This is a genomic window from Bacillus inaquosorum (assembly GCF_023238325.1).
In the GTDB taxonomy this organism is placed as follows: Bacteria; Bacillota; Bacilli; order Bacillales; family Bacillaceae; genus Bacillus; species Bacillus inaquosorum.
Map to the genome: position 1 here is coordinate 2,527,140 of NZ_CP096592.1, position 228,257 is coordinate 2,755,396.

General features: G+C 41.3%; 251 protein-coding genes, 1 tRNA gene, 16 pseudogenes and 1 other annotated feature (2 of these 269 cut by a window edge). Of the genes and pseudogenes, 76 read left to right on the plus strand and 192 right to left on the minus strand.

Annotated elements, in window-relative coordinates:
- From tasA to tapA, 3 genes are all read right to left on the minus strand, one after another.
- Positions 1-157 carry the beginning of a biofilm matrix protein TasA gene (gene tasA, locus M1M80_RS12615; protein WP_003236939.1) on the minus strand. The gene continues 629 nt to the left of window position 1, outside the view, so the window shows 157 of its 786 coding nt (coding positions 1-157); its start codon is at positions 155-157; its stop codon lies off the left edge, out of view.
- A 63-nt stretch (positions 158-220) separates the two neighbouring features.
- The gene (gene sipW, locus M1M80_RS12620; protein WP_080429111.1) at positions 221-793 is read right to left on the minus strand and encodes a signal peptidase I SipW; all 573 of its coding nucleotides are present in this window, start codon (positions 791-793) and stop codon (positions 221-223) included.
- Entirely contained in the window at positions 777-1,541 is a 765-nt protein-coding gene (tapA, locus tag M1M80_RS12625; protein WP_060399014.1) for an amyloid fiber anchoring/assembly protein TapA, read from the minus strand. The genes sipW and tapA overlap by 17 nt, the downstream gene beginning before the upstream one ends.
- Positions 1,542-1,813: 272 nt before the next feature.
- Between tapA and M1M80_RS12630 the strand changes: the two genes are divergently transcribed.
- Positions 1,814-2,140 carry a YqzG/YhdC family protein gene (locus M1M80_RS12630; protein WP_029316858.1) on the plus strand — a complete coding sequence of 109 codons (327 nt, stop codon included), beginning with the start codon at positions 1,814-1,816 and terminating at the stop codon, positions 2,138-2,140.
- A 41-nt stretch (positions 2,141-2,181) separates the two neighbouring features.
- Here M1M80_RS12630 and M1M80_RS12635 read toward each other — a convergent pair whose 3' ends face one another.
- The 11 genes from M1M80_RS12635 to corA form a co-directional block, all read right to left on the minus strand.
- Entirely contained in the window at positions 2,182-2,361 is a 180-nt protein-coding gene (locus M1M80_RS12635) for a YqzE family protein (RefSeq protein WP_003236949.1), read from the minus strand.
- A gap of 70 nt (positions 2,362-2,431) precedes the next feature.
- A complete protein-coding gene (gene comGG / locus M1M80_RS12640; protein ID WP_060399015.1) occupies positions 2,432-2,806 on the minus strand; it encodes a competence type IV pilus minor pilin ComGG in 375 nt (124 codons plus the stop codon).
- On the minus strand, positions 2,807-3,190 hold the full coding sequence (comGF, locus tag M1M80_RS12645) for a competence type IV pilus minor pilin ComGF (protein ID WP_060399016.1): 384 nt from the start codon (positions 3,188-3,190) through the stop codon (positions 2,807-2,809).
- A 25-nt stretch (positions 3,191-3,215) separates the two neighbouring features.
- On the minus strand, positions 3,216-3,560 hold the full coding sequence (comGE, locus tag M1M80_RS12650) for a competence type IV pilus minor pilin ComGE (RefSeq protein ID WP_060399017.1): 345 nt from the start codon (positions 3,558-3,560) through the stop codon (positions 3,216-3,218).
- On the minus strand, positions 3,544-3,975 hold the full coding sequence (gene comGD, locus M1M80_RS12655) for a competence type IV pilus minor pilin ComGD (protein WP_060399018.1): 432 nt from the start codon (positions 3,973-3,975) through the stop codon (positions 3,544-3,546). Before comGD ends, comGE begins: the two co-directional genes overlap by 17 nt.
- Positions 3,965-4,261, minus strand: a complete 297-nt coding sequence (comGC, locus tag M1M80_RS12660; RefSeq protein WP_003236957.1) for a comG operon protein ComGC — start codon at positions 4,259-4,261, stop codon at positions 3,965-3,967. Before comGC ends, comGD begins: the two co-directional genes overlap by 11 nt.
- Positions 4,262-4,274: 13 nt before the next feature.
- Positions 4,275-5,312 carry a competence type IV pilus assembly protein ComGB gene (comGB, locus tag M1M80_RS12665; protein WP_060399019.1) on the minus strand — a complete coding sequence of 346 codons (1,038 nt, stop codon included), beginning with the start codon at positions 5,310-5,312 and terminating at the stop codon, positions 4,275-4,277.
- Positions 5,299-6,369, minus strand: a complete 1,071-nt coding sequence (comGA, locus tag M1M80_RS12670; RefSeq protein WP_060399020.1) for a competence protein ComGA — start codon at positions 6,367-6,369, stop codon at positions 5,299-5,301. Before comGA ends, comGB begins: the two co-directional genes overlap by 14 nt.
- The gene (locus M1M80_RS12675; protein ID WP_060399021.1) at positions 6,332-6,607 is read right to left on the minus strand and encodes a hypothetical protein; all 276 of its coding nucleotides are present in this window, start codon (positions 6,605-6,607) and stop codon (positions 6,332-6,334) included. Before M1M80_RS12675 ends, comGA begins: the two co-directional genes overlap by 38 nt.
- Positions 6,585-6,995 carry a CBS domain-containing protein gene (locus tag M1M80_RS12680; RefSeq protein ID WP_060399022.1) on the minus strand — a complete coding sequence of 137 codons (411 nt, stop codon included), beginning with the start codon at positions 6,993-6,995 and terminating at the stop codon, positions 6,585-6,587. The genes M1M80_RS12675 and M1M80_RS12680 overlap by 23 nt, the downstream gene beginning before the upstream one ends.
- 62 nt (positions 6,996-7,057) lie before the next feature.
- Positions 7,058-8,002 carry a magnesium transporter CorA gene (gene corA / locus M1M80_RS12685; protein WP_003236968.1) on the minus strand — a complete coding sequence of 315 codons (945 nt, stop codon included), beginning with the start codon at positions 8,000-8,002 and terminating at the stop codon, positions 7,058-7,060.
- A gap of 143 nt (positions 8,003-8,145) precedes the next feature.
- On the opposite strand from corA, the gene M1M80_RS12690 reads away from it, so the two are divergent.
- Positions 8,146-9,474 (plus strand): hemolysin family protein, encoded by a 1,329-nt coding sequence (locus tag M1M80_RS12690; protein WP_060399023.1) that lies wholly within the window; start codon positions 8,146-8,148, stop codon positions 9,472-9,474.
- A gap of 59 nt (positions 9,475-9,533) precedes the next feature.
- Here the strand turns inward: M1M80_RS12690 and M1M80_RS12695 are convergent, their stop codons facing one another.
- On the minus strand, positions 9,534-10,373 hold the full coding sequence (locus M1M80_RS12695) for an STAS domain-containing protein (RefSeq protein ID WP_003236972.1): 840 nt from the start codon (positions 10,371-10,373) through the stop codon (positions 9,534-9,536).
- Between the two features lie 88 nt (positions 10,374-10,461).
- On the opposite strand from M1M80_RS12695, the gene M1M80_RS12700 reads away from it, so the two are divergent.
- Positions 10,462-10,532, plus strand: a tRNA-Gln gene (locus M1M80_RS12700).
- 65 nt (positions 10,533-10,597) lie between these two features.
- Here the strand turns inward: M1M80_RS12700 and mgsR are convergent.
- Positions 10,598-10,975, minus strand: a complete 378-nt coding sequence (mgsR, locus tag M1M80_RS12705; protein ID WP_003236975.1) for a transcriptional regulator MgsR — start codon at positions 10,973-10,975, stop codon at positions 10,598-10,600.
- Between the two features lie 232 nt (positions 10,976-11,207).
- Between mgsR and M1M80_RS12710 the strand changes: the two genes are divergently transcribed.
- Positions 11,208-11,453 (plus strand): DUF2626 domain-containing protein, encoded by a 246-nt coding sequence (locus M1M80_RS12710; protein ID WP_003236976.1) that lies wholly within the window; start codon positions 11,208-11,210, stop codon positions 11,451-11,453.
- 37 nt (positions 11,454-11,490) lie between these two features.
- Here the strand turns inward: M1M80_RS12710 and M1M80_RS12715 are convergent, their stop codons facing one another.
- Positions 11,491-12,126 (minus strand): MBL fold metallo-hydrolase, encoded by a 636-nt coding sequence (locus tag M1M80_RS12715; RefSeq protein ID WP_060399024.1) that lies wholly within the window; start codon positions 12,124-12,126, stop codon positions 11,491-11,493.
- Positions 12,127-12,282: 156 nt separating this feature from the next.
- Here M1M80_RS12715 and M1M80_RS12720 point away from each other — a divergent pair, with 156 nt between their 5' ends.
- Positions 12,283-12,456 carry a DUF2759 domain-containing protein gene (locus M1M80_RS12720; protein WP_003236980.1) on the plus strand — a complete coding sequence of 58 codons (174 nt, stop codon included), beginning with the start codon at positions 12,283-12,285 and terminating at the stop codon, positions 12,454-12,456.
- A 37-nt stretch (positions 12,457-12,493) separates the two neighbouring features.
- Here M1M80_RS12720 and M1M80_RS12725 read toward each other — a convergent pair whose 3' ends face one another.
- The 12 genes and pseudogenes from M1M80_RS12725 to M1M80_RS12780 form a co-directional block, all read right to left on the minus strand.
- Positions 12,494-12,802 carry an MTH1187 family thiamine-binding protein gene (locus M1M80_RS12725; RefSeq protein ID WP_003236982.1) on the minus strand — a complete coding sequence of 103 codons (309 nt, stop codon included), beginning with the start codon at positions 12,800-12,802 and terminating at the stop codon, positions 12,494-12,496.
- 2 nt (positions 12,803-12,804) lie between these two features.
- Positions 12,805-13,860 (minus strand): YqgU-like beta propeller domain-containing protein, encoded by a 1,056-nt coding sequence (locus tag M1M80_RS12730; RefSeq protein WP_060399025.1) that lies wholly within the window; start codon positions 13,858-13,860, stop codon positions 12,805-12,807.
- Between the two features lie 67 nt (positions 13,861-13,927).
- A complete protein-coding gene (locus M1M80_RS12735) occupies positions 13,928-15,058 on the minus strand; it encodes a M14 family metallopeptidase (RefSeq protein ID WP_080429033.1) in 1,131 nt (376 codons plus the stop codon).
- Positions 15,059-15,139: 81 nt separating this feature from the next.
- Complete coding sequence (locus M1M80_RS12740; protein WP_060399027.1) at positions 15,140-17,056, minus strand: LTA synthase family protein; 1,917 nt, start codon at positions 17,054-17,056, stop codon at positions 15,140-15,142.
- Positions 17,057-17,171: 115 nt separating this feature from the next.
- Positions 17,172-18,137, minus strand: a complete 966-nt coding sequence (gene glcK / locus M1M80_RS12745) for a glucose kinase GlcK (protein WP_003236990.1) — start codon at positions 18,135-18,137, stop codon at positions 17,172-17,174.
- A gap of 10 nt (positions 18,138-18,147) precedes the next feature.
- Positions 18,148-18,364, minus strand: a pseudogene (locus M1M80_RS12750) (YqgQ family protein).
- Between the two features lie 113 nt (positions 18,365-18,477).
- A complete protein-coding gene (gene yqgP / locus M1M80_RS12755) occupies positions 18,478-20,001 on the minus strand; it encodes a rhomboid protease YqgP (RefSeq protein WP_060399028.1) in 1,524 nt (507 codons plus the stop codon).
- An 88-nt stretch (positions 20,002-20,089) separates the two neighbouring features.
- A complete protein-coding gene (locus M1M80_RS12760) occupies positions 20,090-20,263 on the minus strand; it encodes a hypothetical protein (protein WP_003236997.1) in 174 nt (57 codons plus the stop codon).
- Positions 20,264-20,327: 64 nt separating this feature from the next.
- Positions 20,328-20,891, minus strand: a complete 564-nt coding sequence (locus M1M80_RS12765; RefSeq protein WP_060399029.1) for a 5-formyltetrahydrofolate cyclo-ligase — start codon at positions 20,889-20,891, stop codon at positions 20,328-20,330.
- Between the two features lie 84 nt (positions 20,892-20,975).
- Positions 20,976-21,125 carry a 50S ribosomal protein L33 gene (gene rpmG, locus M1M80_RS12770; protein ID WP_003153056.1) on the minus strand — a complete coding sequence of 50 codons (150 nt, stop codon included), beginning with the start codon at positions 21,123-21,125 and terminating at the stop codon, positions 20,976-20,978.
- 83 nt (positions 21,126-21,208) lie between these two features.
- On the minus strand, positions 21,209-22,288 hold the full coding sequence (locus M1M80_RS12775) for a glycosyltransferase family 4 protein (RefSeq protein WP_060399030.1): 1,080 nt from the start codon (positions 22,286-22,288) through the stop codon (positions 21,209-21,211).
- Positions 22,285-22,755 carry a hypothetical protein gene (locus M1M80_RS12780; RefSeq protein WP_060399031.1) on the minus strand — a complete coding sequence of 157 codons (471 nt, stop codon included), beginning with the start codon at positions 22,753-22,755 and terminating at the stop codon, positions 22,285-22,287. The genes M1M80_RS12775 and M1M80_RS12780 overlap by 4 nt, the downstream gene beginning before the upstream one ends.
- Before the next feature lie 179 nt (positions 22,756-22,934).
- Here M1M80_RS12780 and M1M80_RS12785 point away from each other — a divergent pair, with 179 nt between their 5' ends.
- Both M1M80_RS12785 and M1M80_RS12790 read left to right on the plus strand, forming a co-directional pair.
- The gene (locus M1M80_RS12785; protein WP_003226272.1) at positions 22,935-23,288 is read left to right on the plus strand and encodes a hypothetical protein; all 354 of its coding nucleotides are present in this window, start codon (positions 22,935-22,937) and stop codon (positions 23,286-23,288) included.
- Positions 23,285-23,749: an endolytic transglycosylase MltG gene (locus tag M1M80_RS12790; protein ID WP_019258905.1), complete on the plus strand. Its 465-nt coding sequence runs from the start codon at positions 23,285-23,287 to the stop codon at positions 23,747-23,749. Before M1M80_RS12785 ends, M1M80_RS12790 begins: the two co-directional genes overlap by 4 nt.
- A 31-nt stretch (positions 23,750-23,780) precedes the next feature.
- On the opposite strand, the gene pstB (M1M80_RS12795) is transcribed toward M1M80_RS12790, so the two are convergent.
- The 9 genes from pstB (M1M80_RS12795) to M1M80_RS12835 form a co-directional block, all read right to left on the minus strand.
- A complete protein-coding gene (pstB, locus tag M1M80_RS12795) occupies positions 23,781-24,563 on the minus strand; it encodes a phosphate ABC transporter ATP-binding protein PstB (protein ID WP_060399032.1) in 783 nt (260 codons plus the stop codon).
- 10 nt (positions 24,564-24,573) lie between these two features.
- Entirely contained in the window at positions 24,574-25,383 is an 810-nt protein-coding gene (gene pstB, locus M1M80_RS12800) for a phosphate ABC transporter ATP-binding protein PstB (protein WP_060399033.1), read from the minus strand.
- A gap of 20 nt (positions 25,384-25,403) precedes the next feature.
- Positions 25,404-26,288 (minus strand): phosphate ABC transporter permease PstA, encoded by an 885-nt coding sequence (gene pstA, locus M1M80_RS12805; protein ID WP_003237008.1) that lies wholly within the window; start codon positions 26,286-26,288, stop codon positions 25,404-25,406.
- Positions 26,288-27,217, minus strand: coding sequence for a phosphate ABC transporter permease subunit PstC (pstC, locus tag M1M80_RS12810; protein ID WP_060399034.1), 930 nt, complete (start codon positions 27,215-27,217; stop codon positions 26,288-26,290). Before pstC ends, pstA begins: the two co-directional genes overlap by 1 nt.
- Before the next feature lie 68 nt (positions 27,218-27,285).
- Positions 27,286-28,188 (minus strand): phosphate ABC transporter substrate-binding protein, encoded by a 903-nt coding sequence (locus M1M80_RS12815; RefSeq protein ID WP_003237013.1) that lies wholly within the window; start codon positions 28,186-28,188, stop codon positions 27,286-27,288.
- Positions 28,189-28,342: 154 nt separating this feature from the next.
- The gene (gene pbpA / locus M1M80_RS12820; protein WP_060399035.1) at positions 28,343-30,496 is read right to left on the minus strand and encodes a penicillin-binding protein 2A; all 2,154 of its coding nucleotides are present in this window, start codon (positions 30,494-30,496) and stop codon (positions 28,343-28,345) included.
- Between the two features lie 113 nt (positions 30,497-30,609).
- Complete coding sequence (locus M1M80_RS12825) at positions 30,610-31,902, minus strand: MFS transporter (RefSeq protein ID WP_003237017.1); 1,293 nt, start codon at positions 31,900-31,902, stop codon at positions 30,610-30,612.
- A 108-nt stretch (positions 31,903-32,010) separates the two neighbouring features.
- Positions 32,011-32,619 (minus strand): superoxide dismutase SodA, encoded by a 609-nt coding sequence (gene sodA / locus M1M80_RS12830; RefSeq protein ID WP_003237019.1) that lies wholly within the window; start codon positions 32,617-32,619, stop codon positions 32,011-32,013.
- Positions 32,620-32,798: 179 nt separating this feature from the next.
- Positions 32,799-33,281 carry a DUF456 domain-containing protein gene (locus M1M80_RS12835; protein ID WP_060399036.1) on the minus strand — a complete coding sequence of 161 codons (483 nt, stop codon included), beginning with the start codon at positions 33,279-33,281 and terminating at the stop codon, positions 32,799-32,801.
- Between the two features lie 110 nt (positions 33,282-33,391).
- Here M1M80_RS12835 and M1M80_RS12840 point away from each other — a divergent pair, with 110 nt between their 5' ends.
- The 3 genes from M1M80_RS12840 (at position 33,392) to ispG (ending at position 35,802) form a co-directional block, all read left to right on the plus strand.
- Positions 33,392-34,153 (plus strand): DUF1189 domain-containing protein, encoded by a 762-nt coding sequence (locus M1M80_RS12840; RefSeq protein ID WP_060399037.1) that lies wholly within the window; start codon positions 33,392-33,394, stop codon positions 34,151-34,153.
- 94 nt (positions 34,154-34,247) lie between these two features.
- On the plus strand, positions 34,248-34,547 hold the full coding sequence (locus M1M80_RS12845; protein ID WP_003237024.1) for a LysM peptidoglycan-binding domain-containing protein: 300 nt from the start codon (positions 34,248-34,250) through the stop codon (positions 34,545-34,547).
- Between the two features lie 121 nt (positions 34,548-34,668).
- Positions 34,669-35,802 (plus strand): flavodoxin-dependent (E)-4-hydroxy-3-methylbut-2-enyl-diphosphate synthase, encoded by a 1,134-nt coding sequence (gene ispG / locus M1M80_RS12850; RefSeq protein ID WP_080010835.1) that lies wholly within the window; start codon positions 34,669-34,671, stop codon positions 35,800-35,802.
- Positions 35,803-35,827: 25 nt separating this feature from the next.
- Here ispG and M1M80_RS12855 read toward each other — a convergent pair whose 3' ends face one another.
- Positions 35,828-36,217, minus strand: coding sequence for a DUF308 domain-containing protein (locus M1M80_RS12855; protein ID WP_080010836.1), 390 nt, complete (start codon positions 36,215-36,217; stop codon positions 35,828-35,830).
- 133 nt (positions 36,218-36,350) lie between these two features.
- Between M1M80_RS12855 and M1M80_RS12860 the strand changes: the two genes are divergently transcribed.
- Positions 36,351-36,932, plus strand: a complete 582-nt coding sequence (locus M1M80_RS12860) for a hypothetical protein (protein WP_060399038.1) — start codon at positions 36,351-36,353, stop codon at positions 36,930-36,932.
- Between the two features lie 41 nt (positions 36,933-36,973).
- Here M1M80_RS12860 and zur read toward each other — a convergent pair whose 3' ends face one another.
- Together zur and M1M80_RS12870 are read right to left on the minus strand one after the other, a co-directional pair.
- Complete coding sequence (zur, locus tag M1M80_RS12865; protein WP_003237031.1) at positions 36,974-37,411, minus strand: zinc uptake transcriptional repressor Zur; 438 nt, start codon at positions 37,409-37,411, stop codon at positions 36,974-36,976.
- Positions 37,412-37,548: 137 nt separating this feature from the next.
- Positions 37,549-38,430 carry a YitT family protein gene (locus M1M80_RS12870; RefSeq protein ID WP_003237036.1) on the minus strand — a complete coding sequence of 294 codons (882 nt, stop codon included), beginning with the start codon at positions 38,428-38,430 and terminating at the stop codon, positions 37,549-37,551.
- Between the two features lie 115 nt (positions 38,431-38,545).
- On the opposite strand from M1M80_RS12870, the gene M1M80_RS12875 reads away from it, so the two are divergent.
- The gene (locus M1M80_RS12875) at positions 38,546-38,800 is read left to right on the plus strand and encodes a DUF2624 domain-containing protein (RefSeq protein WP_003237038.1); all 255 of its coding nucleotides are present in this window, start codon (positions 38,546-38,548) and stop codon (positions 38,798-38,800) included.
- 27 nt (positions 38,801-38,827) lie between these two features.
- Here the strand turns inward: M1M80_RS12875 and M1M80_RS12880 are convergent, their stop codons facing one another.
- Positions 38,828-39,721 carry a deoxyribonuclease IV gene (locus M1M80_RS12880; protein WP_032731890.1) on the minus strand — a complete coding sequence of 298 codons (894 nt, stop codon included), beginning with the start codon at positions 39,719-39,721 and terminating at the stop codon, positions 38,828-38,830.
- A 9-nt stretch (positions 39,722-39,730) separates the two neighbouring features.
- Positions 39,731-41,047, minus strand: a complete 1,317-nt coding sequence (cshB, locus tag M1M80_RS12885; RefSeq protein ID WP_060399039.1) for a DEAD-box ATP-dependent RNA helicase CshB — start codon at positions 41,045-41,047, stop codon at positions 39,731-39,733.
- A gap of 168 nt (positions 41,048-41,215) precedes the next feature.
- On the opposite strand from cshB, the gene vrrA reads away from it, so the two are divergent.
- Together vrrA and M1M80_RS12895 are read left to right on the plus strand one after the other, a co-directional pair.
- The gene (gene vrrA, locus M1M80_RS12890; protein WP_060399040.1) at positions 41,216-41,938 is read left to right on the plus strand and encodes a VrrA/YqfQ family protein; all 723 of its coding nucleotides are present in this window, start codon (positions 41,216-41,218) and stop codon (positions 41,936-41,938) included.
- Positions 41,939-42,059: 121 nt separating this feature from the next.
- Positions 42,060-43,004, plus strand: a complete 945-nt coding sequence (locus M1M80_RS12895; protein WP_060399041.1) for a 4-hydroxy-3-methylbut-2-enyl diphosphate reductase — start codon at positions 42,060-42,062, stop codon at positions 43,002-43,004.
- A 22-nt stretch (positions 43,005-43,026) separates the two neighbouring features.
- On the opposite strand, the gene M1M80_RS12900 is transcribed toward M1M80_RS12895, so the two are convergent.
- The 25 genes from M1M80_RS12900 to rpsU all read right to left on the minus strand — a co-directional run bounded on the left by M1M80_RS12900 (position 43,027) and on the right by rpsU (position 66,070).
- Positions 43,027-44,148 (minus strand): Nif3-like dinuclear metal center hexameric protein, encoded by a 1,122-nt coding sequence (locus M1M80_RS12900; protein WP_060399042.1) that lies wholly within the window; start codon positions 44,146-44,148, stop codon positions 43,027-43,029.
- Positions 44,141-44,791 (minus strand): tRNA (adenine(22)-N(1))-methyltransferase TrmK, encoded by a 651-nt coding sequence (gene trmK, locus M1M80_RS12905; protein WP_003237050.1) that lies wholly within the window; start codon positions 44,789-44,791, stop codon positions 44,141-44,143. Before trmK ends, M1M80_RS12900 begins: the two co-directional genes overlap by 8 nt.
- Before the next feature lie 256 nt (positions 44,792-45,047).
- Complete coding sequence (gene cccA / locus M1M80_RS12910) at positions 45,048-45,410, minus strand: cytochrome c550 (protein WP_003237051.1); 363 nt, start codon at positions 45,408-45,410, stop codon at positions 45,048-45,050.
- A gap of 328 nt (positions 45,411-45,738) precedes the next feature.
- Positions 45,739-46,854, minus strand: coding sequence for an RNA polymerase sigma factor RpoD (gene rpoD / locus M1M80_RS12915; protein WP_003226225.1), 1,116 nt, complete (start codon positions 46,852-46,854; stop codon positions 45,739-45,741).
- Positions 46,855-47,053: 199 nt separating this feature from the next.
- The gene (gene dnaG, locus M1M80_RS12920; protein ID WP_060399043.1) at positions 47,054-48,868 is read right to left on the minus strand and encodes a DNA primase; all 1,815 of its coding nucleotides are present in this window, start codon (positions 48,866-48,868) and stop codon (positions 47,054-47,056) included.
- A gap of 33 nt (positions 48,869-48,901) precedes the next feature.
- Positions 48,902-49,396: a YaiI/YqxD family protein gene (locus M1M80_RS12925; RefSeq protein ID WP_003237054.1), complete on the minus strand. Its 495-nt coding sequence runs from the start codon at positions 49,394-49,396 to the stop codon at positions 48,902-48,904.
- Positions 49,397-49,649: 253 nt separating this feature from the next.
- Positions 49,650-50,462, minus strand: a complete 813-nt coding sequence (locus M1M80_RS12930; protein ID WP_003237056.1) for a pyruvate, water dikinase regulatory protein — start codon at positions 50,460-50,462, stop codon at positions 49,650-49,652.
- A gap of 25 nt (positions 50,463-50,487) precedes the next feature.
- A complete protein-coding gene (gene ccpN, locus M1M80_RS12935; RefSeq protein ID WP_003237058.1) occupies positions 50,488-51,126 on the minus strand; it encodes a transcriptional regulator CcpN in 639 nt (212 codons plus the stop codon).
- Positions 51,127-51,259: 133 nt separating this feature from the next.
- The gene (gene glyS / locus M1M80_RS12940) at positions 51,260-53,299 is read right to left on the minus strand and encodes a glycine--tRNA ligase subunit beta (RefSeq protein WP_060399044.1); all 2,040 of its coding nucleotides are present in this window, start codon (positions 53,297-53,299) and stop codon (positions 51,260-51,262) included.
- Positions 53,292-54,179: a glycine--tRNA ligase subunit alpha gene (gene glyQ, locus M1M80_RS12945; RefSeq protein ID WP_003226213.1), complete on the minus strand. Its 888-nt coding sequence runs from the start codon at positions 54,177-54,179 to the stop codon at positions 53,292-53,294. Before glyQ ends, glyS begins: the two co-directional genes overlap by 8 nt.
- A gap of 82 nt (positions 54,180-54,261) precedes the next feature.
- Positions 54,262-54,437: a binding site (T-box leader), on the minus strand.
- A 39-nt stretch (positions 54,438-54,476) separates the two neighbouring features.
- Positions 54,477-55,244: a DNA repair protein RecO gene (recO, locus tag M1M80_RS12950; RefSeq protein ID WP_060399045.1), complete on the minus strand. Its 768-nt coding sequence runs from the start codon at positions 55,242-55,244 to the stop codon at positions 54,477-54,479.
- Positions 55,245-55,280: 36 nt separating this feature from the next.
- Positions 55,281-55,424 (minus strand): YqzL family protein, encoded by a 144-nt coding sequence (locus tag M1M80_RS12955; protein WP_003230053.1) that lies wholly within the window; start codon positions 55,422-55,424, stop codon positions 55,281-55,283.
- A 143-nt stretch (positions 55,425-55,567) separates the two neighbouring features.
- Entirely contained in the window at positions 55,568-56,473 is a 906-nt protein-coding gene (era, locus tag M1M80_RS12960; protein WP_003226207.1) for a GTPase Era, read from the minus strand.
- On the minus strand, positions 56,454-56,864 hold the full coding sequence (locus tag M1M80_RS12965) for a cytidine deaminase (protein WP_060399046.1): 411 nt from the start codon (positions 56,862-56,864) through the stop codon (positions 56,454-56,456). The genes era and M1M80_RS12965 overlap by 20 nt, the downstream gene beginning before the upstream one ends.
- Before the next feature lie 120 nt (positions 56,865-56,984).
- Entirely contained in the window at positions 56,985-57,356 is a 372-nt protein-coding gene (locus tag M1M80_RS12970; protein WP_003237069.1) for a diacylglycerol kinase family protein, read from the minus strand.
- Complete coding sequence (gene ybeY, locus M1M80_RS12975; RefSeq protein WP_003237071.1) at positions 57,337-57,810, minus strand: rRNA maturation RNase YbeY; 474 nt, start codon at positions 57,808-57,810, stop codon at positions 57,337-57,339. The genes M1M80_RS12970 and ybeY overlap by 20 nt, the downstream gene beginning before the upstream one ends.
- Positions 57,811-59,946, minus strand: a complete 2,136-nt coding sequence (gene pgpH / locus M1M80_RS12980; protein ID WP_080429034.1) for a cyclic-di-AMP phosphodiesterase PgpH — start codon at positions 59,944-59,946, stop codon at positions 57,811-57,813.
- Positions 59,947-60,024: 78 nt separating this feature from the next.
- Positions 60,025-60,984 (minus strand): PhoH family protein, encoded by a 960-nt coding sequence (locus M1M80_RS12985; RefSeq protein WP_060399048.1) that lies wholly within the window; start codon positions 60,982-60,984, stop codon positions 60,025-60,027.
- Positions 60,981-62,177, minus strand: a complete 1,197-nt coding sequence (yqfD, locus tag M1M80_RS12990; RefSeq protein WP_019258924.1) for a sporulation protein YqfD — start codon at positions 62,175-62,177, stop codon at positions 60,981-60,983. Before yqfD ends, M1M80_RS12985 begins: the two co-directional genes overlap by 4 nt.
- A gap of 18 nt (positions 62,178-62,195) precedes the next feature.
- A complete protein-coding gene (yqfC, locus tag M1M80_RS12995) occupies positions 62,196-62,477 on the minus strand; it encodes a sporulation protein YqfC (RefSeq protein ID WP_003237082.1) in 282 nt (93 codons plus the stop codon).
- Between the two features lie 56 nt (positions 62,478-62,533).
- Positions 62,534-62,950, minus strand: a complete 417-nt coding sequence (locus M1M80_RS13000) for a hypothetical protein (protein ID WP_060399049.1) — start codon at positions 62,948-62,950, stop codon at positions 62,534-62,536.
- Positions 62,951-62,974: 24 nt separating this feature from the next.
- Complete coding sequence (gene floA / locus M1M80_RS13005; protein WP_060399050.1) at positions 62,975-63,970, minus strand: flotillin-like protein FloA; 996 nt, start codon at positions 63,968-63,970, stop codon at positions 62,975-62,977.
- A 21-nt stretch (positions 63,971-63,991) separates the two neighbouring features.
- Positions 63,992-65,305 carry an NfeD family protein gene (locus M1M80_RS13010; RefSeq protein ID WP_060399051.1) on the minus strand — a complete coding sequence of 438 codons (1,314 nt, stop codon included), beginning with the start codon at positions 65,303-65,305 and terminating at the stop codon, positions 63,992-63,994.
- 130 nt (positions 65,306-65,435) lie between these two features.
- The gene (locus M1M80_RS13015; protein WP_003230022.1) at positions 65,436-65,882 is read right to left on the minus strand and encodes a GatB/YqeY domain-containing protein; all 447 of its coding nucleotides are present in this window, start codon (positions 65,880-65,882) and stop codon (positions 65,436-65,438) included.
- A 14-nt stretch (positions 65,883-65,896) separates the two neighbouring features.
- Positions 65,897-66,070, minus strand: coding sequence for a 30S ribosomal protein S21 (rpsU, locus tag M1M80_RS13020; RefSeq protein WP_003152957.1), 174 nt, complete (start codon positions 66,068-66,070; stop codon positions 65,897-65,899).
- 172 nt (positions 66,071-66,242) lie between these two features.
- Between rpsU and M1M80_RS13025 the strand changes: the two genes are divergently transcribed.
- The gene (locus M1M80_RS13025; RefSeq protein ID WP_060399052.1) at positions 66,243-67,166 is read left to right on the plus strand and encodes a Na/Pi symporter; all 924 of its coding nucleotides are present in this window, start codon (positions 66,243-66,245) and stop codon (positions 67,164-67,166) included.
- A 34-nt stretch (positions 67,167-67,200) separates the two neighbouring features.
- Here M1M80_RS13025 and mtaB read toward each other — a convergent pair whose 3' ends face one another.
- From mtaB to gpr, 12 genes are all read right to left on the minus strand, one after another.
- The gene (gene mtaB, locus M1M80_RS13030) at positions 67,201-68,556 is read right to left on the minus strand and encodes a tRNA (N(6)-L-threonylcarbamoyladenosine(37)-C(2))-methylthiotransferase MtaB (RefSeq protein ID WP_060399053.1); all 1,356 of its coding nucleotides are present in this window, start codon (positions 68,554-68,556) and stop codon (positions 67,201-67,203) included.
- Positions 68,556-69,326 (minus strand): 16S rRNA (uracil(1498)-N(3))-methyltransferase, encoded by a 771-nt coding sequence (locus M1M80_RS13035; protein ID WP_060399054.1) that lies wholly within the window; start codon positions 69,324-69,326, stop codon positions 68,556-68,558. Before M1M80_RS13035 ends, mtaB begins: the two co-directional genes overlap by 1 nt.
- A gap of 22 nt (positions 69,327-69,348) precedes the next feature.
- On the minus strand, positions 69,349-70,284 hold the full coding sequence (prmA, locus tag M1M80_RS13040) for a 50S ribosomal protein L11 methyltransferase (RefSeq protein ID WP_019258930.1): 936 nt from the start codon (positions 70,282-70,284) through the stop codon (positions 69,349-69,351).
- A gap of 24 nt (positions 70,285-70,308) precedes the next feature.
- Positions 70,309-71,436: a molecular chaperone DnaJ gene (dnaJ, locus tag M1M80_RS13045; protein ID WP_060399055.1), complete on the minus strand. Its 1,128-nt coding sequence runs from the start codon at positions 71,434-71,436 to the stop codon at positions 70,309-70,311.
- Positions 71,437-71,635: 199 nt separating this feature from the next.
- Positions 71,636-73,471 carry a molecular chaperone DnaK gene (gene dnaK, locus M1M80_RS13050; RefSeq protein ID WP_060399056.1) on the minus strand — a complete coding sequence of 612 codons (1,836 nt, stop codon included), beginning with the start codon at positions 73,469-73,471 and terminating at the stop codon, positions 71,636-71,638.
- Positions 73,472-73,494: 23 nt separating this feature from the next.
- Complete coding sequence (grpE, locus tag M1M80_RS13055) at positions 73,495-74,058, minus strand: nucleotide exchange factor GrpE (RefSeq protein ID WP_003237097.1); 564 nt, start codon at positions 74,056-74,058, stop codon at positions 73,495-73,497.
- A 71-nt stretch (positions 74,059-74,129) separates the two neighbouring features.
- Positions 74,130-75,161 (minus strand): heat-inducible transcriptional repressor HrcA, encoded by a 1,032-nt coding sequence (hrcA, locus tag M1M80_RS13060; protein WP_003237098.1) that lies wholly within the window; start codon positions 75,159-75,161, stop codon positions 74,130-74,132.
- 80 nt (positions 75,162-75,241) lie between these two features.
- A complete protein-coding gene (gene hemW / locus M1M80_RS13065) occupies positions 75,242-76,381 on the minus strand; it encodes a radical SAM family heme chaperone HemW (RefSeq protein ID WP_060399057.1) in 1,140 nt (379 codons plus the stop codon).
- A 52-nt stretch (positions 76,382-76,433) separates the two neighbouring features.
- Positions 76,434-78,272, minus strand: coding sequence for a translation elongation factor 4 (gene lepA, locus M1M80_RS13070; RefSeq protein WP_003237100.1), 1,839 nt, complete (start codon positions 78,270-78,272; stop codon positions 76,434-76,436).
- 132 nt (positions 78,273-78,404) lie between these two features.
- Complete coding sequence (locus tag M1M80_RS13075; RefSeq protein WP_060399058.1) at positions 78,405-78,743, minus strand: YqxA family protein; 339 nt, start codon at positions 78,741-78,743, stop codon at positions 78,405-78,407.
- Between the two features lie 16 nt (positions 78,744-78,759).
- Positions 78,760-79,965, minus strand: a complete 1,206-nt coding sequence (spoIIP, locus tag M1M80_RS13080; protein WP_003237102.1) for a spore autolysin SpoIIP — start codon at positions 79,963-79,965, stop codon at positions 78,760-78,762.
- 62 nt (positions 79,966-80,027) lie between these two features.
- Positions 80,028-81,134, minus strand: a complete 1,107-nt coding sequence (gpr, locus tag M1M80_RS13085; RefSeq protein ID WP_003237103.1) for a GPR endopeptidase — start codon at positions 81,132-81,134, stop codon at positions 80,028-80,030.
- Between the two features lie 202 nt (positions 81,135-81,336).
- Between gpr and rpsT the strand changes: the two genes are divergently transcribed.
- Positions 81,337-81,603, plus strand: coding sequence for a 30S ribosomal protein S20 (rpsT, locus tag M1M80_RS13090; protein ID WP_003229989.1), 267 nt, complete (start codon positions 81,337-81,339; stop codon positions 81,601-81,603).
- Between the two features lie 14 nt (positions 81,604-81,617).
- Here rpsT and holA read toward each other — a convergent pair whose 3' ends face one another.
- Together holA and M1M80_RS13100 are read right to left on the minus strand one after the other, a co-directional pair.
- Positions 81,618-82,661: a DNA polymerase III subunit delta gene (holA, locus tag M1M80_RS13095; RefSeq protein WP_060399059.1), complete on the minus strand. Its 1,044-nt coding sequence runs from the start codon at positions 82,659-82,661 to the stop codon at positions 81,618-81,620.
- Between the two features lie 39 nt (positions 82,662-82,700).
- Positions 82,701-82,850: a hypothetical protein gene (locus tag M1M80_RS13100; RefSeq protein WP_003229985.1), complete on the minus strand. Its 150-nt coding sequence runs from the start codon at positions 82,848-82,850 to the stop codon at positions 82,701-82,703.
- Positions 82,851-82,890: 40 nt separating this feature from the next.
- Between M1M80_RS13100 and M1M80_RS13105 the strand changes: the two genes are divergently transcribed.
- Complete coding sequence (locus M1M80_RS13105; RefSeq protein WP_003229983.1) at positions 82,891-83,025, plus strand: YqzM family protein; 135 nt, start codon at positions 82,891-82,893, stop codon at positions 83,023-83,025.
- Between the two features lie 39 nt (positions 83,026-83,064).
- Here M1M80_RS13105 and M1M80_RS13110 read toward each other — a convergent pair whose 3' ends face one another.
- From M1M80_RS13110 to M1M80_RS13120, 3 genes are all read right to left on the minus strand, one after another.
- Positions 83,065-85,395: a DNA internalization-related competence protein ComEC/Rec2 gene (locus M1M80_RS13110; protein WP_060400041.1), complete on the minus strand. Its 2,331-nt coding sequence runs from the start codon at positions 85,393-85,395 to the stop codon at positions 83,065-83,067.
- A 3-nt stretch (positions 85,396-85,398) separates the two neighbouring features.
- Positions 85,399-85,968 carry a ComE operon protein 2 gene (locus M1M80_RS13115; protein WP_003237106.1) on the minus strand — a complete coding sequence of 190 codons (570 nt, stop codon included), beginning with the start codon at positions 85,966-85,968 and terminating at the stop codon, positions 85,399-85,401.
- A gap of 66 nt (positions 85,969-86,034) precedes the next feature.
- Entirely contained in the window at positions 86,035-86,652 is a 618-nt protein-coding gene (locus tag M1M80_RS13120) for a helix-hairpin-helix domain-containing protein (RefSeq protein WP_060399060.1), read from the minus strand.
- An 83-nt stretch (positions 86,653-86,735) separates the two neighbouring features.
- On the opposite strand from M1M80_RS13120, the gene comER reads away from it, so the two are divergent.
- On the plus strand, positions 86,736-87,557 hold the full coding sequence (comER, locus tag M1M80_RS13125) for a late competence protein ComER (protein ID WP_060399061.1): 822 nt from the start codon (positions 86,736-86,738) through the stop codon (positions 87,555-87,557).
- Between the two features lie 65 nt (positions 87,558-87,622).
- On the opposite strand, the gene M1M80_RS13130 is transcribed toward comER, so the two are convergent.
- From M1M80_RS13130 to M1M80_RS13165, 8 genes are read right to left on the minus strand one after another with little or no spacing between them, the layout of a single operon-like run.
- Complete coding sequence (locus M1M80_RS13130; protein ID WP_060399062.1) at positions 87,623-88,366, minus strand: class I SAM-dependent DNA methyltransferase; 744 nt, start codon at positions 88,364-88,366, stop codon at positions 87,623-87,625.
- On the minus strand, positions 88,363-88,719 hold the full coding sequence (gene rsfS, locus M1M80_RS13135; RefSeq protein ID WP_003237112.1) for a ribosome silencing factor: 357 nt from the start codon (positions 88,717-88,719) through the stop codon (positions 88,363-88,365). Before rsfS ends, M1M80_RS13130 begins: the two co-directional genes overlap by 4 nt.
- A 17-nt stretch (positions 88,720-88,736) precedes the next feature.
- A complete protein-coding gene (gene yqeK / locus M1M80_RS13140; RefSeq protein ID WP_003237115.1) occupies positions 88,737-89,297 on the minus strand; it encodes a bis(5'-nucleosyl)-tetraphosphatase (symmetrical) YqeK in 561 nt (186 codons plus the stop codon).
- The gene (locus M1M80_RS13145; protein WP_019258940.1) at positions 89,287-89,856 is read right to left on the minus strand and encodes a nicotinate-nucleotide adenylyltransferase; all 570 of its coding nucleotides are present in this window, start codon (positions 89,854-89,856) and stop codon (positions 89,287-89,289) included. The genes yqeK and M1M80_RS13145 overlap by 11 nt, the downstream gene beginning before the upstream one ends.
- Before the next feature lie 11 nt (positions 89,857-89,867).
- Positions 89,868-90,158 carry a ribosome assembly RNA-binding protein YhbY gene (yhbY, locus tag M1M80_RS13150; protein WP_003226133.1) on the minus strand — a complete coding sequence of 97 codons (291 nt, stop codon included), beginning with the start codon at positions 90,156-90,158 and terminating at the stop codon, positions 89,868-89,870.
- Positions 90,152-90,994, minus strand: coding sequence for a shikimate dehydrogenase (aroE, locus tag M1M80_RS13155; RefSeq protein ID WP_060399063.1), 843 nt, complete (start codon positions 90,992-90,994; stop codon positions 90,152-90,154). The genes yhbY and aroE overlap by 7 nt, the downstream gene beginning before the upstream one ends.
- An 18-nt stretch (positions 90,995-91,012) precedes the next feature.
- A complete protein-coding gene (gene yqeH / locus M1M80_RS13160) occupies positions 91,013-92,113 on the minus strand; it encodes a ribosome biogenesis GTPase YqeH (protein ID WP_003237122.1) in 1,101 nt (366 codons plus the stop codon).
- A 3-nt stretch (positions 92,114-92,116) separates the two neighbouring features.
- Positions 92,117-92,635 (minus strand): YqeG family HAD IIIA-type phosphatase, encoded by a 519-nt coding sequence (locus M1M80_RS13165; protein ID WP_003226126.1) that lies wholly within the window; start codon positions 92,633-92,635, stop codon positions 92,117-92,119.
- 361 nt (positions 92,636-92,996) lie between these two features.
- On the opposite strand from M1M80_RS13165, the gene sda reads away from it, so the two are divergent.
- Positions 92,997-93,137 carry a sporulation histidine kinase inhibitor Sda gene (gene sda, locus M1M80_RS13170; RefSeq protein ID WP_003226124.1) on the plus strand — a complete coding sequence of 47 codons (141 nt, stop codon included), beginning with the start codon at positions 92,997-92,999 and terminating at the stop codon, positions 93,135-93,137.
- A 138-nt stretch (positions 93,138-93,275) separates the two neighbouring features.
- Here the strand turns inward: sda and M1M80_RS21555 are convergent, their stop codons facing one another.
- The 3 genes from M1M80_RS21555 to M1M80_RS13180 form a co-directional block, all read right to left on the minus strand.
- Positions 93,276-93,407 (minus strand): hypothetical protein, encoded by a 132-nt coding sequence (locus tag M1M80_RS21555; protein WP_019258943.1) that lies wholly within the window; start codon positions 93,405-93,407, stop codon positions 93,276-93,278.
- A gap of 75 nt (positions 93,408-93,482) precedes the next feature.
- Positions 93,483-94,214, minus strand: a complete 732-nt coding sequence (locus M1M80_RS13175; RefSeq protein WP_060399064.1) for an SGNH/GDSL hydrolase family protein — start codon at positions 94,212-94,214, stop codon at positions 93,483-93,485.
- A 252-nt stretch (positions 94,215-94,466) separates the two neighbouring features.
- Positions 94,467-95,219, minus strand: a complete 753-nt coding sequence (locus M1M80_RS13180; protein ID WP_060399065.1) for a peptidoglycan recognition protein family protein — start codon at positions 95,217-95,219, stop codon at positions 94,467-94,469.
- A 194-nt stretch (positions 95,220-95,413) separates the two neighbouring features.
- Here M1M80_RS13180 and M1M80_RS13185 point away from each other — a divergent pair, with 194 nt between their 5' ends.
- A complete protein-coding gene (locus M1M80_RS13185; RefSeq protein ID WP_060399066.1) occupies positions 95,414-96,040 on the plus strand; it encodes a TVP38/TMEM64 family protein in 627 nt (208 codons plus the stop codon).
- An 18-nt stretch (positions 96,041-96,058) separates the two neighbouring features.
- Here M1M80_RS13185 and gnd read toward each other — a convergent pair whose 3' ends face one another.
- The gene (gene gnd, locus M1M80_RS13190; RefSeq protein ID WP_060399067.1) at positions 96,059-96,952 is read right to left on the minus strand and encodes a phosphogluconate dehydrogenase (NAD(+)-dependent, decarboxylating); all 894 of its coding nucleotides are present in this window, start codon (positions 96,950-96,952) and stop codon (positions 96,059-96,061) included.
- A gap of 313 nt (positions 96,953-97,265) precedes the next feature.
- On the opposite strand from gnd, the gene M1M80_RS13195 reads away from it, so the two are divergent.
- Positions 97,266-97,988, plus strand: coding sequence for a YqeB family protein (locus tag M1M80_RS13195; protein WP_080429113.1), 723 nt, complete (start codon positions 97,266-97,268; stop codon positions 97,986-97,988).
- 32 nt (positions 97,989-98,020) lie between these two features.
- Here M1M80_RS13195 and M1M80_RS13200 read toward each other — a convergent pair whose 3' ends face one another.
- Entirely contained in the window at positions 98,021-98,431 is a 411-nt protein-coding gene (locus M1M80_RS13200) for a NucA/NucB deoxyribonuclease domain-containing protein (RefSeq protein WP_003237136.1), read from the minus strand.
- A 194-nt stretch (positions 98,432-98,625) separates the two neighbouring features.
- On the opposite strand from M1M80_RS13200, the gene sigK reads away from it, so the two are divergent.
- Both sigK and M1M80_RS21715 read left to right on the plus strand, forming a co-directional pair.
- Positions 98,626-99,354 (plus strand): RNA polymerase sporulation sigma factor SigK, encoded by a 729-nt coding sequence (gene sigK, locus M1M80_RS13205; protein WP_003237137.1) that lies wholly within the window; start codon positions 98,626-98,628, stop codon positions 99,352-99,354.
- Between the two features lie 65 nt (positions 99,355-99,419).
- Positions 99,420-99,486, plus strand: a pseudogene (locus M1M80_RS21715) (hypothetical protein); the annotation flags it as partial.
- Between the two features lie 122 nt (positions 99,487-99,608).
- Here the strand turns inward: M1M80_RS21715 and M1M80_RS13215 are convergent.
- From M1M80_RS13215 to M1M80_RS13235, 5 genes and pseudogenes are all read right to left on the minus strand, one after another.
- Positions 99,609-99,787: pseudogene (locus M1M80_RS13215) on the minus strand (hypothetical protein).
- Between the two features lie 138 nt (positions 99,788-99,925).
- Positions 99,926-101,076 (minus strand): IS3 family transposase gene (locus M1M80_RS13220; protein ID WP_134981034.1). Its coding sequence is split into 2 segments (ribosomal slippage): positions 99,926-100,803 and positions 100,803-101,076, totalling 1,152 coding nucleotides; the frame shifts between segments, so codons are not numbered across the junction.
- Between the two features lie 125 nt (positions 101,077-101,201).
- Positions 101,202-102,416: an MFS transporter gene (locus tag M1M80_RS13225; protein ID WP_060399070.1), complete on the minus strand. Its 1,215-nt coding sequence runs from the start codon at positions 102,414-102,416 to the stop codon at positions 101,202-101,204.
- Between the two features lie 247 nt (positions 102,417-102,663).
- Complete coding sequence (locus tag M1M80_RS13230) at positions 102,664-103,968, minus strand: MFS transporter (protein ID WP_060399071.1); 1,305 nt, start codon at positions 103,966-103,968, stop codon at positions 102,664-102,666.
- 222 nt (positions 103,969-104,190) lie between these two features.
- Complete coding sequence (locus M1M80_RS13235) at positions 104,191-104,955, minus strand: MBL fold metallo-hydrolase (protein WP_003237143.1); 765 nt, start codon at positions 104,953-104,955, stop codon at positions 104,191-104,193.
- 199 nt (positions 104,956-105,154) lie between these two features.
- Here M1M80_RS13235 and M1M80_RS21625 point away from each other — a divergent pair, with 199 nt between their 5' ends.
- Positions 105,155-105,277, plus strand: a complete 123-nt coding sequence (locus M1M80_RS21625) for a winged helix-turn-helix transcriptional regulator (protein ID WP_323135013.1) — start codon at positions 105,155-105,157, stop codon at positions 105,275-105,277.
- Between the two features lie 229 nt (positions 105,278-105,506).
- Here the strand turns inward: M1M80_RS21625 and M1M80_RS13240 are convergent, their stop codons facing one another.
- Positions 105,507-106,049, minus strand: a complete 543-nt coding sequence (locus tag M1M80_RS13240; RefSeq protein ID WP_060399072.1) for a cysteine hydrolase family protein — start codon at positions 106,047-106,049, stop codon at positions 105,507-105,509.
- Positions 106,050-106,164: 115 nt separating this feature from the next.
- Here M1M80_RS13240 and M1M80_RS13245 point away from each other — a divergent pair, with 115 nt between their 5' ends.
- Positions 106,165-106,614 carry an Lrp/AsnC family transcriptional regulator gene (locus M1M80_RS13245; protein WP_003237149.1) on the plus strand — a complete coding sequence of 150 codons (450 nt, stop codon included), beginning with the start codon at positions 106,165-106,167 and terminating at the stop codon, positions 106,612-106,614.
- Between the two features lie 143 nt (positions 106,615-106,757).
- Here the strand turns inward: M1M80_RS13245 and lrpA are convergent, their stop codons facing one another.
- A complete protein-coding gene (lrpA, locus tag M1M80_RS13250; protein ID WP_003237151.1) occupies positions 106,758-107,168 on the minus strand; it encodes a transcriptional regulator LrpA in 411 nt (136 codons plus the stop codon).
- Positions 107,169-107,430: 262 nt separating this feature from the next.
- Here lrpA and M1M80_RS13255 point away from each other — a divergent pair, with 262 nt between their 5' ends.
- Positions 107,431-108,432, plus strand: a complete 1,002-nt coding sequence (locus M1M80_RS13255; RefSeq protein ID WP_032731960.1) for an LLM class flavin-dependent oxidoreductase — start codon at positions 107,431-107,433, stop codon at positions 108,430-108,432.
- Positions 108,433-108,740: 308 nt separating this feature from the next.
- On the opposite strand, the gene M1M80_RS13260 is transcribed toward M1M80_RS13255, so the two are convergent.
- The 9 genes and pseudogenes from M1M80_RS13260 to M1M80_RS13300 form a co-directional block, all read right to left on the minus strand.
- Positions 108,741-109,517, minus strand: coding sequence for a sulfite exporter TauE/SafE family protein (locus tag M1M80_RS13260; protein WP_060399073.1), 777 nt, complete (start codon positions 109,515-109,517; stop codon positions 108,741-108,743).
- Positions 109,518-109,579: 62 nt separating this feature from the next.
- Complete coding sequence (locus M1M80_RS13265; protein WP_003237159.1) at positions 109,580-109,807, minus strand: sulfurtransferase TusA family protein; 228 nt, start codon at positions 109,805-109,807, stop codon at positions 109,580-109,582.
- A 34-nt stretch (positions 109,808-109,841) separates the two neighbouring features.
- A pseudogene (locus M1M80_RS13270) lies at positions 109,842-110,973 on the minus strand (MBL fold metallo-hydrolase); the annotation flags it as partial.
- A gap of 35 nt (positions 110,974-111,008) precedes the next feature.
- Positions 111,009-111,404 carry a DsrE/DsrF/DrsH-like family protein gene (locus M1M80_RS13275; protein ID WP_060399074.1) on the minus strand — a complete coding sequence of 132 codons (396 nt, stop codon included), beginning with the start codon at positions 111,402-111,404 and terminating at the stop codon, positions 111,009-111,011.
- 21 nt (positions 111,405-111,425) lie between these two features.
- Positions 111,426-111,983, minus strand: coding sequence for a sulfurtransferase TusA family protein (locus tag M1M80_RS13280; protein ID WP_003237167.1), 558 nt, complete (start codon positions 111,981-111,983; stop codon positions 111,426-111,428).
- Between the two features lie 66 nt (positions 111,984-112,049).
- Positions 112,050-112,418, minus strand: coding sequence for a rhodanese-like domain-containing protein (locus tag M1M80_RS13285; protein WP_060399075.1), 369 nt, complete (start codon positions 112,416-112,418; stop codon positions 112,050-112,052).
- 42 nt (positions 112,419-112,460) lie between these two features.
- Positions 112,461-112,943 (minus strand): DsrE/DsrF/DrsH-like family protein, encoded by a 483-nt coding sequence (locus M1M80_RS13290; protein ID WP_019258963.1) that lies wholly within the window; start codon positions 112,941-112,943, stop codon positions 112,461-112,463.
- A gap of 153 nt (positions 112,944-113,096) precedes the next feature.
- The gene (locus tag M1M80_RS13295) at positions 113,097-113,357 is read right to left on the minus strand and encodes a metal-sensitive transcriptional regulator (RefSeq protein WP_003237170.1); all 261 of its coding nucleotides are present in this window, start codon (positions 113,355-113,357) and stop codon (positions 113,097-113,099) included.
- Positions 113,358-113,375: 18 nt separating this feature from the next.
- Complete coding sequence (locus M1M80_RS13300; RefSeq protein ID WP_019258964.1) at positions 113,376-113,741, minus strand: hypothetical protein; 366 nt, start codon at positions 113,739-113,741, stop codon at positions 113,376-113,378.
- A gap of 169 nt (positions 113,742-113,910) precedes the next feature.
- Between M1M80_RS13300 and M1M80_RS13305 the strand changes: the two are divergent.
- Together M1M80_RS13305 and M1M80_RS21720 are read left to right on the plus strand one after the other, a co-directional pair.
- Positions 113,911-114,027: pseudogene (locus M1M80_RS13305) on the plus strand (suppressor of fused domain protein); the annotation flags it as partial.
- Positions 114,028-114,090: 63 nt separating this feature from the next.
- Positions 114,091-114,157 (plus strand): annotated as a pseudogene (locus M1M80_RS21720) (hypothetical protein); the annotation flags it as partial.
- 122 nt (positions 114,158-114,279) lie between these two features.
- Here the strand turns inward: M1M80_RS21720 and M1M80_RS13310 are convergent.
- From M1M80_RS13310 to M1M80_RS13330, 5 genes and pseudogenes are all read right to left on the minus strand, one after another.
- Positions 114,280-114,409: pseudogene (locus M1M80_RS13310) on the minus strand (hypothetical protein).
- A gap of 449 nt (positions 114,410-114,858) precedes the next feature.
- The gene (locus tag M1M80_RS13315; RefSeq protein WP_032731893.1) at positions 114,859-115,872 is read right to left on the minus strand and encodes an NADP-dependent oxidoreductase; all 1,014 of its coding nucleotides are present in this window, start codon (positions 115,870-115,872) and stop codon (positions 114,859-114,861) included.
- Between the two features lie 263 nt (positions 115,873-116,135).
- A complete protein-coding gene (locus M1M80_RS13320; protein WP_003237172.1) occupies positions 116,136-116,885 on the minus strand; it encodes an SDR family NAD(P)-dependent oxidoreductase in 750 nt (249 codons plus the stop codon).
- A 59-nt stretch (positions 116,886-116,944) separates the two neighbouring features.
- Entirely contained in the window at positions 116,945-117,520 is a 576-nt protein-coding gene (locus M1M80_RS13325) for a TetR/AcrR family transcriptional regulator (protein WP_003237173.1), read from the minus strand.
- 511 nt (positions 117,521-118,031) lie between these two features.
- Positions 118,032-118,766 carry an NADPH-dependent F420 reductase gene (locus M1M80_RS13330; RefSeq protein ID WP_060399076.1) on the minus strand — a complete coding sequence of 245 codons (735 nt, stop codon included), beginning with the start codon at positions 118,764-118,766 and terminating at the stop codon, positions 118,032-118,034.
- A gap of 230 nt (positions 118,767-118,996) precedes the next feature.
- Here M1M80_RS13330 and M1M80_RS13335 point away from each other — a divergent pair, with 230 nt between their 5' ends.
- Together M1M80_RS13335 and nfsA are read left to right on the plus strand one after the other, a co-directional pair.
- Positions 118,997-119,356: a winged helix-turn-helix transcriptional regulator gene (locus M1M80_RS13335; protein WP_029316954.1), complete on the plus strand. Its 360-nt coding sequence runs from the start codon at positions 118,997-118,999 to the stop codon at positions 119,354-119,356.
- A gap of 395 nt (positions 119,357-119,751) precedes the next feature.
- The gene (gene nfsA / locus M1M80_RS13340; protein ID WP_060399077.1) at positions 119,752-120,492 is read left to right on the plus strand and encodes an oxygen-insensitive NADPH nitroreductase; all 741 of its coding nucleotides are present in this window, start codon (positions 119,752-119,754) and stop codon (positions 120,490-120,492) included.
- Positions 120,493-120,576: 84 nt separating this feature from the next.
- Here nfsA and M1M80_RS13345 read toward each other — a convergent pair.
- Positions 120,577-120,699: pseudogene (locus tag M1M80_RS13345) on the minus strand (recombinase family protein); the annotation flags it as partial.
- Positions 120,648-120,835, minus strand: a pseudogene (locus M1M80_RS13350) (hypothetical protein). The pseudogenes M1M80_RS13350 and M1M80_RS13345, both read right to left, overlap by 52 nt.
- A gap of 360 nt (positions 120,836-121,195) precedes the next feature.
- On the opposite strand from M1M80_RS13350, the gene M1M80_RS13355 reads away from it, so the two are divergent.
- A complete protein-coding gene (locus M1M80_RS13355; protein WP_003226084.1) occupies positions 121,196-121,645 on the plus strand; it encodes a DUF1569 domain-containing protein in 450 nt (149 codons plus the stop codon).
- Between the two features lie 638 nt (positions 121,646-122,283).
- Here M1M80_RS13355 and M1M80_RS13360 read toward each other — a convergent pair.
- A complete protein-coding gene (locus tag M1M80_RS13360; protein WP_003237178.1) occupies positions 122,284-123,411 on the minus strand; it encodes a Rap family tetratricopeptide repeat protein in 1,128 nt (375 codons plus the stop codon).
- Positions 123,412-124,120: 709 nt separating this feature from the next.
- Here M1M80_RS13360 and M1M80_RS13365 point away from each other — a divergent pair.
- From M1M80_RS13365 to M1M80_RS13385, 5 genes and pseudogenes are all read left to right on the plus strand, one after another.
- A pseudogene (locus M1M80_RS13365) lies at positions 124,121-124,250 on the plus strand (phosphatase RapE inhibitor PhrE).
- 224 nt (positions 124,251-124,474) lie between these two features.
- Positions 124,475-126,328 carry a T7SS effector LXG polymorphic toxin gene (locus M1M80_RS13370; RefSeq protein ID WP_060399079.1) on the plus strand — a complete coding sequence of 618 codons (1,854 nt, stop codon included), beginning with the start codon at positions 124,475-124,477 and terminating at the stop codon, positions 126,326-126,328.
- Positions 126,329-126,339: 11 nt separating this feature from the next.
- Positions 126,340-126,792: an SMI1/KNR4 family protein gene (locus M1M80_RS13375; RefSeq protein WP_019260159.1), complete on the plus strand. Its 453-nt coding sequence runs from the start codon at positions 126,340-126,342 to the stop codon at positions 126,790-126,792.
- Between the two features lie 181 nt (positions 126,793-126,973).
- Positions 126,974-127,174 (plus strand): RNase A-like domain-containing protein, encoded by a 201-nt coding sequence (locus M1M80_RS13380; protein ID WP_248596982.1) that lies wholly within the window; start codon positions 126,974-126,976, stop codon positions 127,172-127,174.
- 119 nt (positions 127,175-127,293) lie between these two features.
- Positions 127,294-127,593 carry a contact-dependent growth inhibition system immunity protein gene (locus M1M80_RS13385; protein WP_060399080.1) on the plus strand — a complete coding sequence of 100 codons (300 nt, stop codon included), beginning with the start codon at positions 127,294-127,296 and terminating at the stop codon, positions 127,591-127,593.
- Between the two features lie 194 nt (positions 127,594-127,787).
- On the opposite strand, the gene M1M80_RS13390 is transcribed toward M1M80_RS13385, so the two are convergent.
- From M1M80_RS13390 to M1M80_RS13410, 6 genes and pseudogenes are all read right to left on the minus strand, one after another.
- Positions 127,788-128,063, minus strand: a complete 276-nt coding sequence (locus tag M1M80_RS13390) for a barstar family protein (protein WP_060399081.1) — start codon at positions 128,061-128,063, stop codon at positions 127,788-127,790.
- Between the two features lie 655 nt (positions 128,064-128,718).
- Positions 128,719-129,344 (minus strand): annotated as a pseudogene (locus M1M80_RS13395) (peptidoglycan recognition protein family protein).
- A 3-nt stretch (positions 129,345-129,347) separates the two neighbouring features.
- Positions 129,348-129,536 carry a hypothetical protein gene (locus M1M80_RS21725; protein WP_409196890.1) on the minus strand — a complete coding sequence of 63 codons (189 nt, stop codon included), beginning with the start codon at positions 129,534-129,536 and terminating at the stop codon, positions 129,348-129,350.
- A gap of 39 nt (positions 129,537-129,575) precedes the next feature.
- Positions 129,576-129,998, minus strand: coding sequence for a phage holin family protein (locus M1M80_RS13400; protein WP_060399083.1), 423 nt, complete (start codon positions 129,996-129,998; stop codon positions 129,576-129,578).
- A 45-nt stretch (positions 129,999-130,043) separates the two neighbouring features.
- Positions 130,044-130,652 (minus strand): annotated as a pseudogene (locus tag M1M80_RS13405) (phage portal protein); the annotation flags it as partial.
- 267 nt (positions 130,653-130,919) lie between these two features.
- Positions 130,920-131,321, minus strand: a complete 402-nt coding sequence (locus M1M80_RS13410) for a hypothetical protein (RefSeq protein ID WP_033879075.1) — start codon at positions 131,319-131,321, stop codon at positions 130,920-130,922.
- A 447-nt stretch (positions 131,322-131,768) separates the two neighbouring features.
- On the opposite strand from M1M80_RS13410, the gene M1M80_RS13415 reads away from it, so the two are divergent.
- Positions 131,769-132,611: a sialate O-acetylesterase gene (locus M1M80_RS13415; protein WP_060399084.1), complete on the plus strand. Its 843-nt coding sequence runs from the start codon at positions 131,769-131,771 to the stop codon at positions 132,609-132,611.
- Entirely contained in the window at positions 132,608-133,150 is a 543-nt protein-coding gene (locus M1M80_RS13420; protein WP_060399085.1) for a PadR family transcriptional regulator, read from the plus strand. Before M1M80_RS13415 ends, M1M80_RS13420 begins: the two co-directional genes overlap by 4 nt.
- Positions 133,151-133,345: 195 nt before the next feature.
- On the opposite strand, the gene M1M80_RS13425 is transcribed toward M1M80_RS13420, so the two are convergent.
- Positions 133,346-133,882 (minus strand): ATP-binding protein, encoded by a 537-nt coding sequence (locus M1M80_RS13425; RefSeq protein ID WP_060399086.1) that lies wholly within the window; start codon positions 133,880-133,882, stop codon positions 133,346-133,348.
- A gap of 267 nt (positions 133,883-134,149) precedes the next feature.
- Between M1M80_RS13425 and M1M80_RS13430 the strand changes: the two are divergent.
- A pseudogene (locus M1M80_RS13430) lies at positions 134,150-134,278 on the plus strand (ImmA/IrrE family metallo-endopeptidase); the annotation flags it as partial.
- A 56-nt stretch (positions 134,279-134,334) separates the two neighbouring features.
- Here M1M80_RS13430 and M1M80_RS13435 read toward each other — a convergent pair.
- The 3 genes from M1M80_RS13435 to M1M80_RS13445 form a co-directional block, all read right to left on the minus strand.
- On the minus strand, positions 134,335-135,141 hold the full coding sequence (locus tag M1M80_RS13435) for a LysR family transcriptional regulator (RefSeq protein WP_248596948.1): 807 nt from the start codon (positions 135,139-135,141) through the stop codon (positions 134,335-134,337).
- 450 nt (positions 135,142-135,591) lie between these two features.
- Positions 135,592-135,741, minus strand: a complete 150-nt coding sequence (locus M1M80_RS13440; protein WP_003237213.1) for a YrzO family protein — start codon at positions 135,739-135,741, stop codon at positions 135,592-135,594.
- Positions 135,742-135,758: 17 nt separating this feature from the next.
- Positions 135,759-136,724 carry a DMT family transporter gene (locus tag M1M80_RS13445; protein WP_003237215.1) on the minus strand — a complete coding sequence of 322 codons (966 nt, stop codon included), beginning with the start codon at positions 136,722-136,724 and terminating at the stop codon, positions 135,759-135,761.
- Positions 136,725-136,849: 125 nt separating this feature from the next.
- Here M1M80_RS13445 and M1M80_RS13450 point away from each other — a divergent pair, with 125 nt between their 5' ends.
- Positions 136,850-137,716: a LysR family transcriptional regulator gene (locus tag M1M80_RS13450; RefSeq protein WP_060399087.1), complete on the plus strand. Its 867-nt coding sequence runs from the start codon at positions 136,850-136,852 to the stop codon at positions 137,714-137,716.
- Positions 137,717-137,982: 266 nt separating this feature from the next.
- Here the strand turns inward: M1M80_RS13450 and M1M80_RS13455 are convergent, their stop codons facing one another.
- Together M1M80_RS13455 and M1M80_RS13460 are read right to left on the minus strand one after the other, a co-directional pair.
- Positions 137,983-139,080 carry a glycosyl hydrolase gene (locus tag M1M80_RS13455; RefSeq protein WP_060399088.1) on the minus strand — a complete coding sequence of 366 codons (1,098 nt, stop codon included), beginning with the start codon at positions 139,078-139,080 and terminating at the stop codon, positions 137,983-137,985.
- A gap of 507 nt (positions 139,081-139,587) precedes the next feature.
- On the minus strand, positions 139,588-140,529 hold the full coding sequence (locus M1M80_RS13460) for a DMT family transporter (RefSeq protein ID WP_060399089.1): 942 nt from the start codon (positions 140,527-140,529) through the stop codon (positions 139,588-139,590).
- A 113-nt stretch (positions 140,530-140,642) separates the two neighbouring features.
- Between M1M80_RS13460 and M1M80_RS13465 the strand changes: the two genes are divergently transcribed.
- Positions 140,643-141,527 (plus strand): AraC family transcriptional regulator, encoded by an 885-nt coding sequence (locus tag M1M80_RS13465; protein WP_060399090.1) that lies wholly within the window; start codon positions 140,643-140,645, stop codon positions 141,525-141,527.
- Between the two features lie 413 nt (positions 141,528-141,940).
- On the opposite strand, the gene M1M80_RS13470 is transcribed toward M1M80_RS13465, so the two are convergent.
- From M1M80_RS13470 to M1M80_RS13480, 3 genes are all read right to left on the minus strand, one after another.
- Positions 141,941-142,933 carry a DMT family transporter gene (locus tag M1M80_RS13470; protein ID WP_060399091.1) on the minus strand — a complete coding sequence of 331 codons (993 nt, stop codon included), beginning with the start codon at positions 142,931-142,933 and terminating at the stop codon, positions 141,941-141,943.
- Complete coding sequence (locus M1M80_RS13475) at positions 142,920-143,579, minus strand: GntR family transcriptional regulator (RefSeq protein WP_060399092.1); 660 nt, start codon at positions 143,577-143,579, stop codon at positions 142,920-142,922. The genes M1M80_RS13470 and M1M80_RS13475 overlap by 14 nt, the downstream gene beginning before the upstream one ends.
- 639 nt (positions 143,580-144,218) lie before the next feature.
- Positions 144,219-144,722 (minus strand): DinB family protein, encoded by a 504-nt coding sequence (locus tag M1M80_RS13480; RefSeq protein WP_060399093.1) that lies wholly within the window; start codon positions 144,720-144,722, stop codon positions 144,219-144,221.
- Between the two features lie 286 nt (positions 144,723-145,008).
- Here M1M80_RS13480 and M1M80_RS13485 point away from each other — a divergent pair, with 286 nt between their 5' ends.
- Positions 145,009-145,467, plus strand: coding sequence for a GNAT family N-acetyltransferase (locus M1M80_RS13485; RefSeq protein ID WP_060399094.1), 459 nt, complete (start codon positions 145,009-145,011; stop codon positions 145,465-145,467).
- Positions 145,468-145,660: 193 nt separating this feature from the next.
- Here the strand turns inward: M1M80_RS13485 and M1M80_RS13490 are convergent, their stop codons facing one another.
- Together M1M80_RS13490 and M1M80_RS13495 are read right to left on the minus strand one after the other, a co-directional pair.
- A complete protein-coding gene (locus tag M1M80_RS13490) occupies positions 145,661-146,941 on the minus strand; it encodes an MFS transporter (RefSeq protein WP_060399095.1) in 1,281 nt (426 codons plus the stop codon).
- A 111-nt stretch (positions 146,942-147,052) separates the two neighbouring features.
- Complete coding sequence (locus tag M1M80_RS13495) at positions 147,053-148,441, minus strand: aminotransferase-like domain-containing protein (RefSeq protein WP_060399096.1); 1,389 nt, start codon at positions 148,439-148,441, stop codon at positions 147,053-147,055.
- Positions 148,442-148,512: 71 nt separating this feature from the next.
- On the opposite strand from M1M80_RS13495, the pseudogene M1M80_RS21560 reads away from it, so the two are divergent.
- The 3 genes and pseudogenes from M1M80_RS21560 to M1M80_RS13505 form a co-directional block, all read left to right on the plus strand.
- Positions 148,513-148,689: pseudogene (locus M1M80_RS21560) on the plus strand (sigma factor-like helix-turn-helix DNA-binding protein); the annotation flags it as partial.
- A 71-nt stretch (positions 148,690-148,760) separates the two neighbouring features.
- Positions 148,761-148,874 (plus strand): annotated as a pseudogene (locus M1M80_RS13500) (aldo/keto reductase); the annotation flags it as partial.
- 119 nt (positions 148,875-148,993) lie between these two features.
- Positions 148,994-149,071 carry a YjcZ family sporulation protein gene (locus M1M80_RS13505; RefSeq protein WP_080010850.1) on the plus strand — a complete coding sequence of 26 codons (78 nt, stop codon included), beginning with the start codon at positions 148,994-148,996 and terminating at the stop codon, positions 149,069-149,071.
- 159 nt (positions 149,072-149,230) lie between these two features.
- Here the strand turns inward: M1M80_RS13505 and M1M80_RS13510 are convergent, their stop codons facing one another.
- Both M1M80_RS13510 and M1M80_RS13515 read right to left on the minus strand, forming a co-directional pair.
- Entirely contained in the window at positions 149,231-149,602 is a 372-nt protein-coding gene (locus M1M80_RS13510) for a DUF2568 domain-containing protein (protein WP_060400042.1), read from the minus strand.
- Between the two features lie 47 nt (positions 149,603-149,649).
- Positions 149,650-149,805 carry a hypothetical protein gene (locus M1M80_RS13515; RefSeq protein ID WP_019258976.1) on the minus strand — a complete coding sequence of 52 codons (156 nt, stop codon included), beginning with the start codon at positions 149,803-149,805 and terminating at the stop codon, positions 149,650-149,652.
- Between the two features lie 827 nt (positions 149,806-150,632).
- Between M1M80_RS13515 and nikA the strand changes: the two genes are divergently transcribed.
- From nikA to nikE, 5 genes are read left to right on the plus strand one after another with little or no spacing between them, the layout of a single operon-like run.
- Entirely contained in the window at positions 150,633-152,249 is a 1,617-nt protein-coding gene (nikA, locus tag M1M80_RS13520; protein WP_060399097.1) for a nickel ABC transporter substrate-binding protein, read from the plus strand.
- A gap of 9 nt (positions 152,250-152,258) precedes the next feature.
- Positions 152,259-153,203, plus strand: a complete 945-nt coding sequence (nikB, locus tag M1M80_RS13525) for a nickel ABC transporter permease subunit NikB (protein WP_060399098.1) — start codon at positions 152,259-152,261, stop codon at positions 153,201-153,203.
- Positions 153,200-154,030: a nickel ABC transporter permease subunit NikC gene (gene nikC / locus M1M80_RS13530; RefSeq protein WP_019258983.1), complete on the plus strand. Its 831-nt coding sequence runs from the start codon at positions 153,200-153,202 to the stop codon at positions 154,028-154,030. The genes nikB and nikC overlap by 4 nt, the downstream gene beginning before the upstream one ends.
- A gap of 17 nt (positions 154,031-154,047) precedes the next feature.
- Positions 154,048-154,875 carry a nickel import ATP-binding protein NikD gene (gene nikD / locus M1M80_RS13535; RefSeq protein WP_060399099.1) on the plus strand — a complete coding sequence of 276 codons (828 nt, stop codon included), beginning with the start codon at positions 154,048-154,050 and terminating at the stop codon, positions 154,873-154,875.
- Between the two features lie 31 nt (positions 154,876-154,906).
- A complete protein-coding gene (gene nikE, locus M1M80_RS13540; RefSeq protein WP_060399100.1) occupies positions 154,907-155,728 on the plus strand; it encodes a nickel import ATP-binding protein NikE in 822 nt (273 codons plus the stop codon).
- A gap of 678 nt (positions 155,729-156,406) precedes the next feature.
- Here the strand turns inward: nikE and M1M80_RS13545 are convergent.
- From M1M80_RS13545 to sigZ, 4 genes are all read right to left on the minus strand, one after another.
- Positions 156,407-157,729 carry a TGS domain-containing protein gene (locus M1M80_RS13545; protein WP_060399101.1) on the minus strand — a complete coding sequence of 441 codons (1,323 nt, stop codon included), beginning with the start codon at positions 157,727-157,729 and terminating at the stop codon, positions 156,407-156,409.
- 421 nt (positions 157,730-158,150) lie between these two features.
- Entirely contained in the window at positions 158,151-159,932 is a 1,782-nt protein-coding gene (locus tag M1M80_RS13550) for an acid phosphatase (RefSeq protein ID WP_060399102.1), read from the minus strand.
- A gap of 332 nt (positions 159,933-160,264) precedes the next feature.
- A complete protein-coding gene (locus M1M80_RS13555; RefSeq protein ID WP_003237259.1) occupies positions 160,265-161,038 on the minus strand; it encodes a metal-binding protein ZinT in 774 nt (257 codons plus the stop codon).
- Between the two features lie 145 nt (positions 161,039-161,183).
- Complete coding sequence (sigZ, locus tag M1M80_RS13560) at positions 161,184-161,720, minus strand: RNA polymerase sigma factor SigZ (RefSeq protein WP_003237261.1); 537 nt, start codon at positions 161,718-161,720, stop codon at positions 161,184-161,186.
- 135 nt (positions 161,721-161,855) lie between these two features.
- On the opposite strand from sigZ, the gene M1M80_RS13565 reads away from it, so the two are divergent.
- A complete protein-coding gene (locus M1M80_RS13565; protein WP_060399103.1) occupies positions 161,856-162,836 on the plus strand; it encodes an aldo/keto reductase in 981 nt (326 codons plus the stop codon).
- Between the two features lie 160 nt (positions 162,837-162,996).
- On the opposite strand, the gene csn is transcribed toward M1M80_RS13565, so the two are convergent.
- Positions 162,997-163,833 carry a chitosanase gene (csn, locus tag M1M80_RS13570; protein ID WP_060399104.1) on the minus strand — a complete coding sequence of 279 codons (837 nt, stop codon included), beginning with the start codon at positions 163,831-163,833 and terminating at the stop codon, positions 162,997-162,999.
- A gap of 444 nt (positions 163,834-164,277) precedes the next feature.
- On the opposite strand from csn, the gene M1M80_RS13575 reads away from it, so the two are divergent.
- Positions 164,278-164,541, plus strand: a complete 264-nt coding sequence (locus M1M80_RS13575; protein WP_003237267.1) for a CD3324 family protein — start codon at positions 164,278-164,280, stop codon at positions 164,539-164,541.
- 136 nt (positions 164,542-164,677) lie between these two features.
- Positions 164,678-165,502, plus strand: a complete 825-nt coding sequence (locus M1M80_RS13580; protein WP_060399105.1) for an alpha/beta hydrolase — start codon at positions 164,678-164,680, stop codon at positions 165,500-165,502.
- Between the two features lie 122 nt (positions 165,503-165,624).
- Here the strand turns inward: M1M80_RS13580 and M1M80_RS13585 are convergent, their stop codons facing one another.
- The 4 genes from M1M80_RS13585 to M1M80_RS13600 form a co-directional block, all read right to left on the minus strand.
- Positions 165,625-166,500, minus strand: coding sequence for a DMT family transporter (locus M1M80_RS13585; RefSeq protein WP_060399106.1), 876 nt, complete (start codon positions 166,498-166,500; stop codon positions 165,625-165,627).
- A gap of 310 nt (positions 166,501-166,810) precedes the next feature.
- Complete coding sequence (locus M1M80_RS13590; RefSeq protein WP_060399107.1) at positions 166,811-167,371, minus strand: sugar O-acetyltransferase; 561 nt, start codon at positions 167,369-167,371, stop codon at positions 166,811-166,813.
- 236 nt (positions 167,372-167,607) lie between these two features.
- Positions 167,608-167,964 carry an SH3 domain-containing protein gene (locus M1M80_RS13595; protein WP_014664754.1) on the minus strand — a complete coding sequence of 119 codons (357 nt, stop codon included), beginning with the start codon at positions 167,962-167,964 and terminating at the stop codon, positions 167,608-167,610.
- A 51-nt stretch (positions 167,965-168,015) separates the two neighbouring features.
- A complete protein-coding gene (locus tag M1M80_RS13600) occupies positions 168,016-168,375 on the minus strand; it encodes an SH3 domain-containing protein (protein WP_134980982.1) in 360 nt (119 codons plus the stop codon).
- Between the two features lie 437 nt (positions 168,376-168,812).
- On the opposite strand from M1M80_RS13600, the gene M1M80_RS13605 reads away from it, so the two are divergent.
- Genes M1M80_RS13605 through M1M80_RS13625 form a run of 5 tightly spaced genes read left to right on the plus strand, consistent with a single transcriptional unit; the run spans position 168,813 to position 171,131 of the window.
- On the plus strand, positions 168,813-169,058 hold the full coding sequence (locus M1M80_RS13605) for a hypothetical protein (protein WP_003237277.1): 246 nt from the start codon (positions 168,813-168,815) through the stop codon (positions 169,056-169,058).
- A gap of 17 nt (positions 169,059-169,075) precedes the next feature.
- A complete protein-coding gene (locus tag M1M80_RS13610) occupies positions 169,076-169,444 on the plus strand; it encodes a spore coat protein (protein WP_003237279.1) in 369 nt (122 codons plus the stop codon).
- A gap of 18 nt (positions 169,445-169,462) precedes the next feature.
- Positions 169,463-170,599: a zinc-dependent alcohol dehydrogenase gene (locus M1M80_RS13615; RefSeq protein ID WP_019259000.1), complete on the plus strand. Its 1,137-nt coding sequence runs from the start codon at positions 169,463-169,465 to the stop codon at positions 170,597-170,599.
- A gap of 19 nt (positions 170,600-170,618) precedes the next feature.
- Complete coding sequence (locus M1M80_RS13620) at positions 170,619-170,816, plus strand: hypothetical protein (RefSeq protein WP_003237284.1); 198 nt, start codon at positions 170,619-170,621, stop codon at positions 170,814-170,816.
- Positions 170,817-170,831: 15 nt separating this feature from the next.
- The gene (locus M1M80_RS13625; protein ID WP_003237286.1) at positions 170,832-171,131 is read left to right on the plus strand and encodes a spore coat protein; all 300 of its coding nucleotides are present in this window, start codon (positions 170,832-170,834) and stop codon (positions 171,129-171,131) included.
- Positions 171,132-171,292: 161 nt separating this feature from the next.
- Here M1M80_RS13625 and M1M80_RS13630 read toward each other — a convergent pair whose 3' ends face one another.
- Both M1M80_RS13630 and M1M80_RS13635 read right to left on the minus strand, forming a co-directional pair.
- Entirely contained in the window at positions 171,293-171,574 is a 282-nt protein-coding gene (locus M1M80_RS13630; RefSeq protein ID WP_060399108.1) for an HPr family phosphocarrier protein, read from the minus strand.
- Positions 171,575-171,609: 35 nt separating this feature from the next.
- Positions 171,610-172,590, minus strand: coding sequence for an aldo/keto reductase (locus M1M80_RS13635; protein WP_060399109.1), 981 nt, complete (start codon positions 172,588-172,590; stop codon positions 171,610-171,612).
- A 165-nt stretch (positions 172,591-172,755) separates the two neighbouring features.
- Between M1M80_RS13635 and M1M80_RS13640 the strand changes: the two genes are divergently transcribed.
- On the plus strand, positions 172,756-173,658 hold the full coding sequence (locus M1M80_RS13640) for an AraC family transcriptional regulator (protein ID WP_060399110.1): 903 nt from the start codon (positions 172,756-172,758) through the stop codon (positions 173,656-173,658).
- 176 nt (positions 173,659-173,834) lie between these two features.
- Here M1M80_RS13640 and M1M80_RS13645 read toward each other — a convergent pair whose 3' ends face one another.
- Together M1M80_RS13645 and adhR are read right to left on the minus strand one after the other, a co-directional pair.
- Positions 173,835-174,248 (minus strand): MerR family transcriptional regulator, encoded by a 414-nt coding sequence (locus tag M1M80_RS13645; RefSeq protein WP_080429037.1) that lies wholly within the window; start codon positions 174,246-174,248, stop codon positions 173,835-173,837.
- A 77-nt stretch (positions 174,249-174,325) separates the two neighbouring features.
- On the minus strand, positions 174,326-174,730 hold the full coding sequence (gene adhR, locus M1M80_RS13650; protein ID WP_060399111.1) for an aldehyde stress transcriptional regulator AdhR: 405 nt from the start codon (positions 174,728-174,730) through the stop codon (positions 174,326-174,328).
- Between the two features lie 179 nt (positions 174,731-174,909).
- On the opposite strand from adhR, the pseudogene M1M80_RS13655 reads away from it, so the two are divergent.
- The 4 genes and pseudogenes from M1M80_RS13655 to yraA form a co-directional block, all read left to right on the plus strand.
- Positions 174,910-175,203 (plus strand): annotated as a pseudogene (locus tag M1M80_RS13655) (carboxymuconolactone decarboxylase family protein); the annotation flags it as partial.
- Positions 175,204-175,248: 45 nt separating this feature from the next.
- Positions 175,249-175,644, plus strand: coding sequence for a cupin domain-containing protein (locus M1M80_RS13660; RefSeq protein ID WP_148982240.1), 396 nt, complete (start codon positions 175,249-175,251; stop codon positions 175,642-175,644).
- Between the two features lie 164 nt (positions 175,645-175,808).
- Positions 175,809-176,858: an NAD(P)-dependent alcohol dehydrogenase gene (locus M1M80_RS13665; protein WP_060399113.1), complete on the plus strand. Its 1,050-nt coding sequence runs from the start codon at positions 175,809-175,811 to the stop codon at positions 176,856-176,858.
- A 151-nt stretch (positions 176,859-177,009) separates the two neighbouring features.
- Positions 177,010-177,519, plus strand: coding sequence for a cysteine protease YraA (yraA, locus tag M1M80_RS13670; RefSeq protein ID WP_060399114.1), 510 nt, complete (start codon positions 177,010-177,012; stop codon positions 177,517-177,519).
- A 90-nt stretch (positions 177,520-177,609) separates the two neighbouring features.
- Here yraA and M1M80_RS13675 read toward each other — a convergent pair whose 3' ends face one another.
- From M1M80_RS13675 to M1M80_RS13710, 8 genes are all read right to left on the minus strand, one after another.
- Positions 177,610-179,643 carry a glycoside hydrolase family 32 protein gene (locus M1M80_RS13675; RefSeq protein WP_060399115.1) on the minus strand — a complete coding sequence of 678 codons (2,034 nt, stop codon included), beginning with the start codon at positions 179,641-179,643 and terminating at the stop codon, positions 177,610-177,612.
- Entirely contained in the window at positions 179,576-179,719 is a 144-nt protein-coding gene (locus M1M80_RS13680; RefSeq protein ID WP_133486735.1) for a hypothetical protein, read from the minus strand. The genes M1M80_RS13675 and M1M80_RS13680 overlap by 68 nt, the downstream gene beginning before the upstream one ends.
- Before the next feature lie 84 nt (positions 179,720-179,803).
- On the minus strand, positions 179,804-180,631 hold the full coding sequence (gene levG / locus M1M80_RS13685; RefSeq protein ID WP_003237310.1) for a PTS fructose transporter subunit IID: 828 nt from the start codon (positions 180,629-180,631) through the stop codon (positions 179,804-179,806).
- Between the two features lie 21 nt (positions 180,632-180,652).
- On the minus strand, positions 180,653-181,462 hold the full coding sequence (gene levF / locus M1M80_RS13690) for a PTS fructose transporter subunit IIC (RefSeq protein ID WP_003237312.1): 810 nt from the start codon (positions 181,460-181,462) through the stop codon (positions 180,653-180,655).
- A 16-nt stretch (positions 181,463-181,478) separates the two neighbouring features.
- Positions 181,479-181,967: a PTS fructose transporter subunit IIB gene (gene levE, locus M1M80_RS13695; RefSeq protein WP_003237315.1), complete on the minus strand. Its 489-nt coding sequence runs from the start codon at positions 181,965-181,967 to the stop codon at positions 181,479-181,481.
- Entirely contained in the window at positions 181,967-182,407 is a 441-nt protein-coding gene (gene levD, locus M1M80_RS13700; protein ID WP_003237317.1) for a PTS fructose transporter subunit IIA, read from the minus strand. The genes levE and levD overlap by 1 nt, the downstream gene beginning before the upstream one ends.
- Positions 182,408-182,597: 190 nt before the next feature.
- Complete coding sequence (levR, locus tag M1M80_RS13705) at positions 182,598-185,405, minus strand: transcriptional regulator LevR (protein ID WP_060399116.1); 2,808 nt, start codon at positions 185,403-185,405, stop codon at positions 182,598-182,600.
- A gap of 393 nt (positions 185,406-185,798) precedes the next feature.
- Positions 185,799-186,425: a hypothetical protein gene (locus M1M80_RS13710; protein ID WP_060399117.1), complete on the minus strand. Its 627-nt coding sequence runs from the start codon at positions 186,423-186,425 to the stop codon at positions 185,799-185,801.
- A gap of 371 nt (positions 186,426-186,796) precedes the next feature.
- Between M1M80_RS13710 and M1M80_RS13715 the strand changes: the two genes are divergently transcribed.
- Entirely contained in the window at positions 186,797-188,185 is a 1,389-nt protein-coding gene (locus M1M80_RS13715; RefSeq protein WP_060399118.1) for an amino acid permease, read from the plus strand.
- A 92-nt stretch (positions 188,186-188,277) separates the two neighbouring features.
- Here M1M80_RS13715 and M1M80_RS13720 read toward each other — a convergent pair whose 3' ends face one another.
- The gene (locus M1M80_RS13720) at positions 188,278-188,910 is read right to left on the minus strand and encodes a LysE family transporter (RefSeq protein ID WP_003237327.1); all 633 of its coding nucleotides are present in this window, start codon (positions 188,908-188,910) and stop codon (positions 188,278-188,280) included.
- A gap of 151 nt (positions 188,911-189,061) precedes the next feature.
- Between M1M80_RS13720 and M1M80_RS13725 the strand changes: the two genes are divergently transcribed.
- The 5 genes from M1M80_RS13725 to M1M80_RS13745 all read left to right on the plus strand — a co-directional run bounded on the left by M1M80_RS13725 (position 189,062) and on the right by M1M80_RS13745 (position 193,933).
- The gene (locus M1M80_RS13725; protein WP_019259009.1) at positions 189,062-189,889 is read left to right on the plus strand and encodes a TrmB family transcriptional regulator; all 828 of its coding nucleotides are present in this window, start codon (positions 189,062-189,064) and stop codon (positions 189,887-189,889) included.
- A 203-nt stretch (positions 189,890-190,092) separates the two neighbouring features.
- Positions 190,093-190,593, plus strand: a complete 501-nt coding sequence (gene sigV / locus M1M80_RS13730; RefSeq protein WP_060399119.1) for an RNA polymerase sigma factor SigV — start codon at positions 190,093-190,095, stop codon at positions 190,591-190,593.
- The gene (gene rsiV / locus M1M80_RS13735) at positions 190,593-191,450 is read left to right on the plus strand and encodes an anti-sigma-V factor RsiV (protein WP_003237333.1); all 858 of its coding nucleotides are present in this window, start codon (positions 190,593-190,595) and stop codon (positions 191,448-191,450) included. Before sigV ends, rsiV begins: the two co-directional genes overlap by 1 nt.
- 110 nt (positions 191,451-191,560) lie before the next feature.
- A complete protein-coding gene (locus M1M80_RS13740) occupies positions 191,561-193,477 on the plus strand; it encodes an acyltransferase family protein (RefSeq protein WP_060399120.1) in 1,917 nt (638 codons plus the stop codon).
- A gap of 168 nt (positions 193,478-193,645) precedes the next feature.
- Positions 193,646-193,933 (plus strand): YrhK family protein, encoded by a 288-nt coding sequence (locus tag M1M80_RS13745; RefSeq protein ID WP_104010189.1) that lies wholly within the window; start codon positions 193,646-193,648, stop codon positions 193,931-193,933.
- Positions 193,934-194,213: 280 nt separating this feature from the next.
- On the opposite strand, the gene cypB is transcribed toward M1M80_RS13745, so the two are convergent.
- The 7 genes from cypB to M1M80_RS13780 form a co-directional block, all read right to left on the minus strand.
- On the minus strand, positions 194,214-197,375 hold the full coding sequence (gene cypB, locus M1M80_RS13750; RefSeq protein ID WP_060399122.1) for a bifunctional cytochrome P450/NADPH--P450 reductase CypB: 3,162 nt from the start codon (positions 197,373-197,375) through the stop codon (positions 194,214-194,216).
- A gap of 15 nt (positions 197,376-197,390) precedes the next feature.
- Positions 197,391-197,981, minus strand: coding sequence for a transcriptional regulator FatR (gene fatR, locus M1M80_RS13755; protein WP_060399123.1), 591 nt, complete (start codon positions 197,979-197,981; stop codon positions 197,391-197,393).
- Positions 197,982-198,205: 224 nt separating this feature from the next.
- A complete protein-coding gene (locus M1M80_RS13760; RefSeq protein WP_060399124.1) occupies positions 198,206-198,748 on the minus strand; it encodes a class I SAM-dependent methyltransferase in 543 nt (180 codons plus the stop codon).
- A 188-nt stretch (positions 198,749-198,936) separates the two neighbouring features.
- Complete coding sequence (locus M1M80_RS13765) at positions 198,937-199,095, minus strand: hypothetical protein (protein WP_003237346.1); 159 nt, start codon at positions 199,093-199,095, stop codon at positions 198,937-198,939.
- Positions 199,096-199,255: 160 nt separating this feature from the next.
- The gene (locus tag M1M80_RS13770; RefSeq protein ID WP_003237348.1) at positions 199,256-199,405 is read right to left on the minus strand and encodes a YrzI family small protein; all 150 of its coding nucleotides are present in this window, start codon (positions 199,403-199,405) and stop codon (positions 199,256-199,258) included.
- Between the two features lie 389 nt (positions 199,406-199,794).
- On the minus strand, positions 199,795-200,595 hold the full coding sequence (locus M1M80_RS13775; RefSeq protein WP_003237350.1) for a formate/nitrite transporter family protein: 801 nt from the start codon (positions 200,593-200,595) through the stop codon (positions 199,795-199,797).
- Between the two features lie 262 nt (positions 200,596-200,857).
- Entirely contained in the window at positions 200,858-201,226 is a 369-nt protein-coding gene (locus M1M80_RS13780) for a Na-translocating system protein MpsC family protein (RefSeq protein ID WP_003237353.1), read from the minus strand.
- Between the two features lie 314 nt (positions 201,227-201,540).
- On the opposite strand from M1M80_RS13780, the gene fdhF reads away from it, so the two are divergent.
- Together fdhF and M1M80_RS13790 are read left to right on the plus strand one after the other, a co-directional pair.
- Complete coding sequence (gene fdhF, locus M1M80_RS13785; RefSeq protein WP_080429114.1) at positions 201,541-204,483, plus strand: formate dehydrogenase subunit alpha; 2,943 nt, start codon at positions 201,541-201,543, stop codon at positions 204,481-204,483.
- 18 nt (positions 204,484-204,501) lie between these two features.
- Complete coding sequence (locus M1M80_RS13790; protein ID WP_019259019.1) at positions 204,502-204,984, plus strand: helical membrane plugin domain-containing protein; 483 nt, start codon at positions 204,502-204,504, stop codon at positions 204,982-204,984.
- Positions 204,985-205,019: 35 nt separating this feature from the next.
- Here M1M80_RS13790 and M1M80_RS13795 read toward each other — a convergent pair whose 3' ends face one another.
- The 5 genes from M1M80_RS13795 to M1M80_RS13815 all read right to left on the minus strand — a co-directional run bounded on the left by M1M80_RS13795 (position 205,020) and on the right by M1M80_RS13815 (position 208,817).
- Entirely contained in the window at positions 205,020-205,250 is a 231-nt protein-coding gene (locus tag M1M80_RS13795; protein WP_003237358.1) for a YrhC family protein, read from the minus strand.
- Between the two features lie 82 nt (positions 205,251-205,332).
- Positions 205,333-206,472, minus strand: coding sequence for a bifunctional cystathionine gamma-lyase/homocysteine desulfhydrase (locus tag M1M80_RS13800; RefSeq protein WP_060399126.1), 1,140 nt, complete (start codon positions 206,470-206,472; stop codon positions 205,333-205,335).
- Position 206,473: 1 nt separating this feature from the next.
- Positions 206,474-207,397 (minus strand): O-acetylserine dependent cystathionine beta-synthase, encoded by a 924-nt coding sequence (locus tag M1M80_RS13805; protein WP_060399127.1) that lies wholly within the window; start codon positions 207,395-207,397, stop codon positions 206,474-206,476.
- Between the two features lie 62 nt (positions 207,398-207,459).
- A complete protein-coding gene (gene mtnN, locus M1M80_RS13810) occupies positions 207,460-208,155 on the minus strand; it encodes a 5'-methylthioadenosine/S-adenosylhomocysteine nucleosidase (RefSeq protein WP_019259023.1) in 696 nt (231 codons plus the stop codon).
- Positions 208,156-208,175: 20 nt separating this feature from the next.
- Positions 208,176-208,817 carry a class I SAM-dependent DNA methyltransferase gene (locus M1M80_RS13815; RefSeq protein ID WP_019259024.1) on the minus strand — a complete coding sequence of 214 codons (642 nt, stop codon included), beginning with the start codon at positions 208,815-208,817 and terminating at the stop codon, positions 208,176-208,178.
- A 191-nt stretch (positions 208,818-209,008) separates the two neighbouring features.
- On the opposite strand from M1M80_RS13815, the gene M1M80_RS13820 reads away from it, so the two are divergent.
- Entirely contained in the window at positions 209,009-209,212 is a 204-nt protein-coding gene (locus tag M1M80_RS13820) for a YrzA family protein (protein ID WP_003225924.1), read from the plus strand.
- Between the two features lie 36 nt (positions 209,213-209,248).
- Here M1M80_RS13820 and M1M80_RS13825 read toward each other — a convergent pair whose 3' ends face one another.
- The 13 genes from M1M80_RS13825 to M1M80_RS13885 form a co-directional block, all read right to left on the minus strand.
- The gene (locus M1M80_RS13825; protein WP_019259025.1) at positions 209,249-209,950 is read right to left on the minus strand and encodes a YrrS family protein; all 702 of its coding nucleotides are present in this window, start codon (positions 209,948-209,950) and stop codon (positions 209,249-209,251) included.
- A gap of 64 nt (positions 209,951-210,014) precedes the next feature.
- Complete coding sequence (locus M1M80_RS13830; protein WP_060399128.1) at positions 210,015-211,769, minus strand: peptidoglycan D,D-transpeptidase FtsI family protein; 1,755 nt, start codon at positions 211,767-211,769, stop codon at positions 210,015-210,017.
- Positions 211,770-211,822: 53 nt separating this feature from the next.
- Entirely contained in the window at positions 211,823-212,296 is a 474-nt protein-coding gene (greA, locus tag M1M80_RS13835; RefSeq protein WP_003237373.1) for a transcription elongation factor GreA, read from the minus strand.
- Positions 212,297-212,546: 250 nt separating this feature from the next.
- Positions 212,547-213,182: a uridine kinase gene (gene udk / locus M1M80_RS13840; RefSeq protein ID WP_003225916.1), complete on the minus strand. Its 636-nt coding sequence runs from the start codon at positions 213,180-213,182 to the stop codon at positions 212,547-212,549.
- 5 nt (positions 213,183-213,187) lie between these two features.
- Positions 213,188-214,456: a peptidase U32 family protein gene (locus M1M80_RS13845; protein ID WP_014114598.1), complete on the minus strand. Its 1,269-nt coding sequence runs from the start codon at positions 214,454-214,456 to the stop codon at positions 213,188-213,190.
- Between the two features lie 18 nt (positions 214,457-214,474).
- A complete protein-coding gene (locus M1M80_RS13850) occupies positions 214,475-215,404 on the minus strand; it encodes a peptidase U32 family protein (RefSeq protein ID WP_060399129.1) in 930 nt (309 codons plus the stop codon).
- 5 nt (positions 215,405-215,409) lie between these two features.
- On the minus strand, positions 215,410-216,063 hold the full coding sequence (locus M1M80_RS13855; RefSeq protein WP_003237467.1) for an O-methyltransferase: 654 nt from the start codon (positions 216,061-216,063) through the stop codon (positions 215,410-215,412).
- Between the two features lie 150 nt (positions 216,064-216,213).
- Entirely contained in the window at positions 216,214-217,296 is a 1,083-nt protein-coding gene (mltG, locus tag M1M80_RS13860) for an endolytic transglycosylase MltG (protein WP_060399130.1), read from the minus strand.
- 136 nt (positions 217,297-217,432) lie between these two features.
- The gene (locus M1M80_RS13865; RefSeq protein WP_003237470.1) at positions 217,433-217,714 is read right to left on the minus strand and encodes a DUF1292 domain-containing protein; all 282 of its coding nucleotides are present in this window, start codon (positions 217,712-217,714) and stop codon (positions 217,433-217,435) included.
- Between the two features lie 17 nt (positions 217,715-217,731).
- Positions 217,732-218,148, minus strand: a complete 417-nt coding sequence (gene ruvX / locus M1M80_RS13870; protein WP_003237472.1) for a Holliday junction resolvase RuvX — start codon at positions 218,146-218,148, stop codon at positions 217,732-217,734.
- Between the two features lie 7 nt (positions 218,149-218,155).
- Complete coding sequence (locus M1M80_RS13875; protein ID WP_003225903.1) at positions 218,156-218,422, minus strand: IreB family regulatory phosphoprotein; 267 nt, start codon at positions 218,420-218,422, stop codon at positions 218,156-218,158.
- Positions 218,423-218,506: 84 nt separating this feature from the next.
- Positions 218,507-221,143: an alanine--tRNA ligase gene (gene alaS / locus M1M80_RS13880; protein WP_060399131.1), complete on the minus strand. Its 2,637-nt coding sequence runs from the start codon at positions 221,141-221,143 to the stop codon at positions 218,507-218,509.
- 333 nt (positions 221,144-221,476) lie between these two features.
- Entirely contained in the window at positions 221,477-222,538 is a 1,062-nt protein-coding gene (locus M1M80_RS13885; protein ID WP_019259031.1) for an AI-2E family transporter, read from the minus strand.
- Between the two features lie 209 nt (positions 222,539-222,747).
- Between M1M80_RS13885 and M1M80_RS13890 the strand changes: the two genes are divergently transcribed.
- Genes M1M80_RS13890 through M1M80_RS13905 form a run of 4 tightly spaced genes read left to right on the plus strand, consistent with a single transcriptional unit; the run spans position 222,748 to position 225,703 of the window.
- The gene (locus M1M80_RS13890; RefSeq protein ID WP_060399132.1) at positions 222,748-223,476 is read left to right on the plus strand and encodes an amino acid ABC transporter ATP-binding protein; all 729 of its coding nucleotides are present in this window, start codon (positions 222,748-222,750) and stop codon (positions 223,474-223,476) included.
- 21 nt (positions 223,477-223,497) lie between these two features.
- A complete protein-coding gene (glnH, locus tag M1M80_RS13895) occupies positions 223,498-224,319 on the plus strand; it encodes a glutamine ABC transporter substrate-binding protein GlnH (RefSeq protein WP_003237479.1) in 822 nt (273 codons plus the stop codon).
- Positions 224,320-224,379: 60 nt separating this feature from the next.
- Positions 224,380-225,030: an amino acid ABC transporter permease gene (locus M1M80_RS13900; RefSeq protein WP_003237480.1), complete on the plus strand. Its 651-nt coding sequence runs from the start codon at positions 224,380-224,382 to the stop codon at positions 225,028-225,030.
- A 16-nt stretch (positions 225,031-225,046) separates the two neighbouring features.
- Positions 225,047-225,703: an amino acid ABC transporter permease gene (locus M1M80_RS13905; RefSeq protein ID WP_003237481.1), complete on the plus strand. Its 657-nt coding sequence runs from the start codon at positions 225,047-225,049 to the stop codon at positions 225,701-225,703.
- 35 nt (positions 225,704-225,738) lie between these two features.
- Here M1M80_RS13905 and M1M80_RS13910 read toward each other — a convergent pair whose 3' ends face one another.
- The 4 genes in view from M1M80_RS13910 to recD2 are tightly spaced (at most 56 nt apart) and all read right to left on the minus strand, a layout consistent with a single transcriptional unit that may run on beyond the window.
- Positions 225,739-225,870 (minus strand): YrzQ family protein, encoded by a 132-nt coding sequence (locus M1M80_RS13910; protein ID WP_003225895.1) that lies wholly within the window; start codon positions 225,868-225,870, stop codon positions 225,739-225,741.
- A gap of 21 nt (positions 225,871-225,891) precedes the next feature.
- Positions 225,892-226,083, minus strand: a complete 192-nt coding sequence (locus tag M1M80_RS13915) for a hypothetical protein (RefSeq protein ID WP_003225893.1) — start codon at positions 226,081-226,083, stop codon at positions 225,892-225,894.
- An 11-nt stretch (positions 226,084-226,094) separates the two neighbouring features.
- Positions 226,095-226,619, minus strand: a complete 525-nt coding sequence (locus tag M1M80_RS13920) for a PRC-barrel domain-containing protein (protein WP_080429038.1) — start codon at positions 226,617-226,619, stop codon at positions 226,095-226,097.
- Between the two features lie 56 nt (positions 226,620-226,675).
- Positions 226,676-228,257: the 3' portion of an SF1B family DNA helicase RecD2 gene (recD2, locus tag M1M80_RS13925; RefSeq protein ID WP_003237483.1), read on the minus strand. The gene runs 815 nt beyond the window's last position; the window shows 1,582 of its 2,397 coding nt (coding positions 816-2,397); its start codon lies beyond the right edge, outside the window; it ends in the stop codon at positions 226,676-226,678.

Below are 228,257 nucleotides of genomic sequence, written 5' to 3' on the forward strand. Positions count from 1 at the left end.
CTGAATTTTCTTTAGCTGATAAATCAAGCGTACCTGATGCAAAAGTAGCATCCGTTGATTTAATGTCGTTAAATGCTGCCCATGTTCCTCCTCCAACTAAAGCTAATCCTAGTGCCGCAGAAGCGACTCCTAAACTCAATTTCTTTTTCATACCCATGGCAAACTCCCCTTTTATTGAATGATATTATATCGAAACCTGTTGCCAGGTTTACAACTGATGTTAAGTGGACATAGTATTGTCCTTTGTATCTGTTTCCAAAGCTTTTGTCTTTCTTTCTATTTCTCTAATGGCGCTTGTGATCGTCACAAAAGCGTACACCAGCAGCATCACGCCGGGAACAATCAGTAAAACAGCAGTTCCGATCGGCTGACTGGCAAAATGAAGTATGTAGCCGGCATACGGAAGCTGAAAACCTGTATATTGCGCGCGGACATTTTCGTCCGATACGAGCGCTGAATCAGCTGCGGCGTTATTGTCCCCTTTTGTTTTAAATAACAAATGGTCTCCTTGCTTCGTCATGTCAATAATTCTGTGGGTCACCGCCGTATTTGCATCCTGCATAAATGTAATGACGTCACCCTTTTGGAGCTCTTTCACATCAGTAATTTCTTTGACCAATATTAAGGAACCTGTGTTGAACTCCGGCTCCATTGAACCTGACAGAACTGATTTCAGCGTGTATCCAAACACTGCCGGCTCTCCCCCGGATGAACGTGTTGATATCACGACAAGCGTCAGCACAATAATGAGAGTAAAGATGATCACGTAGAGAATATTACTGATCAGCCTCATTGCTTTTTTCATCCTCTTCCCCGCTTTCCTTCTGAACTGATTGAGTTTCTTTTTCTTTTGTTACAGCTTCTTGAGTTGCATCTTCGTTATTTGATTTTTCTTGTATATCCTTTTGTGAGTTTTCCTTCTCCTTTTTGAAGGCTGGCTTTGTTTCTTTTTTCGGAACTGTCGGTTTTTCATCGCACTTTGCAAGCGTCATAGGCTCCGACCACTCAAATGTACTGCCTTCTGCCGGATAGCCAGCCGGTTTGTATACTTTAAATGCATAAATGCCGGGTTTCATTTTTTTCTTCGTCTCAATTTTATAAAGTGAATCGCCGATTTGATTGGAAACAAATCCTTTTTCGATCACATTCCCATCCTTTAATGGTTTGCGGGCATTTTTCAGCTTATGAAGCTCCCACTTCCACTTTGATTTTTTAAGTTTCTCGCCTGTATTTTCGAGCTCAGCAAATAAAGCGACAGGGGAGCATACAGTGCCTTTCGTATCCGTTTGATCTGATAAGTGCAAATCACTTTGATCCCATCGTTTATCATAATGGCAGTTTTTATCTGTATGCTGAAAATCTGTACACGCTTGAAGCGAAACATCCAATGTTTCAATATCATGAAAAGCAGCGCTTGTATCATCGGAAAATTGTAAGCATATCGCGAAAGTCAGACTGAAAATGACTGAAAGCTGAAAAATAAGAAGCAGAACTTTCAGATTCGTCTTCGCCTTTTGCTGATTGCGGAACAATCGAAACATATCTTACCTCCTGTAAAACACTGTAACTTGATATGACAAACGTTCTTTTTAAAGAACTGCACAAATAGAGTATAATCAACGTTTAATGGATTGAAAAACATCAAAATCGACCGTTTTGTTCGTTTAAAAGAATGTTTTCATCATATTACAAAGTCTTACTCAGTATTGCTCACCTTTTTGAATTTTTTTGAAATTTTTGGGATTATTATGTGAGAAATTAAATGCATAGCCAAACATGATTTGGTAATAATAAACAAAGAAAGGGTGACAGCATGATGATCAAACAATGTGTGATATGTCTTTCTCTTCTCGTTTTCGGCACCGCAGCCGCTCACGCAGAAGAAGCACCACTTGTGACCGCCCGCCACATGTCCAAATGGGAAGAGCTTGCTGTAAAAGAAGCAAAAAAAAGGTACCCGCTCGCACAGGTACTGTTCAAACAAAAAGTATGGGACCGAAAAAGAAAAGATGAAGCAGTAAAGCAATACCACCTAACCCTGAGGGAAGGATCAAAGGAATTCGGCGTATTTGTAACGATTTCATTCGATCCCTACAGCCAAAAGGTCAATAAAATTGCCATATTAGAAGAATATCAATAAGGTCCTCCTTATTTGAAGGGCCTTATTCTTTGTATATGTGATTATTTTTTCCGTTTAAGCCATAGCCTGAAACCATAGGGTAAAATACCGAACCAATGCTGTGAAGCGGGTGTTTTAGTTTCTTTCCGGACCTCTTTTCGCTCTTTTCGCTCATCTTTCGGAGTATCTATATATTTGACAAATTGCTGAGTCATATATTTGACATAATCATTCGTTTTCACGTGATCACCTCATCATTCAATTATTATGAGTGTTGGCTCACATGACTTTTTTTATACCCTTTTCTCTGCTTTATTCTGTCCAGCGCAGCAGTTTTTTCTGTTTTTGATCGAACACTAGCTGTGCAGTTCTTTCTGCTCCCGACTCCGTAATGGCTTTTAAGCTGATTTGTTTTTGCTCTTTTATCGATGTATTGTGAATGTGATAAGAAACCTGCCCATATGTAAACTGCTGTGAACCCTTTTGGCCTTTCCGCTGCTCAAGAACATGCCGAATTGAAAGAAGTGCGCCATTCTGAAGCAAATTTTCTCCTGTGTAAAACGCTTTTGTTTCCTTTTCAAACATGCAGCGTGAAATATATTGAGCAGCAGTAAAGTTTACGATCAGCAGCACAAGCGCGGAGACAAAAAGAACAGCGGGATAAATAAACCCTTTCGAACGGTACATTCATCCTCCTCCTAAAGACGTATAAACCGGAAAAGCAGTTTGATACACTTTTTCATCCTTGCTCTTAATATTTAACAACACAATCCCATTTTCAATATCAGCTTTCATGGCAGTAATATGATAGAGAATCGGCACATGCCCTTTGCCATCCACCCTTTTTCTGATCATTGAATGATAGGTTTCAAAACGGATGTCTTGCCCGGAAAGATTGGTGCAGATCAATACTCTCCCATGCTCGGCTATCTTGACTATTTGAGACTTCTTGCACTCGTTCATCATCTGCTCCGTTGAAATCATCCATTCTTGCTGTGTGAAACCGTCATGCTCCTGCTGTCGTGACAAAAACAGATGGAAGATCATAGCTAACGATCCTGATATGAGCAAAAAGACGGAGAGCGAAAATAATACGTTAAGAAGCGTATAGCCAGTCTGTCCGCAGAATGCTGAGGCAAAATGGTTTTTCTTTATATGCTGCTGAGATGCATACGTTTTGATATTCTCCCTCCTCCTCCCACTTCAGCGTATAGATATTATTGTTCTTTGTAACCGTTTTTGACGCAGCTCCTTCACCAGTCATCATATATTTGCTAATACTTTCATTCATTAACTGGTAGCCGATTTCTCGTGATTCCGCCATATTTTCATCAGCTATCAGCTTGTCCCACAAGGGAACGACTGTCAGCATCAGAAACAGCCACAGGCTTAGCGCAGACATTGTTTCTATTGTAGAAAAACCTTTATTTTCTCTCCACATTGACTCTCCCGCTTCCTAAATAAACTGTGATGTCATAAGTGGCATGTCCTTTTACTCGTATTTTTCCGCCTGCATTCGGGTGCCCTTTCTCATTAAATTCCAAACGGTCTTTTAATGTCAGCGTTTCTATAGAAAGTCCCGTTGTATACGGACGTTCAATCACAATATCACCCATGACTAATTGATATTCTTTTTTCTGAAAGAGAATTTTTGTTCTTTGATGACTGGAAATAGCAGTCTGCTGTGCAAGCATAATATCGTTTTTCAGCTGCCAAGCCGCCTGACGGACAGCTGTATTGTCATAAGCAGGAGGAAGTGTGGTAAACACGGCAATCAAGAGGATAGAGGCGAGACTTAACACAAGTAAGCTTTCTAAAAGGGTAAATCCCTCCTCCTCGTTTAATTTAATGTTCAACCTTAACTTCTCCGCCACTGATAATAATGTGCTTCCCATTTGGACAAACTGCATCCTTTTTCACATAGCCCTCTGACTGTAAATCAGCAAGGCTCGGTGTCTGTCCTTCATGGTCGAGCTCATATGCAGTCATTTGTGCTTTAATCATGTTTTGCAGGCCTTCACAACCCTTTTTCTGAATGGTTTGATTATGTTTCGTGACGTTCGGTATCGTAATTAAAAGCAAGATTGAAATAATAAAGAGCACAATTAACATTTCAACAAGTGTGAAACCTTTCTCATTCATCAGCCTCTTCCTTTCACATTTGATTCATCATCTGATACATAGGCAAGAGCATAGATAAATACACGATTAAGATCATTGCTGCAACAAATCCATAAATCATAGGCTGAAGGATGCCTGTCCATTTTTGCGCCTTGTGTTCCAGCCGCTGAAGTATGAACTGGCTGTATGTGAAAAGCTCCCGATCCAGGCGGCCGCTTAGCTGGCCGTGAGATATGACTTTTGAAAAATCAGTTTCATAAAAAGGGCTTTCACAAATAGCGGCTTCAATTGATTCACCAGCTTTTAACCGTTCAATCACTTGTTCAGCCTCGCAGCGGTAGAAAGGGAGAAACGTTTGGTGTTTAAATGCGTTAAGGCTGTCATAAATTGAGAGGCCTGCTTTTAAAAGGCTGCTTAGCTGCAAAGAAAAAAAGTAGCTGTTAAACAGCCTGACAAGGTTTCCAACCAAAGGAATCCTGACACAAATAAGCATTTGCCTAGCAGGTGATTTTTTCTTAAACACAAGCCAATAATAAAGGCCTATACCTGCTGCAAAAAGAGCCACCAGAATGATCACAAGATCAATATGCTGAAAAAAAGCAAAAAGCATGTCTGTTGAACGTGAGGTTTCCATATTCATCGATTGATAGATACCGGAAAACTGAGGAATGATGATGGCCTGTAACATATAAAACATGACAGCGACTGTGAAGATGAGGAAAAGCGGATATCGCAGCACCCTTTTCAGCTGGTCTGCCTGTGCAATTTTTCTTTCCAGCAGCTCTCCGCTCTGGATCATGGAAGCAGGCAGTTCACCATGTGTTTCAGCAAAATAACAAATACCTACGGCTTCCTTATGAAATGACAAACTCTTTAATACTTGATAAAACGGCGCCCCTTCCCTCAAACGAATGACTGTGTCAGTCAAGTCAGCCGCCTGCCTTTTAGTCATCTGGAGTTCCATCAGGCGTAATCCATCCAGAAGGGTATACCCGCCCGCCGTCATTTCACCGAGCCGCTTCAATAACTGGGCTTGATCCTTTAACGGCCAAGTTTTCCTAATCTGTTTCATGATAAACCCACCGGTCATAATTGTTTGTCGTCAAGTAGCCAAGCGCAATTCCTTTTCTGATAATTTGACGAAGCGTTTGATACTGGTAATTTGCATGATTTCCTTTTGCCTCCTGGATACATTGCTGAAGATTTTTCCCGTAAAGAAGCTCATAAACGCTTGCTCTCCTGGTGCTTCGTGACTGGCGGCAATACACCGATGAACATCCGTTTTCACAAAACGGGCAAGCCAAATCAACCAAGCGCTGAGCCGCTATTGCAATGACGGTCTGTTGGATTTCATTCATATTGATGCCGAATTCAAGCAGCCTGTAAATCGCGCCCTTCGCATCTCTCGTGTGAAGGCTCGTCAGCACCAAATGCCCCGTCATCGCTGCCCGCACCGCAATTTTGGCTGTTTCCGCGTCTCTGATCTCACCTAAAATAATCATATCCGGGTCATGGCGCAAAATAGCCTTCAGCCCTGTGGAATATGTCACACCCGCTTTTTCATTCACCTGCACCTGAAGAACATCCTCGTCCCTTGTTTCAACAGGGTCCTCCAGTGTGACAATATTTCGATTAAAGTGTTTTTTTGCATATTGAACAAGAGAGTATAGTGTAGTGGTCTTCCCTGAACCAGTCGGCCCGGTAAAAATGAGCATGCCGTGGGAATGTTTTAAAAATGAGAGCAAGGTGGCTCCTGTCTTCGGAAATAATGACAGTTTATCAATCGAAGGGATATTATATTGAGGCATCACTCTGATCACGAGGCTTTCTTCATTAATTGTAGGGAGCGTTGACATTCTTAAATGAACATGTCCCTCTTCAAGCTTTAACGTAAGCGAACCATTTTGCGGCTTTCGTCTTTCCCCTATGTCCATCGCTGAGAGAAATTTAAAATGTGAAATCAGTCTTACACAGTCTTCTTTTTTCATGTTCCTTTTTTTCAACAATGCATGATCAACCCGAAAATGAATGATGGCATCACGCTCCCTCGGCACAATGTGAATATCAGAAGCCTTTGTTATATATGCCTCTTCAATCAAGGTTCTGCTTATCTTTTCTATTGAATCCAATTTGATTCCCTCTCCTTTCAATGCGTATTGTAGAAAAATAAGAACCGGTAATCAAACGGGGAAAAAGTGATTTCCTGAAGGTTTTATATACTGAAAAATCAATTCCTGCTGGCAGAAAAAATGGTTTCAGCTGAATGTACCTGCTTGATTTCACTATTTTACTCAATAAAAAAACAGGCATGATGATCATCATACCTGCTTCACTCCATCTTTCATTATGCTGATTTAGAAATTTCACTTAATGCTTCTCCGGCTTTTTGATCTGTATCTTTCTCAACGGAAAGATCGCCTAACGCAACAATACCGGCAATTCGTTCGTTTTCAAGAATCGGTAAACGGCGGATTTGGTGCTCTGACATAAGCTGACCCGCTTCTTCAGCAGACATTTCAGGATGACCGGATACGATATCAGCGCTCATGATGTCACTTGCTTTTGCATCCATCTGATTTTCAGCTAAGCATCTCGTCACAATATCTCGATCAGAAACAATCCCCTGAAGTGTGCCATTTTCACAGATTGGAATAGAACCGACATTGGAGTCTCTCATCTTCTTCGCTAGTTCAGTCATTGAAGCGGTTGGTTCACTGCATTCTACATTCTTCGTCATGATGTCTCTTATTTTCATTTCCATTCCTCCTTTACCGTGTTCTATTTATCCTTTATCCGCTGCACAGAAAATGAAACATCCTACAGTGTTCGCCTTTTCTTTTTCTTCTTACGCTCCTGCAGCATATCTCCCGTCCAGCCCTTTTTCTTCAGATACAGGTAGATCAGGACCGTAGAGGTGATAATCAATAAGAGAGAAAAGAGATATCCGTATTTCCAATTCAGCTCAGGCATCACTGAAAAGTTCATCCCCCAGAGGGCGCCCAGTGCTGTAATCGGCGTAAAAAGCGTCGTAAAAATGGTCAGCGCTTTTACAATTTCATTTCCCCTGTGAGAAGTAATGACTTCCTCTGAATGCAGCAGATTGTTAAGCTCCCCTTCAAATTCGCTGATGTATGTAAACCCCCTGTCAATTTTGAGGTGTGTCCGCTGATAATCCTTTTTTCCTTCATTTTGAGGCAAAAAGGTTTCATTCAACGCCATTTCAATTTTTTTGGCGCTTAGGATTAAGTTTTTCCAGATCATCAGCTCATGGCGCAGGAGATGGACGCGGTTTAAAATGCTTTTGCTATTGTCGTCTTTGATTTGCCATCTGAGCTTTCTCAGCTTTACTTCAAATTCATCAACACCGATTAAATACGCATTCATTAATTCGCCGAGAAGAATCAAAAATCCCTCTATAGCATTGTCCGCCCTTTCCATTTGTTGGACAACTTGTTTTCCCTTAATCCCTTTCAAAATCGAAAAATCAAAGTTAATTGTAAAAAAATATTGCCTGGTAATATAAAAGTGAAAAACGGTATGGTCTTTTTCCTCACCCAGCCCTTGATCATATACAATCGAGCCAAATACCGCTTCATTTTCTGTTTCAGTCGTGTCTACGCGCAAAAAATTAATATGATGATTATTTTCAAACCACTTTTCACATTGAGGCCAGTGAGAAAAATGGATCAGATCTCTTGCCTTATTTCTTTCCTGAGGTCCCATTTGGTACCAAAACCAATCCTTTCCCGTATGTGCCTTCATGTCAAGCTCCTCCAAACTTTTGTTCTTTTATTCTTTAATTGCCCAAGAAAGGCATCGCTAAACCAGTTAGCCGCTTCACCTCATGTTTGATGAGCATTTTCCGGTGGTATGGAATGTAGAAAGACATCGGAAAAGGGAGGTGCATGCCTTCCTTGGAGAAGGCAGTTGTTTTGGAATTTATCAATTTACTAGCAGTCGCTATTCTCATTTTGCTAACAGGATTTTTTGTCGCCGCAGAATTTTCAATCGTAAAAGTGCGGCGATCCAGAATTGATCAGCTTGTCGCAAAGGGAAAGAAAGGTGCTAAAGCGGCAAAGCATGTCATCACTCACCTTGATGAATATTTATCAGCCTGCCAGCTGGGCATTACAGTTGCAGCTTTAGGACTGGGCTGGCTTGGGGAACCGACCGTGCAAACCCTGCTTCGGCCGCTTTTTCATAAAGCAGGCTTAAATGAATCGCTTACCCACCTTCTTTCACTTGTCATCGCCTTTTTAACGGTGACGTATTTAAATGTCGTCATCGGGGAGCTGGCGCCAAAGAGTTTCGCCATTCAAAAAGCAGAAAGCATTACCTTGATGCTTGCCAAACCGCTTATCTGGTTTTATAAAATCATGTTTCCATTCATTTGGCTGCTGAACCACTCTGCCCGGTTGATTACAGGGTTGTTTGGGCTGAAGCCGGCGTCAGAGCATGAGCTGGCGTATACGGAGGAAGAGCTGCGGGTTCTTTTGGCAGAAAGCTATAAAAGCGGTGAAATCAGAAAAAGCGAGTTAAAATACATGAATAATATCTTCACCTTTGATAAACGAATGGCAAAGGAAATCATGGTGCCGCGAAATGAAATGGTCAGTTTGTCACTTGATGAAGACTCCATTCCAAATCTGCAGGAAACAGTGAAGCAAACAAAATATACACGGTACCCAGTTGTCAGAGAAGATAAAGATAATGTCATTGGCGTAATCAATATGAAAGAAGTGCTGTTTTCAATGCTGACGAAAGATTTCTCACTCAAAAAGCAGCAAATTGAACCTTTCATTCAGCCTGTTATCCACGTTATTGAGACAATTCCTATTTATAAATTACTGCTGAAGATGCAAAAGGAACGTACTCATATGGCGATCCTCATTGATGAATATGGCGGGACTTCCGGTTTGGTTACTGTTGAGGATATTATCGAAGAAATTGTAGGAGAAATCCGTGATGAATTTGATGCCAATGAAGTGCCTCATATCCGCGAGCTCGGAAAGAATCACTACTTATTAAATGCAAAATTATTAATCAGCGATGTGAACAACCTGCTTGGAACAGATTTATCAGACGCAGAAGTGGACACCTTGGGCGGCTGGTTTCTGACACAAAACATAGACGCCGAGCCTGAAAGTGTCATTGAATATGATGGTTACTCTTTTAAGGTAAAGGACATCGACAGCCATCATATTTTATTTATTGAAGTTAAAAAAGCTGAATAGCCCGATGGTGGCTGTTCAGCTTTTCCCAGAATGAACATGGCTGATTATTAAACGGTATATCATGACTCTTCTATCTTAAATCCTTTATTGGCCAGGGCTTTAGCAAGACTTTGCTCAGTTTTTACATTCGAAAAATCCAGACCCAGTTTCACCACAGTTTGGGCAATTTCCGGCCTGATTCCTGAAATAATCGTCTCAATTCCGAGCAGCTTGGTGCTGTCAATCACTTTAAAAATTTGATAGGCCACCATTGTATCGACGATGGGAACGCCCGAAATATCTAAAAATAAATACGAGAGCTTTAACGCTGAGCACTGTTGCAGCACCGACTCCAAAATTGTCCTCGCTCTGTACGTATCAATTTCACCAACAAGCGGTAGAATCCCTATCCCGTCAGAAATCGGCATAATCGGCGCACTCAATTCATTAATCATTTCCTTTTGCGCGTTTAATTGGATCATGGTGACCTGGTGATATTCTTCAGTAAACACTTCGATGATCTCATCAATGGTTTGATTCAAAATCTGGCTCCACTCATAAATGTCCTGAATACTGATTTCTTGAGAAGAGGCTTCGCTGAATTTCTGAAGCCATTCAAAAATGATGTGTCTAAAAGCGTTAAACTGGCCGACACTTTCTGTTACACTCACTTCATGAACGGCACGGTCTCTGGCGCATTGAAGAGACCATTGATTGAGCTCATCCTTTACATCTTCTGCTTTACTAAGGGATTTCGCCACGATGGTCACTAATGATTCATGCTGATCTTTTAACTTTTGTTCTAATTTTTGCTGATCTTTAACGGAATACAGCCAGCTTCCCTTTGACGAGCAAGTTTCCAGCCATTGTTTGATAATATCTTCTTTGTGCTCTGTTACATGCTGATCAAGAGCTATCATCTTAATGAGCTACCTCCTATTTTTTCAAAAAATATATGCTTCATATGTATAACGCGTCTGCCTTTACACATACTATGTTTACATTCAATGGGCTATAGCCAAGCGGTAAGGCAATGGACTTTGACTCCGTGATCGTTGGTTCGAATCCAGCTAGCCCAGTTTCTGAACAGGTGAAAAACCGAAGATAAGCTGATTCATATAATCAGCGGATCTTCGGTTTTTCATCATGCAGATTGATGAACCGTTTTCTTCTTCGATAACTTCAACAGTTCTCCCGGATTATAACCGATCACCAGCTTTTTGTTGTCCACAAGAATCGGACGCCGCAAAAGCTTCGGCTTCTCGACTAAAAGTTCAAGCACTTCATTTACCGTCATCTCTTCGATGTTTAAATTTAAATTTTTGAAGGTCTGGCTTCTTGTCGCTAAAATTTCATCAATTCCTTCTGTCGTTAACGATAAAATGTACTTTAATTCTTCTACTGTCGGGGTCTCTCTAAATAAGTGCCGTTCGTTAAATTCAATTTGATGCGCTTTGAGCCAATGTTTTGTTTTTCGGCATGACGTGCAGCTTGGATATGAGTAAAAAATTAATTGTTTCATTCGTTTTTTTCCTCCTCAGTTAACCATCTCTTTGTAGAATAACTACCCGGATCATTTTTTCTTTAAACCATTTACAGAACTTTTTTTCGGATTATTTTTAAAAACCATTCATATAATAGAAAACGCAATCAAAGGAACAAATTCCATTTGTATAACAATAATGAAAATGTTTACATTTATAGGTGTGATCTATTATAATAACAGTCAGAGGGACTCTCGGGAGGGGATAAAAATGAATCGCATGTTCCGGGTGTTAGGATTTTGGACGGGAATTTTTGCAGTCATGTTTTATTTGGGTGATATGAAAGATGCTTCCCTTTTATTTTTTGGACAGACGATCTTATTTGTTTTTCTATCGTATTTGAATTTGACTGAACGCACGTATATTTATATTTTTGGCGCTTATTTAACGATTTTCTTCGCCGGCTTTACATATTACTCGATTTTCATTATGGTGCCCGGCGGCGGAGGCCATTAAATGCAAAAAGAGACAAACCTTATCGGTTTGTCTCTTTTTACAATGAAAACCCATTTAAAAACGGATTTTGATCCTGCTCAGTCCGTACGTCTGTTTCAGGACCGTGGCCGCTTAACACCAGCGTGTGCTCCGGCAGCGTAAGCAGTTTTTCATGGATAGACGTCAGCAGCGTTTCTTGATCGCCGCCTATTAAATCCGTACGCCCTATGCCGCCTTGAAACAGGACATCTCCAGAGATCACCAAGTCTGCATCCTTCACGTAGTACGAAACACTGCCTGGCGAATGTCCCGGCGTAAATAATGTTTCCAAATGAAACGGCCCGATATTCAGTTCACCGTCTCCTTCAATCAGATGATCTGCAGGCTTAGCTGTGACTTCTCCCCCCCGCAGCATGCCGGAGCCGTTTAAAGAGGCATCCGTAAGCCACTTCTTTTCATTCTGATGCAGGTAAACAGGGATATCCCATTTTTCCCTCACTTCATCTAGCGCCCCTATATGGTCAAAATGGGCATGTGTAAGCAAAATGGCTAAAGGCGTCAGCCCTTTTTCTTTTATGTATTGATTGATTTTATTTCCTTCGCCGCCCGGATCAAAAATCAGGCATTGATCATCATTGATGAGAAAATATGCGTTCGCTTGAATCGGCCCTACTGGCATCCGTCTCCATTTCACTTGTATCACCTCTTTCTTTTCTATGCTCCTATTATGAAGGTTTTTGAAAAAAGATTCAAACAATCGCAATGAAAACGCTATCGACAAACATATAAAAAACAGGTAGAATAAAAATGGAAAGAATTGCAGGTTTTTCAATGTAAAGGGGGCTGCGTAATGTTACTTGTCGTGATTTTCGGCCTTGTCGCTCTTTTCGCTTTATGGGGAGTCTTGCGTTCTGTTAAAAATAAAAATATACTTGGCTTTTTATTAGCCGGCGCTACCTTATTTGTCTTTGGCTGGTTTACAGTGATGACAGTAATAAACAGCGGCTATCCAACCGCACATTAAAACCTGTATCCGATCGGATACAGGTTTATTTTTATTGCTATAAATGTTTATTGACACTTTCTATTTTGCTTTCAAGCGTTGTTTTTTTGTCACGCCTGTCATCGATACGGATGTTCGTTGCCACTCTGTGCAGCCCTTTTTGAAACGGTGCTTCGTGAATTGCCTGAATGACTGTGAAAAGGTCACTGAGTTCTCCCTCGATCAGCGTATTCATCGGTGTCAGCTGATATTTGATTTTTCCTTCAGCTTGATATCCTTCTAAAATCTTTTGCACATCGGCCACGTAAGCACTCACACTAGGTGTTTCCGTACCGATTGGGATAATGGTTACATCTGCAATAGCCATTGTTATTTCATCTCCTTTTGATCAATGATGAGTTGCTTCATTTCATGTGATTTCAATAAAATGATCTGCTCAAAATGAAAGCCGTATAATGCATATTTCCCGTTCGGAGATATTTGAATCGGCTCCATTTCCGGCAAAGTGAAAAGATCTTTTGCCTTTCCCGATGCCACATTGACAGCTGCGAGCTTATATGCATCGCCGCTTTCTTTAAACGTATAAAACAGGCCTTTTGCTTCATCATAGTCATACTCCATCGGGGCCAAACTTGTATATTTCGTTTGGAGCGGCCATTCCGCTGTAACAGGCGATTTTGTTTGCGGCGTTTTAAACTGATACGTCCCTTTTTCTCCGGCAGCTGATTTGACAGTAAAACTCATTTGATGGAAAGAATCAAAGAAGAGAACGTCATCCTCGAGCTTCTGCTCCGTTTTAGAGACTGTATCGAACGTATATAATGGCCCTGACTTATCGTCTCTTCCCTCTTTTACATAATTAAATGTGTTTTTGGAGGTCCAATGAATAAACGGAACCTGTACCGGACTTAAGGAAGATTCGTCTTTTTTGGCATCCACCTGATATGTATGAAAGTCCCATTTTTCAGAGAATACCGTAACCATCATTTGATAAGGATCATACTGATTCCAAGCAGCCTCGAGCTCATACGTTTCGTATTCTTTTTGGTAAAGCGTCTCTCCTTTTGCATTAAGCAAAACCACTGCTGTCTTTTGGCTGTGCGTGACTTGCAGCAAAACCATCTGCTTCCTCGGGTTGATTTGAACATCAACGATTTGGCCATCCGTCCGATAGAGCTTTTTCGCTTTGCCTGTAAAGATGCGGTATGCAAAAAGCTCCGTTTTCGTAGGATCGGACGCTGTATATAAAATTGTGCTGTTAGTAAGCCAGCCTTCCACTCCCTCTGCTTTTTCCGCAGAAAGCGGAGTGATGTCTATTTCCTCATCTTTTGCCGCCGATGCCTGTTTTTGCTGCTGATGAGATGGTTCGCATGCCGATAAACTAAACAGCAATGCTGACAGCAGAATGAAACAAACTGATCTCATCAGCCTTCCCCTCCGATCATCTTTATTGTCGCATATTTTCTGCGGCATAAAAAAGAAAAAGTTTCAGTTACTCATGAAAAAATAACGCCCTCCATAAAATGCCGTTTGTCGCGTTATAAATATGTGTAAACTGCTTAAACGGCAAAGGGTTTTGACCTTTTCCAAGTTCCACCGTATACCCTTCTTTAAAATAATGGTGAATAAACCAATCACGAAATCCCGCATAGCTGTCAATATCCCTTACTCCTTTATAAATGTTCCCGCTTAACTTCTCAAAATCCTTTATGACAGCAGCAGATTCTTCAGGTTCAAGGCCTTTATAGCCCCAATAAATTTCTTCCCCCTGTGTATGGAGGGCCAGCAGTCTGTCAGGCGGATTCACCGTTATCAGCCGGTACATCGCAATGGATTCCGGCTCCGTAAGCGGAGAGATTCCCGGAAAATCACGGTAGCTGGGTGCTGTCGGTTTGCGGTATTTTTCAATTTCCCATAACGACGGAAATTGTTTATTTAAATCGACCCCGTTTATGTTTGCCTTCCATTCATTAAAATTCGGACGATGATCATTTAGCCTTTCAAGCTCTTCTTTCCTGTCTCCCATGCCTTCTGATCCGTTCAAGACAAGATCAACGCCATCTGGATTGACAAGAGGAACGAGAGACAAGGATGTGCTGCTGAACAGCTTCATGGGAGAAAAGCCGAAGAAAGGCGAGTTGCAGCATAATGACATACAGTATTCCTTAAACCATTTTAGCAGGACAGATGTTGTGATCCACTCATTCGCATGAAATGAGGCGTTCATATGGACCTTTTTTGAGGTATGCTCTCCTCCAGCCTTCAGCTCCCAGATCGGCCTGCCGAGTACAGAACGGCCGATTTCCCGGCATGAGACAAATGGAAACACATCAATGATCTTCTTTACTTCCTTTTCTACAGCTGAAAAATCATAGACTTTTTCTTGCTCCACCCAGTTATCAGAAAGGTCCAGCCGCCGAGGCTGTAAAAAGCTCTTTATGTCCTGAATGGTTTGAAGCTCCTTATCGTTATGTTCTTCTATAACATAACCAGGACAAAACAATTGATGTTTTTGTGCGGAGCGATTTGCACTTCTAAGCAGCTCCTCGTCTATCTTCAGCTCTCTCGCCACTCTGGCCAAATTGTGCTTGATCTCAGGTTTCACCGTAATAAACGCCATCATCATCCCCCTTTTTTGTTACTATATGACAGCGTGTTTAAAAAAAGAAAGCCTCCCGCTACTTTGATGCGGGAGGCTTTGTGATTACGATGCCTGATCAAGCATTTGTTTTTCATTTCGTTTTGACGAATTGTCCAGCCTTTTCTGATCATAAAATCGTAACAAATCTCCATATATGATTTCATCAGAAAGTAATAGCTCCTGTTTCGCTTTATCAGCAAATGCTTCACATTGTTTTGCCTCTTTTAACGGCTGTCCGGTCTCTTTATCATAACAAGCACCGTCAGTATATACGACCTGATCAGTGATAAAGCTCCCGTCCCGGAGCACCGTAAAGTCCAGTTTTTCATCCGAAAGCAGATCGTTTCCGAATTGAATTTGATCTTTCGTATCAATCCCTAAAAGGTTCATCAGCGTCGGCCTGATATCAATCTGCCCGCCTACTGTTTCAAAGGTTTGCGGTTTTTTGTCGGTAATACCGGGAATATGAATGACAAGCGGCACTTTTTGGAGCTGAACTTCTTCAAATGGTGTAATCTCTTTCCCTAAAAATTGCCCCATCGCTTCATTATGGTTTTCCGATATACCATAATGGTCACCGTATAATACGATAATAGAGTTGTCGTATAACCCGTCTTCTTTCAGCTTTTCGATGAACCGTTTCAGCGCCTCATCCTGATAGCGCACTGTCGGGAAATATTTGTTTAGTGTCTGGCTGCTTGAATCGTATTCATCAATCAATTTATCCTCTTCATCAAGATCAAATGGGAAGTGGTTCGTAAGAGTGATCAGCCTCGAATAAAACGGTTGAGGCAGATTTTTCATCAGCTCTGAAGATTGCTCAAAAAATTCTTTATCCTTCAGTCCCCAGCCGACTGAATTTTTGTCAGTTACTTCATAGGAGTTAATATCAAAAAACGAATCATATCCAAAAGAGTCGTACATTAAATCCCGATTCCAAAAACTTTTATTATTAGCATGAAGCACAGCTGAATAGTAACCGTTGTTTTTCAAAATCTCGGGTGCCGCCATGTATTGGTTGCCCGCATTTGTAAAAAACACGGCGCCTCGTCCAAGCGGATACAGTGAATTGTCCACGATAAATTCAGAATCTGATGTTTTCCCCTGGCCGGTTTGGTGGTAAACATTATTAAAGTTGTAGCTCTTTTTTATAAAGTCATTCAGAAAAGGCGTGATTTCTTCTCCATTCACCTTTTCATTGATCACAAAGCTTTGCGTTGACTCTAAGGATACGAGTATGACGTTCCTTCCTTTTGCAGCGCCGAATAAACTTTTGTTGGCATCTTTCGCATTAGCGGTTACGTAGTTTTCAATTTCCGTCAGGCTGTTGCTGTCAGCCAATGCCCTTTGTGCGGACTGCTTTGACTGAAGAACACCGTCGTAAATATGAAAATTAAATAGGCTGATGTTTTTAACAAGCATTTCCCTGTCAAATGAGCGTGTCAATAGCTGAGGTCTTTCCGCCTCAGACAAGCCCAGGTTGAAGAAATAAACAGAAGCAACAAACAAAAAATATGCCGCCCGTTCATTTTTCGTGGAAGGAATGTCCGATTGGAAAGCTTTTTGCCGGATGTGCAGCCATAGTAATACCGCAATATCTACAGCCAATAGGAGGTCTGTCGGCTCAAGAAGTGTTCCGATGCTGCTGCCGAGATCACCCATATTGCTCGTTTGAAAAAGAACAGGGATCGTTAAGAAATCATTGTAAAAACGATAAAAAACCATATTAGCCAGCAATACAAACGTGACAAGACAGCTCATCGCGATAATATAGCGATTTCTGTTTTTGCCTTTTAAAAACAGGCTGAAGCCAAAGATGAGCAGCAAAAAGCTCAATGGGTTGATAAACAAAATAAATTCCTGCGTTAGATTGTCAATTTTAATATGAAAACTGGTTTTGTAAACAGCATACGTTTTCAGCCACATCAATATAATGGCAATCAGCATAAATGAAATCTTCGAAAAAAACGTTTTTCGCATTTCAACCTCCTATGCAGCACGCTCAAAAAATCAGTCTATTCCCAACATTCTCATTAACACATCAAATTAAATCTTAACCTGAACATAACAAAAAATCAATTTCATTTACACAATTTTAACAATTTTGGTGTTTCAGCCATTCGTTTTTAGCGATCCAAGCGCCTCCGATAACGCCGGCATCATTTCCAAGTGCTGCAATTGAAATATCAGCAGCTTCTGCTGCCCGCGGAAACGCGCATTTGCGGAATGTTTTCTCGACTTTTGATCTCAGCAGTTCGCCGGCTTTCGATACGCCGCCGCCAATAACGATTTTTGACGGGTTAAGCGAGCTTGCCAAATTTCCGAGCACCAAACCAAGGTGCTTGGCTACATAATCCACCACTTCAAGGGCCATTTCGTCATTTTCACCCGCTGCTTCAAATACATCCCGTGCTGACAATTGTTCAGTTGCTTTTAAACGTGTCGTCTGCCTAGCATTTGCTATTTTCTCTTTTGCAATTCTTACAATTCCGGTTGCCGACGCAATCGTTTCGATACAGCCCGTTTTGCCGCAGTTGCACGGCGCTCCGCCTTCAGGAATGCTGCAAATATGGCCGATTTCCCCGCCCGCGCCATTTATGCCATGTACAATTTCACCATTTACAATAATGCCGCCGCCAACTCCTGTGCCAAGCGTCACGAGAATGACGTCTTTCGCGCCGTCACCCGCTCCCTTCCACATTTCTCCGAGCGCAGCAATATTCGCGTCGTTTTCTATAACAGCCGGGATGCCGGTTTCTGTCTCCAGATGGTTCTTTAAAGCATAGTTTTTCCACCCCAGATTTACCGTTTCATAAACGACTCCTGCCGCCATATCTACAGGGCCTGGTGCACCCATTCCGATGTATTTGATGATATGCTTCGGTTTTTGCAGCTCATCCAGCTTGCTATCGATTGTTTTTGCGATTGTAACGGTAATGGTGTCGCCGGTTTTATCAGTCGGGACTTCCCACTTATGCTGAATTTCACCATATTGATTAATAAAAGCGAGTTTAATCGTCGTTCCTCCCAGATCAATGCCCGCAAACCAAATCTCGTCCATTTTTATCACCCTAGCCTTTACATATATCTCTTCCGTTTTTTTGTTTGTTCCAATTCTTTTCGAAGGACAGCTGCCGCTTTGGCCCACTGCTCCTTCTCAATCATGTGGTTCATGTATAATTCCTTTAATTCATCGAGCATAAACTCAATTTCAAGCTCTCTGTCTCCAAAGTAAACAATGTGGCCAAACGTTTTTAACAGCTGCTGCACATCATATAATGTATTCATTTTCCTCACCATTCTTAATCTTAACTATTTAAGCGTATTCATATGGGAGCGGCCAGTCAAGAAGAAAACGCTGACAAAAAATCCAGCCTCCCTCCTTAGGTATATTCCGCTCCCTATGATTCTTTATTATTTTCAATTTGCTGCTGGAGCTCTTTGTACCGCTGCTCCTTCGGCTTAAGTTTTACAGCCGACTTGATAGCCTCTTCTGCTTGACCAAGCTCATTTTTTTCCGCATACAGCAAGGCTAAATTGTAATATGAGGCATGGTCTTTAGGTTCTTTTTCCACAGCTCTTTCCAAAAGGGAAATCGCCTGATCATATTCGCCGATTTGAATATCAGAGACAGCCAGGATTTTCAAAAGATCGGCTGAGGCATCTTTTTGCTCCGCTTCTCCGTTCAGCAATTCCGTTACTTCTTCATACTTTCCTTCCTGATACAGCTCGTTTGCCTGCTGAATCAGCGCTGACTCCTGGCGGGAAGGCGAATGCAATCCGTAATATAAAAACCCGGCTGCCAAAGCAATCAGCAAAACCGCTGACAACAATCTTTTTCCAAAGGCTCCGGTTTTGGGCAATCCAAGTGCGGCAGCTGCGAAAAAGCCGCCAATCAGACCGCCAATATGTCCAGAGTTATCAATATTTGAAACTGCAAAACCGAAGCCAAGATTAATGATAATAATGACAATAATATTGGTTCCAATGGTTCTTAAAAACATTTTCCGATTTGACAAAGCTACATACAGCAGTGCGCCTAAGCATCCAAATATGGCTCCTGAAGCGCCCGCTGAAGGATACGGGCTGAACACAAAGCTCGCGATTGAACCCGTAATGCCAGCCGCCAGATAAATCAGCAGAAATCTGCCCGAGCCGTACATCCGCTCAACTGCTGTACCAACCGACCATAAAGCAAGCGTATTAAAAGCTAAATGCGCTATGCCAATGTGAAGCACGATCGGAGTCAGGAGCCGCCACCATTCTCCGGCTGCAATCAGACTGTTTTCCTTTGCCCCAAAAGAGACCAGCGTCTGCGTATTTGTGCTGCCCCCGTTTAGTTCAAGCAAGAAAAACATTAAGACCTGAAGCGCGATGAATACATATGTAAAGATTGGTTTTCCGTTTTGAAAAACCGCCGCTTCATTTTTTCTCTGTTCTTCTTGTTTCAGTACGAGCGAAAGGAAGCGTTCTCTCGCCATTTGCGCGTCTTCAAACGAATCACGGGCTTCTGTACATTCTTCTGCACGAATTGATGGGAAAACAGCTTGAAGGTCATCACGAAGCATCGTTCCCCTCACGATCGCCGGCTCAACTAAGACAGGTCCCTTCTCAAAAGGCTTTTCGGCGATCTCTTCCCAGTCATCAACAGGGGCTTCCGCTGAAAAAAATACATTCAGCAGCTTCATCTTGCGTCTGCCAAGTTGCTTTCTGACTTGTTCTACTCGTTCAGCCTGCTCTTCGATATCTCTTGCCATTTCTTGCCGAAAATCAATATCATGATTATAAAGGCGAACCAGATCATAAGAAGACTTGTCCGGTGCTTCCAGCCATATTTCACCTGACTCACCGGCTTGTATGACGCCATACCCGCTATTCACTAGGTGCTCCGCAGTTTTCCAATATGTATACTCCAACAAATACATGTTTACCGCTCCAATGGTTTTTTTTCATTATAACAGCTGGCGCTCCGAACGCCTACTGAAAGCAAAAAATCCCGTTTTTCACGGGATTTTAGAAAGCTTGCTGTATAAACTTATTACGGATAAACGGAATTCTTAAAAAGAAATGGATAAAAGACCGCCTGATACCCGGCTGGCTGAGTACGGTATTCATAAGACGGTAGCGATTTTGATAAAACATAACGGCAGAAACAGCAAAAATGGCATAAATCATAAGTTTTTTCATCTTATCCCTCCTGCCAATAGGGTTTGTCATTCTTTCTTATTTATTCTTGAATAATGAGCAGGAGTTATGAAAAACAAGACATGATCCGATCCTCTGTTATCAGCTTATGTACCGGGATGTCATGCGGCAGACGGGGGACGTGTGCAAACAGCTGGCACTCCAAAAGCAAAGAGACTGTCTTCCCTTTATAATCGCTTAAATAACGGTCATAATAGCCGCCGCCAAAGCCAATCCTAAACCCATCAGTATCAAAACAAACACCCGGAACGATCATCAAGTCAATTTGCGATGGTTTCACTTCTTTTGTTTTTTCAATCACCGGTTCAAGAAGTCCGGCGTAAACGGTTTCGAGCTGATCATCCGTCTGATAGGTGCGAAATTGCATTTTCTTCGTGTCCGGGTCACATTTTGGAATACAAACTTGTTTCCCTTCTTCCCAAGCCTGCTCAATGACGGGGCGCGTCGGTATTTCCAGCCCTCTGGAGATGGTGACGGCAATGGTGCTGGCATTTTGCCACTCCGGCAGTAAAAACAAATGCTTGTATATACGTGCTGTTTTTTGAAGAAGATCTTCACTTGATACAGCAGATAGTGCCTCCATCGTCTTTTTTCTTAATTGTGATTTCATCTCTCATCCCCCTCGGAATAGAAAAAAAGCCAGAACCTTTTTCAAAGCTCTGGCTTTTTTCTTACACCTTAAACAGCTAGGCTGTTATTTTGTTTCACGGTGTAACGTAGATTTTTTATCACGTGGGCAATATTTTTTAAATTCAACGCGGTCTGGATTGTTGCGTTTGTTCTTTTTAGAAATATAGTTACGCTCACCACATTCAGTGCAAGCCAAAGTAATATTAACGCGCATTATTTTCCCTCCAAACTAAAATCATTTACTTATTCAGACTTATATATAATACCACTATAATGGACGGAAAGCTAGGCTGTTTTTCAATGAATTGCTGAATTATTGATGATACGCTTATAAAGGTGCAAATATGATTCCGTAATAAGCCGGGGATGGTGAAGTTTGATCACTTGTTGTCTGCCGGCATCTTTTATCCGGCATGCTTTTTCCCGGTCTTTTAATAACCTGTCCAGCAGAACAGCTGCTTCCTCTGCACGCGTAAAATCAACGGTGATTGCCGTTTTGTCATGAACCGCATAGTCACAAAAACCGCCCGATGGAGAAACAGCAGTCAGCACACCTTGTTCCATGCTTTCTTGCGCGGCAAGCCCAAACGGCTCATAAAAACTAGGGAATACAGCCATTTCACAGTGAGACAGAAACGCTCTGATGTCTCTTTTGTGCAAAAACGGCAGGAACATGACACGTTCCTTCAAGTTCAATGCCTCAGCCAATTTCTCATAGGAGGACAAAGACGGCCCTTCCCCAGCCAGCACCAAATGCAAGTCAGGCTGACGCTGCCTCAAGATAGCAAACACCTTTAACAGATGAGAAAACCCCTTTTCCGGAACAAACCTTCCAAACGAAAATAGGAACCTTCTATTCATGCTCTTTGATATTTTCCCCTTTTCTTCCTCCATAGATGCAGGGCTCGGGATAACGGATATTTTTTTACCTGCTGTCTTATCAAGAGACCGTTTCATAAAAGTGCTTAATACAATCAGTTCATCAGCGGATTCTATAAGGAGCCGTTCGGTCTGCAGTCGGTATGGGTGCGGTGCTTCTTGGCACGCCTTCTTCCTTTCCCTTTCAAGACCATGGATTGTCGCAGCAAGCGGAAGACCAAGCTGTTGTTTCAAATAATAAGCAGCAGGGGCTGTCATGTCGTCATGGGCATGAATCAGATCAAAGCGTTCATTGCAGGATAACATATGCTGAACCATTGCAAAGTTGGCATTAGCTATGAAATCTTCAAACTGCGCATATGAAAACAGCTTCCTGCTTGGAGTGCAAACCGTTATGTTGATATGTGGTTTTAAATAGGAAATGAGACGGTTTAAATGGACCCCGAGCCCGCTTTTCGGCTCATGAGGATGTTCGAGAGTCAGCATGAGAACGTTCATCGTTCTTTTTCCCCTCTCCCATAACAGGTGTAAGCAGAAAATTGCTTCTCCCATCTGGTGTGCCCGTCCTCAATCTGAAAGCTGTTTATATCGCTAACCCCATTTTCCGCAAGATAGATGTCCTCTGTATCGGCGAGCTTGAGCGTCACATTCATAGAATTAACGATTCTGTACTCAGCCCGATAGACAGCATCACCAGCCGCCTGTCCAATCGTCCATTCCCCTTTATCATATGTTGGGCGTTTCATCCTGACAGCTTCGATGCCTTTTCTTTTGATGACAATGCGCAATTCTTTTATCATATCCTGCGTTTTTTCGAAAAGCACCGCTTCAGCCAGCTGCATTGTTTCTTCTGAGATCTCCCAGCGTACGGTCAAGGTGTGAGCGTTTTGAATAATCATGTCGAATGTGTCCCTAAAAAAAGAAAGCCTATGTCGTATATTATAGAGAAATGGGTGTTTATCCATAGACTCCTACCATTCTCCTTTCCTATCGTTCACTCGGTGTCCCTATTAAACCATTACATAGAGAGGAAGCAAAGAAAGATTTCTCGACAAAATCTCGTTTTTTTCGCGAATTCCTTTAGAATCCATTGGTTTTATGGTATAAAAAAGAAGGATAAAAAAAGAATAGAAGGTGATGAAACGTGGAAATTGCTATTATTGCGTTGTTTATCGTCAGTATAGCGCTAATTGCATTCTCATATTCTCAAAGAGATCCGATGAAAGATGTAGAACAGGAGCTCGAAACACTGCAGCTTTCTGCGATGCAGGAAATTTACAAGCTCAAAAAGAAAATGACAGTGCTTGAGGAAGAATTACTGGAAACAAACCTTGTCATCCGCAAATCAAAGCATAGCGACATCAATCAAAAGATCGCCAAACAAATACTTTCTAAATATAATAACGGCATGTCCGCTGAAGCGATTGCTAAAGCTGAGCATGTATCAGTGGAAGACGTAAATACGATTATCAAAGATAACGAGAAGGTGCTCGTATGACAAAACGGGGCATTCAGGCATTTGCTGGCGGCATTATTTTAGCGACGGCCGTTCTCGCAGCTGTTTTTTATCTTACAGACGAAGATCAGGCCGCTGCTGTAAAAGAAAGTAAAACAGTAACCGAACAAGACGTGAACAATTACCTTGATTCTAAAAAAATGGTTTCTGTTAACCGTGATGAATATCAAAAACTTCTCGACTCAAAAGAGAAATCCTTGAGCAATGACAGCAGCTCAGACACGAAAACAGACAAAGTAAAAACGTACAAGCTCACCATTAAAGATGGCATGAGCACTGCAGATGTATCAGATATTCTTGAAAAAGAAGGCATCATCTCCTCGGCTCAAGACTTTAACGACTATGTCATTGATGCCGGCTATCACAAAGAAATCCGCGCTGGGGAGTTTAAAGTAAAATCAGACATGAGCTTCAAAAAGATCGTAAAAACGTTAACACGATAAAAAAACAGGCTGACTGTCAGCCTGTTTTTATTTACCCAAACTTTCCTGTAATGTAATCGAGAGTTCTTTGATCCTGCGGGTTTGAGAACATTTTATTGGTATTGTCGCATTCAACAAGCTCGCCCATGTAGAAAAAGGCGGTTTGATCAGAAACCCTTGCTGCCTGCTGCATGTTATGCGTGACGATTACAATGGTATATTTATTTTTCAGCTCAAGAATGAGTTCTTCAATTTTTCTCGTTGAGATTGGATCCAGTGCAGATGTCGGTTCATCCATCAGCAAAATATCAGGATTTGTCGCTAGCGCTCTGGCGATACAAAGACGCTGCTGCTGGCCGCCTGATAACGAAAGGGCGGATGAATGCAAACGATCCTTCACCTCATCCCATAACGCCACGTCTTTTAATGACTTTTCCACAATGTCTTGAAGCTTCTTTTTATTTTTAGTGCCGTGGACTCTCGGTCCGTAAGCGACATTATCAAAAATGGATTGCGGAAACGGGTTCCCTTTTTGGAATACCATGCCGATATTTTTTCGTAAATCCACGATATCCACTTTATCCTTTAAAATGTTGCTGCCATTATAGTTCAGCTCACCTGCAAGCTTTACATTCGGCGTCATTTGAATCATTAAGTTCAGTGTTTTGATGAAGGTTGATTTCCCGCATCCTGATGGCCCAATGATTGCCGTGACCTCGTTTTCATGAATGCTCAAATTGATATTTTTTAAGGCATGATGCTGGCCATACCATAAGTTCATTCCATTGACTTGATAAACTTCCTGTTTCATTACAGCTTCGGTAGCAATACTCATTGCCGCCCTCCTATCCGAATTTCCCGTTAATATAATCCTCTGTTTTTTGCTGCTTCGGACTTGTAAAAATCTGTTCAGTCTGTCCGTATTCTACAAGCTCGCCGTTTAAAAAGAACGCCGTCCGGTCAGAAACCCGCAGAGCCTGCTGCATATTGTGCGTGACAATAATAATCGAGTATTCGCTTTTCAATTCTGTAATTAATTCTTCTATTTTTGCATTTGAAATCGGATCAAGCGCTGAAGCTGGTTCATCCAGCAGAAGAACAGCCGGCTTCATCGCAAGCGTTCTCGCGATGCATAAACGCTGCTGCTGGCCGCCTGATAATGAGAGTGCAGATGAATGCAAACGGTCCTTCACCTCATCCCAGAGCGCTGCTTTTGTTAAGCTTTCTTCCACAATCTCATCTAAAACGGCTTTATTCCGCTCTCCGGCATATTTCAATGCATGTGTGATATTGGCATAGATCGATTTCGGAAATGGATTCGGTTTTTGGAAAACCATTCCGATTTCTCTTCTTAAGCTGACAACGTTAATATTGCTGCCCAGTATATTTAGTCCTTCATAAAGGATTTCACCTTCAGCTCTTGCAGAAGGAATTAAATCATTCATTCGGTTAATATTTCTCAAAAAAGTAGACTTTCCGCATCCTGACGGCCCAATCAAAGCGGTCACCGCGTTCTTTTCAATATCCATATTCACGTGGTGAACTGCTTGTTTATTTCCGTAAAATATAGACAGATCTTTCACTTCAAGCACGTGGTGCTGCTTCGGAACGAAAACAGCACGTTCAGGCTTTTCTTTTACCATTTGTTCAGACATGATTTTCGCCTCTTTCCGTTCTAATTTGCCGTAAGCTTTTTGTAGATCATCGTGCCAAGCCATCTCGCTGCGAGATTAAACACAAGAACAGAAATCACCAGCACCGCAGAACCTCCGTTGGCAATCGCTTCAGCATCCGGAATCATTCCTTGCGTATTTACGTTCCAAATGTGGACCGCCAGTGTTTCAGCGGGCCTGAAAATATTAAGCGGAGATGTTTCAGAAAACGGGTTCCACTCTGTAAAATTAAGACGTGGCGTTGTCAGACCGGCTGTAAATAATAGTGCCGCCGCTTCTCCGAACACCCTTCCTGACGCTAAAATCGCTCCTGTGATGATAGAAGGGATCGCACTTGGAATTAAAACTGTTTTTACGGTATGCCAGCGTGAAACACCTAAAGCGAGAGATGCTTCCTTCAGATCTTTAGGGACTGTACGGATCGCGTCTTCTGTCACACGCACCATGACAGGAAGGTTAAAAACAGTTAACGCAAGCGCACCGCCTATGATCGTATATCCCCAGCCTGTTAAGTTGACAAACATCAGTAATCCAAACATCCCAATGACAATAGACGGAAGAGATGAAAGCACCTCTATACATGTTCTGATGAAATCAGTCACTTTGTTATTAGGCGCGTACTCAGCCATGAACACTCCGCCGCCCACACCGAGCGGGATTGTAATCAGCATGGTAATAAACAAGATATAAAAGGAGTTAAACAGCTGGTCACGTATTCCTCCTCCAGCTGCAATGGCACTCGATTTTGTTGAAATAAAGTCGAAGCTGAGCTGAGAAACACCGTTGATAATAATATAGGAAAACAAGCCTACTAGAATTGCAGCGATAATGGCTGCACACAAACCAAACATTCCAGTCGCCAGTTTATCTGTTATTTTGCGGTTCATTACACTTTCCTCCTAGATGACAAGTAGCGAATAAGCAGGATGAACAAGAATGACATCACCAGAAGCACTAGCCCCATTGACCAAAGCGTATTATTTTCAACGCTGCCGTATGTGGTGTGGCCCATATTCAGTGTGATGATCGTTGTCAGTGTTCCAGCAGTGTCGAACAGGCTTTCCGGCAATACTCTTGTATTTCCAATGACCATCTGAACAGCCAAAGCTTCACCAAACGCCCGTGCCATACCAAGTACAACAGCTGTCATTAATGTTGGAAAAGCTGCAGGCACAAGTACTTTTCTGATCGTCTGCCATCTAGTCGCACCAAGCGCGTAAGAACCTTCTCTTAAACTCTTCGGAAGAGAAGCCATTGCATCTGCAGAGATCGATGTGATGGTCGGCAGAATCATGACGGAAAGGACAATCGTTCCCGCCAATAAACTGTGCCCTGTCCCGCTCGATTTGAATTGGGCGATAAACGGCACCAATACTGTAAGACCTATGAATCCATAAACAACAGATGGAATGCCGACTAAAAGCTCAATCACCGGCTGCAGCACTTTCTTTCCCCAATTCGGCGCAATTTCTGTCATAAAAATCGCACCTGCAATGCCAAGCGGCGCAGCAATGAGTGCAGAAAGAATCGTTACTGCAAATGATCCAAAAATAAATGGCAGCACGCCATATTTCGGATCAGCATCTGTAGGGTTCCAATTTAGACTCGTTAAGAATTCAATTGGGCTTACACCATTTACTAGAAAAGATTGCAGCCCCTTAACGCCGAGGAAAATGGTGATCGCTACAGATGCCGCAATCATAATAAGCGCACAAGCTGTCACAATCATTCTTCCCCGAACTTCATCCAATTGCCTATTTTGCCTTGAGCTGATTAAACGCTCGCTCACAGACATATTTTCTCTATTGTTTATCATTGTTTTACACTCCTATGAATGTGTTAAGAGGAGAAACGGTTGTCCCCGCACTCCTCTTTTTATTAAGATCAGCTTTGCTTCCCGTTGGCATCGCGTGTCACTTTCATATCAGTAACCGGAATGTAGCCTTGGTCAGTAACAATGCTTTTTTGAATGTCTTCACTCTTTAGATAATCTAGAAATTCTTTAGCTAAATCTGTCGCTTCACCTTTTGTATAAGAATGTTGATAAGCCCAGATCGGATACTCGCCAGTTGTCACATTTTTTGCTTCAGGTTTTACACCATCAATAGATAGAGCAGTTACTTTGTCATCTGTTAAATATGAGAATGCAAGATATCCAATCGCTCCCGGAGTATCAGCAATGATTTTTTTCACAGTGTTGGAGGAATCTTCAGTAATGCCTTCTGCAGGTTCTTCTCCGTCAAGCGCATATTTCACAAATGTAGCACGTGTGCCAGAAGAATCAGGACGGTTTACAAGTGTAATCTTTTGGTCTTTGCCGCCAAGCTCTTTCCAGTTTTTGATTTTACCAGTGAAGATTTTTTTCAATTCATCTTTAGAAATATCCTTCACACCAGCATCAGGGTTTACAGCTGCTGCCATACCAACGACTGCGACTTGATGATCGACAAGCGCTTTTGCATCAATACCTTCTTTTTCTTCAGCAAAAACGTCTGAATTCCCGATCTGAACAGCTCCTTCAGAGACTTGAGAAAGCCCTGTTCCAGAACCGCCAGCTTGCACCTGTATATCAGCATCAGGGTTTTCTTCCATAAATTTTTCTGCGGCTGCAAGTACTAATGGCTGCATAGCCGATGAACCAGAAATGGTTAAAGAACCTGATGCCTTTCCTTCTCCTTTTGCAGAATCGCTATTCGATTTTTCACTTTCTCCTGCATTTCCGCATGCAGCTGCAATGATCATAAAAGCAGCCATTAGAAGCATAAGCACCAATTTGTTTTTTTTCATTTCCTGAATTCCCCCTGCGTATAATGTGTAATTTGTCCTACACGTATAGAGTAAAGGTTCTATGTAAAAAGGGTTTGAACCGAATGTTAAGGTTTTGTAAATCAATGCGTTTTTTTGTATAAAAAAAACGCCCACATCATGTGAGCGTTTCTTTTTAGTTATCAGAAGACGTTGTGTTCTCTGCATTTTCTTCGATTTTATCTTTATTCTTTTGTTGCGTATCTTCTTTGTCCTGCTTCGATTTCAGCTCAAAATATTTATCCATTACCTCTCTGCCGATTTCGTTTGTAATGGTATATTTAGCGCTGTAATCAATATAAGCCCAAGGTACTACGACAGAGATCGCAATTTCAGGATTATCAGCCGGCGCATAAGCGACAAGTGTCGTATTATATGTCGCTGTTCCTGTTTTTGATTTATCAGGCCCGTCATAGAACGATTGTGCTGTTCCTGTTTTCCCAGCAGGCTGATATGATGCTGACGCAAATTGGCTGGCAGCAGTCCCTTTGGTCATCACTCGTCTGAATCCGGCCTGTACTTCTTTAATGTATTCACTCTTCATGTCGATTTTATTCAGCACTTCCGGCTGAACGGATTGCACGACAGCACCAATCCCTTTTTCAGCATTAGGTTCTCTGACTTCTTTTACTAGCTGAGGCTTCAAGCGGTAGCCGCCATTTGCAATCGTTGATACATATTGTGCCAGTTCCAGCGGTGTATACGTATCGTACTGACCGATTGCATAGTCAAGCAAGAATCCCGTTAATCTGTCTGTTCCTTTATAGCCTGTCATTTCATTCGGAAGATCAATTCCAGTTTTAACTCCCAATCCAAATTGGCTGAAATAATTCCGGAATGTATCAAAGGCCGTTGTATCAATCGGTAAAGCTTGATGCGGTTTATATTCACCTTTTCCGAGTGCAATCGCCGTTTTAAACATAAATACGTTGGAAGACTGCTCTAAGGCTCTTTGAATATTGACCGGTCCTAAGTTCGTCCATGACTTTTTACCATTTTTATCCTGGCTACCAATATACAATGGTTCATCCTGAAAAACGGTATTCAGGTTGATGGCACCAGTTTGCAAGCCCGTCAGCACGGTTGCACCTTTGACAGCCGAACCCATGGCATAAGATGACGTCATATTTCCTAGCGCGTAATCATCAATTTTATATTTCCCATTTTCTTGTTTAATCTGCTTACCCGCCATTGTCAGCACTTCACCGTTTCTCGGGTCCATCATGACAACGAATGCCCGGTCTAATAATCCAGTGCTTGGTCTTGCTTTAGCAGATTTGAGATTCTTCTCAATGATTTTTTCCACTTCTTTTTGCAAATCAATGTCAATCGTAAGTACGAGATCTTTTCCGGCTTTGCCTTCAGAAACGGTTTTTGTTCCCGTGACATTGCCGTTTGAATCCGTGATGTTTTCCACCTTTGCTTTTTGTCCCTGCAGAAGGCTTTCGTACTGGTATTCAATATAACTTTTTCCGACCCTGTCATTTCGGCTGTAGCCAAGAGACAGATAATGGTCGAGCAAGTTGGACGGCAATCCTTCATCAGAGCTGGAAACACTTCCGAGCACTGAGCGAAGAAGGTTTTTATACGGATATTCGCGTTCCCAATCGGACGTGACATCAACACCCGGCAGTTCGTCTAAATGTTCACTTACAACTGCCATTTCTTTCGCTGATACATCTTCGTTTTTGATATATTGAGGGGTCAATGCATATCCTGAATCCATCTGTCTTTTGATGGCTAGGATCTGCATGTCTTTATCCGTCAGTTCATTCAGCTGCTTATCAGTAATTCGTTTTAGCTGGAGCTGATATAAATCGTCATCGGATAATGTTTTGTCTTCAACCTGCTTTCTTTCTTTAGCGGTAATCAACTTTTTGGCTTCTTTCGACCTCGTTAAAATCCAATAATCCTTTTTATCCCGTTCTGTTACTTTTTTTGTATCAACTTTAATCATATCAGACAGCTTTTTTGCGATCTTTAAACGCTGGTCTTGCGTGGTCGATTTAGATCTGGTGTATGTGATTGCATTTAAAGCCTTATTTGTCACGATGGCATTAAAGTTTCGATCATAAATTTTCCCGCGCGGCACCGCCGAGCTGACTTCACTTTGTTCCTGCTGATTGGCTTGGTTTTTGTAATCATCGCCTTGTACGATCTGCTTGATGCCTAATTCCACAATGATCCAGGTGAATATGACAAAGGCAGCCAAGAATAAAATATTCAGCCGGATCGGAAGCGACTTCTTTTTCTCTTTATGATTTTGCTTTTTTGGTTTATTTCTCCTCATAACATCACCTTTTTCTATTTACAGAAAGAAAAGACACTCAAGTAAGAGTGCCAGTTTTCATTCTAAAGGTTTTTTCGACTTTTTTCTACAGATAACCCCTTTTTGACAAAAAATTATCTTTCGCCTTTTAAAAGATTCGGTTCAGTTACCCGTTTTTGGCCGTCTTCTTCCATGGTTTCATTTTCCTCTTCTTTCTCCTTAAAACGGATATCCTTAACAAAGTAATAAATCAGCGGATGTCCTATGCCCAATATAGCGAGTGACAAAGGAATTCCCACATCCTCTTTCAGAAGGGCCACGATCAAGAGAAAGCATAAAATGGAGACAATCCTGCCGGCGTTTAAAAACAGTTCCCTCAGCACGATATATTCAATTCTTGCTTTTCTGGCATGCCGCGCCCGGCCTATCACATCATATGTAAGTGATACATATGGCACGAGCAAAAGAGGATAGCCGATGGCAATAAAAACGCCGTACGTCAATAATGTCGTAAAGCTCATATGAAACAGAATCAAAAACAGCGCGCCATACAGAATAAGGCCGCCCAGCAAGATTGATTTTTTTCTGGCCTTTTTCTTAATCAGCCTGGATGCAAAGTAGTAGGCAAAGAAGGAAACAGCTGAGTTGACAAGGCCGAATGTGCCGAGGGCCAGTTCGCTGTTTGTCTCAATAAATACAAATACACTGATTAAGAAGACAAAAATCCCTTCTCTCAAGCCTTGAAAAAAATGCGCATTCGTAATTCTCCGCCAATTCATATTGCTATGACGCTCTCCAAATACCTTGCTCAGCATAAAACGGCCCTTTGATTCTCTCCGTTTTAAAAAAAAGCTCATCACGACAGCCAAGGCAAATAAACTGAGGGAGAGACTGAAAATCACTGTGTAACCCGTATTATTTTCAAGCCTTGAGATAACAAATCCCGCTACAATCGGACCGATCATCCCTGCAGAGGAAGACAGAATGCCCATAAATCCGTTGAAAAAGTCTCGCGTCTCCGGCTCTGTTATTTCAAAGGTCAGCACGTTAAACGCTAGCCAATAAAAGCCATAGCCCACTCCGAGCACCGCGCCGATCAGCACGAGCCGGCTGGCCGCCGTTTCTCCGGCTAAAAGCACACTTAAATAAAAGGCAGCTAAAAAAATGACGCCGAACCTTAAAATGAACACCCTGTCTATTTTTTTGGCTAACCGTCCAGCCAAATAAAAGGTTAACGGCTGCATTGTCACAATGGATAAATTATATATCGCCAAATCAATAAATTTCCCTGACTGCTTCCAAAGGTACACATTAACAAATGTATTGGACAATGCAATTCCCAGCGAATAAAGCCCGCCAATGGTCAGCAGAAAGAGTAACCCTTTGTTTACGTCTACATCGCCAATTACTTTTTTTAGTTTGCTCATTACTGACTCCCCTTTACTATCCCTTAGTCTGTCTCACTCAAACCGAGATATGTAAAAAGAAGACAGAAAAAAACAAGGCCCCCCCTATTGAGGACCTTGCTTGTGTCATTATTTTGCTTCGCTGTATAGACGAGCCACTTCGTCCCAGTTCACAACTTTCCAGAAAGCTGAAATGTAATCAGGACGGCGGTTTTGGTAGTTAAGGTAGTAAGCATGCTCCCAAACGTCAAGTCCTAAGATAGGCGTTTTGCCTTCAGAAAGCGGAGAATCTTGGTTTGGTGTGCTTGTGATTTCAAGTTTGCCGTTGTTCACAACAAGCCATGCCCAGCCAGAACCGAAGCGTCCAGCTGCTGCAGCTGCGAATTGCTCTTTGAATTTGTCAAAGCTTCCAAATACACTGTTGATCTCCTCAGCAAGCGCGCCAGTCGGCTCGCCTCCGCCGTTTGGAGATAAAAGTGTCCAGAATAATTTGTGGTTCGCGTGTCCGCCGCCATTGTTGCGGACTGCAGTGCGGATGTTTTCAGGAACAGAATTAAGATCTGCAACAAGCTCTTCAACTGATTTGTTTGCAAGAGCCGTGTTTCCTTCAACCGCTTTGTTTAAATTTGTAACGTATGTGTTGTGGTGTTTCGTATGGTGAATAGTCATAGTTTCCTTATCAATATGCGGTTCTAAAGCATCGTACGCATAAGGTAATTCTGGAAGTTCGTAAGCCATGATAAATTCCTCCTTAATATATATGTACTGAAATGCCGCTTCACAGCGAGCCTTTCTTCATTCAATGTAACAAAAGAACGCTGTGTAATCAATGAAAATGCTCACATTTTGGCTCATTTCAGCGGACATATTTCACTTTAACCGATAATCCGCCCCATTAAACCTGCCGCCCGCAATTCTTATAGGACCGTCCATAAAAAATATCCGATCATCAAAAGCTGTATGATGCCCTTTGCAATCACCCCTGTTAAAAAGCCGATGAGTGAGCCGAGACCAATTTTAAACGCTGACTTTAAGTCCTTTTGATGAACGATAAGTTCTGCACAAACAGCCCCGATAAACGGCCCTAATATGATCCCCGCAACCGGAATGACGAAAGGCCCGATTAATAAACCGATCGTGCTTCCCCATATGGCGGCTTTGCTTCCGCCAAACCTTTTTACTCCAAGCAGATTAGACACGTAATCCGCGGCGAATAATACTGCGGCAAAAACAGCTTCAACGAGCCAGAACATATATGAATACGGACTGAACGAAAACAAAAATCCGTACAACACAAAGCCGGCAACGATAAATACTACGCTCGGAATAACGGGATACACCAGCCCTATAAAAGCGATGACAAATACCGCCGCAATCAACAGCCAATATAACATATCCATAAAATCCATCCTCCCTTTTTACATCTATCTTCTTCATGTCTTCCTTGTATTCACACGCAGGCAACGATACAATAAGCAACATATATTAGTATAGCTAGGAAGTGAAGATAGTGAATGTATTTCAGCTTTTCATTAAAAGTACATACTCTCCCCGTGATATTGCAAAAACAAGATTTCAAGGAATCGGAAAAGCGATTCTTTATGTATTTTTGCTCTCTGTCCTGTTTGCAATCCCTACCGCTTATTATGTAAGTACAGGGACCGTAAAATCAATGAACGGCTTTAAAACTGTTTTACACAAAGATTTCCCTGATTTCAAAATTTCAAACGGCAAACTTCAAACCGATGAAAAAAAAGCCACGGAATCACAGGCAAATGGCTTCGTTATCGTGTTTGATCCGACAGACGCCTACGGCACTGAACAAATCGAAGCAAAGCAAAACGCAATCGGCATCCTTCAGAACAAATTTGTTTTGGCCATTGACGGACAAGCCCAAGAAATGTCTTACTCAATGATGCCGTCAGAGTTACAGAAAAAAGATGTCATTGCAGGTTTAAACCAAAATAAAGCGATGATTGTAACTGTTCTCTCAGCTCTTATTTTTCTCGTAACAGCAGCGGGAAAATTTATTGAAGTATCGTTTTTAGCGCTTATCGGGTTAATCATTAAGAATTCGCAGAAAAAACATTTATCCTATCATCAGCTCTGGAAGCTTTCTGCTTATTCCATCACCCTTTCGACTGTGTTCTTTACGATCATGCGGGCATTAGAAGCAACAGTTCCAAGTGAATTTTTACTGAACTGGTTCGTCAACTTTGTCATCCTGTTTCTTGTTTTGAAAGAGATCCCGTCCAAAAAAGTTGCTGCATAATCTGAGACTGCCTTCGCAGTCTCTTTTCTTTTGTCATGAATCGAAATGGACAAGCATACTATAGTATAAAATTTCGTATGCGGGAGGAAAAGCGATGAAGCGTCTCACTTTTGTATGCAGCATTGTTTTTATTCTATTTATTCTTTTTTATGATCTTAAAATTGGAACAATCCCCATCCAGGACCTCCCTGTCTATGAAGCATCAGCAAAAACGGCTGAACAGGAACCAGCCTATAAAACGGTGAAGGTACAGCCGGGTGACACCGTTATGTCAATTGTGGGACCAGCAGGTTCTCCTGACGACATTGTAAAGGATTTTGAAACACTGAATCCGAATGTGAAAGCCAACGCCATTCAAGCGGGAACAGCGTACAAATTCCCGGTCTACCCTTAATTAACGTTAATTTCTTGTCAGTTCGGCGAAGACACTGTTACAATGTAATTTGTAAAATAAATTCACATAAACCATACTAGAATTGTTATATCTAGAAGCGGCAACTACAATTAAGGAGCGATTGCAAGTGAGTGAAATCACACATCGTACAAAAACGCGTCCCGTCAAAGTGGGACCTTTAACAATAGGCGGCAACAATGAAGTTGTTATCCAAAGCATGACAACAACAAAAACACATGATGTAGAAGCAACGGTTGCGGAAATTAACCGTCTGGCTGAAGCCGGATGCCAAATCGTCCGGGTAGCATGTCCGGATGAACGGGCGGCAAATGCCATCGCGGATATTAAAAAACGCATTTCCATTCCGCTCGTTGTTGACATACATTTCGATTATAAACTTGCGTTAAAAGCCATTGAAGGCGGCGCAGATAAAATCCGAATCAACCCAGGCAACATCGGCCGCCGTGAAAAAGTCGAAGCGGTCGTTAAAGCGGCGAAAGAAAAAGGGATTCCGATCAGAATCGGAGTAAACGCTGGTTCACTTGAAAAACGGATTTTAGAAAAATACGGTTATCCGACAGCAGACGGAATGGTAGAGAGCGCACTTCATCACATTAAAATTCTTGAAGATCTTGATTTTCACGATATTATTGTCAGCATGAAGGCATCTGACGTCAACCTTGCGATCGAGGCTTATGAAAAAGCAGCGAAAGCATTTGACTACCCGCTGCATCTTGGGATCACTGAGTCAGGAACACTGTTTGCCGGCACAGTAAAGAGCGCAGCAGGACTCGGCGCGATTTTAAGCAAGGGCATCGGGAACACCATGCGTATTTCATTAAGCGCAGATCCTGTGGAAGAAGTAAAAGTAGCAAGGGAGCTTCTGAAATCTTTCGGCTTAGCCTCCAATGCTGCCACACTCATCTCATGTCCGACTTGCGGCCGTATTGAGATTGATTTGATCAGCATCGCCAATGAAGTGGAAGAATACATTTCTAAGGTGAAAGCGCCGATTAAAGTCGCTGTTCTCGGCTGTGCAGTAAACGGACCTGGTGAAGCGAGAGAAGCTGATATCGGAATCGCCGGAGCACGTGGTGAAGGACTGTTGTTCCGGAAAGGAAAAATTGTCCGTAAGGTTCCAGAGGAAACAATGGTAGAGGAACTCAAGAAAGAAATCGACATTCTTGCTGAGGAACACTACGCAAAGCTTGAAGCTGAAAAAGCAAAACTAAAAGAAGAAACACAAAAAGCTTGACGGGAACCCGTCAAGCTTTTTTGTGTTAGAAAAATGGAATAATAAATATTCCAAGCACTAATGAGACGACACCGATACCCATCGCCCAAGCTCCTAGGCCTTGGGCACCTCTTCTTCTTGCGATATAGCCGACAATAATACCGGCAGCTCCCAATAAAACAGGCAGTACAAACAATGAAATAATGGACAAGGCTAATGCAATATAGCCTATTCCCCGCCCTTCATTGACATTGCCGTCGCTGCGGTCATTGTCTCGGTCATTGCTGCGGTCAGTAGCACGGTAAGGCTCTGCGATTTCAGCAGCCGTTTCCTCAAAAAAACCATCGTTGTCGCGGGTAATATTTGATCCTTCAGAACCATGATCTACATAGTAGCTGTTGTTATCACGTTTTTCGTAATCGTTTGCCACCTTCAATTCCCCCTTCTGTTTTTATTAAAGGAGCTTTTATAGTTTGATCTATTTTGCCTGATTCATGTTTGCTAAACTTTTCTGTTAATGTCAATTGTTTATGTTACACTGGAAGGGATGAAACTGAAGGAGTGTGGGCATGTTACGCTTAGGAATAGATATTGACGGCACAATCACGGCTCAGGATACATTCGTCCCTTATTTGAACCGCTCGTTTAATCTTTCCATTTCATTAAACGATATGACGGATTATGATTTGACAAAGCTGTTAAACATTACGCAGGAAGAATTTTGGGATTGGATGAATCAAAATGAAGCCATCATATATAAGGAAGCATTGCTTGCGCAGCATGCAAAACAGTCACTTGACCTCCTCAAAGAGGAGCACAAGCTTATTTATATTACAGCGAGACGGACTCATTTAACTGATATTACTTATGAATGGTTTGACAGACAAAATATTCATTACGACCACATCGAACTCGTTGGCGGTCATCATAAAGTTGAGGCAGTCAAAAAACACAACATTGACTTGTTTTTTGAAGATCATCACGGAAACGCAATGATGATTGCGAAAGAAGCCGATATACCGGTGATTTTATTCAATTCCCCTTATAATCAGCTTCCGCTTGATTCAAACATCATCAGAGTCAGCAACTGGCTTGAAGCCGTTCAATGGATTAACAAAAATAAACATCATATCGTACGTGTCAATAACTGAAAAAGGAGCCCAACCGGGGCTCCTTTTTCTCATATAAACAATTACGCAGTAGTGTTTTCTTGGTTTTCCGCTGTACAATCAGGGCATGTGCCGTAAATCTCAAATTTATGTCCGCTGATCTGATAGCCATCCAAATCATCACAAAGCTTGTCCATCGGGCATGATTCAATTTCTTTTGTTTTGCCGCAGGCAAGACAAATAAAGTGATGGTGATGGTGGGTAAATGAACACTTAAATCGGAAGAGTTTTTCACCGGACAGCTCAGTTGTTTCCAAAATACCAAGTTCTTCATATAAAGAAAGGTTTCTGTAGATTGTATCAAAGCTTAAGCCGGGATAATCATCATTTAATGCAGACAGTACGTTTTTAGCGGTAAGATACCTGTCTGAATCAGCAAAAAGCTGCAGCATATCTTCACGTTTATTTGTATATTTATATCCGTTTTCTTTCAGTAGGTTCAGCGCTTCTTGTACGTTCATGAAGGGTCCCCCTTTTCGCTTTGCTTAAGAACGTATCACATGTATGAAAAAGAAAATGGCAGCTGTCTGACCAGCAAGCCATTTTCTTTACTGCAGATAAAATTATACCCATAAAATGAATAAAAGTAAATGAAAGCCTAGTGGATTGCGTTTTTGAATTTTCCGCCTCTCGTTTCATGCGTATTCATAATCGTAATGAATGCATTTTGATCGACTTCAAACACGATCGATTTTAGCTTAGTCACTTCCAGCCTTGTGACAACCGCGTAAATCACGTCCTTTTCTTCGTCCGTATATCCGCCTTTCCCCTTCAGCTTGGTTGTTCCGCGACCGAGACGGTGCAAAATCGCGTCGGAAATCTCATCATACTGATCAGACACAATAATGACAGCTTTTGTTTCATCAAGCCCCTGGATCACGGCATCAATGGTTTTCATCGCAATATAATAAGTCATGAAAGAGTACATCGCTTGCTCAGGACCGAACACAAAACCAGCCCAAATGAAAATGAATACATTGATGAGCATGACGAACTCACCAACTGAAAATGGCAGCTTTTTCGTCAGCAAAATACCGAGAATTTCTGTACCATCCATTGAACCTCCGTTTCGAATAACGAGCCCGACGCCAAAGCCGAGCAAAAGACCTCCGAACACAGTGGCCAAAATAGGCTGAGTTGTAATGGCTTCTACATGGTGAAGCGAGGATTCAATAACGGCAAGCCCGACAATTCCAATCATCGTAGAGACAAGGAAGGTCTTACCGATATATTTATAGCCGAAGATCATAAAAGGAATATTTAAAATGACAACGAATAAAGCGAAATTCAAAAAGGGGTTTGACATAAAGAGGTGGTCTAAAATAAGTGATACACCGATAATCCCGCCATCAATAAAATCGTTAGGGATTAAAAATAATTCAATACTTACAGCCGCAGATGCCGCTCCTGCCAGAATCATGAAGACCCTGAAAATAAAATGGGAAAATGTTTCTCTCTTATGTTGTTTTGTTGGGGTCATAAAATCTCCTTTCCTGCAATAACTATTTTAAATACATTATAAATCTATTTTACCATTAAACACTGACACATTTTACTGATTTGCCCATACATTAAGTCTGGAGGTGGAATGGTCGATGATTTTATTTCAAAGAATTATTTTGCAGCGGCTTAATCAGGCTACTGCTGACGATTTGCTGAAGTACTCAAAACAATACGGAATCAGCCTAACAAGACCGCAGGCCGTTGAAGTAGCAAACCTGCTGTACGGGAAAAATGTGAACATCTTTAATGAGAGTGAACGAATGCGGCTGCTGAAACAAGTAGAGGCAATTACATCGAAAGAAACAGCCCAAACCGTTAATGAACTATTCAAACAATTTACAAGCTGAAAAAATGGGGGACTTATCCCCCATTTTTTATTGCTGTAAAATCTTTTCAAGCAATGTGTCATCAAATTGTTTTTCTTTCAGCATTTCAATCTCAAAACGGTATGGCGGTTTTTTATTCTTTTTATCTTCACCGACATACGGCGTTTCAAGGATTTTCGGAATGTCTTTTAACTGCTCATGGTGAACAACATACTGCAGTGCGTCAAATCCGATTTCACCAAAGCCGATGTTTTCATGGCGGTCTTTTCTTGCGCCTTTGACATTTTTGCTGTCATTAATATGAAGCACTTTAATACGGTCAATGCCGACGATTTTATCAAACTCAGTCAGCACTCCATCAAAGTCTTCGACAATGTTATATCCGGCATCATGTGTATGGCACGTGTCAAAGCATACTGACAGATGCTCATTGTGTGTAACGCCATCGATAATCTGCGCAAGCTCCTCAAAGCTTCTGCCGCATTCAGATCCTTTTCCTGCCATTGTTTCTAATGCAATCTGGACATTTTGATTCGGATCAATCACTTCATTTAAGCCTTCAATAATTTTCTTGATGCCTGCTTCAGCTCCCGCTCCTACGTGAGCGCCTGGGTGAAGGACAATTTGCTTCGCTCCGATGGCAGCTGTCCGTTCAATTTCAGAACGAAGAAAATCGACACCAAGCTCAAAAGTGGACGGATTTGTCGTGTTGCCAATATTAATAATATAAGGCGCGTGTACGATAATCTCGTCAATACCGTTTTCTTTCATGTGTGCCCGGCCAGCTTCTATATTCAAGTCTTCAATTTTCTTTCGGCGCGTATTTTGCGGTGCGCCTGTATAGATCATAAACGTGTTCGCCCCATAAGAAACTGCCTCCTGGCTTGCGGCCAGAAGCATATGTTTTCCGCTCATAGAGACGTGTGAGCCTATTCTCAACAACAGGTTCCCCTACTTTCTTTTTTTAGATTGGTTTCTTCTCTGTTTTTTCTTGATTTTCTCCATCTCGTAGCTCATTTTCTTTTTATATCCAGGCTTAACCTTCTTCGGCTTTTTCACGAGACGATGTGCAATTTCATCCGCTTCGTTCGACGTTTTTTTACGCTTTTTGCGGCGCTGGCGGTCATCGCCTTTTTTCCACTCGCCCTTTTCAAGCTCCAAGTAATCAAATTCAATGCCCATTTTCTCAAGCCTGACTAATGAATCCTCATCAGAGAGCTCATAAATGGTCATCGCTTGTCCTGATGAGCCGGCGCGAGCCGTTCTGCCCACACGGTGAACATAAAAATCAAGATCATCCGGCAGCTCATAGTTGATAACATGGCTGACACCTTTAATATCAATGCCTCTTGCGGCAAGGTCAGTCGCAATGACATAAGTGAATTCCAAATCATTGATCTGCTTCATGACTTTTTTCCGCTCACGAGGCGTTAATCCGCCGTGCAGCAGCCCGATTTTCATGCCTTTTCCAGTCAGATATTGAGCGATATGGTCAGCCGTGTTTTTCGTATTGGCAAACACAATGCCCAGGTATGGATTCAGATGAGACATGATGTCAAAAAGGAGCTTGTCCTTGTCACGATGTTTCGAAGGAATGAGAATATGCTCGATCTTCGAAGCAGTCACCTGTTTTGGCTCCACGTGGGCGTATTTCGGATTTTCCATATATTTTTTCAAAAATGGTTTCAGCTTTTCCGGAATGGTCGCTGAGAACACAAGCATTTGCAGATCCTCAGGCATGCGTGAACCGATGTAATCTACATCTGCAAGGAATCCCATATCCAGCATTAAATCCGCTTCATCAATGACGAGAGATTCCGCTTTATAAACACTTAACGCCTGTTCTTTGATTAAATCGGCAATACGTCCTGGCGTACCGACGACAAGATGAGGCTGTGTTTTCAATTTATCAATTGATTTTTGTTTATCTGTGCCTCCGATAAAACATTTCGAGCGAATCTGACTGCCTTCTTCACCTTGTGTGATTTTAAGTGCTTCCTGATGAATCTGGTTGGCAAGCTCTCTTGTCGGAGCCGTAATGACAACCTGAACGACATCCTTAGAAGGATCGATTTTGTTTAATAAAGGCAGTAAATAAGCGTGAGTCTTTCCGGTTCCCGTCTGAGACTGGCCGATGACGCTTTCTTTTTTTAACACTGCAGGAATCAGCCTTTTCTGAATATCAGTCGGTTCATAAAAACCAAGGCGGTGCACTGCATCTATAATAAACGGTTTCAATTCATAAAGTTCAAATTTAGTTTCTTTCATTTTTCCCAGCTCCTTAAAGCGGCACATTATGCGTCCATCATCACATTATACCCGATTTTGCTTAAAAACACCACGTTTGGAAGGCGTTTGTTTTATTCAGTTATGTAAAGCAAATACCGCAGCCCATGCATATTCTAATAGCAGAGAGAGCTGAAAGGAGGTACAAGTATGTTTTCACCGCAGCAGCCGATGAGAAATTATCCGCAGCCCGGACCGCCCCGCCCCATGCCAAATCAGCGAATGATGGGCAGAAGACCGCCTAATTTGCAAAGACCTTCATTTGGACCGCAGCAGCAAGGTTTTCAGCAATCCGGACAATTTCTTCCTCAGGCAAATGCCGGAGCGAGAAATGGTGCGGGCGGAGGCTTAAAAGGAATGCTGTCAAAGTTCTTACCCGGCGGAGGAGGCACTGGCGGCGCCGGAGTTCCAGGAGCAGGCACAGCAGCGAGCGGAGGAGCAGGTCTGCAAGGCATTCAAAATATCGCCAATCCTGCATCTTTATCCAGTATGCTTGGGAATGTGCAAAAAGTGCTCGGCATGGCGCAGCAAGTCACCCCCATGATCCAGCAGTACGGCCCATTAGTCCGCAATCTGCCAGCAATGATAAAGCTGTACAGCCAGTTAAGTAAAAGTGATGATACAGAGAGCAATGAGGAAAATGAAAAGCAAACAGAGTCAGAAGAAACCTCGGAAACCGAGAACGAGGCTGAAGCAAAAACATCAGATGGGAACAAAAACTCAAAACCAAAAAGTTCTTCTCCACCGAAGAAATCAAAAACATCTGACAGTAAAGAACAAGAATCAAAAACATCTGCCCCGAAGAAAAAAGAAGCTGTCTCTCCTGCTTCGAAAAGAACATCAGGCAGATCAAAGCCGAGATTATATATTTAACATTCTTTGATATCTGAAGTGAGATTGGCTATAATGAGATCAGAAGAATGCAAGAATAGAGCCGTTTGATTACGGCTTTTTATATTGCCTTTACTCACTTCAGTATTGGAGGACTACCGAAATGGACGTAATTAAAATTTCACCGCGCGGCTATTGCTATGGCGTTGTTGATGCTATGGTCATTGCCAAGAACGCGTCACTTGATAAAAGCTTACCAAGACCCATCTATATACTCGGGATGATTGTTCATAATAAACACGTTACTGATGCGTTTGAAGAGGAAGGAATCTTTACTTTGGACGGCGCTAATCGTCTGGACATCCTGAAGCAGGTTGACAAGGGAACTGTCATTTTCACTGCGCACGGCGTTTCTCCCGAAGTCAGAAAAATCGCTGAAGAAAAAGGATTAGTCGCAATTGATGCCACATGTCCGGACGTGACGAAAACTCACGATTTAATTCTAGAGATGAAAGAAAAAGGATATCACGTGATCTATATCGGCAAAAAAGGGCATCCGGAGCCAGAAGGAGCCGTTGGCGTAGCGCCTGAGATCGTTCACTTAGTTGAAACAGAAGAAGATGTGAAAAACCTTGATATCCAAGCAGAGAAATTAATTGTGACGAATCAAACAACGATGTCTCAATGGGATGTTCACGACATCATGGAGCTTGTAAAAGAGAAATATCCTCATGTCGAATATCACCAGGAGATTTGCCTCGCTACTCAAGTGCGGCAGGAAGCTGTATCAGAACAGGCGAAAAAAGCAGACTTAACGATCGTTGTCGGTGACCCGAAAAGCAACAATTCCAATAGGCTCGCGCAAGTGTCTGAGGAAATAGCCGGCACAAAAGCATACCGAATCGGCGACCTAAGCGAATTAAAACTCGAGTGGCTGAAAGGTGTTCATACCGTTGCCGTTACTGCCGGGGCTTCAACACCAACGCCGATCACAAAAGAAGTCATTCGCTTTTTGGAGCAATATGATCATGAAGATCCATCAACTTGGACAACTGAACACAATGTTCCGCTCAAAAAAATACTACCGAAAGTAAAAGCAAAAAACTGAGGCTGTTAAAGCCTCAGTTTTTTTATAGAAATGTAAATGGATTTGTATCTGTCTCAGAAATAAAGATATTCACGTCCAGCTTTTTCTCTTTGCACAATGCCGTCAGTTTTCTCGTGACGCCTTTTTTCATGATTTTTTCCGCATAATGGCCCGGATCAACAACATTCAGGCCAAGCATCATCGCATCATGGGCCACATGGAAGTATAAATCTCCTGTAACGTAAACATCGGCTCCCTTCCGTTTCGCATGATGAATATACTTGTTACCATCTCCGCCAAGAACAGCTACCTTCTTCACTATGCTGTCAGCCTCACCCACCATTCTAACGCCATTTACTTCAAGCTTGTCTTTCACAAATAAAGCGAATTCCTTGAGCGTCATCTCATTTTTAAGTGTTCCGACACGGCCGAGCCCTTTTTCGGCAAGAGACTGCTCAACAGGATAAATGTCGTAAGCGACTTCTTCATATGGATGGCTTTTTATCATTGCTCTTATAACAGCTTTTTCGATGCTTTTAGGAAACACAGTCTCAAGCCTTACTTCATGAACAAGCTCAAGCTCTCCCACTTCACCAATAAAAGGCTTGGCGCCGTCTAATGGCTTAAAGCTGCCGATTCCTTCAGACGAAAACGCGCAATGGCTGTATTCGCCGATATGGCCGGCTCCCGCATTTCCGAGCGCCGCTCTGACCTGCTCTTCATATTCCTTCGGCACATATACGGCCAGCTTTTTCAGAGGATCAGTATAAGTAGGCGCCAGCACTTCCGTCTCACTCAACTCTAATGCTTCAGCAAGCAAATCATTCACGCCGCCGTCCGCAACGTCTAAATTTGTATGAGCAGCATAAACTGCGATATCATGCTTCAAACACTTTTCAATTAACCTTCCAGCAGGCTGATCTGTTGAAATATGCTTTAGCGGCCTGAAAATAGGAGGATGGTGTGCAATAATCAAATCAACCTCTTTTTCAATTGCTTCATCGATAACGCTCTCCAACACATCAAGTGTAACCATCACATTTTTAATCGGTTTGTTTAAGGTGCCGATTTGCAGTCCGATCTTATCGCCTTCGACCGCATAGGCTTTCGGGGAAAATTGTTCAAACAGCTGGACGATCTGCTGCCCATTTACGGTTTTAGCCATGATCGATAACCTCCTTTAGCAGCTCCATTCGATCGGCGAGCTCCTTTAATTTTTGTTTATTTTGCTCTGTAGTTGCAGCTCGGCTGATCTGTTCATAAATGCTTTGTGTGTGCTCAAGCTCTTGTGTCCATTTTTTCAAAAAGACAGCATTCTTTTCTTTTGCCAAGAAAGGGCCGACGAGCATTCCGGCTGATAAAGAAATACCGGCATAAGCCGCATCTCTGTCTCCCGCTTCGGCGACAAGCACCTCATAGCACTTTCCGTCCTCTTCAAGGATCACCTCGTCTATCAACGCATATCCTTCTTTATAAAGCCACTCTCTGATATGAACAGCATGAATATTCGGCTGTAAAATAAGCCGTTCCTTTCCCGTTAATTTGTCTTTACCCGCTTCTAAAATGTGAGCGATCAAAGATCCGCCCATCCCGGCAATCGTAATGGCATCGGCTTCACCTTTTTTAATGACTTCCAGGCCGTCTCCCTGCCTTACAGAAATGTGCGAGCTTAAGCCTGATTTTTCAACCTGCCGCTTGGCAGACAAAAATGGGCCGTCTGTTATTTCTCCGGCAATTGCTTTGCTTGCTTTATGATTCAGCACCGCATAACAAGGAAGGTAAGCGTGGTCAGACCCGATATCGGCCATCACCGCTCCATTCGGTATGTACTCAGCTACTGTTTGCAATCGTTTAGATAATTTTAATTCGTTCACTTGTCATCACAACTTTTCTCAATCATTTTTTCCTTTTCTATCATATAAAAAATCAGCCAGGAATCCAAGCTGAGCGAATGATTTTAAGATTATTTCTTTTGATGCGGCTCTACTACGCGGCAGACAAAAATAAAAGGCTGTCGAGAACATCTCGGCGGCCTGAGAACGTATAAGGAGAAAGATAGATCTTTTATTTAATTTTTGATACCCATTCTGCCATATCATCCAGCTTATCGGCCGGAACAAGACCGGAAGGCATTCCATTACCGCCTTTTTCGATCTTTGTTTTAATTTCAGCGACATCTTTCTTATCCCCTACACCTTTTAAGCTAGGACCCGAAACACCTTCATAATTTTCACCGTGGCACGCGATACAGTTTGCCTTGTATATATCCTCCGGTGAAGCGTTTGCATCATCTTTTTCAGCAGATTTGCTTTCTCCGCCGCTTGCAATCTCTCGAGAGTCATCAAGCCCCTTTACTGATAAAAAGAAAGTCAGACCAATACCTAAAACAGCGATCAGTAAAAATGGAATAAGCGGATTCCATTTCATTTCCCTTCCCCCTTTTTGATCCTTCCCCCTATGTAAACACTTCTAATTCTAACTTATTTTTACAAAAAGTAAATGGATTGATATACAAAAGTTTTTTATTCACACTTTATACAAAATTGAATAGAAGCATGCTTATTTCTCTGATATCCTTTTTATTCTATTGTATAATGTATTGTATACGCTTACAATAGAAAATATGGATTCAGTTTTGAAATTTTTCGCCACAATGTTCATTTGCAAATGACATCATTTTTCAGTAAAATAAAGACATATTATCCATATATCTTTTTGAAAAAAAGAAGAACGGATCTGCAAGACCCGTTCCATCTTATTCGAGGAAATCTTTCAAACGTTTACTTCTGCTAGGATGTCTTAGTTTCCGCAACGCTTTAGCTTCGATTTGTCGAATACGCTCTCTCGTTACTCCAAATACCTTGCCGACCTCTTCTAATGTTCTTGTACGGCCGTCATCAAGACCGAATCGAAGACGCAATACATTTTCTTCACGATCAGTTAACGTATCAAGCACATCTTCCAGCTGCTCTTTCAATAGCTCATATGCGGCGTGGTCTGAAGGTGAAGTTGCTTCTTGATCTTCAATGAAATCACCAAGATGCGAGTCATCCTCTTCACCAATCGGTGTTTCCAGCGATACCGGCTCTTGTGCAATCTTTAAGATTTCGCGTACTTTTTCAGGTGTTAAATCCATATCTTCCGCAATTTCTTCGGGTGTTGGTTCTCTGCCTAAATCTTGCAGTAATTGACGCTGCACACGGATTAATTTATTAATGGTCTCAACCATATGAACGGGAATCCGGATCGTTCTCGCCTGATCGGCAATGGCGCGAGTAATCGCCTGTCTGATCCACCACGTAGCATACGTACTGAATTTATAACCTTTGCGGTAATCAAATTTTTCAACGGCTTTCATCAGACCCATGTTGCCTTCCTGAATCAGGTCAAGGAACAGCATTCCGCGTCCGACATACCGTTTTGCGATACTGACAACAAGCCGCAGGTTCGCTTCAGCCAATCTGCGTTTAGATTCTTCGTCACCTTCTTCAATCTTCTGAGCGTAGGCGATTTCTTCTTTTGCAGAAAGAAGGTTAACCCGGCCGATTTCCTTTAGATACATACGAACTGGGTCATTGATTTTGACACCAGGCGGTACACTTAGGTCATTAAGGTCAAATTCTTCTTCGGCTTTGGCAAGCTGCTGAATATTAGGATCTTCTGTTTCTTCATTCTCACTAATTAATTCAACACCTTGTTCACCTAAAAATTCATAATACTCATCCATTTGGTCTGATTCAATTTCAAAGCTGGACATACGCTCGGCAATTTCTTCATATGTCAAAACGCCACGTTTTTTACCAGACTCTGTTAATTGCTCTTTTACTTGGTCGAATGTTAATTCTGTCTCGTGGGTTTGTTTATCAGCCATTATGGATCCCTCCTTCCAAAGCTTGCAACGAATTCTATAAGCGGTATGATTCTTATTCGGTCCATTCAGGCGTTTTCTATGTGAACTGCCTTTAACAATGTGCGAATAATGATATGACAATTCATGATGAGGTCAAGCGATCTATTTGCTCCTCCGCAAGGAATCATTGCCAATAAATGCTTCTCACCAGTTTATCTAGTTATTTTAAAGATCGGTTCAATGTAACGATTTCTTGAGCCAGGGAAGCAGCTCTTAAAAAATCTTTTTGCCTTTCGGCTTCGGCTCTTTCCGCCTCTTTTTCTTTTATCATTGACCAATTTCTGTGATTCAACACTTTTTTTACATAATCTGATAACTCGGCTTCGCTGAGCTCTTGATTGACCTGAAGCATTAAAATATCAGACAAGAGCTGGCTTATATGATCATCCGTCACTCTGGCCATCAGATGCTGAGGCGTCAGCTCGGCTCCCTCCTCATAAAAAGCGTAAAGATAGGCGGCTAATGCGCGGTGCTCATCAATATTAAATTGAAAGCCTACCCGGTCAATCACTTTTTTGATGACGCTTCGATCTCGAAGCATGTGGGCGAGTAACAGCCTTTCCGCATTTTCATACGCCGGACGCAGACGTTTTTGCCTTGCTTTTGTCGTCAGATGCGCTCGCCGTGTTTTCGTTTCACCGCCACCATTGTCAGCAGGTTTGTTTTGCTTGCTGAAAACAGTCAGCTGCTCAGTTAAAGACTCCTGTGAAAGCGAAAACTCTGAAGCAAGCTGTTTTACATAGACTTCCTGCTCAAGAGACCCTGAAAGCGTGTTGATTTCTTTCAGTACGTCTTTAATGTAAGCTAAGCGATCGCCTTCATCGGACAGGTTCTTTCCTTTTCGGAAATATTGCATTTTGAACGCCATCACGGTGACACTAGCGTTGATAATGTCGTTTTTAAATTTGTCCCCGCCGAACTTTTTGATGTAATCATCAGGGTCCAATCCGTCAGGAATCATTGCAACTCTGACTTTGCAGCCTTTATTTTGCAGAAGCTCAGAAGCTTTTAAGGTGGCTTCATAACCGGCTTTATCAGAGTCATAGCAAAGAATGATTTCTTCGACATTTCTTCTCAGTATCTTGACATGATCATCTGTCAGAGACGTTCCCATCGTGGCTATGCTCTCTTTTACACCCGAGCTTACGGCCGATATGACATCGGCAAACCCTTCAAATAAGACTGCTCTTTCCTGCTTTCTGATATGAAGGCGGGCCTTATAAAAATTGTAAAGCAGTTTACTTTTATGAAAGAGCGGTGTTTCAGGACTATTCATATACTTAGGCTGCTGGCTGCCAAGAGCCCTGCCTGAGAATGCAACAACAGCCCCGTGATGATCATGGATCGGAAACATGACGCGGTTTCTGAAACGGTCAAAATATCCGCTTCCGTCTTCGCGTCTGATCAGGAGTCCCGCTTTTTCCATTTGCGCCTCACTAAAGCCCCTCTTCACGAGAAATTTCGTGATGAAGTCCCAAGAATCAAGGGCATAGCCGATCTGAAATTCATCAATCAGCTCTTTTGTAAAGCCCCTGGAAAGCAGATAATCCAATGCCTCTTGACCTTCTTTTGTATTTATTAACAAATGATGGTAAAATTTCTTCAGGAGCTCATGAGCCTCAGCCATTTTTTGATCTCCAGAAGATTCTGGCCGAGCTCCGGAATGGACTGTTATATCATCTGGAAAATCAATTTGGTATTTGTCAGCAAGGTGAGAAACAGACTCAGCAAATGAATAGCCTTCCATCTGCCTTAAAAAAGAGAAAACATTGCCGCCCGCTCCGCAGCCAAAGCAATGAAAAATCTGTTTGTCGGGCGATACGGAAAACGAAGGTGTGCTTTCTCCATGAAAAGGACAGAGTCCAAAGTAGTTTCGGCCTTGCTTCTTTAATTGAACATAATCACCTATGACTTCAACGATATCTGCCGACTTTTGTACCTGATCCACAATTTCATCTGGTATCCGATTTCCCATCTTATAACACTCCGTCGTACATTATTCGATGCTTTAGTGCAAAATCCCTTCATCGTTCGACAGGATTTTTTGCAGCAGTGTAATAAATCGTTCTCGATCTTCATTATTCAATTTTTTAGGCCCTTTGGCGTATATGCCTTTTCTCCTTTGTTTGCCTGAAAAATGACGGCTCTCAAGAGCAAAATCAATCGTGTCTTCTTTGTAAAGACGCCCTCTTTCCGACATGACGGAGACATTTCTGTTCAACAGCAGGGATGCTAATCCGATGTCCTGCGTCACAACGATATCTCCCGGTTTTACGTGATTTGCGATATATAAATCAGCAGCTTCTTTATGAGGATCAACATACTTCCATTTTTCTTCCTTACTTCTGGAAAGCTGATAATGTTCAAATGAAGCGACAAAAAGAACTTGGACTTCATAATCGGATGCTGTTTGTAAAATTTCATCTTTTACCGGACAGGCATCAGCATCGACAAAAATCGTCTTTTCTTGTTCATTAAGAAGAGTAATTCTCCATCCCTCCATTAAACTCCTGCATAAAAGCAAGCAAAATCGCACATCCTTTATCATTGCGGATGTACATAAATTTGTCGAAAAATTTTCGGGAGAAATTCTTGACATCTTACCCATAATAGTTTATTCGTATCACACGAACCTTAAACCTAAAATTAATCATTTTATCACAATTTTTTATTATAATACAAACTTCACAAAGATGCTATTGTTTTTCATTATTCCCTTTTGGCATAGCCAAAAACCCAGGATAGAGCGTCCTGAGTTACATGTTTTTTGTTTTGAGATGATGGATGATATTCGCTGTTTCTTCAACCGCTTTATTTGAAACATCAACAACCTGGCACCCGATCCGATCCACAATCTTTTCGAAATATTCCAGTTCCTCTTTGATTCTGTTGATATTTGCATAGATCGCTTTGTCATTAAGCCCGAGTGATTTTAACCGTTCTTTTCTGATATGATTCAGTTTATCCGGGCTAATCTTTAAGCCGATGCATTTTTTCGGATCAACGTTAAAGAGTTCTTCCGGCGGGTCAACCTCGGGAACAATCGGAACATTGGCAACCTTTAGGCGCTTGTGGGCGAGATATTGAGACAACGGTGTTTTAGACGTTCTTGATACGCCGATCAAAACGATATCAGCTTTTAAAATCCCTCTTGGATCACGTCCATCATCGTATTTAACTGCAAACTCGATGGCCTCCACTTTTTTGAAATAGTCTTCATCAAGCTGGCGCACCCGCCCCGGTTCGTATTTCGCTGTTAAACCGTAGGCTGTTTCCATTTTATCAATTAACGGGCCGATAATATCATAATATAAAACATTTGCTTTTTCCGCTTCGGCAATCAAATATTCTCTGATTTCCGGCACCACAAGTGTAAAACAGATAATGCCGCCGTCTGCCTTTGCAAGTGAAATCACTTCATTGATAGTGCCTATATCTTCAACATAAGGAATTCTTCTTACATGTGTATCGTCCGCTGAACCGTTAAATTGGCTGAGCGCTGCTTTTACTACCAATTCAGCCGTTTCACCGACTGAATCCGATACGACATAGATGATGCGGTTATTCATATTATCCCCCCGTTAGTTTGCGATCTTATAGGATTTCATTTTCAGATAAACTGACAAGTATTTTTGTCATATTCGTTTTTGTCACTCTGCCGATCACTTCAAAGCCTTTATCGGTATCTTTGATGACAGGCAGTGCATCAATTTGTTTTTCTATTAAGTGCTTTGCAATGTCCATCACATAATCCTCGCGCCTGCACACCGTAATGTTCGGCATCCTTGTCATAATGATGTGAACAGGGACTGATGTAAGCTCCTGCTGGCCAATGCTCGCTCTCAGCAAGTCTTTTCGTGAAAGCACCCCGACTAAAACAGCATCGCGGTCCACCACAAACAGAGTACCTACATCTTCTAAAAACATGGTGCAAATCGCATCGTACACAGAAACGTTTTCGTGAATCACAACGGGGATAGATTGAAAGTCTTTCACCTGAAGCTTTTTGAGTTTATCTGCCAAAAGCTGTGTGCCGGTTTTTCCAGTGTAGAAATAACCGACTCTCGGGCGCGCCTCGAGGAATCCTGACATGGTGAGTATGGCTAAATCCGGACGCAATGTTGCCCTGGTTAGGTTCAGCTTTTCTGCAATATGCTCCCCTGTAATCGGCCCGTTTTCTTTTACAATCTGCAAAATATGTTCTTGCCGTTTATTTAGTTCGATCGTACTCACCACCTTTTCACTTCATATCTATGTAAAGAAACAATAATCCATATTATATCGTAAATATCTTGTAATCAAACAAAAAAACTTATAAATGGGGAAAAGACGATTACCGATCACACAGCAACCGCCTTTTCTCTCTTTATTTTACAATAAGGGCATTCATATTCGCAAAGGACTTGATCTCATCCGCCAAGTTTACCATTTGCGCTAGTCGGTTTGCCTTTAATGTCTCGTTATCCGCTATAACCATTGTATGATCGAAGTATGCATCGATCGGTTCTTTTAAGGCTGAAAGTGAAGAAAGGGCCGCCTCGTAATCTTTTTTACTGAAACTTTCCTGCAGATTTTGCTTCGCTGTTTGATAGGCATCAAACAGTTTTGCTTCGTATTCATTTTCAAATAGATCAGGCTGAATGTCTCCGCGGACTCCTTTTTTGCTGATAGAAATCACTCGGCCTAAAGCTTCCGCTGTTTCCTTAAAGCCCGGCGCACCAAGTTTTTGTTCCAGCACTTGTGCTTTATGCAGCGCTGAGTATGGCTCAAGCTCAGAGCTTTCCAGCACGGCATCGATGACATCGTGTCTGATCTGTTCAGCATTCAAGACATATTTCAGGCGCTGAGTGAAGAAATCCAGCAATTCATTTTCTTTATCGGTTTGTACGAAAGTAAGCAGCTCTTCAAACGAAATTCCCCAGTTGCGGTCAAGAAGAATTGCAACAATACCGCTCGCTTGGCGGCGCAGCCCGTAAGGATCCTGAGAACCGGTCGGAATAACACCGATAGAGAAGAATGAAGTGATTGTGTCAAGCTTATCCGCCATTGCTACAACTGCTCCGATGAAAGTAGAAGGCGTTTCTCCGCCTGCTGATCTAGGCATATAGTGTTCGTTGACTGCCGTAGCCACTGCTTCATCTTCACCAAGCATTCTCGCATACTTTTCACCCATAATTCCTTGAAGCTCAGGGAATTCGTATATCATATGAGTGACAAGGTCGAATTTAGAAATTTCAGCAGCTCGCTTCACATGTTTTAATGTATCTTCATCAGCTTGAAGACGAACGGCAAGCTTCTCTGCGATTGAAGTGACTCTTCTAACCTTATCAGCAAGAGAACCAAGCTCTTCATGGAAAACAATGTTTTCAAGCTTCTTCACGTTTGCATCAATGTTTAGTTTCTGATCTTCCTTGTAGAAGAATGAAGCATCAGATAAACGCGCGCGCAGCACTTTTTCATTGCCTCGGGCCACATTTTCGATCGCGTGGCTGTTGCCGTTTCGGACTGTGATAAAGTGAGGCAACAAATCACCGTTCTTGTCTTTGACAGGGAAGTAGCGCTGATGCTCTTTCATTGTCGTGACAAGCACTTCCTCAGGAATTGACAGAAACTCAGATTCAAATGAACCGTAAAGAGCTGTCGGATATTCTACTAAATGATTCACTTCATCAAGAAGGTCTTCGTCAACTGGAATGCTCCAATTGTTTTCTGCAGCCATCGCTTCCAGCTGAGATTGAATCATTTGTTTCCGGACGTTAGGATCAGCAATAACGTGCTGTTCTTTCAGCTGCTCTTCATAAGCTGAAGGTGATTCAATTGACACTTCATGTCCAAGGAAACGGTGTCCCTGTGTTGTCCGTCCAGACTCAACGTTTGTGATAGAAAATGGAATGACATCCTGTCCAAATAAAGCAACAATCCATTTGATTGGCCGGATATAACGCAAATCTTCATTTCCCCAACGCATGTTCTTCGGGAAATGCAAGCTCGTAACTAAGCCGCTCAGTTCCGGAAGAAGCGATTTCGTTTCTTGGCCGGCTTGGAATTTTTGCACGAATACATACTCTGTGCCTTTCACTTCTTTAATGTACAGGTCTTCCACATTCGCGCCTTGGCCTTTTGAAAAGCCGATCGCCGCTTTTGTCCAGTTGCCGTCTGCATCAAGAGCAATTTTTTTCGCAGGCCCTTTCGCTTCTTCTTTTATATCAGCCTGCTTTTCTGCTACATCTTTTACAAAGACAGCGAGACGTCTCGGTGTATTGAAGAGCTTTACTTCACCGTGATTAATATTTTTTTCTGTAAGCCAGCCTGTCAGCTTCTCACCAAGCTGAACCATGCTTTCATTCAAAAAGCGCGCCGGCATTTCCTCTAATCCGATCTCTAAAAGTAAATCCTGTTTACTCATGAGAAGAACCCTCCCCTTTAAGCATTGGGAACCCTAGTTTTTCTCGTTCCTCATAATAGGTTTTTGCTACTTTTCTCGCTAAATTCCGCACTCTTGCGATATAGCCTGTCCGTTCGGTAACAGAGATCGCACCTTTGGCATCAAGCAGGTTGAAGGTGTGCGAGCATTTCAGCACATAGTCATATGCAGGGTGAACAAGTCCGTTGTCCATTTGCTTAATCGCTTCTTTTTCATACGTGCTGAACAATTGGAACAGCATATCGACATCTGACGTTTCAAACGTATAAACGGAATGCTCGTATTCCGCCATCATGAATAAATCTTTCACTGTAAAGCCGGACGTCCATTCCAAGTCGAAAACATTTTCTTTATCCTGGATATAAGACGCAAGACGCTCAATTCCGTACGTAATTTCTACAGAAACCGGTTTACATTCAAGTCCTCCGACCTGCTGGAAATACGTAAATTGTGTAATTTCCATTCCGTCAAGCCATACTTCCCAGCCTAGACCCGCACAGCCTAAAGACGGATTCTCCCAGTTGTCTTCAACAAAGCGGATATCATGCTCAAGCGGATCAATTCCAAGAGCGCGCAATGAATCTAAATACAGCTCTTGAATGTTATCAGGAGACGGTTTAATAATGACCTGAAATTGATGATGCTGATACAGTCTGTTCGGGTTCTCCCCGTATCGTCCGTCAGCAGGGCGTCTGGAAGGCTCTACATAAGCCACTTTCCACGGCTCAGGCCCAATACTGCGCAAAAATGTATACGGGCTCATCGTGCCGGCCCCTTTTTCTACATCGTAAGCCTGCATAAGCACACAGCCCTGACTGGACCAATGCTTTTGCAAGGTTAGAATCATGTCTTGAATGTTCATTTCAAGCACCTCCACTTTTCCTTCATAAGATGACTGCGGCAGCAACCAAAAAACTCCCGTCTCTATGCTTGCCAGCCGCAAACATAGGGACGAGAGTTCTCCCGCGGTTCCACCCTAGTTGCTGAGATCAAAATCCCAGCCTCTTTTTTTAAAATTGCTCAAGAATGCCTTTCGTTGCGCGCTCATCCTTAGCTTACACCGCCCTAAGGTCGCTTTCATGAGGTAAACGCAAGTACTTCTTTCTCTCACTGCAACATATTTTATAATAAATGATCATATAAAAAGATGGACCAGATGTCAACTTTTGTTTTCACCCATAAGATGTTTCATGCTTTCCATTTGATCTAAAAAGCGCTTTGATTTTAAATATAACCCTGAATATTCCTCATAATATAAATCAATCACTTGCTTCAATTCAGCTTTTGTTTCCTGTTTTAAGGACACATTGCCCAGCCTCGACAGATCGAAGTAATAAAACAGCCTCAACAGCCTTGCCGTTTGCGGTTTAATCGGAATCCTGTAAGGATCTTTTTCAAAACAACGATGGCAAATAAACCCGTTATCACGGACAGAGAAATGAAATGTCCCGTCCTGGCTTTTACAATGCACACAGTGATTCAGCTCGGGATACAGCCCCATGACACCGAGCATCTTCATTTGAACAATGAAGATGATGACATCCGGATCTGTTCCTTCATTCAGCTGTTTAAACGATTCTAAAATGAATTCAAACAAATAAGGGTTTGGCTTTTTTTCTTCTGTGCCTCTGTCGACTAGCTCAGCAATATACGCAGCATATGCGGTTAAAAACAAATCTTCCCTGATGCCTCTCATGCTGAGGATCATTTCACCCTGCTGAAGCGTTCCGAGGCCCGTTGTTTTTTGCATTAAGAATGAACCATACAAAAAGGGCTGGCTGACTGCTGATAAACGGCTGTTCGGTTTTTTGGCGCCTCTTGCCATAACACCTATTTTTCCGTGTTCTCTTGTCAGTAAAGTAACGATTTTATTCGTCTCTCCGTAATCGTTTGTGCGAAGAACGATTCCTTCACATTTTGTCAGCATTTCCGCACCTTCCTAAAGCAGGAGCGGCCAAGAGGTTTATAAAATTGGATAATCAAATCGGGCTAGCTCATCTTCTAGTTCTTCGGGTCTTTCCATGTTCTCTTTTTCCAGCTCTTTAAAAAGAAGATACGTATCAACATTTCCTGTTTGAGAAAATACGTTCCAGGTAAAATTCAACACAAGAAACCCACCTTTCTGTAGTTAAACTAGCTTACCTAAACTCCAAATTCTTACCTTTATCTTGACCAGATGTCCTCCATTTCATGTTAAACAAAATTTGCTAATGCATCCCTGTTCCTGTGAGATAATGACACAGCAAGAGATTAATATTCGTCCTCTTTGAAGCCAAAATCGCGAAGCTGGGACATTTTATTGCGCCAGTCTTTCTGCACTTTGACCCACAATTCAAGGTAGACACGGGAGCCTAACAGTGCTTCAATATCCGCTCTCGCTCTTTTTCCGACCTCTTTCAGCAGACTTCCTTTTTTCCCGATCACAATGCCTTTTTGAGAATCACGTTCGACCACAATCGTTGCCGCTACATGCACAGAACCGTTGTCCTGCCCTTTTATGGATTCGATGGCCACCGCAATGCTGTGCGGGATTTCTTCTCTCGTCAGATGCAGCACCTTTTCTCTGATTAATTCAGAAATGATAAAGCGCTCCGGGTGGTCAGTTACCTGGTCACTTGGATAGAATTGCGGCCCTTCCGGCAAATATGCTTCAATCTGGGCGAGCAATGTTTCGATATTATTTCCTTCTAAAGCAGAAATCGGAACAATTTCCTTAAAAGGATAACGTCCGCGGTATTCGTCAATTAACAGAAGCAATTGATCAGGATGAATTTTGTCAATTTTGTTTACGATTAAAAATACAGGCGTAGACATCTTCTGCAATTTCTCAATGATGAATTCGTCGCCCTTCCCGTAGCCTTCCTCTGCATTGATCATAAACAAGATCAGATCGACTTCTTTTAATGTATTTTGCGCCACTTTCATCATAAAGTCCCCAAGTTTATGCTTAGGCTTATGAATCCCTGGTGTGTCAATAAAAATCGTTTGTGATGTGCCTGTCGTCAGAACTCCTTGCACCTTGTTTCTCGTCGTTTGGGGCTTATCGCTCATGATCGCGATTTTTTGTCCAATGACTCTGTTCAAAAATGTAGACTTTCCTACGTTTGGTCTTCCAATAATGGATACAAATCCTGATTTAAAACTTTCGTTCGTCATGTAAATCCTCCGATGAAAATGCGCCTGGCAATAATTCTTCCACAGTCATTTCTTTTATTTGTCCTTGTAAATTAGTCAGTACGACAATAACGTCCTTTGTGCAAAGCTCAGAAATCACCTGGCGGCAGGCTCCGCACGGAGATACCGGTCCAGGGGTGTCAGCCGCAACGGCCAGCATCTGAAACTCTGTATCCCCTTCAGAAACAGCTTTAAATAAAGCGGTACGCTCAGCGCAATTGCACATGCTGTATGCCGCGTTCTCGATGTTGCAGCCTCTGTACACTTTTCCATCCTTGGTAAGAAGAGCGGCTCCTACTTGAAACTTGGAATACGGCGCATATGCCATATCACGCGCTTTTAAAGCTTCTGTTATTAATTCTTGTTTGTTCATGTGTACATGTTCCTCTCTTACCTATAATGGTACCGCTATCACTTTATATTTTACATAATCGCGCGCTTTTTTTCACGCCCATTTCTAAAAATGTAAAATAAATGTAAGAATTTTCAGCCATTACAGCTTTGGCAAAAAAATAAGTAAACCAATGATACACGAAATGACAGCAAAAACGCAAACAGCCCCGGCGGCAGCGTCCTTAGCCGCTTTAGCAAGAGGGTGATGTTTGTCTGTTATTAAATCAACCGTATGTTCAATGGCTGTATTTAAAAGCTCAAGCGAAAACATTCCGCCGATCAAAAGGAAAATAATTGCCCACTCAATCGGGCTGAGCTCCACAAGGAAGCCGCAAATAAGAACAGCGCAGGCGGCTGCGGCATGAAATTGGAAATTCCGCTCCGTCCGCGCTGTTTCCCATATGCCCCGGCCTGCATGCACGAAGCTTTTGAAGAATCGCTTCAGCTCATTTCTATGATCTCTTGAGTCCATAAGCGTCCAGCAAATCCTTTTGCTTAGTAAACATCTCCTCTTCTTCCTCTTTCGTCATATGGTCATATCCTAAAAGATGCAGAAATCCGTGCACGGCAAGAAACCCGAGCTCTCTCTTAAAAGAATGATTATACTCTTCGGCCTGCTCCCTTGTGCGATCTGCACTGATGATAATATCACCTAAAACCGGCGGCATTTCCGCGCCTACGATTTCAACCTCGCCTTCTCCCTCTTCTTCAAGAGCAAATGAGATGACGTCTGTCGGCGCATCCTTTCCGCGATAGTCTTTATTAATCTGCTGTATGTCTTCATTGGTAACAATCGTGACAGAAACTTCAGCCTGATCCTGAACACCTTCACGCTCAGCGGCAAATTGAAGCAGATTTTCTACTTCTTTGAGCATCTCTTCTGAGACACTCCCCGTTTCATCAACGATATCAATCAGTAAACTCATCTATTTCACCTTCTTAGTAGCCTCCGGATATTCGATCCGGGAGTGGAAAATTCCTTTTAATGTTGCACAGAGCGTTTTTGCGATTGTATCAAGCTCTTTAAATGTCAAATCGCATTCGCTGAACTGTCCGTCCTGCAGCTTATCGGATATAATACCCCGGACAAGCTTTTCAATTCGTTCAGGGTTTGGGTTATGCATGGATCTGACGGCCGCTTCAACACTGTCAGCCACTGATATAATCGCGGCTTCCTTTGACTGCGGCTTCGGTCCCGGATAACGGAACTCTTCTTCTGTAATCTGATCGCCTTTTTCCTTCGCTTTATAATAAAAGAACTTTAAAAGCGAGGTTCCATGATGCTGCTCAGCAATGTCGACAAGCTCTTTCGGAAATTTATAGCTTCTCAGCATGTTCGCACCGTCAGTGGTATGCGAAATGATGATATTTTTACTTAGCTGAGGAGACAGCTTGTCATGCGGATTATCAATATTCATTTGGTTCTCAATAAAATATTGCGGCCGCTTTGTTTTTCCGAGATCGTGGTAATACGCGCCGACTCTTGCAAGCAAGCCATTAGCCCCAACCGCCTCACAGGCTGCCTCTGACAAATTGGCGACCATTACACTGTGATGATATGTACCTGGTGTTTCTGTTAGTATTTTACGCAGCAGCGGATGGTTAGGATTAGACAGCTCGATCAGCCTCATAGTGGATAAAATGCCAAAGCCTGTCTCAAAAAACGGCATCAGCCCGATGATCAATACAGACGAAGCAAATCCCGATACAACCCCCATCAGCATTAACGTGCCGATTTCAAGACCCGACAGCGCAGTGTTTTGGATCAATAATAAGGAAAGAACGACAACCATATTGATAAACGCCACGAAAAGCCCTGTCTGCAAAATCTTTGATCTGGCATTGTGTTTTCCTAAAAATAAAACACCTGAAATCCCGCTGATCAAATAATAAATTCCGATGACATAATTAAATGTACCTGTCACACCCTGATTAAACATCATACTTCCGCAAATCGCAAGAATGATACTTCCCAAAATGGCGATGCGTTCATTCATCAGCAGTTTGATTAGAATCGCGCCGGCCGCAATAGGAACAAGATAACCGATATTATTATATTCCATCTTCTGAAATAAACTGACGACCTCCATGATCACAAGCAAAAGCGTTGTGATAATGGAGAAAAGCAGGATGGATTGGTTTTTAACCTTCAGGTTTTGTTTCTGTTTTTCAAAATAATATACAAGTGTTGCAATGAAAAGTCCGATCATAATCAATAGGCCGCTGATCGGCTTAAAGAGATTTGAGTTATTTAACAACCCGGTCAGCTCGAGTTTTCTGTACACTTCCCGATCAATGAGGTCATTTTCTTCCACGAGCACCTGGCCCTGTTTGATCTGAACCTGCTGGACATTGTCTGACGCTTCCTGACGCTTTGCCTCTGTCGCTTTCGGATCAAAGACGTAATTCGGAATAATAGCAAAACGCCCGATTTCTGTCGCTGCTCCCAAGTATTTAGACGGAATAGAATTGCTCTTTAGCTCTTTTTCTACTTTATCCTTTGCATCAGATAGTTTATCCGACGGGATTTCACTGCTCATGACCGTATTCACTGCCGTAATGACCGTATCTCTGACGAAAGAAAAGTCTTCACTGTCTGCTTTCAGCAATGTCTTGATGGAATCCTCTGAAATAGAATCATTCACATCTGACGTCAGTTTGTTCTTCACAGACTTAACCATTGATTTTTCCGACGGTGATTTGCTGTCTTCTTCCGCCGATTTTTTCACTTCGCTGATACTGTCGAATATAGATGACACAAGGTCAATCCGATTGTCTGTATATTCTTTTTTCAATGTATATTGATCTTCAACCGCGTCCTCAGCGGCTTGCTTTTTTTCCTCTGTGGCTTTTTGATCTTCCACGGTTGCCGGAGCATAAATGGTCTTGTCGCTGACTGAAAACAGGTCTAAATCAAGTGTTTCCGGCTTAACATGTACAAAGAGCAAAGCAAACATAATAACAGCCAGCAGAAGATACAGCAGGACATGCATGGAGCGGGCATTTTTAAAGCTGCTCCATTTGTTTGGTCTGCTTTTGGTCTTCCCCTTCTTTTTCAACACAAGAACCTCCTCTTGAAACATCAAGCCCATAAGCAATCATAAAAATGACCCGATAACGCGCGATCGGGTCATTCAGCATTAATTTTGCTTATCGTATGCTTCAATAATTTTCGCAACAAGCGGATGTCTGACCACGTCTGTCTGGTCTAGCTCAATCATAGAAATGCCGTCTATGCCTCTCAGCATCTCCTTCGCTACTGCAAGTCCCGATTTGACGCCTTTCGGCAGATCAATTTGGCTAACGTCACCTGTAATGATCATTTTAGAGCCAAAGCCCAGTCTCGTCAAAAACATTTTCATTTGAGCAGGCGTGGTATTCTGTGCTTCATCAAGTATAACATAAGCATCATCAAGCGTCCGTCCCCTCATATATGCAAGCGGAGCAATTTCAATGATGCCTCTTTCCATTAGACGTTCTGTATGATCTGCCCCAAGCACATCATGAAGAGCGTCATACAGCGGGCGCAAATAAGGATCTACTTTCTCTTTGAGGTCACCTGGCAGAAAACCGAGGCTTTCACCGGCTTCCACGGCAGGTCTTGTTAAAATGATTTTTTTGATATGTCCGTTTTTTAAAGCATGGACTGCTTTTACGACAGCCAGGTACGTTTTCCCGGTTCCCGCCGGGCCGATGCCGAATACAAGGTCATTCCGCTTCATGGCGGCCACGTATTCCCGCTGTCCTATCGTTTTTACACGGATTGATTTGCCTTTTGCGTTTTTTGTAATTTCTTCTTCGTACATGCTTTCAAAGTATTCAAGTTCATTCTTCTTTGCCATTTTGACGGCGTAAATCACATCACGTTCAGAGATCTCTATCCCCTTGCGAATTAAAGCGAGGAGCGATCCCAGCAGCTTATCTGCAATCTGAAACGATTCTTCATCGCCTGAAACATAAATCGTTTCGCCGCGCGTAATGATATTTACATTCAGATCTTTCTCCATCAATTTCAAAAAAGAATCTTGGTTCCCGAACAGTGAAAGCGCCTCGTCCGGGCTTTTCAGTTTTTGATTCATCGCAAGTAAATGTTCTGTCATTCTTCAGTCTCCCTGACAATAGGTGTGGTTTGAACGATATCTTCTATAACTTGGTAGAGAATAATCAACTTTACTTTACCATTCTCAACAGTCTGGTGCAAAACTTTTTCACTTTTCACCTCGCCGTTTTCGCCTATTTTATCCTCTACATCCAGTTTACCCATTTTTATGCCTTCTTGAACTGCTTCTTCTTTCGTATATTTTCGCAAAGCTTCTTCACTTTCTCTCGTTTGCTCTTTGATATAAGATATAGGGAGCTTAAATCCGAGAAAATTCAGCGAATGCTTTTCTTGTTCTGTTTTTGGGTGCTTCAATTCCTCTTTTTTAAATGTCATACCCCAGATCGGGATGGCCAAAGAGCCAAAAGAAAGCTTGTGCTTTGTCCTTACTTTGCCCGTATAGACGTTAAATAATGTTTCAAGCGGGACTGTCACTTCAGATTTGTACCAGGTTTCTCCGTAGATTTCTGCTTTTGAGGCGACTTCCTGCTGTTGCTCTTCGCTGCCGATGAGTCCTGAAACAAGTAGCTGTCCCTTTTCCACATGATCGTGGATTGCGGCCATCGGCTGTCCTTTTTGTACAAACATTCTTGTAATGGTTGCTTTCTTTTTGGCGACAATATCGCGCGGGCTTACATACTTTTCTTTTTCGGGCTCATTTTTCTCCACGACTTTCATATGAATGGTCGTCCCCTTCAGATCAACACCGACCCAGGTGATATTGTCTATTCCATTAGTTAACGATTTTTGGATTTTTTCGGGCGACATCATTAAAAACTGCAGACGCCCCTTTTTGACGCCGATTTCATTAAGATGCTGCATCATTTGATGTTCCGTTTCCGGCTTAGCGCCTGTCACATCAATTTTCCACACCATATTGGAAAGCAAAAACAAAAGGATGAAAAACATTGCAAAACCGATCGTAAACCCTATATTCAGCTTTGATTTCAGTAACAGGAAAGGGAATCCCTTCCTATTAATAAATCGGGCTTTACATTTAAATTTTCTTCTCACCCGCCGAAAGGCATGTACATCCTGAAGCTGTATATATAACGATACGGCTTCTTTCTTTTTTTTGACATGAAAGACCGGAATCCCCTGTCTTGTGCATTCATTAAGAAGCCGTTCAATCCCTCTTCCCGTCAATTCAAGCTGGACCTTACCCGAAAAAAAAGACAGCCATTTATTTTTCACAACATTTCCCCCTCGGCTTTATGACTCAACATATCGAACGACATCAATCGTACCCTCCAAAAGAATTTCTTCCGGAAGAATCGCCTTGATGACAAAGTTTTTTCCTGATATGATGCACTGGCCCTGCTTCAGCATCAGCCTCACTTCATTCTCACTGAAAAGCAAAAGACCTCTATGGTTTTCTATGTAGATATGAAGTCTGCCAACCATTGTAATCCGCGGCAGATCCATCATAACGTCCGGGGGAATTTCCAATGCTCTTGTCAGCCAAGCTTTCACACGATTCTTTCTTTGCCCCATACAAAAAGAACCCCCTTTCATCTCATATGTATGATTTGAAAGGAGGTTCTAACACTTTAATTTTTACGGGCCGAGCGCATCGTATGGTGAGGTTTTTTCGCCCTTGGAGGCCCGAATACCTCTCCTAAGACGATCCCCTGTACCACAGTGTCTTTATTAACCTGGAGCATTTTTTGTTTTGTGTATACTGCTTTTTGTTTACCTGCAGTAAGATCACGTTCCAGCCCTTTCAGGTTTCTTTCTGTTTCCCTGCGTCTTTCTTCCGCTTCCCGTCTTACCTGTTCCATGCGGTTAGGAATAGGGACAGATACTTCTTCTGCCTGCTTCTTTTGAGGAGAAGCAGTTTGCATCTGCTGAGGCTTTTTTCTGTTTTGGCTGCTTTTCTTTTCTTCTTTGTTCTTTTTGCCGAAAATTGCAGAAATGATTCCGATAATCGCTGCAATAATAAGCGGATTGGTCAGTATATCTTCCATCAGAGTTCTCCCTTCTTAGAGAGATTATGATTTGCGGTCTTCATCAGACGAATCTTTCGTCAGCTTGCCGAATGAATCACGCATTTCTGTGTCAGCATCGATGTTTTTGATATTCATGTAGTCCATGACGCCAATATTCCCTTCACGTAAAGCTTCTGCCATCGCAAGCGGCACTTCCGCTTCGGCTTCTACCACTTTCGCACGCATTTCTTCTACGCGGGCGCGCATTTCCTGTTCCTGAGCGACAGCCATCGCACGGCGTTCTTCCGCTTTTGCTTGCGCGATGTTTTTATCAGCCTCAGCCTGATCGGTTTGTAAGATCGCACCGATATTTTTGCCGATGTCAACATCAGCAATATCAATCGAGAGAATTTCAAACGCAGTTCCTGAGTCCAATCCCTTTCCAAGGACTGTCTGAGAAATCATATCAGGGTTTTCAAGCACTTTTTTATGATTATCTGATGAACCGATTGTAGAGACAATCCCTTCGCCGACACGGGCTACAATGGTTTCTTCCCCTGCTCCCCCGACGAGGCGTTCGATATTCGCTCTTACTGTGATTCTCGCTTTCGCTTTCATTTCAATCCCGTCCATGGCAACACCGGCAATAAATGGTGTTTCAATCACCTTAGGGTTAACACTCATCTGCACGGCTTCCAATACGTCACGGCCGGCAAGATCAATAGCAGCACAGCGTTCGAATGTGAGTTCAATGTTGGCTCGCTGAGCAGCGATCAGGGCATTGACAACTCTGTCAACGTTTCCTCCTGCAAGATAGTGGCTTTCAAGCTGATTGGTAGCAACATTAAGCCCAGCCTTATGCGCTTTAATCAATGGGTTCACAACTCGGTTTGGTATAACGCGGCGAAGCCTCATCCCTATTAGAGTGAAAATGCTGATTCTAACTCCGGCTGCTAACGCTGAAATCCAAAGCATCACAGGCACAAATGTAAAAAATACAGCTAAAACAATGATTCCTACTACGATAATAGCCAGAATCATGAGTGTTGATGGATCCATATCTATTCTCCTCGTTTCTGTTTAAATTTCTCGCACGACAATGCGTGAGCCTTCTACTTTAATCACTTTTACTTTCTTATCTTTTTCTGTAAACGATCCCTCTGAAACGACGTCAAGACGTTCATCATCAATAATGACGGTACCGGCGGGACGCAGCGGTGTAAAGGTTACACCCACTTTGCCCATTAAGTCCGTGCGTGTTTGATTTGATACGTAGCCGCTCTCCGTATTTGTAGAATCATTTAATATCAATTTCTTAAAGAATTTCATACGCTTTCCCAACACCCTTGTCAGTAAAATGAAAGCTGTAATAGAAACAGCTGAGGCGATCAAGAGAGAAACCGCCATGACAGTAAAGCTTCCCGCAGCTAAAAACAGGCTCGCAATAATCGCTCCTAAGCCCAGTAATCCAATGATTCCCCCGGGAAGGAAAATCTCAAGCAGGATAAGGATCACCCCTGCTATAAAGAGGAGAACCGTTTCGTATCCTGAAAGGCCGGCTGCGAGATGTCCGTAAAAGAACAGCAGCAAAGCAATGAATCCAATCGTTCCAGGGATGCCGACACCCGGAGAAAAAAGCTCCACCGTCAGACCTAAAAAAGCGATTGTCAGCAGAATAGGAACAATGACCGGGTTCGTCAGCCATCTTGCTGTCTTTTCCGCAAAGCTTTCCTTTGCATAGCTGATGTGTGCTTTTTCAAACCCAAGCTTCTTTACGAGCACGGATAAATTGTCAGCATTGCCTTCTGAATAGCCAACATCAATCGCCTTATCAGCATTAAGTGTCAGCAGATCACCCTTCGGCGCGCCGACTTCCTTGGCATCTATATCCGGGTCAGCCATAGCGAGCGCATATTTTGGATCGCGATTATTTTTCACTGCGGCATCTTCCATCTCTGCAAGCCAAAGCGATTCAGCTTTTTGGTCAGCGGCATTGCCTTTACCGTCAATAATCGCGGCCGCTCCCATTTTTCCGCCGGGCGCCATATAAATGTTATCGGCTTGCAGGGCAATATATGCACCAGCTGACAACGCGCGTTTGTTTACATATGCAGTTACAGGGATCTCGCTTTCGGTTATCAAATCCGCTATATCAATAGCTGATTTGACCAATCCTCCCGGCGTATTGATATCAAGAATAATATGATCTGCATGGGCTTCTTTTGCATCCTGTAATGAACGGGACAAAAACGAGGCGAGACCCTGTTCGACATTTTTTTCAATCGGGATCACATAAACCGTTTGTTTCTCTGCTTTTGCGTTCAGCTGTACGCCTAATAAAGAAAGTAAAAATATGCTCAATAGAGCAACACGGAATCCTTTGATGTGAAGCAAGGGCGGTGTATCCCTCCTTCCTTTTATAATAAGTGCCTTCTCTTCATACGTAACAAATGTATCAAAGGTTTCATTTTTTTATGTATAAAAAAAGACATCTCTCTTAGAAAGATGTCCTTTTCTTTGCCATTTAAGACAGTTGACTGCTCACAAGTTTATTAATTAAACTTCCGTCAGCTTTACCTTTTACTTTAGGCATAATTGCCCCCATCACTTTGCCCATGTCCGCTTTTGAGCTCGCACCGACCTCCGCGATGGTTTCATTTACGATTGTACGCAGCTCTTCTTCTGACAGCTGCTCAGGTAAATAAACTTCTAAAATGTCCAGCTCTTTTTGAACTTTATCTACTAAATCTAAACGATTAGCGTTTGAAAATTCCTGGAGGGAGTCTTTACGTTGCTTAAGTTCACGAGAAAGGACAGTGAGTTCCTCATCCTCGGTCAAACTGTCTTTCTTAAGCTTAATTGCTTCATTTTGAAGTGAAGCCTTAACCATTCGAACGACAGTCAGTTTGTCTTTCTCACGGTTTTTCATATATAGCTTCATATCCTGGTTAAGACGCTCAAGAAGACTCATAAATCCACCCTCTTTTAGAATTTGCGTTTTCTAGCAGCTTCAGACTTTTTCTTGCGCTTTACGCTAGGTTTTTCATAAAATTCACGCTTTCTTGCTTCTTGCAAAGTACCTGTCTTTGATACACTGCGTTTGAAGCGACGAAGAGCATCTTCAAGCGATTCGTTTTTTCTAACGACCGTTTTTGACATTCTCTTTCCCTCCCTCCGAATACACCAATCGACTACCTTTAAGTTACACATATAAACATGTACTTTGACATTATAATATAAGCCATCAGTCAGGTCAACTAAGTGAGTTCACTTTTCCGTCATGAGCGCGACTGCCTGTCTATATAATGATGGAAAGGGGTTGGTGAATAAGATGTTGATTCTGATCAGTTTTACTGCTCTTATATTATTCTTTCTCGCAGGCATGAACATGCTTCGAAAAGGCTTAATTTCAATGGCGTACTCAAAAATTGAAGAACGTTTGCTTTTATTTACGAACCATCCGTTAAAAGCGTTTCTTATCAGTATTGTATTTACGGGGATTCTTCAGAGCAGTTCAGCCTTTATGGTTATTGTCATTGGCTTTGTAAGTGCAGGCGTTCTTTCTTTTAAGAGAACGATACCGATGATTCTAGGAACAAATGTCGGGTCGACCTTTACAACTGAATTTATTGCCATCAAAATGGATGTGTTGATTTGGATTCTTTTGATAGGCGGTTTATTGTTTTTTCTGACTGGCAGGTATCCCTTAAGACAGCTGGGAACAAGCTTCCTCGGACTTGGCATCATCTTTTTTTGCATCAGCGGGTTTAGCCACCTTGCAGGACCGCTTACAAAGCTGAAAACGGGAGCCGACGTTCTATACCACGTTAACGATTCAAACTGGTCCGCATTGCTCATCGGTATGGTGTTAACTGCCATCATTCACTCAAGCTCCGTCTGCATCGGCATTTTGATGAGCTTTATGAATGAAGGCATTATCGGACTGACACAGGCGATGAGCGTCGTGCTCGGGTCAAATATCGGGACATGCATTACAGCTGTCATGGCTGCTGTATCCGGTGGATATGCGGCGAAACAGACAGCGTATGCCCATGTGGTATTTAACGTGCTGGGCGTGGCTATTGTATTTCCTTTTCTGACGGCAGCGACCGGCTTTGTAGAACTGTTATCACCTGATCCCGCACAAAGGATCGCGCATTTCAGCCTTTTATTTAATGTGGTAACAGCTCTTTTATTTCTTCCGCTTACAAACTTGTTTTATCGCTTGATTCACTTCCTTATTCCAGCTAAATAAAAAACCAGTGCATGTAAATGCACCGGTTTTTAGATTAAGAAGACAGACGCATATGTTCAGTTATTTCGTCCTCAACAATACGGACAAATTGCCCTTCGTTGTAAGGATAACCTGCTTTTTGGATTTTGACCTTCACGATTTTGCCGATCATATCTTCCGTTCCTTTGAAAACAACCTTCATATAGTTGTCTGTGTAACCGACAAACATGTTCTCTTCTTCTGTTTCCTTATACGCTTCCTCAGGGATAATCTCAAGCACTTCATTTTCATACTGAGAAGCGTATTCCTTCGCAAGTTGATCAGAAAGAGCAATCAGGCGGTGTACACGTTCATTTTTCACGTTTTCATCCACTTGGTCTTCCATTCGCGCAGCTGGCGTTCCTGTGCGCTTACTGTAAGGGAAAACATGCAGTTCAGAGAATTTATGTTCTTTAATAAAGTTATAGGTTTCCATAAATTCTTCTTCTGTTTCGCCAGGGAACCCTACAATAACGTCAGAAGTTACAGCTAAGCCTGGCAATGCTTTTTTCAATTTGTTTAAACGGTCTGCAAAAAACTCCATCGTATATTTACGTCTCATCCGTTTAAGCACTGTGTTTGATCCGGATTGGATAGGAATATGCAAATGATTCACAATCTTATCTGAGCGGTCTAAGACCTCGATCACTTCGTCTGTGATCTGGCTAGCCTCGATTGAAGAAATTCTGATCCTTTTAACGCCTTCAACACGAGTGTCTAATTCTCTCAAGAGTTTAGCGAAGTTGTAATCTTTCATATCTTCGCCGTAGCCGCCTGTATGAATACCGGTTAGAACAATTTCTTTATATCCGGCATCGACAAGCTGCTGCGCCTGTTTAATGACTTCTTCAGGATCGCGGGAGCGAAGCAGGCCGCGGGCCCACGGAATGATACAGAATGTGCAGAAATTATTGCAGCCTTCCTGTATTTTCAATGACGCTCTTGTCCGGTCCGTGAAAGCAGGTACATCAAGCTCCTCATACACTCTTGCTTTCATGATATTGCTGACACCGTTAATCGGCTGGCGTTCTTCTCGGTATTGGTCGATGTAGCCGAGCATTTTTTCCCGGTCCTGTGTTCCGACTACAATATCGACACCAGGGATCGCCATAATCTCAGCAGGCGAGGTTTGCGCATAGCAGCCTGTGACACAGATGACACCGTCAGGATTTTGACGAATGGCGCGTCTGATCACTTGGCGGCTTTTTTTATCTCCCGTATTTGTTACCGTACATGTATTAATGACATATACATCAGCTGTTTGTTCAAAGTCTCTTCTTTCATAGCCCGCTTCTTTGAAAAGCTGCCAGATTGCTTCTGTTTCATAATGGTTGACTTTACAGCCAAGCGTATGGAAAGCAACAGTTGCCATTATTGATCACCTCTTAATAACTCTGTTTGATAAGAAATCGCACTCAACGCGTATAGCGGAGCGGTTTCTGTCCTTAAAATTCTCGGTCCAAGGCCGCACGGTACACCGTCTTTCTCTGTGAGCCGTTCAACCTCCGCTTCTGTTAAACCGCCTTCGGGACCAAAAACGATCAAAAGGGAGGATCCTTTCGGAAGGCTGCTTACAACCGCGCTGAATGCGCTTATTTCCCCTTGCTTCGATGACTCCTCGTATGCAACGACACATTTATCGAAATCCTGCATCCTTTGAAGAAGCTGCTGAAAAGAATGGACATCCATCACTTGCGGTACTTCGTTACGGTACGATTGTTCAGCCGCTTCTTTCGCGATTTTCGTCCATCTTTCCCGCTTTTTCTTTGCCTTTTTGTCATCCAGCTTGACAACAGAACGAGCGGCTTGGAAAGGAATAAAGGCATGAGCTCCGAGCTCAGTCCCCTTTTGGATAATCCATTCAAGCTTATCTCCTTTCGGGAGGCCGCTCGCAATATAAACTTTTATCGGAAGCTCTCTGTTTTCATTCGTCCATTCTACCATAAGACAGGACACATTATCTTTGGAAACAGATTGAAGTTCACATTTTGCCTCGAAGCCGTCCTGAGAGCAGCAGATAATCTGATCTCCCTCATTCATTCTCATCACGTTCACAATATGATGAACATCTTCGCCGGTAATCGAAAAAGCCGGCGCTTCCTCCATTTGCTGCTTCGTGAGCTCGATAAAATATCGTTGCATACGCTGTGACACCTACTAACTGTTATTTTTTCGCAATAATGCTGACCCAATCTTCCATTGAAAGGATTTCTACAATGGTAAAGCCAGCTTGTTCCAGTGCTTCTTTTACTTCTTGTTTTTTATGGCCGATGATTCCTGACGTAATAAAATGGCCGCCTTCTTTTAACAGGCTGTACGCTTGTGAAGTAAAGCGAAGAATGACTTCAGCCAAAATGTTGGCAACAATCACATCATGTTCCCCTTCAATCCCGTCTAACAAATTATTTTGCTTCACTTGAGCAGTATCGCTCACTTTGTTCAGCTTGAGATTGAGGCGTGCACTTTCTACAGCTACGGGATCAAGATCGTAGGCATGAACCGATTCCGCCTCAAGCATTGCAGCCGCAATACTTAAAATTCCGGAACCTGTACCGACATCAATCACCTTATCGCCCTTTTGCACAAAGCGTTCAAGCGCCTGAATGCACAGTACGGTTGTTGGGTGTGTTCCTGTACCGAATGCCATTCCCGGGTCCATCTCAATAATCAGTTCATCTGTATGGACCGGCGTATATTCCTCCCACGTCGGCACAATTGTAAACTTTTCAGAAATTTTCACAGGATGATAATACTTTTTCCAGGCAGTGGCCCACTCTTCTTCATTCACTTCAGAAATCGTGATGTGATTTCTGCCCAAATCAATATTGTAAAGAAGCAGATTATTAATCGTTTCTTTAATGCCATCCACCGTTTCGCCTAGAAAACTGTTAACCGGCAGGTATGCTTTAACAATGACACCCTCGTCTGGATAATCATTGGGGTCGAGCTGGTAGATTTCCCCGTATACATTCTCACGTTCTTTAATTAAATCAAGCGGGTCCTCTATCACAACCCCACTTGCACCAGCTTCATGCAATATATTTGAGATAGGTTCGACCGCTTCATGTGTTGTGTGAATGCTTAATTCGGACCATTTCAAAACTACCAACTCCTCATCCAATAATTAATCGCCTTTAAACGCGCGTTTTACCTTGTCAAAGAAACTCATTTCCTGTTCGTCAGGCAGGTTTCCGCTGACCTCGGCAAATTCGCGGATAATGTCTTTTTGTTTATCTGTCAGGTTTGTCGGCGTAACGACGCGGACGACGATATGCTGGTCACCCTGTCCATAGCCTCTGACATTTTGAACGCCTTTGCCTCTTAATCTGAATTTAGTTCCTGTTTGTGTACCGGCTGGAATTTTCAATTTCACTTTTCCATGCAGCGTCGGAACTTCCACTTCATCACCGAGAGCAGCCTGAGCAAACGTTAACGGCATTTCACAGTAAATATCATCACCGTCACGCTCGAAGAACTCGTGGGCGCGCACGTGGAACACGACAAATAAATCCCCGGCAGGGCCGCCGTTTACTCCTGGTTCACCCTGTCCCGAGAGACGAAGCTGCTGCCCGTCATCTACACCAGCTGGAATTGTCACGTTAATTTTTTTGCGTTTTTTGATTTTCCCTTTGCCGCCGCAATCCGCACATTTGTCTTTAATAATTTTGCCCGTACCTTCACAGTGGTGGCAGACACGTCTGTTAACAACTTTTCCAAACGGCGTATTTTGCTCCACGTTTAACTGGCCGGAGCCTCCGCAGTGGGAGCACGTTTCAGGAGTTGTTCCAGGTTTCGCACCTGAACCTTTACATGTGTCGCACGTTTCCTCACGCGGAATTTCGATGGTCGTTTCTTTACCGAAAGCGGCATCCTCAAACGACAAGGTCATCGTATACTGCAAATCGGCACCTTGGCGCGGTGCGTTAGGATCTCTTCGTCTTGTGCCTCCGCCGAAAATACTTGAGAAAATATCATCGAAACCAAAACCGCCGAAATCGCCGCCGCCAAAACCTCCGCCGCCGAAGCCCTGATTAGGATCAGTATGCCCAAATTGGTCGTAATGCGCACGTTTTTGGTCATCTGACAGGGTTTCGTACGCTTCTTTTACCTCTTTAAATTTTTCATCCGATCCGGCTTCTTTGTTAATATCAGGATGATATTTTTTTGACAGCTTCCGATAAGCTTTTTTAATTTCATCCTTTGAAGCACTCTTACTTACTCCCAGCACTTCATAGTGATCACGCTTACTCATCTCGCTTCACTCTCCCGAATTTCTCACATAAATTAGATTGTATCATTTTGAATTATGATTTTTCAATTCCTTTTATCCCGGGCAAGAAAAAAAGTCAAAGCCAAGAGATGCCTGACTTTGACTTTCTAATCATTGAATCAGATTATGAAATGTGTTCTTTTCGGTCAGCCCCAGAAGCGGGACTGACTCGGAAAGGAACTTATTTTTTGTTTTGGTCGTCGTTTACTTCTTCGTATTCAGCGTCGACAACGTTGTCATCCGCTTTGCCTTCAGCGTTTGCTCCGCCTTGAGATTGCTGTGCTTTAGCAGCTTCTTCATAAAGCTTCATAGAAAGCTCTTGAACGATTGTTTGAAGCTCATCTTTTTTCGCTTTGATTTCTTCAAATTCGTTTTTCTCAATCGCTGCTTTTAAAGCGTCTTTGGCATCGTTGGCTTTTTTCACTTGTTCTTCGTCCACTTTGCCTTCAAGATCTTTTAATGTTTTCTCAGTTTGGAAAACAAGCTGATCTGCTTCGTTGCGGACTTCAATTTCTTCTTTTTTCTTCGCATCAGCATCAGCATTTTCTTCCGCTTCTTTTACCATGCGTTCGATCTCATCATCAGAAAGACCTGAAGAAGATTTGATAGTAATGTTTTGTTCTTTTCCTGTTCCTAAGTCTTTTGCTCTTACGTTTACGATACCGTTTTTGTCAATATCGAAAGAAACTTCGATTTGAGGCACGCCGCGCGGTGCTGGCGGGATATCAGTAAGCTGGAAGCGGCCGAGTGTTTTGTTGTCGGCAGACATTGGGCGCTCACCTTGAAGAACATGGATATCAACAGCTGTTTGGTTATCAGCAGCAGTTGAGAACACTTGAGATTTGCTTGTCGGGATCGTCGTGTTGCGGTCGATCAGTTTTGTGAACACGCCGCCCATTGTTTCGATACCGAGAGAAAGCGGTGTAACGTCAAGAAGAACTACGTCTTTTACGTCACCAGTGATAACGCCGCCCTGAATCGCAGCACCAAGCGCTACAACTTCATCTGGGTTTACGCCTTTATGCGCTTCTTTTCCAGTTTCTTTTTTGATTGCTTCTTGTACAGCAGGGATACGAGTTGATCCGCCGACAAGGATGACTTTGTCGATTTCGCTTGCAGAAAGTCCTGCATCTTGAAGCGCTTGACGGACAGGACCCATTGTGCGCTCTACTAAATGAGAAGAAAGCTCTTCGAATTTAGCGCGGGTTAATGTAAGTTCAAGGTGAAGCGGTCCTGCTTCTCCAGCTGTGATAAACGGTAAAGAAATTTGTGTAGAAGAAACGCCGGAAAGATCTTTTTTCGCTTTTTCAGCTGCGTCTTTCAAACGCTGGAGCGCCATTTTGTCTTTTGACAGATCAATGCCGTTTTCTTTTTTGAATTCAGACACAAGATGATCGATGATGACTTGGTCAAAATCGTCCCCGCCAAGACGGTTGTCGCCGGCAGTTGAACGAACTTCGAATACACCGTCGCCAAGTTCAAGGATTGAAACGTCGAATGTACCGCCGCCAAGGTCATATACTAGGATCGTTTGATCTTCATCTGTTTTATCAAGTCCGTATGCAAGCGCTGCTGCAGTCGGCTCGTTGATGATACGTTCTACTTCAAGACCTGCAATTTTACCAGCGTCTTTTGTTGCTTGACGCTCAGCATCGTTAAAGTATGCAGGAACTGTGATAACTGCTTTTGATACTGTTTCGCCAAGATAGCTCTCAGCGTATGATTTAAGATGTTGAAGGATGATAGCAGACACTTCTTGAGGAGTGTAATCTTTTCCTTCAATTTCAACTTTATAATCTGTACCCATATGGCGTTTAACAGACATGATTGTGTTAGGGTTTGTGATAGATTGGCGTTTAGCCACTTCCCCTACTTGGCGTTCGCCGTTTTTGAACGCAACAACTGATGGCGTTGTGCGGTTTCCTTCAGCGTTAGCAATAACTTTAGGCTCTCCGCCTTCAAGCACTGCCACACATGAGTTTGTTGTACCTAAGTCGATTCCGATAACTTTACTCACTTGAATAACCTCCTGCTATGTAATTATTGATTCACTTTGACCATGGAAGGGCGAATGACGCGATCCTTCAGCTTATAGCCTTTTTGCATTTCCTCAACAACAATGTTGGAGCCGTAGTTTTCATCTTCAGCCTGCATAACGGCTTGGTGCAGATTAGGATCAAATTCCTGCCCTACAGCTTCAATGGCTTCCACGCCTTCTTTTTTCAAGGCTTCTACGAGCTGACGGTGGACCATTTCCATTCCTTGGAGCAAACTTTTCGTCTGTTCATTGTCGGCTTCAACCTGAAGCGCTCTTTCAAAGCTGTCAAGAGCCGGCAGCAAATCAGCCACGATGTTTTGAGAACGGTATTTTTGGGACGCTTCCATCTCTAAACGGCTGCGTCGTTTATAGTTTTCAAAGTCTGCTTGAACACGCAAAAGTTTGTTTTCTTTTTCCTCAAGCAAACCTTGCAATTCGTTAATTTGATTTTGAAGAAGTTCGCTTTCATTTGTTTCTTCCTGCTGTTCTTCAGCGGCTGCTTGTTCTTCAATGACTTCTTGCTCTTCTGTTTCGTTTTGTTCAACGGTTTGTTTTTCTTCTGACATTGTGTTCACCTCCCTCAAAGTGTAAGGAGAAGGGCGGGTGCTGCCCTTCGATAAAATTTGCCAAAATTCCCTTATTCATCATACAAACTTGTTAATGCTTTTGACAAGTCCGAAGTCACATGCTGAAGCAGGCTGACAACCCTGGAATAATTCATGCGGGTCGGGCCGATGATCGCAATTGAGCCGATCTGCTTCTGATCGACAGAATAAGAAGCCGTAATCAGACTGCAGTTTTCCATCTCTTCATAGTCGTTTTCTTTCCCGATTTTAATCGAAATTCCCGTGTGTGGGGATTGAACAAGCTTTAAAACGTCCTGTTCTTTTTCGATTAATGAGAGCAGCGACCGAACTCTAGTAATATCATGGAACTCCGGCTGGTTCAGCATGTTGATTTTTCCGCCGAAAAACAATTTTTCGACGTGGCTTGTGGAATGAAAGGTTGAACGAAGCGCGTCAAGAATATTGTCATAGTTCGTAATGTGCTGTCTTAGGTACATGACGACTTCCTTAAATATGCGCTCATTCAGTTCATCCATTGGAACGCCGCTTAAACGGTCGTTGAGTATATTTACCAGTTTTTCAATATCAGACAGATCCATTTTGGCTGGAAAATTAATCGTTTTGTTTTCCACATGCCCCGTATTGGTAACGAGAATCGCTACTGCCATATCGGGCTGAATCGGTATGATTTGAATCTGTTTAAGGTAATTCTCACTCAGCTTCGGCCCGAGTACGATGGATGTATAATTCGTCAGATCGGACAAAATTTGCGCTGATTTTTGAACTGTCTTCTCCAGCTCGAAAATTTTCTCTTTGAAGATCGAGTGGATTTGGTCCAGATCGCTTTTTGTCAGTTTGACGGGTGACAGCAAATGGTCAACATAGTACCGGTACCCTTTTTCTGACGGAACACGTCCTGAGGATGAATGGGTTTTTTCAATGAAGCCCAATTCTTCCAAGTCAGCCATCTCGTTTCTTATTGTTGCAGAGCTAAATGTGATTTCATCTTTTTTCGAAAGAGTTCTTGACCCTACCGGCTGCGCCGATTTAATAAAATCGTTGATTATGACCTGAAGGATCAGCAGCTGACGATTTGTTAACATCATCATCACCTCTGTTAGCACTCTCGATAAGCGAGTGCTAATTCTATAACAAAAGTATCAAACCACAAGAAAAATGTCAATTATAACTCACCCAAAAAAGCGCCAAAAACTTCATTACCTAATAATTTCCCCTGATGAGTCAAACAAACGGCAGACTCCGAATTGTGAATCAGTCCTTTTTCAGCAAGGTCTTTTAATACACTTGGGAAAAGTTCATCCAGGGAACGCCCGTATTTTTCTGCAAATCGTTTTTTACTGACACCGGCTGTTTTTCTCAGGCCTAAAAACATTTCTTCTTCAATTTGTTCTTCTATTGTCACTTCATGTGTATCTCTGTACGGAAAGCCTTTTTCTGCTATCAGATCAATGTAATGTTTGACAGGTCCGACGTTTACTGTCCGTGTACCGCTGATATATCCGTGGGCCCCTGCTCCGAAACCGAAATATTCCTCGTTGCTCCAATACGTCAGATTGTGCTTAGATTCCATGCCTGCCTTGGCAAAGTTGCTGATTTCATATTGATGAATGCCGTGAGCTTCCATCCGGCTCATCACCATTTCATACATTTCAGCTTCCTGCTCCTGTGGCGGCAGATGCAGACGACCTTTTTGCATCAGATTATAAAATACCGTTTTCGGTTCTACAATGAGTGAGTACACGGAATAATGCTCGGCGTCCAGCGATAAAGCAGTATTTAAAGAATGATCCAGATGCTTGAGGGTTTGTCCCGGAAGTCCGAACATTAAATCAAGACTGATATTGTCAAATCCGATTTCCCGCGCCCTTTCAAAAGAGGCAAATACATCTTTTTGTTTGTGCACTCGGCCGATTTTTTCTAACAGATCGTCTTCGAATGTTTGGACACCGAAGCTGAGGCGATTTACGCCTGCTTCTTTTAAAATTTTTAATTTCCCTGCGGACAAGTCGTCCGGATTTGCTTCAACCGCAAATTCCGACAAGGCGCTTGAGGGCTTCAGCACTCGGATGATCGTGTCCATCAGCTTTTTGAGCTGTTCCTCTGACAGGGAGGTCGGCGTGCCTCCTCCGATAAAGATCGTTTTAAGGTCAGGCTGCCCTGTTTTTGCAATTGTATTTATCATTTCCTGTTCGAGCGCGTTTAAATACTCATCGACAGGCTGGCTTTGAATAAAATATTTATTGAAATCGCAGTAGTGGCAAATGTGCTCACAAAATGGGATATGGATATAAGCTGATTTCAACGAATTCACCTTCTTTACAGAAAGAAGCCGCAGTACAGGACTGCGGCGGCTTCTATTGTTTTTTCGGACTGTCGTCCATTTTCAGAACTGCCATGAATGCTTCTTGCGGCACCTCAACTGAGCCTACCTGCTTCATTCGGCGTTTTCCTTCTTTTTGTTTTTCAAGAAGTTTCCGTTTACGCGAGATGTCCCCTCCGTAACATTTAGCCAATACGTTTTTACGCATTGCTTTTATGGTAGAGCGGGCCACGATTTTCTGGCCGATTGCGGCTTGGACCGGAACCTCGAACTGCTGGCGCGGAATGAGCTCTTTCAGTTTTTCAACGATCACTTTTCCGCGTTCATATGCGTAATCACGATGCACGATAAAGGAAAGAGCATCGATTTTTTCACCGTTCAGCATAATGTCCATTTTCACAAGCTTAGACGGTTTGTAGCCGATCAGTTCATAATCAAAGGACGCATAGCCTTTTGTGCTTGATTTCAGCTGGTCAAAAAACTCGTATACGATTTCCGCTAACGGCATGTCATAAATGATGCTGACACGGTTTGCGTCCAAATACTGCATATCAATGAAGTTGCCGCGTTTGCCTTGGCAAAGCTCCATTACAGCGCCGACGTAATCATTCGGCACCATCATCGTCGCTTTTACGTACGGCTCCTCAATCCGTTCGATCTTTTGAGGGTCCGGCATGTTGGACGGGTTGTCGACAACGACCTTTTCGCCGTCTGTCATATACACGTCATAGATAACGCTTGGCGCTGTCGTAATCAGGTCGATGTTGAACTCACGCTCAATGCGCTCCTGAATGATCTCCATGTGGAGCATGCCTAAAAATCCGCAGCGGAATCCGAATCCAAGCGCTTGTGAAGTTTCCGCTTCATATTGAAGCGCGGAATCATTCAGCTCAAGTTTTTCAAGGGCTTCCCTTAAATCATTATATTTTGCTGTATCAATTGGGTACAATCCGCAGTACACCATCGGGTTGAGCTTTCGGTATCCCGGCAGTGCTTCGTCTGCAGGATTGGCAGCGCTCGTTATTGTATCACCGACTCGCGTGTCACCGACATTTTTGATAGAGGCAGTCAGGAAGCCTACATCACCGACCGTCAGTTCATTTGTCGGAGTCGCTTTCGGCGTGAATACGCCGACTTCTGTTACTTCGAATTCTTTGCCGGTTGCCATCATTTTGATTTTTTGTCCCGGTTTTACCGTTCCTTCAACGACTCTGATATACGCCACGACACCGCGATAGGCATCATAAAGCGAGTCGAAGATCAGTGCTTTGAGGGGCGCCTCCGGATCTCCGGTCGGAGCGGGCACCTTTTCTACGATCTGTTCTAAAATCTCCTCAATCCCGATACCGGCTTTTGCTGACGCAAGCACGGCTTCTGATGCGTCAAGGCCGATAACATCCTCTACCTCTTGGCGCACACGTTCCGGCTCGGCGCTCGGTAGATCGATTTTATTGATGACTGGAAGTATTTCAAGATCGTTATCAAGCGCTAAGTAGACATTGGCGAGCGTCTGCGCTTCAATTCCCTGTGCTGCATCCACGACAAGAATCGCTCCTTCGCAGGCAGCAAGGCTTCGGGATACTTCGTACGTGAAGTCGACGTGTCCCGGCGTATCAATCAGATGGAAAATATATTCCTCTCCGTCTTTTGCTTTGTATTTAAGCTGAACAGAGTTTAACTTAATCGTTATGCCCCGTTCACGTTCAAGATCCATAGAATCGAGCAATTGTTCTTTCATTTCTCGTTGAGTGATTGCCGACGTTTTTTCTAAAATACGATCCGCTAAGGTCGATTTTCCGTGGTCAATATGGGCAATGATAGAGAAATTCCGTATTCTCGACTGCCTCTCTAAACGCTTTTCTTTATCTGTCACAATCTATCACTCCTACTATTAAACGCAAAATACACTAGCTTAGATTATATCAATAGGATTGTAAAGATTCAATGTAAAACAAGAAAGAGAAAAGTTCCCTGTTAAACCTGGGCTGCTTTTCTCTTTCACGCACTATTGATTCAGATCCCGTATCCATTCATACATCGACTGGGCAGTGTTGGTTACGGTGTTAGAAAGCGCTTTTCCGGCTTTAGAGAACATATTGAACGTTTCTACCTGTTCCAGCTCTTTTTGTTTTTCTTCTAAATCTTTCGCCGTAACTGTTTCTCCTAAAATCGAGGCTTCTTTTTCATTATTTTTTCCATCGGTGAGCGTAAACGCTCCCTTAAGTGAAGGGTCATGATAGCCTTTCATACTCAGCATCCCGTTATTCGCCTGCTGCATGCCGAACAGTACGCCTAAAAACATGATCGTGACAAGCAGTAAGCATTTGCCAAAGTATGCAATCAAATCAACCACCTATTTCTTATTGTTTTTTCGTCTCGCCGCTCTCTGCGTTGACCTTTTCAGCATCCCAGTATATTTCGCTGAATACGTCTGCGGCTGCGTCAGCTGCACGCTGCAGCTCCTCGAGGTTATTATCTACTCCGCCAAATTCGAGCAAAAGCGCTCTGTCGGTTAAATCCTGATTGTAAACACCGTTATCGCCTGGCGAGCCTTTTGAAAAGACACCTGTGCTGAGTCCGGGGTATTTTTTCTCCATCAGCTTATGAAGCTCGCTTGCAATTTTATAGTTTTCTTCGAAATTCTTGCTTTTTTTGCCGACGACAAAGGCGACCCGGGCATAGCTTTTCCCATTAATCGTTGCTGTCGTATCTTTTTTGCGCCGTGAGTCTCTGTGGATGTCAATGATATATTGCAGATTTTTGTTTGAGGTGAGCGCATCTTTGACAACCGGCCTTGATTCATCATAGGATCTGGCATAGTTTAAGCCTTTTTTGTTCAGTTTTGCCTGTATATCGGTTTTATTCACTGTGGCTCCGATGCCTTGGGATTCAAGCGCTTTTCCGAACATATCTCCTACGAGCGTGACGTTGGCTTTAGAATGGCGCGCCATATCAGGATCGGTCTCGCCTTTTAATAGAGGGAGATATGATTCCGTATTGTGTGTGTGATAGATAAAGACGACCTTTTTATCACCGGTTGTTTGTTTCGGCGGATCTTTTTGCGCATGATCTGATTGTGTTTGCTGTTTTTCAATCTCTGCCAAATTCGCTTCTCTTTCTTCCTCCATCACCTTTGACGGCGGCGGCGATTCCGCCGGCATATTCGTATAATCCGTGCCTTGTCCAGCTAACAGGATCTCGGTATCAAATTGTGCAAACCCCGGCAGCTCCCGGCCGAGAAAACTCCGCGGATCTTCGAGGTTAATGCTTGTCGCCAGCTTCAAAGAAAGACGTGAAAGATGGAATGAGCTGTCGGTTTGAGAAAGGTCAGAAGCGAAATAATGGTTTTCCATCCGCAGCAAGTGTGCAAACATGTCCCCCGGCAATTCTTCAGCAATCCCGTAAAAAGAGTCAGACGACGGCCTGAGTTCCGGCCGGAGAGACGTCAACACACCGGATAGAACAAAAATCACGATAAGGCTTGCGATAAATAGAAAGATGGCTTTTACCGCTTTCCCGCCATTTACCGCAACAACAATTTGTCTGTTTCTGCGTTTATTTCTCATTGAATCCCTCCAGCGCTTGTCTAGTAATTACTCTATGAACAAGCTAGAGGAAGTAGAACCGTTTAGTGATTATAGGAGCCTTTGTTTTCTTGTGACACTTTTTCATGAAGCGCTGTGTTTAATCCATTCGCCAGCACATTAGCCATATCGTCGATAAAAGAATCAACTTCCTTCGGCGTGACCATTAAATTGTGGCCTAAAGGCGACAGCACCTCGTGAATGAGCTGCCGTTTTTCATCTTCTTGAAGGGTTCCGACGATGCCGAGGAACGATTGACGCTGCTTTTGATCAGGAAGATCTTCTTCAGTGAGCACTTTCTTTTTCCCAAACGTCATGCCAGCCGGAACAAGTGATCTTGACGGCCTGTCATCCTTCATTTCTCTGCCAAAATGTTTTAATATGTAGTCCACCGTGTCGCTGGCAATCGTCACCGCGTCAACGACCGTCGGAACTCCGATGGCGATCACCGGTACGCCAAGCGTGTCTTTGCTTAAATCTTTTCGTTTATTTCCCACACCTGATCCCGGGTGAATGCCTGTATCCGATATTTGAATGGTTGTGTTGACCCTTTCCACGGCCCGCGCCGCCAGTGCATCAATGGCAATGACAAAATCAGGCTTCGATTGCTCTATCACGCCTTTAATAATGTCGCTTGTTTCAATTCCCGTAATCCCCATCACACCAGGTGCAAACGCACTGACAGGCCTGTACCCTTCCTGCACGTTTTCCGGCTGAAGCTTGAACAAGTGCCTTGTTACCAATAGATTTTCTACAGCCATCGGTCCCAGCGCATCAGGTGTCACGTTCCAGTTGCCGAGCCCGACGATCAAACAGCTCGCATCTTTTGAGATATTAAGGCTTTCAAGAAAAGCCGAGAATTCCTCCGCAAAGACAGCAGAGACTTTTTCCTGCATTTCCGAATCATTCTCTCTGATTCCTTGCGCCTCAAGCGTTAAATAGCGCCCTTCTTTTTTTCCCGATAGCTCCGCGCCTTCCTTTGTAATATCAACAGTGCGGATTTTAATGCCGCCGCGATCTCGTTCTTTTTCGATAAAACCTTTAATTTCTTTTGTCGGCACAGCCTGCTGATTGGCCATTGCTTCCTTCGTTTCCACTGCCAAATCGGTACGTATCAAATACTGATTAACATCCAGTTCACTCTTTTTCATCAGGGGCCTCCTTCACATTCAGTACCTATATTGTTGCCATTTGGTGTATGAATCATGCTAAAAAGAGATCCTTCAATGAAAAATACTTTACATTTATATTGCAATCTAAAGATGTGTTTGATAGAATACAATTTGTTCTATTGTGAAGAAGATTTAACCTTAAGACACTGTGCTACAGGTTGTATCTTAGGAGGTGAAACACATGCCAAACATTAAATCAGCGATTAAACGTACAAAAACAAACAACGAACGCCGCGTTCATAACGCGACAATCAAATCTGCTATGCGTACTGCAATCAAACAAGTTGAAGCTTCTGTTGCCAACAACGAAGCTGACAAAGCGAAAACTGCTCTTACTGAAGCAGCTAAACGTATTGATAAAGCAGTGAAAACAGGTCTTGTACACAAAAATACCGCAGCTCGATACAAATCAAGACTAGCGAAAAAAGTGAACGGACTTTCTGCATAATATAAAAACGATCCTCAATGATGGGGATCGTTTTTTTCGTTTCTTTTTAACAGCTGTAAAAGGAACAGTTCGAGCAGGAGCTGCTTGTCCTTTTTCCCTGTTTTCATCTCATAGTCCATTACGGCAAGCTGTTCAATAATTGACCGGAGCTCCGCCTCTGAAAAAAGCCTTGCTTGATCCATCGCCAGCTTTACCCGAAATGGGTGAACTTTTAAATTAGAAGCGATTTGTTTTTGTCCGTATCCTTGCTCCGCGAAGTATTTTGTCTGCAGAATCAGCCGGAACTGGTTCGAAATAAGCGCCATGATTTTGATCGGTTCTTCATTTTGTTTGAGCAAATCATAAAAAATTTGCAGGCTCTCTGTCCGTTTGCGGTTGACGATTTTATTGATCAGCTCAAAAATATTTTGCTCCAAGCTTCTCGCAACAAGCATTTTCACATCATCAAGCGTAATTTCTTCACGATCTCCAATAAACGTGCAGAGCTTTTGAATCTCCTGAAAAATCGATGAAAGATGTCCATTCACAAGCAGAACCAAATGTTCCGCCGCTTCAGTGCCGATTGTTTTCTGCTCGGTTTTTGCAAGGCTAACAGTAAAGTCTGTGGTCTCCTTTGCGTTTAATTCCTTCGCCTCCATCATAAACGCGTGCTTCTTTAGCGCTTTCGTCAGTTTTTTCCGCTCATCCAGCTTTTCATACGGGGCAAGCAGGACAAAGACCGTGTAAGGCGCAGGCGATTGTATATATGTTTCAAGCGCACTGACGTTGTGCTCAATTTTTTCTTTTTTCTTCTCACCTGTTAAAAAATATGGATTTTTCACAATGACAAGACGCCGCTCCCCCATAAACGGAAACGTTTCAGCATCTGCAATCGCTTGATCCAGCGGGTCCTCTTCCAGATCAAAAACGGATAGATTGAAATCCTTTGTCTCCTGATCAACGACCGTCTGTCTGATCCTGCTGACGGTTTCTTGCAGCAGATACGTCTCTTTTCCGTATAAACAATAAACCGGATGGACATCTCCTTTTTTCAGGCTTTTCCACACATCAAATACCATTGTTGTACGACTTCCTCTCTTTCGTCATCCCCTTCTATCCTAAATTGAGTTTGCAAAATAGTAAAGAGGAAGCCTGACTGCTGCTTCCCCATTTATATTAAACGCCTGTTCGCAAGCCCCCGGGACAGCTTGTAAAAAGGCGATAATCACCAGAACAGAAAACGTTACCTTCGCTTCTAGATTTTTCAAAACGATTCCATTATACTTAAAGCAGTCAGGAGGGATAAAGTTGAATGATTTTGAAAAAAACGTTCAAAGCAAACGAAATGATGCTGTAGATTCAGCTGTTGGTTTTGTTGTGTCCTTCGGATTTTTCGCCTTCTTGTTTGTTATGGCAACGGTTATTCACCTGGTTGGTTCATAACAGCGACTGCCCGGGCTGCTGATTTCTCGGCAGTCTTTTTTAGTTCGTCTCTGTTATATCTGATGTATCATATGGAGGATAGACAGAAAAGGTTCCAACTCTGTTTTTATATCGATATTGGATCGTTCCGCTTTGATCGGTACGCAGTACGCGGATGGAATGTCTCTGTAATATTTGCAGAACCTCTTGATGGGGATGATGGTACCGATTGTTTTCTCCCGCTGAGATAATGGCCGTTTTCGGCTGAAGCTGTTTGATGAATTCTTCACCGGTAGAGCCTTTGCTTCCATGGTGCCCCACCTTTAACACGTCTGCTTTTATATTCGGAAACACGTTCATCACCTCCTGTTCCCCTTCTTTCTCCAGATCACCCGTCAAGATCCAGCTCATACCGCCCGTTTTCATCCACAGAACGAGAGAAGAGTTATTTTTGCTTGCCGGATCAGGTGTTTCCGGTGACAGTACTTGAAACTGCAAATCCTTTATTTGCAATACATCGCCTCGCTTCACCTCCTCTATTGTCACGCCCTCTTCTCTGGCTGCCCGCAGCACTTTCTCGTCTTTAGGCTCAGAAACGAACCCTTTCGGAATCACAAGGCGCTTCACTTTATGGTGCTTCAGCAGAGTCTCCGCCTCTCCGATATGATCTTGGTCAGCGTGCGTCAGAATTAAAGCATCAAGCTGTTTGATTCCCTTGGCGGTTAAAAACGGCATCAGCACCTTTTCCCCAAGTGAAAACGGGTGCTGTTTTTCCTGCCAAGGCTCTGACGAGTAAGACAAAGTGCCGCCTGTATCAATTAAGACACGTCCCTGCTGATGCGGAGCACCGACATACATGCTGTCACCCTGCCCAATATCAATCATATCGACTTCTCCCTCGGAGCTAAGACGCGGATAAATAAGAAGAAGACAGAGCACCGCGCAGCAAAGACCCCCAGTAATCGCCAGCTGCGAAAAGGAACGTTTTTCAATCGCCATAAGCAATAGGATGATTGTAACCGTGAATAAAAAGAGCAGAGCAGGTGCGGGACGTGCAATGATGATCGTGAATACATCAATATCTGCAATTCTTGTGATCAGCCTGTTGGTCCAGCTCATCAAGAAATCAAACCAACAGAAGAAAAATCGACCAGCCGAAGCGGAAAGGCTTAATAGAAAAACACCTGCTATAGCCCCCGGCAAAACACAGAATGTATAAAAAGGAACCATCAAGATGTTCATCGGTATGCTGATTATCGAAAACTGCTGGAAATGATACAAGAGAATAGGAAGTGATCCCAGCTGAGCGATTATTGATACCATTGTCAGCTGGCCCAGGGAGGTTTTGAGTTGTTGAAAAATAGAAGAGGATAGAATTAAAGAAAAACTGACGGCGAATGACAGTTGAAAACCAACTTCAAAGAGATGGTAAGGATTGAAGAGCAAGAGGACGATGTATGAAAGGCAGATTGCACCGGCAGAATGTACCCGCCATTTAACAAGACTTCCAGCTAAGTAAATACCCGACATCAGAGCGGCGCGAAGCACTGAAGGAGCAGCCCCTGTCAAAATTACATAGAGCGGCAGAAATAACAGCAACAGGAGTGACGCCTTTTCTCTTGTTATGCCTAGACGAATCATGATATAAAACAACCCGGCTGTCAAAATGCCGACATGGAGTCCTGAAATCGCCAAGAGATGGACGACACCAAGCTTTTGATATGCGTTAAGCACCTCGTCTTCTACATAAAATCTGTCACCGACTGTAAGTGCCTGTACAATTCCTGCCGAATCAGGAGGCAACAGGCTGTTTGTGAATGATACGATGTATTTTCTCAAACTGAGCAGTTTATCCTTGAAATTTACAGGTTCGCTGCAATTATGGATAGATGTGACAGAATAATTCCAGTGAATATGCTGCCGGTAAAGATACTCGTTATAATCAAATGTGCCCGGCACAGTTGCGTGTTTGGGCTCTTCCAGTGCACCCGTCAACTCACATGACATTCCTGGTTCTATGTATGACAGCTGATCTTTTTCATCAGAAGACTGAATGCGATATGAAGCGGCCCATTTTTCGCTATCAGGTGTCTTAATCACCATAGACATACGGTCTCCGTCAATTTTAGGAATACTGTCAATCACTGCCTTGGATTTATAAGTGCCCTGCTGATATGAAGAGACATTCCGGGAATCTGTGACCGTATACAGTGCAAAAAACAATATAAAAGAGAAGAAACAAACAAAAATGAGAAAAGCGTGTCTCGTTTTGATGAAAATGATGAGGAGAAAGAGGAAGAAAAGAAAAACAGCGGAGAAATAAGCGGCGGCAGTAATTCCAGCCGTTGCCGAAGCTGCCGCCAAAGGCAATAACAAACGCGAATTACGCATCAATCACACGTAGCTCGTAAAAAGTGTATTCGCCTGTTCATGTATTTTCTTCAAATCTTCCTCTGCAAGACCAGCATCCGCTAGTTTCTCTAAAAGACCAGCTACAAATGAAAGCTTTTCCCTGTTTTTCAAATCAACGATCATTTCATCGAGTTCAACCTGTTCAACAGTTACACCCGCCTGTTCAAATAATTCCTGTGCATACGGATTTGTTTTGTAGTCCTCAGCATAATAAACCGTTTTGATACCAGCTTGAATGATAGATTTACAGCATTGAATGCACGGATAATGCGTCACATAAATCTCCGCTCCATCAGTCGGCACCCCGAACTTAGAGCATTGGAGAATTGCATTCATTTCAGCGTGAATCGTTCTTGCGCAATGATCATCTATCATCAGGCATCCTTCGTCTGCACAATGCACGCCGCCCGCGATTGACCCGTTATAGCCTCCTGCAATCATGCGTTTGTCTCTGACTATAGTAGCGCCGACAGACAATCTCGGACAGGTGCTGCGCAGCGCCAGTAAATGGCTTTGAGCCATAAAGTATTGATTCCATGAAATTCGTTCCACGTCGTTCCCTCCAAATGTTGTGTTGCCTGACCTTTAGTTTACCTATCATTATGCATGACCGTCAAATCACTTTACTGTAATGGAAGACTTTATTTTCTCAAACGACTTTTCACCTATTCCTGAAACCTTAGTGATATCTTCAATTGTCTGGAAACGCCCGTTTTCCTCCCGGTATGCAATAATAGCTTCAGCTTTTGACGGTCCCACCCCTGAGATGCCTTGTAATTCGTCTAAGGTGGCTGTATTGATATTTACGAGCGCTCCCTTCCCTCCATCGCTTTGAACAGCGCCTACGGCTCCTTGCTGCACCGCCGTCTCCTCTCCCTTTTTCGGGATGTACACCACTGTCCCGTCCTGAAGCAGCTCCGCCAAGTTCACTTGCATTTCGTCTGCTTGTTCACTGGCCCCGCCCGCTTTCTCAATTGCCTGAGATACTCTGTCCCCTGTTCGCATTTCATAAACGCCAGGATGCAGAACAGCACCTTTAATGTCTATCACTATTGTTTTGTTTGACTCGTCTTTGACTGCTTCCTGCTTTACCTCCGCATTTTCTGTCTCAGTTGATACAGCCTGCTTCACCGGCCCTTTGTTTTTTCCGCTGGCAAAGATGAAAATAGCCGCTATGAAAACAGCCGCAGAAGCCGCTAAAATTATTGTTTTTTTATACTGATTCAACCAATTCATCGCGCATGTTCCCCGCTTTCGTCATATTTTATTTCGATAACACATATGGTTTAGAGGATAATAGCTCAAAGGAGGGGAAATCATTGAAGATAGGCTTTATCGGCACAGGAAATATGGGTACGATCCTTATAGAATCATTTATTGAATCAAAAGCAGCCGCTCCCTCAAACATAACAATCACAAACCGCACAATTGAAAAAGCGTTGCACATAAAAAACCGATACAACAGCATAAACGTAACAGAAAGTCTGGAAAAGCTTGTTTCTGAAAACGAGATGATTTTTATTTGTGTTAAGCCGCTTGATATATATCCTTTACTGGCAAGAGCGGTGCCTTATTTAAGAAAGGATCATATTCTCATATCAATTACAAGCCCAGTTCAAACTGAACAGCTCGAACAGTATGTTCCGTGTCAAGTGGCGCGAGTGATCCCAAGTATTACGAACAGGGCGCTGGCAGGCGTTTCTCTCGTCACTTTCGGCACAAGCTGCGGAGAATCTGCAAAAACGAAAATCAATGAGCTGATGGAGCACATCTCTCAACCGCTGCAAATTGAAAGTGACATCACGAGGGTGGCATCAGATATTGTAAGCTGCGGTCCCGCTTTTATGAGCTATCTGATTCAGCGGTTTATAGATGCAGCCGTTTCGGAAACGTCAGTGTCTAAACAGGACGCTATTCTGATGTGTAAGGAAATGCTTGTCGGAATGGGAAAACTGTTAGAAACCGAATTGTATACCCTGCCTGCGTTACAGGAAAAGGTTTGCGTTAAAGGCGGTGTGACAGGAGAAGGCATTAAAGCGCTGGAAAGCGGTGTGCAGGATATGTTTCACCGGGTATTTCAAAATACTCATTTGAAATACGAGGAGGATATTTCCGCCGTGAAGAAGCAGTTTCATGTGTAAACGAGTATGTCATGCTTCTGTCTGTAATGCAAAAGCTTAAAAAAGCATTTTAAAAAACCATCGTTTTAGGAAACGATGGTTTTTGACTTCTGCGCCTTGAAAAATAGGCGTTCTGATTGTCCTGATGGCTCTGAATCCGTAAAATCAGCTGTCACATGGTGAAGCTGAAAGCCGCAGCTCTTCAGCATTTCTTCGTATTCATCCACTGGGAACGTTCTTTGCTCGTGCGTCTCATCAAAACGGTCATACGCTTCTCCGTTCCACACAAAAAACGACATGTCATGAATGACAGAAAGCTCCTCACTTCCAGCAAAGCTCTGCCAAATATAGCTGATATCTTCGTCCTGGTCAGCAAATGTGCTACCTGGAAAGACTTCGGCAATTTTATATGATGAATGAACATCAAACAGCAAAATGCCTTCAGGCTTCAACACCCGAAATACACTTTTAAAGGTTTCGATCACATCATTTTTCGTTTTTAAATAATTCAATGAGTCACAGCATATCGTAACAGCGTCAAACTGGCCGTCAAAGCCGGCAATCTCTCTCATATCCTGCTGAAGAAAAAGAATCGGCTGGTTACTAGAGACCTTTTGCTGGGCGTAAGAAAGCATTTCCTCACTGAGATCAATGCCCGTGACCTCGAAGCCTTTTTCGGCAAGCCGGATTGAGATTTCTCCCGTACCGCATGCCAGATCAAGGATACGGCCTTTTTCCGGGAGAGATGCTTCAATCCACTTTGTCCATTGATCGTAAGGTGCGTGAGACATTAACTCGTCATACACGCTTGCAAAGCCTTGGTAAATCATTGGTTCATTCCAAGCTCAAGATCCGCGAGCGGAGCGTCTCCCCACAGCTTTTCCAGGTTGTAGTAGCTTCTTTCATCCTTGTGGAAGACATGGACAATCACATCGCCAAGGTCAACGAGCACCCATCTTGCTTCATCGAAGCCTTCCATCTTTTTGACTTGAATGCCGTTTTCTTCAGCCTGATCCTTGATTTCACGGGCAATCGCCTGCACCTGTTTATCTGAATTTCCGTGGCAGATCAGAAAATAATCAGCAACCAGAGATATACCTTCCATATCCAGTGCTAAAATATCCTCTGCCCGTTTATCATCGCAAGCCGCAGCTGCGATCTTTAAAATGGACTTTTGGTTCATTCACAAATTCCTCCTGTTCAGTTGCCAGACACAAGCCAGTTATACGTTAAAAATGTGTCTGGAAAAACCGGTTGATTTTTTTTCATAAGAAAAACCATTGTATTTTTGATGGATTGAATCAGCGCTTGATTCAAATCTGTCTCAGCAAGCTTACGCACCTCATCGACACCGGGAAATGCCCGGTTGGGCTCAATGTAATCGGCAACGTAAATGACTTTTTCTAAAAGTGTCATGCCAGGCCGTCCAGAGGTATGATACCTGATGGCGTCAAGAATGTCTTCATCTTGTATCCCCGCTTCTCTTTGGACCAAATAAGCGCCGACCGGAGCGTGCCACAGCTCCGGATTATGGTCCAATAATTGCGAAGGCATTTTTTCCCGTGCAATAATTTGTTTCATTTCTTCTTTCGGGCGGAATTTAGCGTAATCATGAAAGATAGCCGCTGTTTCCGCTTTTTTAGAGTCGGCTCCAAAACGCTCCGCAAGTTCGATCGCCGTGTTCATCACGCCAATTGTGTGGATATATCGGTGTTCGGTCAATTGCTGCTTAACGCAGGCAAGTGCCTCCTCACGATTCATACAAACCATTCTCCTCTACATACTTCTTCACTTTATCAGGGATTAAGTAGTCAGTGGGCTTCTTGCTTTTAAACCGTTCCCTTATCATAGTTGATGATACCTCAAATTCCGGAACGTCTGCAAAGAGAAGCGGATAAGGGGTTTCAACATGAAAACCGGGGCGCTTTACTCCAATAAATTGAATGAGGTTCAGCAGCTCGTCCAGCTTATACCATTTCGGCAAATATTCAATCATATCAGCACCGATAATAAAGAACAGCTGATCATTCGGATAACGCTGCTTCAGTAAAGAAACGGTATCAAAGGTATATGAAGGCCCTTCTCTTTCCATTTCAGCCAGCTCCAGCTTAAAGGACGGATTAGACTGAATTGCAAGCTTCAGCATCTCCACTCGGTGAAAGCTGTCCGTATAGTCTTCATCCTGTTTATGGGGCGGAATTTGATTAGGCATAAACCAAATTTCATCAAGCCCCGCCTGATACAGCACCTCATTCGCCATTAAGAGGTGACCGTTATGCGGAGGATCAAACGTGCCTCCAAAAATTCCGATTTTCTTCATTTCAACCACCTTTAAGGAAGCTCGATTTGTTTATTTTCCTTTGATTCCTTATATAACACAATTGTATTGCCGATTGTCTGCACCAATTGAGAGCGGCTTCCTTTTACGAGAGCTTCCGCAACATCGTTTTTATCCTCTTCACAATTCTGAAGAACACTGACTTTAATCAGCTCTCTCGCTTCAAGCGCCTCGGCAATTTGTTTAATCATGTTGTCGTTTACTCCGCCTTTACCTACTTGAAAAATCGGCGTTAAATGATGCGCTTTTGAACGCAAAAAACGTTTTTGTTTACCTGTTAACATTCTTTTCCTCCTAATTTTCCTATTACAATTGATCTCATTTTTTCAATATCAGGCTCTCGCCCAGTCCACAATTGAAAAGACAATGCCGCCTGTTCAACAAACATGCCCACTCCATCGAGTGTTTTCAGGCCTTTTTGGTTTGCTTGTTTTAAAAGGGCCGTCTGAATTGGATTATACACGATATCACAAACAACGGCACTGCTTGCAGCACGCTGTAATGAAAGCGGCACATCGTCCACGTTCGGGTACATGCCCACAGACGTTGTATGGATAATAACATCATACTGTTCAAGCCGCTCTTCTGCTTCTTTTATGCTTAACACTTCTTTATTATGGAACGAGGGAGTGGATTCTGTAAGCTGCTTTGCTTTTTCTAACGTCCGATTGCAGATGTCAAACTTTTTTGGGATATTACGGGCGATTGTTGTAAAGATGGCTCTTGCCGCTCCGCCCGCACCGATCATTAAGAATGACAGTTCAGAGATGGGCTTGTCCAATACCTTCATTAATGACTTTACAAAGCCTTCCCCGTCGGTATTGTATCCGACAAGCTTGTCTCCCTCTCTTCTGACCGTGTTTACGGCACCGATCACTTTTGCACTTTCATCAATATGATCCAGATAATCCATAATGGAAACCTTATGCGGAACAGTCACATTGATTCCTTGTATACCAAGTGCTCTTATTCCTTTTACCGCATCTTCCAGATCATCTTCTTCTACTTTGAAGGCATGGTAATGTCCGTCTAAACCGAGATCTTTCAATGATGCATTATGAATATCAGGTGACATGGAATGGCCAATCGGATTTCCGATAACCCCGTACAGCTTTTTCATACTCCTCTCCCCTTTTCATTAAATTAATGAGCGCCGAACAAATACGTGAACGCCTTTTGGCGCGTAAGCAGTTACTTTTTTATCGGCATCATGCACTGTTACCCAGCCTAACCCAGAGAAAACGATATCTGTCTTTTTGTCTTTGATCGTAAACGTATGGGCCACTAATTCCGGAAACTCATCCATTTCGTCTTTTCCCGGAGGTGTGAGCAATTCCCCTGCATGCTTTTCATAAAGCGCGTCTGCATTTTCCAGCTTTGTTCTATGAATCATCAGCTCATTTGGCATATAGCAAATAAAAGGAGATCTTTCCCCGGACACATAATCAAACCTTGCAAGTCCGCCAAAATACAGTGTTTGCTGATCATTAAGCTGGAATGTGCGAGGCTTCAGCTCCTTTTTAGGAGATAATATTTTTAAATCCTTTTTATTAACATAATGCGCCATTTGATGGTGGTTGATAATTCCCGGCGTATCATAAAGCGCTGAGCCATCGTCCAGCGGGATCTCAATTGCATCAAGGGTTGTGCCCGGAAATTGGGATGTCGTAATAATATCTTCTTCACCTGACACTTCTTTAATAATCCGGTTAATAAAGGTTGACTTCCCTACATTGGTACACCCGACAACATAGACGTCTTTGCCGTTGCGGTAATGCTCAATTGCATCAATGACTTCTTTGATCCCCTGGCCGCGTCCAGCACTGACTAAGAATACGTCAACCGGTTTTAAGCCAAGCTCTTTCGCTTCACGCTTCATCCACTGGATCAGACGTTCTCTTTTCAGTGACTTAGGCAAAATATCGGCTTTATTGCCAACCAATAAGATAGGGTTTCCTCCCACCAAGCGCTGCAGCCCATTGATCCAGCTGCCGTTAAAATCAAAAATATCAACAATTTTAACAACGAGAGAATCTGTTTCCCCAATTCCATGAAGAATGTTTAAAAAATCATCATCCGTTAAGGAGACGTCTTGTATTTCATTATAGTTTTTCAGTCTGAAACAGCGCTGGCAAATCACATTTTCTTTCGTAAGCGATGCAGGCGGCGCGTATCCCAGACCTGTTTTGTCCTCGGTTTGGATTGCAACTCCGCAGCCGATACAAACAACCTTTTCCATTTCTTACTCCTCCCACTGAATGTGCCCTTTTCGTTTGAGAGCACTCAGTATTCTGCGTTCGACCTGGCGGTTAAAGCGCGTAATGAATCCGTCAGAGGAAGCGACAGGTACGACCAAAATCGTATGGTAGCCGTTTCGGTTTCCCCCGAGTACATCGGTCAGAAGCTGGTCTCCGATAACAACGCAGTCCTCTTTTTTCAGCTCCATATTGCGCACCGCTCTGTTAAAGGCTTTGCCCATCGGTTTTCTTGCTTTATAGATGAATGGGATTCCAAGCGGTTCTGAGAAAAGTTTTACTCTTCTTTCATTATTATTAGAGACAATCGTCACTTTAATGCCGTGCTCCTTCATTTCTTCGAACCACTCGATCAAACGCGGCGTCGCATTCGGTCTGTCCCACTCAACAAGCGTATTATCCAGGTCAGTTATAATTCCTTTTACATTTCGTTCCTTTAATTTCTCAGGTGTAATATGAAAAATATTTTTTACAAACTCGTCAGGTAAAAAAAACTTTTTTAACAAAACCCGCACCCTTCCCTTTTCTTTCTCTTTAAAATGATTGTCGAAAAAAATCGAACTTGCGCCTAAAGAAAAACTGAGCAAAAAAATTTCGACAAAAATTGGGTTTCTTCACCAGGTGTGGATAAAATTACACACACTATCCACTCTTATTACATCACTCTTTAGACAAATTATAAACACGATACTCACAAGTTATCCACTTTCTGGTGTGGATAACAGAACGATTGTTCTTATATGAAATTCATGGTAGATTAAAGATAACTTCAGCCTCAGAGGAACGCAACTTATCAATGTATGCGTTAAAATCATGAATGATTCCAACTTTTAAGGAGGTGTCTCTCCCATTAATTGGGTTCCTAGCATGAGAAAACTGTCTGATGAATTACTAATAGAGTCTTATTTCAAAGCCACCGAAATGAATTTAAACCGTGACTTTATCGAGTTAATTGAAAACGAAATAAAAAGAAGATCGCTCGGACATATTATTTCCGTATCTTCTTAATAGGAATTTGTCTATTTTTTCCGGGCGTATTTCCTTTTTTTACTCAGATGACTGATATTATATCACTTCGGTTACGCGCTTTACTACTGTTTTCAGCAAAAAACACCCCTAAAAAGAGGTGTTTTAAAGGGACGGTTACTATGCTAACCAATATATGCCGCCCACAACCAGGAGAACAACAACTAAAACAACGATAAAAGCGTATCCATATGCCCGACTGGCGTATGGCCAGCTGCCGAAAGGATACGAATAGGAATAACCGCTGCACATGTGAAGTGCCTCCTTTAATAAGGTTTTTTAACAGCCTATGTAGGTGAAATAAAACGGCTTAGGCCGTTGTCCGGCTCAGCGCTTCAGAACCTGCCCATCTTGTATTCCTTCATATATAATCCTTGCCCCTTTAGGTGTCATATGATTGCCTGAAGGATCTATCAGACCGGATTGGATAAGCGCTTCATCAGTTGCTTTTCCGCCGTCTTCTTCTACAAAATGCTGCCAGTTGTCTACAAGAGGGACGTCCAGGCGCTTCGACACATCTCTTGTAATATCATTGTATGAGTTGTGCCATTTCCTCGCCCCGCCTTTCGGTTCAAAAGCAGCTGCTTTATATCTGGAATAGTAAAACAGGTGGTGCTTCCCGTTTCCTTCAATAATTGGGATACACGTCATCAAGATTGGCTTGATACCGTGTTTTCTGCTTTCTTTAATAAAATAAACCAGATTTTCTCTAAAACGCTGCTTCGACACTCTCGGTTTCCCCTCAGTCAGTATCGCTGCGTCATTCGTGCCGAACATAATAAACAAATGCTTCGGTTTTTGATCCAGCACATCTGTCTGAAACCGCAAACGGGCATCCTCTGTCGTCTGTCCGCCAATTCCCGCATTGAGTATATCAAGCTTTCCGCGTTCAGCCGTTTTTAATATATTGACCCACTGCTGTGCTTTTGGATAATCGCGATAATCCCAATTTGAGCCTCGCGTGTTGCTGTCTCCAAATGCTACAACGTCTTCGTATCCCTTCCCATCGCATCCTGCTGTAACGAACAGCAGAAGGAAAAGGATCAAAAAATGCTTCATCTTTACACCCCCAAAAGCCTCATCTTAATGTTATACCTCTGTTCCCCTTCGTTCAACGAAGAGTTTTTTCGTTATCACTGTTTTTTTCCTATTGTTAACGTGTCCCCCTTAGTGAAAATCATTCTGCTTTCATTTCTGCATATCAGGTGATTCTTTTAAAATTCCCTTCTTCTCAATCGAAAAAACCCGCAAGCAATAGGAAAGAAAATAACCTGTATCCGCACTGGAAACAGGTTATCCTTACCCCTGCATTCACTTTAACTTCGATTTAAGCTTGGCCTTTGTTTTTGGTCCATAGATGCCGTCAGCAGTTAATCCGTTCATGAGCTGAAAACGCTTGACGGCATTTGCTGTTTTCGGTCCGTAAACTCCGTCTATCCCATTATTTTTGGCACCTTTATCAGGATAAAAATGAAGCGCGGCTAAAGCCTTTTGCAGCTGCAGGACTTTCGTGCCCTTACGATAAGGCGAAGTGAGTTTGATAATACCTGACGGCAGCGGATATGTTGGAGACGACTCTTTTGGAGGTGTATCGGAAGAAGAAATTCCGTTTATAAAAGAATTCCAGCGATCCAAGAGTTTGCGCGGACATTCTTTTCCGGACCATTTTTTGTGGGGAACGACATGTTTCAGTGGAATATTGTTTTCCTTCATTAGTTTCCGGATCAGCCACTGGGCATTTGCTGTTGCTTTTTCAAAATCGCCGTCAGCATTTTCGCAGATCTCAATCCCGATCGATTTGCGGTTCCCTGTCCCATTTGTGCCGTCGCCCGCATGCCAGCCGTTTTCATCTATCGGAAGATGCTGATAGATAACTGAATCATCAACTGTAAAATGCCAGCTGACAGATGTGCTTGGATTTTTCACATAGTTGGCGTGCATTTTCGCATTCGCGCCTTTTTCGGTATTTGCTGTATTATGCACCGTAATGTAAGCAGGTGTCATCGTATAGCCAGGACGATTATCGTTCGATGTCGGTATAAAATCCTTTTTTATCGTTACCATTTCCATCCCTCCCTACTATTAAAAAATGCAGAAAACAGAAAGATGGACAGCCTATTTTACAAGATAAAAAAGAATTGTGTTCTCAACCTAAACATGGTTTTCAGTTGAACCGCTGAAATGACACCAGTTATACTAACTCTAGATGACGGAGGTTTTGGCTCCTGACATCATCTTAGTTGGGAGTGACCATAGAAATGTTAAAAAAGATACTAGGTATCATCATAATTATTACTATCATTGCAGTCGGTTTTTTTCAGAAAGAAGCTTGGCTTGATGCGATTAAAGCAGGAGGAATGTTTTCTGTTTTATTCAGTATGCTGCTGATTGCTGCCGATGTTTTTTTCCCAATTGTGCCGTTTGCTTTGGTTGCGGCTTTAAATGGCGCTGTGTTCGGAATGGCAAATGGGATCTGGATTACACTGACCGGCTCAATGCTTGGTACGATGATGCTGTTTTTTCTCGCCAGGTACAGCCTTAGAGATTGGGCCAGAAAAAAAGTTCAGGCCTATCCTGCCATCCAAAGCTACGAGGCTTCCTTTCACAAAAATGCTTTTACCGCTGTTTTATTAGGAAGGCTCATCCCGGTCATTCCTTCTCTTGTAATGAATGTGATATGCGGGCTGAGTCAGGTTCGCTGGCATGTTTTTTTCTTCGCGTCTTTCATAGGGAAAATCCCGAATATTGTCGTTGTCACCATTGCAGGTGCCAATTTTACCAGCAATAAATTACTGTCTTTCAGCATTTACGGAGCCTACATTCTGATCATTATGCTGATCATTTATAAAAAGTTCCCTCATCTGCTGAAAGTGCAAAAAAAATAAGGTGGCCTGTTCGCCCCCTTACTTTTTTTCTGTCGCATGGCCTCCAAATTCATTTCGAAGCGCAGCGACAACCTTTCCTGTAAACGTATCGTCTGTTAAAGAACGGTATCTCATCAGTAACGACATGGCGATTACCGGAGTTGCGGTCTGCAGATCAAGCGCTGTTTCCACTGTCCATTTTCCTTCACCTGAGGAATGCATAATGCCTTTGATCTGATCCAGCTTCGCATCTTTAGAGAAAGCACGCTCAGTCAGCCCCATAAGCCAAGAGCGAATGACAGAGCCATGATTCCACACTCTGGCAACCTTTTCGTAGTCAAAATCAAATTGGCTGTTTTCAAGCACTTCGAATCCTTCACCGATTGCCGCCATCATTCCGTACTCAATGCCATTATGAATCATTTTCAAGAAATGTCCGCTCCCCGCTTCACCAGCGTAAAGATATCCGTTTCTGACGGCAGTGTCTCGAAACAGCGGCTCTACAATCTCCCATGCCTCGGGGTCACCTCCCACCATAAAACAGGCTCCATGGCGCGCGCCTTCCATTCCGCCCGACGTTCCCGCATCGAAATAATATATCCCCGCTTCTTTCATTTGATTGTAGCGGCGAATCGATTCTTTATAATGAGAGTTTCCGGCTTCAATGATAATATCGCCTTTGCTTAATAAAGGTGTCACATCACGCAAAACAGCATCGACAACGCCATGCGGTACCATAACCCATAGTATACGCGGCGTGTCTAATGAAGAAATCAACTCATTTAGATTTGTTGTCCCCTCAGCCCCATATGCTTTCAGTTCATCGACAGCCGCTTGATTTACATCATATCCGACCGCTTGATGATTGCGGTCAATGAATTGCTTTCCCATGTTTATGCCCATTTTCCCTAAGCCGATTAATCCGATTTTCATGTCTGTTCCTCCCGGTTGTTTAAAAAGCCTTTATTCTTTATGTTCCCTGTGAACTGTATTGTGATACGTATAAAATGAGGCCGAAAGGATTTAACTGTCCCCTCTCCTTTGTGATTTGTATGTTCTTCCGCTTGTTTTTTTTCGAAACAGCTCTAATTGCACGACTGTAAAATCAGGTGCGTTGCTTATGTTTTTTGTTCCCCCATAACCGACTCTCCCTTTATATCAAAAACCATCATTTTATCCTTGATTTACCATCTATTTAAGTTAAAATATGGGGGAGAATTCGATTTATTCAGTAAAAGAAGGTGGCATATTGCAGGATCAATCTCATACTCTCATTGGAGTTACGAAAACCGCTGCATCTCTTTTATACACCGCACTTGCAATCATCGGACTTACGATCGGGTATTTTATCCCGCAGTTTGCGAAATGGGCATTATCCCTCCCGTGGATTCCTTTTGAGGGACCGCTTCGGCTGGTCACCTCTTTTCAAGGGTCACTAACTGAATTTATCACTGCGATGCTTGGCATGTGTGCAGGGATTTGGTTCGCTCATTCTGTTATTGCAATGCTGCTGTCTGTAAAAATTACAGATGACACAGTGGAATTAATCAAAGGAAAGAAAGTGCAAACGATTCGTTCCGACGACATCGCTCTTGTGTTTATCGATCACAAATGGCTTGTCCTCCTAGGAACAGCCGGATATGAATTGGCACGAGAAGAAATTGATGAAAAACCTGAAAAGGTCGAGAAGGCCTTTAGAAAGCACAATTACGAATGGGCAGCAGATGGTGATCCGTTTAAAGATCAATTTCGCCGGTGGATACCTGATGCACCAGAACTCTCGCCAGGTGCCCATGCATTATTGAAAGCTCGTCACAAAGCACTGAAAGACGAGGAAACAGACGATGTGGAAGAATTCCGTCTCGAGCTTGCACAGTTGGGCATAGTTGTTCGAGACGAAGGCACACGCCAGTATTGGCGAAAAGCAGAAACCTATCCTCCGAACATTCAGCATCGCGATGGATCGTAACAACAGAGGCTCAAGAAAGAGCCTCTTCTCGATTACTGCACAATAAACCGCACTCTGGTGCCGTCAGGATAACCACTCATTTGATTCCCTACCCACGAGCCGGCCCCGCGATTATCAGAAGGCGTCACATATCGGACGTCAGCTCCTGCGCCGCCTTCCTCGCAAACCGCCATTGGCCACTCATCCCGGTCATAGCCCGGCTTCGTCGGAATTCCTTTTAATGATTCCTCTCGCCTTTTGTCCGCTCCATCCCTGTCGATGGTACAAATATCAGAATGCCCCTCTGCTATCGCATCTCTAATATGATCCCCTGTTTCCGGATAACGAGACAGCGGAAAATACAACACTTTGTCATACAAAGAAGCGCTCTTGATCGGCTGCGGAACCACTAAACAAAGAAAAACTGCTGCAGCAAGAAGCAGGCCTGCCATCCATTTTTTCATTCCCATCCCCCCATACATCGTTCATTTCAATGTATGGGCGCATGATAAAGATTATTTTTAAAATTTGAAGTTGGCCTGCTGCTCACGAAAGCCAAGCTCCCCTGCGAGAAATTTCCCGGTACAGACACAGACAGCCTCCTGCTCACATACATTTACATATAGGCTTTTGCCTACATACTTTTGTGGAGGTGACGATGGTGACAGGTGTTTTCGCAGCGTTCGGCTTTGTTGTTAAAGAGCTTGTCTTTTTAGTATCTTACGTGAAAAACAATGCCTTTCCACAACCGCTCTCAAGCAGCGAGGAAAAAAAATACTTAGAGCTCATGGCTAAAGGAGATGAACATGCCAGAAACATGCTGATTGAGCATAATCTTCGCTTGGTCGCCCATATTGTGAAAAAGTTCGAAAATACAGGTGAGGATGCAGAGGACTTAATCTCCATCGGAACAATCGGGCTGATCAAAGGAATTGAAAGCTATTCCGCCGGAAAAGGGACAAAGCTGGCGACGTATGCTGCGCGGTGTATTGAAAATGAGATTCTCATGCATTTACGCGCATTGAAAAAAACAAAAAAAGACGTTTCCCTTCATGATCCGATCGGGCAGGATAAGGAAGGGAATGAAATAAGCCTGATCGATGTACTAAAATCAGAAAACGAAGACGTGATTGATACGATTCAGCTCAATATGGAGCTTGAAAAAGTGAAGCAATACATTGACATTTTAGATGACCGTGAAAAGGAAGTGATTGTTGGGCGGTTTGGGCTTGATTTGAAGAAGGAAAAAACGCAGCGTGAGATTGCCAAAGAACTCGGTATCTCGCGCAGCTATGTATCACGGATTGAAAAACGGGCGCTGATGAAGATGTTTCATGAGTTTTATCGGGCGGAGAAGGAAAAGCGAAAGAAAGCAAAGGGGAAATGATTTAGAAAGGCCGGATCTAATATTCCGGCTTTCTCTATTTCATTAAAGTTTCTTTTTAAAAAAATAGAGAAAGAATATATGAAAGAGTTATGAAAATCATTTTTTGTCATCGCTGATAAGCTCTCCGAGAAACAGATGACTTTACTTAAAAGCCCTTTACTTGCTTACTTGCATCCTCTCTCAAGCAATCCAAAGCCGGACGTTATAAAAGCTCGCGCTAGAAACCCCTTCATAGCATGCTTCAACACACCTATTTATACAGGCCTCGATCTGGCTGTCGATGCTCGATCCCTTGATCGCTTGTTCCTCGGTTGATACCCTTACATATATTGCGATCACCCTGTATCTCCTTCCTATAAAGTTTTATTAAATAATGATAGCAATCGTTAATGCATTTTTCAGCTTGCGGTCCCTCGATGATGATTACCTTCATAATGCATCACCCCTTGGGTAATGCTATGTAACAGCTGTTTGTCCAAATAAGGTCATTTTCAAAGAATATGAAAACAAATAAAAAAACCGAGGTTTAAGGGACTGACCCCCGTTTTTGAGACAGGGATCAAAACACCTTTTAAACAGCCAATTGCCGATAGCTTATCGGTGATTGGCTGTTTAGTTTCGTTTGAATACGAATGTTGTTATAATAATAAATGTATTCTTTGACAGTGCGTTCTACGATGGCGGTCGTGGTTCGATCAATGCTGTTAAGATAGAACGTTTCAGACTTTAGTGAGGAATGAAACGATTCGATGGAGGCATTATCAGCGGGCGTCCCTTTGCGGGACATGCTCATGGTAATGCCTTTTGTTTTAACAGCTTTCTGATACTCATAAGATGTATACACAGATCCTTGGTCACTATGTAACACGCAGTTCTGAGGCAGTGTTGGCAGCTGATCAAGTGTGTTTAAGACAAAGTCTGTGTCCTGCTTATCTCCAATCGTGAAAGCAATCACTTCTCCATTGTATACATCCAATATACTGGAAAGGTACAATTGTTTCTGTCCATAAGGCAAATACGTGATATCCGTTACTAGTTTTTCAAGAGGATGATCAGACTGAAAGTTCCGATCTAATATATTATCGACCACGGCATATGGCTGCCCATTCTTCTTGCGCCTTTTCACCTTAACCCGGCACTGCCACTGATTTTTCTGCATGATACGCTGAACCGTTTTATGGTTAATACGCATTCCCTTTTTTAATATAGCTGTAATTTTTCGATATCCATATCGATACTTGTGCTCTCGGCACAACGTGCCGATTTGTTTTTTCAAATGGCACTTGGGATGATCTTTCGTCAGGTTCTTCTTCCAACGATAATAAGACGCTCGTGAGATACCTAAATGAACACAGATATCCTGTACGGTCATTGTGCTGTGCAATACTTCTACAAGTTCGACTGACGTTTGGCTATCAACTTCCTTTCCAATTCGTTGTACTTTTTTAAAACTTCATTCTGTTGTCTCAGATAACGGTTCTCTGCCTGCAGTTTCTCTAATTCGGAAGCATACTCCGGACCTTTTCCGTAAGTGTATTGCTTACCAACAGGTTGTTCGAATCGATGTGTATCCCCAGCCTTATGCCACCTAACCCATGTCTGAACCTGCGTCTTATTCTTGATATTCAATTCCTGCATGATCTCTTTCATAGGCACGCCTGCCAATCTCATTTCTACAGCCTTCTGTTTGACTTCAATCGGATAACTCACTCTTGTTCCCATACAAAAAACACCTCCAAGTCTTATTTCGGATAACAACTATCCATTTTCAAACCTGAAGGTGTTTTTTATTTGTCTCATCTTATGGGGTCAGTCCCTTAAATCATCGGTTTTTTTTACTATCCCCACTAGGATCTCAAGTTTTTCGCTAAGCTTTCTCCCAACCGGTTTTCTTTCCACATAATTGTAATACCGAAGCCAATGACCATAATGACAGCAGCGAAAAGATAAGGATAGTGGATGTTTACGTCAAATAATATTCCACCCATGGCTGGCCCTCCGATATTACCTAAGCTCGTATAGGTTGAGTTCATTCCAGCAACAAATCCTTGCTCTTTCTCGGCAGCTTTTGATAAAAAAGTCGTCAATGCCGGGCGAAGCAAGTCAAATGCGAGGAAGATGAAGCAAGTTACCGCTAGCACTGCTAAAAAGCTAGAGATTACAGTAGATGCCACTGCCAATATTGCACCTATAATTAACAATAATTGAATTAGTTTCTTTTCACCAAGTATATCTACCATTTTTCCAAACATAAATAATTGAATAACAACTCCGAAGATTGAGCTGATTGTAATAATAGTTGCAATTTCCTTCGGCGTGAAGCCAAATTTATGATCAGAAAATAGGCTGAAAACTGTTTCATATGCTGATAATCCGAAAGCAAGTACAAACACAATGATAAAGGCAGTAAAGTAACGTGGATTAAGTGATCTTTTGAAATCGCCTATTAAGTTTGTTTGCTTTGTATTTGCAGAAATTTCTGCAATCTGCTCCTTTGTTAGCGGCTCTTTTAAAATAAATATGGATGAAATGCATGCTAAAAAGGCAATGCCTGCCGCAAAGAAGAAGGGCATACGTATACCGTATTCTGCAATAAAGCCACCGATGCCAGGTCCGATAATAAAGCCAGTACTAATGGCGGCAGAAATATAGCCTATCGCTTTTGGACGTTCCTGAACGGATGTAATATCTGCAACAAATGCAGTAACGCCTGTCATAATAAAGGCAGCACTAATCCCCCCTAGAATCCTTGATATATAAAGCACTGATACAGTCGTGCCTAAACTAAAGATAAGTTCTGAAACACCAAAAAGAAACAAACCGCTTATGATGATTTTCTTTCTGCCATAATGGTCAACCCATCGTCCTGCGAGCGGTGATATAAGCAGTTGTGCTACCGCAAGTACGGCGACAAGATAGCCCATCGTTTTTCCCGATAAATGCATGATATTCATAAAAGACGGCATAACGGGGACGATGAGACCTATACCTAGAAATACAATGAATATATTGCTAAGAAGTATAATTAATACCAACTTTTGTTCTTTAATTGTTTTCTTCATATATAAACACCCCTTTCTATATAATCATTGATCTACAGTGCCTCTCCAAAATAATGTCCAAGAGACTTCTAATTTATCACTCAGGCGTTTTTCATCATTACCGTATCCAGCACAACAATGGAATCGACTACACCTAAGTCGAAGTTTTGTTACATCTCCGCTTATACCTTGAAGTTACATAACACCCAAGACACCTTAGAGTAATGTCTACTTAGGTTCTTCAAATGTATAGGAAAGTTATATAAGCTTATGCTTTTTCCTGAATCCCTTTAAAATACCAAATAACTACTGGAATGAGTAACAATGATAAAACGGCTCCAGAAATTGATAGTATTGTATAACTAGAATGTGCAACAACCATTCCTGACAAGGCTCCACCCGCTGCTCCTGATAGTGCTACTAAGACATCGAATGTTCCTTGTGTTTTTGCACGTAGAGATGGATGTGTTGAATCTATAATGAGGGCAGTTCCCGTTAGTAAACCAAAGTTCCAACCTACCCCTAGTAATACTAGTGCTAGGATTAGTAATGATAATGAGTCTGCCGGTGCAATAGCTGCCACCAATCCAGCGGCAAGAAGTGTAGCACCTGAAGCAATAGCCATAGTAGTGCGACCAAACTTATCTACTAATAAACCAGTCAATGGTGAAGGAAGATACATCGCTGCAATATGGAGCCCTATAACTAATCCCACTTCGCTTAAACCATGACCGTGATGACCCATGTGAACTGGTGTCATTGTCATAATAGCTGTCATGATTAGTTGAGCTAAAATCATAATTACAGCTCCTACCATTATTCCTTTTTTGTTTATAGCAGGATTTTTTAGACATCCTCCTATCTGTACTTTATCGTCTTTTTTCTCAGCATTCGCAATAGCTGTTGATACAAACAGCGGATCTGGACGAAGAAAAATTAAGAGAATAAATCCAGCAATTATAAAAGCTGCTCCTGACATGATAAACGGACCAGCTAAATTGGGAACACCAATTGAATCTGCAAATTCCCCCATCGTATTAACTAAGTTAGGACCCACTACAGCTCCTAAAGTAGTAGAAACTAAGGCCATACTTGCAGCAGTTGCCCGTTGTTTCTCATTTGCAAGGTCTGTCCCAGCATACCGAACTTGAAGATTAGAAGCCATACCTGCTCCATAAATAAGAAGGGAAACAAATAATAGGGCAACGCTGTTGATTAAAGCCGCAATTATAACACCTATAGCACCTAATCCACCTATAAGGAAACCACCTGCAAGTCCGGCTCTACGACCAAAACGTTGTGAGGATGCTCCTATAAGTAGGGCAGCTACGGCAGATCCAAAAGTAAAGAGGGCAGTTGGAATTCCTGCTACATTTTCCGATCCTATCATATCTTGTGCAAGAAGCGCCCCAACTGTTATCCCAGCACCAAGTCCTGCTCCCCCAAAAATTTGTGAAACCATCAAGATTTTTAATGTTTTTTTATAAAGTTGGTTTTGTTTTTCTGGTGAATCAATATAACCTTGTAACCAAACAGGCTGCTGTGTTGATATATTTGTATCTTTTTTTGTCATTATCTCTACCTCCTAACGACATATCTCTGTTGCTGTTCAAGTTTTTTTGTCATCATTGGAAATTCCATTTTTGTTATTCCATATATTTAGGATTTTCGATATATTTAAAATTTCTTTATATTCATCATTAGAAGAAGCTCATGATTAGTTTTTATATTATGAGCTTCTTCTATTTCTTATTTTTTAATATGAACAAGACAATATTGTTTGTCGGTGTTCATATTAAAATGTGTAAGACTCGCCATCTTCTGGTACTAAAATATTACTTGAGAATCCTTTTTCCTTACTAAAGTTTTTTAATTCTTCTCTAGATAGTGTCCAATGGTTAACAGCTTCCATATGAACAGATATAATCTTAGCATTAGGAGCAGCCTTGTGAACTTCATAGATGTCTTCTTTTCCCATGATGAGTGAACCTAATTCTAATCTTTGATTGTCTCCACCATTAACAACAATGATTTCTGGTTGATGTGTATGAATCTCGTCTTCGATAGCATCATACCAAACTGTATCACCAGCTACATATAAAACTTTTTCACTTGGGTGCTTGAATACTAATCCACAAACTTCACCCATTAAGTTTAATAACTCTTCTCCTCTACCATGTTCACCTTTTGTTTTTACTAATTGGATCCCTTCAAAAACTGTGTCTTGTTGTAGTACTTCTACATTTTTGAAACCACTTGATTTTACTTCTTTTGCATCTGCTTCATTTTGAACAAACATTTTGATATTTTTCGGCAATACGTTTCTTGCCACATCATCAAAGTGATCTAGGTGTAGATGAGTAACAATGACTGCATCTACGCCATCCAGAATGTTATCAATTGACGTTGGCAAACTCACCAAAGGATTAAATAGATCTTGTCTGATCGTTTCAGGGAAAGTAGCGTACGTACCTTTCTCTGCTAACATAGGATCTATTAAAAATTTTTTATTTGCGTATTTTACAACAATTGTTGCATTTCGAATTTGTGTAATATTCATATTTACAACTCACTTTCTTTTTTTATTTGTCTTAGTTCGACAGAGTTAAGTGTATAATATCAGCAGTGTTCAAATACATAGATAAAAAAAAGTGTTTTAACTCTTTGACTTTATTTTCGAAAGGAATTAACGTTCAAATAGATCAAACAGATAAAAAATTATAGAGAAATTATGTATAATAGCCGAATTACAATGAAAGATCTGGGAGAGAGTACATTTAACATGGCCAGCAGCTACAGCTAGAGTAGAGAAATTAGAAGAGAATGGAGTTATTGAGGGATCTAACATTAAAGTAAATCAAGCAATTAGGTGCTTTATGTAAACCTTCATCAATATCTATATGGCAAAAACAATTCCTGTACATGGTCTTACTATGGATCAAAAACAGGACATCTTGATCTTTTATCAGATGGGAATAATGATACCGAAAAACAAAATAAAGATAATGAATAAAGGATGTCCAGAAGTTATTTTTCTGAACATCCTTTTTTAAGTTGTTGAATCATCTTTCTTGTGAAAAGAAAGACGTTATGTTCGCAAAGGAAATTCTTTTATTTTAAAAATGCCTCTGTGGTTTTCACTGTTGCATAGACACCATTTAATGCGGCCATAAATGCGTAATGGACATGTTCAGCAGGAACGATTTTATCTTCAATTTGCAATGTTGTTGTTGCGCAAGCATCTTCTACCACTTGGCATACATAACCATGTTCAACTGCAGAACGAACTGTTGCATCAATACACATATGGGACATCATACCGCAAACAACTAATTCTTTAACCCCTTGTTCTTGTAGCTTTTCATGTAAATCTGTATTGAAAAAGCTATTCGGCATATATTTTACAATAACTGTCTCTTTCTCTAATGGACGTACTGACTCATAAATTTCGACACCTTCTGTATTTGGATGGAAAAAATGAGCAATGTTACCTTCTGTGATATGCTGTACATGAAAGACTGGTGCGCCTGTGTTTCTGAAGTGTGAAAGTAGTTTAGCCGCATTTTGTGCTGCTTTCTCAGGGTTTGTTAAAGCCATCTTCCCATTTGGAAAGTAATCATTTTGAATATCAATCACTAATAAAGCTGTTGTCATTTTTTTCACCTCTTAAAATTTTTATACTGTATAAGGATATATAATTTCCATTGAATTTTCGATGGTCTCATGAAATACTATTATGTAAAACTTTTTCACTGTGAAAGTAGTTACTATGCAAATTGATTCAATTGATTTTCAAATTCTCCAATTATTAAATAAAAATGCTCGGATACAATGGAAAGAAATCGGTGAAAAAATTCATATGACAGGACAAGCGGTAGGCAATCGCATCAAAAAAATGGAGGATAACGGTATCATTAAGGCATATTCGATTGTGATTGATGAATTGAGGGTGGGGCTTTCTTTTACAGCCTTTGTCATCTTTTTCATGAATGCATATAAGCATAATGATTTATTGAAATTTATTGCTGCTCGTAATGAAATTAGCGAAGCACATCGTATTTCAGGAGACGCATGTTATCTTCTGAAGGTAAAGGTTCATTCACAAGAAGTTTTAAATCACCTTTTGAATGATTTATTGAAATATGGAAACTATCAGCTTTATTTGTCTATTAAGGAAGTAAAAAATCATTATAATACGTCATTAATGTCTGATGAATAATGTGCTTGTTATCATAATGTATAAGTGTTAAATCATGTATAAAAAAAGCTCTAGCTTGGTAAATTTCATATCCAAACTAGGGCTTTTTTAGAGCAGATATATATCATGTTATATGACCACACATCTCCGTTTTATAAAGTTAACTATTTACCAATAACAATCGACACTTTATAGTTTGCATGTTTGTTTAAGTCATTTAAAAATTGATCTAATACCTCGTTTGAAGGAAATTTACATTCAAGCAAATAACAACCGTCTCCACTAACTTTATAATTGTTTATTACATAGTTACCTTGTGTTTCTATAAAAGCTAAATAGGGTTGATGATGGATTTTTTCGATATAAATATTAAGAAAAGCATGTATAGAGAAGCCTAATTTCACTTGATTCACTTCAATACTACATCCTTTTATTATGCCATTGTCTAATAACTTTACTACTCTTGATGCGGTTGCTGGTGCAGTGAGATGTACTTTTTCCCCTAATTTTTTCATTGTAAGGCGACTATTTTTAGACAGCTCATCAAGTATTTTTTTATCTATTTCATCAATCATTTTCTTGTATCCTTTCTGAAAAAATAAGAAGTATTTTACATAGTCTGTTCGCTGTGCAATTTTTTATGTATGCTTAAAACTTTAAAAATAAAGTGAAATTGTGAAATAACTTTATTTTCCCTATGTATTGATCGATTGAGAAAGTATATATTTATTTGCATACAAAACAAAAGAGGAATGTACACCATTTAATATGAGACATTTATTTAAAATGGTTTTTCCATTGATTTTGTATAAGTTCATTATTTTTAGAGGTGAAATTATGAAAAAATTTGATATATCTGTTTTATCAGTTGCTCCATTAAGACAAGGAGAAACAATGAAACAAGGGATTGATTCTGCAGTTTCATTAGCTAAAGCTGTAGATAATATGGGCTATAAACGGATTTGGTTTGCAGAGCATCATAATCACGACGCTTATGCAAGTGCAGCAACCGTATCAATTGTACAACATATATTAGCAAATACAAAGGACATTCGCGTAGGTTCAGGGGGTATTATGTTGCCAAATCATTCCCCATTAGTCGTAGCGGAGCAATTTGGAACACTTGAAACATTATATCCAAATCGTGTAGATTTGGCATTAGGACGCGCACCGGGAACGGATCAAAAAACGGCCGATGTGATTCGTCGTTCCAACCATAATGGAGTGTTTTTCTTTGAAAGAGAAGTAAATGATATTTTGCGTTTTGTTGGGGATAAGAGTGTGCAGAGAGAGGTTCGCGCTTATCCAGGTATTGGAACGCATGTGCCTGTATTTGTGTTAGGATCCTCAACGGATTCAGCGAAAATTGCTGCAAAGCTTGGTTTACCCTATGCATTTGGCGCTCAATTTTCACCTCATGCGATGGAAGAAGCGCTCGCTATTTATCGAGAAAATTTCCAACCGTCTTCTTATTTACAAGAGCCTTATGTGATTGCTTGTATTAATGTGATTGCAGCAGAATCTATGGAAGAGGCATCTTTTATTTCTGCAAGTCATTTGCAGGTGTATATTGATATTTACACAAATAATTTAAGTAAGCTTATTCCACCCACTGAAAACTTCCTAGAATCGTTATCACAGTTTGAATTAGAAATTCTCCATAGTCGACTGGGGTATACAATCATGGGTGATTCAGAAACAATTCGTCGCGAACTAATTGAATTCCAACAAATGTATCAAGTAGATGAATTAATTGTATTATCTAATATTTACGAATTGAGCAAGGAAATTCAGTCTTACGAGATTTTAAAACATGTTGTGGATGAGTTGTTTGAATAAAGAATGGAGCAACTTTAGAAGTCGAGTTATGTGAGTTCGTATTCCTCGTAGCTTTATCCTTCTTTTAAAATACTCAAATTCTTCCCTATCCGTGTATAAAAATGCTAATCGACAGTAGACAATACTAATTCAAATACTTTATATGGGCTATCATATAGATTGGTACGAGTCATCCATTATCAAAAAGAATTTCATCCTGTACAAACATTTATTGAACATTATGTAAATGTCTTAACAGAAAAAAGAAAGGCCAACATTTGAAACACTCTGTTGGTCTTTCTTTTAATCATACGTAAGAAAGTGATCTGTTACAGAATATCCAACCAAATTTTAACAGCCGTCACCAAAATCAGTAAAGCTAAGATCCACCGCAGGATTTTTTCATTTACTTTTTGTCCCAGTTTTGCTCCTAGAGGCGAAGCGATTAAACTTGAGATAATAAGAATCAAAGAAGGTAAAAAAAGTATCTGACCTGTAATCACCTTTCCAACTGTTGCTCCAATAGATGAAAGAAGTGTAATCGCAAGAGATGAAGCGACGGTGATTCTAACAGGAATATTTAAAATCGATAACATAATGGGGACTAGGATAAAGGCGCCGCCAGCTCCTAAAATACCTGATACGCCACCAATGATAAACGCTAGGGACGAAGCCAACCATTTATTAAATATCACTTCTTTGCCGTCTCTATGTGCTTGTCCTTTTTTAGGTATAAACATTAGAATAACAGCTATAATAGCCAGAATTCCGTATATAAAGTTAATTCCTTTTTCAGATAAGTGATGAGAAAAATAACTCCCCAATACACTCCCTAAAAGGATGCTGCTTCCCATGTAAATAATTAATGCTTTATTTAAAAGACCACTCTTACGATAAGCCCAAACACCGCCAAGTGTCGCAAAGAAAACTTGAATAGCCCCTATCCCTGAAACTTCATGGGCAGTTAATGACATCACCCCTACTAAAGAAGGAATGTACAATAACATTGGATAATTAATTACTGAACCGCCAATACCAATCAATCCGGAAAGAAAGGCACCAATAAACCCTATAATGAAAAGAGTTGTGATAAAGGCAATATCCAATTTGGTTTTCCTCCTTTTCAAAGGAAAAGGGTATCTTTTTATTCGATACCCTTTCACATTCATTAGCCTTTTTCAATCCAGAATTTCAGTACATCTCCTTCTTGAGCTTGCTCTAAGATGTCATGCCCACCTGATTTAGACCAAGCCGCTAGGTCACTTTTGAATCCTTTATCGGTTGCATGCACTTCTAATATTTGACCTGATTCTATTTCATTCATAGCTTTCTTTGTTTTGACGATTGGCATTGGACATGCCAGCCCTTTAGCATCTAATACTTTATCTGATTTCATGTTCATCTCTCCTCTGTTTGGTAATAATCATCTTTTATCGAATTGCACAACGATTTGGCCCAATCTCCATTTCACGCTGTTTTTCTTCATCTGGGTTGATTTTCCCCATATTTGTTTCGCGAATCTCTTGATATGCATTGGGTTGTGGAGGTAAATTACCTGTCACTAAGTGCCTAAATTCTGCTTCATCAGCAATGTTCAAACCATGGTTCTCGGCAAATAATGTACTTAGTTTTTTACCAACACTTCCATCATCATTTAGCTCATCAATGATCATAAAGTGTGCCGGTAATACAATTAAATCCTTTGATAACGCGTTGTAACGGCTATAAAGAGTTTTTCTTAAATCTCCTACCCAATCTCCTGCCATACCGGCTAAATCCGGTCTGCCGATTGAATCGATAAATAAGATATCACCTGAAAGAAGATACTGATCATCGACAATGAAAGAAGTGGAGCCAATGGTATGCCCTGGAGAATAAATCGGTTGAATTCTAATCTTTATATTTCCAATGATAATATCATTTCCTTCTTCCAACGGCTGATAATCGAATACCACTTCTTCAGCATCTTTAGGCGGTAACCAGTAGGTTGCTTTTGTTTTTTCGGCAATTACTCTCCCACCTGAAATATGGTCTGCGTGAAGATGTGTATCAAATACGTGAGTAATCGTTACACCTTTCTCCTTTGCAAAATCTATAAACACTTCTGCCATACGCGTAGCGTCTACTATGGCTGCTTCTCCATTGGAGAATATCATGTATGATAGGCAACCTTTCCCAATTCGAACAAACTGATAAATTTCACCACCATCTTTTAAATCTCCGACTTTTACCGGCTCTAAATGTTCACTCCATGCTTTCATTCCGCCTTTAAGATAGGATACAGAAAGACCTGCTTCTGAAAGCATCTCGGATACCATTACGGATGAACCTTCTTTTGCGCAAACGACTAGCACTTCTTTATCGGAAGGAATTTTCTCCAATATATCTTCTACTCCATCTAAAAGATCGAAATAAGGAACATTCAAATGGTCAAAGTCATGCCCTTCAATCTTCCAATCACTAAAATCATTTTCATTACGCACATCCAAAATAAATAAAGGTTCTTTGTTAAAGATTTTTTTTGTCACTTCTTTTGGGGTCAGTGCCTTTACGGTCATGTTTAAATACCTCCTATATCGAATCTATTTTTAACGGGACTAAAATGTTAAGGATACATCAGCATCTTTAGCAAAATCTAAAAAGGTAACAGCCCCGCCTACTTCAATTCCTTCTACAAAATCATCTTTTGTTAAACCCATAACGTCCATCGTCATTTGACAACCAATAAATGTAACTCCCATTTCTTGTGCCATTTCAATCAGTTCAGGAATAGACGGCACGCTTGCTTTCTTAAATCCTTCCGCAAAGTGTTCTTTTCCTTTCGGCATTTCTAATTCTTGATGTGCTTGCTTATGAATCAGATTTAATCCCTCGAATGTAAAGAAGATAGATACTTCTTGATCACTTGCTGCTGCGGCAGTCGCAATATTAAAAACTTTATAGGCATCAAATAGACCACCATTTGCCGCAATAATTGCTACTCTTGTACTCATTTGTTATCACCCTTTTCTTATTTATTCTGTTTTACCTGTCCAATCACGCATACCAGGGACAACATTAATAACCTTTTTAAAACCTTGTTTTTTCATCGTTTGGGCTGCCATTTCACTTCTTCTTCCAGAATGGCAAATGATATAAATTTCATCATCTTTGTTTAACTCGTTAGAGCGCTTTTCCACTTCCCCAAGAGGGATATGCACAACTCCCGGGATATGAGCTTCTTCATACTCATCTAACTCCCGGACATCTAAAATGTTAAGAGACTCCTCACTTTCAACTTTCTGTTTGAAAGCTTCTAGTGAAACCTCAGGAATAGAAGGTGTGCTTTCTGATGAATGTTCTCCTCCTTTACGAAGAAAATGATGAAGTATTTCTCCCTCTGTTTCAGTACCTAGATATTCATGACCTGTGCTATTTGCCCATGCTTGCAAATCTGCCGTAGAGCCTTTATCTGTTGCTTCAATTTCTAGTATCTCACCAGCTTTTAAATCCTTAATTTTCTTCTTCGTTTTTACAATGGGCATTGGACACGTCAAACCTTTAGCGTCTAACACAATATTTGCCTTCACCATTTTTTTCCTCCTTTTTAAATAGGGGTGGGGGTATATAAATATACAAAAAAAATACTATCTAAGGTTTTATGACCATGTATTCATACCACCTTTAATATTTGTGATATTTTTAAATCCTTGTTTTTTCAATACCTTGCTCGCCTTTAGACTTCCCATTCCACTTTGACAAATAATAAAAACTTCTTTATCTTTCGAAAGTTGATTGGTTTGACGAAGCAGATTTGACAAGGGAATGTTTTTAAACCCTTGAATATGTCTTGTACGAAATTCATGAGGTGTTCGTACATCGATAAACTGTTTGCCTTTATTTTTAAGCTCTGACTTTAAATCAGCAGTTGTTATTTGTTTAACACCTTGCACTGGTAAAAAACGTCGAAATACAATCCAAAGTAAAAATAAAATAAGTAAGGTATTGATAAGTACGCCACTGTCCATAGTGTCCCCCCCTTTCATTTATTGAATTTGCAATGGGTAACGTTAGATAAATAAGTTGACACTGCCTTCTTCAGCATCTGCCAAATAAGCTGCTACTCCAGCATAGTCGATATCATCTAATAGTTCTTTTTCCTGTAAACCAAGAAGATCCATTGTCATCGTACAAGCTACAAGCTTTACATCCTGTTCTTGAGCCGTCTCAATTAACTGAGGCAATGTCAGTGAATTATGCTTTTTCATCACATTTTTAATCATTTTAGGACCCATACCTGCAAAGTTCATTTTAGATAAACCCATCTTATCAGCACCGCGAGGCATCATTTTACCAAACATTTTTTCAAGAAACCCTTTTTTCACTGGAACAGGTTCTTCTTTACGCAAAGCGTTTAATCCCCAAAAAGTGTGGAAAATCGTCACTTCATGATCGTAGGCAGCAGCACCATTTGCAATAATATAGGCTGCCATTGCTTTATCATAATCCCCGCTAAATAAAACAATTGTTGTGCGTTTTGTTTGTTCTGTCATGTTTATTCTCCTAACCAATTACCCATGGGGGTATATCGAGATCAAAAAATTTTTTCGAAAGATCTGCTATTATTCAACTCATTAAATACCGGCAGGGGTATAATATAACACATATAAAAATTCGTCAACCTTAAATATAGGTTGATGAATTTTTTATCGACTCTTTACCAATAAGTCGACTGCTTCTTTTACTAAGTTTTGTGTGTCTTCGCCCTTTTCTAAACTTTCACGAACACAATGTTCAAGGTTTGTGCTCACAATTAAACCCATTGCTCGATCGATAGCATTACGTGAAGCTGCTAGTTGGGTCACAACCTCTCTACAATCTTTTCCTTGTTCCATCATAGTCAATACACCTTTAATTTGTCCTTCTATTCGGCGTAAGCGGTTTTTAATCTTTTGATCATACTCCATATATCGATGAAATCCTTTCTATAATTTATTTTTACATTTACATGTTGCCAATTCATAACTATTTACATGGATACCTTTGCTCTTCAGAAAACGCACTCCTAAATTTAATTCCACCCTATCATGAGCTATTATGTGTATTTTATCACGTGGAATCTCTAAATAAAAACGTTTTAGATACGCATATGGGATGTTTAAAATAATACCATCCGAAAAATTGGGTACATCGTTATAATGGCGAATATCTAATATTGTTATGTCCATGGTCTCTAATTTATCTTTATGGGTACAAGAGATTCCGGTTATAGGATAATAACGTCTATACGTTGCATGAATAATAACAAAAATAAGCAGAAATGCAACAACTAAATAATTGATACTAACCACACCACCTTATTAACCCCTTGTTATTCATAACGTAATAATATACCCCTATAGGTATATAGTCAAGTGTGAAAGCTAATTTCTTTGAGCTATTAATTAATTTTAACCTCTAAAGACTGAAAAACACTCACATTTCGCTAATGCCAATTCGACTAAAAGTAACTCAAATAAAGAAGAAACCGATATGAAACATGTTATGTTCGTTCCCCCATTTTTATGGGAGGAAGATTTAGAACTACTTGAATTTAGTAACAAAAATGTTACTTGGCTAATAGCTTTACCTATTTCAGGCAGAGGCCGGATCTAACATTCCGGCTTTCTCTATTTCATTAAAGTTTCTTTTTAAAAAAATAGAGAAAGAATATATGAAAGAGTTATGAAAATCATTTTTTGTCATCGCTGATAAGCTCTCCGAGAAGCAGATGACTTTACTTATAAGCCCTTTACTTGCTTACTTGCATCCTCTCTCAAGCAATCCAAAGCCGGACGTTATAAAAGCTCGCGCTAGAAACCCCTTCATAGCATGCTTCAACACACCTATTTATACAGGCCTCGATCTGGCTGTCGATGCTCGATCCCTGGATCTCCTTTCTATAAAGTTTTATTAAATAATGATAGCAATCGTTAATGCATTTTTCAGCTTGCGGTCCCTCGATGATGATTACCTTCATAAAATGCATCACCCCTTGGTAATGCTATGTAATAAGTGTTTGTCCTAATGAGATCATTTTCAATGAGTGTGAAAAATGCACTAAAAAAAACCGATAGTTAAAACCATCGGTTTTTATTGACATTTACTAATGCCTAAGTCCCCAATAAAGAGTTTTCTTTTATAACTAGGTAAATAACATGCCACTAGTGACATGTCTGTTAGAGAAAGCACCTGTCTCAATTTCATTCCAACATTTTCTATAAGAAACAATTGAAATGTCTAGTTCTCCATGTTTTATCATTACTGCTACAGGACTCCGGCTTGCTGAAGTTTTTCTATGATCTGACCTAGCTCTTTATCTTTTCCATTTCTTAATAGCAGATCTCGCGGTTTGTAACTTTATTATTGCCTTTCAAAATCCTTTACATAAATGATCTCAACTTTTTGACTGCTTTCTTCATATTCCCCTTAAAATTTAATAATCACTTTCCCTTTTGATCGTCCATTTGCGACTAGTTTTAGCGCTTCATTTACGTTGTCTATGGTAAATAGTGTTGGATGAATTGCTGGAACAATGTTGTTTTCTTCAATGATTTTTGTAATTTCTTTAAGTTGTGCGCCGTCAGAACGAACGAAGATAAAATGGTATTCCACGTTTTGTTTCTTGGCTTTGCGGTCATACTTTGCGCCAGCAAGGGAAAATAGCATTTGTTTCCACAATGGAAAATTTCGGTCTTTTCCAAAACGTTTATTTGGTCCTGTACGGAGAGAGAGCAATCTTCCCCCCGGTTTGATAATACTCAATTCACTGTCAAATTCTTTAGGTCCCAGTGTATCAATCACGTAATCCACATTCAACAACAAGTCAACATAGTTTTCTGTTGAATAATCCAAATATTGATCTGCACCCATTTCCAAAATGCGTTCGCGCGCTTCTGAGCTACCGCTAACAATGACATTTAGGTCCATTGCCTTTGCGATTGGTACAGCCATTTGACCAAAACTGCCTGATCCACCTGGAATGAAAACAGATTTACCTGACTGTGCCTCAAGTTCTTCATGCAGACCTTGATACGCTGTGAGTCCAGCCAGTGGTGCAGCAGCGGCTTCCACGTAGGACAAATTTTTTGGCATGGGTGCAACTGCGGCAGCGTCAATTGCGGCATATTTCGCAAAAGCACCAATATTTTCTAGAGGGAGACGTGTATAGATGGCATCTCCTACGTGAAATTCTGTCACATTTTTTCCGACTTTTTCGATAACACCTGTCAATTCATTACCAAGCGTTAATGGGAATTCATAATCTTGAATCAGTTTGACGCTGCCTGCAATAATTAACATTTCGAGTGGATTGACCGCCGCAGCTTTGACCTTTACCAAGACTTCGTTGTCATCGATTTCAGGAATTGGAATGTCATTGATTTGGGCATAGAGATCTTTAGAGTACTTGGTGATCTGAGCTGCTTTCATGAGTGTTTTCATTTTTTTATCAGCATCCTCTATCATATTACATTTATTAGGTTTTTACCTTTTTATATAATCGTTTAGGTGGAGGGGAATCTTACTTTAAGCGAAGTCTGACTTCCTATTTTATGATTAACCGGCCACCTAAACATTAGTGATTTTTAGAACGATCATTCTCAAATGATTAAATTTTTTAGAACCGATACTGTAAATAAATGTTTTTCATCTTCCTAGTGTTAGTGATATAGAGCATCGTTATATAGGTTTAATAACTTGAAATATTACATCTCTAGAATCGGATAGATTTGATCTCTTAATTGAAATTCATAGTTTTCGTCTACAATTCCTACTACTTGATTACTATCATAAAGCTTCATCATAAAACTCGCCACTTGCTCAACTGTGTGGTACATCGGGATATTTGCTTTGTAATCAAATTCTTTCGTATCAGATGCATTTTTCATGAATTCTGTTTCCGTGATTGCTGGTCCTAAAACTTTCACCTTCATTTTCGCACCTTTGCGTTCCAGTTCTTTTGCAAGCCCTTCTGTAAATGCACTAACAAAGTATTTAGATGCAGAATAAGTAATACTGCCAACAGCAATTGCATATCCGAGTGCTGATGATACGTTAATTAACTGAGTTCCCTCTACATCCGAATAATCACGTACAAATAGTGTAGAAAGAATCGTTAAGGATTCTACGTTGACACGTAACATGGTTTCCACTTTATCTAAATTCTGATCCGTGACAGAAGAAGATTCACCAAGCCCGGCATTATTAATCCAAGTCTCAATTTGATATTCCTTTAAATTGTCATACAGTGTATATGCCTGAGCTGTGATAGATAAGTCACTTGTACGAATAATAACATCCAAATCAGGATGAATATTCTGAATTGTTGATTTAAGCTCTTCTAATTTATCTAATCTTCTAGCTACAATAATTAAGTTTTTGCCGCGAGCAGCAAACGCTAATGCTGCCTCATATCCTATACCTGAGCTTGCTCCTGTAATAACTGTGTACTTCATATTATTCTCTCCTCGAAAACAAATTTTTTTAATTAGTTAACCCGTATAACAAAATAGATTCAGTCTAGTGTCGACAAAGTCAAATCAATAATGTTTTCTAATTTTCCCTTATCATTTGTCGTTTTTGCTAATACTCGTATCCCTACGAGTGAATTATGAATAAATTGAGAAAGCCCTTTGATGTCATAGTGTTTAGGAATTTCTCCTTGTTCTTGACCATGTTTTAGCAGATCAAATAATAATGCTTCCGCATTTATAAAAATCTCTGTAATTTTCTTAGCTACTTCTTCATCTATTAGGGATAATTCAACAGCTGCATTAACAGCTAAACATCCTTTTGGATGATTTTCTTTTGGGTAAATAACCATTTCAAATAATTTTCGTATAGCCTGCTTAACCGTTAATTCTGTTTTCACTTCATTCTTCATTCTTACTTCCATTATTTCTACATAGTGACATAAGGCTCGCATAAATAAAGTATGTTTGTCGCCAAATGTATCATAGATACTTCTGCGGTGAACGCCCATACGGTCCACCAAGTCTTGCATGGATGTTTTTTCATAACCCTGTTCCCAGAAAAGCTCCATTGCTTTTCTTAATGCTTTTTTTTCATCAAATTCTTTATTTCTAGCCATGTAATCCCACCTTAGAACGTATTACCTCTTTATACTGAGAAAGGACTGAGAATCATTGATGCATTCATCCCTCCCTCATTCTTAAATCATTAAAGAATGATCATTCTCATTTGAGTAGCAAAACAGTTAGATCTAACCTGTCTCAAGTATATCAAATTTGAGAACGATCGGTAAAGAATTTAGAACTTATTCATATGTTATGTATTTTAAGTCTTAAGGCAAAACTTTAAAATAATCAAAGAAGATTTAATAATCTCTGAAGCAAAAACAAAAAAGATACCAATATGATTTGGTATCTTCATCTAAACCGAGTCCCTCAACATAGTAAATCCTTATCACTGGTTATGAAAGCTTGTTTTCATTACACTCTTTTTACTCTTTTTACTCATTTGTCATCAATTCTATACGTTTATATCAATTATGGTAAAAAATGTTGAGCCAAAACAATAAACGTCTAACCTTTCATCTTTTATATGATTAATTTTTAATTTCTTCCTTTGATAGCTTGTTTTTATGAATTGTATATTTCTCTGTTTAGATTCACAACATCCTCGTGTAAAAATTCAACATCCTTTTTCTCTGCAAATATTTCCATCACTTTGTCGCGTAGTAATGGTGCTTTTTCTTTATTCGCCTTTTTCAACGCTTTCGTGAGTTCATCTTTTGTTAGCTCTGTGCAATAAGCAGGAGTTCCTGGCTGCTGTCTCCAAGAGTCACTTAAAGAACCACTGTCTACTGCATCGAAGCCTAACTCGGATACTACGTTCATAACTACTTGTTTTTGCGATGCGTCATTACCGGAAACTGCCATCGTGATTCGTTCACTAGAATCTGCGGATGTTCCTTCATTTTCTAAAGTATAGGCTAATAAGTTGTTGAACGCTTTAATGACAGGTCTGCCTAATTGATTTGAAACCCAAACACTTTCAACCATCCCGTTCTCGATTTCTTCAATTTTGTCGTCTCTAAAAGGATAATAATTTGAAGTATCTACAATGATTACTTCCTCTCCGACTTGATCGATGATGTTCCGAATGCTTGGCATTGCTTTTGTAGGAAGAGATATTATAAGAACATCAATATTTTTAATTGCATCCTCTACGCGCACAGGTGTTCCAGCAAGCTCTTTTCCTTCTACATATTCAATTCCCCTTGCATCTGCAATTTTGACATCATGCCCATTCTCAACTAATTTTTTAGAAATAATTGACCCAATTGTTCCTGCACCTATAATTCCGAATTTCACTATTTTTCCTCCTAAAGAATTTGTACATAAGAATAATTCTGCATAAAGTTACACAATTATGTGTTTACCAAATCGTAACCCTATAATCATTAGATATGAAAAACGAATTGAGTATTGAATATTTCTTTTACATATACTAGAATAAAACCATTTCTCATCTTTTTAAAGCGGGCAATTATAATTGCCGTAGTACATTTTTTTGTACTTAACAGTAGAAAGCAGGTGAAAAGGTGTCTAGAATATGTAAGGATGGATTTGACAAAGAGTGCATAAAGGAACATAGAGAAGTATATGGAATTGCCTATGCCCAAAATATGCTTTCAGGACGCTGGAAGTATATTATTCTTTGGTTTTTAAAAACAAAAGAACGTCGTTATAGCGAAATTAAAGCTTTTTTATGGGACATTTCACAAGGTTCTCTAACAAAACAGTTAAGAGAACTAGAAACAGATGGATTAATTAAGCGAGAGGTTTTTCCTGAGGTACCTCCACGTGTAGAGTATTCACTAACCGCAAAAGGGAAAGAATTCATTCCTATAATTGATTTGATGGAAGAGTTCGGGAAGAAGTTTGGGGAGCAGGTAGACTAATTTTACAATAAGAGTTTGTGAAGAAATGTATTAAAGTAACAGGAGCAAGAGTTAACAGATCAGAAGCTGTCTAATGTGGCAGCTTTTTTTTACTAACTAAGCAGGATAACACAACAATAGCTTCCTTTTTTTAGGACATTAGCCAGCTTAATACTCTTTTGTTTGTTCCATTTACATTCTTTTTCAAATCCGTCTTAATAAAATCTAGCCATCTTTTTACCTGTTTTTTGCTATTAAGTACAAAAAAATGTACTACGGACATTTAAATTGCCCTCTTCATAAATTATGAGTAATGATTTTATTATAATCTATGCAAGCCATACTTAGTTTTCAAATAAGTATGACAAATTAGCCTTGAATCTAATTTTTAAGAAAGAAAGGAAGAATATCAATATATGAATACTACAATTGAATTACTTAGTAATCATGCATCCATACGTTCTTTTACAAATCAACCACTGACAGAGGAGCAACGAGAAGCAATTTTTAAGGCAGCTAATCAAACTTCATCTTTCAGCCTTCTCCAGGCCGTTTCAATCATTAGAATTACAGATCCAGATCTTCGAAAAAAAGTGATGGAGCTTTCTGCGAATCAGCCTTATATTGAAGAGGCAGCAGAGTTTTGGATTTTTTGTGCGGATTTTAACCGAAATCATCAAATTGCTCCCGATGTAGATCTTGAGTATATTGAATACCTTTTAATAGGTACATTTGATGCTGGGCTAATGGCTCAAAACGCTTTGACTGCAGCCGAATCAATGGGACTCGGTGGTGTATATATCGGTGGAATAAGACTTCATATTACAGAATTAACTAAGGTATTACATTTACCAAAACATGTGGTTCCTTTAGTGGGGCTATGCATAGGTCATCCTGCTGAAGAGAAACCTGGACTAAAACCACGTTTGCCTCAATCAATGGTCATGTTTGATAATCAGTATCAACCACTAGATAATGAAAAATTAGCAACCTATGATCAACGGATGCGTGAGTACTACCGAGATCGTCCTGTTAAAGCGCCTTTCACAGTGAAAAAAGTAAAGGGATGGAAAGATCATATTGAGGACCATCTCGAAAGAAGCAAACTCCCCTTCATGCTTGAGTATTTAAATAAACAGGGATTTGCTAAAAAATAAATTAGATATTTTTGCAATCCAAATAAAAGAGGAAGAGTTTTGACACTCTTCCTCTTTATGCACCAACTCGAACTGCGGCAATTTTGAATCCTTCCTTAAGCGATTCAAAGCCGGACGTTCCAAAAGCTCTCCAGAAAATCCTTCATCGGCATACTTCAGCACATCCTTAGAGGCCTCGAGCTGGCTGTCGATGCTCGATCCCTTGATCGCTTGTTCCTCTGTCGATACCCTTACATATATTGCTATCACCCTGGATCTCCTTCCTATAAAGTTTTATTAAATAATGATAGCAATCGTTAATGCATTTGTCAGCTTGCGGTCCCTCGATGATTATCACCTTCATAAAATGCATCACCCCTTGGGTAATGCTATGTAATAACTGTTTGTCCTAATAAAGTGATTTTCAATGAGTATAAAAAAGCAGTAAAAAAGCTAACGGTTTTTCACTACACTCATTAGGTCCTCACATGGTAAATCCTCGCAGAATTTCCATTTCCCTCTCTTATGTCTCTTAAATTTTCACAGACAGATAAAAGGTTCAAAAGTTTAACTTAACAAGGTGATTACATCGGCAGAAATTTTAGGATATATTATACATATGAGTAAGAGGAAAAGGTTTTCCAGTACGAAATTTCATTTTGGGCTTGCTGGGTACACTAGGTATCATTTTATTAGCAGGTGTAGAATAGGGGGAGATGCATAAATGAAAAATATTTTTAATCAATTGCATTTAGAGGAAATTTTAAATCGTATTGACAAATTAAGCCCAATTTCCAAGCCCCAATGGGGTAAAATGGATGTTTCCCAAATGTTAGCACATTGCTCATCCTTTCAAGACATTGCAATGGGACTTTCTTTTCCAGCGAGAGGTTGGTTAGGAATATTAATAGGAAACTTTGTGAAACCAATTTTTTATAATGACAAGCCATTAGCCCAAAATATGTCCACGATTCCTGACATTTTGATTGTAGATGAAAAAGAATTTGAAACAGAGAAGGAAATACTGAAACAAAAAATTATAACTTTCCAAAATAATGGTCCAGAGAAGTGTACGACTCATCCACATCCTTTTTTCGGTAAACTGACTTCTGAGCAATGGGGAAAAGGGATATACAAGCACCTTGATCATCATTTGAAACAATTTGGAGTTTAGTTAGATTTAGAAATATAAATAAATGATGACCAAAGAGAACAGTAACGCAATGCTTTAACTGCTTAGAAATAAATAATCATCCTATTTTTAAAAAGAAAATTCTTCTTCAACTAAAGAGTGCTTTAGTGTTCAAACAAACACTTTGTCTATTATAAAGTAAATATATTAAACGTAAAAAGGAAGGGCCTAATCCCCTTCCTTTTTATGCACCAACTCGATCTTCAGCAATTTTGAAACCACCATTTGAAGCACTATCTTCATCTACTATAATGAGCTAATCCCCAAAAGCACTTAATCCTCCATCGAGAGATTTTCCCTGAGAAACAAAAAGTTATTGCGGTCTCACCGAAAATTTAAATTACGGTGCCGCCCTATTGCCTTTTCCTCTCCCAAAAAAATAAGGTTATGCCTCAAGTATTTAAAAGGGGATACTAATTATATCGCATTTGATTCAATTGTTTCTGTTGATATCAAATAAAAAAACCTCCATTTATGAAGGAGGTTTAGGGTAGTATTATCAAGTTTGAAGACGATCTGAAGCAATATGAAATGTGTTTTGAGTTTGGTTCTCTGTAAAGTCGGTACCGAAACCACATACTAAAACAAATGACAAACCCAGGATAATGCTTAACCTCTTTTTAAAAGTCATACAGGCATTCTCCCCTTTGAATTTGTGTTTGAGTTTCAACCATTTTCTGATGATAAACATAAGATGTTTCAAATTCTTTTGAGTTTGCATAAGCAGCTGCGGTCTCACAGGCAATGTCTTCAACATAAGAATAGTTCTTATTCTTCTCTAAGTATTCTATGGTTTGATTAACTCCATGTTGATCCACCGCATCGACGTAAAGAGCTTTTAAATAACCCTGTAATTTTGCAAAAAGCTCATCACCTTGATAAAGAGCTGCTGACAAACCTTTCTTACTTACTTGGATAGCTTCATTCATTTTTCCTTGTTTAAAAAGGATTTTTGCATAAGAAAATAAAGAATGTGGCAAGTTTGTGAGCTTTTCTTTTTCTGTTATCTCCACAGCTTGCTTCATGAATACTTCCGCTTGCTCGTAATCGCCACTGTCAGCAAAATTTGTGCCTAAATTATATAACGCAGAACTAATCAACCTCTTGTTATTCAATTCCCTAGATAACTCTAATGCTTTTTCAAGATGCGGCTGACTTTTTTCATAACGTTTAAAATCTATATAATTCCCTGAAATAACAAACATACATTGAACTTTCCGCACCTTATAAAGTTCATATTGATTATAAATATCCAATGCTTGTTTAACGTGATGCATAGACACATGACTTTGCTTCATACCATAATATGCTTCAGCTAACTTAAAATGAAACTCTGCCCTTTCGATCTCATCAGGGACATGTATAAGCTGCTTTTCGGCTTCTCTATAATAGTAGATAGCTTTCATGTATTGCTTCTTATCAAACTCGTACATCCCTCTGAAAAACAGAGAATAATACGACAAAAGACCAGATATGCCTTTATTTGAAGTCTCAATTTTTTCAAGAAGTTCGTCAATAGTTGGTCTTATGCGTGTTGTTACGGGTTCCAAATAATCTAACATGAGTTGATGACGGAATTTCATTAGGGAGAAGTAAATGAGTAAATACTCATCTTCCTCCATCCGTTGGATTTCTTGCTCCACCTCTGCCTTTAAAATCTCTGCATCCGGGACACTAAATTGACGTATCATTTTATACCATTCATTGATCTTTACGCCAACTTCTGACGATGATAAAACCGGATTCACAGGACCCCTCCTTTTATGTCTTTTTATGTAATATTCTAACATTTCCAAAAAGTGTTTGAACCGCAAAAAAACCGCAAACTTTTTATTCGGTTCGTTCATAATAAAAAAGCAGGCATTATGCCTGCTTTTTTGTAAGGACTCTATCAATTAAAAACATAAATAAACTGAATAACAAGGACATAACTAACATGTCGAGTATAGTAATCCCAGAATCTCTTTTTATTCCAAAAAACAAAATAGCTTGTAAAATTAAAGAGACCAGGAAAAACAATATGTACTTCATACTATTCATGTTAGAACATCTCCTTTACCTTTTTAATCACCGATATAATGAATTCTACTTCTAAGATAAATCAAAGGCCAAAAAATTATCACTTATATCTTGTTCAGCTTGTTCCTCTAACTGACCAATTTAGGTGCACCGGACTTGTTTTACCAGGTTGTTTCTATATGACTATCAATTTTTCGTTTTCCCGTTCTTTATAACGGTAAAGAAGGTTATTCAAGTACTTTTATAAAATTGGCTATTCACGCATTTTATCTGTTGCACCTTACTGTGATAATCCTCATTAAAGAATTACTTATAGTATAATACTATTCACAAACATTCTGAAAATGTTTTCATCATAAAAGATGCAACATGATATGCGCAGACCGAACAGCAGTAGGACTATCCTTCCAAAAAGATAGTGTATATACTAAAAAGCAAATATCTAAATTGTTTATCATTTATCCGCCGTTTTAATCGGACTTGCCTTTTTCGGATCTATGTCTAAGGCGAAATGGAGGAAGCATCCCGGAATGTAACTCCCGCTCCTACTCATGAATTCCTTGTTTGATTCGATAAACAACATTAGTTGTAATTCCCTTTAGCCGTTTTAATAACGGCTTTTTCTTATTTTAGCCATGAAAAGCATTTCACAAAAGCTGGTCAAACCCCAAAAACTAGATCAAAAGACACAGATCGAATGATTCATTTCCACCATTTGATCCACATAACAGTTAGTTTCATCATTCTTCCATGGTAATATTTTGTTATACGATTAAATGAGAGGGTATGATTATGAAAGTCTTTGAAGCTAAAACACTTATGTCTGAAGCTACAGACCGCGCCAAAGAATATAAAGAACTAAGGACGCAAATGGTCAACTTGAGAAAAGCTTTACAAAGCGTCGCTGAACTGGACGACAGCGAATTCTCAGGTAAAGGTGCTAACAACATTAAAGCATTCTATCACGACCATGTTGGTGTCACTGATCAATGGATCGACTACATTGATATGAAAATCGCATTTTTTAACAGCATTGCCGGAGCTGTAGAGGACAAAGGTCTCTCTGATGCTTATATTGAAGAGTCTTTTTTAGAACATGAACTGGCTAACGCCCATAAAAAATCAAAGTCCATCATGTCTGAACAGAAAAAGGCCATGAAAGATATCCTAAACGATATTGACGACATCCTCCCGCTCGACCTGTTTTCAACAGAAACCTTCAAGGATGAGCTTGCGGATGCCAATGACAAACGCAAAAAAACAATTGAAAAACTAGGTGACCTTGACGAAGATTTACTGACAGAATATGCCCTATCAGAACCAAATGAACAATTCATCAAGTCAGATTTCCAAAAGCTCCAAGAAGCAACGGGCAAAGGTAAAAACGCTACGCCCATTCACTACAACGCTAAGGCGTACCGTGAGAGTGATATACATAAGAAAAAAGGTGATATTGAGAAACAGACTGAAGCCTATTTGAAGATTAAGAAAGAAGAAGCGAAGGAACGAGAGATAAAAGACTTAAAGAAAAAGCTTGTGAATGGTGTCTCAGATCCGGATGAGTATTTAGAAATTGCGAAGAAAATCGGATATGAGAACCTTGAACCTGCACAGTTACAGTATGTGGTGCAGCTAGAACAAGCAAAACAGCTGAAGTCCGTCGGTGAAAGTGTAATCAATGCAGGTAAAACGGCATTGGATATCATCGATGGGGTTAATGATGGGCTTAACGATGCGATTGATGATACGATATATAGCATCAAGGACTTGGTTGTAGGCGCATGGGAATTTTCACAGCTCCCTATGGAACTAAAACTTGCAAAAACAATTACAACAGTCTTAAGTGTCCCCTCCTACCCTAAAATAATTTGGACAAACATCGTCGATTCATGGAATGATAAAATGATAAATGGCGATGCATATACAAGAGCACATTATATCAGTTATGCGGTCGGTAATATCGTTGGTCCAAAAGGTGCAGGTGCTGCAGTGCAAACCACTACTAAGCTCTCAAAAGCGGGTAAAGTGGTTGAAGGTGGAACAGCAGCTCCTCATGTGAATAAAGGAATTACAAAAGGAAACAACCTTATTAATCCCTTTTTTAAAAACAGATATGAACCTGCACTTGTAGGAATTGCACAAGATATTGAGAATACTCATAATGTAAAGAATACGTCTATATTAAAAAAAGCAATACAATCCAAACATGATCAATTTGTTAAAGCTGCACCATACACGTACGAAAACAGTGCGGGTAAAACAACGACTATTAACTTAAGAATGGGTCACTTAAAAAATGATGTCCACCCAGTAACAAAAGTTCCCTATGATAAAGATGGATTTCCAATATTCGAATCAAAGCATACACTCACACTTGATAAAGCCGACTTTAAAAAGAGTAGAGACCAGCATTTTGACAAATTAAATAAACAATTATATAAGCAGATTGAAGAAGACCCATCATTGATTAAAAAGCTTGATTTGAACGAAGATGATTTACTTGATCTTCAAGATGGAATAACACCAGAGAAATACACATGGCACCACCATCAAACTCCTGGAAAAATGGAGCTAGTGGACCGAGTAATTCATGCTAAAACAGGTCACACTGGCGGATATAAAATTTGGGGGAAAGATGAGAAATAGGAGGTTAAACAATGCAAAGTATTAAATGGAGAAAACGAAGCACCTTTCAAGAGGCGACAAACAGTCAGATCAAAGAGGTAGAAGAGAAATTAAAAATCAAGTTCCCGACAGATTACAAAGAATTCATTAAAGACCATAATGGATGTTCCCCTATAGATAAAAAGGTTGTTTTATTCCAAGATTCTCGAGAATCAATCAACAATTTACTGAGCATAGGAGATCCTACTCGGCCAATTGATCTCCTTAGTACAATTGATAATGTTAAAGATCGGTTAGTTGATAAGATCATACCTTTTGCTACAGATGCAGGGGGAAACCTCTTTTGTTTTGATTACAGAATGTCTTCTCAAGAACCCGTAATTGTTTTTTGGGATCATGAGATCGCTTATGAAGATAAGGAAAGTTCCATTAGCTATGTTTGTGATTCATTTACAGAGTTGATTAATAAACTATACGAGGGATAAACGGATAATGCCTTTCCCCTTCTTTTTGAGGAGAAAGTATTAAAAGGTGGAAAGCCCTTCTCGTTATGAGGGACTTTAATTCAGTGTGAAAATGAAATGGATAATAAAAATAAAAAATTAATTAATTATTTCTTTAAGGTTCTCTCGCACCTGGTGAGGATTAGCGCTAATTGATAGACATATCGGTAAGACTGATGAAAAGTTATTACAGAGACTACAGAAAAACAAGAAGATACGTGCCTCTTCTAGTTTCACTGATAGGCCAACTGCAGAAAGAGTCGCTAATGAAACATTAACTAAATATAAAAAGGAAATTGAAGAGTGGTTAAATAGTGATATTGACGATACTTACTGTTGCCTTATAGGGGAACCGAAGTTATAGGTAGAGGAGTTCGTAGAGGTTCAAATGAAGTTAAAGATATGACTAACGCTAGAATAGTATTAAGATAAAATGAAGATGGTAGCTTTATACTAACAGGCTACCCAACGAGGTGATTTATAATGATTGAAATTAAAGTTTCTGATCCTGTATTTAGATTTCTCGGTGGACATTTCCACCAAGATATAGAGTCTCCGGAAAAGGCCCTTGATGAATATTTAAATGAAGCATCACAAAAACTAAAAGAAAGAGATTTAATAACACTAACTGAGTTTGTAAATAATGATTATTCAAAAGAAGACAAGAATGAATTTATAGAAGAAGCAGCTGATGGTATATACTTTCCTGAAGATGATATAACTCCATTAGAATGGCTTAAGCAAGTCATTGAACAAATTAAAGAACACCTTAAAACAATATAGTTAGAAAAGGAGCCCCTCTTTTAAGAAGGGCTTCTTTTATTATTTCAAGAACTCTTCAAGTTTCGCTTTAGTTTTTGACTCTTAAAGTCTGAATAAACATTATTAATAAAAATAAAATACCTCAGCAGCATACTTGAACCCCAAGTAAAGCTGCTAAGGTACTCTTTCAAATTCACAAAACCAAAATAAAAATTCTACTCTACTATTATTTTAAACTCACCTTCTAATTCCTCTTGAGCCTCTTGTAAAACTTCTAATACATCATCAGCGTATGAACCTAAAAACTTTTTACTAAACTCAAAATTTCTCCAGATTAAAGTTAACGGCAAGTCTATCCACCCTGTAAGGCAATCCCATAAGGCGTCTAAATTTTTCCCATAGTAGTCTGGGAAGTCTAATTTATCTTTTAATGTATCATGTAACCCTTCTTTATTTTCAAAGTCTTTTCCATCTACAAATATTTTTTTCATTAAAAACTATGTCCTCCATTATTTATTTTAACTAATGTTTTAGAATGATCTGTTGTTTTATAGATTAATTCACCATGTGATAGTATTCTTTCAGACCTATATGCCTGTTTTCCTTAAAAAACTTTTCTAAATTATTATTTTAGTATGATAAGGAAATTTTAAGGAAATGACAGCAAAAATGTGGTATCGTTATTTCCGTTGCTTTAAACCCTAAAATTTTCAGTTCACAGATATAAAATTAGAGGAGCGTTATATGAAAAAATAGCTCTTGTTCTTTTAGCTCTAATCATTATTATCGGAGGCATTACCTTAATTGTTCATTTTAACAATCGAAAAGTAGCTGAAGATAAGATCGACCAGTATATTGCTGATTATGGTATTCCCAAAAAAGAGATTAAATCAGAAGATTATCCTATGTTTAATTCTTTGAGTGCACCTAAAGGATTCTTTAAAACTGTTTATGTTAAGAACGAAACTGACAAAAACAACTATTACATTTTTCACTACGATCCTTCTAACAAAAAAGTTACGTTTTCAGGTATTGTAGATGGAAATGAAGTATCAATCAATGATAAATTGGTTGAAAAATTGAGGTATCAACCTTCTGATAAGGTATTGAACCAAAAATAAAAAGGCCCTCGCTTGGAGGGCTTTTTTATTTTAATAATGCCTCAAGTTTCACTTGAGTCTTAGGTCCATAAATTCCATCAGCAGAAAGCCTATGCATCAACTGGAATCGTTTGACCGCGTTCGCCGTTTTCGGACCATAAATGCCGTCTATGCCGTTATTTTTCGGTCCTTTATCCGGGTAGAAATAAAGAGCCGCTAGAGCTTTCAGAATCTGAGTTACCTTTTCCCCTCTCATCATTGGACTCTTCACTTTGAAAATACCGGACGGGAGCTGATAGGATGATTTTTTGCTGCTTGAGTTTGTTGTTTTCTTTTTTGCTGCGCTTTTTTTGCTTGAGCTTGTTTTCCCGCCTAACTTTTTCAATTCTTCTTCGATTGCGACCTTAACTTGATTCCATCTCCCCTCTGACAAAATACGATGCGGGCAGTACTTCCCGTTCCCGTCTTGATGCTTGCGGACACGATCAATGCCCCAGCCGCGTTCTTTAAGTAGCTGCGCCACAAACTTAATAGCGAGTTTTTCCGCTGCCTTATATCGTGCACCTCCAGACTTGCTATAACAAATTTCGACACCAATCGACTACGATTCCCTGTACCGTTTGTTCCATCTCCTGTGTGCCAAGCGTTACGATTTGTTGGAATTCCTTGAATGACTTATTTATCGTCTACGGCAAAGTGAAAACTTGTTGAGCTAGTGTTGTTCTTCATGTAAGAAATTTCATTGGCTGCTGAAGCATCATTCGCAGTGTTGTGAATAGTGATATATTCAGCTTTCATAGGATTAGGACATTTCAATCCATATTTTGATTTAGAGACTAGATTCTTTACTACTTTAATGGCCATATATCCTCTCTCCTTCTGTCAATAAAAAAAGCCACTGGCTCAGCCAGCAGCTTTGTCTGTGTTATCTTTACTCTGTTCATTTTTGTTCTCAATTGTTTGTAATCGATCTGTTATTGTTGAAGGGATTTTACCACCGATCTGTGCTAAGTTTTCAGTTATTGACAAACCTTCATTAGCGATATAAAAAAGAACGGTACCAAAGGTTAGGACACCGTTTAAATTGAGGACTGTATCAATAACGTTTGCTAAAATGACCGCAAAGAAATTGAGTAACTTGCGGACATATCCAAACCATGCGCTCCGGCTTCGCAGTTTTTTGAATTTCCATGCCTTAATTACTCCTGTTAAGACGTCAATTATGCTAAGTACTAGAAGTAAATCAAGGTACTTCACCCCTCCAAATAAATATACTCTTGCTAAATCTAATGTTTCAAAATTGATAAACAAACTTGTCTCCTCCATTTCTAATCACCTCCTCCGAGGCAAATAAAAAAGGACAGCCGGATCTTATGAGACGGCCGTCCCTCTAACTGAAAAGTTTCCATTTGTTAAAGCTGTAAGCTCCATAACGATTTCTTTAAAACCGGTAATGTCAAAAGACCAGGCTTCAGATTTCCCTTTTGTGCTAGTGGCAAACGTTCCGTCATCCACTTTTTGCCCTCTCAAGGCTCTTTTTGTTCCCGATAAGGATTTACCCCAGAACTTCAATTCACTTGTCTCAGCCGTCCCATAAACCTCAACGAGTAACGTTTTGAATGGTCCAACAGTTAATGGGTTACCCTCACCTATGGTTTCTGTTTTATCGTGAAAGACAATATCCATTGTTTTTGCTTGAGTATCTAATGAGTTAAGGTTCAAGCCTTCAGTTTGAACTTTTAAACGACCATCATTAGTTAACCCGCTTTTATCTAACTGGACTGAGAACGGAGTAACTGCTGTAATAGGAACAGTGTGGTTAATGTTTATATCCTCTTCACCTGCGCCCAGTGACTGGTATAGTAAAAATTCAGATTGCTGTAGGTTACCATTCACGTATCTGAAACGGAAATAGCGTTTAGTTAAGTGAATCCATTCAGTCTCGTCAAGCGTATTTGCTTTAACAACCAATGAAGAGATTACGTTGGTTTTACCGCTTCAATTGTTGTCTTATTCAAACCAAAGTTGAGCAGTGTTCTACTTTTTATTTCAGGGATTGGAGGACTTATATGCATTGACTGGTTTTACTTAATACCAGCTATACTTATGATCATCCCTGGAATCATGGTGTTTGTAAGGAAAGAAAAAACTGCTACTAAAGCAATTTAGAGCAGAGTATAACACAAAAGAACCGCGACTGGCGGTTCTTTTAGTGTATATTCCTATTTTCAATAAACTGCTTCATTATTATTGGACAGTACCATAATCAAAATCAATATCTTTCTTGTCTAAATCCCCCTTAAAATTTTTAGCATAGGTCATGGTTAAATGTACGCTTTTATCTATCCACCAAGTTCCATCATCAGTATTAGTATCCCAAGTAACATCTATATCTCTGTCGAAATTCTCAAAAAACACCAAATCCCCAACAGCTACTGTTTTTCCGTTGATCTTGTAATATATTAGAACAATTTTCTTATCAAATATACCTGTCCCGTGCTTTACGATTGTTAAACTATAAGGCTTATTAGGACATTGCTCTTCAAGTATAACTTCAGGATTTAAAAATAAAACATAACAAATGAATAGAATTGGTACAATCGTTAACCTTTTTAATAATTTTTTATTGATATTTAACCCCTTCAACATAGCCCTCCCTTAACAATCCATTTCATTTGGGATATACCCCCATCATTGAACGTATTTCCTATGAAAAATGATTTTGAACCTCCATAGGAACCCTTACATGACAGGGTTTTTGTTGTTTTTTCATTGTATATCAAGACCTAAATCAAAAAAGCCATAAAAAATAAGGAGTGATACATATTATACATGACTAATATGTATCACTCCTATAGTTCTTGTTCAATAATCGTGCCCGATTGTGGAAGAACGTTATTGAACTAAAAGCCCCCGATAGTTGGATAAGAAAAAGAACTTGCTATTTCTCAAATACATCCACCAAATTTTCAATGTTAGTTTGTTTTTCATACATACTAATAAAAAAATAAAACCTTGTTATAACTTTACAAGACAAACTGAATTGATTATAGTCTAATTAGACTAAAATATTGATGTAAAGAAGTGAAAAATGAGATGATAAAGTCTTTTTTAATGTTGGGGCAGTCGAATATGGCGGGCCGTGGATTTTTGAATGAAGTAGACCCTATCTATAATGAAAAAATAAAAATGCTGCGCAATGGACAGTGGCAGATGATGACAGAGCCGATTAATTACGACCGTCCGGTTTCCGGTGTTGGCCTGGCGGCATCTTTTGCAGATGCATGGTCGAAAGCTCATCCCGATGAAGAAATTGGCTTGATCCCTTGTGCGGAAGGTGGCAGTTCATTGAATGACTGGCATCCGGAAGGCATCCTTTTTCAGCATGCTTTGTCCGAAGCCCGCTTCGCCCTCCGATCCAGTCAAATTTGTGGAATCCTTTGGCACCAAGGTGAGAGTGACAGTTATCGTTCGCTACATGAAACTTATTACGAGAAATTAACTCTTATCATCGAGACGCTAAGAAACGAGTTGGAAATTGATGAGGTACCGTTGATTATTGGAGGGCTTGGTGACTTTCTTGGGAAGACCGGTTTTGGACAGCACGCGACTGAATTTCGACAGGTTAATGAACAATTGCTTCGTTTTGCCAACGAACAACAGAATTGTTATTTTGTTACTGCAGCAGGTTTGACTGCGAATCCTGATGGCATTCATTTAGACGCAGCTTCACAACGCAAATTCGGTTACCGCTATTTCGAGGCTTTTTCGAAAAAATACCATATCTTGAAACCCATTTCGGGAGAGGAGCAATCACTGAAAGTGAATGGTGACTATTCTAAAACAGAACAGATTTACCTTCATAGTATGGATTTGGCTTCGGGTAAAATTACGTACGCGGAATTTGAGGCGCGGATGGCGAAGGTGATGAAACCATGATTCCCTTACTTATCCTTGGCTTGCTAATCCAAAACCCCGGAGCTCATGGCTATGAACTTCTGGCCTTAATGGAAAAACGTCATTACAAATACATTGTTAACTTCACGAAAGGTTCATTTTATTACAATCTGCAGCAACTTGAAGAAAAGTGCTTAATTGAACAGATTCAGCAGAAACCCTCAACCAGCGGGCGTGAAATCCGTAACTACAAAGTCACAGATTCGGGAAGGGCAGAATTCGAAAAATTAATGATCAAATACGGCACCAAATCGGAATATGTGAACCTGCAATTTTATGGGGCGTTACTCTTTGCCGATGAATTCGACAAAAATAAATTACTGGATCTGATCCAATCACAAATCGATCAGACTAAAACTCGAATCGAGCTCCTTGATGAATACCTGTCCATCACTCAAGAAATTCCCGGCACAATCGATTACTTTCGCCGTATGAACGAAAATTCCCGTTCACATCACTTGGTTAATTTAGAGTGGTTTGAAAAATTGAAAACAGAAATAGAATCAACTATTGCAGAATAAAAAAATGCAAAGTTAAATATAAGAATATTAGTTACCTAAATATAAAACCTGTGTCGTAGATATCTAGTAACATCTTTGATACAGGTTTTATACTCCTTCTTTAATTAAACCAGTAATAGGGTTGTCAACACTTGCCCCCAACAAGAGCAAGCGAATCTGCTGCGTGTTCTTCTTTTTCAATCACTAGCCGTTAGTTTAATTAGAATTCAAAAAATCCAAGACACGGTCAACTCTTTCATTGACTGAGCAATCGCCTTCAATTTTTAACACTGGACAAGATAAATCTTCCATCCAATGTTCATGCAAAGCTTTACTTCTAACTTCCATTCCAGCATTATCATATAAAGAAGCCCACTCTAAAAATGCTTTTGATTGTTCATATTTACTGCCACCGGCTAACACTTCATTTCCATAACGCTGAAATTCCCTATGCCTTAATCTCTCAAGCCGTATTTCCTGTGGAATCCATAAGAAGACGACAAGGTCAAAATAACTTTTTAGATTATCGTCCCAGCCACACACTGCACCAGAAAGAATCCATTTCTCATTTATTGTTAAGTCTTTTTCAAGCAACTTTCTTCTTTCAGGAATTTCTCTTTTTTTAGTGAATTTATCTAACCAATAGTAATTATCAGTATCAAGATGCGTATGAGGCAAACACTTTGACAATGCAGCACCCAATGTTGAAGTTCCGACACCAGAGGCTCCCAATATGTGAATATTTTTTTTCATACTTCCCCCTCTTTATTAAGCAACCAAACTCCCTGTTTGTTGCATAAGGTACTTACTATTATTTTGACATAAATCCCTAAAGACCTTTACTTTTCTAGAGAAATCCAGATGCGTGTTAAAATCATAATACTTACGAAAACAGTCATTATTAAACGGATTCATATTCCATCTCCTTAGACGCATTTTCCTATGAAAAAAGTCTTACTTTCCCTATAATATTTAACGAATCCAATTTTTAGATTGTCGTCTTTAAGGAGGTTTTTCATCTTGAGGTATACAAACAGTCATTTAGAGGATTGGATTGAAAACTTATACAGGAAGATTGATATTACAGAACCAGAACAAATTAATTTTGAACGGATTGCCGAGGCTTTAGATATCCATTATTTATACAGAATCTATATTTGAAAACCTTTCAACTTGAATAACAAACTCATTTACCATAGATAAATTTAAATTGTTTTTAGATAGAGCATCCAAGTCCGCCACATTAAAGGGTTGCCTTCTTTATCTTTTAAAACGATTGTGTGCAGTGAGTCACAACCTTCTAATACGGTACTCGGAACAATTGCGTATCCAATACCTTTCATAACCAATTTTTTTGCCACTTCCATATTATCGGTATGAACTAAGACATTCGAAGGTTTATTAAAATGTTGATTCCACCAATTATCGATCACCATGTTTAATGCTGGATCCGTATTATAAGTAATTCTGTTTTGCCTTTGAATTTGATGAAACTCTATCTCTTCTTTAGAAATAATACACATGGTCTCCTGACTGATCATTTTCTTTTCGTTGCTCCAATGATGTTCTCCTCTGACAAAACCAATATGTGCATCTTGCTTATAAACTGCTTTAATGACCTCCAAGTTTAATGCAGTTTTGATGGAAAATTGCGCAAATGGATGTATATCAGTAAATTGTTTTACGATATGTGGCAGCTTGTATAAAGCAAAAGCTCTGGATACACATAAACGAATGGTTCCGTGAATATGGTCCCCTATATTCCATAAGTTCTCTTCCATTATTTTTAATTGTCTTAGCATGTCTTTTGCATAGGTAACAAGATATTCTCCTTGCTGCGTGAATTCTACACCTCTTCTGCCTCTATTTAAAATTTTAATATTAAATTCTTTTTCAATTTGCTGAAGGCGGTACGTTAAAGTTGGCTGTGCAATAAATAAACGTTCTGCTGCCTTTGTAATATTTTTTTCTTCATAAACAGTTTGTAAAATGATCCAATCTCTTTTTTCCACGTTCCTTCTCCTCTTTGATTTTTCAATCATATATTTTCAACCTACAATATTTTAAAGATACTACATTACATTTAAAAATAATCCAAAACAGCTTTCTGACTATATTTGAACTTTTTCTCAAACGTCAATAGAATGCGTCCATTTTAATAGGTGCGTTAAGAGAGTAAAATTAATCAATTCTTAAGGGCTTTTAGACTTGCAATAAGCCACTGAATGATAGTGTAGTTATGCATACCCTAGAAAAAAGGTTTTAGCAAAAAAAAAGATACCAAAATAGATCGGTATCTTTTTCAATTAATTCGAGCCCTTCATTAAATGAAAGTATGTCTTCAGTTAAAAAATCCTGTTATTTCAAGCATTTCAGGTCATGCATTACACTCATTTGCATCATTTTATATCTATTTTGGACGCAAAATGAGCACTGTTTTTAGCCTAATAACAAACCTGAACTTATTTGGAATTGATGTCTTTGTTAAGGAATTCTTTTAGAACTTGAATCAATTCCTCCTGTTGCTTTATATTTTTGCGGCCATTTCGATTAATTGCCGCAAGTTCACAGACAATTCCGGCTGAAATGAAAAACAATAAACCTTCAAGCATACCTTATCCTCCAACGTCTAAGAGATAGTCAGATGTGTTTGTTCATTTTTTAAAACCTGCTTATAACTTTCTTTACGCTGATATATGTTATTTAGAATAAGTGCAGTAATTACAAACAGTGTTCCTATTACATCAAAAGTAGTTATTTTATATCCTTGTATCATCATGATTAACAATGTAGTAATGGGGACAAAGTTAATAAATAAAATCCCATTAATGGGTGATAAGATTTTAATACCATAGTTCCAACTAAGGAGGGCTATGATACCTGGTAAAGTAATCATAAATAAAAAATCATACTTAATTTCTGCAATCACTTCTATACTCGGTATAGACACATATCCTTGCGCGGTAAGTATAGCTGTAATGACTCCTGTTATAGCTGTACCGAATAAACATGTCAAAGTTGAATAGCGAAGTGTAGACCATTCTCGAAATATCTGTCCTCCCATTGTGTAGACTACCCACCCTAAAACACCAATCAATATAAAAGTTAATGGGAATAGATTATCTCCCAATGAAAAAAAGAAGTTCATATTTCCTTTCGTAATAACGAACGAAGCTCCAAAAAAGGCAATCAACATACTTATAATTGTATATTTTTTGGGTTTCACATGTTTATATCCCCATAGAATAACAATTGAAAGCATCGGCATGAGTGCCTCCGCAATAGACGCAGTCATAATTCCAGACTTCCCCATCAACCTTTGACCTAAAAAAATAAGAACGTTGTATATCGTAAACGCCATCACCCCAAATAAAATGAGCAATTTTGCTTTACCCTCTAAACGAAATGATTTCTTCCCTTCCCTCGCCAATAATAAAAACACTAAGATAACTGCTACCACACCGTAGCGAATAAATGAAAAATAAAATGGATCAACATATTCTAATGCATGATCTGCAACTGGAAACATTGCGCCCCAAGACATACTTGCTACTAAACATGTGAGGACACCAATGAATAATTGACCTTTTTTCATTGAATTCCCCTCCTTTTCTTTATCATTACAATGAGAATTATAAAAAGAAGAATACATCATGTAAAATGAACAAAAATGATGAAAAACATCATTTATAATGATACTTTAATGAAGGAGGGATCTAAATGGAACTGCGAGACTTACAAATTTTCAAAAGCGTTGCACATCACAAAAGTATAACCGGTGCTGCAAAGGAATTAAGTTATGTACAATCAAATGTAACGGCACGGATTAAGCAATTAGAGAATGAGCTCAAAACACCTCTTTTCAATCGCCATAAAAAAGGGGTGTCATTAAGCCCAGAGGGCCGAAAAATGATTGAACACGTTAACAAAATTTTGAAAGATGTTGAAGAATTGAAACAAGCCTTTCTTGATAGTGATGTACCATCCGGAATATTAAAAATTGGTACAGTAGAAACAGTGAGGATACTACCGACCATCTTAGCCTCTTATTATAAAAAGTATCCTAACGTGGATTTATCATTGCAGGCTGGTTTAACAGAGGAACTTATTAAAAAGGTAACAAATCAGGAATTAGACGGGGCTTTTATATCAGGGCCTATTAAACATTCAATTCTTGAACAATATGATGTCTATACCGAAAAGCTTACACTAGTAACGACTAACAAAACGTTTAATATAGAGGATTTTTTAACAACGCCCATTCTTGTTTCTAATCGAGGATGCGGTTATCGTTCTAGGTTGGAACATTGGCTTCAGGATGAAGGCTTACTTCCAAACAGAATTTTGGAATTTAACATTCTAGAGACAATTTTAAATAGTGTTGCACTCGGTCTTGGAATAACAGTCGTACCGGAATCTGCTGTTAGGCATCTTTCTACCGCAGGTAAGGTTTATTGTCACCCATTACCTGAGAAATATAGCTGTATCTCAACAGTCTTTATACGGCACAAAGATGCTTACCTGACAAATTCGATGCGCAGCCTACTTAAGACTATTGTTGGGCATAAAAATATGAGTATGTCTTGAAGAGATTTTTCCCCTGCTTCTTAAATAAATGAGAAGTCACATCTCTGCTTTCCTTTTAGGACTTATAATACAATGTAAAACTTTTAAGCATGCGGATTTCGCACACTATTATCCAAATTTTATACACACAGAAAAAAGAGGAAACTCATGGTCTGCTCCTTCATTTTTCCATTGATGATGTAAGCTTCTCGATAAAATTTCACACAAGTTTTTCAAAAAAGCACCATGAAGAAACAGTTGTATCTTCATGGTGCTTTTAGTTCTATTTATTCAACTATTGGTGTAAGTGAACTTCCTTCCCACATTTCTCCCTTATTGAGTGTCCAACTATCATTATAAAAACTAGAACCACCTTTATTAACCGAAGGGCTGTGAACTTCATCCCAAGTTAGAAAGTAAACGGTTTTCGGATATTTTTGTTTGACTGTATTAAGAAAAGCAGAATAATCCAAATTACCATCTTGTTTTTGCGTACCGATTTCTGTGAATGCAAATGGCTTATTAAGAGCTGTTAACTCATCATATCCTTGAATTGTAAAATTGTCTGAGAAATACGCATCTAATCCAACAATATCAACATATGAAGATCCAGGATAAAAGTCAGTCTTAAAGTCTCGGTTGGCGTCCGGTGAGTAAACCCATATCAGGTTGTCCAAACCTCTTGTATCAGTCATATAATGATAGATTTTTTGATAAAGTTGTTTGTAAAGTGAGAAGCGCTGGCTGTCTTTTTTGTTATATTCGGTTAGTCCCCACCAAAACCATTCTCCATTCATTTCATGAAGAGGTCTGAATAGAACAGGAACACCTTCATTTTTCAACTGATCGAGACCATCTGCAACTTTGCTCAGAACAGCCTCTAATCGCTTACCCTCTGTAGTTGATGAGTCTAAGATTTTTTCATACTCACTGTTTGAGATATGGGAAGCATTTTTCCCAAAAATACTTGATGCGGGATTAGCTAAATGTAAGCTAATCTGTGGTATTCCACCACTTTTCCAATATGAGATTAAGTCACTGTTACAACTATAGTCGATCGTCTCAGTAATATCAGAAATATATGGCTTCTCCAACCATCCACTGGAATAGTCACAACCATAAATTGCGGGTAACTGGCCTGTAGCAGTCTTTATTCGGTTGGCTTCTTTCATGGAAAACGAAGCATTTGTGAATCCGCCGAATGCACCTGACAGTATGCGATTTTCAGATCGGTTTGGCAAATGAGCCAGCCAATTCATCAACTCCTTCGTTGTCGCCTGAGCATTAGGATTCACAGGGTTAACTGTATGTGCAGATGCCGTCTGTGAAAAAGCTGAAATGATTAATAAAGAAAGTAATATAAAAACACTAGTTTTTTTAAACATTCATATTCTCCGTCTTCTTTATTTTTATTATTCTAATCATTAGTTCTCTTAAGAATTTATAAAGCACAGAATCCATTAAGTCATTTACCTTTTTAATCTATCTCTCCTCTTCTAATTATTAGTTGTTTGGAGTATCATTCCCCTTTCAGTTTTAAATAAGAGAGACCTTTCCTTCGAGATATTTACATTTACCCATCGTGATTCTCCATTTTTTGGGCATTAATTATATTAAACCGAAAACTACCTTCTTTCATCAGACAGTATTCCTATTTTTGTCATATGCCTAACAGTCTATAAAATAAACTGTTCCTTTTACATTGGAGACTTTTCCCCTATTTATCTGGTTAAATTATTTACGATATAAAGAGGTGGATGATTTTTACTCTCTTTTTTATCATCACTTCGAAATTATTTTAAAAAAACAATACTCCCCAATAGCAGCTAACAACTTTTACGACTTGACACCAACATCACGACGACCTTTTTATAGACAGAAACTTATTTGCATTATTCCCCAATCTTCAATATAGATTTTTCACTCTGCATAGAAGGCTCTTTATTTAAAGCCAATATTAAAGTTATACCTATAATACAGAAAGCACCAACCCATTGAAAAAAACCAAATGGTTCTTTTAGCCAAACGACAGTTGTTACTACTGCTGATAGAGGCTCTAAGCTTCCTAACAGGCTTGTTTCTTTGGGTGAAAGGCTTTGCAAACTTTTTATAAAGAACCAGAACGCAATCATTGTTCCAAATATTGTAACAAATAAAATATATACATATGCCTCAGCAGTTAAGCTTTTAAAATCCATTTGCCATGGCGGATGAATAAAACTTAATGCAAAACCGCCAATAATCATAGCCCAACCTACAACAACAAGGGAATCAAATTTATTTAATAAATCAACGGCATATAAAGTATAAAAAGCTGCCGCGAATCCTGATAAAACTCCCCATACTACTGCAATTTCCGGTACTGAAAGCTGAGAAATGGAACCATTTGTCAGCAGAAAAAAGCACCCCGCCAGCGCAAGCAATACTGTTATGTTATCTTGTTTGGTCAGAACAGTTCTTTTTCGCAAAACCGAGTAGATAATGACGATTACTGGGGATAAATATTGTAATAACGTAGCAACAGCAGCATTCCCATGTTGAATGGATGCCATATATGTGTACTGCACAGCAAGCATTCCAAACAACCCAAAAATGAGAAGCTGACCAGCTGACGCTTTGTTTTTCCAAACCTCAATAACCTGAGACCGATTCTTTCTTAACAATTGGAGCATTAAGAGTAAAATGCCTGCCGTAAGCAAGCGTATCGTTACAAGCCAATCTACATCAACTTGATCATCTTGAAAAAGTTTTTTTGCTACTGTCCCCCCAATTCCCCAACATGTCGCCCCTGTTATAACATAAAACAATCCCATTCTTCTTTTAGAAGTATTCATACATGACTCCTCACTAATAAATATAATAATAGTGTTATAATAAGTGCAGATTCTCATAAAAAATACTCAAATCGAATGAAAAAATATAAATATATTGAGGTGAGAATGTCCAAATGAAAAGTTTTATGATTGATCAAAACTTAAAAGAATTAACAGAGCACCGAACGGTAGAATTACCAGTTGCATGTTACGAGACAAGAATCAATCAAAATATAAATGGCTATATTCCGCTTCATTGGCATGATGAAATTCAATTTGTGTTGATACGAAAAGGGGAAGCTGTCTTTCAAATAAATGAAGAAAAAATAGTGGTTCCAGAAGGGGATGGATTATTTATCAATAGTGGCTGCCTGCACATGGCAGAAGAAAAGGATGGCTCAGATTGTACGTATATTTGCTTAAATGTTTCACCCCATTTCGTGTTATCTCAAGAACTGTTTTCAAGCTATGTTCAGCCCTATATTTTTTCAACCAATTTATCCTATTTATTTTTGGATGGAAATCAGCATTGGGCAAAAAACATTCTAAAAGCTGTAAAAACAATAAATCAATTGGTTCAACAAAAGAAATCGCTTTATGAAATTGACATTACCATGCAATTAACTTTGATGTGGAAAAATTTGATTTTTAATGGTTTTCAATTAGAGTATGATCAATCTGAAATGATAAAAAGTCATCGAATGAAACAAATGTTAAACTGGATACATCTCCATTATGCTGAAAAAATTACATTAGAGGACATTGCAAAAGCTGGCCAATTGAGCCGATCTGAGTGCTGCCGTTATTTTAAACGAATGCTGAATAAGACGCCGTTACGTTATGTACTGGATTACAGAATCCAAAAAAGCTTATTGTTACTGCAACACCCGGAAACCAATGTTACAGAAGTGTCTTATCAAGTTGGATTTAACAGTACCAGTTATTTCATAAGTAAATTTCAACAAGCTATGAATATGACACCATTCTCATACAAAAAAATTCATATGGGAATTAATTGATACGGTTATTTTACGATTTGAAATAAAGTCCTTGTTTAAGGTGCTCCCTTCTAATTTTTTAATAAGCTGTTCAACTAGCCATTGGTGTCAAGTTCGTATAGCTACACATACCTGAAAGTCCAAGAGGATCTCGGCATAGAATGATTTGTTCCCCTTTGCTATAATGTAATTTCGTTTTTGAATTGGATGTCAATGGGGAAGCACCAACAAAACGCGAATTTCGTACGCTAAAGCAAAATTTCATTTCATAAAGAAAAAACCGATGTTCCTATGGGACATCGGTTTTTGTTCGTATCCTTTTACTTAGTTATTAAATTTTGACATAAAACTTAGAGTGCTACATTTTTCAAAAAGTAATAAAATTACCTATACTAACTAGAAAAGGGTTCATACTATACATTTTAAAATATCAATTAAGCACTAATATTTGGGTTATGCGCCGTTTCACCTTTATGGGAAACATAACTATGTGCTATCATTCCTAGCATTATTACAAACATACCACACCAAGATAAAATAGAAGGAAATGAAGAATGTAATAAAATTAGTTCTCCGATAACAGCAAAAAGTACCTCCATGGATTGTGTTGCTTCAACAGTTGCAAGTTTCTGCATATCTCCTTTAACCATATCAGTCGCTTTAAAAAATAAGATAGTTGCAATTACACCCGAACAAATAGCAACTAAAATAGATTGCATAGTTTGCTCTTTACTAGGCAATCCTTCTGTAAAAAGACCATACAGGGATAGTAAAAACCAAAATGGTAAGCTAGCTAATGTCATTCCAAGGACACGTTGATAAGCATCTAGACGATTTCCACAAACCTCCATCATCTTACGATTCCCGAGCGGGTAAGCGAAAGATGCTAAAATAACAGGGATAATACCTAACAAAATATCTTTTACAGCAAGCGATTTTGCTTGTTCCATTTGCATAAAGAAAATACCAAGAAGAATAATTAATGACATACCCATACCCTTCATTGGGATTTTTCCTCTTTTCTTAAGAATTCCATCTGGTGTTTCAATGGTTTGAATAAAAAGAGGAGCTAACAAAGATCCTGATATAATAGTAATTTGCCATGTCCCAGCAATTATCCATCCTGGTGCATGTACAGCGGCAAAGCATAATGGAGCGTAAAATAGACCAAAACCTACGAAACTCCATAAAAACCATGCTCTTAAATTCTCTCTCATAACTTGTAATAATACTTTTAATTTTTTCCTACTCATAACAAGAAGTAAAAGAAATGGAAGCATGAAAACAAATCGTAATGAGGCACTCCATATCCAGCTACCACCTGATAATTCCATTGCTCGATTCAATATAAATGTGAAAGCAAAAAAGAAAGCAGCACATATACCTAAAAAAATAGGGCGCAAATTTCTCACCTCAATCTGTCTCATAAGTCAGTAATTCACCCAGACTTAACCAGTTTTGTTCTACAAGATGTGCTGTTGTTTCTTTATCTTTATTTTTGCATGCTTCTATAATGTGCTGATGTTGTTCTACTGATTTCAAACCATTTATAGAAGTGAACTGAGAAATTTCAAGGCGTTGAATCTTAGATATACTTCGTTCTAGCGCGCGAATGATTTCAGGATTTCCCGCCACATCTAGAAAAACATTGTGGAATAACTCATCGGCTTCAATTGCTTTTATAATATCTTTTTTCTCAATAGATAGTAGTAAGGCTTTATTACTGAACTCTAATTCTTGAATATCTGCCTCTTTGAGTAATGGTACTGCTAAACGAGCTGCTAATGAATGTAAAGCTGCTACCACAGTAAATGCGTGTTTTGCCTCCTCAGGATTTAATGGTGCAACGCGAGTCACTGAACCAGGAATAGATTCAACCAGTCCTTCATCTTCAAGACGTTTTAGAGCCTCTCTAACCGGAGTACGGCTAATTCCGAATTCTTCTGCTAACTCTTTGTCATTTAAGCGTTGCTCCGGTTGCAGCTCTAATGTAACAATTGCTTTTTTCAAAGTTAGATATACTTCATCTCTTAATGACGTACGTTTAATGGGTTTAATAATATCTTTTTTCATAAAACCAATATATCGGATATTGGTTTAATGGTCAACTGTAATTTTTCAATAAGATACATTCAATTAGCAAGTTCTAAAAACGACTGTTTATGGTACTTGGTTATTTTAAACAAAAGCACTAAAAACTCATCCATTTTAAGTACCAAAACCCCGCTGCAATGATGGCGATGGGAACTAACATTGGTCTAACTAAAATGGCTGATGCTACTCCTGGTATCTCCTACGAAAATAAGAGATATACCATATATCCAAATTTGTTGTTTTTCTAATTATTCTCTAATTATCTTCATATTGATAACCTTGCCTCGTTAATTCTTAAGGAAACTTTGTTCTCTTTCTATCCCTGAAACCCCTAGTTAACTACTTCTTACTTGAAATTGGTGCCATGTCATGGATACCATATAAGGGTATATAACTCTAAAGAAAAAACAAAGAAGATACAAAGTATCGTTTTGTATCTTCTTTGTTAGTTCGAGTCTCTTTAAAGTTGAGGTATATTTCCAGTTACAAAAGCCTGTTATTTCAAGAATTTGAAGTGTTTCGAATAAAAATTAATCAAAATGATGTTAATAACAATAATAAACGAACAAAAGGAAAGAACATGTTGTAATGGCTTAACTTCTTTATAAAAAAGTTTGATTACATTTTCGGGGCTTCCAAACCGAATTTTGTCCATTCCTCTTTTGCTGGACCATAAATACCTGGAACAGTTAAACCTGCTTGTCTCATAAGAACAGTCATTTGTCCTCGATGGTGATTTTGATGTTGAATTAAAAACATCAAGAGTGAACCATTTGGCAATTGTTGACCAATAAAGTTGATACGTTCTTGAAGTGTATGGTCAGTCCACTGGTCTTTTAACGCCTGTACAAATGCATTACTTGCTTGATGATAGCTGTCAGCTATAAACTGAGCTGAAGAAGGAACAGGATAATCTTCAGCTGGAGCGTGAAACGTTAAGTTTGTGTTTGAGGTAATGATGCGAATAGCAGCAACAGTATGCCAAGCTATACGGCCTAAAGTCCAATTTTGTGAAGTTATTTCTTGTTTAAGCGATTCATCAGTTAGACTATTTAGTAGTTTTTGTGTAGCATCGGCTTCGAACTCCCAAGATTTAAAAAAATGGTCTAAGGTTTGAAACACAAAAATCCTCCTCATAAATTTTTTGTTTTTCTATGAACCTATAATTCAATTATAGTGCCCCGTTTAGTTAAAAAGAACATACTTTAGACAAAAATTATCTAAGGAAAAAAGGCATCACGACATTCTTATAAAGTCATGAATTTATTTTAAACATCGCATCTTTTTTACAAACATGGTGACTATCCAGTGGATTAATCGCTTAAAGTCTCCATACTCACTCCAACATGCATATAAACCCGTGAATGTATATTATCCTTTGCAGAATAAGAAATAAGGAGAGTGTAGTATGAGTATCGAAATAAAAGCAGTAACTGATGATAATCGTGCCGCTATTCTTGCTTTACATGTCAGCGAGAATCAAGCATCATATATTGAATCAACAAAAGTATGTTTAGAGGATGCAAAAGAATGTCACTATTATAAACCTGTCGGACTTTACTATGAAGGAGATCTAGTCGGTTTTGCAATGTATGGATTGTTTCCTGAGTATGATGAAGACAATGAGAATGGGAGAGTCTGGCTTGATCGATTCTTTATTGACGAACACTATCAGGGAAAGGGATTAGGAAAGAAAATGCTTAAAGCTCTTATTCAGCACCTTGCTGATCTATATAAATGTAGGAGAATTTATTTAAGTATATTTGAAAATAATATTCATGCTCTATGCCTTTATCAGAGGTTTGGTTTTCACTTTAATGGTGAACTCGATTTTAACGGCGAGAAGGTAATGGTAAAAGAACTATAAGTTCTTAGATGGTTTCCAATAAAGCCATTTCAAAATTAGGCAAATTAATAAAAAAAGATTTAGTATTCTGGCTTTCTCTATTTCTTATACAGGAGATTACATATTTAAGAAAACTAATATGTAATCCCCATTCCTAAACAACTATCGCAGTCAACCAGTTCCACAATTTTACTGTTCACAAAATAATTTGGGCTTATTTTTTACCTCCACGAGACCATACCACCACTGGAATGAGCAATAAGGCTAAAATCCCTCCAGTAAATGATAATGTTAGGAAACTTGAACCTGCCACAATCATTCCAGACAATGCACCGCCAGCAGCTCCTGACAACGCAATCAGAACATCTACTGTACCTTGAGTTTTAGCCCGTGTGGCCGTTTCAGTTGAATCAACAATAAGTGCAGTCCCACTTATCAAACCAAAATTCCATCCTAATCCAAGTAAAGAAAGAGCAATGACGAGAAGAACCATAGAATCTCCTGGTGCAAATGCTGCCATTAAGCCTGCCAGAAGCAACGTCGTTCCAGAAGCAATCGCCATTACAGTACGTCCCAGCTTATCAACAAGAACACCTGTAACCAGTGAAGGGAGATACATGGCACCTATATGAAAACCAATAACAAGACCGACTGCACCCAAGCCATGTCCATGATGACTCATATGGACTGGTGTCATTGTCATAATAGCCACCATTACAATTTGGGTAAGAACCATAATCGCAGCACCAACAATTATGCCTCTTTTGTTTTCTGTGTGCTCGGTTGTTTCCAAATGTCCTTTATCACTAGGTTCTTGGTTGGTCGCTTCGATTGTTCTTGCTATCACTAATGGATCTGGACGAAGCATGATGAAAAGGACAACACCAGCCAAGATATATGCTGCTGCTGCTAAAATGAAAGGGCCAGCAAGTGATGGAACACCAATAGAAAGAGCAAAATTCCCCATGACATTCACTAAACTTGGACCCGCAACTGCGCCAAATGTTGTAAAAACCATCGTAATACTAACAGCAGTCGCCCGCTGTTTATTATTTGCTAAGTCCGTACCTGCATAACGAGCTTGTAAATTTGTCGCTGTTCCAGCACCGTAAATAAGCAATGAAGTAAATAACAAGAAAATACTATTTATGATGGCTGCAATGATGACCCCTATTGCTCCAAGTCCGCCAATCACAAAGCCAGCTGAAAGGCCTGTACGGCGGCCATAGCGTTGAGATAGTCTCCCAACAAATAATGCAGATCCTGCTGATCCTAAAGTAAATAAAGCAGAAGGCAGACCAGCAAACGCATCTGTACCAAGCATTTGCTGTGCAATAAGCGCACCGACAGTAACTCCTGCCGCCAGCCCTGCACCGCCAAAAATTTGTGAAATACTTACAACGAATAATGTACGCTTGTATAATGCTTTTTGTTTTTCTGGAGAACTGATGTAACTTTGTAATGAAGCTGTTTGAATGTCTGTTGTTTTTAACATACTCTGACCTGCCTTTCGTAAAGCCTAATTATATAAACCTCCCTCTAGATGTGGATCATCATAACACGCGCAAAAAAGCCATACAATATAATAATTGTATGGCGAACAATATTAGGTAATACCGTTTATCAAACGTTTAAGGATCATTAATCCTTGCTCAAGCTCTTCGAGAGTTTTTGGTGCACATACAGAAACCCTTACAGCCCTTTCCGGACAACTATTTCCAACTACAAAGCGTTCAGCCGCATACACTTGCACTCCATGCTGTGCAGCTAATTCTTCAAATTCAGCACCAGTCATTTTACCCGGCAACAACAACCAACGAAAAATGCCTGTTTCCACACCTAAACATGTATAGTCCGCAAAATATCGGTTGACGATTTGGTTTCTGCGAATGGTTTGTTCCCGATGCCCCTCATTTAAGACTTCAAATTGATTTGATACAATCGTGCGTGCAGTAAGTTCAGCTAATAGCGGGGAAACGGTTATATTTAAATTATAGAGCGCCTTTGACATTTGCTCCTTAAATTGACTCGGCACTGCTACATAGGCCAGTCGCAGCCCTGGTGCTAACGATTTTGATAAACTTGCAATATGGATAACCTGTTCCGGCGCGAATGATGCAAGTGCTGGAAGTGGATTTTTGTTGAGAAGATGGTACGATGCATCTTCAATAACAAACAGATTATATTTCTTTGCAATTTCTGCAATCATTCTTCGTTTCTCAACAGACATAAAGGAAGCTGTCGGATTATGATAATCTGGGATCAAATAAATGCCTTTAATATTTTCATTTTTACAAGCATATTCAAGTGACTCCGGACTCATTTCATAGTTCTCTGATTTTATCGGTACGATTTGCACACTAAGCATTGATGCAACAGTTTTTAATCCAGGGTATGTATGATGGTCAACACCAATGCGATCTCCAGGCTTACAAAGACTCGCCAATGCAGCAGCAATCGCATTTTGCCCTCCATTTGCAAATAAAATGTGATCAACGGCTGTTTCAAACCCGCCTCTTCGGATGAGCTTTACAGCTGCATCCTTTTGCCAAAGGCTTTCGCCTGTCCGACCATAACCAAACCATTTTCCGTAATCTTCATCTTGCAGCATGTTTTTTAGTTGGAGTAACAGGGGCTCGTAAGAAGCATTATCAGGCAGTGTTGCTCCCATTTCAATTAAATGTTTCGGCTTTGTATCTTCAAGTAAATACGCATTTGATAACGCATCGTATGATACAAATGTGCCGCTTCCCACAGATGCACTTAGCAAGCCCTTTAACTCGCAAACTTTAAACGCTTTTGAAATGGTACTTACGTTTAAATCCAAATAATCAGCCAGTTCTCTCTGTGGAGGAAGTTTTGTTCCAGGTAATAAAACTCCGTTTACGATATCCTGTTCCAATTGCCCTGCAAGTGCTTTATAGATAGGCTTTTCCGTTTTATCAATCGATGGCTTCCAGCTCATCGGATAGTTTTCAAAAGAATTAATCGGCATGATACGCATCCTTTTTCACTCAATTATAAGAAGGTGCTGTTTATAATACAATGATAATACTCTATCATAGGATTGTCGGGCGGTTTGGACTTGATTTAAAGAAGGAAAAAACGTAGCGGGAGATTGCCAAAGAACTCAGTATTTCGTGCAACTATGTATCGCGGATTGAAAAGCGGGCGCTGATGAAGATGTTTCATAAGTTTTATCGGGCAGAGAAGGAGAAAAGGAAGAAAGCCAGTCGGCTTTAATTTCATTCATATCTACTCATTTTTTTCATCTGCGTTTATGATGAACATGCTTCCTTCATCTCCATTACTAAATCGGGGTGACCTCATATAGCCCACTTGCATCAGGAAGATTAACAAGAGATTGGTCGGAAACAACACATCATTTTGAAAAGGAACAAATTCAAAAAGATACGTATGATGCAACGATCAGTTAGGAGTACAGATTAGACTAAAAACTTATTTTATACACAATTAAACTATCATCACTATCGAATAAGCTCGATCAGCATATCATGTACTATCCTCTTTTAAGGAAGGTGATGTTATGCGGTCATTTCCATTAATTGTGGTGCTATTCATCCTATTAATTATCGTTGGGACATCTTTCTTCGGTAGCTGTTAAGAACTCACCTTACCCCATATCCATCAGACGCCATAAGAAATCTTTATGGCGTCTGTTTTGTTATGTGTCTAACTCACCCTGCAAAGTTTCTGAACCAGGGAAATTACTGTATATTGAGCTATATGTTTTTAAAAATCGTCCACTGTGTTTGCTATTTTACTATTGATTTAGAAGCCATTTTATACGATCAGCTGAAATTATGTAGTGTAGCAATATTAGACAAAAAAACATAATACCAACCGTTTTTACATAACTAAAATAAAGCGCTGCAACAGCCATTGCAAAGATCAATAATTCCATAACTAATCTTGTTACCCCGTTTACAGCTATCACAGTTTGTCCACTTCGACTAGGATCATTAGGCACTGCAAACACGGACCAGATCATCATAACTGCAATCGGTAAAACTAAAGTTAGAACATATTTAAAATAACCATTAAAGTGGGTCCATGCAAACACACCTATGGAAATGAGTGCAGCGGTTTCAAGGGCGAATCTTAAAAGTAAATTAGTTTGATTCAGTTTTCCCAACTCCTCTGTATTAAAAAGCACCCCGCAGGAGATGCTCTTTCTCTACTTTATTTCAGCGTATAAAAGCTTTTCTGTTCTTCCTCTTTAGACTCTATTGGAGTTTTCGGAGAGATCATCTCCACTTTTAAAGATATGACACCGACTGCTGCTGTTACCAATGCTCCGATTAATGCAACAAATATAAGTATAATGAAATATGACAACTTTTCCCCTCCTATCCAGATAATTATCCAAATAATCGGGAAGTTGTCTACAATTCACGGAATTTGTCGAACGATACTATGAAATAAAACCATAATCTGTTGGTCCTCATATTAATAACATCTAATAGTAAAAGAACCAATGGCTAAAAACCCTTGGTTCTTTAGCTAACCAGAATATTCCAACGATGTCGTTCGTTCACCTAGAATATTAAAGCATTTCCTTGACCTTACTTCCTTCTTCATCGTTTTCTATTACTTGATACTCTTTCTCCCAAAAGTGTACATTCTTTATCCCGAGTTTTTCCGGATCAAATACTGGATCTCTCCCCTCTTTTTTCGGACTCCATAGAGAAGTTGTAAAAACTAGTTTCCAATTTCCCTATTGTTTTTCGGAATATATGCCTCCTTCAAAGCTAAGAGCTGTTCCTGCTAGAAACGCTAATAGATAAGAGAAATAACGCATTACATGATCCTTCTTTTCATTTTGTGAGGGAATGTTCTTTATGGACTTTGTTGATGAAAGAGAAAGTTGAAATACCTTTTCAGAGTGAGATGAATCGGGGCTTAGAAATATAAACCGCAAAGCTTTCTTGAAGAAGCTTTGCGGTCTGGGGGATTAGTGATGCTTAGTCGGTTACATCTTAATCATTCGAAGGATTATTTGTTACCCTTTTCGAAATCAATTACTTGTTTTTGTTGCGATTACTACCCACAGCCGTTGGCAGAACATCGGGTTCAAAATCAATACCTATATTCTTACATTGACAAGGGTATGCTGCCTCCATAAAATGAAAATGATTATCAACATCACTTAGGAGGAAATACAGATGCTTAGCGGGAAGATTCGTTTGAAAATTAAATTTACTTTCTTATCGATGCTCATCTTTTCTATTTTATTAGCAGGATGTACAAATGCAGGACAAACAGAGAAAAAAGATCCTAACAATATGGTCACAATTGCTTGGCCTAGAGATATAGGAGAAATAAACCCACATGTCTATAATCCTTCCCAATTGTTTACACAGTCAATGGTGTATGAGCCTTTGGTCTCTTATGAAGCGGGCGGAAAACTTAAACCGCATTTAGCTGAGTCTTGGGATATATCTAATGACGGCAAAGTGTATACGTTTCATTTGCGTAAGAATGTAACATTTTCTGATGGGACAACATTTAATGCAAAAATCGCGAAAAAGAATTTTGACTCCATTTTAAAACATCCTGAGTTACATAGCTGGTTAGGATTTATTACAAAAATAGCTCAAACAAAAGTGATCGATGATCATACATTTCAATTGACACTGACTGAATCATATTATCCAACCATTCAGGAGCTGGCAGTTGTACGGCCTGTTCGGTTTTTAGGAGAGGCTGGATTCCCTAAAGATGGCGATACATCAAAAGGTGTAGCAAAACCGGTTGGGACGGGTCCATGGGTATTGGAAGAGCATAAAACCGATGAATATGCGATTTTTAAACGCAATGAAAATTATTGGGGTGAAAAGCCTAAAGTCGAGAAAATCAAGGTGAAAGTCATCCCAGACGCAGAAACAAGAGTACTCGCATTTGAAAAAGGTGAACTGGACTTAATTTACGGTGAAGGCGTCATCAGTTTGGATGCATATAAGCAGCTGCAGTCGACAGGACAATATGAAACAAGCCTTTCCGAACCGGTGGCGACGAGACAGCTTGTCATGAATACGAAAAAAGAACAGCTTTCTGATGAACGTGTTCGTCAAGCCCTGCACTATGGTTTTAATAAAGACGCCATGGTGGAAGGCATTACCTCTAGGTTAGAAGAAAAAGCAGATTATATTTTGCCGACAACCTTCCCATACACGTCTGATATTGATGTAAAGCCAGTGAAATATGATGCGGAAAAAGCGGCAGCGTTATTAGATGCAACAGGCTGGAAGCTTCCTAATGGCAAGACGGTGCGTGAGAAAGACGGTAAGCCTCTTGAATTTAGTTTAATGTATGATTCAGCGGAATCCATTCAAAAAGCAATGGCAGAAACGCTGCAAGCAGAGTGGGCAGCGATTGGGGTGAAGTTGAATCTTGAAGGAGTAGAATTGGCAACTCAGGTTAAACGGTTCAAAGCGAATGAATTTGATATGAACTTCTTTAGCAACTATGGCGCGCCTTATGACCCGCATACATTTGTAAACATTGTCGCGTCAAAAGGATTTGGATTTAATGAAGCGATTTCAGCATATCCAAACAAGGATGAGCTATTGAAGCAGATGGCAAGGGTTCCCAAAACAACTGATGAAAAAGAGCGTCAACATCTTTACTCATCTATTTTAACATCCCTTCAAGATCAGGGAGCCATCGTTCCTATCTCTTATATAAAAAAGACAGCGATCTACCAAAAGAATATTACAGACTTTACTTTCCCAGCCAACCGTGACGAACATCCATTTACAGGTATTCGCATTAAGCAATAGGAGGCTTTTATGGGCATCTATATATTAAAACGAATCATGTCCATCATACCAGTGTTTCTTTTAGCTACGCTTCTGACAACAGGAATGATTCAACTCTCACCGGTTGACCCGGCTGAAGCATATGTAGCCGCAGCGCATATCCAGCCAACCGATGACATTCTAGAGCAAAAAAGACATGAGTTTGGCTTAGATCAACCATTCTTTATTCAATATGCAAACTCTATTTTGAAGATATGCCAATTGGATTTCGGCATTTCTTATGTTTCGAATAAGCCGGTTTGGGACGAGGTAACACTCCGAATGCCAGCAACGATCGAACTTGCTCTTGGGAGTTTATTGATCGCGGTGCTTGTCAGTGTGCCTCTCGGCTTCTTTGCGGGAATCAAAAGAAATCGCGCAATTGATCATATCAGTCGCTTCATTTCCTTTTTCGGGGCATCCATTCCAACTTTTTGGTTAGGGTATATGTTGGTTTTTTTCTTTTCTGTTCAATTAGATCTTTTTCCAGTAGAAGGAATTGGAACATGGCAGCACCTCGTACTGCCGTCAATGACGCTGGCGCTTCCTTTAATTGCAATGTATACAAGGCTTTTGCGCGCCAGTGTTATAGAAAACCTGCAAGAACCGTATGTACAATACGCAAAAATCAGAGGACTGAAGAATAAAAGCATTATGGCTAAGCATGTATTGAAAATGGCCATTTCTCCGATGATTACAGGCCTAGGAATGAATCTTGGCAAACTTCTCACCGGAACAATTATTGTTGAAGTGGTTTTTTCTTGGCCTGGCTTTGGCCGTTATTTTATTGAGGCCATTTTCAATCGTGACATCCCTGTCATTCAATGCTATGTGTTCATAGCCGCCACATTTTTTATATTGAGCAGCTTAATCGTTGATCTCATTCAAATGTATATTGATCCGCGCATTTCCAGGAAAGAAGGGCAGTATCGATGATCACAAGCATACGCATGATATATAAAAGTCAAAAAGTGATAACGGCATGTATCATCATATTATCAATCCTATTTCTCATCGCTGTATTTGCCCCTTGGATTGCGCCGAATAACCCTGTTGCTGTTCATTTAGCATATAAGCTGCACCCTCCATCCATGGAGTTCCCTTTAGGAACTGATCATTTAGGAAGATGCAACTTATCCCGCCTTTTGTACGGAACACGAATTTCTTTGGGATTTGCAGTGCTCATTTTTATTTCCTCACTTGTGATCGGTCTCATCGTCGGTACGATTTCGGGATATAAAGGCGGATGGATTGATCATTTGTTAATGAGATGTTGTGATGGTGTGATGGCCTTTCCGAACTTAATTTTAGTTCTTGGTCTAGTAGGCATATTCGGACCTGGACTTCCTCAAGTCATTCTTGCCCTCATGCTTGTGCAATGGGTCTACTATGCGAGAATTTTTAGAGGAATGGTGCTTAGTCTGAAAGAGGAAAACTTTATTAAAGCCGCAAAAATCAATGGATCATCACAATGGAAGATTCTGAAAAAACATATCATACCTAATGTGCTCCCTCCCCTCGTTGTCATGGGTACATTGGAAATGGGCTGGGCTATTATGGACATATCCGCTATGTCGTTTCTTGGATTAGGCGTCCAGCCACCGGCTGCGGAATGGGGAGCGATGATTCATGAAGGTAAATCGTATATCCGGACGAACCCTGAGTTGATGATTTATCCAGGGATGATGATCATGATTGTGGTTGTAACGTTCAATTTATTGGGCGAGAGCTTATCAGAAAAATACGGAATCAAACGTCGATGATAAAAGGAATGAGGAAGTTGGGAACAGAACAATCACCGGTGCTGCAAGTTAGAGATTTGCATGTACAGGCCAAAACGCACAAAGGAGTTTCAACTCTAGTTCAACACGTCAATTTCGAACTGAAGCGCGGTCAAGTTCTTGGCCTGATTGGTGAGAGCGGATGCGGAAAAACAGTAACAGGCATGTCCATTCTTCAGATGCTTCATCAGAAAACAACCAAGGTGGAAGGAAGCATTTCAATACTAGGCCGAGAATTAAACGGATTGGCAGATAAAGAAATGCGCAAGATACGCGGCAAAGATATTGCCTATATTATGCAAAATCCGATGAACGCTTTTACACCCGTTTTTACGATTGGTCATCAAATGATTGAAACGATTCGCTCTCATACGTCTTTTAACAAAAAGCAGGCAAAGGAGCTTGCAATAGAAGCATTGCATAATGTGAGCTTATCCAATCCTGTTAAACTTTTAAAATCTTACCCTTTTCAATTAAGCGGCGGAATGCTTCAACGGGTGATGATTGCAACCGCTGTATGCTTACATCCAAGCATTCTCATTGCGGATGAACCCACAACTGCATTAGACGTAAATAATCAGAAGACCGTGTTGAAACATTTAGACGCCATGCGCTCTGAATGTGGAACGGCGATTTTGCTTATATCTCATGATCTGGGCGTCATTGCTGAAATGGCGGATGAAGTCGCTGTGATGCAGAAAGGAAGAATCGCAGAAAAAGCAGATGTGTTTCAGCTGTTTGATGCACCAAAGCATGAATATACAAAAAAGCTATTAAGTGCACGTTTGACATTGCCAATTGATGAACGTGCCATTGGGTCAATTTGACAAAAGAGCGGCATTTTAATGAGGTGAACAAGTGAGTTTATTACAAGTGAAAGAAGTCTCTCATCGTTATGCGGAGCGTTCATTGTTCAAATGGAAATTTCAATCTAAACAAGTCCTATCCGATGTCAGCTTTTCGATTGAGAAGGGTACATGCTTAGGCTTGATTGGGGCAAGTGGAGCCGGTAAGAGTACATTGGGAAAAGTGTTGCTTGGTTTAGAACGGCCGCAATCAGGTCAAATCCTTTTTCAAGGCCATGATATGTATAGCGCAGATAAATCGATCCGGCGAAAAATCCGTCGTGACCTTCAAGCTGTCTTTCAAGATTCATACTCGTCCGTCAACCCGCGAATGACGGCGGAACGGATTATTGCAGAACCATTAGAAAACTATGAAACCCTCACTACGGCGGAACAGAGACGAACTATTATCGAGTTGTTGGAAAGGGTAGGCCTAAGCGAAAGTGATTTAACAAAATATCCGCACCAATTCAGCGGCGGTCAATTGCAGCGGATCAATATCGCCAGAGCAATCTCGCTCAAACCGAAACTGATCGTATTAGACGAATCAGTCAGCAGTCTGGACATGGTTACCCAAACGCTTATACTCGATTTGTTAAAAGAGCTCAAAGACGAGTTTGGGTTATCGTATTTTTTTATTACGCATGATTTGAAAGCCGCTTATCAATTGAGTGACACACTAGGTGTACTGGATAACGGAAAATTAGTTGAGCTTTACGAGTCCAAACCTCAGTTCTTTGCATCAGACCATCCAGCAGTAAAAGAAATGAGAAGCTCCATACTTGCAGAACACCCGCGCTTTCGTTCGATAGGAAGCGGGACGATGCTACAATAAGAAAATCGCGTGTAGATATAGCATTCCCGGTTACATCGTTTTTCATGATATTTGCTTTAACAAGTACGGCATGTCTTTTGTTGTTCAAAGCATGGAGTGCTGATATCAATAGAACGGTTGCACCGTTAACTGCATCAAATGATGACTGCGATCTGTTACATTCCTTCAACTCACGGCTACACATGCCGCATTTCAACCATTTTTCCTGCTTTAAATATGACATAGAAAAAGAACCGTTGGCTTTAAACCATTGGTTCTTTTTCTACACCCTCTAACCGTTTATTATTTTATGTTTAAACGACAAAATGTTTTTCATGCCTCATTAGGAGAAAATAGCAAGGTGGATTAGGCTCCTCATAATCTCTTCGTTCTTTTAATAGATTTCGTCCATGAATGAGGATTCTGTTAAATTTAACCAATCCATGAAGCCCTTCCAAGGTTTCCGGGATCCCATACAATTTCTCCAGACTGCACGTTTCCATAAAACACTGTGACGAACAAAATCGGGTTTAACATATGGAGAACCTTGGAAAAATTCAATTTCGAAAACTTCTCACTCTGCTCTGTTATATCTCGGAGTTCTGCTTATGAGATTGAAGCCTAAAGGCCGGAAAACTGCCCATATTCAGCTCAGATATTTTCCTTCAGGCAATACTTACGAGATGTTGAAGACACTGCCTACTTCGATGCCGGTTCCGTGACTGGCCGCAAGGCGCTGAATACCCGGTCGAAGCGTCGCATCGACGTTTCAAGCGGACCTGTAGGGAATCGTGCGATCAACCACCCCATCACCAGCGCAACTGTTGCAACGAGCAGATCACCAAATGGAATCGCTCCGAGATCATACGTGACCCCAGCTATTTCGAGACCCCATATGAAGACAAACTGAGCTGCATACATCGTTAACGCCACGCGACCAACTGCTGCGAATGGCATTAACACGCCAGAGGCCTTCTTCGGCACGAGACATACCAATCCGAGCACCATGAATACAGCACCCATCCCCAGCAGTGTCTGGAATGTTGACGCACTGTGCGGGGCTATCGAAAGAAGATTATGCCACAGCGGTGGTTCCACGTTGTGCGGCCAGATTGCATACTGGTCCGGCTGGGCGCTGGCGGTGCCTTGAACGCCTACGAGCCATTCTTCGAAGGAACGGCTCAGCCCCGGTAGAACGAAAATACCCAGCAATTTAGAGACGGCGAGCATGATTGCACCGCTGCCCGCAAGCGAAAGTGCAGTGCGGATCTTAGTAAGGTCGAAGCGTCCGATCGCCATACCGGCGACGAAAGCGGGAGCAAGTGCAAGCGCGGACAGCGGGCCGCCTGCAATATCACTAAGTAAGTATGCTTTTGGCAGGACACTCCCTCCGAGAATCATCAGTGGCGGGCTCACTACCATTAGAGCTGCTGATGTCGCAATCAGTACACGAGTCGAACGGCGAACCAGCACCAACGCCAGCACGAACAATGCCGCATAAGCGGGCAAGATCACCCCGTACGGAGTATTCAGCATGATGAGAAGATATCCAATGATATCGACGAACACCGCGCGAGCGAGCATCCGTGCCCGGAATGCAGTCGGCTCCGTTCCTCGATCCATCATGCGCCCAGCCATAATTGAGTAAGAGATGCCGCCGCAGAGCACAAATAGCAACGTCGTGTTCCCAGAGACGATGGAAGCATTCGTCTCATTCAAGGCGAAGTGCTGCAAATACATTCCTAGAACCGCCAGCCCCCGCGCTGCATCAAGCGCCACAAGACGCCCTGTCCCACGCGAATTCCTCTTTATGATCTTCTGTCCTTCGGCAGAATCCCGGGTGACGATTTCTACGTGCTCACCGTCCTGAAGTGGAGTTGATAAATCTACCAGCTTTCGATTTAATTTACCTGCAACCTCATTTTCCAGCCCGCTGCTAATGGAAGCCGCGACATCCTTGATGTTTGCTTCCTTTTCGTATTCTCTGACAGATACGTTAGGCAGTTTAATACTGATTGACAACTTGTATTCCTCCTTAAAAATATCAATGTTTCCCTTGTTCCATTGCCTATATTTGGATGAGACCTAACTGTATTCAATATAGCGGGCAGTTGTATCTAAAGTTTGATCAACTTGTAAACAAAACGTAAAAAGACGCTATTCCTGTCAGGATAAGAACCTATACAATAGTGATCCAAACATTTGCGTTGCGAATCATGTCTAAACAAATAAAAACACCTTGTCAATGACAGAGCCTTGTAAGGCAAAAAACTCTAGGGTTAATAATATTTCTTGTATTCTCTCTCAACCGATCCAACAGCTAAACATAAAACAAGCTGGCGGCAATCAGCACCAGCTTGAAAACATATTCTTTATAGAGTGAACTCCCCTAAGTAATGACCATTGCTCTTTTTTTAAGCTAGCAGATGCCTGGGACGCAAACCTAATTTGCCTTGACTTTTAATTGGATACTGTTGGACTTATAGATGATCTTCACTTTGTACTTGCTTGGCAATCCTACGGTCTCGATTGAAGAAAATGATCCTTGACGCTTATCATAGGTGATGATCGTGGATCCGTCAGCTGGTGCATAATTGTCCGAAAAGTTGAGACGTAATGTCCCTTTCATTTTTGCCTTGCCCTTAATGTGTAACAGATCATTTTTTCCGCTGATATTCAGCTCAAGTATACCTTTGGCAGATTGTTTGTAGTCTCCTCCGATGACCAGTTTTCCTGATACCTCTTCCTTCAGGGTGCCTCCGTTGTTTGAAACATCACCTCTCCCAAAAGCTGTCTTCGAGTCACCCTCAAGTGTTCCCTGATCAATCCGTATACCGCCGGAATATGTATTGTTCCCCTCCAGCTTTAACGTGCCTGTCCCCTTTTTAGTCAGCTTTCCGGTGCCGGAGATATCGTTGCGCCAGCGATCCAATGCATGGAAGCCGCCTTTTGAAGAATCCATGTTCACGGTAACGTCTCTCGCAAAAGCGCCATATCCATCGGCGGCGGAATAGAGATCAAGCCGTCCCCACCCTTCAGGATCATCAAGAACAGGATAGCCGGAAGGAAGACCGGTAGTGGCTAAAACCCAACGGCGCTGCGTGTTGTCAAGGTAAGGAAAACGAGTTTCCAGCAGGACTTCAGCTCCCTTAGGAACCATCATTGGTTTAGCAGGTGAATTGATTTGCCCAAATCCGTATGTCAATCGTTGAATATATTGTTTTTTATTCATGTCATAATCGCTGAATCGATCTTCCGCTGTACCAGTTTGCGTTAACAACTTACTGTGGGCTTCATCATAAGCAGCCTTTTTCAAACTTTTATTGGCTGGATCAGATAAAATTGCAGCCGCCAAGCCAGTTGCCATGACACGTCCTCCCATTACATCAAGCGGGGAATGCATACCGGCAACAATGCGGTTATTGCCGAGCTCCGAAGCCCGGGTAAGGAGCTCCTGATAACGCTCCGGTACGGCATAAGCCATAGCAAAAGCGCTGAGGTATGCAGCATTCGTATGTCCACTCGGAAAACCCCCGTCTTTGCTTGGATCAGGATTGATAGCGGGAACAAGGGTTGGAACAAGAATAGAGTTGCTTTCCCAGCGAAACGGGCGGGGATAAAGGAAGTATCCCTTAGCCGGGTTCGTTGAAGAATAGGGGCCGCGTAACGTATTGACCAAACTCACGATGCTGCCGAGACTGGAACTCGTGCTGCCAGAATTGGTTCCTTCGTCAATATATTTTTTTATTGTGGCATCTGCCGGGATACTGTTGATCGTTGTCGTCGCGCCCGCATTTAACCGATATACATCAGTAAGCGGACCAAGACCGTCAATCACACTGTAGCTCTGATTCCTGCGATCATCAAAATATGCGGCATTTTCCTCACTAATCGTACGGCGTTCAGCAATGTCAACAACTTTTTGAATGTTGGCATCCAACACGCTGCTGTTCAGTTTGGCATCACTATCCCAAGTACTTCCGGGAGTCCAAAGCTTATTAAATTCGGAAAGTACCCCGATCGTGGGATTGGAATTCACTGTAGTATTAGCAGAGCTGTTATTTTTGTAATGATCTACGAAATATCCTGAAGGAGGGGGCGGCGGCAGTGTTACAGTTTTGGCTTTCGTTGTTGTGCTCGCATAACATTCACTCACAGAACTCTGAAATAATACCAGAGAAAATAAAGCCACTAGTAAATGCTTCTTCATCCTTAGTAATTTCATTTTTTCATCATACTCTCCCTTACTCTTATCTCAAAAAGCTTTTCCCCAACCGTCAAGTTATTATTGATCGTATCTTACATTTATTAATGAAATAGCGTTGTTTTATTAATGTTTTGTTTATTTTTTCTAGGGCGTCAATGAAATAGAAGTCACCTACAAGCGGAGAGAAAGAAACGGAAGAAAACTACAGAAGCAAAAAGCTGCTGACGAGGAGCCAGCAGCTAACATAGGGGCATCTAAGCATTCATAAAGGACTAGGCGTGTTTCCGCATTCTATAAATTACAGAACAACTTTATTATAAAAGAACACCATATTTCATGGTAATCATCATTTAATGAGCCATCATATCATGGGCAATATCGTGTCCATCCATTTTTGACGGGTAGTAGGTAGGCCAGTGTTTGACTTCATCAAGTAAAGCTTCACGGTCATCACCCCAATACAGATGGTAATGACTAGCTTTAGTCGGATAGATACTATGATCACTAAACTGAATATACTGAGGGAGCCCTTCAGCTTCTTTAGCTAGTTTGAATATGTATCTTACCCCTCTATTGCCTCCATCATATGTTAGAATTTCGTACCCGTCATACGTATACTTACCAGAATATTCTTTTCCATTTTTGAAGAACGTTACAGCATCTTTTTGAATTAAGATACGGTCAACATCAGTTTTATACCCTTTTTTATAGTACTCTTTATATTCTTCAGCTGTCTTGTCACCTTCATGTTCTGATTTATATGAAAATACTTCGTCAAGAGTACCATCTTGCAGGTATGGATATACAGATTGCCAGTCTCCTTCCCAATCAGAAAGTGAACGATCCTTTACTTGGCTGTTTTTAAAATAGCCTTCATAAATTTTTTCTGTTTCTTCATCATGCGCATGACTATGATCGTGCTCATGATCATGAGCGTGAGCACTTTCGTGTGTGTGACTTTCAGATGCTTGCTCTTGCGTTTTGGAAGAGTCTTCTGCAACAGCCGAGGATGATGTTGTTTTATTAGACTCACCTTTTGATGAACCGGAAGTCTGACATCCTGCCAATACGAGTAATGAACCAATAGTTAATATACCTAACCTCTTTGCAAATAAAATCTTCATTCCAACACTCCTTTTTCATTAAATCGAAAACATTACGATTTATATTATACATATATCTCGTGGAAACATCAAAGGGAAAATGCTCCTCATATTACTGAATCGTATCTGGCAGCGGATGGTCAATTTCATTAAAAAACTGACTTTGTTAGTCAGTTTCCTTTACAATACGAAAGTCTACGATATTTCCATATCGATCGGCTTCAATATGACAGCATCCTTCAAGCAGTTGTTTTAATTTTCCCCGTCCGCGTTGTACCCTTGATTTTGCGCCCGAGTAAGAAATGCCGAGCTTTTCACTTAACTCCTTTTGTGATAACCCTTGAAATTCAGTCAGTTCGAGCGCCTCTCGATACTTTTCCGGCAACCTTTTGATGGTCGAGCGAATACAACCCGCTGCTTCTTTAGTGAAATTTTCTTCCTCTGCATTGTCATCAAAATGCAGAGGATCAGGCAGTATTTCGCTTGATTTTTTGGTGCGGTAAAAATCAATAATTGTATTTCTAGTAATCTGATAGATCCAGCTATGAATCTTTTGTTCATCAATCAGATTTGGGAGATGAACTTGTATTTTCATAAATACGATTTGCAATATGTCGTCAACCATAGATTGATCGTTAACCCTATGCGAAATAAATGTTTTTAACGGCTGGTGAAATTGATCCCATAGATCCTCAATATTCATTTGAAAAAACCTCCTATTATTTTTGCGTCTGCTTTACGTTTGTATCGTCTTTGTAATCGTAACAGAGAATGAAACAATTGTTGAATCAATTGAATTGCAGCTGTTGCAAAAAAAAATGATGAGGAGAGATTTGTTATGGAATATACCTTTTTAGGAAGAACAGGATTGCGGGTGAGCCGTTTATGTTTAGGCACGATGAATTTTGGAGTTGATACAGATGAAAAGACGGCGTTCCGTATCATGGATGAAGCGCTCGATAACGGCATTCAGTTTTTTGATACTGCCAATATTTACGGCTGGGGCGAAAATGCAGGTTTGACAGAGAGCATCATTGGAAAATGGTTTGCACAAGGAGGACAGCGCCGCGAGAAAGTCGTTCTGGCGACAAAAGTATATGAACCGATTTCTGATCCGAATGACGGACCAAATGATAGGAGGGGGTTGTCTCTATACAAAATCAGACGCCATCTGGAAGGATCGCTGAAGCGGCTTCAGACAGATCATATAGAATTATACCAAATGCATCATATCGATAGGCGGACGCCGTGGGATGAGGTATGGGAAGCTTTTGAGACTCAGGTTCGCTCCGGCAAAGTAGACTATATTGGATCCAGTAACTTTGCAGGCTGGCATTTGGTTAAAGCGCAAGCTGAAGCTGAAAAACGGCGATTCATGGGACTCGTCACTGAACAGCACAAGTATAGTTTATTAGAACGTACAGCTGAGATGGAAGTGCTGCCGGCTGCACAGGATCTTGGTTTAGGGGTAGTGGCGTGGAGTCCCCTTGCAGGAGGACTTCTTGGCGGGAAGGCACTGAAAAGCAATGCCGGAACCCGTACAGCAAAAAGAGCAGATTTAATCGAAAAACATCGCTCACAACTCGAGAAATTTTCAACTTTATGCAAAGAACTAGGAGAAAAAGAAGCAAACGTGGCTTTGGCATGGGTGCTAGCAAATCCAGTTTTAACTGCGCCGATCATCGGACCAAGAACGGTTGAGCAGCTGCGTGATACGATAAAAGCCGTTGAAATCAGTCTGGATGAGGACATTCTCCACATGTTGAATGATATCTTTCCCGGACCTGGAGGAGAGACACCTGAGGCTTATGCCTGGTGATTCTTTCATGATCAATAACTGACATTTTTCTAAAATCTTTATGCTGAACAATCATATATAGGAAAGACAAGAGCTTGTTTGTCTCTTGTCTTTTCCAAATCATGCGGAGAATTCTGACTAAACATCGACAAGAAACGCTGCCGCTTTATTCACTCAATGCTTATTTGATTACGAAATTACCGTATTCGTTTGAGCGAACATGAATCGGTCCGTTTAAATTATAGTTGTTCTCCTTGGCGATTGAGCGAAGCACGTCCACACGGGCAACCGATTCTCTCCACTCATCACGGGTGTCAGGATCTGCCGGATTCATCAGGTCGTCATATCGCACATCCAGGAATTTATTTAACCATTTCTTCTCATCAATCCCGTCTTTAGGTGAACCGCCCGCTTTTTTGTTCGTGCGTTTGATCAAGGCATAAAAGGAGTCGGGGTCATCACCATCGCCATGCTGAATAACTGTATCGTACATCACAGCTCTTGCCAGTGCCGTTTTCAGTCCGGCATGATCGGATCGTTTCATGGCAGGCTGATAATACAAGCTGTCATTTACTGCGTCTTGAGCAGCGCGGAAGTCCTTATCATTTCCAAGCGACTCCCAGGCGGAAGCGAATCCCTTTAGATTGCTGATGTCATCGCTTTCTTCTTTGGCCAGACGGCGCAATTCAGGCAGGTACTTTTTCAGTTTGTTATTCGGTACCGCTTTTGTGTATACTTCCACTACTTCCAATGCATCCCCGGTAGCTGTTGTAAAGCCTGCCCGTCCGCATGTATAGCCTCTTCCATCATCCAATGGCTCCACATATCCGTATTGGATCTCCGTCGTGCCGTTTTCAAAGATACTGGTCAGCTGTTCTGCCCGGCGCTTTTGATCCTTATTCAGTCCCGCCGCAACAACCATTTCACTCATCATCAGGGTAAAAAACATGGTGAAAACAAGTGATGAAATCGCTGCTTTCTTCCAGAAACCCGCATTTTTCTTCAAACTGATTTTCATTCGATTACCTCCTACTAAATTTTGTAAATACAGACACAGTATACATCAAGGGGCTGCTCTATTGTTGAAAATACATTGTTTTGTCAATATTTTGAATCTAAAGTAATAATAAAAAGCTTTCGGCTTGAATCTTACTCTTTTTTCATTGCCAATCAGCCTTAGCCCCTCTCTCTGGGAGAAGCCCTTTTGCTACAACTTTATTTAACAAAATGCAATAAGGCTTTAATCTATTTTATAATGGAAATGATCATCGAATAGTTGGGAGGTGATGAAAATGGCAAGTAAGATGAGAATGCTAGATTCCGCAACGTCCCATGCAAAGCCTATTATTAGGAAGGCGATACTTTGCATGGGGTAGACTTTCTAAAAGATCGCCCAAGTAAGCTTTTCTGATATAGTGGCTTTGCGCCTTATTTAGCTATAAAAAATAAGGAGCTGGCAGATATGGCATATGTAAAAGCAACCGCTATTTTACCTGAAAAGCTGATATCGGAAATTCAAAAGTACGTTCAAGGAAAAACAATATATATTCCTAAGCCTGAAACCTCTCATCAAAAATGGGGTGCGTGTTCAGGAACAAGAAAGCTAATCGATGACAGAAACACTTCTATTAAACAAGCATTTAAAAACGGCAAAACAATTAATCAATTATCTGATGAATATCACCTCTCTACTGAAACAATAAAAAAAATTGTCTACTCTAAATAAACAAAACGGAAGCACTGATGAAATGTAATCAGTGCTTTTGATATGGCGAGTTTGTTTCTTAGTTATTTCCTGCATATGATATCATTGGCCAATTGTGTAGAGTTAAGGGAGATGAGAAGAAAGGAAGGATTTACAAATGAATATAGTAAACAATGGAACATTGCAAGTGCCTGGAGCGAACATCCACTATAAGTTGCGTGGCACAGGTCCAATCATTCTTTTGATTCATGGCGGAGGCGGTGATGCCGACAAGTTCCATCATGTTGCAGACCATCTGGCTAACTGGTACACGGTTGTTACTTACGATCGCCGAGGCCATTCCCGCAGCAATCTCGCCAATCAGACTGAGGATTACCGTGTGGAAACACACAGTGATGACGCCCACCGTCTTCTAGCCAAACTCACCAACAAGCCGGCATACGTATTTGGAAGCAGCTCCGGCGCTGTTATCGGGCTTGATCTGTGCATACGCCATCCCGAACAGGTAAGTGTCATGATCCCTCACGAACCAGTCTTATTGCAGTTTTTAAATGGAAATGAGCTGAAACAAGCCAACCAATTCATGGAAGACCTTAAGAAAAATCACCGAAATGAGGTCATTACATTATTGTCAAGTTTAGAAACAAACGAACAATCAAAGGATGTGCTGGCAGAGCGGCTTCTCGGTAATTCAACGTATTTCACTGAATATGAAATTCAGGGAATTCTCAACTATACATTAGATATCGAAGCATTAAAGATGGTGTTTACATCTGCTCCGATGAAGGTACTCCCAGCTGGCGGAAGTGCTTCAAGAGATTTTTTTCCTTATCGTTGCGCAAACGCCTTAGCGGAACATTTGGAAACAGAAATTGTTGAATTTCCCGGAAACCATGCAGGTTATAACACAATTCATCATAAAGAATTCGCTGAGAGGTTACACGATATGTTAGAAAATAAACATAGGACCATGTACAACTAACTCAGATTATCGGAGAATTTCACAGGAGCGTTTTTTACTCTTTAGCTATTTTTGTTATATGATCTTAAAATAAAAAAGAAACCTTTGGACTTTGTGAATCCGCAGGTTTCTTTTTTATTCATCTACTTTTTTTCCCGGATAACTAATAGCACACCAACTAGAATCAAAGTTGAACCTGCCCAGAAGGTTCCGCCTATACGTTCTCCTAACAAAAGCCATCCGAGCAATGTTCCAACGAGAGGCTGAAAAAAGAAAAATAAACCTCCGCTTGATGCATTCAGCATTTGTAATCCGCGATTCCAAAGTATAAATGCACAAGCTGTTGAAACAATCCCCAAGTATAATAGCCCGCCCCATATTGTCGGATGAGCCAGCTGCGAGAAATGAACTTCATTTACGTTCATCCATACAAAAGGAGTCAAAATAATCATGGCAACCAAGATTGAGTAAGTTGTCACCACAATGGGAGAATAATGATTTGGAACACGTTTTAAAAGAACAGACATCAGCGCCCATGTTAAAGCAGCAATTAGCAGCGAAATTCCGCCCATTTGATTCGTCATGTCAATGTGACCGTTCCCTACAATCATTAAAACGCCGATAGTCGCCAAAGCCACAGATATTCCCTTTTTTACATTCAACCGTTCTTTTAGCAAAAGCCTAGCAAAGATCACCATAAATGCAGGTGTGGAAGAAGTAATAATGGCTCCCATTTGTGCAGATGATAGATTAGTGCCAACTTCCTGTGTAACGATTGAAATTGTATTCCCAATGATCCCAATGGCTATGATTAACAAAAGGTCACGTCTGTGAATTCGCCAGGATAGCCTTTTTACCAAACCGATAATGAGCAATGCGAGAATTGCTACTGCATATCGCATCCATACCAGCTCTAATGGGGGTATAACCGATACGACAACCTTTACGACAACATACATACCACCCCAAATGCTGGCGGCTAAAGCCAAATATATAGAACCTAACAAAGTGTTTTTCATTTTTGCACCCTCCGTTTTTCATTTAGGTCAATAAATGCCCCTAACGGAGAGAAGTAGTCACCTTACTCCACTAAGGGCGGAGAAGTGCTACTGGTACATCATTTTCAAATAATGGAGCCCAGAACATGTTTATTCACCTCTGTCAAAAAATGAAGGTATTGATAGTTTAAAAGAAAAACGTAATGAAGTAAATGAGAGAATCTAATCTGCTTGCCAGTTAAATCATAATTTCTTCGTATTTATGTTTTACCTTCTATACGTTTTTTTGTCATTAAAACATGATGAGTTTTTTGAGGATATACCCTATCAGCTATTCTACAATCCGCTTCAGTATCTTCGCAGGATTTCCACCCGCCACGACGTTATCTGGTACATCCTTTATGACAACTGCACCCGAAGCGATTACAACATTATTGCCGATTTTTACCCCTGGGTTAATAACAGCTCTCCCGCCAATCCAGACATTATGACCGATTATGACTGGAATTCCGTATTCCGCTCCCGATATTCTTGTATGTGCATGGAGCGGGTGAGTCGCAGTATAAATATGAACTCCTGGTGCAATAAAACAGTTATCCCCTATTCGAATCTCATGAACGTCAAGAAACACACAATCAAAATTAGCAAAGAAATTTTCTCCAACGTGTATGTTGTAGCCATAATCACAACGAAATGTCGGCTCTACGTAAACATGTTCCCCAGTAGAACCAAACAATTCTTTTAATAAACGGGTTCTTTTCTTGCTATCCGTTTCAAGTGAATCATTAAAAATTCTAGTTAATCTTCTAGCATTCATTCTTTCCCTTCTTAATTCAGGGTCGTCTGCGTTGTAAAGTTCGCCATCTAACATTTTTTGTTTTTCAGTTTTCATGATGTAATCTCCTTAACCTTTTCACTATTCATACTGCTATATTCTAACTTTTTCAGAGTACCGATAACATGTTTTTTATGCTCAAGCCTCTCCTTGATCTGCTTATTAAACGTCTCAGCTGTTCTGGCAAATCCAAAAATATAAACATAAAAAACCATACCGATAATACTTGGTATGGTTTCTTTAAGTAGGCCACCTAAGAGAGGGCCTATCTCAATATTACTTTTGATCCGAAGCTAATTGCATTTGTAACCGACAGGGCCGTCTGAACCTGTGTACACATATGTGTCAGAAACATATCCAATATTCACGATCCCCCGGGAATCTTTCCACTGGATTTGGTCCCAAATATTACTCGTTCCATACTTCCCGGTAACAGTCGTTCCATAAGCGTAACAATAGTAAGGAACACGCGAGCCGCTAGGAATGGAAAGCATAATAGGATAGTTTGTACCTGGACCGCTGCGCATATTTACAGGCGCACCGCTGCTTGTTGAGACAGTAAAGTACTGAACGGCAAGTGCTTGACTGGAAAAAATGAATAATGATGCAATCATAACGGTTAACATACTCAGCATTTTCAGTTTAGTCAATGTCATCCCTCTTTCTTCAATTCCTTCATTTTAAGAATGATAGAACATATGCTACCAGCTGCATTTAGGAACAACCGGACCGTCTGAGCCTGTATACATATATGTATCAGAGACAAATCCAGGAACGATCTCCCCGCTGGCAAGCGTCCGCTCTGTGTAATTCCAAATATTACTCGTTCCATACTTTCCAGTTACAGTTGTACCGGTTTTGTAGCAATAGATCGGGATGCGGGTTCCGCTCGGAATAGTCGTTACGATCCCCCAACTTGTACCTGGGCCGCTGCGCATATTTACAGGCGCACCGCTGCTTGTTGAGACCGTATAATACTGAGCGGCAAGTGCATGGCTAGAAAAAATGAGCAATGATACAATCATCACCGTTAGTGTACTTAGCGTTTTTAATGTCTTCACCTTATATCCTCCCCCTTAAATGTCGTGCGTTTGACTTTCTTACATCCAGTTAAGGAAAAACCGCGCCCCCTCTCTCTGCCATATATTTATCAATGTACCATAAACTAGATCTTTCAAAAGTGGAATTATTCCTATGTTTTCGACAAAAAACTCGTGACATCGTGCATTTTCAAAATTTGCAAATATGACCTATCCATTTTATATGAGACAAGGCAGTAAATCACTTTTTTGTGATCATTTCATTAACTGTGCAACAGAAGCTGTTTAATTAGAAACGAGAATAAACGTCACTGCGTAAAAGCGCTTTGTGTGTTTGATGAGAATAAAGCGACTTGTGACCATTCCGAATATGCCATTTTTATCGGAGAAAAGTTCTTTCTGTATGCTTCATCTTATTTTCGGGAAATGTAACGTTGATTAAAGGAGGGTAATTAAAGATGGATCATCAAACATTAGCTGCTCACGAGGCTGTAGACTTACATGAAATCGTTAACTTTAAAACACTTTGTGTAGCGAAATCGAAATTAATGCAGGGACTTGTGTTTGACCAAGACCTTAAGGACTTGATGCAAAAAGATGTGCAGCAATCCATTCAAGACCTTACTGATTTACAAGCGGTTTATGAGCGTGCGCCATTTCAAGCCCCCGTCCCTCAAAGCCGTCCAACGCCAATCATCAATTGAAAGGAAGGTAAGCCCCTTTGAATCATGATCACTTAGACCCAATTAATTCGCTAAATGTGCCTGAACTTGCAGATACCACATTTGCGATGGATTTTCTTATTCGAGCAAAAGAAGGCGTGAGGAATACTGCTGTTGCCTTGACTGAAACCGCATCACCAGATGTAAGAGCTTTGTTGCGGAAGCAGCTGATGCAAGGAATCGCAATGCACCAAGAAATTACGGAACTGATGATAAGCAAAAAATGGTTCCATCCATATGAACTAAGCGAACAGTATAAGCTGGATCAGCTCTCTGCAAAAAACACGATCATGGTCGGCAACATGAACCTCTTTCCTGAGGACACAAATCGAAAAGGGATGTTTGACCGGACACCTGATGAACACTAACACTGGAGGTTTTACAGCATGAAGGCAGTAACGTATCAAGGCATTAAAAATGTTGTTGTCAAAGATGTGCCAGATCCAAAGATTGAAAAGTCCGATGACATGATTATAAAAGTCACAAGTACAGCCATTTGCGGATCAGATTTACATTTAATCCATGGATTGATTCCTAATCTGCAAGAAGACTATGTCATCGGCCATGAACCGATGGGAATCGTGGAAGAAGTTGGACCAGGGGTTACACAGGTGAAAAAAGGTGACCGCGTCATTATTCCTTTTACTATCGCCTGCGGTGAATGCTTTTTTTGTAAAAACCAACTGGAAAGCCAATGTGATCAATCTAATGACAATGGAGAAATGGGCGCCTATTTCGGCTATTCAGGGCATACCGGCGGTTATCCAGGCGGGCAGGCTGAGTATTTAAGAGTGCCGTTTGCGAATTTTACCCATTTTAAAATTCCTGAAACCTGTGAGGAACCCGATGAAAAATTAAGCGTGATTGCGGATGCCATGACCACCGGCTTTTGGAGTGTTGACAATGCCGGGGTTAAAGACGGCGATACAGTTATTGTTCTCGGCTGCGGACCAGTCGGCCTGTTTGCTCAAAAGTTTTGTTGGCTAAAGGGTGCAAAACGCGTAATAGCAGTTGACTATGTAAACTATCGCTTACTGCATGCCAAACGAACAAACAAAGTAGAAATCGTTAATTTTGAAGACCATGAGAATACAGGGAGTTACTTGAAGGAAATCACCAAAGGCGGAGCGGATGTAGTTATTGACGCTGTTGGGATGGATGGGAAAATGAGCGACCTCGAGTTCCTTGCCAGCGGATTAAAGCTTCATGGCGGAACGATGAGTGCATTGGTCATTGCTTCCCAGGCCGTTCGCAAAGGAGGAACGATACAAATTACAGGTGTGTATGGCGGCAGATATAACGGTTTTCCATTAGGTGATATTATGCAGCGAAACGTTAATATACGCTCTGGACAAGCCCCAGTGATCCACTATATGCCATACATGTTTGAATTAGTGTCGACAGGTAAAATTGATCCGGGAGACGTTGTAAGTCATGTCCTGCCGCTCAGTGAAGCCAAGCACGGTTATGACATTTTTGATACCAAAATGGATGATTGTATAAAAGTTGTGTTAAAACCTTAAGAAAACGGAGGTGACGGGAATGGAATACGCCTTACACGAAGTGCTAGAAGTCCAAGAAATGACTGCATTTAAGACACTTTGTTTAACGAAATCCAAAACAATGAAGGCGCTGGTGTCTGATCCGAAGCTTAAAGCAATCATGCAGCAAGACGTTGACATCACCACACGGCAGCTGCAGGAATTTGCCTCTATTTTATCTAATGCAAAGCATGAATGAGGAGATGAGTGAATAATGAATCCTATCATTGAATATCTGACCGGCATGAATGTTCTAACAGACCAAATCATCGCCATGGACTTATTGATTGCAGCAAAAAACGGAGTCAGAAATTATGCGATGGCCGCAACGGAAGCGGGAACGCCTGAAGTGAAAGAGATCCTTATCCGTCATTTAGAGGAAGCCCTCGATATGCACGAACAAATCTCAAGCTATATGATGGAAAAGGGCTGGTACCATCCTTGGAATACAGACGAACAAGTCAAGCTGAATTTACAAAATATTGATACGGCGATTCAATTGCCAACCCTTTAACGGACAATGATTGATTTGCTGAGGAACAGTCTTGATTGACCATAACTGTGCCTCAGCTTCTGTATGTTAAGAAAAAGCTGAATAGAAGTGAGGGCGACTATGAGGAATCATAATAATTCTTTTTCCTTTGGATTTCTTCCGCTTCTCCTTCTCCGCCCGATTCATGAGCTGTTCATGAACCCGCTTTTTCTCATCTGATCTTCAATCGCTTGCAAGGCCTGTTCCTCGTCAATCCCTTCAGCTCTGATTTGAATGTGAGTTCCAGGTGTAATGCCTAATGACATCACATCAATAAGGGCCTTGGGCGGATTTTTCAGATGAACGCATTTCTCATGATGTAGAAGAAATACGTGAGAATGAAACTTGCAGGCTGCACGAACCAGCAAGGTTGCTGCACGGGCAAACCCTGTACTTGCAATAATTGTATACTGTTTTTCAATCATGCTCCCATGCTCCTTATCCCCTTAGTAACGGCATTTTAATGGTGGCCGACTATCGGATGGGGTACATATGGTTCTTCTAAAAGCGCGATTTCTTCAGATGTTAACTTAACAGATAGAGCTCTGACAGCATCTTCGAGGTGTGACATTTTCGTAGCACCAATAATAGGAGCTGTTACTGGTTCCTTCTGCAGCAGCCAAGCAATCGCGATATGGGTTCGGGAAACTCCGTGTTTTTCTGCGATTGCCGCAAGCCGCTCCACGACCAGCCGGTCAGCATCAGCAGTCGCATCGTATTTGGATTTCTGGATTTGATCGGTTTCGGAGCGATGCGTTGTTTCAGACCATTCACGTGTCAATCTTCCAGATGCGAGCGGGCTGTACGGAGTCACTCCAATTTTTTCTTCTTTGCAAAGCGGCAGCATTTCCCTCTCCTCTTCTCGGTATATCAGGTTTAAGTGATTCTGCATCGACACAAATTTGGTCCATCCATTCTTCTCTGCAACATGTAACGCCTTCTGGAACTGCCACGCATACATCGCAGAAGCGCCAATATACCTTGTCTTCCCGGCCTTCACCACATCATGCAATGCTTCCATCGTTTCTTCAATGGGTGTATGGTAATCCCAGCGGTGGATGATGTAAAGGTCTACATAGTCTGTTCCCAGTCTCTTAAGACTTTTATCAATTTCACTCATGATCGCCTTCCGTGAGAGGCCGGCACCATTTGGGCCCTCATGCATTCGCTGATGGACCTTCGTCGCAAGCACGATTTCATCTCGATTGGCATAATCCTTTAACGCTCTGCCAAGTATTTCTTCACTTGCTCCCATTGAATACACATTCGCCGTATCAAAAAAATTGATGCCAAGCTCAAGTGCTTTTTTGATGATGGGGCGGCTCTTTTCTTCATCGAGTACCCATTGATGAACCCACTTTTCTGCTGCACCAAAGCTCATACACCCCAGACAAAGCCTGGAGACATCTAAACCGGAATGTCCAAGTTTTACATAATCCATTTCTTGAGTCCCCTCTTTCCTTTTATCTGCTTCTCATTATGCAATGAATGCAAAAGCAGCCGTTATCCCATTTGTATCAAATGATTGCCTAATCCTCTCACAGCCAATGACACCACTTGCAAACAAGCATTATAATGAAAAATATCAAGTGAAGGAGAATGACGTATGTCTGTACGAATAGCCCAACAACAGGAAGAGCTTGCCGAACTCATTGAACGTTATTCATGCCGGGACGGTGTTCACAAGACTGCTGTTCCGTCTTTATTTTTCATCAGTGAATCTCATGCTTCCGAACCGGTTTATAGCGTTTACAAGCCATCATTTTGTGTGATTGTTCAAGGTGAAAAAGAAGTATTACTTGCAAAGGAGCGCATGAGGTACAGTCCTGCTGATTACCTTGTTGCATCTGTTAACTTGCCGGTTGCCGGGCAAGTGATAAAAGCCTCATGTGATGAGCCTTATTTGGCCCTTAAGCTAGAATTTTCTCCGAGCCAAGTCTTAGAGGTTTTAAGTGATTCTGACTTTCAAGCAGGGCCGAAAAAACACACGGAGAGGGCAATGTTTGTCAGTAAAATAGAGCCAGCTTTGCTGGATGCAGTTCTCAGGTTAGCCTTTTTGCTGGACACCCCGAAAGACATCCCGGTACTTGCCCCTATATTTACAAAGGAAATTCTCTATAGGGTTCTGCAAGGGCCGCACGGACGAACTCTGGAGCAAATTGCGATTGAGGGGAGCTATACCTATCGAATCAAAGATGTCATCGAACACATCATGAGGGAATTTGACCGGCCCCTTCGAACTGAGGAGCTTGCAGATATAGCGAATATGAGTGTTTCCTCCCTGCACAGGCACTTTAAAACTGTGACAGCTATGAGCCCGATTCAGTTCCAAAAACAGCTGAGACTGCAGGAAGCCAGACGCCTGTTATTAACGAAGTCAACAGATGCCGCGGATGCTGCATTCCGGGTCGGCTATGAAAGTCCATCACAATTCAGCCGTGAATACTCCCGCATGTTTGGTTTTCCGCCTAAAGAAGATATTAAACGGCTGAGGGGAAAATCTGACTAAATGAGCAACGGGGATTTATATTTTTTAAAGACCATACTAACTGTTTTTTTGATAGCTAAAGTAAGTTTTCGACTTAACGTCAAATATAAAAGCTGCTTTCCTCCTCATTCCTAAACAATAAAGGCTGAAGAGATTTTTTTTTGAAAAAATCACCTTCAGCCTTAAACCATTTGTTTTTATGACTTTCCCTCTTCATTTGGATAAAGGACAAACTCATATTGATCCCCCTTTATCTGGTCCTTGTAGAATTCAATCTTACGGTTTAATACATGCAGGTTTTGCTGTAAAGCTTGAATTTCTAATTCTACAAAGTGCTTACGCTTTTCAAGTAAATGCATCCTATCATGAATCGTTTCATCACCCATTGCTCGCCATGTTGTATATTGTTTTAGCTCTGTCATCGACATTCCTGAATCTTTCAAATGGAGCAAAAACCGCACCCATCCGATATCATGATCCGTAAATTCCCGTATATTATTCTCATTTCGATGAGGAGTCAGGAGCCCTTCCTTTTCATAATACCTGAGGGTACTTGTTGTCACACCGATGATGTTTGCAAATTCTCCAATCGAATAAGGAATCGTAACCACCTCTTTTGATTTCTTAATGGGTAAATCCTTATTTTTAACCTGCCCCCTCGGACGCAAAGAATGCTATCTTGCGTCACTTATCCGTGAAGACTTTCCGGTTTAAGCCTGCTTTTGAGATTAGCCTCATTTTCGCGCAATTTCCCATCATAATCTTCAATTTTTGTATCTAATCTTTTAATTGTTTCATCAATTTCTTTCCGCTTCTCTATCAGCCGCTGTCTTTCATCAGCCAGGATATTTTTGCGTGCTTCTACCGTTCGGTCTCCTTCAGTAAATAACGTTGTATATTCAATTAACGCGTCTATCGTTAGTCCAGCATTTCGCATGCATTTGATGAATTCAACCCATTTGATATCTTCCTCATCATAATCGCGAATGCCGCTTTCTTTTCGTTTTACCGGCGGGATCAATCCGACACGTTCGTAATATCTGAGTGTCGCCGCTGTCAGGCCAAACTGCTTGGCTACCTGCGCAATATTCATACTCTTCACCTCACTGTCCTGTATGTTTTGAAGGTAACACTTAAAGTTAACTTTAAGTCAAGCATCAAACAAGTTTTAGCTGCTGAACTTTTTTCAAAAACCAGGACTTGCCTTAAAGCACACTTTAAGCTCTATACTTCTCCATGCAATAAAAACAGTTTAGACGGAGGGATTATTGTATGGCAAAAAAACAAACTGCTGGACGAGATATACTAGGAGAATTTGCGCCAAAGTTTGCTGAACTTAACGATGATGTCCTGTTCGGTGCCATTTGGGCAAGAGAGGAAGAATTGTCTCCGCGCGATCGCAGCATGATTACAGTTTCTGCGTTAATTGCTGGAGGAAACATCGAACAATTAACTCCGCACCTTCAAAAAGCGAAGGAAAACGGATTAACAAAAGAGGAAATTGCAGAAATCATCACTCACCTCTCGTTCTATGCCGGATGGCCCAAAGCTTGGTCAGCATTTCATATCGCAAAAGAAATCTTCAAAAATGAAAAGAAAGAAGGTCAACTGATGACATTTGATCAATTAAGCAACAGCACAATCTTTCCGTTAGGTGAAAAAATTGAAGCGAACTTTATCGGAGATGCATATTTACAAATGATATTTACCGATGAGACGCCCCTCAATGCTTCAATCGGGAATGTCACTTTTGCTCCGGGAGCCCGCAATCACTGGCATTCTCATAAAGTTGGGCAAGTTTTGTTAGTGACAGGCGGTGAAGGCTGGTATCAAGAAGAAGGAAAACCAGCTCAATTACTCAAAACTGGAGATGTCATCAATATTCCGCCCCATGTAAAACATTGGCACGGGGCGACGAAAGACAGATGGTTTGTGCACTTAGCCATTACGCCGGGGGAAACGGATTGGTTAGAGCCTGTTCATGATGAGCTGTATCATACCTTATAAAATTGTTCTCGTTTTGCGTTCAGCAATTGAGATGAAGTTTTTTCAAAAAACCCCTTGCCTTAAAGCGGACTTTAAGGTTTATCGTTATGTTGAAGACACCATAAAACATAAATAGTGCATGTTTTTTATTTACATCACTTATGTTGAAGAAAGGATAGGTTCATATGTGTAATCAACATCAAACCCGTGTATTACGCGTATCACATGCAAAAGCTAAATTTGAACAAACAACGATTGAGCGAAGAGAATTACGGCCGCATGACGTCTTAATCGATATTCAATTCAGCGGTATTTGCCATTCCGACATCCATAGTGCATTTGATGAATGGGGCGGTGGCATCTTCCCAATGGTGCCCGGGCATGAAATTGCCGGGGTTGTCGCAGCTGTTGGGACAGAAGTGACGAATTTTGCTGTCGGGGACCGCGTCGGTGTCGGCTGTTTTGTTGACTCCTGCGGAGAATGCGAATACTGTCTCAGCGGTGAGGAACAGTTCTGCACAAAGGGTGTTGTTCAAACTTACAACTCACTAGACTACGATGGAAATCCGACGTATGGCGGGTACAGCCAAAAAATCGTTGTCACTGACAGATTTGTTGTTAGAATTCCAGACAGTTTGGAAATGGATGTTGCCAGTCCGCTATTGTGTGCAGGCATCACAACTTATTCCCCGCTGAAACACTGGAATGTTGGGCCTGGTAAAAAGGTTGCCATCGTAGGCGTGGGCGGTCTTGGACATTTGGCAATTCAATTTGCACATGCAATGGGTGCAGAGGTAACCGTCCTGAGCCGTTCCATGAATAAGAAAGAGGAAGCTCTGGAACTTGGGGCAGATCATTACTTTGCAACAAGTGACCCAGCTACATTCACTGCATTAGCCGGGCGGTTTGACGTAATCTTAAATACAGTATCCGCGAATCTTGATGTAGATGCCTATTTATCAATGCTTCGTATAGACGGAACACTTGTAAATGTCGGTGCACCTGCCGAGCAGGACACATACAGTGTGTTTTCCTTAATCATGGGCCGCCGCAGCCTAGCAGGTTCTCTTGTCGGCGGAATTTCAGAAACTCAAGAGATGCTGGATTTCGCCGCTGAGCATGGCATCACACCTAAAATCGAAGTGATCCGCGCTGACCAAGTGGACGAAGCATACGAACGTATCCTCCGAAGCGATGTCAGATATCGATTTGTGATTGATATTTCCACATTATAAGTCTAAAAAATGGGTTAGCCCTTCCATGGGCTGTCCCGTTTTTATTTAAATGAAACTCACGGAAAAACGATCTCCTTAAGCAAATGTTTTGAAGGCCGGTTAATCTACCTGTTATCCTATAGGCATAGAGAGGTTATAGGAGGGTTTTTATATGAGCAAAAAAATTGCAGTTCTCGTTACAGACCAATTCGAAGATATCGAATATACAAGTCCGGTAAAAGCATACGAGGAAGCTGGCTACAGTGTCGTAACTATCGATTTAGAAGCCGGAAAAGAAGTTACCGGTAAGCATGGCGAGAAAGTAAAGATCGACAAAGCAATCTCTGATGTGGACGCAAGTGAATTTGATGCACTTTTAATTCCTGGGGGATTCTCTCCGGATTTGCTTCGTGCAGATGACCGTCCGGGTGAATTTGCTAAAGCCTTTGTCGAAAATGAAAAACCTGTTTTCGCTATTTGCCACGGCCCGCAAGTATTGATTGATACGGATCTTCTGAAAGGCAAAGATATCACAGGCTACCGCAGCATCCGCAAAGATTTAATCAATGCCGGCGCAAACTACAAAGATGCAGAAGTAGTCGTCAGCCACAACATTGTCACAAGCAGAACACCTGATGATTTGGAAGCATTTAACCGCGAATCATTGAATTTGTTGAAATAATGAGAAGGCACAGACCGTTTGGGTCTGTGCCTTTTTTCAAGAGAAAATGTTGCAAGTCAGGGAATTGAACTTCATGAAAATCCCGCTATTTCATGACCCCTTGTTTACATTCTGAAAGACAGCAGTCGCATCCCACACATTCAAGCCAAATTGACCTTCAGAGAATGTGGAATCATTTGCATCGATCACAAGACGATCATCTAAATAGATTTTAAAGTGATCGCCCCGTGCTTCAGTTTTCAGATGATACTTTTTATTTACGTCTATCGGCGTTTTGTATTCGGCAATGACAGAAGCAGCACCGTTCTCAAATTTAAAGAATTTCACCAGGTCATGCTTCGCATCCACGTTGGCAAGATAACCGTTTTTGGCATCTTTGTCAGAGCGGAACATAAGCGCTCCTGCCCCTCTTCCGTTTCCATCCTTAATGGTGATATCAGATTCATAGGTGAAGTCTGATCCGGATGCTGAAGACAAGATAAAGGAATCGCCGTCCGACCTCCCTTGTTTCCCCTCAATTGTGTCGGCCCACGTGCCATTTGCAGTCGTCCAGCCAGTCAAATTAGAGATAAAAGGCGACGTTCCCCACACCTTTTTTAAAGGATATATCGTTAAAGATTTTAGCTTTACACCTCCATTTTCAGCATATAATTCAAGACCTTTGCTTGATCTATCCGGGAGAATGATATCGGTTATGACCTGCTGTCCGTCATTCCCAAATACCTCAACTGAAGAGCGGTCGACAAAAATGCGCATCTTTATGGTTCCATTTACCGGCTTGAGCGGAGCTGTTTGTATCCCAGTGTTAAATGTTGGATTAAAGGTGACGTTTCCCGATTCGCTCCGGTCAACGAACAGTTTGGTGTTCTTTCGGTCATAGCCGACTTTCGTGAATTGATTTTCGCCTGTTCGAACCTTAAAACCAAATTCAGGAGCTGAACCTGGAGATACTTGAAATTCTGCATGTAATTCATACGCATCTCCAGACAGGCCTGCTAACACATTTTGGCTTGCGGGCGATATGGTCTGATTCTTCCACTTCTTAGAGGTCCCGCGAATGGTTTGCAGCTCTTTTACTGGTGTTTGGACGACCCTAACTCCCCCGGTAAGCGTTTTCAATTTTAACTCTCTTGGAATGGACGCTGCACTTCTCCATGGGGATGTAGGAACATCATTCGCATATTGCCAATTGCTCATCCAGCCTAACCAAAGCCGCCGGCCGTCTGAGGACGGAATATCCGACCAGGATACAGCCGCATAAAAGTCTTTGCCGTAATCTGTCCAGAGAACTTTGTCTGACGGATTTTCGTTTTTAAAATGTGTTCCATCAAAGTCCCCTACGAAATACTGCATGCCTGATCCTCCCGAGACCGCTCCGTTTCCTACACTGACCTGCATCACCCATTTTTTTTGATTCGGGTTTCCGTCTACCGGAAGCTCAAACAAATCTGGGCATTCCCATACTCCCCCATGGCTTCCTTGTCCCTGGCCAAACTCACTTGCATAAGTCCACTGCTTCAGATTTTTGGATGTATAAATAAGGATTCGGTCACCGGCCGCAAGCAGCATCACCCACTTTTTTTCTTTTTCATACCAAAAGACTTTTGGATCGCGAAAATCTTTTTTTCCCGGGTTCGGAATGACAGGGTTGCCTGCGTATTTCGTCCATGTTCTTCCTTTGTCATTGCTATAAGCAATGCTTTGCACTTGATGGCCTTCCCGATCCTGTGTATAAATGGCCACAAGCGGCTTCTCTTCGCCTGTCTGAAAACCGCTTGTATTATTCCTATCTACAACTGCGCTTCCGGAAAAGATCGTGCCTTTTTCATCCGGATATAGCGCAACAGGAAGGTGCTTCCACGTAACCAAATCTTTGCTCACGGCATGCCCCCAATGCATGGGGCCCCACTGCATACCGTATGGATGGTATTGATAGAACAAATGATATTCTCCAGCATAATAGACCATTCCGTTTGGATCATTCATCCAGTTTGCCTCCGGCGTGAAATGATATTGAGGACGATAATCCTCATCATAGTAGCTTGAATCGGCTGCCTCAGCTGGAAATGCCAAAGTGAACAGCAGGGTGAACATGATGACGAATTGAATAAGTCTTTTTTTCATTTGTTTCTTCGCTCCTCTCTTCATGTTTGAACAATTTCAAGAGAGACTGCTGCGCAAGTTGATCCGTTTCTGGCACTCTTCCTCTGTTTCGCTGCTATCTGAATGATTCATATATGAAAAGACGGCTGCAGTTTCCCTCTTCTTTCTTACGTCACACAGCTTATGCTAAGAATCCAGCCCAATACCCAAGAATCCCGATGATAAAGATGCCGCATATAATGAGAAGAGGATTCACCCCTTTGCGCAACATCCACGCCACCAATAACGTTAATCCGAGAGGCAGCGCACCCGGCATGATGCTGTCTAATATATTTTGTACGGTTTGAACATCCACTTTTCCGCTTTCATCCTTAATCCTGGACACAACGATTGGAATGTTGATGGTGGTCCATTTGGAAACGAGAGCTCCCATTACAAATAATCCGAGAATCGAAGCACCTTCTGTAAGCTTTTGAATGCGATTCCCCGCTAAATCCTGAAGAATCTCCATTCCCTTTACATAGCCATACTTTAATCCATAATATTTTGTGCTTAATCTTATAGCGTTCAGCAAGAAAAAGAACAGCAAAGGTCCGGCAATGTTTCCTCCTAAAGCAAGCGATGCCCCTAACGCAGCTAAGACCGGGCGAATCGTTCCCCAGAAAATCGGGTCGCCTACACCCGCTATCGGGCCCATCAAACCGATTTTCATTCCGCTTATTGCTTTTCCATCAATTCCTTTATTGTTCGCCATTTCTTCTTCCATGGCTGCCGTCACGCCAAATATAGGCGCTGTCAGCCACGGATGTGTATTAAACCATTCTAAATGCCGCTGCAATGCTTCATTTCTTTTCGCTCCGGGACCGTACAATTTTTTGATCGCCGGTATCATGACATAGCAATATCCCATGGCCTGCACACGTTCGAAGTTAAAGGAGCCGAGCAAAAAATTTGAACGAATAAACATGCTGAAAATTTCTTTTTTCGTTAATCGTTTTTCTTTCTCCATCTTTTCATCACCCCTCATTGTTTAGGCATCAAGATCGTCATCATCGTCATCATAAACAGCAACATTCCCACTGTCTGAAGCGGCGGCCACCGCTCCGTGCGCGTTATGTCTTTGCATCACCTGCTGGTATAAAAGCGCCAGACAGAGACCAAGTGCTCCAAATCCTACTAAGTTGAAATCAGTAAACGCCGCTAATAAAAATCCAATATAGAAAAATGGCTTTAAGTAAGGAATATTCATCATATTGATCACCATGGCATATCCGACTACAACGATAATGCCTCCGCCTATTTGCAGCCCTTTTGTAATGACATCTGGAATATTTCCCAGGAACGCCTGAACAGCGCTGACACTAATCAAAGCTACAATCAATGTAGGAATCATGACGCGCAGCGCTTGAAACACCATCGCGGTAATATGCATAATTTCAATTCCTTTTATATTCCCTTCTTTTGCATATCGATCAGCGCGGTGAATGAAAAAGACAGTGATCGTCCGCACAAAAATCGTCAGCGCCTGACCCGCAGCTGCCAAAGCAACAGCGACGGCAATGCCTTCGCCAATTCCCTGATCAGCGGTAATGACTAAAATGGTAGAGATGACAGAGGCGATCGCTGTATCAGGCGCCATGGCAAGGCCGACGTTCATCCAGCCCAGCGCCATCAGCTCTAGTGTGCCTCCGAGAATAATTCCTGTTTTTAAATCCCCAAGCACCAAGCCGACTAGCGTGCAGGCCACAAGCGGCCGGTGTGTCTGCCCTTCATCCAATACACTTGCGATGCCGGTGATTGCTGCAATGATTAACAACAAAATAATTTGTAATGAAGACATATTCTCATCCCCTTGATTATTTTGTTACGTTCCGTAAAATCTGTACAAAGTCCTCGCTGGCATCTGAAGGCAGCTGCCTCAATTCCAGTTTCACACCCAGGTCACTTAATGTTTCAAACGCCTTTATGTCTTGTTCTGTGACACTGACTGATTTTGTAATTTGCCTGCGATGATTTTCAAAACGCATTCCCCCGACGTTTACGGTTTTGATCGGCACGCCTGCTTCTATAAGCGATACAATATCGGATGGATTTTCAAACAAGAGCATTGCCGTTACCCCTTCATAGCGCGGACTATGAAACGCTTTTGCCATTTTTGAAACCGAAACGGCACTCGCCTTTACATTTGAAGGCGCAACAGAAAGGATCAGCGTTTTTCTCATTTCGTCCTGTGCAACATCATCGGAGACAACGATGATTCGGTCTGCCGCATGGACTTTAATCCACCTTGTCAGGATTTGGCCGTGAATAAAGCGGTCATCAATTCTTGCTAACACAATGTTCATCACAATTCATCCTCTCTTGTTTCTTGATTGGCTGTTTTCACTTTTTCTAAATGTTCACTGCACACTTGAAAGCTTTGCTGGCTCATTGTTTTTAAGTTGTTTAGCAAATCTTTGAGAGTCACATGTTCTCTCAGGCTTAATACCTCCAGCAGAATCGGCAGGTTTACGCCGGCTGCCATATCCATTCTTTGATCCTCAGCAATGAAGGAAGCTGCCGCGTTATATGGGGTCCCTCCAAAAATATCAACTAAAAAAAGCACTTCATTTTCTTCCGGAATGTCCTTGAGCGCCTGATGATATTTTTCTTGCAGCGTTTGAATGCCTTCTCCTTTAAAAAACGGCACTGCGATTAGATTATTTTCTTCACCGAATATCATCCCTGAAGATTCTTTTAATGCTATGGGAAAATCTCCATGGCCACTGATAATAACTGAAATCATATCCATTGCTCCTTTCTTTGTTTTGTACATCCATTTATAATGCAAGGATCGTGCCAACATAGTTGTGTTAAGCGTTTTCATTTAAATTTCAGCCAATGACAGTCTGCTGTTGAAACACTTGAGATCAAAAAAATAAACCTGTATTAAAATGGCGTTCCATTTAATACAGGTTCACTTGAAAAAATCGCTTTTAAAACAGCTGGCCATGCACTTCTTCAGCGAATATGGCGGCAATAAATAATTTTTCATCATCACTTATGCGAAGTCCAAGCTTTTGTTCATATGGGGCTAATGTCCGCTCTGTCACGTTAAACATTTCTTTCAGCTGATCATTTATTTCTTCTTCCTCTGAGAAAGCAATCGGATTCTGCTTAATTACCCTTTCAAAGGCGAAAGCCGTATGCATGATGACTTTGATCAAAACTGCATTATTGAAAATGATTCCCAGCTCATCCTGAACGGTTTGCAGCCACTCTAATAACATTTCAATAACATGGTGAGGGTTCAAGAAGACAAGATACTTTTTCAAGCTATCCTCGCAAAGCTCCCTGACAATGATATTTGCTCCGTTTAATCCGCTGCTTAACGGAATGCTGCCTTTTGTAATCGCCTGTTGAATCAGCTTCTCTCCCTCCCCTTCAATTAACACTTCTAAAGATACATGCGGAGCATTGATTTTAGGGTCTTTCGTTCCGACTGTCGCAAGGATCTCATACTCTTTTTCAATTTCTTTTATGCTGTTTGCCAATTTAATGGATGAAACGGTCAATATGTGAATCGGGGTATCGGAGGCCTTGTTGGCAATCGTTGTTAGGATGTCTTCCAGCTTTTTGGCCGTTCCGCTGCCTGTCGTGCAGATGGAGACCAATGCCTTCTGTTTGCCGGATGCCGCTGGCTGCCGCTCCCATAACTCGATAAAATCTTTCGTGACCGATTGATATATTGCATGCAAATTTAAATTCAAATAGTTCACCTTTCTGACGGCATCCAGCACCATTGAGGTTGTAACATTGCTGATTGTTTTGACGGCAATGCCTGTCTTTTCCTCCAGCTTGCTTTCCAGCATTGCAAGTGACCCCATGTCTACCAGCATTAAAACACCTTCGCCTTCATCAACGTGTTTCATTTTTTCCGCTAAGCATTCGATAATTTCCGAAGGTGAAACAGTAAGCGGCATATCAACTGCTGCGATTGGAGTGCTGCCTAACAGTTCTGTTGCGACTTCAACCATTGAACTCGCCGTGCTGTTTCCATGAGCAGCCACGATAATCCCTACTCTTTTGTTCTCTTTTAACGATTTGATGGAATGAATCAGCATCGTTAAGTAGATGACTTCTATTTCCGGAATGGCGACTTTAAAATATTCCTGAATTTTATCTTTAAAAATCATCGCCACCCGATATTCTTTCACATGAGTCTCACGGATTTCATCAGTCTCCTGTGTATTTAAAACATCAATTTGCTTTCCGCGCTTTAAAAATGCGTCAATATGCATACTCAAGAAATAAATAAATTTACGGTCAAATGTGCAATCAAGCTCATGTTCAGCTATTTCTTTTAATTGTTTTGTCATTTGAATCACGTCGTCTTCAACGAATGTCAGCAGGCTGTCCTTTTGAAACGCCCGGTGTTGAAAAAAACTTCTGACATGCAAATGGACATCAGTCAAGATGTATTGGTTAATATCCTTTTTAGATAATCCTTCTTTCATGAGGGTTTTCACTTTTTCCTCGATCAAATGATACAAGTTAAATGAGAGGTCTTCGTCAATTTTTGTTGTTTCATCTTCTACAATCGGAGATATGATCGTTGTAATATTGACATATTCAGAAATGGCTTTGCTTCTTTGCATGTTTTTGCTGCTGGACATCCATTCTAGCTTGATTTCATCTGGCAGATCCCGGACAGTCAGTTCAATAACCTCATCTCGGTCAAGGTTGTGCAAAAATCCGTGTGCGCAAACTAACTGGACATTTGATTTCAGCTGCCCCACATTCCCAAATTTTGCAGAATGAATAAGCGCATTATAGACATCTATGTGCACACTCAGATTTTTCTTAATTCGCTCTGCTTCTTTCCCTAATAAAAACGTCGTCAGATCCACTCTTTCTTTAAGCGATCGTTCTTCAAGCGAAGGAATATGAATGGTCATTGGGATTCTTCGCAAAAATGTTTTCAATAGTGCAGAACTCGGATTTTCTGTAGTAGCGCAAATAAACAATACGTTCGATGTTCGTTTATGTTCAGATTCTCCAAGCCGGTTATAAGAACCGCTGTCAATAAAATAAAACAGCATTTCTTGTCCCTCAGGAGGAAGACGGTGGATTTCATCCATAAAAAGAATGCCCCCATTGGCCTGTTCGACTAAACCAGCCTTATCCTCCCCTGCGCCTGTAAATGAACCTTTTTTGTGCCCGAATAATTGAGAAAGCAATAATTGAGGATTGTTGTAGTAATCTGCACAGTTAAATGTAATAAACGGTGCGCCCGCCTTCAAAATGTCAGAGTAAATGGCAAACTGGTAAATCCGGTTCGCAAAAAGGGATTTACCGGAACCTGTAGGCCCTAAGAGGAGCATATGCAGACCGTTTGGCGGATAAAAGACAGCTGCTTTTGCCTGGGAAATTGCTTTCTTCAAACTGCCTTTTGCCCCAATCATAAGTTCTAGAGGATTCGTGGAAATATGTTGATGATTCTGTTTTGGATTCCCGGAAAACGGCTCAAGGTCTTTCACTTCCATCATCTCTGTATCCCATTTCTTGTTACATAACCTTTCCGCTATTTCGACTGGGATGTATCGTACAGGAAACGTTTTAATTTTTATGACCTTTTTGGACCGAACGAGATTGTTCAATTCAAAACTGACATTGGACCGCTCCATTTTCAGCTGCTCAGCAATTTCCTTTGCTGAATTCCCCTGTACTTTTAAAAGATGATCTAAGCTGGAGTCATGAAAATTATGCATGAGCTGAAGGTATATTTTATCTATTCTTTTCACGTCTATCATCCTTTGTCCTTATTAGATAAGCCCTTAACAAGAATATTCCGAATTTTTATGGCGGACAGCCTTGAAATTATCTATTGATACACTTCCAGAAAGGTCTTTATAGCAGATTGACATACTGACCTTTTATGCCTATGTGTTTATCACTTCGAATCATTTATATTTCATATTAGTATTTTAGATTCGCAGTTCTTCAAGCCTGCGCCCCTTCCAAAGTAATAATCAGTAAACAGTTTATCATTCTTCTGGAACGTAATGATGGCAAAATCATGAATGACAAAAAACAAAACTTATGAACCAGGACAAACTTCCCAAAATACATTCCCATCCATGACATCAATTGAATAACAAAAAAAGGCAGACACTTTATGTGTCCGCCACAGTGATTCACAATAAAAAATCAGGATTCAGCAGCTGCTCGATCTTTCTCTTTTCATTGTGCAAAACTTCTCCATCCTTACAATACATCTGGAAGGTCAATGAATCTGTAAACATAAAAACTTTATCTCCATCAGCAAAGAATAAATAATGATAATTCCTTGCAGCCATCTTGCCCAGGATTGAAAAATCACCGATATGATCGATTTGATATCCCCTGCAGTTTTCAATCAAAGTGGGCGTAAGACCATATAATCCGTTACCTATTAAAAAAGCCTTGTACGCTTTATAAGCATCAGCAAACTCATCATCCATTATATCGTCCAGATGACATTCTCCCTCCCAGTCATTACTTAGAAATGGCGTAACAATCGTTAGTCTGAAAGTTGATAGATAAGGAGATATCCATTGAAAAAATAGATCCTCCATATGGACCCACTGTTTTTTTGAGATTTTTATGTTTGAATACGGATTCTCGACTGAGTCAAAACCGAATGATTGATAAAAATCTTTTATGATAAGCATATTCTCCGGGAAACCAATCATGATGCGATGTTTATTATTCTCATGATGCTCCCAATCAAAAAACTGGTATTCAGATAAGATAGTCAATAGCTGTGCTGTTTGTAATTTCATTCTACGCCCTGCCTCGTGTCATACATTTCGCCTGTATCCTTATAAATGAGCTGGCCCTCATAAGTATACTGTCATCATATATCCTAGCAAAACAAAAAAGACACCGTCAAAACGATGTCTTTTTGATTGGTTTCCTCCTTTCTGGCTAAGAATACTTTACATTTTTTCAATATGCACAACACTGATGATTTTCATATTTTTCTACTATTCAATATAACCGGCAAGTAATAATAGAAAGTAAAAGGCATTTAACAGCTTTACGAACAAGGAAAATTTATTTTTAAAATTTAAAAATTAAACATTATATTCTCTTAAATGGTATAATATCCGATAAAACTTTATTCATCTTTTATTATTGGAGGAAAATAAAATTGACAGGCAATTCTAACAAAGACAATTTTGGACAACAGCAAAAATTGTCTAGAGGCCTTAAAAACAGGCATATACAATTAATGGCGATTGGGGGTGCAATCGGAACAGGCTTATTCTTAGGTTCAGGGAAATCCATCCACTTTGCGGGACCATCCATTTTATTTGCTTATTTGATCACGGGAGTCTTTTGCTTTTTCATTATGCGTTCGCTCGGAGAACTGCTCTTATCAAATGCGGGGTATCACTCTTTCGTTGATTTTGTAAGGGACTATTTAGGCGACATGGCAGCGTTTATCACTGGCTGGACCTACTGGTTCTGCTGGATTTCTCTCGCGATGGCTGATTTAACGGCGGTCGGTATTTATATGCAATATTGGCTTCCCGATGTGCCTCAATGGCTGCCGGGTCTTCTTGCGCTGATCATCTTGCTGATCATGAACCTTGCCACCGTTAAACTTTTCGGGGAATTAGAATTCTGGTTTGCATTGATCAAAGTCATTGCCATACTGGCTCTTATCGTAACTGGTATTTTCTTGATTGCGAAAGGTTTTTCTGCAGCTTCCAGCTCAGCCAGCCTCACGAATCTTTGGAGCCATGGCGGCATGTTTCCAAATGGATGGCATGGATTTATCCTTTCATTCCAAATGGTTGTCTTCGCTTTTGTGGGAATTGAACTTGTCGGACTGACAGCAGGTGAAACTGAAAACCCCCAAAAAGTGATCCCTAAAGCCATCAATCAAATCCCTGCCCGGATTTTACTTTTTTATGTCGGCGCACTTTTTGTGATTATGTGTATCTATCCTTGGAATGTTTTGAATCCAAATGAAAGCCCGTTTGTTCAAGTGTTCTCTGCTGTAGGCATCGTTGCCGCTGCCAGTATGATCAATTTTGTTGTATTAACATCAGCTGCATCAGCGGCCAATAGCGCTTTATTCAGCACAAGCCGCATGGTCTATTCTCTTGCCAAGGATCATCACGCACCTGGCTTGCTAAAGAAACTGACTTCATCTAAAGTTCCAAGCAATGCGCTGTTCTTCTCAACCATCGCCATTCTGATTGGCGTTAGCCTGAATTATATAATGCCGGAGCAAGTCTTTACACTGATTACTAGTGTTTCTACAATATGCTTCATTTTCATTTGGGGCATTACGGTGATTTGCCATTTGAAATATCGAAAAACAAGGCCGCATGAAGCGAAAGCAAGCAAATTTAAAATGCCTTTTTACCCATTATCCAACTACTTAACACTTGCATTTCTCGCGTTCATTCTTGTCGTATTGGCACTGGCGAATGATACACGTGTTGCTTTGTTTGTCACTCCGGTCTGGTTTGTTTTATTGATTATTTTGTATAAGGTGCAAACCATCAGGGGACATAAGATAAAATAACAAAAAAGACAAGGGATACTCACTCCCTTGTCTTTTTTGTATGCGCCAAACACTAAATTCATTTTGGTCTCCAACACCAACGGAACCGAAAATTAATTCAAACCAGTTTTGATGCCGAAACCAACTAATATAATGCCAGTTACTTTTTGAAAAGCTTTCTGAAACTTCGAGTTTTTCATCCATTTTTTTGCGTAATCAATAATATAAACGAGAAAGAGGAACCACAACACCGCTATTAAGGTTAAGATTGAAGCTAAAATAATGAGCTGCTGGTTTATATTTCCCTTCAGATTGATAAATTGGGGCATGATTGTAACATAAACCAAAACAGTTTTAGGATTGAGAATGTTACTAAGTGATCCCTGCATAAAGGAAGTTTTATAATAACGTTTCGGAGAATTTGCCGTGGTGTTTGCTTGGGATTGCATGTCATCTATAGAAAACATACTTTTGGCAAAAAAACTTTTTACACCTAAATAAATTAGGTATGCTGCTCCCAAATATTTAATCGTTGTGAAAAGAATCACTGACTTTGCAATCACCACTGATAATCCTAAAATGGCAATAACCGTCCAAAAGGAAAGTCCTGTTGCCAATCCGAGAATGTTATAACGGCCAGCCTTTGCGCCATATCTAAGGGTATTCTTCATAACAAGCATCGTATCTGCTCCCGGTATGATAACCATCATGGCAGCGATCGGAATGTATGCGAGTAAGCTATGCATTTCTTCTCCCCCTTTAAAAATCTCTCCGACATATAGTGACTACAAAAGTAACTACTTAAAAAATTGTATCAATACGTTTGGAATAAATCAATATGGTTTGTTAAAATAGCGATTACAAAGGCAGGCGACTGCTCTTTATATTGGAGGATATATGAAAGAAAATATGTTAGACATTTTAAAAAACCTCAATTTTACCGAATATGAATCGAAAGCATATCTTGCTTTATTGCAAGAATCGCCTTTAACAGGCTATGCCGTCGCCAAAAAATCCGGAGTGCCCCGCTCAAAAATTTATGAAGTTTTGGAAAGTCTTGTCTTAAGGGGAGATGTTTTTGTAAGTCACGGAAATACGCCTCAGTATGTGCCTGTCCCCGCTAAAGAACTGATTAAAAACCGCCGGCTCAAAGCGGAAGAGCATTTTGACCAGGCTGAGAAATACTTTGAAAACTTCGAGCAGACCGCAAATGACCGGGAAAATATCTGGAATATCACCGGACGCAGTGAAATTCTTGAAAAGGTGAAGGCTTGTATTTTATCCGCAAAAAAAAGAATTCTTTTAGAAATCTGGAAAGAGGATTATGAAGAAATAGAAACAGAGCTGAGACAGGCGGCAACTAAAGGTGTAAATGTCACCATCATTGCGTACGGAGATATCGCATCTGATTTTGCTGCTGTGTACCTTCATGATATGAGCAGTGAAATTACAGAAGAGTATGACGGGCGGTGGCTTGTATATAGCGGAGATGATTCAGAAGTAGTAGCGGGTATAGTCTCTCTTGGTAACGACAGCCGTGCTGCATGGACGATGCATGTAGGTTTAGTCATGCCTATTACTGAAGTGATCATTCATGATCTGTACCTCATGGAAATTCTGAAAAAGCATAGAGGGCTTTTAGAAGAAAGCTTTGGAAAAAATCTCATCCAGCTGCGCCGCAAATTTTCTATCCACTCAGATTTCAAAAAACATTATCTGGAATAGAGCAATAGTATAAAAACATGGCTTGTATCAACAAGCCATGTTTTTATATGCATTCCTTTCTGCAAAGTTTTTGCAATTCTCCCCCGCTCTGATCACTTCTTTAAAAAAATGTGATTCTGCGCAAACTATTTTTCAGCCTGCCGCGTCTATCCTAGGTAACAGCCTATGATATACGTATATTCAAAAAGGAGCCCTTTATTGCAATGAAGAAAAAACAAACAACAAAAGCGTTGCTTGTCACATGCATAACTGATCATAAGCAAGATTTCTACAGGTTGGCTTTTAGTTATGTAAAAAATCAAGATGACGCATTAGATATTGTTCAGGAATCTATAAAAAAAGCACTGAGCTCAGTTGAAACGGTCAGAAACCCTGAGACGATAAAAAGCTGGTTTTATAAAATTTTAGTACGGACAGCTATTGATTTTTTGCGCAAACAAAAAAAGGTAAAAGTGATGGATGACGAAACGTTAGAGTTTTTAAGCAACGGAAAGGAAGACCATTACAAGGACACTGATCTTCATGAGGCGCTTGACGAATTGCCGTACCGTTATAAAACCATTATTATTTTGCGCTTTTTTGAAGACCTCAAATTAGAAGAAATTGCGGAAATTACAGGGGAAAACATGAATACCGTCAAAACGCGCTTATACAGAGCATTGAAGCTGATGCGCATTCAGTTGACGAAGGAGGATCTTTCTTAATGGATAAGAGATTGCAGCAATTAAGAGAAGAATATAAAAGTGTTCAGATTCCTAAGGAACTTGATATCATTGTTGAAAAAGCCCTTCAGCAAGAACCAAAAAAGAAAAGAATCGTCATGTGGCCGACATCAGCAGCTGTCGCGGCGGCTATTTTATTCACTGCACTTGTCAACATCAACCCAGACGCAGCTCAAGCGATGTCAAGAATCCCTGTCATCGGCAAGATTGTCAAGGCCATCACTTTTATTGAGATCAAAGAAGAGAAAGATCAATCGAGCATCGATGTCAAAACACCTGCTCTGTCCGGACTTTCTAATAAAGAGCTTGAAAACAGCATTAACCAGAAATACTTGAAAGAAAGCAAGCAGCTGTACAAAGAATTTATACAGTCTACATCCAAAAACAAAAAAGGACATCTCAGTATCTACAGTGATTACGAGACAGTAACAGACACGCCAGATCTACTCTCTATTCGGCGTGATATTGAAAAAACACAAGCATCATCTTACACACAAAGCCGCTATATCACGATTGACAAAAAGAATGATATTTTACTGACATTAAAAAGCTTGTTCAAAGATGAGAGCTATATTAAAGTCATCAGCCAAAACATCAAAGAACAAATGAAACAGCAAATGAAGGAAGATCCAAATAAAATATATTGGCTCACTGACGAAGATGCAGAACCGTTCAAAACGATTTTGCCTGATCAAACGTTTTATATTACTGAAGACCATAAACTTGTGATCTCATTTGATGAATATGAAGTTGCCCCCGGCTATATGGGCGTTACCGAGTTTAAAATTCCAACAAGCGTCATTTCAAGCTTGCTCGTGGGAGAACGTTATGTTCGATAATATAAAAAACATCCATCTCATACCATGGATGTTTTCTCTCTTCTCTATTTGAGGTCGTAACCTCGCTGCCAAAACAACGAGAATCTCTGCACACTATTGGAGGAATACCCATGTATCACAAGACACAGCATCATCGATATATCCCTGGACTCGATGGCCTTCGGGCTTTTGCCGTCCTGTCAGTTATCGCTTATCACCTAAACTTCAGCTGGGCTAACGGAGGCTTCATTGGAGTTGATATCTTTTTTGTTTTATCCGGCTATTTAATTACATCCATTCTATTGCCGGCACATGGAAATGATATCAGCCTTGATTTTCGGGACTTTTGGGTGCGCCGAATTCGGCGGCTTCTGCCAGCGGCTTACCTCATGATCTTTTTTACTGTTATTTGGGTTGTATTGTTTGACAGGGAACTATTGCACACTATACGCGGAGATGCCATTTCCTCTCTCTTTTATATGAGTAATTGGTGGTTTATTTTTCACAAACTATCATATTTTGATAGTTTCGGTTCCCCATCACCTCTGAAAAACCTTTGGTCGCTGGCGATTGAAGAACAATTTTATATGATATGGCCGATGTTCTTGGTTGTTGGAATGTACATATTTAAAAAACGCGCCAGATTGGCGGCGGCGGTGTCATTGCTAGCGCTTTGTTCAGCCGTGATGATGAGCATATTGTATGAACCCGGCGGAGATCCGAGCCGCGTGTACTACGGAACAGATACTCGTTCGTTTGCACTTCTCATCGGGTGTGCCCTAGCTCTGGTATGGCCGATGAAAAGACTGTCTTCCAACAGGCTGTCAAACAAACTGAAGCACACTTTGCGCGCTACTGAACTTTCGGCGTTTTGTATTTTAGTGTTGTGTGTCTATTTCACAGATCAATATGAGCCTTTTCTTTACAGAGGCGGAATGCTTTTGATTAGCATGATTGCCGCAATCCTTATTGCATGTGTATGCCATCCGAGCAGCTTTTTAGGCAATCTGCTTTCATGGAGGCCGCTCCGTTGGCTTGGAACGAGGTCTTACGGTATTTATCTTTGGCACTACCCTGTTATTGTGTTAAGCACGCCAGTTCAAGAAATCGGAAACCCTGTTTTTTGGCATATTGTGCTAAAGGTCATTGTTACATTTATACTCGCCGAGCTTTCCTATCATTTTATCGAGAAACCCGTACGGACACAGGGATTTAGATCATTTTTCCGCCGTATTTTTATACATAGAATCAGAGAATGGAAAACGACATCTGTCATCAGCAAAACGTCAATGGGTTTCGTCATTCTCGCTATACTTATTTTTGCAGGAGGGCTGTCTGGGCTAGCCGGAGAGCAAAAGCACCCCACCAAATGGACGTATAGCTCACAAAAATCAAACGCTGATACCAGCCAGGCTTCTGAGGATAGAAAGAAAGCTGAAGCTGATAAAGACAGGGAAAACAATCCTGAACAAAAGACAACAGACTCCAATCAAGATCAAAAGGAAAACAAAAATAATGATCAAGAGACTAGTAAAAATAAAGACAAGCAATCTCAGCAGGCGAAAGAACCAGCAGACTCTGATAAAGAAGTGTTAGCTATAGGAGATTCCGTCATGCTTGATATTGCCTCACACCTCCGCCAGTCACTTTCACATGTTACGATTGATGGAAAGGTGGGGAGACAAATGTCTCAAGCCCTGGAACTCGCAAAAGAATACAAGTCTTTTAATCAGCCGAACAAGGCTGTCATCATTGAGCTGGGAACCAATGGCTACTTTACAAACAGCCAAATCGAACAATTGCTTCAATCTTTCTCAAAAGCTCATATCTATCTTGTTAATACACGAGTTCCCCGCCAATGGGAAAGCAAGGTAAATGAATCTTTGCAGCAACAGGCCCACGCACATCAAAATGTTACGTTAGTTGACTGGCACACAGAAGCTCTACAGCATCCAGAATATTTTACACCTGATGGCGTACACTTGGTTCCTCAAGGGGCTAAAGCTTTGACTGGTCTTATTGTTCAGGCGATGAAATCGTTTTTGTAAGATAAGAGGTCCTATTTAGACCTCTTTTTTATATGTCTAAACAGTTGAAGCTGAAGAAAGTGCTTGAGATCGTTGATCATTCTCTAACCATCTCCTTTTTTCAAGGCAATTCTTATGTTTACATGTTGTTTACGTGAGGGTAAGCCAAAATAGAATGGAGGGATGATAGTGGCCGCTAATGAAGAACATGACATCAAAAAAGAACTCAATCGATACGAGCTTTTTTTCAAAAAACGATATAAGGTTTTTTATACAGTAAATGATTTTATCATTGGTGCTTTGTTTCTTGTCGGAAGCTTTTTCTTTTTTTATGACCAGTTAATGTCGGCAGGGATATGGCTGTTTGTGATTGGAAGCTTGCTGCTGTTAGTCAGGCCCACAATTCGGCTGATTCATGACTTTCATTACCGAAAACATGTAGAACGCCAGTTTAAACATCGATCTTCAGCCGATTAATCCTCATACTTGTGGTCTTGAGGAATAGAAATATTTGCTTAACGAAAACAAACTGACAAGAAAATCTGAAGCACAACATATAAAAACAAGACTTTTTGACTATTTATTTTTAAAAATAAGGCAAAAAAACTAAACCTTTGTCCCTGTATGACGATATTAACAATAAGGCCGGCGCGATACTCCCTATAACATCCTTTTCAGTAGATTTCAATATCGTGCCGGCTTTTTCATATGCAAAATAACCCCGCCATTCTGATTGATGGCGGGGTTCGATTTTTTATTACATACCTGACCAAACGTCTTTGACATAGCGTTTTTGGTTTTGCAGCTTCATCAGCCATTCAGCTGATTCTTCCTGATTTGCTCCTTTTTCAGCTTCATACGCCAGTCGCAAAGTATTCTCTACATCAGGAGCCATTCGCGATCCATCACCGCATACGTAAATGTGAGCCCCTTTTTCAATGAGTGATATCAGCTTCTGTGCATCTAGTTTGAGCAAGTGCTGGACATATTCTTTTGATTCGTTTTCGACGCGTGAATAGCACCGGCGGACTGTAACCAAACCATCCTGTTCCGCCTGATCCAGCTCTTCACTGTAAAGATCGTCATGATCGGGGCGCCGGCAGCCGAAATATAAAAGAGCTTCACCAAGCGTGTTTCCTTCCTTCTTCAAAACAGATCTTGCCTGAATAAAGCCCCTGAATGGCGCAATTCCTGTACCCGGCCCGACCATAATCATAGGCGTTTCAGGGTCATCTGGCATTTGAAATCCGGATTGCGGCGTTCGGATGAAGCAGGCTGCGGCATCACCTTTATTCAGCTCTGCTAAATAATTAGAGGCGACTCCCCGGTACTCTCCGCGCCCGCTCCAGGCTGAGCCTTTAACAACTCCTACTGTCATGCTCACGATATTGGCATGCACTTTCGGTGAGCTTGATATGGAATAATATCGCGGTTTTAGTGAAGGCAAAAGTTCTAAAAACCGCTCAAACGGCATTTCGCAGGCAGGGTAATCCTCTAAAAGATCAAGCATGGTGAGACGTTTTGCCAGTACCTGCTCTTTATAAATGCCATCTTCTGAAACGAGCTGTTCCAGCTCTTTTTTATGCGGCGGACAGACTGTATAAGAAGCCAGCTCCCGAAGCTGAAGCCTTGAAGCGGGTTCCTGCAGCTCCACATAGGACGACAATAAATCCGCCACTTTGATCGGCCGATCCATCGGAAGATGAGCCATATGAGGGCTTCCGCTCATTTTTATCACATGATTGGACTGCAAACCGAATCTGCTGAGAACCCGCTGAACAAGCTCCTGGCTGTTTTTCGGCAATATTCCGATATGATCGCCTTCTTTATATGTTTTGGCGTCAGGAACCTGCAATTCAATATGGCGGGTGGAACGCGGACTATCAGCTGTCTGGAGCTCCCGGTTCTCTAAGACAATCCCTTCAAACGCACCATATGCTTTGGCAAGCGGCGTTTCCGTCGCTTCACTGAGAAAAGTAATCGATAATGAAGGCCTGTCTTCTTTCTGAGATATTTCGCTTATATCAAATGCTTCCATCGTTTCCTTCCAGAAGCGGTTTTCCCAAGACTCGCGATGGCTTTCAAAATCATCGGCGGCATCACCTTCCCCAATCGGTGTTAAACGTGATGCCCCTTTCGCTTGCATCATGTCATCTATAAGGCGCGGAATCCGCTGATACGTGCTGGCCCAACTCCGGTTTCCGCAGCCGAATACCGCATAGGAGACCCCTTTCAATCGGCCTTCCTCAAGCTCTTCCAGCCATTCTACAAAGCCGGCAGCATTATCAGGCGGCGCCCCATTATAAGAAGCCGTAACGATGACGACAGCGCCTTGTTCAGGAAGCTTGCCAATATAATCATCAAGCGGAGCTGTTTCGGCTGTAAATCCCAGCTGGCGGCCGTAAGCAGCCAATTCTCCGGCTATTCCTTCCGCTGTCCCAAGGTTTGAACCGTAAAGAACGAGTAAAGGTGTGCCGTGTTTAGGTTTTGTTTCTTTTGGCTTCGTTTCTGTTTTGTTGTCAGCCTGTTCTCTTCTCTGTACATTGATTGCTGCTGTTTTCCGCGGTTGCACAGTAATTTTAAATTCATCCGGCTTGATCGTTAATGCCTCTTTGATTTTCAGTTCGTATCCAGTATGGTTCATCAAATCAAAATGCTTTAATACAAGACCGAGAACCATCGTCGCTTCTTGGAGAGCAAACTGCATGCCAATACAAGCGCGCTGCCCGTTTCCAAACGGCTTATAAGCATGGTGAGGAATACTCGAAGGGTCTTCAAACCGTTCCGGACGAAAATCTTCTGCATCTTCTCCCCAAGCATTTTGATCCCGGTGCAGCTTCGGAATCAAAACAGTGACAGGCTGACCTTTGCTGATCGGGTATTCCCCGCCTAAAACAGTATCCTCCTTCGCATAGAGAGAAAAGGCCGGAGCTGTTGGATACAGCCTGAGTGTTTCATTTAACACCATCCGAATGTATTTCAGCTGCTGGATTTGTTTATATTCCGGCGTGTCTGTTAACACGCGATCGGCTTCCTCTTGCGCTTTTTTCAGTTTTTCCGGATGTGTAAGCAGACAGTAAATCGCAAAGGAAAGCAAACCGCTTGTTGTTTCATGCCCTGCAATTAAAAATGTGATGATTTGGTATCGAATATTTTCATCATCCAGCGTTTCACCTGTTACAGGATCTTTTGCATAGAGCATGAGCGATAAAAGATCCTTAATGTTTTCATCCGGATTCTCTTTTCGCTCCGCTATCATTCTATCGACAAGTGAGTTCATGACTTCTATATCCTTTTGGAACTGCAGCTTCGTTTTCACCATCATCTTATCTTGCAGACCCAATCTTTTCGATTGATTCATCGCCTCTTTTAAGGCACTGAGCATGCTGGTGATAAACGGATGCTGAGAATCACGGTAAAAGCTGTTGAAGCGATAGTTAAACCCGCATAATCCGATCGTATCAAGCGTCAGACGGGTCATGTCGTCCGCTACATCAATTTCTTCATTAGGATTAAGCCGGCTCCATTTTTGAATCAGCTGGGTTGCGATATCCAGCATCATAGAATGATAGCCTTTCATCGCTTTTTGACTGAAACTTGGCAGCAAAATGCGGTGGGCTTTTTGCCAGTTCGGTTCGTGGGTCCAGCTTGTAAATAAGCCGTCTCCGCCGAACTCGCGCACCTTTAGCAGGCCTTTGCCAAGGTTTTTGTCAAAACGGCTTTCATCACACACTTCAGCCACAAGGTTGTGTCCGGATACAAAAACACTGGACACCCCTGGAAAATCGAAACGGAAAATCGGTCCCAATTCATCAGCTAACCTCCATAAGGATTGAGAAAGCTGCTCTTTTTCCAGATGCGGAAGATTTTTTAAAGGTCCGTATGTTTTGGGCTGAGGTATGGCGCTTGCCTGTTTCATTAACATCTTCCTCTCTTATTTTTGTGAAGTAAATGAATGAAGCTTAATGGCGTCCCAGCAGCATTGTTCCAATTCAGCAATTAAATCAGTGTCCATCTCTATATCCCCCGTTTGGACAAGCTGATATATCTTGAGAAACGCCCCTAACACAATTGCAATTAACACATTAGAGGGCAGGCCGCGTATCACGCCTTCTGCTTTTCCCTTGTTAAAATAGTCATCAAGCATTTGAGTCAGATTTTCTATCATTTTTCTGCTTGTGTCGTTTAAGTAATGAGCGTCTTTTTTCGTTTCAAGAAAAAAAAGCGCATAGTCGCTCTCTTTCGTAAATTGAACGAGACAGCAAAATACGTGGCGAAAGCCTTCTCTGGCAGGCAATTCCGAAAAATCCTGCTTCAGTTTTTCCGTAAAGCGCTGGATGCTTTCTTGAAACAATACGTTGACGAGCGTTTCTTTGCTGTCAAAATAGCGGTAGATCGTTCCTGTCCCAACATGAGCTCGTTCAGCTATCATAGGGATAGTGGTAGCGTTAAATCCCCTTTCCGTAAATAGTGAGACCGACGCTTTCATAATCATGTCGTATTTACTGCTGGATGCGGATAACATGTAATGTTGCAACCCTCCGATTTGTCGCGGAATGAACATTCATTCCTTTTGTTCATAATAAACATGTCCGATCTGTCTGATATCACCTCTTTACCCTTGCTTATGTTATCAGTTTATATGAAAAAAACTTTTTTTAATATAAAGTATATGCAAAAAATAAAAAATTAAGAAAATATACCCAAAACCAATTTGAGGGCCCTGGATATATTTCCCGAGAAATTTTTTTATTTAACAGCCACAATGCACAGACAGGAATCACGCCTGATGACGGAAAGGTCCCTAAAATGCTGATCTTTCAGCAGCTGAATATACGTTTTCTCTTTCTCACCGGTATTTGTATCAATACTGATGTAAAACCGGCCGTCAATTTGAAGCACCCGATAAATCTCTCTTAATGCAAGCCTCATATCAGTGCAGCTCTGAACCGTATGTAAGGAAAACACTTTATTAAAGGTACGGTCATCAAAGGGGATGTTCTCAGGATAGCCATGAAAAATCTCCCCTTTCCCCATGTTCTTTCGATTCGCTCGTGATATCTGTCTTACCTTTCGCTTTGACGGGTCAATGCTTTTTAAGCTTCCCTTTTCCAGTTTCTCGGTTATGTTCTTAAAGACAGTGCCATTTCCAATTCCAATTTCTAAAATTCTGTCATTTTCCTGTATGTCTATAGAGTCAATCATCATATACTCAATGGTTTTTGTTTGCTTATATTTCCGAGAAAATAATTTCAAAAGATTCGATCGTTTATAGAGTCTATTTTCTAGCATTTTAAACACCTGCTTTTGGTTTCCTATGCTTATTTATTATATTAAAAAAATAAACATCACCTTCATTTTAAAATGTGAATGAAGATATCAACTAGACGGCAATGTGTTTAATAATGTTTCAATAGAACTGAACTTTTTCATTTTTTTCCGCAAAAAAAGCAGAAAACAAAATGTTTTCTGCCCTCTTTCTAATGCCAATAATAAGGGAATACATACAGCCTATGCTGCTGCATGGCCATCAGCCTCTGCTGGCGGAATGGATTTCCATAACCATGTTTGAAGGAATGCGGCATGGACGCATAACCATGGCCAATCGACGGCAGCCTTTTTTGATAATCGTTCATCATGCCATCACCTGCCTTACCCGTAACGTTGATTTATCATATGCAGGCAGGCATTTTCTTGACAGCTGTTTTTGCTAAACTTGGTCCTTCTCCATCGTATAATGCATCAATAATTCCATTCTAAGCATATGCCATCTCCCCCTTCAGTATTTTTCATTGTTTTTTAGCGCCAGTTTGTCAAATAAAGATGCTTTAACTGAGACTCTTTCATTTCATCATAAATCTGCTCAATCTGCTGTTCTCGTTCGAATTCTTCCGGGCTTTTAAACCGTTTGTTAATCGTTAACGTTAAAAAGAATAGGTTAATCGTCATATCACTCACCCCCTTTCAAATTCCGCTTCAAGCGAAATAACCCGCGGCATCATTCCTTCTGCCGCGGGCAAATAAAAACCGCAGACAAAAGAAGACACCAATGCCTCTACTGCCTGCGGGGAGTTGCGTATGTCCGACTATTCCCAATTTAATGCGTGCGATAAGCATCGGTTAAGGAAGGACACGAACTCTTCCACAGGCTGAATGAACCATGAACTTTTACTTGTGTTTCACGTACAGGTTGACGTCGTTGTCTCATTGTCATTTTGTTCAGCCTCCTTTGCTTTTTTCTTACTTTGTAAGTATATCCACCAAATTCCATTTTGTAAACATCTTTTTCTAAAAATGGACGGAAATTATGCAAATCATCGAGTGGATTTACCCTTTGTTCATGACACCTGCTTCATTTCTTTTCTGGAGCGTTCTTTCTTATGATATGCAATAAAATAAATGAGACCGACAAACACCGCTCCGCCGATGACATTGCCGATAAAAGCCGGAATGATATTTCCGATAAACTGCCCCCACGTGAATGACCCTGCAAAAATGGCAGCGGGAATCACAAACATGTTGGCGACAACGTGCTGAAATCCGATTGCCACAAATGCCATAATCGGGAACCAGATGCCAAGAATTTTCCCTGCTCCGTCTTGAGCGCCGAAAGAAAGCCAAACAGCAAGACACACAAGCCAGTTACAGCCGATGCCAGAAATAAGAACCTTGCCGAAGCTCATATCGAGCTTTCCCTGCGCCACGGCGATCGTTTTTTCTAAATAAGGGCCTGTTTCAGTCAATCCAACTAAATGCCCGAAAAAGTAAGCAACAAACAATGCGCCGATTAGGTTCATAATCGTGACGATTCCCCAGTTAACCGCCAATTCTTTAACTGATATTTTTCTTGAAAATAAAGCCATCGCAACGGACATCATATTTCCTGTGATCAGTTCAGCGCCAGCGAGAACCACAAGTATCAGACCGACAGGAAATACTGCAGCTCCGATCAAGCTGGACAGACTTCCCCATTCTTTCGGAAGGTCGCCAATTACCCTGATATCAAGCAAGTATCCGAGCGCGATAAATGCGCCGCCTAAAAACCCCAGCACAAGCAGAGACGGCAGCGGGAGCTTTACTTTGTTCATCCCTGCTTCAATTGCTGCATCCGCTATTTCATCCGGTTTCCGAAAAGCCATACTAAAACGCCTCCATTATTTCTTCTTTTCTTACAGTTATGGCAGAAAGGCAATAAAAAAGGCAGCACTCAAATAACCTGTGTCAACCAGGCGTTTGAATGCTGCCTAACTTGTATGCATACCCATACAACAATATCAAGCAGAATTAAGATATTGAAAGAGAATATATACAGTTCGTGCATACTTTCCCATCGCTTTTTGCCTTCTATAACTGTAGCAACATCATATCAAATGTGACAAATTTGTGTCAATGGCAAATATGCTAGCTTTGCAGGGCTTCTTTTTGATCATCTATTTTTTTGTCAAAGACAAACACAGATACAGCGATATTTTCCTCAATTTTAATATCAGAAAACAAATGGACAAGCTTAGCCCCCATCAGCTCCTCCATTCCTTCCGGCGTTTGTTTGGAATAAAGATCTTGAATCAGGCTTGTCCGGGCTGCATGTACCATTTCTCTTCCTTCAGGCGTACGGGCGATAAACTGCTCGCTTGCACTCAGATTTCCGTATAATGTTGAGACTGCCATGTTTTCTACAAATACAGTATGAATCCGTTCAGGCCCTTTGCCGAACAATTCTTTGCGAAGTTTTCGAATGATATCATTGAATTCATGAATTTTTTTAGACATGCTGATTACCCCTTCCGATATTGCCTTATAAAGGCTTTTCCCGGTTCCCCTCAGGACATTTCACTTGGTTAAAATTTTCCTGCCATATTGTATTATAATAAATATCACATTATAATAAAAGCAGTGTTGATGGATTTGTAATAGGATCTTGTTATGAGTCTATCGTTTTATAAAAATCAAGGATTGGTCTGTTAGTAAGACTTGCTAGTGAACTATTCCGCCATGTGTGTTTACACCTTCTTAGAATTAGGGCAGGTGTATCTATACATGGCTTTTTTTGACTTCTTGAAAGAAAGATGGAGGGGAATATGAAGATGATGGACGTTAAGTCGATCAGTGTCCGTGTAGACGGAACAGAAATTCAAGCACGAGCAGGGGCCACAATTTTAGATATTTTAAATGAAAACGGGATTGAGTACCCGCAGATTTGCCACGTTCCAGAGGTTGACCCGATTCAAACTTGTGATACATGTATTGTAGAGGCAAACGGTAAGCTGGTCCGTTCATGCTCTACTGTCGCAGAAAATGGAATGTCAATTGATCTTTCGGGCAATCGGGTGAAAGAGGCGCAAACCGAAGCGATGGACCGCCTTCTTGAAAATCACTTGCTGTATTGTACGGTTTGCGATAACAACAATGGGAACTGTACACTGCATAATACAGCGGAAATGATGGGGATCGAGCATCAAAAATACCCATACACGCCAAAAGAAGATCCGTCTTGCGCGGTTGATATGTCTCATCCGTTTTACCGCTATGACCCAAATCAATGTATTGCCTGCGGCCAGTGTGTTGAGGTGTGCCAAAACCTTCAGGTAAATGAAACACTTTCAATCGATTGGGAACGCGAACGCCCTCGCGTGATTTGGGATGAGGGAGTTCCGATCAATGAATCTTCTTGTGTCAGCTGCGGCCAGTGTGTCACAGTATGCCCATGTAATGCGCTGATGGAAAAATCTATGCTCGGGCAGGCTGGCTTTATGACAGGCATCAAAGAGGATGTCATGGAGCCGATGATTGACCTCGTGAAAAACGTTGAACCGGGGTACGGCAGCATTTTTGCCATTTCTGAAGTTGAAGCGGCAATGCGTGAAACGAGAACGAAAAAAACAAAAACTGTATGTACGTTCTGCGGTGTCGGATGTTCTTTTGAAGTATGGACAAAAGGACGGGATATTTTAAAGATCCAGCCTGTTTCTGACGCTCCGGTTAACGCGATTTCTACATGTGTGAAAGGGAAATTCGGCTGGGATTTCGTCAATTCTGAAGAACGGATCACAAAGCCTTTAATCCGTAAAAACGGGGCTTTTGTTGAATCTTCTTGGGAAGAAGCCCTCGATCTTGTCGCAAGCAGATTAGGATCGATTAAAGAGCAGTACGGCAAAGGCTCTGTCGGGTTTATTTCTTCTTCTAAAATTACGAATGAAGAAAACTATGTCATTCAAAAATTAGCGCGTCAGGTCTTTGAAACAAACAACGTCGATAACTGCTCACGCTACTGCCAGTCTCCTGCCACAGACGGATTGTTCCGCACTGTCGGCATGGGCGGTGACGCCGGCACGATTAAAGATATTGCCAAAGCCGGTCTCGTCATCATTGTCGGCGCCAATCCGGCGGAAGGACATCCCGTGCTTGCAACACGTGTCAAACGGGCACACAAGCTCCACGGTCAAAAACTGATCGTTGCCGACCTGCGTAAGAATGAAATGGCTGAGCGGTCAGATCTGTTCATCAGCCCTAAACAAGGCACAGACCAAGTTTGGCTGATGGCTGTTACGAAATATATGATCGACCAAGGCTGGCACGATCAGGCGTTTATTGATGAGAACGTAAATTACTTTGAAGATTATAAAGAAACGCTTAAAACCTATACGCTTGATTATGCAGAACGCATCACAGGCCTTCCAAAAGAAAATATCATTCGAATAGCCGAAATGATTCGTGACGCTGACGGCACTTGTGTCCTTTGGGGAATGGGTGTCACACAAAATACAGGCGGTTCTGATACGTCAGCAGCGATTTCAAACCTGCTTCTCGCTACTGGCAACTATCGCCGTCCGGGTGCCGGCGCTTATCCTCTGCGCGGACACAATAACGTTCAGGGCGCTTGCGATATGGGAACATTGCCTGGCTGGCTTCCGGGATATCAGCATATTACAGATGACAATGCCCGCGCTAAATTTGAAGAGGCTTATGGTGTCAAGATTGACGGAAAGCCTGGTTTAGATAATATTCAAATGCTTCATTCCATTGAAGAAGGCAAAATGAAGGCTATGTATCTTGTCGGCGAGGATATGGCACTTGTCGATTCAAACGCAAACCATGTGCATGATATTTTATCAAGCCTTGATTTCTTCGTGGTGCAGGACATCTTCCTGTCAAGAACAGCTCAGTATGCCGATGTCGTCTTGCCAGCTACTCCTTCACTTGAGAAAGACGGAACATTTACCAATACAGAACGCCGCGTGCAAAGATTATATCAGGCGCTTCCGACGCTTGGTGACGCGAAACCGGACTGGTGGATTATCCAAGAGGTGGCAAACCGCTTAGGAGCGAACTGGAATTACAGCCATCCAAGTGACATTTTCTCAGAAATGGCGAGCCTTTCACCTCTGTTTGGTAAAGCAAGCTATGAGGTGCTTGAAGGCTGGAACAGCTTCCTATGGGGCAGCTACTCAGGTGAAAGCACACCGCTTCTGTATGAAGACGGGTTTAATTTCCCTGACAAAAAAGCCCGCTTTGCCCTTTCTGATTGGACTGAGCCAGCGGCATTTCCTGAAGAATATGATCTTCATATCAATAACGGCCGGATGCTGGAGCATTTCCATGAAGGAAACATGACAAATAAATCGAAAGGCATTCAAGCAAAAGTGCCGAATGTATTCGTTGAAATCTCGCCTGAGCTTGCACAGGAGCGAGGTGTTTGTGACGGTTCGCTTGTACGGCTCGTTTCTCCGTTCGGAGCAGTCAAATTAAACGCACTGGTCACAGACCGTGTGCGGAAAAATGAACTCTATCTGCCAATGAACTCAACAGACAAGGAGTCAGCGATTAACTTCCTGACGGGGCCTGCAGCTGATAAACGGACGAACACGCCTGCTTATAAACAGACAAAGGTCCGCATGGAGGTGCTTGGAGGCTGTGAAACAGCGCCGCTTCCGAAAACAAATCCGCGCAACAAAAAACGGCACCCGCAAAACGGGGTCGAAGCAGAAAGAAAATGGAACCGTCCGGGCTATGTCCATCTGACTGATTAAACGAAAGGAGGAAAACGAATGGCCACTCCGATTACGACGATCAAAAAAGAAACAAAAACAGCAGAGCAAATGAAGCTTGAAAAAATAGAAGAGCTGAAAGAGCTGCTGGCGGAAAATGAGGATGCCGTCTCAAAAACGATGACATTAATGAATGAACTCAATGAACTTGGAATCTTTGACGCGGCAACAAGCATGCTGAGAGCGAAGGAAGACATCGCCAAGATTGCACTTGGCCAAGTTTCACGTGAGCCTGTCACCAATCTCATCAACACGATGATGGCCGCCGGAGGCGCATTGACTAAAGCCGATCCAGAGTTTACAGGAAAGCTTTTAGAAAGCGTGATGGCTGGTACTGAACAGGCGCAGAGCTTTTTAAAAGAAGACAAGAAAGTCGGGATTCTCGACCTTTTAAAAGCAATGAACGATCCTGATATCAACAGAGCCGTTGGCTTCGGCCTTCAGTTTTTAAAAGGCATGGGAAAAGAACTGCAGGAAAAATAACAAAAAACAGCCATCGCTGAGTTGATGGCTGTTTTTTATTCGTCGGCTTCTTCCAAACGCTTCTTGTAAATCAATGAACGATCAGCGCAAAAGAAAGCACCGGCTAAAAATACGCAGTCCGCTAAAAACATCGTCGATTTCTGCCCTAACGTTAAGCCTTGATCGGGGAGAACTGCGCCTATATATAAAAAAGTGCTGACTGCAAGCAATGTAAAAGCAAAATGCTTGTAGTCTTCTTTTAAAGATTTCATTCTATTTTTGTTCAAAAGAATCACCTGCCAGATTCATAGTATACGACTATTATAATATAATCTGGCAGCTTACAGAGAAAGTAATTCTATCCATTTGTTATACATTTTTAAGCGCTTGCTCGATATCTTCCAGCAAATCTTCCGCATCTTCAATCCCTACAGAAATTCTGATTAAGCCGTCCGTAATGCCGAGCTCAAGCCGGCGTTCTCTCGGAATAGAGGCATGTGTCATTCTTGCCGGAACAGAAATTAAGCTTTCTACCGCACCCAGGCTTTCAGCAATGGTAAACAGTTTCAGATTTCCTAAAAACGCATCAACTCGCTCTTCACTGCTGATATCAAAGGAGATCATGCCGCCGAAGCCAGATCCTTGAGTTTTTGCGAGCTCGTGTCCGGGATGATTTGAAGAACCAGGATAATATAACGTTTGGACAGCAGGGTGATTCTCAAGAAAACTTGCGATTTTCCGCGCGTTTTGATCGATCGCTTCCATTCTGAGTCCCAATGTTTTGATTCCTCTCATTAACAGCCAGGAATCTTGAGGGCCAAGCACGCCGCCTGTGGAGTTTTGCACAAAATGAAGCTCTTCCCCAAGCTCTTTTGAAGCTGTCACAACTAAACCGCCGACGACATCACTGTGTCCGCCAAGATATTTTGTCGCACTGTGAAGCACGATATCAGCTCCTAAAGTAAGCGGCTGCTGAAAATAAGGGGTGTTAAAGGTATTGTCTACGATAAGCAGAACACCGGCTTTTTTTGCGATATCAGCCATGAGCGACAGATCGGTGATTTTGAGCAGCGGGTTTGTCGGTGTCTCAATATAAATGGCTTTCGTGTTAGGGCGAATCGCTTTTTCCACTTCTTCTCTGCTGCTTGTATCGACAAATGTTGATTCAATGCCAAGACGATTGAGCACCTTTGTCATTACGCGGTATGTTCCGCCGTACACATCATCAGTCAACACGACATGATCTCCGCTGTTAAACAGCATCATAACTGCTGTAATGGCAGCCATTCCAGAACTGAACGCATAACCTGCTTCCCCGCCTTCCAGCTCTGTCACAAGTGCTTCGAGAGCGGTTCTAGTCGGATTGGCCGTTCTTGAATACTCATAGCCGGTATGCTGCCCTGCTTTCGGCTGCTTGTACGTGCTTACTTGATAAATAGGCACAGAAACCGCTCCTGTTTTCTCATCACCTGTGATTCCGCCGTGTATCATCAATGTTTTTTTCTTCATATCAGATGCCTCCTTCATATATTTGTTTGCTGATATATCGATCGCTGCTGTCAGGAAATACGGTGACAATGTTTGTTCCTGCGGATGCTTTTTTCGCTTCCTCCAATGCTGCATAAAGCGCTGCACCTGAAGAGCTTCCGATCAGCAGACCTTCTTTTTCTGCCGCTTCTTTCACAAGTTTAAACGCATTCTCATCTGTTACGGTGTAGATCTCATCAAAATGGCTTTCATTCATATAGTCGGGAATAAACTCCATGCCGATGCCTTCTGTTTTATGAGCGTGAGGCTCTCCTCCGTTTAAAATGGAGCCTTCCGGTTCGACAATCACTGTTTTGACTGCTGGATTTTTTTCTTTTAAGAAAGAAGCAGTTCCTGCGAATGTGCCTCCTGATCCTGCCCCTGCCACGAACGTATGAATATTGCCGTCAAGCGCTTCCCATATTTCAGGTCCAAGCGTCATGTAGTAAGTCGATGGATTTACTCGATTTTTAAATTGCAAAACGCAATAAGAATTTTCAATTTCAGTCTCCAGCTGCATGGCTTTTTGAATGGCTCCCTGCATTCCGTCTTGACGCGGTGTATGAATGATTGATGCTCCAAGCGCTTGCATAATTTGCTGTTTCTCTGTACTGAAATGTTCAGGGACACAGAAAATCGCTTTTAACCCATATTTTCTGGCACTCAGCGCAAGGCCGATTCCTGTATTGCCTGCCGTAGCTTCTATAATTACTCCGCCAGGATTCACCTTGCCTGAATCCAGCGCGTCACGGATCAGCATATCTCCCAGTCTGTCTTTAATGCTTCCGCCGGGATTCATCATTTCAAGCTTGGCATACACTGCGACTCCTTCAGGAACATCAAAGTTCTTCAGGCGGAGAAGCGGTGTATTCCCAATCAGCTCGGTAATGTCCGTAATAACCGTCATATATGTCCTCCTCCTTGATAGAGGTTGTTTTTAGGGAAAACAGAGGAGAACTCTCCCCCGTTTTAATGAATTCGTTTGATCACCTTTAACACAAGCTCTGTTGAATTGACAGCTGCCTGCTCTAAAAATTGGTCAAATGATACATGTGATTCTTTTCCTGCGATATCGGATAACGCTCTGATGACGACAAACGGCGTTTTAAATTGATGGCACACTTGAGCTACTGCCGCAGCCTCCATTTCAACCGCGTACAGATCAGAAAATCTCGCACGCACTTCTTCAACCCGCTTCGGATCGTTCATGAAAGAATCGCCTGTTGCGATCGTTCCTTTTGCAACCTGAATGCCGTCGAGTTCAGAAATCGCTTCTTCAGTGATGCTGATCAGCTTTTCGTCCGCGGCATAAGCAGCCGGAAGACCCGGCACCTGCCCGTATTCATAGTCAAAGGCCGTTACATCTACATCATGGTGGCGAACATCAGTGGAAATGACGACATCTCCTACATTCAATGTATGATGAAATCCGCCCGCTGAGCCTGTGTTAATGACATAATCAGGCTTGTAACGATCAAGCAAAAGCGTCGTGCTGATCGCAGCATTTACTTTTCCAATTCCTGATTTTAAAAGAATCACTTCGGTTCCTTCATATTCGCCTGTTGTAAATTCACAATGTGCGATTGTTTCTGTTTTTGCATGTTCAAGTTTGCTTCTTAGGATGGTGACTTCCTCTTCCATTGCTCCGATGACTGCTAGTTTCATCTATTCACATTCCCTTCACTTTACCGTTTGATCGCCTCCATTATCCACACGAAATCGTTGTGCTGAGTGAATTGGACTGCAAAACCTTCAGCTGTAAACATCTCTTTCAACGCATCCAATGTAGGATAATGCTCCGTCTCTAAATCGTTTGCCAACTGATAGAAGCCTTGAGAACGTGCTTTATCAATAGCCTGTTGATATGCTTGCACATCTTCAAAGACGGTATCGGCAAACACTATTTTATCATGCAAGTGAAGGTATTTGCCATATTGCTTTATAGCAGCCCGCTTTTCTTCGTCGGTCAAATGATGAAAAGCATATGAACTGACAATCGTGTCAGCTTGAAATGGCGGCTCAGGAAATGTCAGGAAGTCTCCATCAACGAATTCTGCCCTGCCTGAAAGCTTGTCAGAAGCCAATTTGCGCATTGCGGGAGACGGTTCGATTCCAAATACAGATTTGCCCGCATCCAGCAGCTTGGCTGTCAAATTCCCGGTCCCCGGGCCAAATTCTAACACATGCGTTCCAGACCTGCTGACGATGGCATCAAGAATATCATCATAGCCTCTGAACGCTTCTTTATACTGAATATCAAAACCTTGTACTGTTTGATCATAAGTTGCTGCCCAATCTTCAAAGAGAGGGATAAATTCACGTCCCATATTTGTCACACTCCATATTTTATAATTCCTATAAGCATACTATGAATTGATGATGGAACAGTTCCTATAATACCACATCTTCTGGAAAGCAGGTACTAAAACACTTTGTGTATTTTATGCTATCTATATTGCGCGTTACCCGTCAAAAAGCTTATACTTCATATGACTTGTGAAAGCTGGAGGGTCGAGATATGAATTTTCAATTAGATCTGATAAAAGACAAAGTGGAATTTTTTGAAGCGGCTTCATTGCAGGAGCTTGAAAAGAAAATCAATACACAAATTGAAAACAATAAAGCCATCATGCTCCGGGTGAAATCTGTTTCACACCAGACTGCTGTGGCAGACGGAAGAATATTGTACAGCGCGGTTGTTCATTTCGCAGCTGAAGCCTAAAACAAAAGCAGCCGGTTCTAATCCGGCTGCTTTTGTTTATTTTAATTTTTCTACTTTTGTCGGCTTCCAGCCTTTTTCATCAACCCATGTAATCGTGACTTGATATTTATCTCCAGTCGTCTTGTCTAAAATCTTGCCTTTGGCATCCTGCGGGCTGCCGTTATTTCCGAGCCAAAGCACCGTCATGTGATCTGTTGAGACTCCGGTTGCATATGAAATGGCTTTAAGCATCTCAGCCCAGTCTTGTGAGCTTGAGTCATAAGTGGCGGCATGCTCGCCCGTCTGCTCAGTTCCGACTGCTTTCCAGTCAGGGTTTTCATACGTTTTTTCCACATCGCTTGATGAGCCGCCTTCTGTTACTTTTGCGTCTTTAAGCGGGTCGTCTGAGCTTGAGTCTGAATCAGAATCTGATTCATCACTTTTAGAAGAATCATCTTTTTTGGAATCTGAATCTGAGTCAGAAGACTTCTCAGAATCCTTTTCGCTGTCAGATGTATCTTTCTTGCTGTCTTTTATATCCTCATCCGATTTCTTTTCCGTCTTTCCTGAAGCCGGAGATTCCTGTTTTTGCGCCGTTTCAGAATCCTTGCTGACATCTTTGCTAGAAGGACTGTTAATGAATAGATTAGCTGCTACTACGACAATTAGTATGGATACGATTGCGATTAAAATGTTAAGCACTAAATTAGCTTTCCTGCGCTTATCACGGTTTTCATAACGAGATTGATTATTGCTCAATAATTCTGCACTCCTTTATCCCTCTTGGCTCAGCATATATTTTACCATGTGCTGAGAAGTTGTTCTATTTCTGATTGATTTCAATTTCGTGTACTTTTTTAACAATATCATAAAACACCGAATTTGTCAGAGCCTTATCCCCCGGTGTATCCATGTGTAAAACGACAAGAGCGTATTTCGGCTTATCCGCAGGAAAATATCCGGCAAACCATTTTTCATAAAGCGTTTCTTTCTCTTTTGAAAGCTTGCCTGTCTGGGCTGTGCCTGACTTCCCTGCTACAGTATACGGAAGATCCTGAAACCTTCTGCCCGTTCCGGAAGGAGATTCCACCACCCGCCGCAGCATTTTTTGAAGCTGCTGTGCCGTATATTTGTCTATCGTTTCTCCTTTGAGCTTCTGATCTTTAAACTTGACGAGCGTTGTGCCGTTTTTATATTCAATCTGTTCAGCGATTTTCACCTGGCGCTTTTCTCCGCCGCGGGCGATCGTTGCCATCATATTGGCTACCTCGAGCGGCGTTACCTTTACATTTTTCTGCCCGATTGCTGTTTGCGCAATGGCTTTTTTGACTGATTTGTCTTTTTCATCCCCCCAAATCACGCCGCTTTTTTCATTATACAACTGGCGGAAATCTGTTTCGTGATACAGTTTTCCTTCCCAGCCTGCCCGATCAGTGAGAGCAAGCTTTTCGGACATGTCTTCAATAACTGAGCTGTCTTTTTTCATTAATTGTTCAGCAAGACTCGTAAATGTGTAATTGCAGCTTTGGGCAAAACTTTCATCAAAAGACAAGGTTCCTTTGTCGTCGCCCGGTTCCCCGTACAGGTTTAAATTGCAATTAAAGGTTTGGCTCGGCTTCACTGTATCATTTTCGATCGCAGCTGCGGCAATGACTGTTTTAAAAACAGAGCCGGGATAGATTGGCGTCAGCATGTAATTTTGAAGCGTGTTTTGATGAGACACATCGGCATCCGGTTTGCTTACAATTCCCAGAACACTGCTATTTTCGATGTCCAGCAGCACGGCTCCTCCTTTTTTCAGCCCCTGTTCATCCAATACCTCCTCCATCGCTTTTTGAAAGCTTTGGTCGATCGTTGTTTTGACCTGAAGCGGATAAAACGTATTGGCTTCAGCTGTGTATTTGACGTCCATGCCAAACAAAGGGTTTCCTTTTCCGTCCACATGATATAAAAGTTTTGTGTCTTGTTCCGGAAGCAAAAACTCATCAAATGTCCGTTCTAATCCCGTTGTTCCGATTTCCGTTGTAACCGGAAGGCTCTCCTTATCAGGATATTTCCTGCGGAGAAGCGCCGGATCTTGATTCGTGCTCCCGATCGTATGTGAAGCAAGGCTGGGCTTGTCTTCATTCTCCATATATACGCCGTAAATTCCGGGATATTTCAAAGAATTGATTTTTGTGATGGATTGTTTCGAAAGTGTTTTGATTTTCTTTTGCTGTAAAATGACCGGTTTTTTTGCTTTTGCGAGTGTCTGGTGCAGTTCATCTTCAGACATGCCGAGGATGTCTGCAACTTTTTTGATCGGCCAATCCTGCGTCAGCAGAAAAGGGAACAAAACAACCGCAGGCTCACTTTTGCCGGTCAGCGCCTGCCCGTTTCGATCTAAAAAGGAACCTCTTCCATCAGAAATGAGCACTTCCTCCGTCCGCTGTTTCACGCTTTCTTGGATCAAATTGATTTTCTTTTTAGAAAATGATTCTGTGAAAAACAGCTGGATTTCCGCCAGCCTTAGCAGAAGGAAAAAAAACACGATCAAAAAAGCGATGACTGTCAGCTTCATTCGTTTCGATATCTTCATAAAAAAACACCTCACCCACATTGTGGACGAGGTGTTTCTTTGCTAAACGGATATTATGAAATTTTCACAATTTTCACGAGCATTTCTCCGCCCGGTGTTTGAACTGTCACTTCATCATCTACTTTTTTGCCCAGCAGGCTTTTGGCGATTGGTGAATCGTTTGAGATTTTTCCTTCAAACGGATCAGCTTCAGCGCTTCCAACGATTGTATATGATTCTTCGTCACCGTCAGGCAGTTCGACGAAAGTGACGGTTTTACCCAAACCGACAACGTTAGAGCCGCCGTCATCTTCAATGATTTTCGCATTGCGGATCATATTTTCAAGAGTCGTCACACGGCCCTCTACGAATGCCTGCTCTTCTTTCGCTGAATCGTATTCAGAGTTCTCGGAAAGGTCTCCGAAGCTTCTCGCAATTTTGATGCGCTCTACTACTTCTTTTCGTTTAACCGTTTTCAAATATTCTAATTCTTGTTCAAGTTTTTGTTTTCCTTCTGCAGTCATAGGAAAAACTTTCTCTTGTGCCATGTCCCTTCACTCCTTCTGGTTGTCCCTCAACATCTTCGATTATGTATGAGAGCATAAACTAAAAAATACAAGAATGAGAACACAGGGCAGTCCTCGTTCTTCTCTCCCATATAGGTACTGTTTATCTTAAACTGAATCTCGTCGTTCTGCAAATATTTCGCGTTTATAAACAGGGAAAGAAGGGAATTCGCGCATCCCCTTCCTGCCTATACATAATATGGTCAGAGTTATTTATGTCTATGCTATGGTATTACAAAATCGCGTTTTGTTCAAGAATGGTTTGGATTTTTGTGACCATCAGATCAATTGCGACGTGATTCTGTCCGCCTTCCGGGATAATAATATCAGCGTATCGTTTCGTCGGCTCGACAAATTGGTTATGCATCGGGCGGACAACTGACACATATTGTTCAATAACAGAATCAATAGAGCGGCCGCGCTCATTAATATCTCTCATAATCCGTCTGATGATACGCAAGTCAGCGTCTGTATCAACGTAAAGCTTGATATCCATCAGATCACGGAGCCTTTTGTCTTCAAGAACAAGAATGCCTTCAAGGATAATAACATCCTTGGGCTCTACGTGAACCGTTTCTTCTGAACGTGTGTGAAGCTTATAATCGTAAATCGGCTTTTCAATCGGGCGATAATTCAATAGATCCTGAATATGCTCGATTAAATAGTCATTATCAAACGCAAGCGGATGATCATAGTTTGTGTTCAGCCTTTCTTCAAATGGAAGATGGCTTTGGTCTTTATAATAAAGGTCTTGTTGGATCATTAAAATCGAGTGTCCTTTAAATTGTTCATAAATTGACCGTGTGACACTCGTTTTTCCTGAACCGGAACCTCCTGCGATTCCAATGACTACTGGATTCTTACCCATGGGTGTTACTTCCCCTTTCTCATCATGTTGCTCGGATAAATCTTTTTGTCTAGTTTGAATTTGACAATTTGCAGGGGATGGCGGGCAGCATCTAGCTCATTTCCGTCTTCGTCCCAAATGGTTTCAATCGTGTGTGTAAAGTTTTCGATTTCCGGACCGAAAAATTCCACTTCGTCGCCTTTTTTGAAGAAATTGCGCTGCTGAAGCGTGACCATTTGTGTGTCTTCATCATAATTCAGCACTAAGCCGACAAAATCAAACGTTGTTTTTTTGGCATGCTCGCCAAACATTTGCTCTTCATAGCCTGGCGTTCCTTCAAAGAAAGCTGTCGCAGTGTCCCGGTTGGCGCACTTATCAAGCTCTTCAAGCCATTCTTTTTGAATCACAAAGTTATCCGGATCAGCACAATAAGCGTCAATTACTTTGCGGTATACGCTGACTACTGTTGCTACATAGTGAATTGATTTCATGCGACCTTCAATCTTTAAGCTGTCGATGCCCATTTCGATCATTTTCGGAATGGATTCAATCAGCTTCAAATCTTTCGGACTCATCGCAAATGGCGCATCTTCTTCACCATACAAAGCAACGGCGTTAGCACCATCTGTTTGATAGAGATCATAATCCCAGCGGCATGACTGGCAGCAGCCTCCGCGGTTGGAATCCCGCGCTGTCATGTGATTGCTCAGGACACAGCGGCCGGAATATGCGATGCACATCGCGCCGTGAATAAAGGATTCGATTTCGATATCTACTTTTTCTTTCATTTCTCTGATTTCGAGCGCGCTTGTTTCACGTGCCAGCACGACGCGGTCAAGGCCTTCTTCCTTCCAGAACTGGACAGCCTTCCAGTTTGAAAGAGACTGCTGCGTGCTCAAGTGAACCTCAACATTCGGCGCCACTCTGCGGCATGTTTCGATAATAAGCGGATCTGCCACAATGATGCCGGCAACGTTGGCGTCTCCGAGCGCTTTTAAATATTCTTCAAGCCCGTCCATGTTTTCATTATGGGCGAAAATATTCGTCGTTACGTAGATCTTCGCGCCATATTGTTTCGCGAATTCAACGCCTTCTGCAATTTCTTCGATCGTAAAGTTATCGGCATTCGAGCGCAGCCCGTATTCCTGTCCCCCAATAAAGACCGCGTCCGCTCCGTAATGAACAGCAATTTTCAGCTTTTCAAGATTACCCGCAGGTGCGAGAAGCTCCGGCTTTTTCGTAATCACACGTTTACCATTGACGATTGTGGATATTTTATCATTTACGGCAGTCATAGCTTAACCTCCTTTTGATTAATAAACCGTTTCTTTGAAGAAGAATCCGGTATCGATTTTTCTGTTAACTGGCTGGATGCTTTCAATGCGCTCAATCCAGTCTTCTTTTTTCGCTTCGTATTCGTCACGGTTTTCCACACACAGATCAATGGCTTCTCTGTACATTTTGGTGACTTCTATTAGGTATTCAGGCGTTTTCAGGACACCGTCGATTTTGAAAGAATCAATGCCTGCATCTATTAATTCTTCTAGCTCATCAATGATGCACACATCGTTCGGGCTCATGATGTGCGTGCCGTTTTCATCTTCGAAAATCGGATATTTGTTATCACGTTCTTTATCGTGCAAAAACATGCCCGATTCTTTTTTCTTTCCTTCAATGTCCATGACTTTGCCTTGGTATTCAAAATAGTTTCCAATCAAAGAACGCTTCGATTGGAACATACATGTCATTCCATGCACGTGGATTTCAATTTCGACTTCAGCGTTTTCTTTAATCTCCACAATGCTGTCCATATTCAACTCTCTGGCAAGCACAGAACGTGCCGCGCCTTTGCGTCCCCAGTAATTGCATGTATAGTAGTTGGTCCCTGTTGTTTCTGTGCTCCAATGAAGCTTCAGGCCAGGCGCAGATTCACGGGCAGCCATAAGCACGGCAGGATCGCCGAATACCGCTGCATCGACACCGGTTTCCGCTAAGAAAGCCAGATATTCGCCAAGCTCTCCCACTTTATCGTTATGGAAAATTGCATTTACAGCAACGTATACTTTGACCCCTTCTTTGTGAGCGATCTCTACAGCTTTTGTTACATCTTCACGAGAAAATTCTCCGGCTAATCTCAAGCCGTATCTCTGTTCCCCAACTAAAAACGCAGTTGCCCCCGCCTGTATCAGCGGCAAAATGTCCGCTGTACTCGTCGGCGTCACTAAGAGCTCTGGTTTTTTCATGACGTTCACCTCTTCTTTTTACTAATCGCAAGTCCGTCCCCGACAGGAATAATCGCAGTTTGATAATCCGGATGATTCATCAGCCAATGATTATATTCATCAATTTTTGTTATCAGCCTGCGCCTTCTTTTCGGTTCTATTTTGCTGTAATCCTCTGCCACCAGACCTTTAAACAGCACGTTGTCTGTTATAATCACCCCGTCCGGTGAAAGCATCGGTTCATATAAATGAAAAAAGTTTTGATACTGACCTTTTGCAGCGTCAATAAAAATGACATCGTAAGGCGCGGTCACATGAACGGCGTCGGCTAATTCAAGCGCGTCTCCGTAAAAAACATGAATCCGGTCATCAAGCTGAAACTCCTTGATATTGTTTACCGCTTCTTCATGCCGTTTCTCATTGCGTTCAATTGTATATATTTCAGCAGACGGCAGCTCCAGCGCCATTCGAATGGCGGAATAACCAATGGCCGTTCCGATTTCTAGTATTTTTTTCGGCTGTTTCACAGACAAAATTTGAAGCAGCACCTCCATGCCCGCTTTTTCCATGATCGGGACATGATGTTCTTCTGCATATGCTTCAAGCTTCTTCACGTTTTCCGGCCGAGGCTTCAATAATGCTTCTATATAGTCATTTATTTGTTCATAGCGGTCAGTCACAACAAACAGCCTCCCGTTCTAAAAAGGAGTGCCCAGTCTTTTACACAGGACACTCTCTGAATACATCATGATACATCGGTAAACAACCCGATATATTTTATCATAAAACCTTGCGGAAAGCGAACAAAAGGAGAGCTTTTTGCTCTCCTTTTATTTCTCATTTTTTGAGGAAATGTATTTTTCTTTTGCTTTATTATGCTCTTTTAGCGTTTTTGTAAATACAACCTCACCATTTGATTTGGCCAAGAAGTACAGATAGTCTGTTTTATCCGGATGCAGCGCCGCTTCCCATGACGACATGCCGGCATTGGCAATCGGCCCTGGCGTCAGTCCCGTGTTTTTATACGTATTGTACGGTGATTCGATTTCCAGATCCTTATAAAGAACCCGGTCTTTATGCTTGCCTGCCGCGTATAGCACGGTAGGATCTGTTTGAAGCGGCATTTTCTCTTTCAGGCGGTTATAAAAGACGCTCGCAATTTTATGGCGATCGGCTTTTTCAGTTGCTTCTTCTTCAATTAAAGAAGCCATCGTCAGCAGCTTATGCACAGAAAGTTTATTTTTTTTCATTTCTGCTTTATAAGTTTCCACATAAGAGTTTGTCTGTTTGACCATTGCAGTAATAATGTCTTCAAGTGATGTATCCGGATCGTTAAAAGGGTATGTAGCCGGGAATAGGTACCCTTCCAGCGGATGGTTAATGTTTTTATTGAAAACATCGTTTGTAACAGTGTCCGGAAATTCTTTCTTCAGCTGATTGATAAATGTTTCATCGTCCAGCTTCGCTATGACTTGTTTTTTAGAGTATTTCGTTTCATCAGCAATAGCGGCTGCGATTTGTGTCAGCTGTTCTCCCTCAGTTACCGTGATTTGAAAGGCGTAGCCTGTAGCCCCGCTTGTCAGCTTATGAATAATGGCATCTAAATCCATTCCTTTATTCAGGTGATAGAATCCCGCCTGAAACCCGGAAGCACCTTTATATTTCACATAATACTGAAATGCCTTCTCGCTTTTTATGACATCGTTTTTCTTCAATATCGATGCGATGGCCGAAACAGACGATCCGCTCGGAATGTTAATATTAACTGTCGTTTTACTGTTTTCCTCAACAGGTTCAAGCAATGATTTCCCATATAAAAATGCCCCGCCAACGATGAGAAGCAGCACAATAATGGAAGACAGTAGAATTCTTTTTTTATTTAAAAATGATTTTTTTTGCTGATTGATATACATTAGGTCTCCTCCCATCAGCTCTTATACTACATGATTCATTGTATTTCGGCAATTTATTACAAAAAAAGAGTGAAAGAGGCCTTCATACAGCAGAAAAAAAGCCGGAGCAGTATGGCTCCGGCTTTGGCGCGGTGTTTTATTCTTCGTCTTCGTCCGCTAAGAATGTGTTTAGTGTTTCTTCGATCATATCCCATTCCTCATCAGTTTCGATCGGGAATAGCTCACCGTTTTCACCGTCTTCGTTTGGCGTGAAGCTGGAAGCAAGAATTTCTACTTCTTCGTCATCTTTTGTTTCAATTGGGTAGTACAACACATAAGACTTGTCAAACTCTTCGTTTTCAAATGTAAACAGCACTTCACAAAGCTGTTCATTTCCTTGATCGTCAACAATTGTAATATTTTTTTCGCCGTGTTCCATTTTCTTCACCTCTGGCTTTAATTTAAGCTGTCGAGATATCCTTGCAATATCATAACAGCCGCCATTTTATCAATGACTTTTTTTCGTTTTTGCCTGCTGACATCAGCGGCAATCAGCATTTTTTCAGCCGCCATTGTGGTAAGACGCTCGTCCCACAGCACAACAGGAACATTGTACGTTGTTTCAAGCACTTTCGCAAATGTTTGGCTGGCTTCGCCTCTCGGCCCGACTGTTCCGTTCATGTTCTTAGGAAAGCCGAGCACGATTTTATCTATAGTATGGTCCTTTATCAGTTCAGATAAACGGGATAAACCATAATCGCCTTCCGCTTCATTTATCTTTATGGTCTCAATGCCTTGAGCAGTCCAGCCCATTTCATCGCTCAGAGCAACACCGAGTGTTTTGGTTCCTAAATCGAGTCCTAATATTCTCATTCTTTATTTACGCCTCTTTATGCTGTTCTAAATAAGACTTTACCAATTCCTCGATTAATTCGTCTCTTTCAAGTTTGCGAATTAAATTGCGAGCGTCACGATGCCTAGGAATATAAGCGGGATCACCTGACAGCAAGTATCCGACAATCTGATTGATTGGATTGTAGCCCTTTTCCTGAAGCGCGTCATACACTGTAATCAGCACCTCATTTACGTTAGTCTCAGCAGAATCATCGGAGAAATTAAATTTCATCGTTTTATCAAACGAGCTCACCGTTTTGCACCTCTTTCCCAAATTCGCAGGCAAAGTTCAGCCTGGGGTCCTAATCTTACCATCATTCTACACTACATGGGCAAATTATAAAACGGATTTTACCCAATCTTCTACAGAAGCCAAAGCTTCTTCTAATTTTTCCGGCTGTTTGCCGCCTGCCTGCGCCATATCCGGACGGCCTCCGCCGCCTCCGCCGCAAACTTCCGCAGCTTGTTTGACCAGCTTGCCGGCATGAAGGCCCTTCTCAATGAGATCCTTTGTGACTCCGGCAGAGATATTGACTTTATCATTTTGTACCGCACCAAGCACGATCACCGCAGAGCCAAGCTTTGCTTTCAGTTCATCCACCATTGTGCGGAGATGGTTCATGTCTTTCGCATTTACTTTTTCCGCAAGCACACTCACGCCGTCAACTTCTTTAACTTTTGACAGAATCGCTCCTGCTTCAACATTGCCGAGTTTCGCAAGAAGAGATTCATTTTCTCTTTGTGCATCCTTCAGTTCAGTCTGCAGAGCCGCAACCCGTTTCGGCACTTCTTTGATATTTGTTTTCAGCTCGTCAGCAGCCTGCTTCAATACTGAGATCTGGCTGTTCATTTCGACGTAAGCGCCTTGTCCTGTTACAGCTTCAATCCGTCTTGTACCTGCTCCGATTCCGGATTCAGAAACGATTTTAAACAGGCCGATTTCTGCTGTGTTTCTGACATGGCAGCCGCCGCACAGCTCTAAACTGTAATCTCCGACTTGAACGACCCGGACAATATCGCCGTATTTTTCGCCGAACAGAGCCATCGCGCCCATTTCTTTTGCTTCAGAGATCGGTTTCAAATCAATGCTGACCGGGATGCTCGCCCAGATCTTTTCGTTTACGATTCTTTCAATTTGTTCAAGCTCTTCTTTTGTCACTTGGCCAAAGTGCGAGAAGTCAAAACGAAGACGGTTTTCAGTCACAAGAGATCCTGCCTGATTGACATGAGTTCCAAGAACGTCTTTTAGTGCCTGATGCAATAAATGCGTTGCCGTATGGTTTTTAATGACGCCGCTTCTCATATGGTCTTCAACTTCAGCAGTAACATGCAGGCCTTTTTGAACAGTGCCGCTCTCCACAACACCCTCATGTACATGCTGGCCGTTAGGCGCTTTTTGCACATCTTTAATTCTCACCACTGCCTGTTCGCTGCGGAGATAGCCTTTATCGCCGATTTGGCCGCCGCTTTCTGCATAGAACGGGGTTTCATCAAGAATAATTTGAACGCTTTCTCCTTCGTGAGCCTCTTCAATTAATTGTCCGTCCTGAAGAAGCACAATGACATTGGCATCAGCTTTTGTATGAGAATAGCCGACAAATGTGCTTTCATCGGTCACGTCGCGCAATGCGCCGCCCTGCACCTGCATGCTGCCGACATCCTGGCGGGCGTTTCTTGCCCGTTCACGCTGCTGGTTCATTTCTTCTTCAAAGCCTTTATGGTCAACCGTCATGTTCTCGTCTTCTGCGTATTCTTCCGTCAGCTCAACTGGGAATCCATACGTGTCGTACAACTTAAATACGTCGGCACCTGAAATAACGCTGCTGCCCTTGTCTTTTTCTTTTTTGATCATTTCTGACAGGATAGCAAGCCCTTCATTAAGTGTTTCGTGGAAGCGCTCTTCCTCGGTTTTGATGACTTTTGCGATGAAATCCGCTTTTTCTTTCACTTCAGGATAGAAATCTGCCATGATTTCAGCGACAACCGGCACTAAATCGTACATGAACGGACGATGGATGTTGATCGTTTTGGCATAACGCACGGCCCGGCGCAATAAGCGTCTTAATACATAGCCGCGGCCTTCATTTGACGGAAGCGCCCCGTCACTGACAGCAAAGGCAACCGTTCTGATGTGGTCGGCAATCACTTTAAACGCAGTGTCCTTCACATTGTCTTTGCCGTATGTTTCACCAGAAATGGTTTCTGTTGCTTTGATGATCGGAACAAACAAATCGGTATCAAAGTTTGTCGGAACATTTTGGATGACAGATACCATTCTTTCAAGTCCCATGCCCGTATCAATGTTTTTCTTCGGAAGCGGCGTGTAAGTGCCGTCAGGGTTATGGTTGAACTCAGAGAACACAAGGTTCCATACTTCTAAGTAACGGTCGTTTTCTCCGCCAGGATAAAGCTCCGGATCTTCTGGATCATTACCATATGCTTCACCGCGGTCGTAGAAGATTTCCGTGTTCGGTCCGCTCGGCCCTTCACCGATGTCCCAGAAGTTCCCTTCAAGACGGATAATTCTTTCTTCAGGAATACCGATTTTTTTCGCCCAAAACTCATACGCCTCTTCATCTTCAGGATGAACCGTAACAGAGAGAAGCTCTTTGTCGAAACCAATCCACTTGTCACTCGTTAAAAACTCCCAAGCCCATGTAATGGCTTCTTCTTTGAAATAATCGCCGATGGAAAAGTTTCCGAGCATTTCAAAGAATGTGTGATGGCGCGCAGTTTTACCTACATTTTCTATATCGTTTGTTCTGATCGCTTTTTGAGCGTTTACGATTCTTGGATTTTCCGGAACAACACGGCCATCAAAATATTTTTTCAGCGTCGCAACACCGCTGTTGATCCAAAGCAGTGAAGGATCCTCATGAGGCACTAATGACGCGCTTGGCTCTACCGCATGTCCTTTTTCTTTAAAGAAATCCAAAAACATTTGACGCACTTCCGCAGAAGTTAAGTGTTTCATTGTATTTCCTCCTCTATAAAAATCGAAATTCTCTTCAGTGACAGCAAAAAAGCCCTCCCCCTATGCAAACCACACGTTTACACAGGGACGAGAGCTGTCTCGCGGTACCACCCTGATTACGGGCATTATCATTCGCCCGTCACCTTTTACCCTGTAACGCAGGATGTGCGGCAGTGATTAACTGCACTCAGGATTAGCTTCCTCCGATCTTCTGATAAAGCTCCTTTCAGCTTGCGGAGCTTCTCTCTTTAACAGGGCTTCGGCGTACTCAGATCCGTCACTCGAGATTCGTATGTATTCTACGAGAAATTATAGACAAGCAGCACGCCAATGTCAATGCTCCGTCCTCATCCGCAAAAAATGGATCATCATTACTTTTAAAACAGCCGTCGCAGGAACAGCCAGAATCATTCCGACGATTCCCGCAAGCTCTCCCCCGGCAAGGAGCGCAAGCATGATGACGACAGGATGCATTTTAAGGCTTCTGCCCACAATGAATGGACTGAGGATATTCCCTTCCATAAACTGCAGAATAAATACTGTAATCACCACAACAAGTATTGCTTTCACTGAGATCGTCATTGCAATTAAAAGCGCAGGAACCGCTCCAATGAAAGGACCGAAATATGGTATGACATTCGTTATCCCAGAAATAAGTCCCAAGATCAGCGGATATGGAAGCCCAAATATCCAGAACGTAATGCCCGCCATCACGCCGAGAATCAAGCAGACCAGAAGCTGTCCGCGGATGTAATCGCCAAGGGAGTCATCCACATCCCGCAAGAAGTCGCTGCCCCGCTTTCTCCACGACTTCGGAGTCAAGTACCATACCGTTTTTTTCATCAACTCAATATCCTTTACCATATAAAACACGAGAAAAGGAATTGTTGCCGCTATTAAGAAATAATCAAGCACGTTGCGGATTCCGCTGATTGCACCCTCGATCGTTCCCGCGAAAAACGCCTCCGTCTGGCGGATCATTTTGTCTATACGATGATGCATGCCATCAGGCCAGTCATCAGTATGGTTATGCACATGAAGAAGAAGCCCGTTGTACGTTTCGGCAAACATAGGTATATTTTCTGATAAATCCGTCAGCTGCACGATTAAAACAGGTACCCCTTTATACAGCGCCCAGCCAAGTCCGCCAAAAAAAAGAACATAAATCACCAAGATGCTCAAAGTCCTTGGTAATCCTTTGCTGTGCAGCCACTCCGTGACCGGAAGTAATAAATAAGAAATAAAAATGGAAATAATCAAGGGGATAAAGATCGTTTTTATAACGAGCCAAAAGGGCGACCATAACATATCAAGCATAAAAAAGACATAGACTGTTAACAGGACCAGCAAACAAATTGCCACCCATAACAAAAGCTGCACCGGTTTTTGAAGCATCTGCTTTCACCTCTTCTATATCTTTTGAGGTTTATAAGGAATTATTCTTTATGTTTCTTCAGTCGGTCAGAAGTCATGGACAATTTTTCACATTAAAATTTTCAGAAAAGTTTGACGTTTGAGGTTACAAATATGTATATTACTTTTGATTACATTAAAAGGTAGTTATTTTCAAACAACTTGTCTGAAGTTCTGATAGGAGGATTGCGATGATCACATTTCAAAATGTAAACAAGCATTACGGAGATTTTCACGTGTTAAAGCAAATTAATCTTCAAATCGAAAAAGGCGAAGTTGTTGTCATCATCGGCCCATCCGGCTCCGGTAAAAGCACATTGCTCAGATGCATCAACAGGCTGGAGACGATCAGTAAGGGGACGCTGACAGTAAACGGCACTGTCATTAACGACAGAAAAACTGACATTAATAAAGTGCGGCGGAACATCGGGATGGTATTTCAGCACTTTCATTTATATCCGCATAAAACAGTGATGCAAAATATCATGCTGGCGCCTGTAAAAGTGCTCGGACAATCACCTGAACAAGCAAAGGAAACGGCGCGTTATTACCTTGAAAAAGTCGGCATTCCAGACAAGGCTGACGCCTACCCTTCCCAGCTTTCTGGCGGACAGCAGCAACGTGTAGCCATCGCAAGAGGACTTGCGATGAAGCCGGAGGTCATGCTGTTTGACGAGCCGACATCAGCACTTGATCCCGAAATGATCGGCGAGGTGCTTGATGTCATGAAAACACTTGCGAAAGAAGGCATGACAATGGTTGTCGTGACGCATGAAATGGGGTTTGCCAAAGAAGTTGCCGACCGCATTGTCTTCATTGACGGAGGAAAAATTTTAGAAGAAGCAGCACCGGCTGAGTTTTACGCGAATCCGAAGGAAGAACGGGCCCGCTTATTCTTAAGCCGTATTTTAAATCATTAAAACAGAAATGGGGGAACTTGTATGAAAAAGATTTTATCTTTAGCATTCATTTCTTTATTCGCTGTCATCTTGCTTGCCGCTTGCGGCAGCAAGGGGTCAAACGGAGAAGCCTCAAAGGAAAGCAAAAAAGATACGCTAGCCGCCATTAAAGACAATGACAAAATTGTCTTCGGCGTAAAAACAGACACCAGACTGTTCGGTCTTAAAAACCCGAGCTCAGGTGAGATTGAGGGTTTCGATATCGATATTGCCAAGCAAATCGCTAAAGACATTTTAGGTGACGAAAAAAAAGCTGAATTTAAAGAGGTCACCTCAAAAACAAGGATTCCTATGCTGCAAAACGGGGATATCGATGCTATTGTCGCCACAATGACGATCACTGAAGAACGAAAAAAGGAAGTTGACTTTTCTGATGTCTATTTCGAGGCTGGGCAATCGCTGCTCGTGAAAAAAGGCAGCAAAATCAAGAGTGTTGAAGATCTTGGCAAAGGCTCAAAAGTTCTTGCAGTAAAAGGCTCCACCTCCTCTCAAAACATTCGTGAAAAAGCGCCTGAAGCATCTGTTTTAGAATTTGAAAACTACGCAGAAGCCTTTACGGCGCTCAAATCAGGGCAAGGCGATGCCCTCACAACGGATAATGCGATTTTATACGGGATGGCTGACGAAAATAAAAATTATCAATTAACAGGAGAGCCTTTTACAGATGAGCCTTACGGGATCGCCGTAAAAAAAGGGCAATCTGCTCTCGCGAAGGAAATTAACGCTTCACTCAAAAAGATGAAGTCAGATGGCAGATATGATGATATTTATAAAAAATGGATCAAAGAAGACCCAGCTGAATAACGACCATCCCGGGATGAGCAGGTGATGCTCATCCCGATTTGATAAGGAGTGAATAGGCAGATGAATGTATCAATTCTTTTCGATAACTTCGGCATGTATATGGACGGTTTTTACCATACTCTGCTCGCAAGTATCATCGCGCTGGCCGGCAGTTTTGTTCTCGGCGTTGTTGTTGCGGTTATGAGAATTACAGTCTTTAAGCCGCTGCAATGGCTCGGGACCGCATATGTGGAATTTATCCGCAACATCCCTCTTCTTTTAATTACCTTTGTTTTCTATTTCGGCCTTCCAAGCGCAGGCCTTAGGCTTGACGGTTTTCAAGCGGGAACGGTCGCACTCACCATTTATACCTCTGCGTTTATCGCAGAAGCCATCAGAGCAGGCATCCAATCTGTTTCAATAGGACAGATGGAAGCGGCGCGTTCGTCAGGCTTTACCTACAGCCAGGCCATGCTCCATATCATTTTGCCGCAGGCAATCAAAATCGTTATTCCGCCATTGGGCAATCAATTTTTAAACTTAGTCAAAAACTCTTCGATTCTCGGAGTTGTAGCCGGATTGGATCTTATGTATCAGGCCGATTTGGTCTCTTCGAGCACACTCGTTGTATTTGATGTTTATATTTTTGTGGCGCTTTTTTACTTAGTGCTGACGATACCGCTTAGCATCGGTGTTAACTATTTGGAAAAACGGCTGGAAAGAAGCTATTGATAAGGAGTGAGATACATTGGATTTTATCGGAGCTTATTCGCGAGAGCATTTAACGTTTTTATGGGATGGCTTTCTCGTCACCTTGTACGTTGCTTTCATCTCCATCATTCTGAGCTTTTTCTTCGGTTTAATCGCAGGCACCCTGCGCTATGCGAAAGTTCCCGTTCTTTCTCAATTGATTGCGGTTGTCGTTGAAACGATCAGAAACCTCCCCTTGCTATTAATTATTTTCTTTACGTTCTTTGCCCTTCCGGAAATCGGGATTAAGCTTGAAATTACAGCTGCAGCAATTACAGCATTAACGATTTTCGAATCCGCTATGCTATCTGAAATTATCCGAAGCGGGCTGAAATCAATTGATAAAGGACAAATTGAAGCGGCGCGCTCCTCCGGGCTGAGCTATACACAGGCTCTGTTCTTCATTGTCATGCCGCAAGCGCTTCGCCGCATGGTTCCGCCAATCGTAAGCCAGTTTATTTCTTTATTAAAAGATACATCGCTTGCTGTAGTGATCGCCCTGCCCGAACTGATTCATAACGCGCAGATTTTAAACGGCCAAAGCGCAGACGGCAGTTATTTTTTCCCGATCTTTTTACTTGCGGCACTTATGTATTTTGCAGTCAACTACAGCCTTTCACTCGCAGCCAGGCGCCTCGAGGCACGGCAAACATAGAAAAGGATACTCTTCGGAGAGTATCCTTTTTCGCATTAAAACATTTTCGTTATTCTTCTTCTCATCCGCTTCATGCTTCGATTATTCAGCATGTCGGATTGAGTCGCCATTCGGTACACGAGAGCTCCGGCTCCCAATGCCAAAAGAGAAGTCATCGTCCGATTCATCCTGCGCATCTCCTTTCATGATTAAAAATTGATGCTGCGTTCATCCTCAGAAAACAAATCATCCAAGCTGCTTAACGTTCCGTCTTCTTCCACTTGATGAGTTGCAATCTTCCCTTTCGCCACTGTCAGTTCAATAAAACAGCCCCAGCAATAATATTGGTTCACGCCGATTTTCCCGATATCCTTACTTTTGCAGTTCGGGCATATAAGCATATCTCACACCTCTATCCGTTCAGAACGATCTCGTCTTTCCGCACCTCGACAAGCGAATCCGCTCTTTGGATCTGGCGCTTGCTTCCCGCCAGGTCAGAAAAGAAACCGTCCGAGAGTTCATATGCTACGATTATGCCCCTGTCCAGACAAAAGTATACATCTTCCAGCATCCCCAATATATCTCCCTCTTGCGATTTCACAAGCTTCATTTTCATCTGCTCGTATGTGAAGCATGATTTCGGAAGAGGCAAAAGCTGATCTGAACTGACCGAGGCCAATATGCGGTCATCAAGAATACAAGAGATATCACACGCCCTTAATAGCGCATGATGATGATGCAAAAACCGTTTTTGTGCAAGAATAAACCCAAGACAATCTCCCTCAAGAGAAAAACAAATATCGGATATAGTCCCGAGATAACAAGAAGTTCGTTCTGAGTATACTGGGAATCCTTCTACTTCATGGCATGTTCTCAAAGTGTGATCAACCACCTTTTGTTGAACAGGCTTAGGTTTTGCTTTGCGCCTTTGACTCATACGATGAAATCACTTCCACCGCAAATAAAAAAACTCCCGCTATCACGGGAGCCTTTTTACAGCTGTTCTTCTTTCATAAAATCGAATGGTGTAATGCCTTCCATGCCAATATTGGCATCGTGTACGCTGAATGGGAGCTCCTTTTGCAAAGCTTCAAGCTCAGCATCCATTTCCTCAACCTGTAATGACAGCCTGTTTTTCAAAGAAGTCTGTCTGACAGTTGCGTCGTTATTTTTCACGCCCCACTCCAGCGCTTCCTCTTCTCCGCATAAAATGAGAAATTTCTTTGCTCTTGTAATAGCGGTATAAAGAAGGTTTCTTCTGAGCATTCTATAATAGCCTTTCACAACAGGCAAAACCACAATCGGAAATTCACTTCCCTGCGATTTATGAATAGAGCAGCAATACGCATGGGTAAACTGGTTAAAATCTTTTTTCGTAAACGTCATTTCATTGCCGTCAAAAGAAACGACGGCCATATCTTCTTTTTCTGTATTTTCCTTCGCATAAAATATCGATGTAATTTCGCCAATGTCTCCGTTGAACACATTGTTTTCCGGCTGATTGACGAGCTGCAAAATTTTATCCCCGGTTCTGTAGACAACATCCCCGAACTTTATTTCCCTCCGTTTTTCTCTAGGAGGATTCAAAATATCCTGTAGCATCACATTCAGTTCATTGATCCCGGCTTTTCCTCTGTACATCGGGGCGAGAACCTGAATGTCCTTTGCCGTATAGCCTTTTTTCAATGCATTGGCGACAACCTTCTCAACTACCTCTTTAATTTGCGAGCCTCCGCAGCGAATAAAGGAACGGTCCTTCGTCGGGGCAGTCAAATTGTTTGGCAGCAACCCATTTTTCATTTGGTGGGCAAGCTCGACAATCGATGAACCCTCCGCCTGGCGGTAGATGTCTGTCAGTCTCACAGTCGGTATCACCTGGGATGCCAAAAGGTCTCTCAGCACTTGGCCCGGACCGACAGAAGGCAGCTGATCTTCGTCACCGACAATGATGATTTGAATATGATCAGGGATCGCCTTGAACAAATGGTTCGCCAGCCATATATCAAGCATGCTGGCTTCATCGATTATTAACAGCTTCCCTTCAATCGGCTCATCCTCTGTATGGGTAAATCCTTCAGCGCCGTTCCAGCCAAGCAGCCTGTGAATCGTCACTGCCGGAAGCCCCGTTGATTCACTCATCCGTTTCGCCGCTCTTCCTGTCGGTGCGGCCAATACAACCGGAAAAGCTTCATCCTTTTTATACGCTGACGGGTCGAGTGACACACCGTGAAGCTCTCCGTACAGTTCGACAATCCCTCTGATTACCGTCGTTTTCCCTGTTCCCGGTCCCCCCGTTAAAAGAAGCATCGGTGAGGAAAGGGCTTTTTGAATCGCTTCCTTCTGGCTAGGGGCATACTGAACGTTCATCCGTTCTTCCAGTTCTCCTAAAGCGAGCAGAAATTCTGATTCGGGAAACTGGTCATCATATTCAGTTTGGCTTGCGATATGTTTCACTCGCTTAGCAACATTTTGTTCAGCGTAAAACAGCGATGGAAAATAACAGCGGCCATCTTCTATGACAATGTCTTTATTTTCTCCAAGGGCAATAATCGCGTTAGCGGCATCCATTTCAGTG

Coding starts and splice junctions, on each gene's coding strand:
- M1M80_RS12985 (WP_060399048.1), bottom strand. CDS start 60,984: ATGACAGAACATTTACTTGCGATGAATCAAAAACTGAAAAGCCCGGAC.
- fdhF (WP_080429114.1), top strand. CDS start 201,541: ATGATGGACGTTAAGTCGATCAGTGTCCGTGTAGACGGAACAGAAATT.
- M1M80_RS13890 (WP_060399132.1), top strand. CDS start 222,748: ATGATCACATTTCAAAATGTAAACAAGCATTACGGAGATTTTCACGTG.
- comGE (WP_060399017.1), bottom strand. CDS start 3,560: ATGTGGAGAGAAAATAAAGGTTTTTCTACAATAGAAACAATGTCTGCG.
- M1M80_RS12835 (WP_060399036.1), bottom strand. CDS start 33,281: ATGGATATGTTATATTGGCTGTTGATTGCGGCGGTATTTGTCATCGCT.
- M1M80_RS13760 (WP_060399124.1), bottom strand. CDS start 198,748: ATGCTAGAAAATAGACTCTATAAACGATCGAATCTTTTGAAATTATTT.
- M1M80_RS13230 (WP_060399071.1), bottom strand. CDS start 103,968: ATGACAAAAAAAGATACAAATATATCAACACAGCAGCCTGTTTGGTTA.
- comGG (WP_060399015.1), bottom strand. CDS start 2,806: ATGTACCGTTCGAAAGGGTTTATTTATCCCGCTGTTCTTTTTGTCTCC.
- M1M80_RS13660 (WP_148982240.1), top strand. CDS start 175,249: ATGACATTTGATCAATTAAGCAACAGCACAATCTTTCCGTTAGGTGAA.
- lrpA (WP_003237151.1), bottom strand. CDS start 107,168: ATGATTGATGAAATAGATAAAAAAATACTTGATGAGCTGTCTAAAAAT.
- M1M80_RS12775 (WP_060399030.1), bottom strand. CDS start 22,288: ATGAACGTTCTCATGCTGACTCTCGAACATCCTCATGAGCCGAAAAGC.
- rpsT (WP_003229989.1), top strand. CDS start 81,337: ATGCCAAACATTAAATCAGCGATTAAACGTACAAAAACAAACAACGAA.
- M1M80_RS12790 (WP_019258905.1), top strand. CDS start 23,285: ATGACAAAACGGGGCATTCAGGCATTTGCTGGCGGCATTATTTTAGCG.
- M1M80_RS13475 (WP_060399092.1), bottom strand. CDS start 143,579: ATGAAAAAAGATATTATTAAACCCATTAAACGTACGTCATTAAGAGAT.
- csn (WP_060399104.1), bottom strand. CDS start 163,833: ATGAAAATCAGTTTGAAGAAAAATGCGGGTTTCTGGAAGAAAGCAGCG.
- M1M80_RS13315 (WP_032731893.1), bottom strand. CDS start 115,872: ATGAAAACACTCATGAAAGCAGCTCAGATCACCAAGTACTCTAAAGAT.
- M1M80_RS13550 (WP_060399102.1), bottom strand. CDS start 159,932: ATGAAATTACTAAGGATGAAGAAGCATTTACTAGTGGCTTTATTTTCT.
- adhR (WP_060399111.1), bottom strand. CDS start 174,730: ATGAATATTGCGCAGGTAGCCAAGCAGTTTGGCCTGACAGCGGCGACA.
- M1M80_RS13495 (WP_060399096.1), bottom strand. CDS start 148,441: ATGCCGATTAATTCTTTTGAAAACTATCCGATGAGCTGGAAGCCATCG.
- yqfC (WP_003237082.1), bottom strand. CDS start 62,477: ATGGGGCAAAGAAAGAATCGTGTGAAAGCTTGGCTGACAAGAGCATTG.
- grpE (WP_003237097.1), bottom strand. CDS start 74,058: ATGTCAGAAGAAAAACAAACCGTTGAACAAAACGAAACAGAAGAGCAA.
- pstA (WP_003237008.1), bottom strand. CDS start 26,288: ATGAACCGCAAAATAACAGATAAACTGGCGACTGGAATGTTTGGTTTG.
- nikA (WP_060399097.1), top strand. CDS start 150,633: ATGCTTAGCGGGAAGATTCGTTTGAAAATTAAATTTACTTTCTTATCG.
- M1M80_RS13485 (WP_060399094.1), top strand. CDS start 145,009: ATGAGTATCGAAATAAAAGCAGTAACTGATGATAATCGTGCCGCTATT.
- udk (WP_003225916.1), bottom strand. CDS start 213,182: ATGGGTAAGAATCCAGTAGTCATTGGAATCGCAGGAGGTTCCGGTTCA.
- M1M80_RS13590 (WP_060399107.1), bottom strand. CDS start 167,371: ATGAAAACTGAAAAACAAAAAATGTTAGATGGCGAACTTTACAACGCA.
- M1M80_RS13565 (WP_060399103.1), top strand. CDS start 161,856: ATGGAATATACCTTTTTAGGAAGAACAGGATTGCGGGTGAGCCGTTTA.
- sda (WP_003226124.1), top strand. CDS start 92,997: ATGAGAAAACTGTCTGATGAATTACTAATAGAGTCTTATTTCAAAGCC.
- M1M80_RS12970 (WP_003237069.1), bottom strand. CDS start 57,356: ATGGACTCAAGAGATCATAGAAATGAGCTGAAGCGATTCTTCAAAAGC.
- M1M80_RS13710 (WP_060399117.1), bottom strand. CDS start 186,425: ATGAAATTACAAACAGCACAGCTATTGACTATCTTATCTGAATACCAG.
- levF (WP_003237312.1), bottom strand. CDS start 181,462: ATGTCTTCATTACAAATTATTTTGTTGTTAATCATTGCAGCAATCACC.
- M1M80_RS13320 (WP_003237172.1), bottom strand. CDS start 116,885: ATGAAGTACACAGTTATTACAGGAGCAAGCTCAGGTATAGGATATGAG.
- M1M80_RS13615 (WP_019259000.1), top strand. CDS start 169,463: ATGAAGGCAGTAACGTATCAAGGCATTAAAAATGTTGTTGTCAAAGAT.
- M1M80_RS13285 (WP_060399075.1), bottom strand. CDS start 112,418: ATGGACAGTGGCGTACTTATCAATACCTTACTTATTTTATTTTTACTT.
- M1M80_RS13770 (WP_003237348.1), bottom strand. CDS start 199,405: ATGACGATTAACCTATTCTTTTTAACGTTAACGATTAACAAACGGTTT.
- sipW (WP_080429111.1), bottom strand. CDS start 793: ATGAGGCTGATCAGTAATATTCTCTACGTGATCATCTTTACTCTCATT.
- M1M80_RS13460 (WP_060399089.1), bottom strand. CDS start 140,529: ATGAATACTTCTAAAAGAAGAATGGGATTGTTTTATGTTATAACAGGG.
- cccA (WP_003237051.1), bottom strand. CDS start 45,410: ATGAAATGGAATCCGCTTATTCCATTTTTACTGATCGCTGTTTTAGGT.
- comGC (WP_003236957.1), bottom strand. CDS start 4,261: ATGAATGAGAAAGGTTTCACACTTGTTGAAATGTTAATTGTGCTCTTT.
- floA (WP_060399050.1), bottom strand. CDS start 63,970: ATGGATCCATCAACACTCATGATTCTGGCTATTATCGTAGTAGGAATC.
- M1M80_RS13640 (WP_060399110.1), top strand. CDS start 172,756: ATGTCTGTACGAATAGCCCAACAACAGGAAGAGCTTGCCGAACTCATT.
- fatR (WP_060399123.1), bottom strand. CDS start 197,981: ATGTTATCCGCATCCAGCAGTAAATACGACATGATTATGAAAGCGTCG.
- M1M80_RS13185 (WP_060399066.1), top strand. CDS start 95,414: ATGTTAAAAAAGATACTAGGTATCATCATAATTATTACTATCATTGCA.
- cshB (WP_060399039.1), bottom strand. CDS start 41,047: ATGAAAGAAACTAAATTTGAACTTTATGAATTGAAACCGTTTATTATA.
- M1M80_RS12735 (WP_080429033.1), bottom strand. CDS start 15,058: ATGATGGCGTTTATTACGGTGAAACCTGAGATCAAGCACAATTTGGCC.
- sodA (WP_003237019.1), bottom strand. CDS start 32,619: ATGGCTTACGAACTTCCAGAATTACCTTATGCGTACGATGCTTTAGAA.
- M1M80_RS13145 (WP_019258940.1), bottom strand. CDS start 89,856: ATGAAGAAAATCGGAATTTTTGGAGGCACGTTTGATCCTCCGCATAAC.
- yhbY (WP_003226133.1), bottom strand. CDS start 90,158: ATGTTAACAGGTAAACAAAAACGTTTTTTGCGTTCAAAAGCGCATCAT.
- gnd (WP_060399067.1), bottom strand. CDS start 96,952: ATGAAAATCGGATTAATCGGCTTAGGGAAAATGGGCATAAACATGGGA.
- M1M80_RS13000 (WP_060399049.1), bottom strand. CDS start 62,950: ATGGAAGATATACTGACCAATCCGCTTATTATTGCAGCGATTATCGGA.
- M1M80_RS13845 (WP_014114598.1), bottom strand. CDS start 214,456: ATGACTGCCGTAAATGATAAAATATCCACAATCGTCAATGGTAAACGT.
- M1M80_RS13765 (WP_003237346.1), bottom strand. CDS start 199,095: ATGATGAACGATTATCAAAAAAGGCTGCCGTCGATTGGCCATGGTTAT.
- M1M80_RS13585 (WP_060399106.1), bottom strand. CDS start 166,500: ATGAAAAACACTTTGTTAGGTTCTATATATTTGGCTTTAGCCGCCAGC.
- M1M80_RS12900 (WP_060399042.1), bottom strand. CDS start 44,148: ATGGCTAAAACCGTAAATGGGCAGCAGATCGTCCAGCTGTTTGAACAA.
- mtaB (WP_060399053.1), bottom strand. CDS start 68,556: ATGGCAACTGTTGCTTTCCATACGCTTGGCTGTAAAGTCAACCATTAT.
- M1M80_RS13455 (WP_060399088.1), bottom strand. CDS start 139,080: ATGTTTAAAAAAACTAGTGTTTTTATATTACTTTCTTTATTAATCATT.
- M1M80_RS13900 (WP_003237480.1), top strand. CDS start 224,380: ATGAATGTATCAATTCTTTTCGATAACTTCGGCATGTATATGGACGGT.
- M1M80_RS13440 (WP_003237213.1), bottom strand. CDS start 135,741: ATGCTTGAAGGTTTATTGTTTTTCATTTCAGCCGGAATTGTCTGTGAA.
- M1M80_RS13375 (WP_019260159.1), top strand. CDS start 126,340: ATGCAAAGTATTAAATGGAGAAAACGAAGCACCTTTCAAGAGGCGACA.
- M1M80_RS13620 (WP_003237284.1), top strand. CDS start 170,619: ATGGAATACGCCTTACACGAAGTGCTAGAAGTCCAAGAAATGACTGCA.
- M1M80_RS13245 (WP_003237149.1), top strand. CDS start 106,165: ATGCAAATTGATTCAATTGATTTTCAAATTCTCCAATTATTAAATAAA.
- M1M80_RS12740 (WP_060399027.1), bottom strand. CDS start 17,056: ATGCGAAAAACGTTTTTTTCGAAGATTTCATTTATGCTGATTGCCATT.
- M1M80_RS13800 (WP_060399126.1), bottom strand. CDS start 206,472: ATGAAGAAAAAAACATTGATGATACACGGCGGAATCACAGGTGATGAG.
- dnaG (WP_060399043.1), bottom strand. CDS start 48,868: ATGGGAAATCGGATACCAGATGAAATTGTGGATCAGGTACAAAAGTCG.
- sigV (WP_060399119.1), top strand. CDS start 190,093: ATGAAGAAAAAACAAACAACAAAAGCGTTGCTTGTCACATGCATAACT.
- rsfS (WP_003237112.1), bottom strand. CDS start 88,719: ATGAACCAAAAGTCCATTTTAAAGATCGCAGCTGCGGCTTGCGATGAT.
- M1M80_RS13295 (WP_003237170.1), bottom strand. CDS start 113,357: ATGGAGTATGATCAAAAGATTAAAAACCGCTTACGCCGAATAGAAGGA.
- M1M80_RS12695 (WP_003236972.1), bottom strand. CDS start 10,373: ATGATAGCTCTTGATCAGCATGTAACAGAGCACAAAGAAGATATTATC.
- M1M80_RS13805 (WP_060399127.1), bottom strand. CDS start 207,397: ATGACGGTTATTACGGACATTACCGAGCTGATTGGGAATACACCGCTT.
- M1M80_RS13225 (WP_060399070.1), bottom strand. CDS start 102,416: ATGAAGAAAACAATTAAAGAACAAAAGTTGGTATTAATTATACTTCTT.
- M1M80_RS12870 (WP_003237036.1), bottom strand. CDS start 38,430: ATGACCCCAACAAAACAACATAAGAGAGAAACATTTTCCCATTTTATT.
- M1M80_RS12780 (WP_060399031.1), bottom strand. CDS start 22,755: ATGGATAAACACCCATTTCTCTATAATATACGACATAGGCTTTCTTTT.
- M1M80_RS13505 (WP_080010850.1), top strand. CDS start 148,994: ATGCGGTCATTTCCATTAATTGTGGTGCTATTCATCCTATTAATTATC.
- tapA (WP_060399014.1), bottom strand. CDS start 1,541: ATGTTTCGATTGTTCCGCAATCAGCAAAAGGCGAAGACGAATCTGAAA.
- M1M80_RS13865 (WP_003237470.1), bottom strand. CDS start 217,714: ATGGAACACGGCGAAAAAAATATTACAATTGTTGACGATCAAGGAAAT.
- M1M80_RS13790 (WP_019259019.1), top strand. CDS start 204,502: ATGGCCACTCCGATTACGACGATCAAAAAAGAAACAAAAACAGCAGAG.
- M1M80_RS13740 (WP_060399120.1), top strand. CDS start 191,561: ATGTATCACAAGACACAGCATCATCGATATATCCCTGGACTCGATGGC.
- M1M80_RS12630 (WP_029316858.1), top strand. CDS start 1,814: ATGATGATCAAACAATGTGTGATATGTCTTTCTCTTCTCGTTTTCGGC.
- M1M80_RS12690 (WP_060399023.1), top strand. CDS start 8,146: ATGCCTTCCTTGGAGAAGGCAGTTGTTTTGGAATTTATCAATTTACTA.
- M1M80_RS13035 (WP_060399054.1), bottom strand. CDS start 69,326: ATGCAACGATATTTTATCGAGCTCACGAAGCAGCAAATGGAGGAAGCG.
- mltG (WP_060399130.1), bottom strand. CDS start 217,296: ATGTATATCAATCAGCAAAAAAAATCATTTTTAAATAAAAAAAGAATT.
- pstB (WP_060399032.1), bottom strand. CDS start 24,563: ATGAGTATTGCTACCGAAGCTGTAATGAAACAGGAAGTTTATCAAGTC.
- M1M80_RS13425 (WP_060399086.1), bottom strand. CDS start 133,882: ATGAAAAAAAATATTCACATATTGGGAGCCTCTGGTGTCGGAACTTCA.
- hrcA (WP_003237098.1), bottom strand. CDS start 75,161: ATGTTAACAAATCGTCAGCTGCTGATCCTTCAGGTCATAATCAACGAT.
- M1M80_RS13630 (WP_060399108.1), bottom strand. CDS start 171,574: ATGATTGAAAAACAGTATACAATTATTGCAAGTACAGGGTTTGCCCGT.
- M1M80_RS13820 (WP_003225924.1), top strand. CDS start 209,009: ATGAATTTTCAATTAGATCTGATAAAAGACAAAGTGGAATTTTTTGAA.
- M1M80_RS13575 (WP_003237267.1), top strand. CDS start 164,278: ATGGCATATGTAAAAGCAACCGCTATTTTACCTGAAAAGCTGATATCG.
- mgsR (WP_003236975.1), bottom strand. CDS start 10,975: ATGAAACAATTAATTTTTTACTCATATCCAAGCTGCACGTCATGCCGA.
- levG (WP_003237310.1), bottom strand. CDS start 180,631: ATGGAGAAAGAAAAACGATTAACGAAAAAAGAAATTTTCAGCATGTTT.
- M1M80_RS12925 (WP_003237054.1), bottom strand. CDS start 49,396: ATGGAGGGATGGAGAATTACTCTTCTTAATGAACAAGAAAAGACGATT.
- M1M80_RS13775 (WP_003237350.1), bottom strand. CDS start 200,595: ATGGCTTTTCGGAAACCGGATGAAATAGCGGATGCAGCAATTGAAGCA.
- ybeY (WP_003237071.1), bottom strand. CDS start 57,810: ATGAGTTTACTGATTGATATCGTTGATGAAACGGGGAGTGTCTCAGAA.
- M1M80_RS13675 (WP_060399115.1), bottom strand. CDS start 179,643: ATGAAAAAAAGACTTATTCAATTCGTCATCATGTTCACCCTGCTGTTC.
- M1M80_RS12965 (WP_060399046.1), bottom strand. CDS start 56,864: ATGAACAAACAAGAATTAATAACAGAAGCTTTAAAAGCGCGTGATATG.
- M1M80_RS13410 (WP_033879075.1), bottom strand. CDS start 131,321: ATGTTGAAGGGGTTAAATATCAATAAAAAATTATTAAAAAGGTTAACG.
- aroE (WP_060399063.1), bottom strand. CDS start 90,994: ATGAAAAAGCTGTACGGGGTTATCGGAAATCCGATTGGCCATTCCATG.
- M1M80_RS12725 (WP_003236982.1), bottom strand. CDS start 12,802: ATGGCTATTGCAGATGTAACCATTATCCCAATCGGTACGGAAACACCT.
- M1M80_RS13180 (WP_060399065.1), bottom strand. CDS start 95,219: ATGGTAACGATAAAAAAGGATTTTATACCGACATCGAACGATAATCGT.
- M1M80_RS13465 (WP_060399090.1), top strand. CDS start 140,643: ATGAAAAGTTTTATGATTGATCAAAACTTAAAAGAATTAACAGAGCAC.
- pbpA (WP_060399035.1), bottom strand. CDS start 30,496: ATGAGGAGAAATAAACCAAAAAAGCAAAATCATAAAGAGAAAAAGAAG.
- M1M80_RS13665 (WP_060399113.1), top strand. CDS start 175,809: ATGTGTAATCAACATCAAACCCGTGTATTACGCGTATCACATGCAAAA.
- cypB (WP_060399122.1), bottom strand. CDS start 197,375: ATGAAACAGGCAAGCGCCATACCTCAGCCCAAAACATACGGACCTTTA.
- trmK (WP_003237050.1), bottom strand. CDS start 44,791: ATGGCCGATATCGGGTCTGACCACGCTTACCTTCCTTGTTATGCGGTG.
- M1M80_RS13885 (WP_019259031.1), bottom strand. CDS start 222,538: ATGCTTCAAAAACCGGTGCAGCTTTTGTTATGGGTGGCAATTTGTTTG.
- levE (WP_003237315.1), bottom strand. CDS start 181,967: ATGAACATTGTGTTAGCAAGAATTGATGACCGCTTTATTCACGGCCAA.
- M1M80_RS13725 (WP_019259009.1), top strand. CDS start 189,062: ATGAAAGAAAATATGTTAGACATTTTAAAAAACCTCAATTTTACCGAA.
- M1M80_RS13275 (WP_060399074.1), bottom strand. CDS start 111,404: ATGAGTACAAGAGTAGCAATTATTGCGGCAAATGGTGGTCTATTTGAT.
- M1M80_RS12860 (WP_060399038.1), top strand. CDS start 36,351: ATGTTACGCTTAGGAATAGATATTGACGGCACAATCACGGCTCAGGAT.
- rpsU (WP_003152957.1), bottom strand. CDS start 66,070: ATGTCAAAAACGGTCGTTAGAAAAAACGAATCGCTTGAAGATGCTCTT.
- dnaJ (WP_060399055.1), bottom strand. CDS start 71,436: ATGAGTAAGCGTGATCACTATGAAGTGCTGGGAGTAAGTAAGAGTGCT.
- M1M80_RS13255 (WP_032731960.1), top strand. CDS start 107,431: ATGAAAAAATTTGATATATCTGTTTTATCAGTTGCTCCATTAAGACAA.
- M1M80_RS13920 (WP_080429038.1), bottom strand. CDS start 226,619: ATGAGTCAAAGGCGCAAAGCAAAACCTAAGCCTGTTCAACAAAAGGTG.
- M1M80_RS13490 (WP_060399095.1), bottom strand. CDS start 146,941: ATGTTAAAAACAACAGACATTCAAACAGCTTCATTACAAAGTTACATC.
- era (WP_003226207.1), bottom strand. CDS start 56,473: ATGACGAACGAAAGTTTTAAATCAGGATTTGTATCCATTATTGGAAGA.
- M1M80_RS13415 (WP_060399084.1), top strand. CDS start 131,769: ATGATAAAGTCTTTTTTAATGTTGGGGCAGTCGAATATGGCGGGCCGT.
- holA (WP_060399059.1), bottom strand. CDS start 82,661: ATGGTATTTGATGTGTGGAAAAGCCTGAAAAAAGGAGATGTCCATCCG.
- M1M80_RS13175 (WP_060399064.1), bottom strand. CDS start 94,214: ATGAAGCATTTTTTGATCCTTTTCCTTCTGCTGTTCGTTACAGCAGGA.
- M1M80_RS12765 (WP_060399029.1), bottom strand. CDS start 20,891: ATGAAATCACAATTAAGAAAAAAGACGATGGAGGCACTATCTGCTGTA.
- M1M80_RS12815 (WP_003237013.1), bottom strand. CDS start 28,188: ATGAAAAAAAACAAATTGGTGCTTATGCTTCTAATGGCTGCTTTTATG.
- spoIIP (WP_003237102.1), bottom strand. CDS start 79,965: ATGAGAAATAAACGCAGAAACAGACAAATTGTTGTTGCGGTAAATGGC.
- M1M80_RS13130 (WP_060399062.1), bottom strand. CDS start 88,366: ATGATTTACCAAGGCTTTGCAAGCGTGTATGACGAGTTAATGTCTCAC.
- pstB (WP_060399033.1), bottom strand. CDS start 25,383: ATGTCTGAACAAATGGTAAAAGAAAAGCCTGAACGTGCTGTTTTCGTT.
- M1M80_RS13850 (WP_060399129.1), bottom strand. CDS start 215,404: ATGAAAAAACCAGAGCTCTTAGTGACGCCGACGAGTACAGCGGACATT.
- nfsA (WP_060399077.1), top strand. CDS start 119,752: ATGAATACTACAATTGAATTACTTAGTAATCATGCATCCATACGTTCT.
- glyS (WP_060399044.1), bottom strand. CDS start 53,299: ATGAGTAAACAGGATTTACTTTTAGAGATCGGATTAGAGGAAATGCCG.
- M1M80_RS13025 (WP_060399052.1), top strand. CDS start 66,243: ATGTTGATTCTGATCAGTTTTACTGCTCTTATATTATTCTTTCTCGCA.
- mtnN (WP_019259023.1), bottom strand. CDS start 208,155: ATGAAACTAGCAGTCATCGGAGCAATGGAAGAGGAAGTCACCATCCTA.
- M1M80_RS12730 (WP_060399025.1), bottom strand. CDS start 13,860: ATGAGATCAGTTTGTTTCATTCTGCTGTCAGCATTGCTGTTTAGTTTA.
- yqgP (WP_060399028.1), bottom strand. CDS start 20,001: ATGTATTTGTTGGAGTATACATATTGGAAAACTGCGGAGCACCTAGTG.
- M1M80_RS13235 (WP_003237143.1), bottom strand. CDS start 104,955: ATGAATATTACACAAATTCGAAATGCAACAATTGTTGTAAAATACGCA.
- M1M80_RS13910 (WP_003225895.1), bottom strand. CDS start 225,870: ATGAATCGGACGATGACTTCTCTTTTGGCATTGGGAGCCGGAGCTCTC.
- M1M80_RS13450 (WP_060399087.1), top strand. CDS start 136,850: ATGGAACTGCGAGACTTACAAATTTTCAAAAGCGTTGCACATCACAAA.
- M1M80_RS13355 (WP_003226084.1), top strand. CDS start 121,196: ATGAAAAATATTTTTAATCAATTGCATTTAGAGGAAATTTTAAATCGT.
- rsiV (WP_003237333.1), top strand. CDS start 190,593: ATGGATAAGAGATTGCAGCAATTAAGAGAAGAATATAAAAGTGTTCAG.
- M1M80_RS13420 (WP_060399085.1), top strand. CDS start 132,608: ATGATTCCCTTACTTATCCTTGGCTTGCTAATCCAAAACCCCGGAGCT.
- M1M80_RS13915 (WP_003225893.1), bottom strand. CDS start 226,083: ATGCTTATATGCCCGAACTGCAAAAGTAAGGATATCGGGAAAATCGGC.
- yraA (WP_060399114.1), top strand. CDS start 177,010: ATGAGCAAAAAAATTGCAGTTCTCGTTACAGACCAATTCGAAGATATC.
- zur (WP_003237031.1), bottom strand. CDS start 37,411: ATGAACGTACAAGAAGCGCTGAACCTACTGAAAGAAAACGGATATAAA.
- nikB (WP_060399098.1), top strand. CDS start 152,259: ATGGGCATCTATATATTAAAACGAATCATGTCCATCATACCAGTGTTT.
- M1M80_RS12895 (WP_060399041.1), top strand. CDS start 42,060: ATGGACGTAATTAAAATTTCACCGCGCGGCTATTGCTATGGCGTTGTT.
- rpmG (WP_003153056.1), bottom strand. CDS start 21,125: ATGCGCGTTAATATTACTTTGGCTTGCACTGAATGTGGTGAGCGTAAC.
- M1M80_RS13780 (WP_003237353.1), bottom strand. CDS start 201,226: ATGTCTAAAAAAATTCATGAATTCAATGATATCATTCGAAAACTTCGC.
- M1M80_RS12760 (WP_003236997.1), bottom strand. CDS start 20,263: ATGAAAAAACTTATGATTTATGCCATTTTTGCTGTTTCTGCCGTTATG.
- M1M80_RS13390 (WP_060399081.1), bottom strand. CDS start 128,063: ATGAAAAAAATATTTGTAGATGGAAAAGACTTTGAAAATAAAGAAGGG.
- M1M80_RS12930 (WP_003237056.1), bottom strand. CDS start 50,462: ATGAATAACCGCATCATCTATGTCGTATCGGATTCAGTCGGTGAAACG.
- recO (WP_060399045.1), bottom strand. CDS start 55,244: ATGCTGACAAAATGTGAAGGAATCGTTCTTCGCACAAACGATTACGGA.
- M1M80_RS13635 (WP_060399109.1), bottom strand. CDS start 172,590: ATGGATTATGTAAAACTTGGACATTCCGGTTTAGATGTCTCCAGGCTT.
- sigK (WP_003237137.1), top strand. CDS start 98,626: ATGGTGACAGGTGTTTTCGCAGCGTTCGGCTTTGTTGTTAAAGAGCTT.
- rpoD (WP_003226225.1), bottom strand. CDS start 46,854: ATGGCTGATAAACAAACCCACGAGACAGAATTAACATTCGACCAAGTA.
- M1M80_RS13815 (WP_019259024.1), bottom strand. CDS start 208,817: ATGGGACGTGAATTTATCCCTCTCTTTGAAGATTGGGCAGCAACTTAT.
- M1M80_RS13120 (WP_060399060.1), bottom strand. CDS start 86,652: ATGAATTGGTTGAATCAGTATAAAAAAACAATAATTTTAGCGGCTTCT.
- M1M80_RS13200 (WP_003237136.1), bottom strand. CDS start 98,431: ATGAAAAAATGGATGGCAGGCCTGCTTCTTGCTGCAGCAGTTTTTCTT.
- vrrA (WP_060399040.1), top strand. CDS start 41,216: ATGTTTTCACCGCAGCAGCCGATGAGAAATTATCCGCAGCCCGGACCG.
- M1M80_RS13445 (WP_003237215.1), bottom strand. CDS start 136,724: ATGAAAAAAGGTCAATTATTCATTGGTGTCCTCACATGTTTAGTAGCA.
- M1M80_RS13110 (WP_060400041.1), bottom strand. CDS start 85,395: ATGCGTAATTCGCGTTTGTTATTGCCTTTGGCGGCAGCTTCGGCAACG.
- M1M80_RS13370 (WP_060399079.1), top strand. CDS start 124,475: ATGAAAGTCTTTGAAGCTAAAACACTTATGTCTGAAGCTACAGACCGC.
- glnH (WP_003237479.1), top strand. CDS start 223,498: ATGAAAAAGATTTTATCTTTAGCATTCATTTCTTTATTCGCTGTCATC.
- M1M80_RS13580 (WP_060399105.1), top strand. CDS start 164,678: ATGAATATAGTAAACAATGGAACATTGCAAGTGCCTGGAGCGAACATC.
- ruvX (WP_003237472.1), bottom strand. CDS start 218,148: ATGAGAATATTAGGACTCGATTTAGGAACCAAAACACTCGGTGTTGCT.
- M1M80_RS13555 (WP_003237259.1), bottom strand. CDS start 161,038: ATGAAGATTTTATTTGCAAAGAGGTTAGGTATATTAACTATTGGTTCA.
- corA (WP_003236968.1), bottom strand. CDS start 8,002: ATGAAGGCACATACGGGAAAGGATTGGTTTTGGTACCAAATGGGACCT.
- gpr (WP_003237103.1), bottom strand. CDS start 81,134: ATGAAAAAGAGTGAACTGGATGTTAATCAGTATTTGATACGTACCGAT.
- levD (WP_003237317.1), bottom strand. CDS start 182,407: ATGATTTCAGTTATTATCAGTGGCCATGGAGATTTTCCCATAGCATTA.
- M1M80_RS12875 (WP_003237038.1), top strand. CDS start 38,546: ATGATTTTATTTCAAAGAATTATTTTGCAGCGGCTTAATCAGGCTACT.
- glcK (WP_003236990.1), bottom strand. CDS start 18,137: ATGGACGAGATTTGGTTTGCGGGCATTGATCTGGGAGGAACGACGATT.
- M1M80_RS13015 (WP_003230022.1), bottom strand. CDS start 65,882: ATGAGTCTTCTTGAGCGTCTTAACCAGGATATGAAGCTATATATGAAA.
- M1M80_RS12845 (WP_003237024.1), top strand. CDS start 34,248: ATGAAGCGTCTCACTTTTGTATGCAGCATTGTTTTTATTCTATTTATT.
- M1M80_RS13325 (WP_003237173.1), bottom strand. CDS start 117,520: ATGGCTAGAAATAAAGAATTTGATGAAAAAAAAGCATTAAGAAAAGCA.
- comGB (WP_060399019.1), bottom strand. CDS start 5,312: ATGAAACAGATTAGGAAAACTTGGCCGTTAAAGGATCAAGCCCAGTTA.
- M1M80_RS21555 (WP_019258943.1), bottom strand. CDS start 93,407: ATGTGCAGCGGTTATTCCTATTCGTATCCTTTCGGCAGCTGGCCATAC.
- M1M80_RS12710 (WP_003236976.1), top strand. CDS start 11,208: ATGAATCGCATGTTCCGGGTGTTAGGATTTTGGACGGGAATTTTTGCA.
- M1M80_RS13280 (WP_003237167.1), bottom strand. CDS start 111,983: ATGGTGAAGGCAAATATTGTGTTAGACGCTAAAGGTTTGACGTGTCCA.
- M1M80_RS13385 (WP_060399080.1), top strand. CDS start 127,294: ATGATTGAAATTAAAGTTTCTGATCCTGTATTTAGATTTCTCGGTGGA.
- alaS (WP_060399131.1), bottom strand. CDS start 221,143: ATGAAACACTTAACTTCTGCGGAAGTGCGTCAAATGTTTTTGGATTTC.
- yqeK (WP_003237115.1), bottom strand. CDS start 89,297: ATGAATCGTGAGGAGGCACTTGCCTGCGTTAAGCAGCAATTGACCGAA.
- M1M80_RS13470 (WP_060399091.1), bottom strand. CDS start 142,933: ATGAGACAGATTGAGGTGAGAAATTTGCGCCCTATTTTTTTAGGTATA.
- greA (WP_003237373.1), bottom strand. CDS start 212,296: ATGGCACAAGAGAAAGTTTTTCCTATGACTGCAGAAGGAAAACAAAAA.
- glyQ (WP_003226213.1), bottom strand. CDS start 54,179: ATGAACATTCAAGACATGATTCTAACCTTGCAAAAGCATTGGTCCAGT.
- M1M80_RS13830 (WP_060399128.1), bottom strand. CDS start 211,769: ATGAAGATATCGAAACGAATGAAGCTGACAGTCATCGCTTTTTTGATC.
- M1M80_RS13605 (WP_003237277.1), top strand. CDS start 168,813: ATGGATCATCAAACATTAGCTGCTCACGAGGCTGTAGACTTACATGAA.
- M1M80_RS13625 (WP_003237286.1), top strand. CDS start 170,832: ATGAATCCTATCATTGAATATCTGACCGGCATGAATGTTCTAACAGAC.
- M1M80_RS13240 (WP_060399072.1), bottom strand. CDS start 106,049: ATGACAACAGCTTTATTAGTGATTGATATTCAAAATGATTACTTTCCA.
- nikC (WP_019258983.1), top strand. CDS start 153,200: ATGATCACAAGCATACGCATGATATATAAAAGTCAAAAAGTGATAACG.
- pstC (WP_060399034.1), bottom strand. CDS start 27,217: ATGATAAACAATAGAGAAAATATGTCTGTGAGCGAGCGTTTAATCAGC.
- M1M80_RS12720 (WP_003236980.1), top strand. CDS start 12,283: ATGTTACTTGTCGTGATTTTCGGCCTTGTCGCTCTTTTCGCTTTATGG.
- M1M80_RS13290 (WP_019258963.1), bottom strand. CDS start 112,943: ATGACAGAACAAACAAAACGCACAACAATTGTTTTATTTAGCGGGGAT.
- M1M80_RS13720 (WP_003237327.1), bottom strand. CDS start 188,910: ATGCATAGCTTACTCGCATACATTCCGATCGCTGCCATGATGGTTATC.
- sigZ (WP_003237261.1), bottom strand. CDS start 161,720: ATGAATATTGAGGATCTATGGGATCAATTTCACCAGCCGTTAAAAACA.
- M1M80_RS13265 (WP_003237159.1), bottom strand. CDS start 109,807: ATGAAATCAGATAAAGTATTAGATGCTAAAGGGCTGGCATGTCCAATG.
- M1M80_RS21725 (WP_409196890.1), bottom strand. CDS start 129,536: ATGGCCATTAAAGTAGTAAAGAATCTAGTCTCTAAATCAAAATATGGA.
- M1M80_RS12825 (WP_003237017.1), bottom strand. CDS start 31,902: ATGAGCAAACTAAAAAAAGTAATTGGCGATGTAGACGTAAACAAAGGG.
- yqeH (WP_003237122.1), bottom strand. CDS start 92,113: ATGGAAAAGGTTGTTTGTATCGGCTGCGGAGTTGCAATCCAAACCGAG.
- M1M80_RS13400 (WP_060399083.1), bottom strand. CDS start 129,998: ATGGAGGAGACAAGTTTGTTTATCAATTTTGAAACATTAGATTTAGCA.
- M1M80_RS12680 (WP_060399022.1), bottom strand. CDS start 6,995: ATGAAAATAAGAGACATCATGACGAAGAATGTAGAATGCAGTGAACCA.